Below are 222326 nucleotides of genomic sequence, written 5' to 3'. Positions count from 1 at the left end.
CGAGCACACGCCCATCACTCATCACCACCCCCATTACCCGGATATTCATCACCAGCATCGTCATTCTCATTAGGCTGGTGCCCAATCCTGGGTGATGGAATTCACCCTTGGGTTTTTCAGACTGATCACGCTATCCGTGGTGACTGCCTTGGCCGAAATCGTTGGCTGTTATCCTCCCTGATTGATGATCAGGCAGGGAAGATCGGCATTCTTGATCGTGCCTGCGGCTGCATTACTAGCGCTGTTCGGGTAGCTGTTGTCGCTGCATCCGACTGCGGCAGGCCGCACCTATCTTTCGCGTCAGATGGCGGGTACTGGCGAATCTCATGTAGTCGGCAAATTCTCTTCTCATCATCGCGCACATTTCTCGGCACCTACGTCGCATGACGCAACCGCAGGGCATTGAAGATGACCGAGGCCGAACTCAAGCTCATGGCAAGTGCCGCAATCATGGGCGAGAGCAGCCAGCCCGTGATCGGGTAGAGCACGCCTGCGGCAATCGGCACACCGATCCCGTTGTACACGAAGGCAAAGAGCAGGTTCTGCCGCATGTTGTGCACGGTGTTTGAGGAGATCTGGCGTGCGGCGAGGATACCTCGCAGGTCGCCCTTGATGAGGGTGATCTGGCCGCTGTTCATAGCGACATCTGTGCCGGTTCCCATGGCAATGCCCACATCGGCCCGCGCAAGCGCTGGTGCGTCATTGATGCCGTCGCCCGCCATGGCAACGACGTGGCCTTCTCGCTGCAGCTTCTCCACCAAAGCCAGCTTGTCAGCCGGCTTGACTTCACCGTGTACCTCATCGATCCCCAGCTTGCCAGCAACAGACTGGGCCGTGGTTAGGCCATCGCCGGTCGCCATGACGATGCGCAGGCCTCTTTGGTGCAGGGCCTCAATAGCTTCGTGCGTACTGGGCTTGATGGGGTCGGTGACCGCCAGAATACCGGCAGCGTGACCATCCACTGCCAAGTACATAATGCTTGCGCCTTCGCTGCGCAGCCGCTCAGCCTCTTTTCGTAATGCCGTGACGTCGGTGTTCTCCTGGTCCATCAGAGCGGTGTTGCCGAGCACCAGTCGTTTGCCGCCGACTGCGCCGCGCACCCCGATACCGCTGCTGGATTCGAAACCTTCCGCCGTTGAAAGCTGTAGACCCTGGGCGCGTGCGGCGGTCACGATGGCGTTGGCCAACGGGTGCTCGCTGCCCTGATCCAGGCTGGCAGCCAGACGCAGTACTTCGTCGGACGTGAAACCGGGTGCCGGGATGACCGCATCGAAGGCGGGCTTGCCCTCCGTGAGGGTGCCGGTCTTGTCCACGATGAGGGTGTCCACCTCACGCATCTTTTCAATGGCGCCCGCATCGCGAAACAGCACGCCCTGGGTTGCTGCGCGCCCGGTGGCAACCATGACGGACATGGGCGTCGCGAGCCCCAGAGCACACGGGCAGGCGATGATGAGTACCGCTACAGCGTTGATGAGCCCGAACACCCATCGCGGCTCAGGCCCGAAGAACCCCCAAGCGAGCAGGGTGGCCAGAGCGATCACCACCACGGTCAGCACGAATTTGCCGGCCACGACATCGGCCATGCGCTGCATCGGCGCCTTGGATCGCTGCGCAGAAGCGACCATCTGCACGATCTGCGAGAGCATCGTGGCCGACCCCACTTTCTCGGAGCGCATCACCAGCGCACCACTGGTGTTGAGTGTGGCGCCGATGAGTGAATCGCCCACGCGCTTGGTGATGGGCAGAGGCTCGCCGGTCAGCATGGATTCGTCCACGGCGCTTTGACCCTCGGTGACGATGCCATCTGTGGGAACCTTTTCACCCGGGCGTACGCGCAGCAAATCGCCTACATGCACATGGTTGAGCGGTACGTCTTCTTCGCTGCCATCTGCGTTGATGCGCCGCGCGGTCTTGGGGGCGAGGCCCAGCAGCGCCTTGATGGCGGCAGAGGTCTGCGATCGCGCTTTCAACTCCAGCATCTGCCCCAGCAGGGTCAGCGAAATGATGACAACGGCCGCCTCGAAGTACACGGCGACGCGCCCCATAGAGACGAAAGATTGCGGGAACACATCGGGGGCCAGCGTGGCAACCACGCTGTAGACGAAGGCGGCACCCGTACCCAGGCTGATAAGTGTCCACATATTGGGGCTGTGGTGCACGATCGACTGCCAGCCGCGCTCGAAGAACGTCCAGCCCGCCCAGAACACGACTGGTAGCGACAGCACGAGCTCGATCCAGCTCTGTGTGGCCATGTCGAACCAGGCAAACCGATGGCCGACCATGGCAAGTACGGTGATGATGAGCGTGAGGGGCAGCGTCCACCAGAAGCGCTGCTCGAACGCTGCGAGTTCGCTGCGGTCTTCAGTGTCCAGCGGGATGACGGGTTCAAGCGCCATGCCGCACTTCGGGCAATGGCCAGGGTGGTCTTGCTGAACCTCCGGGTGCATGGGGCAGGTATAGATCGTACCTGTAGGGAGATCCACGGGTTCGGCCATGTCACCGCCTTCGTCGTGGTTTGGATGCGGGTCATGACGGTGTGTGTGATGATGGTCCATGTGGATTCCCTTTAAGGTCATGCAATTTTTTCTGCGTCCAGCCTGGCCAGAGCGAGAGGGCTGTCTGCATAGGCACCGTGCCATCACCGAACATTGCACCGGGCAGGCCGCGGTGTGTGTGAAGAACGCCCAGCCCTGCAAATGTATGCAGACAGAGTGCGATGATCGCTATCCAGGCACCGTAGATGTGAATCCGGATGGCGACCAGAAACACCCACTGGGGTGCAGCAGGCAAGATATAAAGATAAACGCCCGTCGCTGCGACCAGCGCCGTGGAACATAAGAGCAGCAAGAGGATCAATCGTTGCGCCGGGTCGAAGCGGCCGTTGTGGAATGCGGTGTGCCCATGGGCGGGTGACAAGATGCATTTCAAGAGTGCCTGGGGCCAGCGGCATTCCTCCTGACGAAAGGACACGAGATCGCGCATGAGATCGAGCGTGGGTGAATGGAATAGGCCTATCGCCAAAAGGGAGACGATGGTAAAAGCCACGCCCCCTAACCGGTGTATTTCATTGACCAATGCGTGGCCACCCAGGGTGACTACCAGTGCAGCCGGAAGCTGATCCCCCAAGGCCAGACCCGTCGCAATCAGGGCGATCACGGCAACGGCATTTACACCATGCGCCACCCGCACAGCAGAGCCGTGGCGCTGAATACGTTCCGGTTCTGTGCTCACGGCCGATCACCGTACTGTGAAGGTCACACTCTCTGGCGGCAGCAGCCCTTCATGCGTGGGGCCTGCAAGTTCTACGAAGAGGGTGTGTTTGCCTGGAGTGAGTGGCAGGCGCAGGAGGCCATTTCGATAGATAGCGATTTCTGAGCCCCCATCGACTGACAGGTGCAGGTGGTCTAGCCCCTCAATGGGCTGGCCGATCTTGGCGCCCTGGACTTCAACCTGGAGAATGACAGGGCTATTGACGATTGCCCCCTGCACGGGGGATTGGATGGCAAAGGCTGGCGAGGTTGCAGAGAGAGCATCCCCCGAGAACAACAACAGAGCCATGCTTCCGATAGCGATGAACTGGGTGATGCGTACCTTCATGCTGACCTCGCTATTGCTGTGTGTGGCTTACCGGTCTGTCTCTTCAAACCGCTTGCAGAGTTGAAAATAATCGATCGTGTTGCCAAATCCATCAATTTCCTGGTTCTTGAGTCGGTCAACAGCCTTGGCAAATCCGGTCCATGCGGCTAGTGCGAGGGTACTGGCGGTGCTGATCCGGCGCACTCCGATGTCGGCCAGTGTCTTGAACCCGAGCTTGGCGGCCGGGTCCATCATGACATTCACCGGCTTCGGGGCGACCGCCCGGACGACGGCACTGATCTGGTCTTTGGTAGAGAGGCCCGGTGCGTAGAGGCAATCAGCGCCCGCCTCCGCGTACGCCGCTAGGCGCTTGATCGTTTCGTCGATGTCTGGCTGGCCGACCAGGAAGCATTCGGCACGCCCCACCAGCATGATGTTCGGATCGATGGCGTCGATAGCGTCGCGTGCTGCCTGCATGCGCGCGACCGCAGTGTCGAAGTCGTAGAGCCGGGTGCCCTGCGCATCCTGCACGGAATCTTCGATGGACAATGCGGATATGCCTGTACGGACACATCGCTGGACGTTGTCTTTTAGCTCGTTGAGAGTGCTCGCGTAGCCGTCCTCAAAATCCACGTTCACGGGCAGTTCAGTTGCCTCCACCAGTTCGCTGCAATGACGCAGCACTTCATCGACACCGATTTTGCGATCCGGCATCCCGCGCGAAAAGGCATATCCTGCGCTGGTGGTGGCTAGCGCCTTGAATCCTGCCTGCGCGAGCCAGCGTGCTGAGCCCGGGTCCCAGGGGTTGGGGAGGATGAAGCAGCCGCTTTCGTGCAATTTGCGAAACGCAGTGTGGCGTTGTGAGAAGTCGCTTTGAATCATCAGAATTTCCTCCGAAAATAGGCGCGGCAGGCTGATCTTTATCCATTCGCGCCAGGCAGCTCACGTTTCTGGCCGGTCGGGCTCGAAATGATTGAACTGATGAACGAATCCGCCTGGCGATTGCGAATCACCGCATGGCACGAGAGGAAGCGAAAGTTCGAATATGGTCGCGCCAGTGGTCGATTGAGCGCCGATCCTTCCACCGTGCGCTTCGATGATGGATTTCGCGATTGCAAGCCCCAGGCCGGCGCCTTCACCGCTGCGCTGCCGCGAGGCGTCCAATCGGTAGAACCGGTCAAAGATACGGGACAAGTGCTCCTCTGGGATGATGGGGCCAGGGTTACGAACCTGCACGCTGGCCTGGTGGTCGGCCGTTGTCAGATTGACCGTGACGCGATGTCCTGACGGTGTGTATCGAATGGCGTTGGAGAGCAAATTGCTTAGGGTGCGACGAATCATCAGCCGGTCTCCCTGGATGCGCACAGGCTTTCCGGTGAGATCCAGGCCGACTTCGCGTTCCTCGGCCCACGCACTGAAGTAGTCAAAGAGATCCTGAATCTCCGCATTCAGATCGACTGTGGCGAATTCGGGTTTGAGCAGCTGGTTGTCGGCCTGGGCGAGGAACAGCATATCGCTCACCATCTTTGCCATGCGGTCGTACTCTTCCAGGTTGGAATACAGGATTTCGCGGTATTGCTCAAGGTCACGCGGTTGTGAAAGCGCTACCTCGGTCTGGGTCTTCAAGTTCGTGATGGGGGTGCGCAACTCGTGGGCGATGTCGCCGGAGAAGTCCGACAGACGCTGAAAGAGCGCCTCCAGCCTCCCGATCATGTCGTTGAAGGCTGCAACCAGTTCCGTCAGTTCGGCGGGCACTGTTTGCAGATCCAGCCGGACGTGTAGCTGATCCGTCCTGATTTTTCGGATTTCACGGCTGATACGCCGGATGGGTGCATGCCTCTGGAGTACTGCGAGCCATGTCGCGAAGATTGCGGCTAGGCAGACGATTGCAGTGAGCATCCAGAGATTGGTGTGAAAGCGTTCCAGATAGTGCAGATGGAAATCAATGCTCGTTGCGACGACGATCGTCAGCGGCTCTGCGTCCGGCCCGACGGCGGAAGGCACCTGCACCACGGCCGCCCGCAAGGTCTCTCCGTTTACTCGCCAGACGCTGACATTGTCAGTGGTGACGGTTTTGACTGGCCGAACGCCTTTTTCGAGCTGGCTCAGACTAGGCCCGGAAGTTGCATAAATCACCTCTCCATCTGATGTGGAGATTTGAAACTGAGCATTGTGGTGGCCGGATACGGCATTGGCTAGGCGCTCGCGCAGGGCGTCTGGCGGGATACTGGGTGGAATTGTGGCAAGGGCATGTCGAAGTGTGCGAACGACCGCATTAAGCTCATCCACATCCTGCTGGACGAAGTGGTTGCTGATGGATCGCTCAACCGTCCAGCCGAACACCAGCAGCACGGCAGTGATGACCACCCCGATGGAGGCCGTCAGCCGTACTGCAAGAGAAGCAGGGCGCCGATTCATGGATCAGTCCGGTGCGCCGGCATCAAGCATATATCCCATACCCCGGATGGTATGGATGAGCTTGGGTTCGAAAGCATCATCAATCTTTGCCCGCAGACGCCGGATGGCGACGTCGATGACGTTGGTGTCACTGTCGAAATTCATGTCCCAGACCTGCGATGCGATGAGTGATCGCGGTAGCACCTCGCCCTGTCGGCGCACCAAGAGCTCCAGCAGTGCAAATTCTTTGTTGGTCAGGCTGATGCGCTGGTCCTGGCGCTGGACGCGGCGGCGCGCAATGTCCAAAATTAGGTCTGCGACTTGCAACTGATCCTGCAGGCTTGCCGCGTTGCCGCGTCGCAGCAGGGTGCGCACACGCGCCAGAAGCTCCGAGAAGGCGAAGGGCTTGACTAGGTAGTCATCTGCTCCCAGCTCCAGCCCCTTGACGCGGTCGTCCACGCTGTCTCTCGCGGTCAGAAACAGAACGGGTACCGATGACCGGGCCTCGCGCAGCGCCCGCACGATATGCCATCCGTCCACATCGGGCAGCATCACGTCCAGGATGATCAGGTCGTAGGAACCGGTGAGCGCCAGATGGTGGCCGTCCAGCCCCGTGCGGACGAGATCCACGACGAAGCCCGACTCGGCGAGCCCCTGCCGTACATATTCACCTGTCTTGACCTCGTCTTCGACTAGGAGCAACTTCATGCGCCTGCCCCCTTGTGTGTTCGGGTTGCCGCTAAAAGTGAGAGGAATGCAACGCAACCGTTTTCCGATTTTAATGGCGAGAGGATGACGCCAACATGACGCTCAGATGACAGATTTGTAATGGTGGCGTCATCGGTCTGACAGGCGCGCCTGCGTAGAGTAGCGGCTTCTACCTTCGCATGAACAGGAATCGCATTCGTGAAACGACCTGCCGCCTCCATTATTTCCATTCCAGCCTTATCGCGCCGCCGCTTTGTCCAGGGGCTTGCCGCAGGCGGCGTCCTGCTGGGCCTGTCGCCCTACGCACGGGCATCTGCTGCGGCTGTGGGCACCCACACGGGCTCAGCCTCTGTCTTGCGTGGCACAGAATTCAATCTTGAAATCGGCGAGTCGCCAGTGAATTTCACCGGCACCCCGCGCATGGCTACGACCGTGAATGGTTCGCTTCCCGCGCCTACCTTGCGCTGGCGAGAAGGGGACACCATCACCCTCCGCGTGAAGAATCGCCTCACCGAACCGACTTCCATCCACTGGCACGGCATCATTTTGCCCTTCCAGATGGATGGCGTGCCGGGACTCAGCTTTGCGGGGATCGCCCCAGGGCAGACATTTACCTATCGCTTCAAGGTGCAGCAAAGCGGCACCTATTGGTATCACTCGCACTCTGGCATGCAGGAGGCCACAGGGGTCTACGGCGCGATCATCATCGACCCCGCCCAGCCGGACTCGCTGCGATTTGACCGCGAGCACGTCATCCAGCTCTCCGATTGGACCGACGAAAATCCGATGCGCGTTCTCGAAAAACTCAAGATGCGGGGGGACTACTACAACCACAATCAGCCGACTGCTGTGGACTTTTTCCAGGATGTTTCTCGCCTGGGGCTGAAGGCGGCCGTAGACAAGCGCAAGATGTGGAACGAGATGCGCATGAATCCAACCGACCTGGCAGATCTGTCGGCGGATGTGCTGACCTACCTGATGAATGGTGTAACGCCCGCCGGTAACTGGACAGGGATTTTCAACCCGGGGGAACGGGTTCGCCTACGTTTCATCAACGGTGCGGCCAATACTTTTTACGACGTGCGCATTCCCGGCCTGCCTCTGACCGTCGTCCAGGCGGATGGCGTGAATGTGGAGCCAGTCACCGTCGACGAGTTTCGTTTTGGGCCTGGCGAGACCTACGACGTCGTGGTTCAACCGAAAGATGATGCCTACACCGTTTTCGCCCAGGCCATGGACCGTACTGGCTATGCGCGCGGCACGCTGACCACCCGTGAGGGGCTGACCGCTGCGGTTCCTGCGCTGGACCCCGTCGAATGGCTCACCATGGCTGACATGATGGGTGCCATGGGAGGGGGCAGCATGGCAGGTATGGGTCATGGCGCAATGGGTAAGGCTTCAGGTGGCAGCTCGGGCCCCGCTATGGCCGGGATGGATCACAGCAGTATGGCAGGCATGAACCATGGTGCGATGCCGGGTATGGATCATTCAGGGATGGCGGGGATGGCGGGCATGAATCACGGTGCAATGGTCGCCGCGTCCGCCAGCAGCCAGGTGCGACACGCGAAGACGGAATACGGCACAAGCACCGACATGCGGGTGGACATGCCGCGCACCAACCTGGACGATCCTGGCATCGGGCTGCGCAACAACGGGCGGCGTGTGCTGACGCTCGCCGACTTACATACGGTCGATGGCGCCATGGACTCGCGCGGTGCGGAACGCGAGGTGGAACTTCACCTGACCGGCAACATGGAACGTTATGCCTGGTCGTTCGATGGGGTCGAGTATGGGCGATCAACGCCGGTACATTTCCGCTACGGCGAACGGGTCAGGGTCATTCTGCAGAACGACACGATGATGACGCACCCCATGCATTTGCACGGCATGTGGAGCGAGCTTGAAGCGCCCGATGGCCAGTTTCAGGCAAGGCGCCACACCATTCCGGTGCAGCCCGCCCAGCGGATCAGCTTTCTGGTGACGGCCGATGCCCTTGGCCGCTGGGCGTGGCACTGCCACCTGATGCTGCACATGGATTCCGGTATGTTCCGTGAGGTGGTCGTCGCATGAAAATCGCCCACTCTATCCAGGATGCTGCCGCCATGAAAAGCCTTTCCTCATTGAAGATGACCCTGCTTGCATCTGTAGTGACTGCAGCTGTAGCGGTTCCCTCGCTAGCCAGCGCTCAGGCACATTCTGAGCACGCGGGCCACAATATGGCGATACCGGCCCCCGCCGCTTCCTCGGTGTCCCTCGATACTGGCTCTGCGGCCACACAAGAAGCGGGGCATGGCGCGATGGATATGGCAGGCATGGATCATGGCTCCATGCAGATGCAAGGCGGTTCGGCACCTACCGATGCGCGAGACCCAAATGCGTATTCCGAGGGCTATGTGCGTAACGCTGGCAAGTATGCCTTGCCGCCCTCACAAGCACTTCGAATGTCGGATGAGCACAATTTCGCGTCTGTCTACATCGATCGCCTGGAGTACGTCAGGGCACGCGGGCAAGAGTGGGGTAGCTACGACGGCGAAGCCTGGGTTGGCGGCACCTACAACCGCGCAGCCCTCAAGGCCGAAGGCGAGGTGGCGCGCGGCAAGCTGCGCGATTCCAGAACTCAATTGCTCTGGCGCCATGCAGTCTCCACGTTCTGGGATACGGAACTCGGCTTGCGGTTCGATCACGGCGCAGGCATGCCCAACCGTCAGTGGCTTGCCTTGGGCTTCAAAGGCCTTGCTCCGTACTGGTTCGATGTCGATGCAACTGCGTTCGTGGGCCCCAATGGGCGCACAGCGCTTTGGCTCAAGACGGAGTATGACGTCCTGCTCACGCAGCGGCTCTACCTCCAGCCCAGCGTCGAGGTCAATCTTTACGGCAAAGACGACGAACGCCGGGGGATCGGCAGTGGGCTTTCGAATGGCACGGCTGGACTACGCCTCAAGTATGAAATCACGCGCCAAGTCACGCCCTATATCGGTGTGGAATGGGCCAGCAGTTTTGGCAAAACTGCAGACTACGCACGCGCTGCAGGCGAGCCGAAGCAAGAGACTCGTTTTGTGGCAGGTGTCAGCCTCCGCTTTTGATTCTGTCCACAGATCATCTTATTGGCGGCCACTGATGGCTGCTCACTTAACCAAGTTTTCAGGAGAAATTTCATGATGAAGAAACCCTTGGCCATCCTGGCGCTTAGCGTCCTGCCGGTCTTTGCCTGGGCAGGCGGTGGCCACTCGGGCGGACATGAAGCGCCCGCTCACGGTATGCCGGGGCATGACATGTCGACTATGTCGGCAGCGGATTCCGCCATTGGCCGACCCGGCGATCCCGCAAAGGTCACCCGCACGGTCGAAATTACGATGGATGATTCCATGCGGTTCACACCCAGCGAAATTCCGGTGAAAGCGGGCGAGACCATTCGTTTTTTCGTGAAAAATACCGGGCAGATCCCGCACGAAATGGTGATTGGGACCGTGGCTGATCTAAAGGCACATGCGGCCGAGATGCGGAAGATGTCTGGCATGAAGCATGCTGAGCCCAACATGATCACGCTCGCGGCGGGCAAGATCGGCGGGCTGGTATGGACGTTCGACAAGCCCGGTACGGTGGATTTTGCGTGCCTGGTTCCGGGCCATATGGAAGCCGGGATGGGGGCAAGGTGAAGGTGAGTTGACCTTCTCGTTGTGTCAAGGTTTAGGCTGTGAGCGTTGCCATTGAGGTTGCACATCGGCGCTGAGATTTCGGTCGCCGATGGCAAGCGCCTCATGGGTGGATTCTCCCCGTTGAATAGCCATGGAAGTTCCGATCATCTTTGAATCTGTCGTTACCTGCCCCCAATGCGGTCATATGCAGCGGGAGACCATGCCGGTGGATACCTGCCAGTTCTTTTATGAGTGTGGGCAATGCAAGACGTTGCTGAAGCCAAAGTCGGGTGACTGCTGTGTATTCTGCTCGTACGGGTCGACGCCGTGCCCGTCCATTCAAGAAGGAGGGTGTTGCTCATGATGAAGTCCAAAGGCGTACCTGTGCTCTTACCTCTGTGGATTGCCATCGCTGTTGCAGTGCTGCTACCCACCGGTGCACAGGCCCAAATGATGGGGGGCTCGACGATGGGCGGGATGATGTGGCTCATGGCCATCTTTTGGTTGCTCGTCGCGGCCCTCCTGGTGCTTGCCATTGCCGCACTGGTGAAATACCTCTTCAAGAAGTGACGACCTATCCAGGCCTGTCTGTTTGACGTTCAGGAGCGAGCTATGAATGCGAAAACGATCCTTGCGGCATCCCTTGCCGCGCTGGCAATCAGTGTCGGTGCACCCAGCGTTGCCGCCCCTACCACCCAGAGCGGTTCTGGAGACTCTGGCATGATGCAACAAGGCGGAGGCTCAAGCCAAAGCCCTTCTATGATGGGGAGTACTACACCATCTGGTGCTGGGGGTGGCGGCATGATGGGGGGCAGCGGATCTCAAGGTGCCATGAGCGGTGGCATGATGGGGATGATGGGTGGTGGTGCGATGGGCGGCGGAATGATGAACATGATGGAAGGCTGCCCGATGGCGATGGGTTTAGGTCTGGATCGCAAGACCGCTATGAAGATGCACGGTGAAATGATGCGTGCGATGGGGGATATTCTCATCAAGTATGCAGACAAGGTTCAGGAACCTGCGACAAAGCAATGACCTTCCCCGGCGCGATTACATCAACTGAACAGGGCCTGCCTCGGATCCAGCCATGACGTTTCTTCGAATTCATAAAAAGTGGACCATTACGACAGTAGGGGTTATAGCGGTTGCTGGTGCTGTCTTGCTGTACTGGGCAAATCGCCCACCCGGCGCAACCTTCATTGATCCTACAAATCAGGATCTGGTCGTGCGGGGCGAGGCGATTTACGCAAACACCTGTGCGGCCTGCCACGGCGTGAAGCTGCAGGGTCAGCCCAACTGGCGCGAGCGCCTGGCAAATGGCCGACTGCCTGCGCCGCCGCATGATCGTTCGGGCCACACCTGGCATCATCCCGATGCGGTGCTCTTCGACCTGGTGAAAAACGGCCTGGTACCGGGCCGCACGGCACCGCCGGGTTATCAGAGCGACATGCCAGCGTTTGGCAGCACCCTGAGCGATGAGCAGATCGTAGAGGTGCTCGCCTATATCAAGAGCACTTGGCCATCAGACGCCCTGCGCATGCAAAAGGAAGTGACTGAGCAGCAGCGGAGATGACGCTGCTACCGAGTTGCAGGCCGCTTTCCTGATACGGCGTTCAGAAGCTTGCGTACGCCTCGGACGCGGCACCAGGCCCTAATGTGTAGACGGTGAGTGGCCCCGCCTGTGTGCCTGGCATGCCCGGCGCACCCACAGGCATTCCGGGAAGCGACAGCCCCTGGCCGGCAATATGCTCCGCGAGCATCTGTTTGACGTATTTGGCGGGTACCAGGCCTTCGACCACATGGCCTTCGATCAATGCCGTGTGGCAGCCAGCGAGGTTCGTGGGGACGTGGTGCTGCGCCTTGATGGAGGCGAGGTCAGGCGTATTGATCGTCTCTACCGTGAAACCGTTGGCTTCCATGTGGGCGGCCCAGCGGTCGCAGCAGCCGCAGTTGGGATTCTTGTACATCTTGACCGGGATGCCGGCTGCGAAGACTGAGATCGGCACGCCGAGTGCCAGGCCCAAGGCCAGTTTCTTGATTGTGTGCATGATGGAATGCTCCTTTTATGGTGATTTGGACAACAGTTAGAAATCGTAATTCGCAGGATGTGACCTCTATGGTCGCCCGGCAAGGGCCCTGTTTCCAGAGCGTTGCAATGGATACCGCAGTTAAGTTTGATCCTCGCTCACGGGGATCGTCGCAGGTGCGAGGCAGATCCCCTGGTCGTTGCAGGCCTGAACCCGTACGATGAGGCGTTCGCCCGTATCGATCTTGAGCTGATGCACGGGGATGCGGGTACCGTCGTCGTAGACCCGGATGTCGGTGGTGCCGATCTTGATGCCGCTGCTCATACCCGCCGGGTAATCGGCTTGCACGGATCGCTCCTTGCCCTCGTGCTCGATAAGCACGGTAGATGGAATCAGATTGTCCAGAGAGGCTGGGTTGGCGTTGACATGCCAATCGCGGCCGATATGCAGTGTGATCACTCCGTCCTGTCCGGTTTTGGTGAACGACGCTTTGACGTGATTGGCGGAATTGGCGAATTCCGTGTAGGCGACTGTGCCACCCGCAGGGGCAGCAGTGGGAGCCTGGAGCTTGTCCGCAATCAAAAGCGCGGCACCCGCGACGATGACAACGGTGGCAAGGGCCCCTAATCCATATCGGAATGGGCGATTCATGGTGAGTTCTCCTGGTTCAAGGTCTTGTTCAATGCCTGCACGAGGGTTGCGCTGGTAAATAGGCCCGAGAGCGTCTGTACTTCGCGCCCTTTGTGGTCGAGCACGATGGCAAAGGGCAGACCCACGCCGCCGTGCAGGGCGAGCAGGTGCTCAAGGACCGGGTTCGGGCGGGTGAGATCCGTCCGCAGCGCGACCGCTCCAGTGCGCTTCAGGGCCGCGACGACGTTTTCATCCTCGTACGTCGTTTTCTCCAGCACCTTGCAGTTGATGCACCAGTCGGCCGTGAATTCCACGAGGACAGGGCGCCCAAGCGTCGGCAAGGCTGCTACGTCGGCAGCGTGTAGTGGCTGCCAGGCGATGGTGGTCTCTGCGGACTGGCTAAGCCCCGACCCGAAGTAGCCCAGCGCTGCTGCGGTGGCACCCACGAAGAGAGCCGCTGTGCGGGTGCTGCGCTCGGTCGCTCGCCAGAGAGTAGCGACTGCCCAGCCAAACACGGCAACTATCAGGACTATCCATAAGGGCGTAGTCCAGGCGGCGGGCAGCACGCTTTGTGCGTAAAAGAGCGCGGCCGCGAGCAGCAGCCAGCCAAAACTTTGTTGGATGACCGTCGTCCAGGCCCCGGCGCGCGGCAGACGCTTGAGCAGGCTCGGGCGCAGGATGAGGATGACATAAGGCGCGGCAAGCCCCAGGCCGATTGACACAAAAATGACGAGGATGTTTGCAAGCGGTTGAGTCACCGCGAAGACCAGCACACCGCCCAGCAGCGGCCCGGTGCACGGCGTGGAGAGCAGCGCACTCACGAGTCCCGAGAAAAAGGGTTCAAACAGGCGCCTGCCACGCAGCGTCACCAGCGCGCTGGGCAAAGGCAGGCTGCGGCCTGAGAAATTCAGCACAGCCAAGGCGGCGAGCAGGGCGCTGAGCGCGATCAGGAGCGTTTGTGACTGGAAGAGCACGCCCCAGCGCCATTGCAGCAGGGCTGTCGCCAGCCCCAGGCCGCCAAAGAACAGGACCGACCCGGCAGTAAAAAGCGCTGCGGAGGCAAGACGCACGGCCTGGCGCTCGCCCGCTTCGCGCAGTACCGCGCGCACCTTGAGCGGTACGGCGGGCAGCACGCACGGTGTGAGGTTGAGCAGTAGCCCGGCACCCGCGGCCAGCAAGGCTTGTAGAAGTAACAGCGAATTCATGCGGACGACCTCAAGTGGAAACGCGCGAGCCCCATCATGAGGGTGCAGGGGAGTACGGAAAGCAATACGGCCCCAACTCCCGTTGTGGCGAGCGCACCTAGGCTGCCGGGCAAGCTCCATACGACAGCAGCACCTGCCGCCAGGCCGATCCAGAGGTGGCGGCGCTTCACTTGACGGCCAAGAGGGGAGGCCTGCAAGCGGCAGGACATGCCATTCGTTGCAGATGTTTTCATCATGATTTTTCCTTGTATCGAGAGCCGATCGGAAATTACACAGCAAGCATCGTGGCTGTCTGTATGGTGGGTTCGCGATCGTTGTGCTGGCTTACCGTCGTCTCGTCACGCGGCGCACGGCGGTTAGCTTCACCAGCAGTGGGCAAGCGTGCAGCTGTGGATCAAATCCGGTAGCAGCAGTTGCGTATCGATGGGGAGGGGAAGATCGCCCGAGTCAAGCCCGGGGATGGGTGGGGACGAGGCTGACGGGGGGCGTCTGCTTCTGGTGCCACGCGAAACGCCATGAGCCAGGTGGCTGGCGCGATCGCCGAGAACTTTGGAAGCCGCAGCTCTGGCGTGACTTCGTTGCTTGCGTAGGCCTGTGCATCACATAGGGCCGTGCGAGTTGCATCCAGATGTTCACAGCCTGACGGAGCGCCAGTGCTGCATGGCATCATGCCTGTGACGGCCGGTGCCGACCCGGCAGCGACCCCCGAGATGCTCGTGCACACATACGCCGCCGCAGCCAACTGCATGAACAGCAGGCTGAACGTGACGATGACGGCGATGAGCGCGCGTTTCAGATGGTCGGCCGATACCATTGGATTGTTTCGGTGTGGTGTCTCGCTGAAGAGATAATATCAGGTGCATCCTGACCGTCGTGGATGATAAACCTTGACCCTGTAAGAAGGTCAAGCCAAATTCTGACACAGGGGAGGCTGGTGTCGAGGTAGTACCGCAGCATCATGTGTGTATCAGCCATGAGTATAGATAGCATGCTGCTTATTAGTTTAATCAGACTCTCAGAAATATATTTAGACCACCCTACGGTCGGTAGTGGCGCTCGCCGCGCGGCCGGCATTCGCAGTCCATCTCCAGGGCACAGGCAGCCATTGCCCTGATTCCGTCGCCTAAAACGCCGACTGTATCACTGCGCTCCTTCCTGCAAGGGGTGCGCTTCGCCGGGTACTCACCCGGTCCCTTCGTTTCTCTACGTTCTCCTTCGGGCTGCGGCTTGCGTACCCGCCCCTTTCCGGTCGTCCCTGCGTGATTCAGCACGGCAAGGCGACGAACTCACGGCAACGGTGGCACTCCGGGCCAGACAGTAGGACTGCGGACACCGCAAAACCTACAGAAGGCTCGGAATCTTCGGCCCCGGTAGTCGCCGGAAACCCTGAAAGGAGAGCATCCCATGAACAACAGCACCGCCGCGCTGAGCTACGACAACATGAACGACGCACGCCCTCTGTATGTGCGCAGCACCAGCGGCCGCTACAGGCCGGCCACCGATGACCAGGTGCTGGCCGCTGGCCGGGTGGCTGCCGAAAGCCTGATTTCTACAGCAAACGCCATGTTTACCCCTGATCGGGTGGCCAAGTTTTTCCAATCCAAGTTGGCTGGATTGGGCCATGAATGCGCGGCCTTCCTGTATCTGGATACGCAACTGAAGCCTATCCGCTATATAGAACAGGGCACCGGGACGCTGAGCCACGCCAGCATCTACCCGCGTGAAATTGCCAAAACTGCCCTGCGTTTGAATGCCGCCGCACTGATCATGGCGCATAACCATCCGTCAGGCCTGGCCGAACCCAGCGCCGCAGACATCAGCCTGACGCGGCAACTGAAACAAGCCCTCAGCCTGATTGACGTGCGCTTGGTGGATCACATGGTGGTCAGCGCCACCGGGACGACCTCACTGGCTGAACGCGGGCAGGTGTAAGGCGGTCGGGCAGGGGGGGCCAGCGGCCCCGCCCTGTGCCAGGGCGGGCAGGCAGGCAGCGTTCCCCTCGCATCGGGGGAAGACGATCCGGCTCAAAAATCTTCGCATCCGGTCAGCCAGTCAGGCCCATTCCCTTTTTCGACAGGAAATCACCCCATGAACACCTACGAAGCCAAGCAAGTCGGCAACAACGACCGTTTGGGAGGCAGGGAGCAGGCTATCCGTGATGGCCGATTGATAGACATTACGCGCCAGGCAGGCCGTGTCGGTTTTCGGGTGCCGGTAGCGATTACCCGCGCTGCTTGGCAGGATTGCGTGGAATGGGCTGACACCACGGCATCACACGAAAGCCAAGACTGCCGCTTGCATGATTTGTTGCGCGAGCTGAACGAACGCGCCGTATTGGCGTCGGAATTGGATCCCGAAGGCGTGGCTCTGATGCGGTTTTATCGGATTCCGGCAGGGGCCAACCAAATTGTGGCCGAAGTGACGACTCTTGCCCTGCACAGCGGGATGGACGAACACGATATGCCAATCATCACCATTAGCTTGGCTAGCGAAGCCGAATATTCTGCCGCCTGACCGGCTGTATTACTGCGCTCCTTTCTGCAAGGGGTGTTCGTGTCCCCGCCGCCGTAGGCGTCGGGGCCGGGCTGTCGTGCTGCGCATCAAGCCCCGTGCCGGGTCTTGCCCCTGGCGGGCTTCCATCCCTTGTATCTTTGAGGTGCGTGTTCGGTGGTGCCGTCACGCCTGGACCTGTCAGGGTTCAGGGTTGGCCGTTAGCATGTAGCCCGTCATCCCTCGGTGCCTCTTGACAGGCTTCGGAGTTCGCTGTCGTCGTCATCAACCCGCGGCAGGCCCGGGATTTCGCCAAGGCTATGGGGCGATTGGCTAAAACTGACAGTGTGGATGCCAGGATGCTGGCTGAACTGGCACAGGTGCTCAATCAGCGCCCTGATCGAGATCGTTTCATCAAGCCAATGCCAGACCAAGCACAACAACAGCTGCACGCATTGGTGCTTCGACGTCGGCAACTGGTGCGCTTGCTGGTGAGCGAGCGCCAGCGCAAACACATGGCGCATGCGGAGGTTGTGCAGGATATTTCGGATCTGATGGATGTGCTGGCAAAACAGATTGAGATGTTAGATCGAAGGATTGCGGAGCATCTGGCTCAATACCAGTCCGATCTGGCCGCATTGCTCAAGAGTGTCAAGGGGATCGGCCCGGCGACGGCGGCTACGCTGATTTCTGAACTACCGGAGCTTGGTCAGATCAAGGCCAAGCAGATCTGCGCACTGGTGGGTGTCGCACCGATGAATCGGGACTCGGGCCAGGCTCGTGGCAAACGCATCATTTGTGGCGGGCGAGCCACGGTCAGGAGTGCGTTGTACATGGCTGCCATTGTCGCCATGCGCCACAACGCCGTGATACGGCGTTGTTATGAGCGCCTGCTTGCGGTCGGAAAGCCGAAGAAGGTTGCCATTGTGGCCTGCATGCGCAAGCTGTTGATTATCTTAAATGCCATGGTCAAAAGCGGTCGGCCATGGAACGACCAACTGGCACAAGCCTGAAAATGGTAGATTCAGACTACCAGATCGTCTGCGCGGAAGGTATCAGACCCTGTGACCCTTGGCGTCCACGACCGCCTCGCCGTCTTCCTTGCTGAAGGCGCCGCGCTGTGGCTGCGGCAGGATGTCCAGCACAGCTTCCGAGGGTCGGCACAAGCGCGTGCCCAATGGCGTGACAACGATGGGCCGGTTGATGAGGATGGGGTGTTGTTCGATGAAATCGAGCAACTGGTCATCCGTCCATTTGGAGTCGCCCAGATCGAGTTCGGCATAGGGCGTCCCCTTCTCGCGCAGCACGTCGCGTACGCTCAGGTCCGCATCGGTCAGCAGCTTGACCAGTGTGGCACGGTCGGGCGGAGTCTTCAGGTACTCGATGATTGTGGGTTCCTCGCCGCTGTTGCGGATCATGGCGAGCACGTTGCGCGACGTGCCGCAGGCGGGGTTGTGATAGATCGTGATGGCGCTCATTGGGATGTCCTGATTATCGGGCTGAGGGGTTCGGGCTGCACTCGTACCAGTCGCGCGAGCGGTTGGCCACACGCACGACCAGCAGCATCACAGGCACTTCGATTAGCACACCGACCACGGTAGCCAGCGCAGCGCCGGACTGGAAGCCGAACAGGCTGATGGCGGCAGCCACGGCCAGCTCGAAGAAGTTGCTCGCGCCGATCAGCGCCGAGGGGCAGGCAATGCTGTGCTGCTCGCCCAACCGGCGGTTGAGCCAGTATGCCAGCCCGGAGTTGAAGAACACCTGGATTAGGATCGGCACCGCCAGCATGGCGATCACCAGCGGCTGTTGCAGGATGGCTTGTCCCTGGAAGGCGAACAACAGCACCAGCGTGAGCAGCAGCGCCGCGATGGACAGCGGACCGATGTGCGCCAGCGCGGCCTCGAACGCGGCCCGGCCTCGGCGCAGCAGTACACGGCGCCAAATCTGGGCCAAGATCACCGGTACGACGATATAGAGCCCGACGGACACCAGCAGCGTGTCCCACGGTACTGCGATAGCCGACAGGCCGAGCAGCAGGCCGACGATGGGCGCGAAGGCGAACACCATGATGGTGTCGTTCAAGGCCACTTGCGACAACGTGAACACCGGATCGCCCCCGGTCAGTCGGCTCCAGACAAAGACCATCGCCGTGCAAGGTGCAGCGGCGAGCAGGATCAGGCCGGCAACATAGCTGTCGAGCTGGTCGGCGGGGAGCCACTGCGCGAAGACCTGGCGGATGAAGATCCAGGCCAGCAGAGCCATCGAGAACGGCTTGATCGCCCAGTTCACGAACAGCGTCACGCCGATGCCACGCCAATGCTGCCTGACCTGGCCTAGGGCACCGAAGTCCACCTTGAGCAGCATCGGAATAATCATGACCCAGATCAACAGACCCACGGGCAAATTAACCTGGGCGATCTCCATGCGGCCGATGGCCTGGAACACACTGGGGGCGAATTGGCCCAGGGCAATGCCGACGACGATGCACAGCAGCACCCAGACGGTCAGGAATCGCTCGAAGACGCTCATGGCGGGGATGGCTGGCGCACGGCCAGCCGTGGTGGCTTGGGTCATGGGTAGCTTCGCGTTAGCAGCAGGTTGTGCGAGAGGAGCCCGAGCAGCACGCCGAGGCGGGGGCAGGTGCAGGGTGCTGTGTTTCGTTGAAGACCGGAATATTGCCCAGTGTGTGGAAATGCTCCCAGGCTATGCCCTGTGGGTCGGTGATCCAGTGCTTCTCGCTGCGAGCATAGCAACAGGTTGTGGAGCCCTCATCCAACAGCGTCATGTCGGCTGCTTCGGCGCGGGCCTTGAGGGCGGCCAGTTCCTGGGCATCGTCGGTCTGGATGCCCAGGTGGTCGATGCCCGGCTTGCTGCCGCGCGTGGAGATGGCGAAGTTCACCGGCGGGTCTTCGAGCATCCATTTTGCGTAATCGGTTTCGACGCGGGCTGGCGATGCGGCGAACAGCTGCGAATAGAAGCCGATGCTGCGGTTCAGGTCATCGACGTGCAGGTGGACGTGGAAGCGTTTCATGGCGGAGTCCTTTCAGCAGGAAGTGCAGGAGCGGGGGAAATCAGGGGATTCGGTGACTTCGCAGGTGCCGCCCTGGCAGCAGTGCTCGGTCAGGTAGCCGAGCAGCCCGTTCATCTGCAGGAAGTCGGCGCGGTAGATCAGGTTGCGGCCCTGCTGCTCAACAGTGATGAGGCTGGCATGGGTCAATTCCTTCAGATGGAAGGACAGCGCACTGCGGGCCACGTCGAGTTGTTCAGCCATGACGCTGGGTGTCAGTCCGTCTGGACCGGCGATGACCAAGGCGCGGAACACGCGCAGGCGCTGGGCATGGGCCAAGGCACTGAGGGCGGAAACAATTTGGGCTTCGTTCATGGTTCAATAATACATCAATTATTGAACTAATAGGGAAATTGTCCTAGTTGAATCAGGCCTACTCGCTTGACTCGCAAGACAGTTGCTCACGCCTTCGCGCCTTGCGGCGCTGCGCGCTTCGCTTGCCAGGCGGCCGCTGGCCGCAGATGGAGCCGCGCCCGTGCGGGCGCGGCTAGGGGCGCTCGCCGCGCAGCCGATGTGGGGCGACCGGTTCGCGCCACTGCCGACATCCCCGTCTTTCGTGAGTCCCGCCGCCTAAACCGCCGACGTGTACCACTCCGCGTCCAGCCTCCGAGGGCTTTCGCGGCATAAACGGCTGCCCCCCGCTGCGCGGGTCCCCTCCATTTATTCCACGACCCTCTCCGACTGGCCGCTGCATGGTCCAGATCGGCACGGCGACGGAACTCACGAAAGACGGCGGCAACACCGGGAGCCAGGATCAATCCCCCCACATCGTTTCAACGATCCGGCTCAAGAATCTTCGAATCCGGTCAGCAGGAAAACCAGCCCCAAAAGGCTTTTTTGAAGGATGGAAACCATGAACAAGCTGTTTGAAGCATCAGACCTGATCCATGTCTACAGCCGCGCCGATGCGATTGCAGATGGTGTGCTGGTGGATGTCACCGCGACGGCCCGCGAAGCCGGGTTTACGGTGCCTGTCGCCATGACCCGCGCCGCCTGGGCCGATTGTGTGGAGTGGACCGAAGAAACCGACCGGCGCAAGGCGACGAGCCAGGACGAGGCGGGGCGCTTGTGGGATGTGGTGTGGATGGCGCACCGGGCTGCACTGCGGGCGGCAGGGGCTGGCTGCTGCGCCTTTGAAGTGCTGCGGGTGCCACGCGAAGGCCGGGGCATCCGTCCGCGTAGCGCGGTGCTGACCATGCGCATCGGTGCCGGGGATGCTGGTGAGCCGGTCATCACGATCAGCCAGCCCAACGAGGACTGACAACCCCGGCCAATGCTTCGCGGTGCGGAGCATTGACAGCGGCTGTCGCTGAAATCCCAACCACGGAAAGCAAGGAGAAACACCATGGCATCAGTCAACAAAGTCATCCTCATCGGCAACCTGGGCCGCGATCCCGAAGTGCGCTACAGCCCGGACGGTGCCGCGATCTGCAATGCTTCGATTGCCACGATGACCCAATGGAAGGACAAGGCCACGGGCGAGAAGCGCGAGGAAACAGAATGGCATCGGGTGGTGTTCTACAACCGCCTGGCCGAAATCGCGGGCGAGTATTTGAAGAAGGGCCGTTCCGTCTACATCGAGGGCCGTCTGAAAACCCGCAAATGGCAAGACAAGGAAACCGGCGCGGACCGCTACAGCACCGAAATCGTGGCCGATCAGATGCAGATGCTGGGTGGCCGTGAGGGTGGCCCCGCTGCGGGTGACGATGCGGGCCAGGATGGCCCCAAGACCAGCAAGCCCGCACAGTCGCGTAAACGGGGTGGGCGCAGCGCCGCACCTGCTGCGCAGCCTGCGGCCAGCAATCTGGCCGACGATCCGAGCGACATCCCGTTCTAATCCGACTGAAAACTAAAAGCCCCTGGGCGGCGGCAACCGATCCAGGGGCACACACCGCTACACCATTTGAGGGAGCATTAGCGATGAAACACGATCTTACCAAACTCGATATTTATGTGCGGGCCGTCCACAACTCGCATACGCCCATGCGCCTGCCGGCGCTCAAGGGCCGCGACATCGCGGCGCTGGTCAAGCTGTTGCGCCAGCCTGCCGCGCATGAATCCAAGACCATCCACTGATGAGGGCCGACACCATGACCACGACACTGCCCACCGCTGGCCGCACTGAGATCCTGCCCAAGCACCTCATCCTGTCGGAACGCTACCAGGCCCGCAAAAAACCGGGGCAGCAGCCCTTGGCTGAGTTGGCCGAATCCATCGCCGCCCAGGGCGGTCTGCTGCAAAACCTGGTTGTTGTGAAAAGCAAGAAGCGTGGCCAGTATGAAGTAGTCGCCGGGGGCCGACGCTGGGCCGCAATCCAGTTACTGATGACCGATGGTCGGTGGCCCGAAGATCGGCCCGTCCCGGTGCTGATCGTTCCCAACACCCAAGGGCTGGAAGCCTCCCTTGCCGAAAACACCCTGCGCGAGGACATGCACCCCGCCGATGAGTTTGAAGCGTTCGCGGGATTGATCGACCAGGGCAGCACCATCGAGGATGTCGCCGCCCGATTCGGGAAACAAGCAAACTATGTCCGGGGCCGTATGAAGCTGGCTCATGTCGCCCCCGAGTTGTTGCAGGCATACCGGGATGACGAGATGAGCTTATCGGTCCTCATGGCCTTTGCGATCACCGACGACCAGGACCGGCAGCGGGAGTTGTGGGCGCGTATGGATCGCTGGGACAGGAAAAACACCCAGCCATCCCACATCCGTCAGGGTCTGATGGATGAGGCCTGGACCGCCGACCGTGCCCTGGCCAAGTATGTCGGGCTGGACGCCTATGAGGCGGCTGGGGGCCGGGTGACCCAAGACCTATTTGCTGATGGTGGCGATTTGCGCAGCATCTACCTGCACGATCCCGACATTCTGAAAGCCGTCGCAACCGACAAGATGCAGACCGATCTGACGCGGTTGGGTGACGGCTGGGCCTGGATTGAAACGGCGCTGTCATTCGATGAGGCGGGCTGGGCTGGCTACAGCAGCAAATATGGGCGCGTCTATGCAGAACCCCGCGAGCTGACGAAAGGCGAAGCCGCCCAGGTCAAGGCCCTGACGAAACGCATTGATGTGCTGGATCACGACATGGATGTGCTGGCGGAGGCCGATGAGGACTGCGGGGACGCCTGGGATCAGATGAATGAGGAACTGGAAACGCTGAAAGACCAACGCGCTGCCATCACCGATGCCGCCAAGGTCTGGCCCGACGAAGCGAAGAAAATCGCCGGTGTTGGCGTCTACATCGACCACAGCGGAGAACTGAACACCACGTATGGTTTGATTCGGCCCGAGGATCGCCGCGCCGTGCAGGCGGCTGCACAGACCGCAGCAGGCGAGGGCGGCGATGCGGTGGCGCTGCGCACCTCGTTGCCAGCGCCGACGACCCGGCCCGCGTATTCCGAACGCCTCATACGCCAGTTGACGGCCAACAAAGTTGGCGCGGTTGCTGCTGATCTGGCCGGGAAACCCGCCATCGCGCTGGCCGTCCTGGTCGCCCAGCTTGCCCAGGAAACGCTGGGGCCGGGGTGGGCGCGGGGGTTTGGACTGGGGGTGTCGCTACGCGGTGAAGCCCTCGATACCCACGCGCCGGATTATGCCGACAGCAAGGCCGCAAAAGTCATGAGCGACATGCGCCAGCACTGGTTGGACATCCTGCCGACGGACCAGGGGCAGGTGACGTCCGATGCCCTGGCCTGGGCGCTGGCCCAGGATCAGCAAACCCTGGTTGAACTGCTGGCGTTTTGCATTGCCGGAACGGTGCAGGGCGTCCAGCACCAGGACACCGATCAGGCGACGCCGCTTGATGTCCTGGCTGCGACCGCAGGAACCGACATCGTCCAATGGTGGGAACCCACCAGACCGAGTTTTCTGCAGCATGTCAGCAAGGGCATGATTGCCCAGGTTGTCACCGAGGGCGCAGGCGCGGATGCTGCACTGCCCCTGGCCGCGATGAAGAAGGGCGCCGCCGTCGATGCCGCCGCCCTGGCCCTGGCCGGTAAGCATTGGGTGCCGGAGCCGATGCGGATCAAATCCCCAGACCCTGCCCTTGAGGCATAACCCGCCGTTCACCGGGTCGCTTCTGCGGCCCTTTTTGCATCTGCCCGTTGCCGTGCTTTGGTGGCGGGTTTCTGTCTGCCTGGTGCGCTTGTCCCAGGCTGCGCCTGGGTCCCTGCTGGGTGACGCTGCCTGCCCGGTTTCCGGTCAGGCTGGGCCATTTGTCCCCAAATTCGCTGACGCTCATTTGTGGCCTTAAACGTCCCACACATGACGCACCCCTGGCGGGGAGCCGAAAAGCCTTGACCACCAAGGGTTTGCGGGGATTGGGCCGATTCCTGGATTGTGGAACACATAGGGCACCGCAATCACCTAAAGCATTGGTCTATCGGCGGAACTGGCGGCCACAGCCGTGGCCTAAAGCGCCGTAGACGGATGTGCTACCTGGGTAAATGCTGGGTTAGAGGCACCCTTGGGACATGAGAGAGACAATGCGGCGACATTGCTGCGACACGCGCAGGGCATGAGCAATACTGCCTGGGGACTTCAGCGCGACAGTCTGGGGACGGATGGCAGACAGGCTGGTGTCATTCGATTTCGAGGGCTGGGGCCGGCTGTGCATCGAGGACGGTTTGCGGTTCATGTGGCTGCATGACGGGGTGCGCCATCTGCGCTTGCACCAGGTCATGCGCCAGCCCTTTGTATCCCTGCCGGTCCACCCGTTCGGGCAGTTTTTCCGCATCGTCGGTGAAGACCGTGACGGCATGCCGTTCCCGCGAAATACTGACGTAATAGGTGTCCTGGGCCGTGGTGCGGCTGAAACTTTCTGCGTTGTACAGCACCCGGTCGCAGGTCAGCCCCTGGGCGCTGTGCGCGGTGCTGGTATAGGCATAGTCCAGGTGCAGCGGCTGGTCGGCGGGCAGGGTGATGTGCCGGTTGCCTGCCGCGATGGTGATGCGGTCGGCCTGGACCTCGACCACCTTGGCCAGTTGTCCGTTGACCAGATCATGGCGGGCATCATTGCGCGTGATACGGACCTGATCCCCTACGGATAACTCCGATTCGTTCAGGTGATAGACCGACAGGCGGCTCATCGTCCTGGGGATGATGTCGATGGGGGGCTGGTCGGCTGCGTCCGGGCGCAGCGGCGCCACCGTAATGCGGTCATACTGGGGCATGCCGATGACGCGATAGCGTTCACCGCGTTTCAGGCCGCATTGGTAATCCCGTTCGGGCACCACGATATCGCCCACCGTGTAGTAGCGGGCCACGCTGCGCTGGGCGCGGGTGGTGTCATGGCGGGCCAGCAGCCGGTAACGCTGGCCTTTGCCCTCTAGGCCGCGCAGCGCATGGATGCGGGCATTGATGGCCTGGCGCGAAGCGTTGGTGCCGGTGACGACCAGCGTACTGGCCTGTTCGCGTTCAGGCAGCGAGACATAGGCTTGGGCAATGGCCTCATAGCGGTCAGAGCTATCGCGGGTCTTGTGGCCGTGCTCATCCACGTCGAACTGATCGGGGATGGTCAGTACCTGATCCAGCAGCGGCAGGGACTGGCTGGCTTGGCCGGTGGCGGCCAGTTGCACGGCCTGGCGCAGCCGTTCGGACTGCTGGCGCTGGATGTCGCCCATGAGTACGGTTTTCATGCCCTGCTCCTGCATCATGGCAAAGGCGCGGCCCGCCTCGATGGCCTTGGTCTGTGCCGTGTCGCCCAGCAGCACCATTTTGGCCCCGGTCGGCTGGATCAGCGCCAGCAGTTTGTCCATCTGGCGCACGGGCACCACCCCGGCCTCATCAATGACCACCACGGTGTGCGGCCCCAGGCGGTCCGTGAAGCTGCGTTTGTCACGGGCGGCCAGCACCGAGGCGACGGTATTGGCCTGGACGCCATCGTTACGCAGATTGCGCACCATGTTGCCGTAGGGGGCCAGTGCTACCAAGGCCCGGTGGTGCTGTTGCAGTACGGTCTGGGCGTTCTGCAGGGCGAAGGATTTACCTGTACCGGCTAACCCCTGGATGCCGCTGATCTGGTTGGCGTCCGTGGTGATCAGCATGACCGCCTCACGTTGCCCTGCCGTCAGACGGGCATCCAGCCCGGTTTCGATAGCCTGGGCGGGCAGGGCGGCCAGCCAGGTGCCGCGCCCGGCCTGTTCCGTCGCCAGGATGCGGGATTCAGCTTCATGCGCCTGCCGGGTGGCGTAGCGCGGGCTTTCCATCAGCAACCGTCCCTGGGCAATGGCCTGGTCTACGAGCTGCAAGGCAGACTCGTGCGACGATCCGCTCAGGCGCACAACTTCTGCGGCCCAGCCCTCACGGGTCATGGGTGCCGCCTGGGTGTCCTGGGTGCTGCGGTAGTGGGGCGCTTCGCGGATCAGTGTGCCTGCCTGGACCTGTGCCTGGATGACGGCCTGGATGCTGGTCACGTCGGTATGACCCCCGGCATGGCGCACGGCCTGTTGCAGCAGATCGGCCAAGGGCATGACCGATTCGCGTTCGGCCAAATGCGAAATGGCCCAGGTCAACGATGCCTGGGCCACCAGTGGAGAAGATCGATCTGCTTCATGTCGCGGCTGGGCCTGTGGTCCTGCCTGCCCAAACTGGATGCCGATGGCGGCTGCGGCCTCCTTCCAGCTCTGATGCAGTTCAGCGTGGCTCATGTCCTGGGCTTTGGCTTGCCGGTGGGCCAGATTGATGCCCTGGCGCAGTGCATGGGGGGCTTGGTCGCGGCTGGTGCCGCGCGCGGCCAGCTCCGCCGTAATCCCGGCGCTGCGTTTGCTGAAAAACTCGACCTGCTGACGGCTGATGTGCGCCAGTTCGATATGGTTTTTCTCATGGCGCACGGCGTAACCCAGCGTCCGGACATTGCGTTCCAGCGTGGCCTGGTAGATGGAATCCGTGACGCGCAGGAGTTGAAAAATCTGTTCATTGGACAGCGCCACCCATTGGCCATCGGCCCGCTGGGTCAGATTCATCAGCAGGGCGTGGACATGTAAATGGGGATCGGGGGCCGCGCCTTCCGTGGGCCGTGCGGTTTCATGGCGGAATTTGGCGATGATCAGATTGCCGGTGTGTTCCACACGGGATTTGCCGCCTTCCTTGCGTCGGCCCATGGCCAGGTGCTTTTCCACATAGGCCAGCGCCGTGGCGACGGCATCATCATTGGCCTGGATCAGGCGCTCGTCACCGCCGATCAGCGCCTGCAGCGTGATGCTTTTGGGCGCACCAAAGGTCAGGTCCAGCGCAGCACGGGCTTTGGCATCTTTGCGCACGGATTGACTGGCCGTGATCCCGTGGCCAAAATCGCCCTGGAGCATCGCTTTGAAGCGGGCTGGGTCAATGGCACCAACCGCGCCCAGGCGGCGGGCACCTTCACCCTGCCAAGTGGCGGCGCTGCCGTCACGGCTGTAGTAGTCATCGGCCTGGTCGGCATAGTAGTGGGTAGCGAGGGCCGCACGGACCCGATAGATCTGGCTGTGCGAGATCATGGATGCTCCGGGATGGGGATGGTTAAAGATCAGCCAGCGGAGGCGAAAGTCGCGTCAGTGCTTGCTGTTGGGAGAAGGGGGGGCGAGATTACACAGGGTTTTCCACAGCAACTGTGGATGTCTGCAAAGAGAGAACCTAGGTCCTGTCAGTGTTCGCCTTCTAAAAATTCCACTAGACGCTTCAGTTTGTCATTCATCTCGTCATCTACATTCAAATCTTTCTCTTTGCTTGTTAGTTCAAGATATTTTTCCAGAGAAAGGTTGGGGGATTTTTTTAATAGGCTGGCTAATTCTTTTGTTTTCGTGGATAAGTCAGCTTTAAAAAAATCATTCATTTTTTGTACGGCTTGATCTATGCCATGCCTGCGAATACAAACGCTGAGCCTTTTCTCTAGTTTTTCTCGCTGATTGCGGGTTATATTGCCGATGGAGTCAAAATAATCTGTTGCGCTGTTGGATATGACTTCAATCTGTGGGGCGAGATGAAGCAGGAATGCTGGAATCTCCGTTACTCCTGGATTGACTATTTTTAATCTTCGATCTGAAGTGAGTTCAAGCCATTCACGAATTACGGCATTGATATGTAAATCACCAAAGCCATAGCCTATACAGATCAGCGACGTTAAAAAATTAATGTTTGTTTTGAATTGTTCTAGGAAAGCATGAGGAAGTACCTGGGACTGCCTTGCGTCGAACTTATATGCTCCTGCTAGAAGAGTGCGGCGCAAGAATTGCATTTCTCCAGATTTGTCTGCATACGCTATTTCGTTGATTGTGTTAGCTCGACCGTTGGGGGATCCAGGAAATGGATAAAAGACCTCTTCATTTACTGATCTAAGTGATTCTAGGAGTGAATCTACAGTATTTTCATTGGGTGTTATTTTTAGTAGATTTTTTCCATCTTCATAGGCGAAAACATCCAATGCTCCGTGGATTTTCAATAAATATATTCCCTTTTTTGGTGGGTTTGGGAAATGCAAGGCCCCATTTATTTCATCTTCACTGAGTGTTTGTGCAAACAGCTCTCCAATTTGCTCTCCTGTTTGATTTCGACGGGGTAAGGATATTTTTCGTTCGCTGAATCCGCTGTATATTGATATGTCAAATTTCGCTGCTATCGATTCAATAATTAGGTCGTGATTTAATGAAAAAACCCACAATGGACAATTTCGGTTTTCAAGGGTGAGTATTCCGGAATACCATGGCAGTGTTTTTTGGAAAAATTCCAAATTCTTTATGTGACGAGCGTATAAAAGGTGGTACACCATCTCGACAAGCCATGAGTACAGGCCGTGGTAATGTTCTTGATTTGGTTGGTGTCGTCGATATTGGGTTTCAAGATAGCCAAGCAAGGCCTCGTAATGCAAATCGGGTCGTTCCAGTGCGCTAGTAAACGAATCTATTACTTCATCCGGATAGCCGCCGCCTTGTGTGCGCCATCCTTGATTCAATGTCCTCAATTTTTCTGGAGTTAGCCAATTTTTTAGTTCTTTGGTCAACTCCCACACTAACGGCATTCCCGCTTCGTATGAGGCACCAGCTCCCAAAAATAGCCCCGTTAGTTTTTGCATTTAGTCGCTCGCTATCAATTATATTTTTGGAAATTATTTATAATCTGGCGTCTCTCGGCGTGATATTGGCTATTAGATCCCTACAAAGGATTCAGAATTGTTCAAAAATCGCCGATACGGCATTTTCACCCGAGCCACCGGCAACTCCCCCGCCATCGCCACATACCCCTCCAGCACCGGCAGTGCCTGAATCTGCGCTGCCGTTACCACATCCTCAGTCGTCCGATCCATATTATCCGAGGTGTTGCGGTGATCGACACTGCGGCTAACACTGAATTTCGGGCGCTCGACTTCATGTTTGCCCAGGCTTTCGCTCATGTCGCGGGCTGTCTGCGGATCGGTGCGCGATCCGCCCAGGACCGCCAGGTTGCGGAAGCTGGCCCGCAGGGTAGTGGCCATGGTGCGCCCGTAGATGTGTTCCAGTTGGGATGTGCTCTGCAATCCGGCGATGATGCGCAGCCCATTCTTGCGGCCTTTCGTCAGCCCGGCCTCCAGCGACGGCAGGCCTTCGAGGCTGGCCAGTTCGTCAATGAACAGCCACCAGCGCCTGTCGGTGTGTTCGGGCATGGACAGAATGGATGTGATGAACACATCGACCCAGGCCGATACCAGCGGCTTCATGGCATGCATCATGTCTTCGCGCCAGTTGATATATAGGTTGCCAGCCTGGGGATCATCCAGCCAGCCGCGGATGGAAAATGGGCCAGGCTTCATGCTGGTGTGTTCCGACAGCTTGTTGGACAGTACGAATCGGGCCGAGGACAGCGCCTTGCTGGCCTCACTGGAACCGACAAACAGGGACTCTGCCAGTGTGCCTTCCAGGAATTGCTTGAGGGTCTTGGGATCTTCGATGGTGCAGAGGCGAAACAGATCCATGATCTGGGCTTTCTTGCCCTGTAGCTGATAGAGCTTTTTCGCCGTTTCGCGCAGCAGCAGACGGCCAAAATCGTTCCATTCCTCTGCGTTTTTGTCCTGGCTCATGGGGACCAGGGAACGCGCCAGGTGCTTCCAGTCGTAGTCGGCCCGCACCTCGTTGAACAGTGACCAGCCTTCGCTGCGGGCGTCATACGGGTTCAGGATCACATCGCCGGGTTGCCAGAACTTGCTCAGCATGTCGCCGTTCGGATCAATGACGATCATGCGGTCATTGCGCAGCAGTTTGCGGGCTGAGCTTGTTGATCGGGCCTGCACGGAGGCCGCCATATTGCGCAGCAGCACGGATTTGCCCGACCCGGTGGCCCCGCTGACCAGCAGATGCAGGTTTTCATTGGCGGTTGGCATCGGGATGCCTGCCACGTCGATCTGTTGCTGACCGGGTTCGGTGCAGAGCTTGGCCAGGTGTTTGGCTGTGGTCATGCGGGTGCCCCGGACAAAGCGTTTGTACGCCGCACCTTCAAACCCTTCGGTTTTCGCTGTGCGGCCTACGAACAGGATCAACGCCAGGGCGGCGAGCAGGCCGATGCCCAGCGCCCCGTACAGCAGCGGATAGCCTGGTGTCAGTTTCACGAAATGCCAGGCTGTGCGGCCATCCCAGTCCTGCCAGGTCATGCCGCTGCCGTAGGTGGCGGCAGTCATCCAGGCGCTGATCGGAAAGACGGCGAGGGACACAGCGGCAATGCGCCGCCGCGTGATAGGGGAGAGCAGGGTAGACATGGGGGTTGTGCCTTCAAGAAACGAGCCATTGACCCAGGGCCAGCCCAGCCAGCATCCCGCCCAGGATGCCGGATGCGCCGCCGATGACCATGGCGAGGACCGTCATGCGCCGTGCTGCCTGCCGGGTGATCCGGGCGCATTGCGCGGATTCTTCGGCCAGGTGCGTCAGCCGGACGCCTGTGGCGTCCAGCATGGCCTGCATGGCGTGTTGCGATTGTTCATGGATGGGCGTGGCGACTTCGCGCAAGGTGGCCGCCAGGTGGCGGTCCAGTTGCTGGGGGAGCAGTTGCAGGGCTTCGGTCAGCGCCTGGATGTGCGGCTGGGCCTGGTCCTGGCGGTGGCCGATGGCCTCCAGCCGGTCCACCAGGCTGGCGACCTCGCCCAGCACCTCGCGGTACAGCAAATCCAGCTTGGTGCGGGCCTGGCCCCCAGCCGGGTTGGGGGATGTGTCCATGGCGTTCACGCAAAGAGGGCGGCAAAGGCTGCATGCATCTGCCGATCCACGGGCCGGGCCAAGGCTCGCAAGGCATGCATGTTGCTCAGGTGCGAGATACGGTCATGGTCACTGCGGTCTGTTTGCTGCAACAGCGCCCGGTAGTCGGTCTGGTCGGCCAGCACATCGGCAATGGTCGTGCGCAGATCGGCCAGCAGTTCAAACACTTCGTTCTCGAAAATGGCCGCTTTGGGGTTGGCCTGGGCTTCGCCGGTTTTGGCGGCATAGGCCAGCAGTGACGGGAATTCTTCCTCGACGCTGGTTTCCACGCGATTGAACAGCAGCCGCACCCGGTCCGGGGCGACCCCCAGGCCTGCCAGCGCGGCCACCGTCTTGATGGTTTCACGCTGGGCCTTGCCGGTGTTGATGACCGGCAGGACAAAGTAGCTGATTTCTTCGTGGGCACCCTCGTAGCGCATCATGTGCGCCAGGAAGTCTTCGATGTTGCTGGCCCCGACATCCACGATGGCATCGTCACGGGTGAGCAGTTCGCGGAACAGCCGTCCGAAGTGTTCACCGCGCAACTGATCGACCGACAGGCCCAGATCAGCGCCGGTTTCGTTGGTGGACTCGACGGCAAAAATCTGTGCGCCATTCATGCGCGGGGCCAGCAGGTGAGAGGCAACGACGGTTTTGCCGACCGAGCCGGTGTAGTTGAGGACTGCGACTTTCATGGGTTCATTCCTTGTCTTGGGGAGTGGGGTTGGTAGCTTTCTGGCGTTGTTCCAGGCCTTCGCGCCGCAGGGCCTCCAGGTCTACCCGCATGTTGCGGATTTGCCGGAGGTCGCTGGGCGTTTCAATGCCGTGGGGCCGCCCTTGGATGGCATCCATGGGCGGTGGAGTGGGTGTGGTGCGCGGTGTGTCAGGCGCGATGCGGTGCGCCGTGGGTGTGGGGGGGGCCACAGGGACGGCTGGGGCTGTTTGGGGACGGTTGGCCTTGCGCCAGCGGCGCAGTGTGGTGATGTAGGTCGTGGGCCGCACGGCCAGCCCGGCCTGGGCCAGGTCCTCCATGATGGCGGCATGGGGGACGCCTGCGGCCAACTGCGTTTCAATCATCGGGAACAAGGCCCGCAGCTTGGCGGCGATGCGCAAGCGCGGGTCCAGGCTGTCCAGCACGGCCCGGTAATGGGCCACGGGATCGGGTTTGGTGGGGTGTTCAGTCATCGGGGCTTGCCTTGCGAATCAGTGTTGCAGCGCAGGCAGCGCCTGGGCCTGTTTGCCGTCCAGCCATGCCAGGCCCGCCGCGTGGGCCTCGTCATAGGCGCATTGGTCATCGGCAAAGCGCACGGATTTGCCGCGTGCCGGGAAGTGGCCGCAGCCGACTTCTTCGCCCTGGTCCAGCAGCCGCAGCAAGTAGCCTTCGCCGTCGCCGCTGCGGGGCACGATTTCAAAGGAGAAGCGCAGTTGGGCCTGGGCCAGATCGGTCTGGAACTGCCGGGCGACAGCCGGGACGCGGGCGGCCCAATCGGTGCCGATCCGCTCCAGGGCATCGGCGATGCTGTAGCCGCGTTCGTGCAGCCAGTCATTGCGATCCAGCACCAGGGCGGCGGTCAGTGCTTCGCCCAGGCTCAGTGCGCCGATGCCTTCACGGGCGGCACGTTGGGCGATGGCCAGCAGTCGCGTGTCAAGATTCGAGTGCATGAGAACTCCTTTGCCCTGTCGCTTGGAAGGGCGGTCGTGAGGATTGAGAAGGGGGTGCCCGGATGGGCGGAAGTCGCTCCGTTGCCGAACCCCAGCCGCCACCAGGCGGCTGCCCGGTGTGGTGGATGGAGACGGACGGGGTGTGCTGCGATCAGGGTGGAGGGACGAGGGGTTTATCCACAGACCGCTTCTGGTAGAAGAAAGATAGAAAGAAGGTAGAAGGCGTTGCGATGTCTGGAAACCCGCATGGATAAAAGGTTTCCGAAGGTGGGGGTGCGATGTTATGACGACAAAGCGCGATGCTATGACGAGAACCCGCGATGCTATGACGATGCGGGTGCGATGTTATGACGATGGCTGGGATGACTTATCCACAGGCTGGAATTGATCAATTTCTGCCCGATTTTTGAGCCGCTTGCGGGCTTGGGCAGCGGTGCCGATTCAGCGGTCCAGGCGGGTCCAGACCGCCTGTTCGTGGCCCCGGCTTGCCGCTTCGATGCGGGGGGCCGCGATCACTTCCAGGGCTTCCAGTTCGGTCAGGCTGCGCTCCAGACTGGCTTTGAAATCACGCATCCGTCCGGTGTATTGGGCGCGGTCCTTCAAGATGTCCAGACTGTATTTCTGCTGGATGTCGGCGGATGTGCCGATCAGCCGTTGCAGGCTTTTGGACAGGTCGTGACGCATTTGCAGGCGCTTGGTCCAGTCCACCAGGGCATATTCCCGATTGCCGAAGATTTGCGCCCAGCGCGGATCGGCGTAGATCGTATAGCTGCCGCTGCGTTCGTCGTAGTCGAACCCGCCGATCATGGCCAGCACACGGGCTGACGGGTGATTGCCGTAGCTGTATTTCACCGAGCCGTCTTTGCGCCTGGCCTCGATGCACAGGGTAAAACGGGCCAGGTCTTTCATGCCTTCGTGCAACCATTCATAGGCGCTGCCTCCAGTGGGCCTGCCCATGCCGCGCAGGAAATCCGCCCGGTTGATGGAGGGGGCTTCGCCCAGCAGTGCCGTGGTTTGCAGGTACATGGCATGCATCCAGATGTCGGCGTGGTCTTCGGTCAGTTGCTTGCCCGAGCCTTTGAGCAGGATGTTGCTGCCTTCCAAAAACACCGTGTCATCGTGCAGGGGACGCCAGCCACGCCGCACCGGAGCAAAGATGGAACTGCGAGCGATGTAGTTGGGGATGGCGCGGGCCGTTTCGTTGATGCCGGGCACGATGAAGGGGGCCGGAGTGTGAGCCTCTTTTTCAGCGGCGGCGGCAATCGCTTGCTGGGCCTTTTGCTGGGCGCGTTGCATGGCGGCGGACAGGCGCAGCACAGAGCTGGCCCGCTGGAAGGGCAGGCGGGTGGGTGCGGTCATGGGAAATGCTCCAGACAGGCCCGCCCAAGGCCTGCCGGATTCGTGAGCAAGGCCTCACGCGGGGTCAGGGGGAAAGAAGGTGACAGGACGGGTGCCGGCAGCGCCCGGCACCCAGGGGGATCAGCAGGTTTGCAGCGCGGCGGGTGCTGGCGTGTCCAGCAGTGCCGCGTGTGGCGTAAACCAGAGTTCCTTCAACTGGAAACGCTCGAAATACAGCACGATGTCTACGGTATGGCGCAGAAACGCCTGGATGGTTGCGAGGTCCAGATTGCCGCCCGTAGGGGACTGTTTGATCAGCACCGCCAGGCGGTCAAAGGTGTCAGCGGCACTGTTGGCATGCGTGGTGGTCACTGATCCCGGGTGGCCGGTGTTCAACGCCGCCAGGTAGTCCCAGGTTTCAGGACCGCGCAGTTCCGCCAGAAAGATCCGGTCTGGGGACAGGCGCATGCAGGCCGCCAGGGCATCGGTGGCCGATACCCGGCCCCGGACGCCGCCATACATCAGGTGAATCCGGTTGCGGTGCCGGGGCAGCATCAATTCATGCGTGTCCTCGATGGTGATCAGTCGTTCATCGACCGGCACCCGGTCAATGAGTGATCGGGCGAAGGTGGTTTTGCCCGAGCCGGTGGCACCCGCGACCACAATGTTTTTACGGGCCAGAATGGCTGCATGCAGGAAAGCCGGGATGTTGCCGCTGGCCTTGAGTTTCAGCAGGTTCTGGTCCATGGGCGACATGCCGCCCGCAGCGGCCCGGGCCGCTGCATCATCGACGGCATCAAAAGCGCCCTGGGCTTGCAGCGTCTCCAGGGTAAATGCCGCCTGGGCATGCTTGCGGATGTTAACGGCCAGGGTGCCGTCAATGCAGGCCGGAGGCTGCACAATCTGGCCGCGTTCACCGCCTGGCAGCACGACCGACAGGATGGGTGATTTCGCCATGTGGTTGTAGGCCGCCAGAGCCGTCGCCAGCGCCTCCAGATGCGGGTAGGTCAGTGCGGGGCATTCATGCAGCACCCAGGCACCCCGCACCCGGCTGTAGCACTCACCGGGCCGCACAATGGCGATTTCCGTGACGGCTGCATCGTCCAGGTGCGCGGCCAGTGGCCGTAAAAACGTGTTGACGGCAATCGCCCGATCAAAGGGGCGCGGATCATTGGATGGGTTCGAGGTCATAGACATGGCTGAAATCCAGGTCGCGGGCCACCATGATGCCGATGCGCGTACCTTGATTCTTGTAAAGGGTTGGAGGGATGTCGAGCGACTTTTCCAGAATCTTGGCGATGACTTCCTGACTGCCTTCGCGGGTGTTGTCGAAATGGACGTTGTTGTTGCCGGACTGTCCCTGGTTGGCCGCCCAGGCCCCCAGGTCGCCCACCAGCGACAGCAAGATGGCATTGCCGAAGCGTTCCCAAAAATGGTTTTCGATATGGCCATCAACCCCTGCTTCACCCAGCGGGCCGGTGCCGGGCGAACCCAGATTGACGATGACGCCGGTGGGCGTTTCCAGCCGGTTCCAGGTGATGAAAGCCCGGCCTTGGCCCTGTTCGATGCCGCCAGACTGGTAGCCGGTGAACTTGGTGCCCGCGTCGATCAGCTTGACCTTGCCGTTGGTGCTCATCACATCGTGGGTCGCCAGGCAGGTCAAAAGGCCCGCCTGGGTGCTGACCAGTTTTGTCTGCAAGGTGCAGTCGATCATCGTGCCTTGCGTGAGCAGGAAGTTGCGATTGCCCAACTGCCCGGCAACCGATGGCGCAAGTTCCAGGGGCCGCAGCTTGTCAGCCAGCGGCCCTGCATCGGCCAGCGGGCCGTTGGCAGTCTGGGTGGTGCCGCCGTCCGCTGAGGATTCCGTCAGCGGGCTGTCCAGCCTGCGCTGCGCGACTTCATCGACCGCGGGCGGCGGGGTCGGGGCTGGTGGTGGGACGTAGTAACTGCGTTCCTGGGTGGCAGGCGGTGGCGAGGCTTCACGCGTGGGTGGTGGGGCAGGTCGTTCCACTTTGGGCGCTTTGAGGCGGTTGGCAATGCCGCTGTGCTCGGCATCCAGATTGGGGTCTGTCTGCGGTGCGGATTCGCGGCCCCAGACCTTGAACAGCGTTCCCGCCGCAACGGCGAGTGCGATCAGAATGGTGAGCCAGAGAAAAGCGCGGGCACCCCGCGGGGCGCTGCGCCCCGCCGTTTCCAGATCCGTGGGTTCACGATCCAGGTTCAAGGGGAGCTGATTCTGTTCGCGGGGTGCCGCCGTGCCATCGTCCGATGGGGTGATGTTCGGATCAGTGGTCATGGTGTATTCCTTGAAATGCCTTTTATGCGGCGCTGCACTGCCGGTGATGTGGTCCCGGTATCGGGTGGCACTGGCGTGGCGCTGTAGGTTTCGTTGTGGATGGCCAGCACCAATTCGCCCAGACGCAGGTGCCACAGTGCCGAGGTGCGGTGCAGTACCATCGTCCGGTCGTCGGCCATGTGGTAGTTGGTCAGGACTTCCTGGCCGTCAGGGGTGACGCGATAGACAGCCGGGATGTCTGCCCCTGGCGCAAATTGCAGCCAGGTCTGACGGCCATCGTCCCAGGCGTGGACCGGAGCGATGGCCGTGTCGCCGCTGCGCGTATAGGCCAACCAGTTCACGGGTGTGCTAGAGACCTGCAGCGAGTGTTCGATGGCGGCTTGCCGGGCGGCCTGGTCCCGCTTGCTGGCTTCCGTTTCCGGGTATCGGATCACCAGTTTGTAGAGAGCCGGGGCGTTGCGCTGATCGCTGTAGGACAGCCGAAAGCTGTAATCGTGCTGATTGGTCACGACGATGAGATTGGTGTTCGCGTCCTGGGCCGTCGGCTTGAAAAACAGGTGGTTGTCCTTGTAGGTGAAGGCATAGGCCTTGCTGTCGCCAAAGACGTGGTAGACGTAGCGTTCATCAGGGGCCAGCACGATATGGGTGGCCACACCGATCACGGCATCGAGCTGGATCACATCGGCGGCGTTGTAGTTCACATAGCGCACACGGTGATCCCGTTGCGCGGCGCGGGGGTGTTCCAGAGCCAGGGCGCTGGCGCTCAGGGCCAGATTGAGCGCCAGGCCCAGGGCGCATGCCAGGGCATGCCGCCTGAGCAGGGGTGTGTTCATGGAGGATTCCTTCGGATGCGCCGGGCGTTTAGCGAGACAGATCGGCGGCCAGGTCATAACGCGTCACTTGAAAGCCCAGGGGGTTGAGCCGGGCGACGGCTTCGGTGAGCGGCACATCGGCGTACTGATAGGCCATGGTGGCGATCAGGTGGCGGACCTGGGTGGCATCGCCGGTGTTCACGTCACGCTCGGTTTTGGTGAAGCGCACGATGGCGGCCTGGTTGGCCCCCAGCGTGATGGAGTGAACCTGCACATCGACGGTGCCCTGAGTGCCCAGGCGCGTGGTCACGGCCTGCGGTCCTTCAAAGCGTTTGCCGTATGCCGTCTGGATGGGCGGCGATGACAGCAGGGCGCAGGTGTCGAATTGCTCCTGGATGGTTTGCCAGCTATAGCCTTCGCAGTTCAGGACATAGGTGTTCAGGAAATACTTGGCGATGCGCTGGCCGTAATCTTCCAGGGGCTGACCCAGACTGCTGACATGTTCGATGGCGCCGGTCGCATCATTGACCCGCACCACATACATTTCAGGCGGCTGCTTCAAGGGCGTCAGGCCGACGACGGCCCCGACCGCCGCCAACGCCAGAATGCCCGCACCGCAGGCCACTTGCCAGGCGCGTTTGCGGCTGGTGATGAGTTCGCCCAGATGGTCACGTTCCAGACCTCTGGATTCCTCCAGGTAGGCGGCGATGTCTTCGGATTTGAGCGTGTCAGCCATGGTTTATGTCTCCCTGAAAGGTGGGGGGCGTGGCATTGACCGGGACGCGGGGGGAATCAGGCGGCAGCGGGGGCTGGGGCGCATGAAAGGCGCAGCCAGCCAGCAGCCCGGCCAGTGCCAGGGTGGCGATGAGAGATTTCATGGGTAAAGGACTCCAGGCCTGCCGGGTGCGGCGGGCCATGACGGTGGAGGGGAATGACTGCCTGGGGCCAGTGATGTGGCCGGATGGCGCGAGGATTTAGCGGGCGCGAGGCCGCAGCATGCTGCGCAGGCGCAGGACTGAGAAGGCGCCATGTGCAGCGGAACCGATGCCCAGGCGGGCGCCGAAGCCGTTGGACAGACCGGCAGCGAGGCCAGGCAACATGATCATGATGACAATGCTGGCAAGACCGACCAGAACCTGGGCACCGAACAAAGACAGGACGTCGGTGATACCGCTTTCGGTCTCAATGGCAATCATGCGAAGCAGTTGGATGTTCATTTGAAGCAGCAGCCCGAAGACTAGTCCGGCCAATAGGGCCAGAAATACGAAATTCAGAGCCTGTGACACCCAGCTGTTGAACAACTGTTTGGTGGGTTCGAATAGCGTTGCTGCGATGAATAGGGGGCCGACTGCCACCACCAGCGCCATGCCCACTTTGCACACGACGATGACCACCATGATGATGCTGCCCACAACCGCCGAGGAAAAACTGATGAGGGTAGCCAGGATGCTGACCAGAACTTCCCGAGTGGACGGCATGAAGTTGTACCAGGGCTGCTTGCTGGCTCCCAGCATGGCATTGGCTGCTTCGCTGGTTTCCTGCTGCAGTTTGTCCACCTCTGCGGCAACATCCCCTGTTCCCAAAGCCAGCGTTGTCACATCGTCAGGCAAGGCAACCATGGTCTTGGCAATGTCGTTCTGGTAGAGGCCTCCTGCACCGAAGAACAGAGAGATGATGACGACCATGATGGCTTTCTTGAAGAATTCGGTCACGGTCATGCCGGCTTGACCGTGCATGAGCGCAAAGGCGTAGACGACGAATTGCAAGGTCAAGCCCACAACGACGATTGGAGCCAGGGCTTCAAACAAGGCCTGCATGGGGCCGTTGATTGCGTTGCTCAGAACATGCTCGGTTTGGCCCATCACCCACTGGGCAATTTCATTGGGGGCAGTTGGCGGAGCGACGGAGGCATCAAATTTAGCCATGATGCTGCCTTATGGTCGCGAAGGTTCGGCAGTGGTCGCATGGCCGGATGATTCTGGCTGGTTGCCAAACCAGCCGCCATAGACCCGCTGCGCACGGGCTTGCAGCAGGTTGCGCTCGGCATCAAGCTGCTGCGAGGCAAGCTGAATCCTGGCTTGTTCCGCCTGGATGTTGGCCTGCTCAATCTGGATGCGGGCTTGCAGTTCCGCGATTTCTTTCGGGTTGGTAGTCTGGTTGATCTTGTCCTGCAGGGCATCGACGTTGGCCAGCCGTCGGGTCATGGAGTCGTAAGCCCGTTCGCTCATGGCTTTGGATGTCGCCTCGATATTTAGTGCGCGCTTCGAGAGTGCCTGGCGATCCTCCTGGAAATTCACAGGTGCCATCACTTCGTCCGCAATGCGGCCCACATCGCCATCCAGGTTGGAGCTGCCAGATCGGTTCAGCAAATCTTCGGCGCTGGCAGGCAGCGCAGCGCGTAGCTGGTTGCGGATATCGGGATTGCCGACTACGTTGCCGTAGCCGCTGGATTGCGTAAAGGCGGCCAGTTGGCTTTTGGCCGTGGCCAGCTGATCGGTCAGGTTCTTCAACTGATCTCTGGCGGTCAGCAGTTGCTCTTGCAGCTGGGCGATTGTGGCCGCATCGACGGTGGGGATGCCGCTGGCGTGGACGGGGGAGAGGAAAACGACGGACAGGGCAATGCCCGCCGCAATGAGTTTGCAGCGTGTCATGGGAGACTCCAATGGAATTGGCAGCAAGGGGCTGCCAGGAAGAGGCCTACACGTCAGGCAGGCCAGTCATGCAGGACCGATTATCGGCTGGGCTTCTTGATCAGCGCGGCTTCGTATTCAGCCTGGGTGATGCGTTTGGCCGTTGTGTTGTCGGAGGTGATTTGATCGGTCGCTTCGTCGTAGGCCACATGCTTGGTGCCTGCCACGATGAGGATGTTGTCTGCGTCGCCCGGCACGGCAGGGGACGTATGCGCTTGATAGCCCACTTTGCCGAGGTTATTCCAGCCGTTCACCGTAAACAGCAGACTGTCGCCATTGCGTTTGATGTGAATGAGCGTTGGCGGATAGCGGCCAAGGTCGGTCAGCCAATACCCTACGAACTTCTCCCCATCAGGCTCCGTCTTGCATCCAGCCAGGAGCGTCAGCAGAGAAGCGCCAGAGGCGGCAATGAAATATCGTCGGTTCATGGGGGGACCTGTGATGAAGGGTTGATGGGGTTTGCCTGGTGTCGCTTGAAGACCGCCCAGGCGTCGGCCACGCTGCTGGTGGGTCCAGCTTTTGTAAGCCAGTACGCCCGCTCGGATGGTTTCAGGATGTTCCACCAGGCCATGCCTCTGGCTTCGTCCGCAGTGGGTGGTCGGTTCAGGTCTGAAGGATTTACGGACATAGATCTGGACCCTCCGTTTCGTGTGCTGGCCCCTGAGGTTGCAGGGGGTGATCGAAGCGCACGCCGATCAGGTCCGCGATGCGTTGCCAGTCGGCGGGTTGCGGGCGGTGGCCGTCGGCTTCATGGATGTGCAGGCTGTAATACTTATGCACACCTTGCTCGAAATATTCGCGATCCTCACGTGGGGTCGAGGACGAGAACCAGAGATACGGCGTATGCCGTGGGTCCGAGGCGGAGGGCGAATCCATGCCGTGATCCTGGGCAATACGCTGCAATTCGTCCGCATCGACGGCTTCACGTTCGATGACGGCTTCGCCTTGGCTGAATTGCCCACGTTCCAGGTCTGCCTGGGTCCAGCGTTCGCAGTAGATGGAAATCAGGAAGGTGTCTGCTGCTGTCGTCGATTCCGGCATTTCCAGGCCCAGGCGGTTGTAAAAGGCGTGATCCTTGAGAGCTTCCTGACTCTGCTGGATCTGTTGCTGTTCCGGGCCACGGGCGTGCTCAGCCCGGCGCCGATCTGCGTCATGCTTCATGAGGGTGTGTCCTGTGGTGATGGCCGGTCATGCGTGACCGGCGTGCCTTACTGACGGGCTTGTTTGATGGCAGCCAGGTAGACCGGCAACCAGGCGGCGGGATCGGTCCCGGCCTGGGCGACGGCCTGTTCTGCGATGTCCGCCATGTCGGGGCTGCCGGAGAACACCAGCAATTCGTCTTCGCAGCCCGACAGGTCCAATTGGGCGACGGTGACGCTGGCCCCTTGCTTCACCAGAAACTTGCGGCTGGCTTCGCCCAGGCTTTGGAGCAGTTCAAATTCCGCGACCGTCAGGCCAAAGCCCTCGATGTAATCGCGGGCGCGGGCCTTGGGGTTGGGCAAGAGGATCAGCGTGGCCGTTTGCTGCACCAGGGATGCGCCCACCGGGTTTTCAATGATGGCCCCCGGTTCCTGGGTCGCCAGGGCCAGCACGCCGTTCTTTTTGCGGATCGTGCGGGCCGCGTCCTGCATGGACTCCTGAAAATGTGCGTCTTTCAACGGGTGCTGGCACTCGTCGTACAGGTTGATGATGCGCCGCCCGTCGTGCAGCGCATCGACGCGGTATTTCAGGTACAGGGTGGCCGCGCCGCGCACATCGTCATCGTCCAGCAGTTCGGTCAGATCAAAGCCAAAGAGGGCAGACTGGTCACTGTCCGTTTTCAGATTCAGATCGTCTGCAGGGTTGTCGAATACCCAGCCGTATTCACCCCCCTGGCACCAGGGGGCCAGGCGTGCGTGGATGGTGCTGCGGGTGTCGTCCTCGCTGTAAGGGTTGGGCAGCAAGGTGTTCAGGGTGGACAGCGTTCTGGCCGGTCGGTCAATCAGAGTGGTCAACTGCTGGACCGCCTGGGTGATGTCGGCCCGCTGCCGGGTGGTGACGGCTTCGCCCTGGCGTTCGGCCAGGTAGATGACCAGGCGCACCATGAAGGCGACATTGCCCTTGGTGGGTTCCATCTGAAAGGGATTCCAGCCGGTCGGCTCCCCCAGGCGGATATTGAAGTACCGCCCACCCAGCGCCATGATGAGTACCTGCATGCCCTGGTCTTTGTCCCAGACCACGCCCACGGCCCCGAATTTTTGCGCCTGGGCCAGCAACATGCCTTGCAGCACTGTTTTGCCGCTGCCGGTCATGCCGATGATCAGGGTGTTGCCCGGTCGGCGTTTGCCGGTTTCATCCAGGTCTTCCGTGGAGGCATGGAAGTTGAAGAAAAAGGGCGATCCCGTCTGCGTTTTCAGCATCGTGACGGCTGGCCCCCAGGGGTTACCGGCAGGCTTGCCCGTCAGCTGATTGTGCAGGCTGGAAAAGCACAGAAAATTCAGTGATGTCATAGGCACAGGCCGGGGACGCCAATGCCAGTTGCCCGGCAGTTGCGCCCAGAATCCGGCCTCCAAGGCCCGATCCAGGGGCCGAAAGCCCACGGCGTCTTCGGCCAGGGCGGTGGCTGTCTGCGCCAGTGCCTGACGCACACCGTCCGCCGAGGTGCCATACACCAGGAGGGTGGCGTGGTGATCCCCCAGGCCCAGGCGGGCCGATGTCAGATCGTCCATCACATCGGCCAGTTGCGTCACCTGGCTGACCGAATCATCGCCCGAGTCCACCAGCAGCTTGTGATGTTTCTTGACCAGCTTCTTGGCGGCGGCTCCCGTGTGGCTGCCCCAGGATTGCGTCAGCACAAACTCATGGGGCAGGCCCAGCAGCCGGTCCAGGTGGCCCGGTTTGGTGGCTTCCGGGTAGTCGCGCAATTCCATCATGCCAAAGAGGCGTGATCCGGCGATGGTGCGCAGTTCGCCCAACTCGCCGTGGCGGCCAAAGATGGGCCGGGCCTGGGGCAGGGTTTCGCGCAGCCGTTCCCGGCTGATCGGCACAGGCCGATGAGTGCCAGACAGCAGGAACCCCAGGAATTCAGCGGTTTCGCTGAATGCCAGCCCTTGGCGATCCACGATGCCCAGGATCTGCGGATCGTAGCGGTACAGGCCTGCGGTCAGTGCCCGCAAGGCGCTGTCCAGGCGTTCGATGGATTCGTCCTGCCAGTGAGCCAGGCGTTTTGCATCCCCCTTTTCCAGACTGGCGAAGGTGCCCAGAACGGGGTCTGCGACGGGATGAATCAGCACACTCAGGTACAGGTCATTGACCATCAGCCCCGAGGTGTCAAACGTCGCCCGGTAGGCTGCATCAAAACGGGTGGCGAAAGGTTGTGCAAACGTGCTGTCGGGGTATTCCGTCACACGCCTGCGGATGATGTGCGAATACAGACCGAGCGAACCCATGGGCAGACCGCGCAGCACATTGTGTAGGGCCTCGATCCAGTCTTTCAGTTCAGCCTGGTCGTAGGCGTCGGGCGCCCGCCCGGCCACCTTGATGACCGCCAGATATTCATGGTTGTCGCAGGCAATGATGCGATCGGTGACATGGTGGGAATAGGGCAGATAGCGGGAAACCAGCCGTTCATCAACGGCCAGTGCGGTGGCTGCGGTCATGGCAGAGTCCTTCGGGAAAGCAAACGGCGCCAGGGCCGGTTGCGGTGGTAGCCCTGCGGGGCATAGCTGGAGCCGCGCCAGAATCGCTGTTGGCGATTCGTGCGACGGGTCTTGATTTCCAGCCAGAGGATGTCGATGGCTTTGTCGTCATCGCGTGTGAGCATGGCCAGCGTGGGCATTACGACCAGCAGCAGCCCCCACCAGATCAGTCCGGCTGTCATGGCGATGATCGCTACGCACGCGAATGCGCCGAGCAGCAAAGTGGTGGGGATGCCCATGAAGGTCGCCTTGCGGCCCAGGCCCTTGAAAACGGGATAAGTGTTCGGGGGCTGGTGGTCGCCGGGCGACTGGTCTGTGTGGCCGATGCGGGCGGCGCGTGTGCTACTGGTGGGGGTCGCCATGGCTTACTTCCAGAGCAGCACAACCAGTTCGGCTGCGGACCCGGCCAGCAGCACACCGATGCCCCAGCGAATGGCGTCATCCTTGCGCATGACTTCCGCCGAATACAGCACGAAGATGATGACGCCGATGATGACGGCGGCAATCGGCAGGATGATGTCCAGATTGTCTTTCAGGGTTTGCAGGGTGGTGCGGGCGCGAGACAGGCCGCCCAGAGATTGCGCCCATGTCGCGTGACTGACCCCGGCCAGTAGCCAGAATGTCACCAGCTTGTCTATGAAATGTCGCGGGGGTGTCTGGTTTTTGATGTGAGGCAATTTCTGCATGGCATGACTCCTGCCCCAGACGCCGGCAGGCGTGGTGGGGTGTGGTGAAGAAGGAATGGGAAGGGCAGTAGCCGCTGGATGCGGTGCTGCGTATGGATCAGTCGGACGGGGGCTGAAAGCCATCGGCGATGGGATGCGCCGTGAAGCCGTCTGGGGTGCCGGTTGGCGGGGACTGTATTTGTGCGGATGCGGAATCAGGGGCGTCCGCCGTGGACGACTGTGGGTCATCTGCCGATGCCGCATCGTCGGGGACCGGCTTGAGGGCCGGAACCTGGATGCCCGCTTGGGCCAGCACCTTGTCCACATAGCCATTGGCAAAGCCCCGGCTGAAATTGCCCGTGTTGTAGCAGGACAGTGCCGCCCGCAGCGCCTGCTGTTCACGCTGGTGGTTGCGTAGCGCCCTGGCGTAGCAATCTGCCAGGACGGTCTGGGCGGCGGCCAGGTTCTGGCAGGGGTCGAACACGGTGGTGCTGTTCAAGCCCAGCCAGGCCCAGTTACGGACATTGATCTGCCCCAGACCGGCATCGAAGTCGATGCCCTGGGCCATCAGATCTTCGGCCGCCTGAGTGGCTGCTTTCAGGTTTTCGGGTTGCCGGGGCAAGGCCTTGCTCTTGCGGTTCACGCCGATGGCGTACTGCTGGGCGCTGGATTCGTGGCGGATCAGGGCGTCAAGCGTGACCGGGTGAATGTTGGGTGCGCAGGTCAATGCCAGTGCAGCAAGTTCAGTCAGCATGAGGCGTATCCATCAGTCCATGCTGCCGCGTCTGGGGTCGGTCAGCGTGAAATTCCAGCCTTGCGCCCAGGCGCCGCCATGTTGTGCATCCCAGCGGGCCTGAGCTGCCTCGAAATCTTTGGCTTTGACCCAGTGCCCGCCCATGCGGGGTTCGCCCACATAGCGCACGGACAGTTCATAGGTCCAGGCGTGGTTGTTGTAGGCCACGCACCAGGCAGGCAGCTTGGTCAGCGTTACGGTATCGAGTGCGTGGACTTCGTAGACGGGCTCACGGGTGCTGCCGTCAGCTACCTGGCGATAGCCCCGGATGCGCCACTGGTAGGCCATGGAGGCATAGGCCCGGTTCAGATAATCCGCGTCGCATTTGCCCGCACCGTGCGCGATGGCCTCCACCCGTTCGGGCATGCCGGGGTCGGTTGCAGCCGGGCACTGCCCAAGGAAACTGCGACGGGCTGCCACGGTAGCACCCCAGTCCAGGCCATGCCGATTGAATCGCTTGATGCCAAAGTAGTGCTCCAGTGACGGGCTGCATTCACCGGGCTGGAGACTGGACGACAGGCATAGTGTTGCTTCGCAGGCTAGACGGGGAATGCCGGTCAGTAGATCAGCGGTATCGGACGCATGGGCGAGTGGGGCCAGGGCGCAGGCAAGCACCAGCGCCCCAGCCCGCAAGGCGGGAAGGGTTTGCATGAGGATGGCTCCAGGGGGAAGGGGGAAAGCGAGTGGCCGAAGGGGGGCCGGGGATGGGGATGGGGATCAGCGTTGCTGCAAGGTCTGTTGCGCGATGGCGATGTGTTCAGGCTTGGCCATGGCCCGCACTAGGTGGGCGGTTTCGATGGTGGCCGTGCGGGTATCGCGCAGCTGGCCCAGGTCAGCCACGATCTGGCGCAGCAGCGTCAGTTCTTCCTGCAACGTGTCGTCAGCCGCCAGGCGGCGGCGGATGTAGTTGGACAGAGATAGGCCAGACAAGGCAGCAGCCTCGCCCAGACACGCAGCATGAGACGGGGTCACCCGGATGCGGATGACCTCGGAGAGAGGTTCGTTCATGGGATTCCTTGGTACGGAGGAATTGACTGACTACGGATCCTGCCGGGTCTGGCTGGGCGCCAGCATGTTTTCAATCAGGCGGATCATCACGTCCTTGGCTTTCGGGTCAGTGGTGCGGGTTTTGCACGGGTGTTATCGAATTAATGTCGCTGAGCGAGTAGTGCCAGCCCTTGTTCGGTAATTCGGTATTTTTGCAAGCTACTATTGGGTTTATCCGGTATGGTCATCGCAATCAATTCTGCGTCAAGCGCGGGTTGTAGATAAGCAGCTCGAAAATGCTTGCGGTCGTTTAAGCCAAGAGCATCCATTAATTCCGTTCGGGTTTGCTCTCCTTGGATCGTCGCCAGTAGATCCCCGACTTGGGGGGTGACTTGGGGGGTGACTTGGGGGGTGACTTGGGGGGTGGTCTCGTTCGGTAGTTGAGTCCTCGGCACGACAACCTTGAACTGGTTGCTGGCTATCTCATCCAGAAGCTCAATCGTAGGCCAGTCATGCAGTGCGCGCGGTATACCCGTCCCTAATCCCCGATAGGGCAGGATATGGACAGCATGTTCCGTGAGCGTAGGATTACGGCGGTTGGTTGCGCCGTGCCGGATGGCGTCGGTGCTTAGGCTATCGGGTAAGTGGCCAGGGCTGATTATTTCGACACGATCTGAAAACACCATCAGGCGAATCGACGCACTGGTGAAGTAGTCTCGGTGAATCAGGGCGTTGACCAACAGTTCTTCAAGAGCCTGTTCTGGAATTTCCAACTGGCCCAATGTGTTGAAGCCCCGGTCAGCTTGAATATGGCGCAGGTTACGTTTAATGAAGGCAAAGCTGCGCTGGTACTGCTCCAGAAGCGTACCGCCAATATCTTCGCTGTCCAGGTAACGGCTGTCATGCAATACCAGGCCTGGAAATGCAACGGCCTTGACTTCAAAAGCAGGGCGATAGCGCTGAGGGCGTTTACCAAACAGCATCAAACCAGCCAGGTTCAGTTCGTGCCCATCGCCCAACCCCAGGTTCTGCAGTAACTGCGACAGAGGTTGCTCCGAAATTTCAGACGGCTGGCCATAACGACGCGTAAAGTAGGCAGCAAAAGCTTTTTCGTCGATATCGTCAGCCGACGTGCCGGTGACGGGAATAACATCTGCATAAACCAACCCGGCACGTTGAAATAGGCGCTGGATTTCTTCGCGGGCAGTGACGTGACGTTTATCGGATCCGTTTTTTACCCAGATGCGTCCGTGATTATCAATGTAAGGTTTGGATAAGCCGTCGGATACCGTGACGACCATGACCACACCGTGTTCGGTCTGAACGTTATCAGTAATTGGGTGAATCGGCGGGCGTACGTGTTGAGACGCCGCATTGCTTAGCAACTGGTTGACCTGCCGGACATTTGCAGCATCCAAGCCGACAATCTGGCCATCATCGCTGACGCCTAGGAACAAACGGCCTCCGCCGCTGTTGGCAAGTGCCGCCAATTCTGCCGCGATGCTGTCGGCATTGTGCGCTTCGCGCTTGAATTGGTGTCGGCTGTCTTCGCCGCGCGCCAGGGTTTGAACTAGCTCTGCTTCAGTCATGGGGTGTACTCAATTGCAAATGGTTGTGTGACCAAGCCTGTTGTGTTCAGATGATAGACGACTTTGGGAATGTCTCCCCAGCGAGGAAAGCGCTATTCCGATGGGTCGTTTAGAATTCGAGCGATTGGGTGAAACGCCCGTTTTATGTGCCTTTCAGCGGATTCCGATGGTATTATCATGACGGCCGCCGGGCTGACGGCATCCTCCTGTCAAACTTGGCAAGATTCCGTTTCTGCCGATGCAAAGCCTAGTGATAACCCGCAGAGTCGGGTTGATCCAAGCCGCCCTCCCAGGAGGGCATGCTTGAGGGCATTGGCAAAGGCTGGCGGAAAATTTCCCTTATAGATCAATGCTGTTTTCAAACAAACAACCATTGAGTGGGAGTGATCCGATCGGCCTTTTTCAGTCCCGACGTGAGGCTGGTTTCGGTGTGATTGAAAGCAAGCAGGTTGTCCTTGGACAACCTGCTTTTTTTTCACCATGCCGGAGAGCAACCGCGGAGGTGGCTGTGCGTCGTACGTGGTCGGCGTACGCCGCGCTACATCAACTCCCACTTGATTAATCCATAACCATATGGTTATTATATAGCCTGATGATTATGGGTTTGGATAGTGAACACTCCCGATGCACTCTTTAGAACGCTTGCCGACCCGACGCGACGGGCGATCTTCGAGCGGCTGTGTCGCGAGGGCGAACAGACGGTCGGGGCGCTGACGGCCGGGGCGGGGATCTCGCAGCCGGCGGTGTCGAAGCATCTCGGCATCTTGAAGCAGGCCGGGCTGGTTCTGGACCGCCATGAAGGGCGGCAGACACACTACAGTCCGCAACTCGGCGCCCTTGCGCCGCTGGTCGACTGGACAAACCAGATGACGCGCTTCTGGCAGGACAGGTTTGACGATCTTGAAGACTTGCTCAATCGGATGGACCAATGAACAAAATATCGACCCAGACGCGCTCCGTCGTTGTCGAGCGCGACATCGCCCATCCGCCGGAAAGAATCTGGCGGGCGCTCACCCAGCCCCATCTGATCCAGGAATGGCTGATGAAGAATGACTTCAGTCCGGTCGTGGGTCACCGTTTCAACCTTCGCGGCGATTGGGGTGGCATGCTCGATTGCGAAGTTCTTGTTGTCGATCCGCACACGACTTTGTCCTATACGTGGAATTTCACGCACGACGATCCCGCTTTCGACCTGAGAAGTATCGTGACCTTCACGCTCGAACCCATCAGTTCAGGAACCCGCCTGCGTGTGGAGCAGTCAGGCTTCCGGCCCGATCAGAATCGGGCATTCGGCGGCGCGAAGGCCGGGTGGCGGAACTTCTTCGAGAAGCTGGAACAGGTCCTGCCCCAGGCCGACTGAAGGGCCTCCAAGCGATTCCAAACGATGCGTCCGCTGTTCTGGGCGCGATTTCACCAACGCAAATAGCGAAGGAACTACTCATGAAGATCAAATTGACCAGCGTGTATGTGGATGACCAGGAGAAGGCTTTGAACTTCTACACGCGGATTCTGGGCTTCACCAAGAAGGCCGACTTCAGCAACGGATCGTTTCGTTGGCTGACGGTGGTTTCACCCGACGAACCGGATGGGACGGAGCTGCAACTCGCACTCAATGACAATCCCGCGGGCAATGCTTACCAGCAAGCCATCTTCCAGCAGGGTCAGCCCGCGATCAATTTCTACACTGATGACATCAAGGGCGACTGTGAGCGCATCAAGGCGCGCGGCGGCAGCTTCGCCATGGCGCCGACCGAGGTGACCGGCTCGACGATTGCCCAACTGCATGACACCTGCGGCAACATCATCCAGATAACCCAGTTGGCGCGGTGGTGATCGGGCGGACTTGCGTGACCTGCGTCAGAACGCCGCCGCTCCCGCTTTCGATGGCAGCCGAAGTGAGGGCGCTTTGAAGCATGGACAATGGCCGGCATGGGGTCCGCTGATATGTGTCACTGGTTCCTGGCATTCGGCGAACAGGAGAATTCATGGCTATCCATAGCGCGAAAATCCACTGGCAGTTCACAGGCGAAGAAAGCTTCGCAGGCAACCGGTACAGTCGGGCGCATACATGGAGTTTCGATGGCGGGGCGGTCGTGCCGGCGTCCTCTTCGCCGGCTGTGGTTCCCATTCCCATGTCATCCGCAGATGCGGTCGATCCCGAGGAAGCCTTCGTGGCGAGCCTCTCCAGCTGCCACATGCTCTGGTTCTTGTCCGTGGCGGCAAGGCGCGGCTTCACGGTGCTCGACTACATGGATGAAGCTCGCGGCACCATGGGAAAGAATGCCGCCGGAAAGTTTGCGATGGTCCGTGTGGACCTTGCGCCTGTGGCCAGATTCGGCGGGGAAGAATTCCCGACGGCTGAAGAACTGGAGGCCATGCACCACACCGCTCACGAAAGCTGCTTCATCGCGAACAGCGTGACGGCCGATGTGGTGTGCACGCCCATCCACCCGTCAAACTAAAGGGAGAACTCATGCAGGACGTTTCTATTCGCCTGGACAACGAACCGGGCGCGCTGGCGAAAATGGGGGAATGCCTGGGCCGGGCCGGAGTCAGCGTCGAGGGTGGCGGCGCCTGGGTCGTCGGCGGCAGCGGGTTCGCCCATTTTTTGTTTCAGGACGGCGAGGCGGCGCGCGCAGCACTTGAAGCCGCCGGAATCGAAGTGCCCGAAGTGCGGGATGTCGTGGTCCAGCGCCTCAAACAGGAGGTGCCGGGACAGCTGGGCCAGTTGACTCGCCGGATGGCCGATGCGGGGATCAACATCGAAGTGCTCTACAGCGACCATGATCATCAGCTCGTGCTTGTCGTCGACAAGCCTGAAGAAGCGCGTGTCGTTTCCGCCAGATGGGCGGATGAAACATGACAGCCCGGTTGGTCCGCTCAAGCGGAAGCGCGGCTGGTGAACGTCGCGGGCGTGGGCGCTCAAGACAGGGAATGGCCCGCATCCACCAGCAGACCGCGCGCTTTCTCCAGGTCGCTGGATTTGATAAGCATGTGGTCTCCATCGAAGGTGGACACCACAAAAATCCCGATGCCGTGGGTCGATAAAGGCGCGATCACGGAGAGCACGACGCCCGTTTCATCAAAGGCAAACGGGCCCTGAAACTTGAAGCATGACCAACCGCCATCCGACCGCGCGTTTGGCGGGATGCGATCTTGCAGGCAGACGATGGAAAGCTCGTCGTCGGTACGGCTGATGCTGACGAATCCGCCACCATCGGCCCACGCCGGAACCGGATCGGAAGGGTGGAGCCGAGCCACCCCGTATGCACCGTTCAAAAGCCGCAATTTAACGTGGGACGCCATCTGAGTTCGCCTTCCTGACAAAATTCACACGGTCGCGTTCGGGGCGACTCCCGCCTGCACCACGCAATTGCCGCCCTGTTCCTTGGCCGCATACAGAGCGTGATCGACCCGCCGCAGCGCGGCATCGAAGTCGTCCGCGCCGTCGAGCATCGTGGCGCCGAACGAGGCGGTGACCCGGGGCGCCGGCGCCACCGACAACTGCGCGATCGCCAGCTGCAGGCGCTCCGCCACCATATGCAGGCCGGCCGCGTCGATGCCCGGCACGAGCACCAGGAATTCCTCGCCACCCCAGCGCGAGATGCATTCGTCCGGGCGCAGCAATGCTTTGCAGCGCCCGGCGACCGCCTGCAGCACTAGGTCGCCGACCGGATGGCCGTAGGTGTCGTTGATTGCCTTGAAGTGATCCAGATCCAGCATGATCAGGCCGGCCGGGCGGGTGCCGCCGAGCAGGTCCCTGAGCACACGCTCGCCCAGGCGGCGGTTGTGGATGCCGGTCACCGGGTCGCGGTGCAGCATGATCTCCATGCGCTCGCGCTCGGATGCCATCCGTTTGATCGTGTCGGTCAGCCCGCGTTGCATCGGCAGCAGCACCACCACCAGGATGCTGACCGGCCCGTACGCCATCAGCAGGTCCATGCCGCGCGGCGTCCACATCTCGTCGGGATGAAATGCCAGGTACGTCAGTATCGGCAGCGCGACCAGCAGCCAGCAAAGCAGCGCCGCCATGAAGGCCCGGCGACCGGGGATGAAGAGCATCACCATCGTCAGCAGTATCACGAACAGCGACGCCACCGGCGGCAACGCGTCGATCAGCCGTGCGCCGGGCGTCGATGCGGCCTGCAATGTATAGAACCATGCCGGCGCGATCAGCATCGACGCTCCGATGAGCAGCGATATGCGCACGACGGCCCGCAAGCACCAAGGGCGTAGCGTCAGGGCGATGATCAGGCCGGCGAAGACCACGGCGCCGGAGGGCGGCACGATCAGATCCATCAGGTGGTGGACCGGACCAAGCCAGTGGATCAGCGTGGCGCTGATGCACGCGAACAGCGTGAGCCACAGCATGATCAGGACGGCGACTCGGACGTAACTGTCTTCGGGCTCTCGCATGGGTATCGTCAGGCGCCCGCGAAGCGCGGGTGCTCAGTGTAGCATCAGCCCTCGGAGCCGCCATATATCCTTCCGGCCTCGCCTGGCTTTCTTCTCCATCGGACTTGCACCTTTGCGGCCAGTCCGATGGTGGCGCCGGAGCGGGGCGATCTCGGTCACGTGCGCAGCGACCGCTTGAGCGCGTATGCGCCGTCCCCCAGCAAGGCCAGCGCTGCCGCGGCGACCGCCAGGAAAACCGGATATTCCCAGCCTCCGCCATTGGGTGCCGCGAACGCCCATCCATTGGCCCAATGCACCGATGAGGCCACCAGGAGCTCAATCGCAGCCAGCCCCGCGACCCAGCGCGGCACGATTCCCAGGATCAGCATGACGCCGCCGATGATCTCGAAAGCGATGACCGGATACGCCAGGAACCCGGGAAAGCCCACACTCGCGAAAAACTTTACGGTTCCCGTCGGCGTGAAGATGAACAGTTTGGTCAAGCCATGGGCCAGGAACATGATGCCCAGCGCCAGGCGGAGCAGCAAGGCTGCGTAGGGAGCTGTGCCGCTGACAGCCGGATTGAGAGAACGTTCCATTTTGATGACCTCGTCAGTGAAAGAGCCGGCAGGTTCGTGGCGAACCGCCGAAGTTGCCCCAAGCCGTGGGCGGCCTGAACTGGTTCCCACTTTATCCGACTCCTTGTGAGGGATAAATGTCCCCGACATAGACTCATTGTCTCTGTTAGAGAGACCATATAACTGCCATCATTTTCTTGATCCGGCCAGGGACCATGGCGGATCGCGCAGCGCGGCCACCAGGAAATCCAGCAGCCGGCGCACCTTGAGCGGCACCTGCCTGCGCGTCGGGTAGAGCGCCTGGATATCGAGTTCGGGCCCCCGGTAGCCGGGCATGAGTTCGACGAGTCGGCCGTTGCGCAAATCCTCGTGGATGAGGAAGTCAGGCTGCAGAACCACGCCGTAGCCGTCCAGCGCCGCGGCCCTGCAGGTGTCGCCGCTATTTGCGTGGATGCGCGAGCTCACGCGGACCGAAGTCGCGCCGGAGGGCCCCGTAAAGTGCCATTCGTCGCCTGACGACCAGTAGCTGTAGGCAATGGTCTCGTGCCGGGCCAGGTCCTTGGGCTGCGTGGGCTGGCCGCAGCGCGCCAGGTAGTCGGGCGAGGCGCACAGCATCATGCGCGAGCGGGCCAGCGGGCGGCTGACCAGATCGGAATTCGGCAGTTGACCGATCCGCACCACCAGGTCATAGCCTTCTTCGACGAGGTCGACGGTGCGGTCCGACAGCACGATGTCCAGCGAGACCATGGGGTTGTCGGCTGCAAACCGTCCCCATAGCGGAGCCAGGTGGAGTGCGCCGAAGGTTTGGGGCGCTCCGATGCGCAAGCGGCCGCGCGCCTTCACGGCCGCGTTGCCGGCTTCCGCGCCGGCCTCCTCCACTGCCTGCAGAATCTCTTTGCAGCGTTGGTAGTAGGTGCGTCCCTCGTCAGTGAGCGACAGCCTTCGCGTGGTGCGATGCAGCAGGCGCGCGCCCAGATGCTTTTCCAGTTCCGCGACCTGGCGGGAAACAGCAGGTTTGGAAAAGCCGGAAATTTCCACGGCGCGCACGAAGCTGCCGGCATCCACCACGGCTGTGAAAGTCCGCATTGCCTGCAAGATGTCCATTGTTCTTTCAACGAAGATAGTACGCTTGAAAATATACTATTCATCTTGTGGAAGTGGACAATCTCGCGCCGCTCCGACGGTCCGGACCGCAGCGGCGGGCATTTTTATCGCTGGCTGGCGGCCCATGAATAGTCTCTTATTAAAATACAATAAGTCTACTAAATCTATATTTATCAATCCTAAAGTATCTAATAAAGTAGATCCCACGTCAGCACCGATCAACCGGTGCGCCGGCATCGGATTTCCGAATGCCTGTTTCATCCCCTCGTCGGAAGGATCTGCATCATGAACATCACTCTTATCGGCGCCGGCAACATGGGCGCGGCCTTTGTCAAACAACTCACCCAGGCGGGCCACCAGGTGCGGGTCACGGCGCGCCATCTGGAGAAGGCCCAGGCGTTGGCTGCCGCCCATGCGGGCGCCACTGCGGTGGCGGCGGACCAGGCGCTTGGCGACTCGCGGGTCGTCATCGTGGCCACCCCCTATGCCGATGCCGTGCCTGCGCTCAAGTCGCTGGGCCCGCTCGACGGCCGCATCGTCATCGACATCACCAATCCGCTCACGGCCGACTTCATGGGTCTGACGGTGGGTCACGACACCTCGGCCGCTGAAGAAATCGCCAAGGCGCTGCCCGGCGTGCCGGTCGTCAAGGCCTTCAATACGTTGCTGGCCCAGGTGCTGGCCGAAGGCCCCGCATTTGCTCATGGTCAGACTGCGCCCGTTTTCTACGCCGGTGATGATGAAGCAGCCAGGCAGACCGCGCGTGCGCTGGCGGAAAGCATGGGCTTTGAGCCGGTCGATGCGGGCGGCCTGAAGAACGCCCGATATCTGGAACCGTTGGCCGGTCTCAATATCTACTTCGCCTATGGCGCGGGGCATGGCACACAGATTGCACCGACCTGGATTCGTCGCGCCTGACCATTGTCCGCTCATGACGCGATAACGGAGTCATTTCATGCCTCGCTCACCTTCTCTCTTCATCTCGCATGGCGCCCCCACATTCGCCCTTGAACCCGGCGCCCTCGGGCCCCGCCTGCGTCGACTGGGGGCGGCGTTGGGGGACGTCGCCGCCGTCGTGGTCGTGTCGCCCCACTGGCAGACCTCGGGCCTGCGTGTCACGGGCGCCGCGCGGCAGGAGGCCATTCATGACTTTGGCGGCTTCCCGGCGCCGCTGTATGCGCTTCGGTATGAACCGCCTGGCGCGCCTGCGCTGTCGCAGGAAATCGTTGATCTGCTCGATTGCGCCGGCCTGCCCGCCGCGACGGACGCATCGCGCGGGCTGGATCACGGCGCGTGGGTGCCTCTGCGCTATCTGAAGCCGGACGCCGATGTCCCTGTGCTGCAGGTTTCATTGCCGCGAGGCATGGATGCCGAAGGCGCGTTGCGGCTGGGGCGGGCGCTGGCTTCGTTGCGCGATCGGGGAGTGCTCGTCGTGGGTTCGGGAAGCCTGACGCACAACCTCTACGAATTTCGCCGCCACATTGCAGACCCCCAGTATGCGCAAGAGTTTGCGGACTGGGTGGCGTCGGCCCTGGCGCGGCGCGACGACGATGCGCTGGTCGACTATCGCAACCGCGCGCCGCACGCATCGCGGGCGCACCCCACCGAGGAACATTACCTGCCTCTGCTGGTTGCGTTGGGTGCGAGCACGGCGGAAGAATCCCGCACCCGCATCGTGGGCGGCATGACCGACAGTGTGCTGTCGATGGACAGCTTTGGCTTTGGTCTGGACCTTGAACAACAACAGGAGATTGCATGAACGACATGAGCTGGTCCGCGCTGCGCACTGATCGCACGCTCGCATTCCGGACCAATCAACTCTCGGGATCCGCGCAGCGGCTGCTGGTCCTGCTGCATGGCGTGGGCGGCAACGAGACCAATCTTGCGCCGTTCGCCGAGACGATGCCTGCGGACACGCGCGTTGTCCTGGTCCGGGCGCCCTTGACTCTTGGAGCTGGCCAGCATGCCTGGTTTCAAGTGTCCTTTGGGCCGCAAGGCCCGCGTCCGGACCTGACCGCGGCTGAAAGCAGCCGCCAGCAGCTGGTCCGGTTCATCGCCGAACTGCAGGCGGAGTATGCGGCGTCGCCCGCCCGCACTGTGGTGGCGGGTTTCAGTCAGGGTGGGATCATGAGCGCGAGCCTGGGGCTGACCCGCCCCGGACTGGTCGCGGGCTTCGGCGTCCTTGCCGGACGCATTCTCCCCGAGCTGGAACCGCAACTGGCGAAGCCCGCCGCGCTGGCCGGGATCCGGGCCTTCATCGGGCACGGCCGCGACGACACCAAGCTGCCGGTGGCGTGGGCGCATCGATCCGATGCCTGGCTCACGAGTTTGGGTGTCCCGCACGAAACGCGATTGTATCCGGGCGACCACGGCATCCCTCAAGCGATGCAGATGGACTTTGCGTCCTGGCTCGTCGGATTGGCCCGCTGAGCCGCCTCGTCGACCAACTGCGGATTCTGTCCGTCAAGGATCCGCTGACCGGCTCGCTGAACCGGCGCGGCCTGGCGGAAGGACTGGTCGCGCATTTCCGCTCCCGCAAGGCGGGAGCCGCGCCTGTTGCAATCCAGTGACCGGTATGATGCTGGATATCGTCGGCTCCACTCAGGTCTGGAACAACATGAACATCCAAAGAATCGCGGCGTTCGTCATGGACGGGCGGGGCGGCAATCCCGCTGGCGTGGTGGTGGCGGCGCAACTGCCGTCCGAAGCGGAGATGTTGCGCATCGCGCATGAAGTGGGCTATTCCGAGACCGCGTTTGCGGCGCGGAATGCCGATGTCTGGGAGACGCGCTACTTCTCTCCCGAATCGGAAGTGCCCTTCTGCGGCCATGCGACCATCGCGCTGGGCGCCGCCCTGGCGGGCGAACATGGCGATGGCACCTATGAACTGGCGTTAAGGGACGGCCGCATATCCGTCGACGCCAGAATCCAGGATGGGCGGGGCTACAGCGTGCTGCGCTCTCCGCGGACCCGCAGCGAAGCCGCGCCGGGCGACATGATCGCGCAGGCGCTGTGGGTCTTCGGCTATGCCGATGGCGACCTGGACCGCGATTTGCCGGTCATGCTGGCCAATGGCGGATCGCAGCACCTGATCGTGCCCTTGCGGACTCGGGGCCTGCTTGCGCGCATGAGCTACGACCTGGATCAGGGGCGTGTCTTCATGCGCCGGCATGGTCTCGTGACCGTGGCTTTCATCTGGCGGGAGGCCGAGCGCGTGTTTCACGCGCGCAATGCCTTCGCGTCCGGCGGCGTGCTGGAGGACCCGGCCACCGGGGCGGCCGCCGCCGCGCTCGCCGGCATGCTTCGCGACCACGATCTGCTGTCCGATGGCGATCTGACCATCTATCAGGGCGAGGACATGGGGCGACCCTCAAGGATCGACGTGTCGTTTGCGGGCCCTGCCGGTTCGTCGGTCAGCGTGGGGGGCGTGTCCGCCCGGATCTGATCCGGCTTGTCGCCGTGCGTCCGGCCGGGCCGGGCCGCCGCGATCGATATCCACTTTCTCGGCCAGAAAGTCCAGAAAGGCCCTGGCTCGCAGCGGCAGGTAGCCGCCCTGGCCCACGTAGACGGCGTGGATCTCCTCCTTGTCGCCCGGGTTGCAGTCTTCGAGCACCGGCAGCAGCCGGCCGGCCGCGATGTCCTCGCTGACCTGAAAGGCGGCGAGGCGCGCCAGCCCCAGGCCCGCGAGGGCCAGACGGCGCAGCGCTTCGCCGTCGCTGGCCTGTGCGTTGCCCGTCACGGGCGCCACGACGTCATGGCCTTCGTGGCGCAGCGGCCAGCCGGCTTGCGCGCGCACGTAGTTCGCCCCCAGGCGGTTGTGGGACAGCAGTTCGTCGGGCGTAGCGGGGGTTCCGTGGCGTTTCAGGTAGGCGGGCGCCCCGACGATCACCATGCGCGTGAACCCCAGCGTGCGCGCCACCAGGCTCGAGCTCTTCAGCGGGCCGGCGCGCAGGGCGACGTCGGTGCGCTGTTCCAGAATGTCGACGACTTCGTCCGTCAGCGTGATGTCCAGCGTCACGTCGGGATGGCGCGCCAGGAATTCCGGGACCAGCGGCAGCAGGAAGTGATGCCCGAACGGGACATTGGCATTGATCCTCAGCCGGCCGCGCGGCGCCGCGTGCGCGCTGGCGCAGCGTTCGGCTTCCTCCAGATCGGCCAGGATGCGCACGCCGCGCTCGTAGAAGGCGCAGCCCTCCGGCGTGAGCTGGATCTGTCGCGTGGAGCGGTTCACCAGCCGCGTGCCCAGGCGCTGTTCCAGGCGTGCGACCAGTTTGCTGACGGCCGAAGGCGTCATGCCGCAGGCGCGGGCCGCGGCGGAAAAGCCGCCCAGTTCGATGACGCGCGCGAACACTTCCAGTTCACCGGATCGGTTGACTTCCAGACGGGCCATGCAGGATCTCCTGAGTGATTTCAGTTCATGAATGATGTGCTTGCAGGCAGTCTATTCAAATATGGTCTTTGAATTCATCATTCAGTCGTTATTTGACTTTGAATTCACTGAAATGAAAAGACTTGCTGATCTTCACCGCCATGCCAGGGCCGCCGCCCTGTTGACCTTGGCGCTGACGGCCGGCGCCGCCTCGGTCGCGCCTGCCTGGGCCGGATCTCCGTCCTCCCCCGCGTCGCCTTCCTGGGTGTCGACATGGCAGGCCAGCCCGCAAGCGGTCTGGGCGCCGGGTTTCCTGTTCCCCAGCAATGTTCCGTCCGAACTGCGCGACCGGACCGTGCGCCAGGTGGCGCGCATCAGCCTGGGCGGCGCGCGCCTGCGCATCGTGCTGTCCAACGCGTATGGCAGACAGCCGGTCGCGATCGGCGGGGCGACGGTGGCGCATTCCCGCCAGGACAGGGGCGACGGCGCCATCGTCGAAGGCAGCCTGCGCGCGGTGACCTTCGGCGGCCGCGCGGCGGCGACGATTCCGCCCGGCGCGTCCTTGCTCAGCGATCCCGTGGCCTTGCCGGTTCCCGCGCTGTCGCGGGTGACGGTCAGCGTCTTTCTGCCCGAAGCCACCCCCGTGCGGACCTTCCACTGGGATGGGCGGCAGACAGGCTGGATCGCCTCCGGCGACCAGACGCGCGCGCCCGTGCTGCGGACGGCCGGCCGCAGCAGCACCACCGCCCGCCTGTTGCTGACGGGCGTGCAGGTGGAAACCGGGACGGCGGCGCGCGCCGTGGCGGTGATCGGCGATTCCATCACCGATGGCGCCGCGGCCAGTCTGGACAAGGACCGCCGCTGGCCGGACTTCCTGGCGGCCCGCCTGGCTCCGCAGGGCGTGGCCGTGGTCAATGCCGGCATTTCCGGCGCGCGGCTGCTGTCCGACGGCATGGGCGCCAACGCGCTGGCGCGGCTGGAGCGCGACGTGCTGGCGCAGCCGGGCGTGCGCAGCGTCATCGTTGCCCTTGGCATCAACGACATTGCCTGGCCCGGCACCGCGTTTGCGCCGGACGCGCGGCGCCCGACGCTGGCGGAATTGACGGCGGGCTATCGTCAGTTGGTCGAGCGGGCCCGCAGCCGCGGCGTCAGGGTGGTCGGCGCGACGCTTCCGCCCTTCGAGGGCGCGTTGCCCGGCACGCCGCTGGACGATTACTACGGCCCGGAAAAGGATGCCCTGCGCCGGCAGCTGAACGATTGGATCCGCCATGACGGCGCATTCGATGCGGTGATCGATTTCGATGCGGCCTTGCGCGATCCCGCGCATCCGGCCCGGATGGATGCGCGCTTCGATTCCGGAGATCACCTGCACCCTGGCGACGAAGGCAATCGCGCGATGGCGCAGGCCGTCGATGTCGGCGCCTTGCTGCCGCAGCCCGATGCGGCGCGCGCGGCAAGCGCCGGCGCGCCGGTTCGTGGCTGGCGCTAAGTCCGCATCAGGGCTTCGATGGCGGCCACGGCCGCGCCTGGTCCGTCTTCCCGGGCCATCCGTGCGCCAAGCTCGCTGGCGCGGGCGCGGATTTCGTCCCGTTCCGCGAAGGCGATGGACTGCCGGAGTTCTTCGCTGCGGACGTTCTTGCCGATGAGGGGCTTGCCCGCGACCCCGGTTTTCCAGAGCCTGTCGGCCCAGAAGAATTGGTCTCCCGCGAAAGGGAGGACGACGGACGGGACCCCGGCCCCGGCCGCCGTATGCGTGGTGCCGGAGCCGCCGTGATGAATGACGAGGGACGTGCGTGGGAAGAGCCAGTGGTGCGGAACGTCGCCGATCTTGAAGAAGTTGTCGGGAAGCGCGACCGTGTCCATGCCGCTCCAGCCGGGGGAGAACACGGCGCGCCGGCCGTCGATTGCGTCGACCAGCACCCCCGTGAAATGCGCGCGGTCGAATCCGGCCATGCTGCCGAATCCGATGTAGATCGGGGGTTCGCCCGCCGCCAGGAACGCTTCGAGATCCGGCGGCGGCGTCCACGCCGGATACGACGTGGTCCATTGGCCGCAGACTTGCGCAGTGTCGGGCCAGTCCCGGGGGCGCGGGATCAGGCTGGGCGACAGGCCGTAGAGCATCGGGTGATCGGTCCAGACGTGCTTCCGGGGAGGCAGTCCGCACACTTCGGCTCGCGCGCGGTTGGTCTCTTTCCGGAATGCCCGCCAGAGCAGGCTGTTGACGAGCCGGTGGCTGGCCCGGTTGAACCAGCGCGGCACTTTCCCGGGGGGGAGAAAGGGGGAGGCGAAGTCGGCCGTCGGCGTGATCGGGATGAGGCCCGTCCCGATGGCCTTGATCCCGCGGCGTTCGGCCACCGACAGGCCGACGAAGGCCGCCAGGCCCGAAATGACGATGGCGTCGCAGTCTTCCGTGGCATCGAGGACCTCCCGCATCCACGAGGCCGTGTTGGCGTTGGCGATCGTCGCCAGAGCCTTTGCCGTGCCGTTGAAGCCGCCTTTCTCGCGGACCGCGGCCGAAAGCGCGGCGCCGGGCATCAGCGCCTTGCGGATATCGCCCGCGAGGGCTGCGCAGGGCACGCCCAGCGCTCTGGCCGAACCGAGCGTGGAGGCATCGGCCAGGAGCAGGGTCTCATGGCCGGCGTCCATCAAGGCCTTGCACAGTCCCGCGAGAGGCCGGGTATCGCCCTCGGTTCCGTATGTCGCGACAGCAAACTTCATGGGCCGTTCCTTTTGCGCTGCCTCGCCTCAGAACTCTTCCAGAAACCGCATGCGGAAGCGGCGGCCCTTGATGGTGCAGTTGGAGATCCGCGCAAACGCCTGCTGGGCGATCTGCCGGTCCAGCGCCACGTAGGCGCTGAATTCGGTGATGTGGATCTTGCCGACCTGCTCGAACGCCAGGCCTGCGTCGCCGGTCAGGGCGCCCAGCAGGTCGCCGGGGCGCAGCTTGTCCTTCTTGCCGCCCTGGATGCATAAAGTCGTCATGGGCGCCTGCAGGGCGCGGCCGGACTTCGGGCGCAGCGAACGCAGGCCGGCCCATTTCAGCGGCGCGCCCTGGTATCGCTCGATCAGATCGGCCCAGCGCATTTCGTCGGGCGAACACAGGCTCAGCGCCAGCCCTTTCTGTTCGCCCCGGCCGCTGCGGCCGATGCGGTGCACGTGGACTTCGGTGTCCTTGGTAATGTCCACATTGATCACGGCGCCCAGGTCCTGGATGTCCAGGCCGCGGGCGGCCACGTCGGTTGCGACCAGGACGGCGCAGCTCTGGTTGGCGAACTGGATCAGGATTTCGTCGCGTTCGCGCTGCTCCAGGTCTCCGTTGAGCGCCTGGGCCCTGATGCCCTCGGATTGCAGTCGTTCGACCAGTTCGTGGCTGCGGATCTTGGTATTGCAGAATGCCAGCGTGGAAACCGGGCGGAAATGGGCCAGCAAGCGGACTACGGCGTCCAGCCTTTCGCGTTCGTCGATTTCGTAGAAGATCTGCTCGATGCGGCTGGCGTCGTGCTGGGCCTCGACCTTGACCTCGGCGGGGTTGCGCAGGAAGCGGGCGCTGAGCTTGCGGATATTGTCGGGGTAGGTGGCCGAAAAGAGCAGCGTCTGGCGCCGGGTCGGGCAGTGCGAGACGATCGCGACGATATCGTCGTGGAAGCCCATGTCCACCATGCGATCCGCTTCGTCCAGCACCAGCGTGTTCAGGGCGGACAGGTCCAGGCTGCCGCGCGCCAGGTGATCCTGGATGCGGCCGGGCGTGCCCACCACGACGTGGACGCCGCGACCCAGCGATTCGGCCTGGGGGCGCGCGGCGACGCCGCCGCACAGCGTCAGCACCTTGACGTTGGGGACCAGGCGGGCCAGCCGGCGCAATTCCTGCGCCACCTGGTCGGCCAGTTCACGGGTGGGGCAGATCACCAGCGCCTGCGGGGCCAGGCGGCCGACATCCAGATTCTGCAGTACGCCCAGCCCGAAGGCCGCGGTCTTGCCGCTGCCGGTCTTGGCCTGCGCGATCAGGTCGCGGCCTTCCAGGATGAGCGGCAGGCTCCGGGCCTGGATGGGCGTCATCCGCGCAAAGCCCAGGCCGTGCAGATTGTCTTGCAGGGCGGGCAGCAGGGGCAGGGAGGAAAAGGCCGTATGAGTCACGATAGGAACGGTTCGCAAAAACGCGAAAGATGGGGCGGACCGTCAGTGTATGCCTTTACCGTCCCGTTCGAGGCCCTCGTCCGCCCGGCGGGCGGCATCCGGGCGATCCGCCTCGGGCCGAAGCCGGACGCTCGTTCCGCCGTGCGGCGCCGGAGACGTGGTCTCAGTCCTTCTTTTCCCGCCGCAGCAATTCCCGCTTGCGATCCACTCCCCAGCGGTAGCCGGAAAGGTCCCCGTCGCGCCGCACGACGCGGTGGCAGGGGATGGCGACCGCAATGTGGTTGGCGGCGCAGGCCTGGGCGACGGCGCGCGCGGCCTTGGGAGCGCCGATGCGCTCGGCGATGTCGGAATAGCTGGCCGTCCTGCCCGGCGGGATCTCGCGCAGCGCCTGCCAGACCCGCTGCTGGAACACCGTGCCGCGCACGTCCAGCGGCAGGCGCAGGCCGATGCCGGGCGCCTCGATGAAACCTACGACCTGGGCCACCAGCCGTTCGAATTCCTTGTCGCCGCCGATCAGCGCGGCCTTGGGGAACTGATCCTGCAGCTCGCGCACCAGCCGGTCCGGATCCTGGCCCAGCAAGATGGCGCAGATGCCGCGCCGGCTTTGCGCCACCAGGATCGCGCCCAGGGACGACTGCCCCACGGCGAAGCGGATCTCGGCCCCGACGCCTCCGGCCCGGTATTCCCGGGCGCGCATGCCCAGCACTTTTTCGGACGTTTCGTAGAAGCGGCTGCTGGAATTGAAGCCGGCCTCGTAGATGGCGTCGGTGACGGTGCCATCGGCGGCGTTCAGTTCCTCGCGCAGCTTGCGGGCGCGGTGGGCCGTGGCATAGGCTTTGGGCGTCAGGCCGGTCTCGGCCTTGAAGACCCGGTGGAAGTGGAAGGGGCTCATGCCGGCCTGCGCGGCCAGCTCGTCCAGGGTCGGCGCGGCTTCGGACGTTTCGATCAGGCGGCAGGCCTGCGCGACCAGGGCGGCGCGCCTGTCCCGGGTCGCGGTGTGCGTGGTGGCTGTGTTCATGGCGTCATTCCTGCGTTCATTCCGGGATCCAGCTTAGACCGGAATCCGGCGGCAAGAACTCCGTTTCTTGCGCTGGATGCGCAAAAAAAGACCCTCTATACTCTTGCGCATGCCTACCGCTCACAACCTGCACCTCGGCCATGCCGACGAACCCTATCCCGACGCCTTCTACGTGCGCCGGGGGGACTCCGAATTCCTGTCCACCCTGCATGCCCAGGGCGCCTGGCAGCCGGGCGAGCAGCATCTGGCGGCCGCCGCCGGACTGGTGCTGGCGGAAGCGGAACGCCGCCTGCCCAGCGACAAGCTGGTGTCCCGCGTGTCCTTCGACGTGCTGGGCGTGATCCATTCGGGCGCCTTCGCCATCGATGTCAAGATGGTGCGGCCGGGCCGCTCGATCGAGCTGATCGAGGCCACCATGCGCCACGGGGATCAGGTCAGCATCCATGCGCGGATCTGGCGCCTGTCGGCCAGCGACACGACGCGCGTGCAGGGCACCGAATGGGCCCCGCTGCCGCCGCCGGACGCCATGCCGCCCCTGACCTTTTCATCGGTCTGGGACGGCGGCTTCATCGCGTCCCTGGATGCCCGCCGGGGGGCCGACATGCGCCCGGGCCGGGGGCAGAGCTGGATCCGCACGGCATATCCCCTGGTGGACGGGGAAGTCGATCCGCCTGTGGCCGGCTTCGTGAAGCTGATCGATACCGCCAACGGCCTGGCGGTCCGTGAAGATCCGAATGCCGTGTTTTTCGCCAATGTGGACCTGACCATCCATTTCACGCGCCAGCCCGAGGCCGGCTGGGTCGGTTTCGACACGCGCGTCAGTTTCGGCCCCACGGGGCTGGGCGAGACGTTTTCGGTCCTGAGCGACATCCATGGGCCCGTGGGCACGGCGGCGCAAAGCCTGACCGTGCGGCTGCGGGAATAGGGCGTCAACGCAGTCGCTGCGCCGCCAGGGCCTTCAAGCCCGGATGGCGGCGATCCTTGTCCGACAGGATGGGATCGGCCACCGGCCAGGGGATCGCCAGGTCCGGGCAATTCCAGGCCAGGCCGCCTTCGTCGGCCGGATCGTAGTAATCCGTGCACTTGTACTGAAAGACCGCCGACTCGCTGACGACGCAGAAGCCGTGCGCGTAGCCGGGCGGGATCCAGATCTGGCGGTGATTGTCGGCCGACAGTTCGGCCGCGACGTGCCGCCCGAAGGTCGCGGATCGCGGATCGATGTCCACCGCCACGTCGAAGACGGCGCCCTCGATCACCTGGATCAGCTTGCCCTGGGGGCGTTGGCGCTGGAAGTGCAGGCCGCGCAGGACCCCGTACGCGGAGCGCGACACGTTGTCCTGCACGAAATCCAGGTCGATGCCCGCTTCGTCCCGATAGCGGCGCGCGCTGAAGGATTCCAGGAAGAAGCCGCGCGCGTCGCCGAACACCCGGGGTTCGATCAGCCGCACGCCGGGCAGGGCCGTGTCGACCACCTTCATGGCTGGCGGCCCTCGCCGGCCAGCGCCAGCAGGTACTGGCCATAGTCCGTCTTGGTCAGGCGCCGGCCGCGTTCGATCAGCCCGTCGCGGTCCAGCCAGCCGTTGTTGAAGGCGATTTCCTCCAGGCAGGCGACCTTCTGGCCCTGCCGGCGCTCGATCGTCTGCACGTAGGTGCCGGCGTCCAGCAGACTTTCGTGCGTGCCGGTGTCCAGCCAGGCGAAGCCGCGCCCCAGCACCTGGACGTGCAGGTCGCCCCGCTGCAGGTAGGCGTTGTTCACGTCGGTGATTTCGAGTTCTCCGCGCGCCGACGGCCGCACCCGGCGGGCGATGTCCACGACGTCGTTGTCGTAGAAATACAGGCCCGTGACCGCGTAGGGCGACTTGGGGCGCTGCGGCTTTTCCTCGATCGAGACCGCCCTGCCGACGGCGTCGAATTCGACCACGCCGAAGCGTTCCGGATCGGCCACCCGGTAGCCGAACACCGTGGCCCCGGAGGGCCGCTGGGCGGCTTCGCGCAGCATCTGGCTGAAGCCGTAGCCGTAGAAGATATTGTCTCCCAGCACCAGGCACACGCGTTCGCCGCCGATGAAATCGGCCCCGATCAGGAAGGCCTGGGCCAGACCGTCGGGCGAGGGCTGTTCCGCATAGGACAGCGTAATGCCGAAATCCGAGCCGTCGCCCAGCAGCCGCTGGAAGCCGGGCAGATCGTCGGGGGTGGAGATCACCAGCACTTCATGGATGCCCGCCAGCATCAGCACCGACAGCGGGTAATAGACCATGGGCTTGTCGTAGATCGGCAGCAGCTGCTTGGACACGCCGCGCGTGATGGGATGCAGCCGGGTGCCGGAACCGCCGGCCAGGATGATGCCTTTCATAGGGCCTGCGCAAGGTAGGGGATGAAGCTCCATAGTGTAATGGGTATGACCTGCCGCCGGCGCCGGGCATCCGGCCTGCTTCCGGCGGGCTTCAGCCTGGCTGCGGGCGCAACGCCGCCACCGTGGTCACCGTGGCGCCGCAGGCCCGCACCAGTTCGGCGTCGTAGCTGGCGAACAGCACGACGCGATCCCTGGCCCAGATGCTGAACTGTTCGGCCAGCACGATCCGGGCCTGCGTGTCCAGCCCGTTGCTGGGGCCGTCCGCGACGACGACGGCCGGGTCGCCCAGGGCGGCCGCCGTCAGGAAGACCTTGCGGCGCGTGCCGGTCGACATCTGCTCGAAACGCTTGTGCAGATGCGGTTCCAGCCCCAGCCGGCAGGCCAGGTTCAGCACGGCGTCGTCCAGGGGGACATTCTTTTCCCGGGCGACGTGTTCCAGCAGCCCGCGCCCCGTCTGTTCCGGAAAGGCCAGGCAATCGTCCGGCACGTAGGCCAGGCGCGCCTTGGCCTGCCGGGGCGCGTGGATCAGGGAATGCCCGTCGATCCGGACGTCTCCGGCGTCCGGCGCGATGACCCCGGCGATGATGCCCAGCAGGCTGGACTTGCCAGTGCTTTCTTCCTCGCAGAGCGCCACGCAGCCAGGCGTGAATGTGCGGGTCAGGCCCTGGAATACGAGGTGGTCGCCGTAGCGCTTGCCGAGTTGGTCGATGCGTAGCATGCGGGAAGTGTAGGCGTGAATAGGGCGCGGAGCCAAACCCGTCCGAAATGGCTTGTCACGAAAGGGCGGATTAACGATACTTTGGAAAAAGAAGACCTTTCGCAGCATGATGACGTTGAAAGACACGGGCGCACGGCCCCCGATCGGCCTTGCTCTAGTGGATACTGGAGAGATCCATGCCGCAAGTCCCTCGTGCGCAGCCTGCGTGGCCGGTCCGGCTCGTCATTGCCGGTCTTGCGGTGGCGGCGATGGCGCTCGTCGCCGTGGCGCTCATCACCCTCAGCTGGTATGGTTCGCGGGCCATTCTTCTGGACATGGCTGCCATGGCGGCGCGCGACACGGGACGGATCGTGGCCGAACGGGCGCATCGGTTCATCGAGCCCGGTTCCCTGTCCTTGCGCGTCCTGGCGTTCGACCCGGTGGCCGACGCGCAACGGCTCGAGCATCGGCTGGCGCGCCGCGGCGCCCTGGCGACTGAGCTGGCCGATAACCCACTGGTGTCGGCCATCTCCGTAGGGTACGAGAACGGCGATTTCCTGCTGATGCGGGCGCTGGACCAGAGCGACATTCGCGAACGTTTCCAGGCGCCGGCCCGGGCCAGCTATCTCGTGCAGGTGGTGGAACTCGGCGAGGACGGCAAGCGGCGCGGGCTGTTCCTGTTCTACGACGCCGGGAACGAGCTCGTGCTGCGCCGGCCGGAACCCGACTACCAGTTCGATCCGCGCGCGCGACCCTGGTATATCGGCGCCATGGACGCGGCGTCCACCGTCACCTCCAGGCCCTATGTCTTCTTTTCAACCCGCCAGGTGGGCATCACGCTTTCTCGCCGGTCGCATTCGGGGCGGGCCATCGTGGCGGTGGATGTCGCGCTGAAAGACCTGGGGGAGGCGCTGGGCAGCCTGCGCATGACGCCCAGCGCCGAGCTGGCCCTGGTCGACGAGGACGGCGCGGTGATCGGCTATCGCGACATGCAGGCGCTGCTGGTGCGCAAGGACGATTCGGATGAATTCGCCCTGCGCACGTTGGATGGCCTGGGCATCGATGCGCTGACCCGGCTGCAGCGGGCCGCAGTCGGCGGCGGCCAGGTCGTCTCCTACGAATCGGGCGGGCGCGAGTGGTTCGGAATGGCGCTGCCTTTCGACGGCATCGATGGCGTGAACATGCGGCTGCTGACCGCCGCGCCCGCCGGTGAGCTGCTGGGACCGCTGGTGCTGACCCGCACGCGCATGATCTTGATATCGGTCGCATTGATCGTGCTGTTCCTGCCCGTGGGCTGGCTGCTCGGCAGCGCCGTGGGACGCGCGCTGGAGGCCGTGTCGGCGCAGTCGCTGCGCATGTCGCGGTTTGATTTCCGCCGCCCGAAGAACCGGCCCCCTTCGGCATTGCGCGAGGTGGAAGCGCTCAACGGCGTGATGGACAAAGTGGCGGACTCGATGGAATCGCTGCTGGACATCAGCCGCGCGCTGGGCGCCGAGCCGCGCATGGACACCATGCTCGTGCAGGTGCTGGAGAAACTCGTCCGGGCGACGCGCTGCGAGGGCGGGGCCGCTTATCTCTTCAGCCAGGATCGGCAGCAGTTGGTCCGTGCGGCCGCATTCGGAGAACAGGCCGCGCTGCCGGATTCAATGAGCGCGGACGAGGGCGATGCCGCGCTGGCCGGCGCGTGGCGCGAGGGCCGGGATCATCATTGCATCGCTTTCGCATTGCTCGGCCGCGATCGGCAATCGCGAGGACTGCTGATGCTGATCCATGACCAGGACTGGGACCATGCGGCGCCTGAATTCGCGGCGTTCGCCGATCGTCTGACCGGCATGCTGGCCGTGGCCGTCGAAACGCGCCAGCTCATCGAGGCGCAGCGCAAACTGTTCGAGTCCGTGACGCACATCCTGGCCGATGCCATCGACGCCAAGAGCCCTTACACGGGCGGACACTGCGAACGGGTGCCGAAACTGGCCATTCTGCTGGCCGAGCGCATGCAAGCCGAGGATAGCGGCCCCTACGGGGATTTCCACTTGGACGAAGACGAGCGCGAGGCTTTCCGTCTGGCCGCCTGGCTGCATGACTGCGGCAAGGTGACGAGCCCAGAGCACATCATGGACAAGGCCACGAAGCTGGAGATCGTCTATAACCGCATCCATGAGATCCGCATGCGTTTCGAAGCGCTCTGGCGCGATGCCGAGATCGACTGCCTGCGGGCCCGGCTGCGCGGCGACGATTCCCTCGCAGCCGAATCCCGGCGCGATGCTCGCCAGGCGCAGTTGCGCGAAGACTTCCGGTTCGTTGCGCAATGCAATATCGGTGGCGAATCGCTGTCCAGCGAGGCCATCGGACGCCTGCGCGCCTTGGGCGAGCAGACCTGGCTGCGCCATTTCGACGACGCGTTGGGCCTGGACACGCAGGAAGGCGCCCGGCTGGCCGGCATTCGGCCCGAGCCGCCCGCCTTGCCCGTCGCCGAGCGGCTGCTGGCCGATCAGCCGCAGCACGTTGTTGCCTGGGACGATGCGCGGCGGCCCCCCGTGGCGCGCGACGACCCGCGCAACACCTGGGGTTTCGACATGACGCTGCCTGAACACCGGCGCAACATGGGCGAACTGCACAACCTGACCATCCAGCGCGGCACGCTGACCGCCGAGGATCGCTTCGCCATCAACGACCACATCGTCCAGACGCTCATCATGCTCACGCGCCTGCCCTGGCCGCCGCACCTGCGGCGGGTGCCGGACATCGCAGCCAACCACCACGAACGCATGGATGGCAAGGGCTACCCGCGCCGTCTGCGTGGCGAACAATTGGGCACCACCGAGCGAATCGTCGCACTGGCGGATGTGTTCGAGGCGCTGACCGCGGCCGATCGCCCCTATAAGGCCCCCAAGTCCCTGTCCGAGTCGCTGCGCATCATGGCCTCCATGTGCAGGGAAGGGCATCTGGATCCGGATCTGTTCCGGTATTTCGTGCGCAGCCGGGTATGGCTGGATTATGCCCGGGCCCACATGCGCCCGGAACAGATCGACGAAGTGGACGTCGAGGCGATGGTGGATGGATCTTCCCCCCGGCCATTGGAAGGCAAATAGGGTCTTTGGGTGGATTTCGGTCGCAGTTTGCTACCATCGTCCGCGAAGCGCCAGGCCTGCGGCCGACTTGCCCAGGCGCCTGGCGGGGTTTGAATTCACAGGATTTCAGTCAATGGATGATTTGAATAGCCGCTATGGCCTGAACCAGGCCCACAGCGAGGTCGTGAAAGCGTGTGAAATCATCGCGCCGTGCGATGTGTTCGACATGGGGTGTTCAAGCGGGCGCAATGCCCTGTATCTCGGCCAGCGTGGCTTCGCAGTCACCGCCGTCGACGCCAACCCCCAGGCCATCGCCACGCTGCAGTCGATTGTGGATCGGGAAGGTACCGACACGATCACACCCCGCGTCTACGACATCCAGCAAGCCGATATCGGCGCGGATTATGGCTTCATCGCCTGCACCGTGACGCTGATGTTCATCGATCCGTCACGTGTCGGCGCGGTGCTGTCCGATATGCGGCGGCGCACGCTACCGGGCGGGTACAACCTGATCGTCTGCGCCATGGACACCGAGGAATACCCATGCCCCATGAATTTCCCGTTTACCCTGAAGCCAGGGGAACTCAGCGCCTATTACCAGGGGTGGGAACTGGTCAACTACAACGAGGACCTGGGCACCATGCATAATGGGGCGCAATTGCAGTTTGCGACCCTGTTGGGGCGCAAGCCGGAATAAGCGTCCGGCGCCGCTGAATCTGTTTCGGAGCGAATCATGGATCCATTTCTTCAGGCAGCGATCGAGGAAGCCCGCCAGGGCCTGGCCGAGGGCGGCATTCCGATCGGGTCGGTGATCGTGCATCAGGGGCGCATCATTGGCCGCGGGCATAACCGGCGCGTGCAGAACGGCAGCGCCATTCTGCACGGAGAGATGGATGCCTTTGAAAACGCCGGACGCCAGCCGGCCCGCGTCTATCAGGAATCCGTGCTGTACACCACCCTGTCGCCTTGCCCCATGTGCACAGGGGCGATCCTGCTGTACGGGATCCCCAAGGTGGTTGTCGGCGAAAACCGGACTTTCATGGGGGACGAGGACTTGCTGCGGTCGCGCGGCGTGCGGGTGGACGTCGTGCAGGATGAAGCCTGCGTCACGCTGATGCGCGATTTCATCCGCGATCATCCCGAACTGTGGAACGAGGATATCGGACAGGATTGAACGCCTGGCGGACCGCTCAATCCTGAAGCCTCCTGAGGGCGATGGCGGCCCCGAGCACCGACAGGACCGTGAGGCAGGCGAAGGCGAAGGGGAGCCCCGCCGCGGTGGCGAGTCCGCCCGCCGCGAGCGCGCCCGCGCCGGTTCCCAGGTCGAAAGAAGCGTTCCACAACACCGATACACGGGTCAGTCGTGCCGCGCCCCCCAGCCTGAAAGCCAGGACGAGGGAGGTGCTTTGCAGGCCGCCGTAGGCCAGCCCCAGCAGCGTGCCGCCGGCATAGAGCGCCCATTGAGCCGTGCGCGGATCGTCGATCGACAGGGCGGCGCTCAGGGCTGCCATGCCGAGCACGAGCGCGGCGCACAATCCCGCGATCATCTTCAACATGTCGCGCCGGTCGCTGAGGACGCCGAAGATCCATCGGGTCGGGGTCGCGAAGCCGGTCATGCACAACAGCATGATCGCCGCGGAGGCCGCATCCGGAGCCATCTGGCTGGCGAAGGTCAGGACGGCGCCCCCGCTGCTGGTGGCGATCAGCAGGATCAGCAGCGTGGGGGCGATCAGGCGGAACGTCGATGTCCGCTGCGGCGATCCGGAGTCGGCGGGTCCCCGGTCCGGGACGGCGTGCCGGCTCAGGGTGCGGCCCAGCGGGCGGACCAGAAACAGGCCCGCCAATGGCAATGTCGCGATCAGCGTCATGGCGAAGCTGCCGAATCGCTGGTCGAGGACGGGGGCGGAGGACATGAGCAGCAGCTGGGGAAATGCGACCGCCAGACCATAGACGCCCACGGCGGCGCCCCTTCTTTCGGCGGGCACGAGCAAGGCCATGGCGGTGGCGCCGCCGACCGTCAGAATGCCGAAGCCGATGCCGCGCAGGGCGCTTGAAATCAGGATGGCGGCGGAACCCGAGGACAGGACTTGCAGCGTGGCCGGCGCGCCGAGCGCGATCAGCCCGAGGGCCAGCACCTTCGTCCACCCGAACGTCCGGATGGCGTAGTTCATGGCGAATTGAGCCATGATGGTGGTCGCCATCAGGACCGTGGTCACGCTGCCTGCCGCGGCCTCGCTCGCTCCCCGGGCCAAGGCCCAAGCCGGCGAGAGCGGCAACAGGATGCTGAAGCTGGCGACGCCCAGGACGACCGCGATCAGAAGAAGGCGGACGCCCTGGGCCTTGTGAATGGGGATATGACGGTCGTTTGCATCCACGTGCGAGATTTTCCTTCGGGTCCGGCCGATCGCCAGCGCCCCTTTATTCGTAGGCCCTCAAATCCGTCTCGCTATCCACTTCCCCCCAGGTCCCGCGGTAGGGCACGGCCTCTATGGGCATTCTTCCGGCCTGGATGATCGCCTGCAGCGTGCCCGTCATATGCATCCGGTCCCGCTCGGCGGCCGGCAGATCCTTGCGGATTCGCGAGATCTCCGCCCACCCGGCCGGACTGATCCGCAGCAGGCCCATGTATTGGCCCTGGACGGCCTGGACGGAGTCCGGCTTGCTGCCGATCTCCATCAGGGTCCCGTCGGGGTGCAGGCGAAACGTCTCCGCATCCGACAAGGGATCGGTAAACCGCCGCTGCCAGATGTCGAGCCAGTCGGGATCGTAAGTGATCGCCAGATCCGCCGGCGAGGCCATCAGCGAGGAGACCGCCTCGGAACCGTAGAAGATGTCCGAATAGCTGATGATGCAGGGCGCCTGGGACAGCCAGTCTTCGGCACAAGCCAGCGATGCGACCATGTTGGTCTGCGCCCAGCGGGGGTTGTGGAACTCCCGGCTTCCGCGATCCGCCAGCATCTCCCGACGGTAGCCGGTGACGATGCCGATGTCTTCGACGCCAGCGGTCCGCAGGGCGTCGAGCTGCCGGTCCAGCAGTGCGCGGCCTTGAAGTTCGACCAGGCATTTGGGGCGCTCGTCGGTCATGCGCCGCATGCGGCTGCCGCGCCCTGCGGCCAGGATGATGGCTTTCATAGGAACAGGTTCCGGATTCTCAGTATGTCGGTTGGATCGAAGGGGGCGGGCTCGCGCTCCGGGTGCCACATCCACGCTTCCCACGGCTTGTGGATGCCTTGCATGGCCTCGATGGCGCCATCCGCGGCCGACGCCAGGGTCTCGAAGCCTTCGGGGCAGAATCGCGGCGCATGGGCATGGAAGCTGTTCACCTCTTTGGAGATGGCGCCGCTCACCGGGTGCCGTGTCCCGACGTGGCCCGGCACGGGCGCCAGCGGACATTCCGCCAGTAGCGCCATCATCTGCATGCCGCGGCAGACGCCCAGCACCGGCAGCGCCATTTCACTGGCCCATGCCAGGAGTTCCCGTTCGGTTTCGTCTCGCAGGGGGGTGGCGCCGATGTCATCCCCGCCGGTCAGGATTAGGCGATTCACGCCCCAGGATTCGCAGTAGGCGCGGATGCGTTCCCGGCCCAGATTGGGCAGCGGCATCCAGGCCGCTTCCGGCAGCGCGGCCGCCAGGAATCCGGCCCAGTCCTGGGCGATGGCATCCCGGGGCTCCGCGTAGCTGGGCGCGGAGGTGATGCGCATGGTCAGGCCGATGCGGATCGGTTCAGGCCGCTTCGACGGGCCGGAGGATTTTTTCGACACAGTTCAATTCCACGTGAAGGGCGTTGGATATGCGGCGATAGATCTGTTCTCCAACGCCGATGGCGGCGGGCAGGCCCAGTTCCGCGCAGCGCACGGCCATGTGGGAGTTGGCGCCGCCATACTGGGTGATCAGGGCGCCGGGCGACTTGGTGAAGATCCAGTCGAAGCCGGGATCCGCGTTCTCGATGCAGATGATGCGGCCCTGGATCTGGATGGTGGAGGGGGTGTTGGCGCCCAGCCGCACCACGGCGCCCGTCGCCTGCCCCAGTCCGATGAAGTTGGGTACGCTGCGATTCAGGGTGGCCACGTGGATGTCGCAACCGCCAAAGAGAATGTGGCTCAGGCGCAGGGCGTGGGCCGCGTCCATCGAGCGCCGTGCGTGATCCGCCAGATCGAGGTAGTGGCGATCCATGTCGTCCATGATGGCGCTGTGCCGGGATGCGCGGATCGAATCCCAGTCCAGGAAGGACAGGTCGTCCCGGGACAGGCCGTGAGAAGCGCCCCAGCGGATGATGGCGGAAAGCGCGTCGGACAGACAGCGGGTGAAGATGAATTTGATCTGCTCGCGGGCGGCGATCGCCTTGGCTGCATGCTCGAGCAGCGTCCGGGTGTCGATCCCGACGAATCCCGAATCGGACAGCAAGGCGTCGATGGCCTGCGTTTCCTGGTCCGTGGGCGCGAAGGCATCCGCGGCCGGCGCCGGCGCGCCGGGGGCCATGTCGGTGAACAGGTCGTCGCGTTCGTCGTAGCGCAGTGACGTGATTTCGTAGGTCCCCGGCCGCAGGTGGCCGTAACGATTGAAGAATGCCTCCGTGGACAGGGATCCTGCGCCTGCGGCCTGATAGGCCGTCAGCAGATCGCGGGTCACGGTGTTGATGCCGCGCTTGAATTGGGCCAGGCGATCTTGCGTCAAGGCCTTGCGCCGGACGGCGGATCGCAGCAGGGTTTCGGCAATGAACGCGTGGCGCGCCGCCATGGAGAACGGCAAGGTGCCGGACTCTTTGCAGCGATCCAGCAGGTGCGCCGCCCAGTCCAGGTCGGGGCCGGCGGGCCGTTGCCGGGACAGCTCTTCGTCCAGCCGGCCCGCGTCTTCCAGCGCCTGGTCCAGCGTATTGCCCGGGCCCGGGCGCAGGCTGTCGAGCGTCAGCTCGAGCAGTGATGCCCGGTATCTGTCCAGTTCGCCCGGCGACAGCAGAGTCGGATAGCGGTCCGTGAATGTGGCGTCGAAGCAGAAGTCCAGGCAGGTCGGGACGATCTCGAATTCGACTTTGTCGTGGAATTCGGGATGATCCTCCAGGCGCTGCAGCCAGGCGTCCACCAGCCGGTTTCCGATGCCGTCCGGCAGGGCGGCCGGCAGGAAGGAGTTGAAGCTGTTGCGGACGTCGATGTAGGGGTGGTGGTTGATGGTGAGCATCAACTCGGCCGAACCCGTGTCCCGATAACCCATCCGTGCGCGCGCCTGGCTCCAGATCCGCTCCGTGATCAGGTGCCGGTATAGGGATGCCGCCAGCGGGCGCGGCGTGGTGCCGATGATCTCGGCCGGATTCCAGTCGGGCATCACGGCCAGGATGGTGCGTGCGCCCAGAATCCCCGGCCGGGGCCGGGAAGCCTGCTCGATGAAGCGTTCGGCCTGGGCCAGCTGCCGGTGCACGCGACGTTCCGTGACCGGATGCCAGTTGCGCGCCAGCGCGATGCGGCGGACCTGGAACAGGTGTGTCCCGCCCTGGCTGTCCAGGCCGAATTCGATGTCCAGCGCGGCGCAGTGACAGACTTGCTCCAGTTCCCGGGCGAGCTTCAGGATGGCCGCGATGCGGTCCGAGCGGATCAGGCGTTCGGGGCATTCCCGGTGGACATACAGGCTCTTGTGGACGCCGTTCCCGCTGGTGACGGCATCGGTGCGCCCCGTTTCATCGTCGTAGTCGATGCAAAAGTACGGCGCGCCGTGCACCATGTCATAGGTCATGACCACGCCGCTGACCACGATGTCGCGGGCCATGGCCTGGATCAGGACCTGGTCCTTGGGGTTGCCCGTCATGGATTGCGCGACTTGCCGGATGGCTGCGTCCAGGGCGTCCCGATTCGACGCAGCCACGTCCAGAATGCTGAGAAACGCGCCGGCCATGGACGAGGTTGCCGCATCTTCCGACAGGGCGCTCGATCGCACGACAAGCGCCTGGGCGCCGAACTTCGCCTGGACGGCGGTCAGTATGCGTTCGGGATCGGCCTGCCATTGCTCGCAGGAGAAATGCATCGATTCGCCGATGGCGCCCGACTGGATGCGGCCCGTCAGGTTGTTCAGGGTTTCGGCCTTGGTGCCGAATGCGAATGTGGGATCCATCGATGTGTCGTCAGCCATTATCGTGTTCGGGCAGGCCCAGGATGGCCAGGTGCTTCAGGACGGGATGGATGACGAAGTAGGTCGTCCCCTCGTCCTGCCGTTGCGGTTGCGGCCGCGGGAATGACCCGGCGGCCGCATAATCGCGCAGCAGCCGGACCAGCGTGTCGGCCCTGATCGAGGCATCGTATGTCCGGTCGATGTCGATGCTGCGGTCGGGCGCCGGGTAGTGCCTGCGGGCCAGGATGCCGCCGGTGTCGATCCGCGCGTCGAGGAAGATCGCGGTCACCGCCGGCGGCTCGCCGTTCAGCAGGGCATAGTAGATCGTGGTGCTGCCCCGGTAGTCCGGAATGCGGCCCGCATGCATGTGGAGAAACCGGGCGCCCAGGTCCAGGGCTTCGGACGACACGATCTGGCCTCCCGCGCCCGAGTAGATCAGCGTGTGGGGCCGCAGCCGCCGGATGGCCTCCAGCGCCGGGGCATCGTTGACGCTGGCCGCCTCGACCGCCTGGATGCGGATGCCGGCCCGGCGGCAGGTCGTCATGACGGACTCGTCCAGATCGGCCAGCGGAACGCCTTTCCAGAGCCTCGCGGGCCGGGCTGCCGCCGAAGCGGCGTCGGCAGCGGCATGCTCGCCCAGCAGCAGGACGAATTCCGGATGCAGGCCGTTTGCCGCCAATGCCTGGATATAGGCCTGCGACCTGGCGGTGGGGGCGGCAATCAGTCCGACCCCTTGCAGCACGGTCGGCGCCGCGCGCGGCGTCGGCGGGATGGGCGTTACGGCCTGGGCCGGCCCGCCTCGCGCGCCGGAAGCGATCCGGTCGAGCAGATCCCGCTCCCGTTCCAGGACGTTTCGCAGGCGGACGCCGGACGCCTGGCCGATCGTGGGGGCCATGCCGTCGGACGTCAGCGTGTCGACGCATTTGAGCAGGCCGTTCGAATAGCGCAGATCGGCGGTCGACGCCGCTGCCTGCGCCAGCGCCTCGGCCAGCAGAAGATAGCGTTCGAGGCCGTGATAGCGGGCCGGATCCGCGGGCCGCCAGGCTGCCGTGTAGTTGTCGTGCAGTCGTTTGGATACCTCGAAACGCTGCAGAATTCGGTCCAGCGCGATCCGGGCATCGGCAGTGAACGGAGCCGGGGACCGCAGCGCTTCCTTGATCTGGCGAAGCGTCCGGACGATGGGGGCGGAATCCTCCGTCGCGCCGCCGGCGCTTCGGCTTGCTGCGCATGCGGCCAGAGCCGTGGTTCTCTGACGACGCCAGGAGCTCAGAAAATCCTGCCCTCCGAACGGGGTATAGAAGTAGGTGTTTCTGCGTTCCAGCAGGTCGCCCGAGGCGTATGGGTAGGGGAGTCCGGTCATGCCGAGGCATCCAGGCCCGCCCGTGCCAGCGCCTGCGCGGCCAGGGCGGGAATGTCCGGCGTGTCGCCGGAGGAGTCGATCACCATGTCCGATCCGGATGGCTGTTCGAACGGGATGTGCACGCCCACCACGTTGGGGATCCTGCCGGTATCGGCGGCTGCGTACAGGCCCTTGACGTCGCGCCGGCGCAGGGCGGCCATGGGGGCGTCCATGAAGATTTCGAAATAGCGGCTGAACCGGGTCCGGTTGTCCCGTCGCATGTCGGCGAAGATCGACAGGATGCAGCAGACCACGTGAATGCCTTGGCGGTCCAGCATTTCGCACAGGGCGGCGATGCGTTCGGCATTGAGGCGTCGGCCCGCCACGCTGTAAGGATCGGCGCCCTGGTCGAAGGAAAAGACCCGGCGTAGCGTGTCGCCGTCCAGTAGCACGGTATTGGGATGCCGGGCCCGGAGCTGGCGGGCCATCTCGCTGCCCAGCGTTGTCTTGCCGGAACCCGAGAGTCCGATCAGCCAGATCACCATCCCCCGGCCTTTTGCTGTGTGATGATGTGGTCCATGTGCATCAAGGCCTGGGCGGCGACATGTGCGGCGAAACCGAAATGAGGCGCGAAGTACTTGCGGCGCAATTCGGCGCGCATCACGCGGTGTTCATCCCAGAGCGTCTCGTCGGCGAGCGACGCCTCCAGGTCGCCCGAGCCCGCCGCCAGGTGTTTGAAATGGCGGCGCAGCGCGATGTCGGGCGATTGGGGGCCGGTGAAGACGTCCTGGCTGGCGTTGGGCACGTCCAGCAGCAGGAAGTTCTTGTCGGTGTAGAGCGCCGCCATCGGCGGCCCCCCGTAGTCGAACAGCATGAAATCGGCAAGCTGGTACAGCGGAAGGTTGTCGCTGTGGTCCGTGATCAGGCGGGTCAGAGGCTGGCGCGCCAGGGCCTGGACCCGGTGAGGCTCGGACCCCGGCATCAAAGGGTGGACCTTGACGATGACGTTGTATTTTTCCGTCAGCGCGCCGATTTCTTCGTCGAAGTGGCTGACCGAGGACAGCGCCTTCCAGGTGGGGAGCCAGACGATGGTGTCCTTGCCCGGGTCGCACCCGTATTGCGACTTCAGTGTGGCGAGGTCGGGCTGTTCGCTGAAGTAGCGATCGAAGCGGGGATATCCCATCTGGATGATGGCGGCATCGCAGATCTCCGAAAATGCTTCGGCGTGATAGGGACCGAAGCACAGGATCGCGTCATAGAGCTGGTTCCAGGAGGCGAGGTTCCAGCCTGTCTTCCCGGCGGCGTACATGAATCGCACGTTGTGTTCCGCGATTTGCTGGACGAGGGGCGGGTTGTAGGCGCCCACGGCCGGGTGGTTGGACACCAGGAAGCGGAACTTGTGCCGGGCGCCGATGACGTCGTCGGCGTTCCAGAGCCGGCAGTTCCATTTGCGGGTGGCCGCGGCCGCGGCATCCTGCGCGACATCGAACAGCACGATGTCGAAGCTGCCGGGAGGCAGTTGATCCCAGACAGGAGCGAAGTGGTTGACGAGCTCCAGCGAGTGCAGCAGGAATGCGGTATGGGCTTTGCTCATGATCAAGACGGATGTTGAAGAATAGGGGACAGTCTAGCGAATTCCGTCGCCCCGGTACGCGTCTAGCTGAGGAGAAAACACCGCCTAGATAGAGCATATGCTCGCGGCGGAGTCGGGGGCGGGAGCAGGGCGCGTCGGACGGACCGCGCCGTTACGTCCAACACCCTCGCCAATGCCCCTCTTTTTCCGTCATTGACGCGCCTTGTCCTCTGCTATCCTGTGCGAGGCGGGTGTCTGGCGGGATGCGGGCCTTTGTCTGTCTTGAATTCCCGGGCATGTCCGGACTTCGGGGCTTTGCGCGTCGGTTCAGGATATATGGCGGATTCGATTGGGGCTGGAGTGTTACCGCAATGAGCTTGATCAAGTGGATTGAATTTCCTCCTCTGGGTGACGACCGTGGATCTCTCGTTGCCCTGGAAGGCCAGAAGACGGTGCCGTTTCCCATTCGCCGGGTCTATTACCTGTTCGGCACGAAGGAAAAGGTCTCCAGAGGGTTCCATGCCCATCGAAGTCTGTTGCAGGTCGCCGTCTGCGTGACCGGAAGCTGCCGTATGGTGTTGGACGATGGCCGGTCGCGGGAAGAAGCGGTGCTGGACTCCCCGACCCGGGGGCTGATGATCCGGAACATGATCTGGCGGGAAATGCACGATTTCACGCCGGATTGCGTCCTGCTGGTGCTTGCCAGCGAACACTACGATGAGGCCGATTACATTCGCAGCTATCCCCGGTTTCTGGAATGCCTCTGATGGCGGCCTTCATTCATTCCCTGGCCGATGTGCAGACGAGCCGGATCGGCGACGGAACCCGGGTCTGGCAGTTCAGCGTGATCCTGCCGCGCGCGGTCGTCGGTCGGGATTGCAACGTCTGCGCCCACACCTTCATCGAGAATGACGTGGTCGTCGGAGACCGGGTGACGATCAAGTCGGGGGTCTACCTGTGGGACGGCATCCGGATTGAAGACGATGTGTTCATCGGGCCGAATGCCACATTCACCAATGACCCGTTTCCTAGATCCAGGCAGTATCCCGCCGATTTTCCTCGTCTGGTCGTTTGCCGCGGGGCCAGTATCGGCGCGCATGCCACGTTATTGCCCGGCCTGCGGATCGGCGAGTCGGCGATGGTCGGCGCGGGGGCCGTCGTGACGGCGGATGTGCCCGATCGCGCCGTTGTCGTCGGAAATCCGGCCAGAGTCATCCGGTACGTATGATGAATGTTCCTTTCCTCGATCTGAAGGCCATCAATGCCGCGTATCGGACTGAGCTGCTCGATCGACTGACCAGGGTGGTCGATTCCGGCTGGTATATCCAGGGCGACGAACTGGCGAACTTTGAAAAAGAGTTCGCCGCCTATTGCGGCGCTTCCCATGCCGTCGGCGCGGCCAATGGCCTGGATGCTTTGTGGCTGGCGCTGGAGGCCTGGAAATACCAGGGACGGCTGCGGCCGCGCGACGAGGTGATCGTGCCGGCCAATACGTACATCGCCACGATCCTGGCGGTCATCCGCGCCGGATTGACGCCCGTGCTCGTGGAGCCGGATCCGCTGACTTGCAACCTGGACCCGGAGGCCGCCGCGCGGGCGATCACGCCCCGTACGCGAGTCGTCCTTCCCGTCCACCTCTATGGGCGCATGGCGGACATGCCGCGTATCTGCACCGTCGCCGAAGCGCATCGCCTGCTGGTTCTGGAAGACGCTGCGCAGGCGCATGGCGCGTGCGTGGACGGGCGTCGGGCAGGCGCCTGGGGCGACGCGGCGGCATTCAGTTTCTATCCGGGAAAGAATCTGGGCGCGCTCGGAGACGGCGGGGCCGTGACGACCGGGGATGCCGATACCGCCGCTGTCGTGCGCGCCTTGGGGAACTACGGATCCCATGAAAAGTATGTGCATGAAATGGAAGGGGTCAACAGCCGCCTGGACGAGATGCAGGCGGCGCTGCTGCGCGTCAAGCTGCGGCGGCTCGACCAGAGCGCCATGGCGCGCCGCCGCATCGCGGCTGCCTATCTGGCCGGCATCCGGCACCCCTTGATCCGCTTGCCGGATGCCGGAGGCGGCGCGCCTGCCGATGACGTATCGCATGTCTGGCATCTTTTTGTCGTCCGGTGCCAGCAGCGCGATGCGCTGCGCCAGTGGCTGGGGCGGCAGGGCATCCAGACGCTCATTCATTACCCGACACCCCCGCATCGCCAGCGGGCCCTTGCAGGACGCTTCGATGTTCATCTCCCCATCACGGACGGGATTCACGGCTCCGTGTTGAGTCTGCCTCTGTGGCCGGGGATGAGCGATGAACAGATCGAGCATGTGATTTCCGCATGCAATGCATTCCCATCGTGACGGCGCTCAAGAATCGCCCGTATGAGTTTCGAGGTTTCCTGTTTCCATGAATAGCGACTATCAGAATCAGCCTGTCGACGTGACCGTTGCGGTCATGTCCTACAACAACGCCCGTTTCATCGGGCAGACGATCGATTCCATTCTTGCCCAGGAGGGCGTGGCCTTCGAGCTGAAGGTATTCGATGACTGCTCGACCGATGATTCCGTCAAAGTGCTGGATCGCTATGTCGATGATCCCCGTTTTCATTATGAGATCAATGAAAAGAATCTGGGGCTCAATGGCAATTACAACCGCTGCCTGAGATCCGGGCAGGGCCGCTACGTGGTCGTCCTCGGGTCGGACGATGTCCTGTATCCCGATCACATCCGTTCGCTGTGCGCGGCCATGGACGCCGCGCCGCAGGCCATGCTGGGCTATGTTCAGTGCAACTGGATCGATGAGTCGGGGGAACTGATCCGTCGCGCCGTGCACCCCGGCCACCGGGATGCGTCCTATGCGGGCGGCCGCAATGAAATCGCCGGATTGTTGAGCTACGACAATTACATTACGCCGTCGGCGGCCATATTGCGTCGTTCCATGCTCGATACGGTGGCGTTGCCGGACGGGACGCTGGCCAGGGACCATTTGCTGGCTCAGGATTGGGACCTTTGGCTGCGGATCGCCGCCGTCCATCCGGATTTCGTGTTCCTGTGCCAGGCGACGGTCGGCTATCGGATCCACGGCGGACAGATTTCGCAGAAGTTTTACGCCGACGCCCGCCCTTTGCTGGAACACACGGAGATCCTGGAGCGCTGTCTGATTGACGCAGCGACGGCGCCGCGGATCCGGGAAGCCGCGCTGCCCATCTGGCGGCTATACCAGAGCCGCCAGAACGCCTATCCGGAGGCTGCCCGGAAGACGCTGGCCGCGCGCGCGGGAAATGTCCGCCGGCAGCTGCTCGGTCCCATGACGGGGCCGCTCGAAGAGGCGGGGCCGCTGTTTTCCGTCATCGTCACGACCTATAACCGGCCCGGCCTGCTTCGAGACGCGCTATCCAGTCTGGCGGCGCAGACTTTCCGCGATTTCGAAGTCATCCTGGTGAACGATCACGGAGAGCCCGTGGAGCAACTGCTGGATGGATGCGAGCTGCCCCTGATTTACTTCAACCAGCCGAGCAACCAGGGCCTTTCCGCAGCCCGCAATGCCGGCTTGAAGCGTGCGCGCGGGCGTTATGTCGCCTACCTGGATGACGATGACATTTATCTGTCGGATCACTTGGAATGTCTGGCGCAAGCGTTCGAAAGTCATCCCGACACGCTGGTCTATACCGACGTCGTCTATGTCCAGGAGAGGCTCGAAAACGATGCGCGCATCGAAGTCGGCCGCTCCTTCCCGACCGCTCACGACGCTTTTGATCGTGACAAGCTGTTCATTCAGAACTACATCCCGGTCAATACCTGGGCGCATCCTCGCATGGCGGTCGCCGAGGTCGGCAACTTCGATACCGAACTGACGGCCTTTGAGGATTGGGACATGCTGCTCCGACTGGCGCAGCGTTATCCGGTTCATCGGATCCCGCGGGTCACTGCGGAGGTCCGCCAGCGTGTCTCGGGCGGCGCCGACCACATGCTGGCGCGCGAGCGGGATCGGCTGCTGCCGCTCTACCGGAAGCTTTATGCCCGCTATCCGGAAGCGGGAAATGATCGCGTACAGACGGGGCGTCAGATTGTTCTGGCCGGTCAGGCTCCTCGGGAGAAGCCCTGGGGCGTTCCTGAATGGCTGGCCGATCGTTCGCCTTCTTCCTCTCGCGTCTTGGCGGTCCGGACCCTGCTGCAGGCGAACCCGGACGTGGGCACGCTGGGTGTGGTCGTGATCGTGCCGACGGGCGCGGGTCTGCAGTCGCTGGTGGGAACCCTGGAAAGCCTGGGCGCTCAGCACAGGCCTGTCGATGGCGTCTGGCTGATCGGCCACGGCATTCCCGATGAGGCGGCCGGCAACGGGATCGAGATATTGCACACGGATGTTCATTGGGCGAAGCGGCTGTCGGAGCGCATCGATCAGGGCGGCATGCCGGATTTCCTGTGGATCCTGTATGCCGGCGACCGCCTGGTGCCCCACGCGACGCTGACCATGGGGGAATATCGTCTGCGCAAGCCCGACCCCCTGGTCTGGTATGCGGACGAGGCGGTCCTGGAGGCGGATGCGCCGGCCAATCCGATGCTCAAGCCGGATTTCAACGTCGATCTCCTGCGCAGTTATCCCTATATCGGCCGCAGCCCGGTGATCAGCACGGCGGCCATTCAGGCGGCGGGCGGCATGGATGAACGGGTCGCCGATCTGGCGCCCGTCGATCTGATCTGGCGCCTGGTGGAGCAGGTCGGTCCGCCCGTGGTGGCGCACGTGCCCGAGGTCCTGCAGCTGGGCGGCCGCAGTCTGATGGAGTGGGTTCGCGATCCGGAAACGATGACCTGGTTTCCGGCGGTGACGCAGGCGCATTTCGTGCGTATGGGCCTGGAAGCGCGGGTCGAACCGGGCGTGTCGCCGGGCCTGCAGCGCGTCGAGTATCCCCTGGCCGCACAACCACTGGTGTCCATCATCATTCCCACGCGCGATCAATTGCCGGTCCTGCGAGCCTGCGTCGAAGGGTTGATGGAGCATACGGCCTATCCGCATTATGAATTGCTGATCGTGGACAACGGCAGCGTCGAGCCCGATGCCGTGGCATTTCTGGCCGGACTCGAAGGCATGGGCGCGGATCGGGTTCGCGTCCTGCGCTGGCCGCAGGCGTTCGATTTCGCAACCATCAATAATTTTGCGGCCGGACAGGCGCGCGGGGACGTGCTGCTGTTCCTGAACAACGATATCCAGTTTGCGTCGCGTGCGCGGCCCGACTGGCTGGAGCGCCTGCTGCGGCACGCGCTGCGGCCCGAGGTCGGGATGGCGGGTTCGCGCCTGGACCTGCCGGATGGCGGGGTGGAGCAGTGCGGCCAGGTGCTGGGGATGGACGAGAGCGTCGGCGCGGCGTTCCGGGGCTTGCCGTCGGATCGGCAGGGCTACATGAACCGCTTGACCGTCCAGCAGAACGTCAGCGCGTTGAGCGCCGCCTGCCTGATGATGCGGCGCGAGGTCTTCGACGAACTGGGCGGCTTCGATGCGGAATCCTTTCCGGTCTATTACGCGGATACGGACCTGTGTCTGAAGGCGACTCAGGCGGGGTATCTGCTGGTGCTGGAGCCGGACACCGGCCTGCTGCACATGGGCGGCGCGACCCGCCTGCTGACCGAGAAGTTCGGCCTGGAGACCAGCCCGGATGACGAGCAGCGCGACCGCTTGTACCATCGGTGGCTGCCGCAGCTGGCCCGAGACCCGAACTATCATCCAGCCCTGGGCAGGCATTCCCCGGGGTTCGACCTGAGCACCGACGCCTCGCGGATCCAGGAACCGCTGCCGGGCAGACCGTTGCCCGTGGTGCTGGCGGCCCATGCGGACTGGCAGGGCTGCGGCCATTACCGGATACTGCATCCCTTCAGGGCCATGGGGGCCGAGCTGCGCCTGGAAGGCGGGCTGAAGCATGGCGATTTCCATTTCACCGACGTGGCCCGCATCCAGCCGGATGTGATCGTGCTGCAGGGCGCCTGGCTGAATGAAGGCATCCTTACCCAGATCCGGCGCTATCGCGAGATCACGGGCGCCAAGGTCGTGCTGGAATTCGACGATTATCTGCCCAACATCCCGACGCGCAGCATCTACCGCAAGAAGCTGCCTCAGGGCGTGATCAAGAACATGCGGCGCGCGATCGAGCAGGTCGACTGGCTGGTGGTCTCCACGCCGACGCTGGCCCAGGAGTACATGGATTACCACGCCGATATCCGCGTGGCCCTGAACGGCCTGCCGGCAGATCCATGGCGCGGCCTGGTCAGCGAGCGTCGCACGGGGCGGAAGATGCGCGTGGGCTGGGCCGGTGGCGTGAGCCACACCGGCGATCTGGCCGAGATTCGCGCCGTGGTCCAGGACCTGCAAGGCGAGGTTGAATGGGTCTTCATGGGCATGAAGCCGCAAGACGTGTCGTGTGAATACCATCCGGGGGTGGCGATCGACCGGTACCCGGAAAAACTGGCCAGCCTGAATCTGGATCTGGCCGTGGTGCCGCTGGAAATCAACCAGTTCAATCGCTGCAAGAGCAATCTGCGCTTGCTGGAACTGGGGGCGTGCGGGGTGCCGGTCATCGCCACGGCGATCGAGCCGTATCGTGGCGGCTTGCCGGTGACGCTCGTGCGCAACCGCCATCAGGATTGGGTGGAGGCCATTCGCGCGCATCTGGCCGATCCGGGCGCCCTGGCGGAAAAGGGCGACGCGTTGCGCGATGCCGTTCTGCAGGGTTGGATGCTGGAAGGCGGCTTCCTGGATCAGTGGGCTCGCGCCTGGGGCGTGGCGCCGGAAAGCGCCTGAGCGCGGGAAGGACCTACCCGGCCAGTATGCGCCGGACCTGGTCCATGACGTCCTGCGCCGGCACGTCCATGCAGGCGTAGTCGCGGCCGGCGGGACAGCCCCGCTGGCAGCAGTACTGGCAATCCACGGTTCGCCCCATGGTGTGCTCCGCGCCCAGTATGGCGGGGTGCATGGCGCCCGGCAGCATCAGGGAAGGGCAGCCTGCCAGCCTGGCAAGCCATTGGGTGGAGGTCGCCACGGTGACCAGCAGATCGGTCGAGGCCAGGCGCGCGAGAGTCGTGCCCATGGGCTGGCTGCCGTCGAATCCCGTCCAGACGTGATAGTCCGCCTTTTGCAGCAGGCGGGTCAGCGCGTCCGCCTGTTTGTAGTGCTTGATGGCCGTGGTACCGCGAAATGATACCGCGATGATCGGGCGTCCCGCTGCGGCGCTCCGGAATGCGGCGTCGGGTTCGATGGGCAGGTCCGGCTCTATGGCATCGCCCAGTCCGCAGCAATGGATCAGATAGTATTCCGGGTAATTGGCGTGGGGCTGCGGCGTCAGCCACCAGGAGCGCAACCAGTCCTTCATGCGCGGGTAGCTGCTGGCCATGAAGGCCGTGCCGAAGTAGTCCGCCGGCAGTGTTCCGGCGTGCAGCGCGGTGAAAAAGTCGTTCACCGGCCGGTCCAGATGATTGCCTTCCGCGTTCAGCCCGATGTCGATCAGGACTTGCGCCAGGAAGCAGGGCATGAACCATGTGTCCAGGCAGAGGATCCGATCATAGTCGCGCGCAGCGATCACCTGGGCGATATTCAGAAAGCTCTGGGTCGCGGGCGCCAGATCGCGCGGCCATTGCTCCTGCGTGACGCCCAGCACGTCGTCGACGTCCTGGCACAGGGACATCAGCTCGATGCCCGCTCCGTAGGTCAGCACGTCGATCACGGCATCCGGTTCCTGGGCGCGGATCAGCCCGACGGCGGGAATCAGAATGGAGGCGACGTCTCCCAGGCCCGCCAGGCGGATGATCAGAATTTTTCGGGCCATGATGAAGTCGGGGCGTTACGAAACAGAATTCCGGAGGAGGGCCGCCTTGTCGCGCCGCCCGCGCTTGCTTGCGTGGCGGTTGACGATTGGCCGGCAGCAAAAAAAAACCGCCGGAGACGATCCGGCGGCCTTGATGCGCGAGGCGAGATGAACCCGCCCCGATGCGGTGCCGTGAATTAACGCAGCAGGGACAGCATGGTCTGCGGGACCTGGTTGGCCTGCGCCAGCACGGCGGTGCCGGCCTGTTGCAGGATCTGGGCACGCGTCATGTTGGACACTTCCACCGCGTAGTCGGCGTCTTCGATGCGCGAACGCGAAGCCGACAGGTTGGTGATGGTGTTGTTCAGGTTGGCGATGGTCGATTCGAAGCGGTTCTGGATCGCGCCCAGGTCGCTGCGCATCTTGTCGACGTTGTTGATGGCAGTGTCGATTTCAGCCAGCGCGCCGGAGGTGACGGTGGTCACGGTGCCGGAGGTGGTGACGCTCAGGCCGCCGGAGGTGATGGCGGTGGTGCCGCTCAGCAGCGTGTTGACGCGGGCGTCGGTGCCGGAGATCGTGATGGTCTCGTTGTCGTTGGCGCCAACCTGGATGGCGATGCCGGACGCGGAGGAACCGTTCAGGACCTTGGTGCCGTTGAACTGGGTCTGATCGGCGACGCGCTGGATTTCGTCCAGGCGCTGCTTGATTTCAGCGTTGATCGAGCTCAGGTCGTCGGAGGAGTTCGTCCCGTTGTAGGCCTGGACCGTCAGTTCACGAATACGTTGCAGGTTGTTATTGATTTCGTTCAGGGAACCTTCCGTCGTTTGCGCCATCGAGATACCGTCGTTGGCGTTACGGGCGGCTTGCGTCAGACCCTTGATGTTGGCGGTGAAGCGGTTGGCGATAGCCTGGCCAGCGGCGTCGTCCTTGGCGCTGTTGATGCGCAGGCCCGAGGACAGGCGCTGGATCGCCGAACCCAGGGAGGACTGGGATTTGTTCAGGTTGTTCTGGGAGACCAGAGCGAGGTAGTTGGTGTTGATAACAGCCATGAGAGACTCCTAAGTTGTTCGGCGGAGATCCGCCCTTGTTGCCCAGGATGACAAACTGAGTGACCTCCTGTTCTGCCCCGTTAACGGAGGGGGGGCAGAGAACTTTAGGGTGGTTTGGATGTTTTTTTGGCCGGCTGTTCACTCTCGCTCGATCACGGCCAGCATCATGGTCCTGCGCTCGGACAACGGACCGAACATCTGGGACAACTGGGCGTACCGATTCCCGTCGGCCAGGGCTTCCAGAATATCGGCCCAGTCCTGCATGAGCAGTGTGCGAGAGCCAACGAACCGGGCATGATCATAGGGGGCGCGAGACGTGTCCCGCCTACGGTGTGCCAGTTGCAGGTCAACCAGTTTGTCCGGATAGCCCAGCAAACCAAGCAGGGTCGTGGCGGTTGCTCTGAATCCGTGGGCGGAAAATCGCCCGCCGTAGCCGAGGCGCTCGATGGCGTGGTTGAAACTGCTGGCGGCAAGTTCACGGTCTGTATCCCGATGGTTGGGAAACAGCATGGAATTGCTGCAGGACTTGGTGCGTAACGAGCGCAGCAGCGTCACGGTCTGCTGGGCCAGTGGCACCATATGCGGACGGCGCATCTTCATGCGTTCCTTGGGAACGGTCCAGATCGCATTGTCGAAGTCGAACTCCTGCCAACGGGCCAATCGCAGTTCCGAGGGGCGCACGAACGTCAACGCCAGCAGACGCAGGCCGATGGCGATGTCGGAGTATCCGTCCCAGGCGTCCAGACGCTGGAAGAACCCCGGGATGTCGGACCAACCCAGCGGCGGATGGTGACGCACGGCAGCGCGTTTGACGAGGCCTTTGAGCAGACTCGCTGGATTGTCCTCGCGCTGTCCCTGCACGATGGCATGAGAGAAAACTTGGGATATCCACTGCTGTGTGAGCAATGCGGCACATCTGGCGCCTCGCTCTGCGATGGATGAAATGAGCTCGCGGATGTCCGCCGGCGTGAGATCGGCGACCGCGGCGTCTCCTATGGCCGGAAGAATGTCTTTTTCAAAGTATCTCCGTATCTGGCGGGAATAGCTTGGACTCCATTGTGGATTGGCGGCCAGCCAGGCGCGCGTGACCGCTTCGAATGAGGGAGGAGCGGAAGCAGCGACATTTTGGTCAGCGCTTTGCTCCGATAAAGGATGAATGCCTTGCCGTATCAGGTCCCGCGCGCGGTCTCTTTCCTGGCGAGCTTGAGCGAGAGTGATGTCGGGATACCGCCCGATAGCGTACACCTGGGCCCTGCCGTCCAGACGGTAGCGGTAGCGCCAAAGCTTGCTTCCGCTAGGCTGGATCGACAGGAACAGGCTGCCGCCGTCTCGGAGGTGGTAAGGCTTGCCAGCAGCTTTGGCCGAGTCGATGGTTCGGGTCGAGAGAAGGTTCTGAGTCATGTGCTGCTTTCTCCGTTACAAAAGAGCACACAGATATATACACATTGCTTTTTGCCTGGATAGGGGAATTTGTACTGAATGTCTTATTTGTCAATGACATAGGTGCGTTGATCGATATACACATTTATATACACACGTGCCCCTTGCAATGAGGTGACGTCAACTATTTTCTCAAGGGATGTCCCTGCCAAAGCAACGAAACGTATCGATAGATGGTGATTAGTTGAGCGAAATTCCGCTAAAACGATTATCAACACTAACTACCTTGCTCTGGTTTCCCAGAACAACCTGAACAAATCCCAGTCCTCCCTGGGTTCGGCGATCGAGCGCCTGTCCTCGGGGCTGCGTATCAACAGCGCCAAGGACGACGCTGCAGGTCAGGCCATCGCCAACCGCTTCACGGCCAACATCAAGGGCCTGACGCAAGCCGCCCGTAACTCGAATGATGGCATCTCCATCGCCCAGACGACGGAAGGCGCGCTGAACGAAATCAACAACAACTTGCAGCGTATTCGCGAACTGTCGGTGCAGGCTGCTAACGGTACGAACTCGGATTCGGATCTGGCTTCGATTCAAGCTGAAGTGCGACAGCGCTTGGACGAAATTAATCGTGTCTCCGCACAAACCCAATTCAACGGTGTACGGGTTTTGGCGCAAAATGGCGCCCTGACCATCCAAGTCGGTGCCAACGACAGCGAAACCATCGATGTGAATCTGCAGCAGATCAACGCTACGACGTTGGGTTTGGGTGATTTCAGTGTTCGCTCAACCGTTTTGGAGGCTGACCTCGCAGCCCCGGCTGCGGCAGATCTGCAAGATGACGATAGCCAAACCCCTGCCAACTTCACTGCTAATGTTACAAAGGCTGATGGCACTGACTACGCAGCGGCTGATATTCTCGAAGATACCGGTGGTAATTACTATGTCAAGGATAGCGATGGTAGCTACCGGTCTGCTACGTTCACAATCACCACAGGTACCGCGGGTGATGGCAGCGACTCTTCTTTTTCGTTGACTGTTGGTGAAAAGGTTACGAACATTGTCACTGACGCTGCTGACGTCGTGACGAAAACGACGAGCCCTTTGGCTGCTCTGGATAGTGCGTTGCAAAAGGTCGATTCGCTACGCAGCGACCTGGGCGCGATCCAGAACCGTTTCGAATCGACCATCGCCAACCTGAACAACACCGTCAATAACCTGTCGGCCGCGCGCTCGCGCATCGAAGATGCCGACTATGCGGTGGAAGTGTCCAACATGACGCGTGCCCAGATCCTGCAACAGGCCGGCACCGCCGTGCTGGCGCAGGCCAACCAGGTTCCGCAGACCATGCTGTCCCTGCTGCGTTAATTTCATGCAGCCATAACAGGCGGTTTCGTCCGCCTGTGCGGAAAAAGCCACTGGCGCGAGTCAGTGGCTTTTTTCTTGAGGTGTGAGTTGTCGAGCCCCGCGTTGATCCGTCCGGGCGCTGGGAAGGCCCTGGCTACAATGGGAAAAAAGCGTGAGGCTCCTCATGAAGTTCCCAACGATTGCCCTGGTGATGATCGTCAAGGATGGCGCGGCCACCCTGGCCCGCTGCCTGTCCAGCGTACAGGGGCACGTCGATGACATCATCGTGCTGGATACGGGCTCGACGGACGAAACGGTGTCGATTGCGCAGCGCCATGGCGCCCGGGTGCACCATTTCGAGTGGGTCGATGATTTTTCCGCCGCCCGGAATGCGGCGCTGGATCACTCCACTGCCGATTGGAATCTGATCCTGGATGCCGACAATTGGCTGGAGTCCGGTCACGCGGTGCTGCACGCCCTGGGGCCGGAGCCCTTCATCGGCCAGGTTTCCATCGTGAATCGGTTCGTGCAAGGCGGAGAGGTTCGGGAGTCGACGGAATGGGTGCCTCGCATTCTGCCCCGAGGCGTTCGCTATGCCGGCAGGATTCATGAGCAACCCGTCAACGATCGCGGATTGGCCCGAAAGCGGCTGGACGTTCGGTTCGGCCATGATGGCTATATGCCGGAAGGGCTTGAGGCGAAAAAGGGCCGGAATGAGGCGCTGTTGCGCCTGGCCTTGTCGGAGTCCCCCCGGGATCCCTATCTGTTGTACCAGTTGGGCAAGGAACTGGCCATCTACGAACGCCATGCCGAGGCGGTGGAATATTTCCTGCCGGCCATCGAGTATGCGGCGGCCGACCTGAGCTACCGGCATGCTTTGATCGTGCGGGCTTTGTATTCCCTGAAGCAGGCGGGCCAGCTGGAAAACGCCATCCTGCTGGCGGAAAACGAGTTTCCCCATTGGCAGGATTCCCCCGACTATTTCTTCTGCGTGGCGGACATCTTTCTGGATTGGGCGATACAGCATCCGGATGAGGCCGAATCCCAATTCCTGCCCATTGTGGAATCCAGCTGGCTGAAATGCCTGGAGATCGGCGACCGGCCCGATCTGTCGGACTCCGTCGCCGGCCGGGGCAGCTACCTGGCTGCGCAGAACCTGGCTGTCCTGTACGAGAATACGGGGCGGCCTGACGAGGCGGAAGTGTTCAGAGGGCGGGCAGCGGAGATGCGGAAGGGGGCGGTGTAGCTTCCTGATCCTTCGATGCGGGACTGGATGGCCTGTTCCTGGATTGATTCCGCGGGTGTGACCTTTCATTCCTCGATAGATCTGGCGGCTAGGAGCGACTTGCGCTGCTTCGGACAATGGGCGTTCTGTCGTCCGGGTGCCTCCTTACCATGTCCGATCCAGAACGTCCGGCTGATGATCACGACAGTCCGTGGAAGGATGCGCTAGAGCTGTATTTTCCTCAGGCGATGGCGCTCTTGGCGTCCGATCTGCAGGCGACCGTCGACTGGTCGGCGCCCATCGTCTTTCTGGATAAGGAACTGCAAGCCGTCAAACGAGCCAGCGCCCCCGCGCAGGGCCGTCGCCACGCAGACAAACTGGTTCAGGTCCAACTGCTGAATGGCGGCAAAGCGTTGCTGCTGGTGCATGTTGAAGTCCAGGGACGCCTGTCCGGTCCTCGGGCGCTGCAGGTCTTTGGCTGGCGCATGCTGGAATACAAGGTGCTGATCTGCCAGCGGGAACGGCGCAAGAGCAAATCGCCGCTGCCGCCGCAGATCTACAGCCTGGGTGTTCTGATCGATCAGCCTGTGCGCACGGGCGGGACGCGGCCGGCGGCCACACTGACCTACCGGGATCGGTTCCTGAATCAGCGGACCCGATTCACCTTTCCAATTGTAGAATTGGAGAGATGGCGCGCCCGCCAGGATGAACTGGATCGCCTGGCGCCGCTGAATCCCTTTGCCGTGCTGATCATGGCCCAGTTGCAGGCGTCGGGCCATCCTGACAAGGCCACGCGGCTGGCGCCGCTGGTGAGCCTGACCCGGCGGTTGTATGGCTACGGTTATACGAGGGACCAGATCGGCCAATTGCTGCGATTGGTGGAATGGGTCATCGGGCTGCCGCCCGAATTGGAAGTGGAATATCACCTGGCTGCCCGCCAGCTGGAGCAGGAGTACAACATGAGCTACGTGACGATTGCTGAGCGCTATGGTATGGCCAAAGGTGAAGAAAAGGGGTTGCAAAAGGGGATGCGGACGGGCCAGGCCAAGCTGCTGTTGGGCATGGTTCAGCGCCGCTTTGGCCCGCTGTCCGATGACACTGTGCAGCGCATTCTTTCAGCGAAGGCGTCTGAACTGGAAACCTGGTCGCTGAACATTCTGGATGCGTCGGCACTCGAAGACGTGTTCCGGGGTTGATTCAGGCGAGCCCCAGACCCCCGTTTTACCCGAAGTAACGACCGAATAATGCGGGTGATCTGCTAATTACCACCAAAAATAGAAAGATGAATGGGCTGTAGCCCCGTTTATCGCGGCGCAGCAAAAGCGCACACTGTTTCCAACAGAGCAGGACACGAATCACCCAGCGGAAAGCCCGTGAACGTCCTGCTTTGACACACCCTAAACGTGAAGGAAACCATCATGAAAGTCGCTACCGCCGCCTCCATCGCCGTTCTGTCCCTGGGTCTCGCCTCCGCCGGCATCGCTCAGGCCGACCAGAGCAACTACCCGGAAATCGCGACGCCCAGCACCCAGACCCGCGCGGAGGTCGTCCATGAACTGCGCGTGGCGCAGTCTCAAGGCCAGGTCACCGTGGGCGAGCAAGCCGATTATCCCCAGCTGCAATCCGAAGGCCCGGCCCTGACCCGCGCCCAGGTCCTGAACGAGCTGAAGGAAGCCAAGAGCGCCGGCCTGCTGACCATCGGGGAAAACGAACAGTATCCCCAGACGCTGTAATCACGTCCCGGTTCAGAACCGGGCATTTTCCGAGCCTTCGGGACTGCGCGCACGCGGCAGGCGCTACGGCATCGGCTGCATCATCACGATGCGCGGACGGCGTTGGTTTTGCGCCGGTACATCGTGCCCCACGCCAACCCCAGCAACGCGGCCACCAGCGATCCCGCCAGCACGCCGAGCTTGGCGGCACCCAGCAGGACTTCGCTGTCGAACGCGAGCATGGCGATGAAGATGGACATGGTGAAGCCCACGCCCGCCAGCAGGCCGATGAGGACAATGCCGCCCCACGACACGCCGGGCGGCAACCGGCACCAGCCCAAACGGACCATCAGCCAGCTCACGCCCACGACCCCCAACGGCTTGCCCAGCACCAGCGCCAGGCCGACGCCGGCCATCACCCACTGCGGGCCGGTGGCGGACAGGTCGATGCCGTCCATGCTCACGCCTGCGTTGGCCAGCGCGAACAGGGGCATGATGCCGAATGCCACCCAGGGGTGCAGCGCCGTTTGCACGCGCACCACGGGCGGCAGCAGTTCGCGCTGGCCCAGCCGCAATTGCTTGAGCGGCATGGCGAGGTGGTGGGCGTCCTTGGCGTCGTCGTGGTCGCGCAGCTTCTGTGTCGCGTGCGCCACCATGTCCAGCGGGCGCTCGCGGGTGGGCAGCGGCACCACGGGCGTCAGCATGCCGAGCACCACCCCGGCCAGCGTCGGATGGGCGCCGGTCATCAGCAGGCCAATCCAGACGATGGCGCCCGGCAGCACGTAGGCGAAGGCCGAGCCCACACCGATGCGCTGGAAGCCCAGCACCACGAGGATGCCCATCGCGGCGACGAGAAAGCCCGACAGGTCCAGGCCGCCCGAATAGAACAGCGCGATGATGAGCACCGCGATGATGTCGTCGATGATCGCCAGCGCCAGCAGAAAGACGCGGACGTTGCCCGGAATGCTCCGGCCCAGCAGTGCCAGCACGCCCACGGCAAAGGCGATGTCCGTGGCGGTGGGCACCGCCCAGCCTTGAAGGCGCGACGGATCGGCGTTCAAAGCGGTATAGATCAACGCGGGTACGGCCACGCCGCCCAGCGCCGCCATGATGGGCAGGCTGGCTTGGCGTAGATCGCTCAAGGCGCCTTCATGGATTTCGCGACGGATTTCCATGCCCACGACCAGGAAGAAGATGGTCATCAGACCATCGTTGATGACGAAGTGCAGCGACTGGGCGACGGTGAAGCCGCCAATGCCGAGCGACATCGGCAAATGCCAGAGCGCGTGGTAATTGTGGGCAAAGGGCGAATTGGCCCAGATCAGGGCCACGGCGGCGGCCATCAACAGCACGATGCCGCTGGCGGCTTCGATGTGCAGGAAGCGTTCGAGGGTGGCGAAGGCGCGTTCAGCCAGAAACTGGGCGCGCGGCAGATCCGTCCGCGTGGTTTGGCGATTCATGGTCGTCGGGACTCCGCGTGGCAGCCCGACCGACGCATGAACCTGTCCCGCTGCGACATGCAGCTAACACCCAGCCAGCATTTTACAGGGTGGTATCGAGAAGTTCGATTGCCTTGATGCGAGATGCGATTGAATCTCGCCGCGCGGCAAAAAGCGCGCATTCCGGGACTGGCTGGCTGAACACCTTACATCACCGCCAGCCATGCCGGCCGTGCCAGCCGCGATGGTAGCCCCTGTGTCCCCAGCCCCCCGACCTGTAGCCGAAGTAAAGGCTGGGCGGCGCCACGTACACTGGCGGCGCGACGTAGACGGATGGTCCGCCGTAGACCACTCCGCCGTCGTCATAGTAGGCGGGGGCGGGCTCGTAGACGGCGCATCCGCCCAGGGCGGATACGGCAACCAGCAGGACCGCGAACCGGCTGGCGCGATGTGCGATGGATGTTTTCATGGCTGGAATTATGGTCGCAATATGGGCGCGTGGGCGCTGGATATTGCCGCCGGTTACACAGATCAGGAAGTTCTCCATTCTTTGCGGCTTTCATCAAGAATTGACACACTATTTGCAGGCGGAATGTGGCGGCGGCCCTACGTCTTGCCGGCCACCGCCGCTGGCATCCCGGTCCCGATGCGGGTGTATCCGGTGCGTAGCGGCGATAGCTTGGCGCAATCCCTCGCTGGTTGGCATGGGTATTTTTAATAGTGGACAAAAAACAGTTTTTGTCCACTATTTACTTATGATTTACCCGAATGGATCCCATATTTCGGGAATTTCACGGCGCGGGGGTTTTCCATGAGTTTGTTTAATATCATATAGTTAGTAAGAATCCGGGAATGATCCTATCCATGTCGGGGACGTTTCCTTTCATTCCTGGGTGATTCCCCAAAGTGAATTCCTATAGGAAACTACGTCTACTATCGATTGCATTGCGCAGGGCCACAGCACCGCAGCTGTTCCCTGGCGACCCGTTCCCGCGTTGATGAGGCATATGGCTATGGAAATTCGTGAGATTCATGTGTTCACCCAGGAGATCGTGCAAGCTTCGGGGGCCGCTGTGCAGCCTGCGGCGATTCGGGCGGCGGCCTGCGCGGTGATCGGCAATCCCGCGCGGGGCCGGGCTAGCGACGCCGTGCTGGAGGACTGCATGGCCGAGTCGGCCCGCATCGGCGAGCTGCTGGTACGCAGGAGCCTGGCGCTGCTGGGGGATCGCCAGCCGGTCGCTTTCGGCAAGGGGGTGATCGTGGGGGAGTCGGGCGACCTGGAGCAGGGCGCCGCGATGATTCACTGCCGCATCGGTCTGGCGATCCGCGCCGCCATCCGGTCGGGCTATGCATTGATTCCAGGCAACGGCAAGCGGGGCGGGCCGGGCACTTCCATCGATATTGTGCTGGGCGGCATCGATGAAGGCTGGCACTACGACGCCATGGACACGATGGAGATTCGCATTCCGGGAGCGCCCAGGGCGGACGAGATCGTGTTGGCGGTGGCCTATGCCACCGGCCGGCCCAATGCGCGCATCGAGGGCGCCAGCGAGGCGACCGTGCGCAAACTGGTGGACAGCCTGAAGCACGAGACTGCCTGACGGAGCCCGCGCGGGTTCGACATTCAGGACGAGCAGGAGACATGGACATGCAGAATATCGGGTTCATCGGTCTGGGCATCATGGGCGCGCCCATGGCGGGCCACCTGATTGCGGCGGGGCACAAAGTCCATGTGCACACCCGCAGCGCCGTTCCGGGGCCCATCGCCGCCACGGATGCCGTGGTCTGCGCCAGCGGCGCGGAGGTGGCCCGGCAGGCCGACGTGATCTTTCTCATGCTGCCCGACACCCCGGACGTCGACCTGGTCCTGTTCGGCGAGACGGGGGTGGCCGCGGGGCTCTCCGCGGGCAAGGTGGTGGTCGACATGAGTTCGATCTCGCCGGTGCAGACCAAGGAATATGCCGCCCGGATCGAGGCGCTGGGCTGCGATTACCTGGATGCGCCGGTCAGCGGCGGGGATGTGGGGGCGCGGAATGCCAGCCTGTCCATCATGGTGGGCGGACGCGAACCGGTGTTTGAACGGATCCGGCCCCTGTTCGCCCTGATGGGCAAGAACATCACGCGAGTGGGCGGCATTGGCGATGGGCAGACCTGCAAGGTGGCCAACCAGATCGTGGTGGCTCTCACCATCGCCGCCGTGTCCGAGGGGCTGCTGTTTGCCGCCCGCGCCGGCGCCGCGCCGGACAAAGTGCGCGAAGCTTTGCTGGGCGGCCTGGCCGGTTCCCGGGTGCTCGACATCCTGGGCGAACGGATGATCAAGCGCGCTTTCCAGCCCGGTTTTCGCATCGCCCTGCATCAGAAAGATCTCAATCTGGCTCTGGATGCCGCGAAGTCCCTGCATCTGGCCCTGCCTTCGACGGCGCATGCCCAGCAACTGTTCAGCGCCTGCATCGCCTCGGGCGGCGCGGGCTGGGATCACTCGGGCCTGGTGCGGGCGCTGGAGCAGCTCTCGCAATTCGAAATAGGCCAGGAGCCATCGGCATGATCTGATCCCGTCGTGCCGGCCGCTGTCTGAAACCTGGGGATCACCCCGACCACCACTCAGGAGACATCATGAAACCCACCAGACTGTTGCTGGGCTTGTGCCTGGCAGGCGGCATTGCGATCAGTCCCGCGCAGGCCCAGACCGTGATGCGCATCAGCATTGCCACGTCGCAGGATTCCCACCAGGGTGTGGCTATCGACACGTTCGCCCGCGAAGTCGAGCGGCGCACCGAGGGCCGCTATCAGATCAAGACCTTCTACAACGGCGCCCTGGGAGGCGAGCGCGAGTATGTGGAAGCCGTGCAGATGGGTACGCAGGAACTGGCCTTGTCCACGACCGGGCCGATTCCCAACTTCGTGCCCGAAACCAAGATCCTCGACATGCCGTTCCTGTTTCGCGACAAGGCCCACGCGCGCGCAGTGCTCGACGGGCCTATCGGGAAAGATCTGCTGGACAAGTTCTCCGGCCGCGGTTTCGTGGCGCTGGGCTGGGGTGAGAACGGGTTTCGCCACATGACCAACAATGTCCGTCCGGTGCGCACGCCGGGGGATCTGCGGGGCCTGAAGATGCGCACGATGGAAAATCCCGTGCACATCCGCGCCTATAAGGCCTTGGGGATCATCCCCACGCCCATGGCTTTCCCCGAGGTGTTCACCGCCTTGCAGCAGGGCACCGTGGATGGTCAGGAGAACCCCTTGTCCATCATCATCGCCGGCAAGTTCGAGCAGGTGCAGAAATACATCAGCCTGACCGGGCATGTGTATTCGCCCTGTGTCTGGCTGATGAACCCCGATGCCTATGCCAAGCTGAGCGATGCGGACAAGCAGGCGTTTCGAGAGGCCGCGGTTGAAGGGACCCGGGCCAATCGCGAGCGCGTGGATGCCGACGATGCGCGCGGGGTGGACTATCTGCGCAAGGGGGGCATGGAAGTCATCGAGACGGTCGACAAGGCTCCGTTCATCGAGGCGCTGGCTTCGGCCAATGCCTATTTCGAGCGGGAGTTCGGCGCCGGGAACATCCAGCGCATCCGGGACTTCAAGTAGGCGTCATCCATGAAGCGGGCATTCCTTGCATTCGAAAGCCGCATGACGCAGGCGGCCACGGCCGGCGCCTGCGCCATGATGGCGATTTCGGCCGCGCTGGCCATGTTCCAGATACTGACGCGGTTCGTTCTGGCGCAGCCCGCTGAATGGACCGAGATCCTGATCCGCCTGAGCCTGATCTGGATGGTCTTCCTGGGGGCTCCGGTAGCCTTCCGGCTGGGCGCCATGATGAGCGTGGATGTGCTGCGCCGCCTGGCCGCGCCGCGCTGGCGCCGGGCGATCGACTGGGTGGTGTTCCTGGCTTCGCTCTCGCTGGTGCTGATCATTATCGCCTGGGGGCTGGACTATGCCTTGCGCAGCCGGGTGCAGTCGATGGCCGGCCTGGAATCGATCTCGATGATCTGGGGCTACATCGCCATGCCGATCGGCGGAGTGTTCTGCATTTTCGCCCTGATTGGCCAGATGCTCGACCCCAAGCACCTGGAACTGGAAACCGCAACGTGAACCGGCCGCGATTCGCGGCTGTGGAGGGCAGACAATGACGGCAAGCATGCTGATCGCCATGGCCATCGGTTTCGCGCTGTGCGTCCCCATCGCGGTGGCGATCGGGCTGGGCGCGGTGCTGGGCATTCAGGTGGCCGGCATCAATATGCTGCTGGTCGTCAAGGAAATGTACGCGGCCATCAACAAGTTCCCCCTGGCGGCCATTCCTTTCTTCATCCTGGCCGGGAATCTGATGGAGGCGGGCGGCATCTCGGAGCGACTGGTCAATTTCGCCAAGAGCCTGATTGGCGGCATCCAGGGCGGGCTGCCCATGACCTGCGTGCTCACCTGCATGATCTTCGCCGCCGTGTCCGGGTCGTCCATCGCCACCACGTTCGCCATCGGCTCGATCCTGATTCCGGCCTTGATCAAGAATGGCTATCCCACCCCGTACGCCGCGGCCCTGCAGGCCACCAGCGCGGAACTGGGGGTGATCGTGCCGCCGTCGATCCCCATGATTCTTTTTGGCGTGAGCGCCGAGGTTTCCATCGGCGAGCTGTTCATCGCCGGCGTCGGCCCGGGCGTCTTCATCGCAGGCGCCCTGATGCTCTATGTGTATGTGTATTGCAAGATCAAGGGCCTGGGCAAGCATGATGGAGACGGGCGCCTCGGCATCCTCCGGTCCACGTGGCAGGCCGGCTGGGCCCTGTTGATGCCGGTCATCATCCTGGGCGGCATCTACGGAGGCGTCTTCACCCCCACCGAGGCGGCTGCCGTGGCCGTGTTCTATGCGCTGGTGGTGGGCGCCCTGATCTACCGCAAGATCGGCTTCAAGGAGCTCTCGAGCGTGTTGCGCAAGTCGGTGATCTCCAGCACGGTGATCATGTTCATCATCGCCAATGCCGGCTTGTTCGCCTTCCTGATCACGCGGGCCGGCGTGCCGGCCGCGATCGGCCATTGGATAGAGCTCAATATGGATTCGGCCGTGATGTTCCTGATCATCACCAATCTGGCCCTGTTCATGATCGGTATGTTCATCGAGACCAGCGCGGCCGTGATCGTGCTGGCCCCGATCCTGACTCCGGTGGCCATGCATTTCGGCGTGGACCCGATCCACTTCGGCACTATCATGGTGGTCAATCTGGCCTTGGGCATGATCACGCCGCCCTTCGGGGTGAATCTCTTCGCCGCCTGCTCGGTGGCCAATATTCCGCTGGACAGGATCGTGTCCAATCTGGTGCAGTTCGTGGTCGTGGTGCTGCTGTGCCTGGCGGTGATCACCTATTTTCCGGCGTTGTCCCTGACGCTCAGGGATCTGGTCTACGGCTAGCCCGCGCGGCCCCGGAGGGGTCGGGATGCGATCAGAAGCTGCCGGTGCCGTTGTTGTTGACCACGACGAAAAATCTGGCCTCTTCGGTGGGCGAGGCGTTGTCGAAGCGGTGGCGGACGTGGGCCCGGTAGTACACCGAATCGCCCGCGTCCAGATCGTAGGTGGACTCGCCGTGCCAGAGGGTGATCTTTCCCGAGATCACGTAAATCGTTTCTTCGACCCCTTCCTGGTGCGGGGGAAAATAGCCGGAGCTGCGCCCCGGAGGCAGGACGTTCATGGCGAAATCGACGGTGCGCGCTTCGCTGATGGGCGACAGCGACCAGCGTTCGAATCCCGATTTGGGCACGCGGAATACCGGGTGCTCGCCATCGCGCATGACGATGACGTCGCGGGGCGCCACGCCGCCCACCAGCTGGGAAATCGAAATGCCCAGGCCCTCGCAGATCTTGCCCAGGGTGGTGGCGGTGGGCGAGGAGCGCCCGGTCTCGACCTTGGAGAGCATGGATCGGCTGACCCCGCTCAGCTCGGAGACGTCTCGCAGGGTGAGATTCTTTTCTTTGCGAAGTTCCAATAGCCTGTTTCCGATATTGGAGCGCATAAGGGGACCTTTATGAGATTGGGAGCAGGTGGGCCGAGTGAAATTATAGTCGTTGCATGCTTCCTGGTGGCACTATAGTGGACAAGCAGAGCGCATCACGCCCCGGAAACGGAAATCGCCACCGGGCAGGGTGGCGATGAGGCGCGGATTCAGCAGGATAATTCTGGTGGGCCCCCCGAGAGTCGAACTCGGCACCAACGGATTATGAGTCCGCTGCTCTAACCAGGCATGAGCTAGAGGCCCGTGGGCGGCGGGCGCGAATGGCCGGCTGCCGGGAAAGCGGGAATTATCGCATAAGACGCCTTGGTGACGGCCTCGGGCGGATGGTAACCTGCCTGCATCGCTGCTTGGCTCGGGCGTCCTGCGTCGGGCCTGGCGCAAGCAGAACAACAACAGACCAGGGCCGTCCCATGCATCCGATCCTTTCCCGTACTTTGCTGGCAGGCCTGGCCCTGGGCTGGGCCGTCTCGGCATCCGCCGCGCAGGTGACGCGCTTCACGCCCCAGGGCGCGATGGCCCGGATCATGCAGGCGCAGGCGGACTTCGACGCGCCGGCCGTGGCGCTGGGCGATGACGGGGCGGCGGACCCGTACCGGATCCTGTGCGACTCGGATGCGGCCAAGGGCTCGGGCCGCTGGGTGGACCCGCAGCACTGGGTCTATTCCTTCGAGAAGCCGCTGGCGGGCGCCGTGTCCTGCCAGGCGGATCCGAACCCCGATTTCCGGGACCTGCAGGGCCGGCCGCTGGACAGTGGCAAGACCTACGCTTTCAGCACGGGCGGGCCGCGCGCGCAGCTGTCGTATCCCTGGGGCGACCGGATCGCGGAAGACCAGGTGTTCGTCCTGCGCTTCAACACGGCGACGGATCCGCAGTCGATTCTGGATCATGCGCGTTGCGAGGTCCAGGGGCTGGGGGAATCCGTGCCGGTGCGCATCGTCGGCGGCGATCAGCGCGATCAGATCCTGCGCGCCATCGGCTGGGATCGGAACAGCGCCCAGCGCCTGGACGATGCCCGGCTGCTGCAATGCAAGCGTCTGCTGCCGCCCTCGGCCCAGGTGCGCCTGGTGGTGGGGCCCGGGGTGAAATCCGCCGATCTGCCCGGCCAGCCGGGCATGGTCGGCCGGGCGGTGCTGGCGCAGGATTTCAAGGTCCGCGATCCCTTCCGGGCGACGATGAACTGCACCCGCGTCAACGCCCAGGCGCCGTGTTCGCCGCTGTTCCCGATCAGCCTGACGTTTTCCAGCCCGGTGCCGCGCGCGCTGGCCAGCCAGGTCAGGCTGGAAACGCCGGACGGCCCGCGCCAGGTGCAGGCCGATGCGGACGGGGCGGCGTCCGACGCGCTCTCCAGCCTGACGTTCGGCGCGCCTTTTCCGGAACGCGCCACGTTGCGTCTGGTGTTGCCTAAAGACCTGCGTGATGACGCCGGCCGTCCTTTGGCCAATGCCGCCCGCTTCCCCCTGGACGTGTCCGTCGACGCCTTGCCGCCTCTGGTGAAATTCGCCTCCGGACCGTTCGGGATCGTGGAACGCTTCGCCGACGGGACGCCGGCCCAGGAGCTGCCGGCCGTGGTGCCGCTGGCATTGCGCAGGGTCGGGCCGCAACTGCGCACCCGGGACATGATGATCTCCGCCGGGCGGGTGGACGATCATGTGACGACCGACGATGTGCAGGCCTTGCAGTGGATGGCGAAGGTCCAGCGCTTGCAGGATGGGCAGATGACGGCGGGCCAGTTCGCCGACGTGCTGGCGTCGCGCCCCGCGCGCGATGCGAAGCGGGATGAGCCCTTGATCGACGTGCGTTCGCGCTCCGTGTTCGGCCCGCAGGACGCGGCGCGCGCGCTGACGCTGCCGGGGCTGCGGGATGCCGAAGGCAAGGATATCGAAATGATCGGGGTGCCGGTGGCGGCGCCGGGCCTGCACGTGCTGGAAGCCGCGTCCCCCCGGCTGGGGGCGAGGCTGCTGGCGGAAAAGGGCAAGCCGGGCGGCGTCATGTACGTGCGCTCGGCCGTGTTGGTGACGAACCTGGCGGTGCACGTCAAGACCGGCCGCGACGATGCCCTGGTCTGGGTGACGACGCTGGACGGCGGACAACCGGTGTCCGGCGCCCAGGTGGCGATCCTGGGCTGCGACGGCACCCGCATCCGCCAGGGCGAGACCGACGATCGGGGACTCTGGCATTCGCAGGGGGCGGTGCCGACTGACGCCTATTGCGACGGCACGGGGCAGTCGGGCGTGTTCGTGACGGCGCGGATCGCCGCCGATCATCCGGCGGCGCACGGCCAGGCGGACTTTTCCTTCGCCTGGTCCAGTTGGGACCAGGGCATCGAGCCCTGGCGCTTCGACGTGCCGGTCAGCCGGTCGGCGGCGCCGGATCAGGTGGCCCATGCGGTGCTGGACCGGACCCTGCTGCGGGCGGGGGAAACCGTGTCGATGAAGCTGTTCCTGCGCGATCTGACGCGCGACGGGGTGCGCAATCCGCCGACCGATTGCCTGGCGGCCGACAAGCCCGATTGCCTGCCCGGGACGGTGGACATTGTGCACGAGGGTTCCGGCGACGTGGTCAAGCTGCCGTTGAAGTGGCGGCTGAGCCCCAGCGGCGGGCTGTATGCCTTGCTGGATTACGCGATTCCCCGCACCGCGCGGCTGGGACAATACGCCATTCAGCTGGAAGCGGTCGCAGACCGGGACGAGGGTTGGACGCCGACCCTGTACGCCGGCAGCTTCCGGGTCGAGGCTTTCAAGCTGCCCTTGCTGACGGGCTCGCTGAAGATCGCGGCGCAGGCGGCCCCGGCGGGCGCCGCGCCGGGCGGCGATGCGCCCGCGGCCGCCGGCCCCCTGGTCGCTCCGGCAGCGGTGCAGGCCGACCTGCAGCTGGCCTGGCAGTCCGGCGGCCCGGCGAGGGATCTGGATGCTTCCCTGTCGGCGGTGGCGCAGCCTCTGGTTCCCGGTTTCGACGCCTATTCGGATTTCAATTTCGGGGTGCCGGACAGCTTGCGCGACAAGGCGGACCAGGCCTCGTCCGACACGCTGCGCCGCCTGATCCTGGACAAGCGCCCGGTGCGCCTGGATGCGCAGGGCGCGGCGCGGATCGAACTGAAGGATCTGCCCGCCGTCCGGGATCCGCAGTCCTGGCTGTTCGAAGCTTCGTTCGCCGATCCCAACGGGGAAATTCAGACGATTTCACAGACGGCGCAGGTGTGGCCGTCCGCCGTCGTGGCGGGGCTGCAGACTGGCCGCTGGATGGCGCGCCAGGAAACCTCGACCGTCAAGCTGTTGGCCGTGGATCCGCAGGGCCGTCCGCAGGCGGGGGTGCCGATGCAACTGGACGGCCGGGTTCGCACTACGTATTCGACGCGCAAGCGCCTGGTGGGCGGGTTCTACGCCTACGACACGCATGATCAGGTCGCGTCCCTGGGCACATTGTGCCAGGGCGAGACCGATGCCAAGGGGCTGCTGGAATGTCCGGTCAGCCTGGATCGGGAAGGCGAAATCCAGCTGTTCGCCCAGGCGCGGGATGCCCAGGGCCGCGTGTCCCGGGCGGCGACGTCGATCTGGGTCTGGGGCGGCGAGAACTGGTTCGCGGGGGGCGACGACGACCGCATCGACGTGATTCCGTCCCAGGCCAGCTACAAGCCGGGCGAGACCGCCGAATTCACCGTGCGCATGCCGTTTCGCCGGGCCGAGGCCCTGGTGGCCGTGGAACGCGAAGGCGTACTGGAAACCCATGTCGTGTCCCTGGATGGCGATCAACCCGTGGTGCGCCTGCCGGTGAAAGCGGAATGGGGGCCGAACGTCTATGTTTCGGTGCTGGCGGTGCGCGGCCGTATCCGTCACGTGCCCTGGTCTTCCTTCTTCGACTGGGGCTGGCGCCATCCGCTGGATTGGGCGCGCGCGCGCTCGGCCCAGGTCGATGACGCCCCGGCGCCGACCGGGCTGGTCGATCTGGCCAAGCCGTCGTTCCGCTTCGGCCTGGCGCAGATCCGCGTCAGCGGCGACGCCGATCGCCTGAAGGTGCAGGTCAAGGCCGATCACGACACCTACCAGGTGCGCGACACCGCGCAGGTCGAGATCCAGGCCTTCCTGCCCGACGGCAAGCCGGCGGCGGGCGCAGGGGTGGCGTTTGCCGCCGTGGACGCGGCCTTGCTGGAACTGATGGACAACGGCAGCTGGGACCTGCTGGACGCCATGCGCGTCGAGCGCGATGAAGGCGTGAGCACGGCCACCAGCCAGGGCCAGGTCGTGGGTCGCCGGCATTATGGCCGCAAGGCGGTGCCGGCGGGCGGCGGCGGCGGGTTCGGGGCCACGCGGGAACTGTTCGACACCCTGCTGCTGTGGCGCGGCGACCTGACCCTGGACGAGCAGGGGCGGGCGCGGGTCCGGGTGCCGCTGAATGATTCGCTGACGCGGTTCCGGCTGGTGGCCGTGGTCGACCACGGGCAGGGCAGCTTCGGCGCCGGTTCGACCGACATCATCAGCACCCAGGATCTGCAGGTGATCTCGGGCCTGCCCCAGGTGGTGCGCGAAGGCGACCGTTATCAGGCGCGCGTCACGGTGCGCAACCGCACGCAAACGGCGCTGCCGCTGACGGTGTCGGCGCAGGCTCAGGGGGCGGGCGGCGCCGGGCAATCGCTGCCGGCGCAGGATCTGGACCTGGCGGCGGGTTCGTCCGCCACCCTGCAGTGGCCGGTGGAGGCCCCGCTGCTGGGGAGCGATCAGGGCAGCGAGACCCTGCAATGGACCTTTGCGGCGCAGACCCGGCAGGGCAGCGAGCGGGCGGCCGACCGGATCGAGGTGCGGCAGACGCTGCAGGCGGCCGTGCCCGTGACGGTGCGCCAGGCGACTTTGCTGCAGATTCGCCAGGGCGCGCCGCAGCGCCTGCCGGTCGACGCCTCGGCGCAGGCCTTGAAGGATGCCCGGGGAGGGCTGCGCGGCGGGGTGACGGTGCAACTGCAATCCAGTCTCGCAGGCACGTTGCCGGGAGTGCATGATTGGCTGGCGGCCTATCCCTACACCTGCATGGAGCAGCTCAGTTCCAAGGCCGTCGGCATGCGGGACGCGGCGGCCTGGAAGGCGCTGATGCAGCGCTTGCCGGATTACCAGGACGAGGCCGGTCTGCTGACGTATTTTCCCGGCGGGCGCGGCAGCGTGATCCTGACGGCCCAGTTGATCGAAGTGTCGGCGCGGGCGCAGGCGCTCGGCTGGGCGGATGCGCTGCCGGTCCCGGCCCGGGAACGCATGTTGTCCGCCTTGCAGGATTTCGTCCTGGGCCGCCTGGACGAGACCGCCTGGGCGCCGGCGCAGGACCTGTTCTGGCGCAAGCTGATCGCCGTCGACGCCCTGGCCCTGGCGGGGGCCTGGCAGCCGGGCATGCTGGATTCCTTCGCCCTGGACGTCAGCGACTGGCCGACGCCCGCCGTGGTGACCTGGCTGTCCATCCTGCAGCACGTGCCCGGGCTGCCGGATCGCGCCGCCTTGCTGGCGCAGACCGACGCCGTGCTGCGGGCGCGGCTCAGCCGTCACGGCACGTCCCTCGTTCTGTCGGATGCGACGGCGGACCAGGGCTGGTGGCTGATGAGCAACGTCGCGACGGCCCAGGCGCGCCTGCTGATGACGGTCCTGCCGCGTCCCGAATGGCGCGCGGATCTGTCGCGTCTGATGACGGGCCTGCTGTCCCTGCAAAGCGGCGGGGCCTGGTCGACGACGACCGCCAATGTCCTGGGGGTGCTGGCGGTCAACGACTATGCGCGCCAGGAAGAAAAGCAGGCCGGCCAGGGAAGCGTATCGGTGACGCTGGCCCCGGCTCCGGCGCGGACGCTGGCCTGGGCGGACATGCCCCGGGCCGACGGCATCCATCGCCAGGCGCTGGAGCTGCCCTGGCCGCCGTCCCGCCAGGGGACGGTGGACCTGGCGCAACAAGGGGCCGGCAGCGGCTGGGCGACCGTCACGGCCCGGGCGGCGGTGCCGCAGACCCGGGCCGTGGATGCCGGCATGCGGGTGGAACGCACCGTCACGGCGGTGTCCCGCGCCCGTCCTGACCGCTGGTCGGTGGGCGACGTCTACCGGGTCAGCCTGCGCATCCATAGCCGGGAGCCCGTGGTCTGGTCGGTGATCAGCGATCCGGTGCCCGCCGGGGCGTCCATCCTGGGTGGCGGCCTGGGGCGGGATTCGGCCATTGCCGTCCAGGGGGAATCCGGGGATCAGCCGTTCTGGGATCGTCCCACGTTCATCGAACGCGATGCCGGCATGTACCGGGCGTATTTCGAGGTCCTGGACGCCGGCGTCCAGACCCTGGAATACACGGTGAGGCTGAACACGCCGGGCGACTATCAGCTGCCTCCGACGCGGATCGAAGCCCTGTACCAGCCGGATGTGTTCGGCAGCCTGCCCAACGATCCGGTCCGGGTGGCGGCGGATTGATCTCTTTGCGCTACCTGGGCGTCTGGCTGCTGGCGGCGGCCCTGTGGCCGCAGCCAGCGCCGGCGGCGGATCCGGAACTGTCCGCCGGAAACTTGCCGGATTATGCGGCCGTGCGCCAGTCCTGGCGTCCGTCCGACATCCGGGTGCTGGCGGCGGACGGCCGCGAGATCCAGCGCGTTCGCGCGGATTTTTCCGCCCGGCGCGGGGATTGGGTGCCGCTGACCGGTATTTCCGCCGCCTTGCAGCGGGCCGTGATCCAGTCCGAGGACCGCCGTTTCTACGAGCATGGCGGCGTGGATTGGCTGGCCAGCGCGTCGGCGGCCTGGGATGCGGCATGGGGCGACGGCCGACGGGGGGCGTCGACGCTGAGCATGCAGCTGGCCGCCATGCTGGATGCGGACCTGCGACGCGGACCGCAGGGGCGGGGGATCTGGCAGAAGCTGGACCAGATGCAGGCGGCCCGCCGGCTGGAATCGACCTGGACCAAGGCGCAGATCCTGGAGGCCTATCTGAATCTGGCCAGTTATCGGGGCGAGCTGCGCGGCGTGGACGCTTTGTCGCGCGTGATGTTCCGGAAGCGGGCTTCGGGGCTGACGCTGCGCGAATCGGCTCTGGCAGCCGTGCTGCTGCGCGGGCCCAATGCGCCGCTGCCGGTCCTGGCCCAGCGCAGCTGCGCCTTGCTGCGCGATCTTGGGCGCCCGGACGGCTGCGATGGCCTGAGGGATTTCATCGGCCTGTCGCTGTCGCGCGCGCATGCGGCCCGTTTCCAGGCGGAGGGCCTGGCGCCGCATTGGGCCCGCCAGTTGATCCGGGATGGTCAGGTATCGCCCGACGGCGAGATCCGCTCCACGCTGGACGCCGATCTGCAGCGGCTGGCGGTGCGTTCGGTGCGCCGTCACCTGCGGGATCTGCAGGGCACGGGCGTGACGGATGCGGCCGTGGTCGTGCTGGACAACCGGTCGGGAGCCGTGCGGGCCTATGTGGGCTCGTCCGGCGGGCTGTCCGAGGCGGCCGACGTGGACCACGTCCAGGCGCTGCGCCAGGCCGGTTCGACCCTGAAGCCGTTCCTGTACGCCCTGGCGCTGGACGAGCAGCGCCTGACGGCGGCATCCCTGCTGGACGACCAGCCGCTGGATCTGGACGGCGGCGGCGGACTGTACATTCCCGACAACTACGATCACCACTTCAGCGGCTGGGTCAGCGCGCGCGTGGCGCTGGCCTCTTCCCTGAACATCCCGGCGGTGCGCGCACTGATGCTGGTCGGTCCGGACGTGCTGGCGCAGCGCCTGGAGGCCCTGGGCCTGCCGCTGACGCGGGACGGGGATTATTACGGCTACAGCCTGGCGCTGGGATCGGCGGACGTGACGCTGCTGTCCCTGACCAATGCCTATCGGGCGCTGGCGCGGGGCGGAAGTTACGCGCCGGTGCCGATGCGGGCGGCCGGGCCGCAGGCCGGACAGCCCCTGTTTTCGAGAGGCGCCGCCTGGATCGTCGGCGACATCCTGGCGGACCGCCAGGCGCGCGCCCGCACCTTCGGCCTGGACAGCCCCCTGTCCACGCGCTCCTGGGCGGCGGTCAAGACCGGCACCAGCCGCGACATGCGCGACAACTGGTGCGTGGGCTGGTCGGCGGACCATACCGTGGGCGTCTGGGTGGGCAACAGCGCGGGGGCCAGCATGCGCAATGTATCCGGCGTCAGCGGGGCCGGACCGATCTGGCATGATCTGATGGACTGGCTGGCGCGGCCCGCTTCGTCCTCGGGGCCGGCCCGGCCTGCCGAAGTGACCCCGGCGCCGGTGACGTTCGCCGCCGGCCTGGAGCCGGCCCGCACGGAATACTTCCTGGGAGATACCGCCCAGGCGGTGTTCGCTCCGCCCGGCCTGGATTCCGCGGCCGCCGGCCGCCCCAGGATCGCCGAGCCGGTCGACGGCACGTTGATCGCCCTGGATCCGGACATTCCGTGGGACCGCCAGCGCCTGCGGGTGCGGGCGGTCGATGCCCTGTCGCGCCCGGCGTCCGACGTCCGCTGGTTTCTGGACGGCGAGGCCTACGGGACGGGCGCCGCGCCGGACTGGGCGCCCCGACCCGGTCTGCATGTCTTCCAGTTGCGGGATGCCGCCGGCCGGGTGCTGGATCAGGCCCGGGTGACGGTGCGCGCCGGCCCCTGGGCGTCGAACCGTTGAAGGCCTCGGACATATGCGGTCACGAGGCTGCCGCCGAAATATGTCATCATCGGGGCATGAATCAGGAAGCAAGGGGAACCAGACCATGAATTCACCGGAATCCAAGAACCGCCTGCCGTGGCGCTCTCTGCGCGTGGGGCTGCTGGTGCTGCTGGCGTCCGCGCTGGCGGCCTGCCAGACCCTGCCGGGGGCTCGCACGGGGGCGTCCGCGAGGGGATCCAGCTCGGTGACCGGGGATCTGGGCGACTCCAAGCCCGCGCGCGCCGATCCGGTCCGCACCGTGAGCCCCAACCGCGAGGCCAGCGATCTGCGGGTCTTCCTGGCCGACACCCGGCCGCATCCCGGCTGGACGCCCGTGACCCTGAAACCGTCGGGTCTTCTGTATGTGCGCACAGACGCCATCATCGGCCGCGATGACTTGATGGGCATCCAGTCGGCCACGGACCAGGCGGGGGGCGGCGTGCTGGTCCTGATCCTGAAGGACGAGGGCCTGAGCAAGCTGAGGGCCGCCACTTCGGCCAATCCGGGGATGCGCCTGGCGCTGGTCGTCGGGCAGATGATGCTGGCGGCGCCCGCCTATGCCTCGCCCATCCGCGAACAGAAGCTGGCTTTCGGCGTGGGTTCCGCGCACAACGCGGACGTCGCGGCCCGCTCGGTGGCGGGCGTGCCATAGGGCGGCGGATGCCAGGCGGCGTTGCTTTTGAGTCATTCTTGTCTGGTGGGACGATTTTCCGCTTGCCTTGATGTTGTGGATTCGGTGAAAATCTACGCATTGCGTATACAGGAGCCGATCGTGGCCGTTTCCCAACAAGTTTTCCTGCGCGACGCCATGCGCCGCCTGAACCTGACCCGCGACGTGTTCGCCGCCCGCATCGGCGTCAAGCGCCGGGCCCTGGATACCTGGCTGTTGCCGGAAGGTTCCCAGGAATCCCGCGCCATGCCGGAAGTCGTGTCGCGTTTCGTGACCGAGATCGTGGAAAACGGCGCGCTGATGGAAAAGTATGCGCAAAGCGCGCAATCGGGTTCGCTGCGCGACCGCATCGCCATCGACAACAAGCACCAGTTGCTGTCCGTGGATCAGTTCACGCGGGAATCCGTGGAAGAACTATGCCGCGTGGCCGATCTGATGCAGCCCATCGCCCGGCGCCAGAAGGTCTCCCGGGTCCTGGAAGGCGCGGTGCTGGGCAATTTGTTCTTCGAGGCCAGCACGCGCACCCGGGTCAGCTTCGGGGCGGCGTTCTGCCGGCTGGGCGGTTCCGTCTGCGACACGACGGGCTTCACCTTCTCGTCCATGGCCAAGGGCGAATCCATCTACGACACCAGCCGCGTCATGAGCGGCTACGTGGACGCGATGGTGATCCGCCACCCGGAAAAGGGTTCCGTGGCGGAATTCGCCGCCGCCACCAACATTCCGGTGGTCAACGGCGGCGACGGCGCGGGCGAACACCCCAGCCAGGCGCTGCTGGATCTCTACACCATCCTGACGGAGTTCTCCCGCCTGGGCAAGTTGCTGGACGGCGCGCACATCGTCATGGCGGGCGACCTGAAATACGGCCGGACCGTGCATTCCCTGATCAAGCTGCTGGCCCTGTACCGGGGGCTGAAATTCACCCTGGTCTCGCCGCCGGGGCTGGAGATGCCCGACTACCTGCTGGAGACCGTCGGCAAGAACGGTCATGTGATCGAACAGACCCATGACCTGGCCGCCGGCCTGAAGGGCGCGGACGTGGTGTATGCGACCCGGGTGCAGAAGGAACGCTTCAGCGGCGAGAACATGGAAGGCTATACGGCCGACTTCCAGGTCAACCGGGCCATCGTCGATGCCTGCTGCGGGCCGGACGTGATCGTCATGCACCCCCTGCCGCGCGACAGCCGCGAGGGCGCCAACGACCTGAGCACCGACCTGAACCATGACTCGCGCCTGGCGATCTTCCGCCAGACGGACAACGGCATCCCGGTGCGCATGGCGATCTTCGCGGTGCTGCTGGGCGTGGAAGGCCTGGTGCAGCATTCCCTGCGCGACGTGACCTGGGCTCCGCCGTCCCACATCGGGCCCGACGACAGCGTGTTCCACGGGATGTATTGATCGCGGCGCATCCACCTCGTGGCTTGCAAGCCGCGAGGTGGGCTTATTGCTTTTACTTCGTGTCGGTCCGCATTCCACCCAGCGCCGCCACCAGGTCGTCGAGCATGCGCGCCAGTTCGCCCGACATCAGGGCGAAATCGGCTTCGAACTGTTCGGCCTCGTTGGCGGCCTGGGCGTCCTGGTGTTCCTTCAGCACGTCCAGCGGGGCCACCCGCTTGATGTCCAGGGTGTCGGTCAGCACGAAGGACACCCGGTCGTTCCAGGTCATGGCCAGGCGCGTGCATTGCTTGCCGGCCTGGATGTGGCGGCGCACTTCCTCGGCGTCCACGGTCTGACGCACGTAGCGCACGGTGGCGCGGGATTCGCCCGTGGACCGCAGCTCGGTGTCCTGGTCGATCGTGAATCCGGCCGGGGCTTCGTCTTCCGTCAGCCACTGCGTCATGGCGGCGCCCGGCGACATTTCCACATGCAGGGGCACGATGGGGAAGGGCGTCAGGGTCTTGGCCAGCAGGCCCAGGACTTCGTCGCTGCGGGCGGTGGCGGCGGCATCGATGGCCACCCAGCCATTGACCGTGTCGATCCAGACGCGGGTGTCGTGGCCGATGACGAAGGCGCGCGGCAGCAGCTCCATCGTCATCTGTTCCTTGATTTCCTTCATCTGCTTGCGGCCGGGCTTGTAGCCCTGCTGTTCCTCGATCTGCTGGGCGCGGGCGCGGCTGGCCTGGTTGATGACCGTGCTCGGCAGCAGTTTCTTTTCGGTCTGCAGGCGCAGCAGGATCTGGCCGTGCTGGGCGTAGGCCAGACCGCTGTCATCCCGGGGCGGCAGCCAGCCGGACACCTGGCTGTCCTGGCTGCCGCCCGGCTGGAAGGCCAGGGGTTCCAGGGCGGCCTCCAGGTCGGCGGCGGCCAGGGAAGCGTTGGGGGCGAGACGATAGAGCTTGAGATTCTTGAACCACATGGTCGTGTGCGGATGGGCCGGCGGGCGGCGGTGAAAAGAGGGCTTTGATTGTACGCGATGGTTTTTTTGGCAAAAAAAATGGCCCGGCATATGAACCGGGCCAGGAGAAGCAGTCGTCCGCGCACAAAAAGGCTCGCGGGGGGTGCGGGGACGACGGCGCATCACGTTTGCATGGGTCGGGGACGCAAGGGGGAACAAGAGACCGGGACCCGACATTGATGCACATGGAGATTCTAATGGAGGATCCCTGACGGTACTCTGAATCACAAAGCGTCCAGATCGTTGTGCCGGGTCTCGCGGATGAAGAGCATGCCGACCACCAGCGTCATGGCGCAGATGGCGATGGGATACCACAGGCCGTCGTACATGTTGCCGGTGGTCGCCACCGTGGCGAAGGCCACCGGCGGCAGGAAGCCGCCGAACCAGCCGTTGCCGATGTGGTAGGGCACGCTCATGGACGTGTAGCGGATGCGCGTGGGGAACATCTCCACCAGCATGGCCGCGATCGGCCCGTAGACCATCGTGACCTGCAGCACCAGGAAGAACAGCAGCAGGAGCACCATGGCGTAGTTGATCTGCGAGGGGTCCGCGTGCGCGGGATAACCGTGGCTGCGCACCGCCTGGCGCAGCGTGGTCTGCAGCACGGCGCTGCGGCGCGCGAACTCGGCGCGCGGCAGCGCCGTGCCCTCGAAGGCGTCGACGCGCTGGTCGCCGATCAGCGCATGGGCCGTGGCGCCGGCCGGGGCGGCCTGGTTGATGTAATGCACCGAATGGCTGGCCATGAAGGCCTTGAGCAGATCGCAGGAACTGGTGAACGAGGCGATTCCCACCGGATTGAACTGCAGCGAACAATTGCCGGGGTCGGCCACCACGTAGACGGGCGCCTGGCGCTGGGCGCGCTCCAGCGCGGGGTTGGCGTAGTGGGTCAGGCCCTTGAAGACCGGGAAGTAGCTGAGACAGGCGATCAGGCAGCCGGCCATGATGATGGGCTTGCGGCCGATCCGGTCCGACAGGGCGCCGAAGACCAGGAAGAACGGACAGGCCAGCAGCAGCGATAGGGCCACCAGGATGTTGGCGATGTTGGCGTCCACCCCCAGGGTTTCCGTCAGGAAGTACAGGGCGTAGAACTGGCCGGTGTACCAGACCACGGCCTGTCCGGCCGTCAGCCCGATCAGGGCCAGCAGGATCAGGCGCAGGTTGCGCCAGCGGCCGAAGGCTTCCTTGATGGGCGCGCGGGAAATCAGGCCTTCGGATTTCATCCGCGTGAAGGCCGGGGATTCGTGCAGGCGCAGGCGGATCCAGACCGAAATCACCAGCAGCAGCACGGAAATCAGGAAGGGCAGGCGCCAGCCCCAGGATTCGAAGGCCTCCTGGCCCAGGGTGGCCCGGGTGCCCAGCACCACCACCAGCGACAGGAACATGCCGGTGGTGGCCGTGGTCTGGATCCAGCTGGTGAAGAAGCCGCGCCGGTGGTTCGGGGCGTGTTCCGCCACGTAGACGGCCGCGCCGCCGTATTCGCCCCCCAGGGCCAGGCCCTGCAGCAGGCGCAGCAGCAGCAGGATCATGGGGGCGGCGGTGCCGATCGACGCCGATGAGGGCAGGACCCCCACCAGGAAGGTGGACAGGCCCATGATCAGGATGGACACGACGAAGGCGTACTTGCGTCCGACCATGTCGCCCAGGCGGCCGAAGACCAGGGCGCCGAACGGGCGCACCGCGAAGCCGGCGGCGAAGGTCAGCAGGGCGAAGATGAAGCCGGCCGTGGGGTTGACGCCGGAAAAGAAGTGCTGGGCGATGATGGCGGCCAGCGATCCGTACACGTAGAAGTCATACCATTCGAAGACGGTTCCCATGGACGAGGCCAGGATGACCCGGCGTTCTTCGTGGGTCATGGGCCGCCGGGAATCATCCAGGGGATCGGGCGTCATGAAAGAGGTGCGGTTCATGTGCGGGTCCTGGGGACGTGGTCGCGCGGAAAGGAGACTCGCAGCCGCGTGCCGGCGCTGACCGGGTCGCGGTGGTTGCCGGGCGGCAGGAAGGCGATGGTGGCCTGGTGGTGTTCGGCGACTTCGCGCACGATGGCCAGTCCCAGGCCGCTGCCCTCGGCCTCGTGGCCGAGGATCCGGTAGAAGCGGTCGAACACCCGGGATTGCTCTTCGGGGGGGATGCCGGGGCCGGTGTCCTGCACTTCCAGGCAGACCAGGTCGCCGTCGGGCAGCGCCCGCACCGTGACCTGGCCGCCGGCGGGGGTGTACAGCAGGGCGTTGTCGATCAGGTTGTTCAGCAGTTCGCGGATCATGGTGGGGTTGCCGAACACCGGCAGCGCCTCGTCGGGGGATTCGAAACCCAGATCGATGCCGCGCTTCAGGGCGGCCTCCACCCATTCGCCCGTGCCTTCGGCCGCCAGTTCGTGCAGGTCCAGCTGTTCGGTCGTGCGGGATTGGGTCGGGTCCAGGGATTCGGCGCGCGCCAGCAGCAGCAACTGGTTGACCAGGCGCGTGGCCCGCTGGGACCCGGTGATCAATTGCTGCAGGCTGTCGCGCATGCGGGCGGGCTCCTGCTCGCGCAGGGCGATTTCGCATTGCGTGCGGATGCCGGCCAGCGGCGTCTTCAGCTGATGGGCGGCGTTGGCGACGAAGCGCCGCTGGGATTCGATGGAGGCGGACAGGCGTTCCAGCACGTTGTTCATGGCGGCGATCAGCGGCACGATTTCGGCCGGCGCCAGATTGTCCCGGATGGGGGACAGGTCGCTGGGCTTGCGCCGCCGCATGTGTTCCTGCAGCAGGCTCAGCGGTTCAAGGCCCTGCGTCAGACCCAGGCCGGCGAGCATGGCCGCCAGCGGCAGGATGATCAGTTGCGGGGTCAGCATCCCGGTCAGGATCTCCTGCTGCAGCGTGGCGCGGGCCTCGCCCGGCTCGGCCACCACGGTCAGGAAGCCGGTGCCGTCCCGGTCGCGCCCCCCCCACAGATAGGCCATGCGGATGGACTGGTGGTCCAGCGTGGCGTTGCGGTAGCGGATCTGGTCGATGTCGTAGGTCCAGTTCTCCGGGGTGGGAATCGTGGGGTCGCCGGCGATCAGGTGGCCGTTGGCGTCCAGGATCTGCCAGGTGGTGGGCGTGTCGTCGCCGCCGCCCGCCAGCACCGTGCGGGCGGACTCGGACAGGGTGACGCCGCTGGCCAGGCGCTGCTGTTCGACCTCGTGGCGCAGCAGGCGCAGATGGCTGGCCAGCGTGCGGTCGTAGGGCGAATTGGCGATGTTCAGCGAAATGAAATAGGTGATGACGATGCCGATCGACCACAGCACGAACAGCGGCACGATCATCCACATCAGGATGCGGCCCAGCAGGGTCGAATGGCGCCGCCGGCGGCGCCGTGCTTGATCGGGACGCGGGTCCGCGAACATGGGGCGGCGTCAGCCGGCCGCGGCCGTGTCGGCCGCGCGGTTCTCGGGTTCCAGGCAGTACCCCAGGCCGCGCACCGTCAGGATGCGGATGTCGGCGGGTTCGATTTTCTTGCGCAGGCGGTGGATGTAGACTTCGATGGCGTTGGTGGTGACTTCTTCGCCCCATTCGCACAGCAGATCGACCAGCTGGTGCTTGCTGATCATGCGGCCGCTGCGCGACAGGAAGATTTCCAGCAGGCTGGTTTCGCGGGCCGACAGTTCGACCGGGGCGTCGTCGATCGTGGCCACCCGGCCGTTCAGGTCGAAGGCCAGACGGCCGTGGCGCAGCACCGATGCGCGGGCGCCGCCGTGGCGGCGGATCAGGGCGCGCACCCGGGCTTCGAGTTCGCTGAGCGCGAAGGGCTTGGACATGTAGTCGTCGGCGCCCAGGTCCAGGCCTTCCACGCGCTGTTCGATGGAATCCGCGGCGGTCAGGATCAGGACGGGCAGGGGGGTGCCGCGCTGGCGCAGTTTGCGCAGCACCGACAGGCCGTTCAATCGGGGCAGGCCCAGATCCAGGATCAGCAGGTCGAAGGTCTGCAGCTGCAGGGCGGAATCGGCGCTGGAGCCGTCGTGGACCACGTCCACGGCGTAGCCGTCGTAGCGCAGTGATCGGGATAGCCCGTCCGCGAGAATACTGTCGTCCTCGGCAATCAGGATACGCATGGCGGGAATGACATCCAGGGAAACAGGAAGCGGGCGGCGAGGATCCCTCGTCAGCCCTGACGTGGCGGATTGTCGCATGGCCGCGCCGGACCGTCATTTAGGGTTAACGATGGAGCGCGGCGCCGCGCGAAACGGGCATCCTGCGCGGCGGGGAAGCGCGCGCCGGGCTGCAAACGTCACATCTGGGTTTTTATACAGTATAATTTAATGCCATAATTTCTCCCATGTCATCTTCAGCATTCAGCAAAAGGAACCCCTCCATGGACGAACGCACTGGCAAGGCCAACCCCGAACGCGCCAAAGCGCTGGCCGCCGCGCTGTCGCAGATCGAAAAGCAATTCGGCAAAGGCTCGATCATGCGCTACGGCGACAATCAGGTCGAACACGACATCCAGGTCGTGTCCACCGGTTCGCTGGGGCTGGACATCGCCCTGGGGGTCGGCGGCCTGCCGCGCGGCCGGGTGGTCGAAGTCTACGGCCCGGAATCCTCCGGCAAGACCACGCTCACCCTGCAGGTCATCGCCGAAATGCAGAAGATCGGCGGCACCTGCGCGTTCGTCGATGCCGAACACGCGCTCGACGTGCAGTACGCCGCGCGGCTGGGGGTCAATCTGGAAGATCTGCTCATTTCCCAGCCCGACACCGGCGAGCAGGCCCTGGAAATCACCGATGCGCTGGTGCGCTCCGGCTCGGTCGACCTGATCGTCATCGACTCGGTGGCCGCCCTGGTGCCGAAGGCCGAAATCGAAGGCGACATGGGCGACTCCCTGCCCGGCCTGCAGGCCCGCCTGATGAGCCAGGCCCTGCGCAAGCTGACCGCCACGATCAAGCGCGCCAATTGCATGGTGATCTTCATCAACCAGATCCGCATGAAGATCGGCGTCATGTTCGGCAATCCCGAAACCACCACGGGCGGCAACGCGCTGAAGTTCTATTCCTCCGTGCGCCTGGACATCCGCCGCATCGGCTCCATCAAGAAAGGCGACGAGGTCGTGGGCAACGAAACCCGCGTCAAGGTCGTCAAGAACAAGGTCGCGCCCCCCTTCAAGCAGGTGGAATTCGACATCATGTACGGCGCCGGGATTTCCCGCGAAGGCGAGATCATCGACCTGGGCGTGCAGGCGGGCTTCATCGACAAGGCCGGCGCCTGGTACAGCTACAACGGCGACCGCATCGGCCAGGGCAAGGACAACGTCCGCGACTACCTGAAGGAACACGCCGACCTGGCCTTTGAAATCGAGAACCGGGTGCGCGAACACCTGGGGATCGCGCTGCGGGCCGCGCCCGCCGGCGGCGCCGTGGCGGCGTCCGCCCCCGCGGATGGCGAATGACCCTGCCCGGCGCGGCCCGAGCCTGAAGGCGCGGGCCGTCGCCTACCTGTCCCGGCGGGAACACTCCCGCCTGGAATTGCAGCGCAAGCTCTCCGCCTATAGCGACGATCCGGCGGAAATCGAAGCCGTCCTCGACGATCTGCAGCGCACCCGCTGGCAGTCCGACCAGCGCTATGCCCAGGCCTATGCCCACCGCGCCGCCGGGCGGCAGGGCGCCCAGCGCATCCTGGGGGCCCTGCGCCAGCAGGGGGTGGCCGAAGAACAGCTGGCCGACTTGCAGGACACCCTGCGTGAAACCGAACAGGAACGCGCCCTGGCGGTTTGGCAGCGGAAGTTTTCCGCGCCGCCCCCGGATGCTCGCGAATACACCCGGCAATACCGCTTCCTGGCGGGGCGCGGGTTCTCCGGCGACGTGATCCGGCGCGTGCTTGCCGGCCGTGGCCGTCCGGACGATCAATCCGCGTGACGGATTCCCGGCAGCGTGTCGAAGCACGTGCGCCGCGCTTGCTCCAGAAAAGCCTGCACATAGGCCGTGTCCGCGTCTTCCGCCCGGATGCCGGCCTGCAGTGTGCGCCAGATGCCGTCGTCCAGGCGGCAGATGTGCAGGCCCGGCAGATTGCGGTATTCCTCCAGCGCCCAGCTGGGCAGGGCGGCCACGCCGCGGCCGCTGGCGACCAGTTGCACGATCATGGGCGTCAGTTCCGCCGTGCGGATGCCGGCGGGCTCGACCCCGGCCGGGTCCAGAAAGGCCGTGAAGACGTCCAGCCGGCTTCGGTCCACGGGATAGGTGATCAGGATCTGGTCGCGCAGGTCTTCGGCCTCGATCCGGCGCGCCGTGCCCAGCGGCCCCTGGCTGGGGACCGCCAGCACCAGCTCATAGGCGAATAGCGGGGTGTAGCGTACGCCGTCCAGCGTTTCCGGATCCGAGGTGATCACCACGTCCAGGTCGCCCCGGCCCAGGGCGGGCAGGGGGGCGAAGGAAAATGCGGCCGACAGGTCCAGAGACACTTCCGGCCAATCCTTGCGGAAGGCGTCCAGGGTGGGCATCAGCCATTGAAAGCAGGAATGGCAGTCGATGGCCACGTGCAGCCGCCCGGCCCGCCCGGCGGACAGGCGGCGCAGTTCCAGTTCCGTCGCCCGGATGCGCGGCAGCACGTCCTCGGCCAGCGCCACCAGGCGCAAGCCCGCCGTGGTCAGCCGCGCGGGGCGCGTGCGCCGGTTCAGCAGCGGGGTTTTCAGACGGACTTCCAGATCGCGCAGCTGGTGCGACAGGGCGGACTGCGTCAGGTGCAGGCGTTCGGCCGCTTCCTGCAGGCTGCCGCCGTCCCGGATGGCCAACAGGGTTTCCAGATGTCTGACTTCCAGCATGAATTTTCCTCATGTTATGGGTGCAGGATTTGATTTTTTATTTTCATCCACCCCATGCACAATACTGTTCATTGAATATTTTTAATGTTATCAGGGATTGAACATGACGGTCATTCATAATCTTGGTTTTCCCCGCATCGGCGCCGCCCGGGAACTGAAACGGGCCCAGGAAGCCTATTGGGCCGGCAAGGCCGATCAGGCCGGCCTGCTGGAAACCGGTCGTGAACTGCGCGCCCGTCATTGGGATGCGCAGGCCCGGGCGGGCCTGCAATGGGTGCCGGTCGGCGACTTCGCCTGGTATGACCAGATCCTGGAATGGACCACCTTGCTGGGGGCCGTCCCGGCCCGCTTCGGCCAGGCGGACGACGCGCCCGTCGAACTGGACACGCTGTTTCGCATGGCGCGCGGCCGAGCGCCTTCCGGCACCCCGGCGGCCGCCTGCGAAATGACCAAGTGGTTCGATACCAATTACCACTACATCGTGCCGGAACTGCATCCGGGCCAGACGTACCGGATCGCGCGGGAATCCCTGTTCGAGCAGGTGGCCGAGGCGCAGGCGCTGGGGTATCGCGCCCGCCCCGTGATCCCGGGGCCGCTGACCTGGCTGTGGCTGGGCAAGGGCGACGCCTTTGCGGCGGGCGCTTCGGACGAGGGCAAGCTGGCCCTGCTGGCGGCCCTGCTGCCCGTCTATGAGCAGGTGCTTCGGCGTCTGGCCGCCCTGGGCGTGGATTGGGTGCAGATCGACGAGCCGATCCTGGCGCTGGACCTGCCCGCCGCCTGGAAGGCCGCCTTCGCGGGCGTCTATGCCTGCCTGTCCGCGCAGGGTCCCAAGGTCCTGCTGGCCACGTATTTCGGCGGCCTGGGCGACAATCTGGAGACCGTGCGCGCACTGCCCGTGCAGGGCCTGCACGTGGACCTGGTCCGGGCGCCCGGCCAGCTGGACGCGGTGCTGTCGGGGTTGCGGGAGGACCAGGCGCTGTCGCTGGGCGTCATCGACGGGCGCAATGTCTGGCGCGCCGATCCGGACCGCGTCCATGCCCAGGTCAAGGCCGCCGCCGCCCGGCTGAAGGACCGCCTGTGGCTGGCGCCATCCTGCTCCCTGCTGCACACGCCGATCGATCTGTCCCTGGAAACCGGCCTGGATGCCGAACTGCGCAGCTGGCTGTCCTTCGCCGTCCAGAAGCTGGACGAACTGCGCCTGCTGCGGGCTCTGGTCGACGGCAATGCCGACGAAGCGGACCAGCGGGCGCTGGATGCCGCCCGCTGGGCCGTGCAAGACCGCGCGGCCTCGGGCCGCATCCACCGGGCGGATGTGGCCGGCCGGCTGGCGGACTCGACCGCCATCGGCCGCGAACGCACGCCGTTCGCCCAACGCATCCGCAGCCAGCAGCGGCATCTGGGCCTGCCGGCGTTCCCGACCACCACCATCGGTTCCTTCCCGCAGACCCCGGCCATCCGGACTTTGCGCCGCGACTGGCGCTCGGGCGCCCTGGGCGACGCCAGCTACGAAAAGGCCATCCGCGAGGAAATCGAACGCGTCATCCGCTTCCAGGAGGACATCGGCCTGGACGTCCTGGTGCATGGCGAGCCCGAGCGCAACGACATGGTGGAATATTTCGGCGAGCTGCTGGCCGGTTTCGCCTTCACGGCCTACGGCTGGGTGCAGAGCTATGGTTCGCGCTGCGTCAAGCCGCCGCTGATCTATGGCGACGTGGCGCGCCTGGCGCCCATGACGGTGGCGTGGTCGTCCTATGCGCAATCCCTGACCGACAAGCCGGTCAAGGGCATGCTGACCGGGCCGGTGACGATCCTGCAGTGGTCCTTCGTGCGCGACGACCAGCCGCGCGAACAGACCTGCCGCCAGATCGCGCTGGCCTTGCGCGACGAGGTCCAGGATCTGGAAAAGGCCGGGATCACCGTCATCCAGATCGACGAACCGGCCTTCCGCGAAGGCCTGCCGCTGCGCCGCGGCGACTGGGCCGCCTACCTGGACTGGGCCGTGGACAGCTTCCGCCTGTCCACCAGCGGGGTGCGCGACGACACGCAGATCCACACGCACATGTGCTATTCGGAGTTCAACGACATCATCCAGGCGATCGCCGCCATGGATGCGGACGTGATCACCATCGAGACCTCGCGCTCGAACATGGAGCTGCTGGGCGCGTTCGAGGATTTCGCCTATCCGAACGACATCGGCCCCGGGGTGTATGACATCCATTCGCCCAATGTGCCCGACGAAGGCTGGATGGTGGACCTGATGCGCAAGGCGGCCCAGCGCCTGCCGGCCGAGCGCCTGTGGGTCAATCCCGACTGCGGCCTGAAGACGCGCGCCTGGCCGGAAACGCGGGCGGCCCTGGAGTCCATGGTGCGCGCCGCCCGGACGCTGCGCCAGGCGGCCTGATCGCCGCGCGGCTGCCGACCGGCGGCCGGGGCAGGGGTTCCGGGCGGCGGTCGGCGGCGGCTTTCGGGCCGGGGGTCATAAGCCGATGCGTATGCACGGTATAATCGAAAGGTTAAACAGATTCCGGCCTTCTTTCGGCCTTTCGCATTCCCATGCCTTTGTCCGCTCCGGCGTGCCCCCGTCAACCTTTGCATACGCGATCCATTCGCGTGCAGTCCTATGCCCGGGACGACGGCCTGTGGGACCTGGAAGCCGAGCTCATCGACACCAAGGCCTACGATTTTCCGATGCACGACGGGCACGTCCATGCGGCGGGCTCCCCGATCCATCACATGCACCTGCGCGTCACCATCGATGCGCAGTTCACCATCACGGATGCGCAGGTCGCCTACGACGCGGCGCCCTACGGCGAATTCTGCAGCGCCATCGCCCCTGACTATCGGAACCTGATCGGCCTGAATCTGCTCAATCAGTTTCGCAAGCACGTGCGCGAACGCTTCGGCCGCACGGCCGGCTGCACGCACGTCACTGAACTCACCAACGTTCTGCCTACGGTGGCCGTCCAGACCATGGCGGGCCGGCGGCGGCAGAATCCGGACGGCCAGCGCCCCTTCCAGCTGGACGGCTGCCACGCGCTCCGGGTGGACGGGCCGGTGGTGCGCAAGCACTACGCGCCCTGGTATGTTCCTCCGGAATCGCATCATGAAGGCTAGACTTCCGGGCCTGGCCCAGGCTCGCGGTCCGAAGCGGCCCGCGGGTGGTTTTCTTTTTTCTTCACAGACAGGTAACTCATGAAAATTCACGAATATCAAGGCAAGGAATTGCTGAAGAAGTTTGGCGTGACTGTCCCGCGTGGCATCCCCGCGTTTTCGGTCGACGAGGCCGTTGCCGCGGCTGAAAAGCTGGGCGGGCCCGTCTGGGTCGTCAAAGCGCAGATCCATGCCGGTGGTCGTGGAAAGGGCGGCGGCGTGAAGCTTGCCAAGTCGCTCGACGAGGTCCGCACCCTGGCCGGCCAGATCCTGGGCATGCAGCTGGTGACCCACCAGACCGGCCCCGAAGGCCAGAAGGTTCGCCGCCTGTACATCGAAGACGGCGCCGACATCCAGAAGGAATACTACCTGTCCGTCGTGACCGACCGCGCCACCCAGAAAGTGGCCTTCATCGCTTCCAGCGAAGGCGGCATGGACATCGAGGAAGTCGCCCATTCGACTCCCGAAAAGATCATCACCGTGCAGATCGACCCGCGCAAGGGCTTCTCGCAAGCCGACGGCGACACGCTGGCCAAGGGTGTCGGCATGCCGGCCGATTCCGTGGCCCAGTTCATCGACGTATGCCAGAAGCTCTACACCTGCTACATGGACACCGACGCTTCGCTGGTTGAAATCAATCCTCTGAACCGCGACAGCAAGGGCAACATCATCGCCCTGGACGCGAAGTTCAATTTCGACTCCAACGCGCTGTTCCGCCATCCGGAAATCGTCGAATACCGCGACCTGGACGAAGAAGACCCGGCCGAAATCGAAGCCAGCAAGTTCGATCTGGCCTACATCCAGCTCGACGGCAACATCGGCTGCCTGGTCAACGGCGCGGGCCTGGCCATGGCCACCATGGACACGATCAAGCTCTTTGGCGGCGAACCGGCCAACTTCCTGGACGTCGGCGGCGGCGCCACGGCGGAAAAGGTCACCGAAGCCTTCAAGATCATGCTCAAGAACAAGGGCGTCAAGGCCATCCTGGTCAACATCTTCGGCGGCATCATGCGCTGCGACGTGATCGCGGAAGGCGTGATCGCGGCCTGCAAGGCGGTCAACCTCAGCGTGCCGCTGGTGGTCCGCATGCGCGGCACCAACGAAGAACAGGGCAAGAAGATGCTGGCGGCCTCGGGCCTGCCCATCATCAGCGCTGACACCATGGCCGAAGCCGCGACCGCTGCCGTCGCCGCTGCGAAATAAGCATCACAGGGAATAGAACATGTCGATTCTGATCAACAAGGACACCAAGGTCATCACCCAGGGGATCACCGGCAAGACCGGTCAGTTCCATACCCGCATGTGCCGTGAATACGCCAACGGCAAGGCCGCGTTCGTCGCCGGGGTGCACCCGAAGAAGGCCGGCCAGGACTTCGAGGGCATCCCCATCTACGCCTCCGTGAAGGACGCCAAGCAGGCCACGGGCGCGACCGTCTCCGTCATCTACGTGCCGCCCGCGGGCGCCGCGGCCGCCATCTGGGAAGCCGTCGAGGCCGAACTGGATCTGGCGATCTGCATCACCGAAGGCATTCCCGTGCGCGACATGCTGGAAGTGCGCAACCGCATGCGCGCCGAAAACCGCAAGACCCTGCTGCTGGGCCCCAACTGCCCGGGCCTGATCACGCCGGACGAAATCAAGATCGGCATCATGCCGGGCCACATCCACCGCAAGGGCCGCATCGGCATCGTCAGCCGCTCCGGCACGCTGACCTACGAAGCCGTGGCTCAGGTCACGGACCTCGGCCTGGGCCAGTCCAGCGCCGTGGGCATCGGCGGCGACCCGATCAACGGTCTGAAGCACATCGACGTGCTGAAGATGTTCAATGACGATCCGGACACGGACGCGGTCATCATGATCGGCGAAATCGGCGGCCCCGACGAAGTCAATGCGGCTCAGTGGGCCAAGGACAACATGAAAAAGCCCGTGGTCGGCTTCATCGCGGGCGTCACCGCCCCGGCCGGCAAGCGCATGGGTCACGCCGGCGCCCTGATTTCGGGCGGCGCCGACACGGCCGATGCCAAGCTGGAAATCATGGAAGCCTGCGGGATCCGCACGACGCGCAACCCTTCGGAAATGGGCAAGCTGCTCAAAACCGTGCTGTAATGTTCGGGTGCCGACGAGAGCCGGGTTCGCCCGGCCTCTCTCGCCGCTGTTGAAAAAGGCCCGCTCGCCGGGCCTTTTTCACGGGCGCGCCGTCCCCGCGGGGGGGCGGGTGCGTCCCGTGCATGATGAATTCAAAAGAACAGGATTTCGGACATGCTGCTGGCCTGGCTGGAGCAACTGCATTGGGGAGCGGTGCTGCAGATCGTCCTCATCGACATTCTGCTGGGGGGCGACAATGCCGTCGTGATCGCCCTGGCGTGCCGCAAGCTGGAACGCCGGCGCCGCCTGCAGGGTATCCTGTGGGGGACGGCCGGCGCCATCGTGCTGCGGGTCGCCCTGATCGCTTTCGCGCTGGCGCTGCTGGCGGTGCCGTACCTGAAGATCGCCGGCGCCGTCCTGCTGCTGTGGATCGGCATCAAGCTGATGCAGCCGGACGAAGGCGCCCACGATTCGGTGACGGGCGCGACCTCGGTGTGGGCGGCCGTGCGCACCATCGTTGTGGCGGATTTCATCATGAGCCTGGATAATGTCGTGGCCATCGCCGCCGCCGCCCAGAACACCATCGCGGACCATCAGGTGATGTACGTGGCCTTCGGCCTGCTGCTCAGCGTGCCCATCATCGTCTGGGGCAGCACCCTGGTGCTCAAGCTCATCGATCGCTTTCCGCTGCTGGTCACGTTCGGGGCCGGGCTGCTGGGCTGGATCGCGGGAGGCATGTTGGTCACGGACATCGCCCTGGATCCCTGGCTGGGCCGCACGGATGCGCCGGTCAGGCTGATCGCGGAAATCGCCGGCGCGGCGCTGGTGGTGGCGGCGGGCCTGTGGTGGGCGCGCCGCCGCTCGGCGCAGGCGCAGGCACAGGAATAAAAGGTTGCCCATGAAATTGAAACGTCCCTCTCTGCTTCAGACCCTGGTGGCCCTCGCCGTCATCGGCCTGATCGCCCGTTTGCTGCTTTCCAGGATAACGCTGTGATGTCTTCGTCCCCAGAAAAACTCGTGATCGCCACGCGGGCCAGCCGCCTGGCTTTGTGGCAGGCCCGCCATGTGCAGGATCTCCTGCGCCGGCTGTACCCGGCCTGCCGGGTGGAACTGCTGGAAATGACCACGCGCGGCGACCAGATCCTGGATCGCACGCTGTCCAAGGTCGGCGGCAAGGGGCTGTTCGTCAAGGAACTGGAAACCGCGCTGCTGGACGGCCGCGCGGATCTGGCCGTGCATTCCCTGAAGGACGTGCCCGTCGATCTGCAGGACCCCTTCGCCCTGGCCGCCATCCTGGACCGGGCCGACCCCTGCGATGCGCTGGTGTCCAACACCGCCGCCAGCCTGGATGAGCTGGCGGCCGGCGCCGTCGTGGGCACGTCCAGCCTGCGCCGCGAAGCGCAGTTGCGCGCCCGGTATCCCGAGCTGGTGGTCAAGCCCCTGCGCGGCAACCTGGATACGCGGCTGGCCAAGCTGGACCGGGGCGACTATGCCGCCATCGTGCTGGCGGCCGCCGGTCTGCAGCGCCTGGGCCTGGGGGATCGCATCCGGGCCGTGCTGCCGGTGGACCTCAGCCTGCCCGCCGCCGGTCAGGGCGCCCTGGGGATCGAAACCCTGGCTGCGCGGGGCGATCTGCGCGCCTGGCTGGCGCCGCTGGCCAGCGCCGAGACGACCGCCTGCACCCTGGCGGAGCGCGCCGTGTCCCGCGCCCTGGGGGGCTCGTGCCAGGTGCCGCTGGCGGCCCATGCCGTGCTGCGGGACGATGGCCTGTGGCTGCGGGCGCTGGTGGCCGAACCGGATGGCAGCCAGGTGCTGCGGGCGCAGGCGCAGGGCGGCGCCGACCAGGCGGAAACCCTGGGCGCTGCCGTGGCGCAGGATCTTCTGGGGCAGGGCGCCAGCGACATCCTGGCGCGCCTGTCCGCCTGAACGCATGGGCGATCAGCCGTCCGCCGCCCAGGTGCTGCTGACGCGCCCCCGGGGACGCAATGAAGCCCTGGCGCAGGCGCTGCGCCAGGCGGGACTGGCCGTCATCGAAGCGCCCGCCCTGGCCATCGAACGGCTGGACACGCCGCGGCCCCCCGCGCAACCGGGGGATCTGCTGATTTTCGTCAGCGGCCAGGCGGTGGCCGCCTATTTTTCGACCCGGACGGCGCCCTGGCCGGCGGGCGCCTGGGCCGGCGCGGTGGGATCCGCCACGGCCCGGGCCTTGCGGGCGCACGTGCCGCCGGATCGGATCCTGGCCCCCGCCGACGGCCTGCCGCCCGATTCCGAATCCTTGCTGGCCGTGATCCGGGCGCGATCCCTGTCGGCGGGGCAGGCGCATATCCTGCGGGCGGATCAGGGCCGGGACTGGCTGGCGGATCAGCTGCGTCAGCAGGGGTGGCGGGTGGCCTGCCATGCCCTCTACCGGCGCGTTCCCTGTGCATGGGACGCAGCCGTCTGCGCGCGGCTGGCGGCTCCGGAACCCTTGGTTCTGCTCCTGACCAGCCTGGAGGCCCTGTCGGCCATCGAGGCCAGTCTGCAGGCCTGCGAGCTGGACTGGCCACCGGTCCTGCACCTGGTCACGCTGCACGAACGCATCGCGCGCCGTTTACAATACCGGTACGCTGACCGGCCGGATGGGGTGTTGCACGTCACGCTCAGCAGTCCCGATGGGGCTGCCTTGTTTCAGGCTATAGTGGCAGCATCCCGACAGCTTCTCTGAAGGACCTGAACGCCGTCATGAGCGAATCCGATCACAGCACGCCTTCCTCTTCCTCTGATTCCGCTTCGCCGGCGTCGGCTCTGGCCAGCGCGCAGGCCTCGCCCCGCCAGCCCAGCGGCTTCGGGCGCATGCTGCTGGTGGTGCTGATCCTGCTGGCTGTAGTGCTGGCGGCGGCGCTCTACGAACAGAATCGCCAGTACCGCGTCCTGCGGGCCGATTTCCAGCGTCAGCACAATGAAAATTCCCAGTTGATCCAGGATGCCCGCAGCCAGGCCGACCAGGCGCTGTCCATGGCCCGCAAGCAGGCGGCCCAGGTCGAAGACCTGCGTAACACCCTGGATGCCACCAGCAGCCAGGTCCAGGAACTGGACCAGGCCCTGCAACTGATGACCGACAGCGGATCCGACCTGCTGCTGCTCAACGACATCGATCATCTGGTCACGATCGCCCAGCAGCAGCTGTCCCTGGGCGGCAACGTCGCCAACGCCATCATTTCCCTGGAAGCGGCCCAGGCGCAGCTGGCGCGGGCCAATCGCCCCAACCTGGCGGCCCTGCAGCAGTCCATCAACGGCGACGTGGATCGCCTGCGGGCGGTGGCCACCGTCAATCTGCCCGCCCTGTCGGCGCAGCTGGACCGCTTGTCCGGCCTGATCGGCAGCGCGCCCCTGCTGGTGCCCGATGCGGCGGCCGCGGCCGGCCAGCCCGTGGCCGAAACGCATGCCGCCGCGCCGACCGGCGCGTCCTCGGTGCAGGACGCTGCCGCGTCCGAGACCGGCTGGAGGGGCGTGCTGCAGGACGGCTGGCGCTGGACGCAGGCCGCCGCCGACCGGGTCGCGCAGGATCTGCGCAGCCTGTTCGACGTCCGGCGCGTGGGAGATTCCGCGGCCTTGCTGATGTCGCCCGACCAGGCGCAGCGGTTCCGCGAAGGCCTGAAGCAGCGGGCGGTCACCGCGCAGCTGGCGCTCATGATGCATCAGTCCCGCATCTGGAAGACCGAACTCGACCGCGTCGCCCAGGCCATCGACCAGCGCTACGACATGCGCGCGGAATCCTCCCGCCAGGCCCTGAAGCTCGTTCGCGCCCTGCAGGACACGCCCATCGAAGTCGCGCTGCCCACCCTGGACAACAGCCTGGCGGCCATCGCCGCCGCGCGGGATGCTGAAGCGGCCCAGGATGACGGCGCTCCCGACGATTCGGGCGATGCGCCCGACCAGAACCCGTCCGATCCCGCCGTCCAGACCCCCGCTGCCGCGCCCGTGGGCGCAGGCGCGGTCTGATAGGGAGGCGTGATGCGATCCTGGATCTGGACCCTGATTCTGCTGTCCGCCGCCGTGGCGCTGGCCCTGGCGGTGCACGATCATGGCGGCAATGTCATCATCGTGGCGCAGCCGTGGCGGCTGGAACTGTCCCTGCCGCTGGCGGTCGTGCTGGCCCTGGTGGCGTTCGTGGCCCTGCACTGGCTCCTGCGGCTGTTGCGATGGATGGGCAACAGCCCGGACCGCCTGCGGGCCTGGCGCGGCCGGCGGGCCCAGCGCCGTGACGTCGAGCTGCTGGAACGCGGCTGGATCAACGTGCTGGAAGGCCGCTACGTGCAGGCCGAAAAAGACCTGTCCAGCCTGCTGGCGCGCACCCGGTCGGCCGATCGCAAGGTCCTGGCCGGGCTCAGCGCCGCCCGGGCCCTGCACCTGCTGGGCGAATACGCCCGCCGCGACCAGACGCTGCAGCTGGCCCAGGAAGGCGCCGGCCAGGACGGCCGCCTGCGGCAGGCGGTCGACACCGTGACGGCTGAAATGCTGCTGGACCAGAACCGCGCCCAGGAAGCCCTGGACCTGCTGGAACCCCTGCAGGACGCTTCTTCCCGATTTTTGCACGCTACGCGGCTGCTGCTGCGGGCGCACCGCCAGCTGGGCCACGCGGATCGCGTCTATGCCCTGACGCGGCTGCTGCTGCGGCGCAGCGCCATCGACGAAACCCAGGCGCGGCTGTTCATTTGCGAATCGGCCGCCCAGCGCCTGGATGCCGTCGATGCGGCCGGCTGGAACGCCCTCTGGGGCGACCTGACCGCCGACGAACGCCTGACGCCCCTGGTGGCGCTGGCCGGCGCCCGCGCCCAGGCGCGCCTGGGCCATCCCGCCGAGGCCGCGCGTATCCTGGAAGCCGCCTTGAACCGCCAGCTGGACGACCGGCTGCTGCGGGCCTATGCGTTGTGCGACGCGGAACAGGCCCGCCAGCGCCTGGGCCACGCCGAACTGTGGCTCAAGTCCCATCCCGATCACGCCGGCCTGCTGGCGGCCCTGGGCCAGCTCTGCCTGGCGGCCCAGCTCTGGGGGCAGGGGGCGCATTATCTGGAACGTAGCCTGGCGCTGCGGGCCGACATCCATATCCATGCCTTGCTGGGCAATCTGCATGACGCCCTGGGCCATCCGGACCAGGCCTTGCGGCACTGGCGCCAGGCCTGCGAGGCCGCCGACGCCGAACTGCCGCCGATCCAGCGCCCGCTGCCGGCGGCCGACACCCGGGGCGACCCGCAGTTCCTGCAGGGCCTGCGGGAAACCGCCAGGCCGTCCGCCGATGCGCCGGTGGCGGTCAGCGGCGCCTACTTGCTGGATGCCGTCGACGAATCGCTGGAAACCGTGCCGGCTCCCGCCGCGCCGCCGTCCGCGCCGCGTCCGCCCTCATCCGCCTCTGAAGACGACTATTTCGACACGGCCCCCATTCCGGGGGTGGACATGTCGCTGACGTCCGACCGCAGCGGGCAAAAATGAATTTCGTTTCATAGAACAGGCAACCAGAGGAACTTTATGAGCCTAGATCGTGTGCCGTCCGGCGACAAGCTGCCCGACGAATTCAATGTGGTCATCGAAATCCCGATGAACGCGGATCCCGTCAAGTACGAGGTCGACAAGGCCAGCGGTGCGGTCTTCGTCGACCGCTTCATGCTGACGGCCATGCACTACCCCTGCAATTACGGCTATATCCCCCAGACCCTGTCCGAGGACGGCGATCCCGTGGACGTGCTGGTGATCGCGCCGTTCCCCGTGCAGGTGGGTTCCGTGATCCGCTGCCGCGCCCTGGGCGTGATGAACATGGAAGACGAAGCCGGCAAGGACGCCAAGCTCCTGGCCCGCCCGGTCGACAAGCTCTATCCCCCGTACCGCCACATCGAATCGACCGCCGATCTGCCCGCCGAGGAACTGCAGCGCATCCAGCATTTCTTCGAGCACTACAAGGACCTGGAAAAGGGCAAGTGGGTCAAGGTCCAGGGCTGGTCGGACCTGGATGCCGCCAAGCAGGAAATCCGCGCTTCCGCCGCCCGCTACGAACAAGGCAAGAAAGCCTGACGACAAGCCGCAGGGCATCCGCCCGGTTCCGGCGCCCCCTTGGTCGATTCACCGAACGGGACGCCGGTCCGGGCTTTTTTGCCGCCGGGCCGCCCCAAGGCAAAAAGCGCCCCCCTTGGGGGGCAGCAAGCCGAAGGCGCAGCGTGGGGGCTTTTTTGCCGCCGGGCCGCCCCAAGGCAAAAAGCGCCCCCTTGGGGGGCAGCAAGCCGAAGGCGCAGCGTGGGGGCTTTTTTGGAGCAATCTTCATGGAAGAGACAGTCATTCCCCGTCCGGTCCCGGCATCCCTGGCCGTGCAGGGCAGCGCGGCGCGGTTCCCGATCCGCCGCATCTATTGCGTGGGCCGCAACTACGCCGAGCACGCCCGCGAGATGGGGGCCACCGGCCGGGAACCGCCGTTTTTCTTCGGCAAGCCCGCCGATGCGGCCCTGAGCGTGGCGGATGGCGCCGAAGGGGTGCTGCCGTATCCGCCGGCCACCAAGGATCTGCACCATGAAGTCGAGCTCGTGGCGGCGCTGGGTTCCGGCGGTCGCGACCTGACGGAAGAACAGGCGGCCCGCGCCATCTGGGGCTACGCCATCGGCCTGGACATGACGCGCCGCGACCTGCAGGCCGAGGCCAAGAAGGCCGGCCGCCCCTGGGATACCGGCAAGGGCTTCGACCATGGGGCCGTGCTGGGCCCCGTGCACCCGGTGACCGCCACCGGTCCGATGGCCTCCGGACGCATCACGCTGTCGGTCAACGGACAGCCGCGCCAGGCGGGCGACCTGTCGGACATGATCTGGTCCATCCCGGAAGCCATCGCCTACCTGTCCACGCTCTTCGAGCTGAAGGCGGGCGATCTGATCTTCACCGGCACGCCGGCCGGCGTCGGCGCCGTAGTGGCCGGCGACCGGCTGCGCGGCGAAATCGAAGGCCTGGGGGCCTTGCAGGTGCGCATCGCCTGATGCGCCGGCACGCATAAAGGCGGCCCGGCGTCCAGCGGTTTCGGGGCGTTTGGCCGCTTTTATCCCAGACGGAAAGTGCGAATAGGCGGGGCAGGCGGGGCGAGGCACACTGGGCTCCTGTCCTGTTTCGCCGGAGTCCGCCATGTCCGTCTGCCCCTGTCGTCCGCTCTTGCAATGCCTTCGCTCCGGCGCGCCCGGTTGCGGTTCTCGCTTCAGGGTTTCCCGGCCTCGGCCGTTCGCGCAGCCGCGCAGCCGTCAGGCGGCGCATGCGCGTCAGCGGGGCCAGGCCATGGTCGAGTACGTCATCGTTTTGGAAAGCCTTTATTCATGCGGGTTTTCAGCCATCAGAAACACGTTTTCTATTGGACGTCCAAAACTAAGCCGATTTTTTGCCGGGTTTCGACGGCCCGCTGACGGTCTTCGGCGCCTTGTCGCGCAGGTAGATTCGCGTCGTGTGGGCGTCGGTGTGGCCCAGCAGCTCGGTGGCATTCTTGCCCTCGCGGTCAGCTTCGGTGCCCGACATCGCCCGCAGGTCGTGCAGCGTCACGTCATCGATGCCGGCGGCGCGTGTCGCATCCTTGAAGTGGCGCCAGACATTCTGTCTCTCTCGCTTTGTTCCGGCGCGCCCGGACAGCAGGTACCGGGCCGATTTGATGCTGTATTTCAGCCTGCGAGCCCGTTCCACCACGGCGCGTAGCTCGGGCGTCCAGGCCACCACCAGCTTCTTTCCGGTCTTCTCCTGCTCGAAGAAGATGCCGTCGTCCTGCAGGTGGCCGTATTCGATCTTGAGGACGTCGCCGATCCGCTGGCCAGTCAGGTAGCAGATGTCCATGATGACCTGGATCCAGTCCGGCGCCTTGGCATAGATGGCCTGGTACTCGCGCCACGTGATCAGCCGATCGCGCTGGCCGGCCGGCAGCCGCTTGACCGACAGGGTGGGGTTGGCGAGCACGATTTCCCGATCCATCGCCCATTGGAAAATCAGCTTCAGCGTGGTCAGCAGATGGTTGCCGGTGGCCGCGCGTTCGCGCCACATGTCCTGCATCTGCACGATGGCGCCGTGCGTGACCTGCTCCGGCCGAAACTCGGCGAAGGTCTCCTTCAGAATGCCGGCGCAGCGCCGGTAGATTCGAGCGGTTGAAGCCGATACGTCCCGTGTGATGTTGGGCAGGGCCTTGTCGACCAGGGCAGGGAAGCCGTTCTCGGGCACGGCCACGATGCCTGCGTATTCCAGCAGGGCGGTGTGCAGGTCGTCGCCGAGGCGCGTCCACTTGCCCTTGTGGACGTAGTAGAACGCGCCGTGGCGCTGGTACACGCACGCCGGCAGGTGTCTATCCTTTTTGCGTGGCCGCATGTCCAGATCCTCTTAGTGTGGCGGGCACGCGCAGCTGTGGCGCCGGCGTACCGCGGCTGGCCACCTTCACGCCCAGCATCGCCTCCACAACGGCCACGGCCACCAGGGGGCTACCGTCTGTGCTGCGGGCCATGTGGGGTATGCCCATCTCGCGCAGCGCCCGCAGTTGCGCCTTGTATTTCGTCTTGCCGGTGATCTGCTCGACGTCTTCCGGGGTGCATATCAGCATACTGCCTCCTGTGAGCGCCCTTTGATCTGCTTGCCGCAACCTCGCGCCAGCTCTAGCTGTCGCTGATCTGTCATATGGTTTTCCACGCGGTTATCCACGGCTACTGTGGGTAAGTTCATGGTGCCAGCCCTCCGCGCACAGCGATAGCCTCGGCCACTGGCCGGACCCAGATCGGGGTGCTGGACAGTTGAAAGGTCTCGCCGCTCCTGGCCAGCAGGATGGTGCGGCCGATTTCGTTGCCGATGGCCTGGGCGGCCCGGCGCGGCACGGCGTTGCCGATGTGCTCGCGGTGGACCTGGTCGGAGCTGCCGTGCATCAGGAACGGCGCCTGGCCGGCCTCGGCGTAGTCGTCGGGGTCGTAGATGCTCTGCAGGGCGGCCAGCTCAAGCGTGGTGAACGGCCGGTGCCATGTGCCGTCCAGCGACGTGATGCGGCACACCAGGCGGTCATCTGGCGTCGGCATGGGCCTGGGGTCGGCGACGGACCAGCGGCCGTTGTCGTGGCACGCCGAGCCGGACACGGCGCCGCTGGACTGATCGAACGCCACCACACCGTAATGGCCGCCGGTCAGGTAGTTGTCGCCGCGGGCGCGCCGCATGCCGCTGCGCGGATCGGCGACCGCGAAGGCGCCTTGGCCGGTGGTGCTGGCGCCGATGACCGTGCCGGCTGGATCCTGCCAGTCGACGATCCGATATTTCCCCTTGCCGTGGAATCCAGATGTGGCCCTGGGGTCGGCCACGCACTGGCCGCTGCCGTGGGCGCCGGTCACCGCCCGGGCGGCATGCTCCCAGGCCACGATCCGGTATTCGTTGCTGTGCTTCGCCGGGCCCTGATGGCGGGGATCGGCCACGCTGAAGGTCCCTTGGCCGGGAGACTTCACGCCGCTGATCGCGCCGCTGGCGTCTTCCCAGCGCCGGACGCCGTAGGCCTGGCCGTCTTTCCAATGGGCGGACGGATCGAAGCGGGGGTCAGCGATCGAGAAAGCGCCGTTGGTGGGGCTATTGCGGCCGGCGATTGTGCCGGTGTTGTCCGCCCAGCCATGCACTCCGAGGTAACCCGCCCGATATTCCGGCACGATCAGGAAGTCCCGCAGGTGGCCGTCCTCGACAGCCAGCTTGTTCAGGCTGCGCCAGTCGCTGCCCGCCTCGACGAAGGCCAGCCGCACCCAGGTCTTCCAGCTGAGACTGGGGACGCGGTGCATGGGGCCGGCGGCCGGGTCCCCGGGCAGGTGCATGCGGCCCAGGACTTCGCCGACGCCGCGAAGCAGGCGCTTCGGCGGCTCGTAGATGAACGCCGGCACTTTTTCCGCATGGCGGGCGATCAGCAGGAACCGCTTCCGGCTCTGGGCCAGGCCGCCGAGTTCGCCGCAGTCGTGCGTGGTCTCGCGCACAACGTAGCCGTAATGGCGCAACATGCCGGTGATCTGGTCCAGCAGATGCCGGCCACGCGTGGCGATGCGCGGGACGTTCTCGAACAGGATGACAGGCACCGGGTCATCGGCCCAGGCCTCCAGCATCAGCCAGACGCCGCGCAGGGTCAGTTCGTTCAGGGCCTGGTAGCGGCGAGTCTTCGCATGCGCCGCCGGCAGCAGGCCGCTGAATCCCTTGCAGGGCGCGGACAGGAACACGATGTCGGGGCGCAGGTGCTGGGCGGCAATACGGATGTCGTCGGGCCCAGCCTCGACCCAGCCGGCCGGCGGTTCGTGGCCGTGCCAGGCCTCGTACTGCTGCCGACTGAACAGGTCACGCACGGTGCACGGTACGCCGGCCAGCATGCGGAAGTCCTCGGCACCCACCGGATCGACGTCCATGCCGCCCAGGCAGACCATGCGGCCCTGCAGGCCGGGGCTCTCGGGCCGGGCATCATTGAAGCCGGCGGCGCCGGATCCGGAGCCGCAAAATAGGTGGAAGTGCCTGATGTCAGCTAACATTAAATTCGGTTCCCAGAAAAATGGAGAGGGATCATGAAAGATCCGTTTGGGCTGAAAGAAAAATTGGCTGCGCTCGTGGAGGCGCAGGGCCGTCTTCAGGCTCTCCATGAGGAAATGGATGAACTTGAGAAGCGCTTCATGGCCGAAGACGACAAAGCCCCCGATGAAATAAATGCGCTTGGTCCTGAATATGTGGAACTGCAAGGTGAGGTCGAAGAGCTGCGGTCCCAGTACAACGAGGCATTGAGGCAAGCCGGGCTCTGAGCGATGGTTTTCTCGCGGTCGGTGCAAAATTTGCGCATCTCAATCTCCAATAGGGTGGGCAGGCGCAGCGGCGAGTTGGGATAGGGAGACCGTGCCGCCGCGCCCTTTGTGCCCGTTGATCTATGCCGCTGTCGTTTCCGCGACAGCCGTGCTTTCCGCAATCCGTCCGCCTTCGACCCAGTGGCCGGTCACGCACGGGAAACTCCCGAAATTCGGCAGCTTCTTGAAAGTCCCGAACACCAGCGCGGTGTCGATCCGGCCGGCCTCGGCCAGGGCGTCCAGGCCCGCGATGCAGTCGGCGCGGCTCGCAAGGTCCAGGATCCCGAATTCGTCGAGCGCCACCAGCTTGAGGTCCGACAGGTCGGCCAGGGCCAGCGCGATCTGCGCGTCGGCGCGCCAGCGCTCGGAGGCCGACAGCAGGACGTAGGGCCGCCCGCCCACGTAGACGTCGATGTCGCTGTTGACGATCTCGACGCGCGGGAAATTCAGCGTGCGCTGCAGGCCGGCCAGGATCCGGTTCACCGGGCCCAGGCCCTTGAGCAGGATGTCGGCCGGGATGCCATCGGACGACAGCGCGTCGACGGCCGCCTGCCAGTCCTGGGCGTCACGGTGCGCGGCTGCCGCCGCCTTCGTGCGGCCCTGCGCCTGGCCGGCGGCCTGCTGAGCGGCCTGCTGGTTGCGCAGATCGGCGCTGACCTGTGCCAGTTCGGTTTCGGCTGCCAGCAGGAAATCGCGGATGCGGTCCACGTCGGCCTGGCTGCCGCGCTCCACGTTCTGCTGCAGGCGGGCACCGGCGGCCCGGGCGGCCTCGATGTCGCGGCGGTCGTTATCCACGGACCGTTGCATGAGGTCGCGGGCCTTGCGGGCTTCGGGCAGCTTGGCCGCGGCTTCGGGGTCGGCCTGGGCGTCCACGGCGCCGTACTGGGCCTCATAGGCTGGCAACGCTTCGGCATGCTCGTACAAGTTGCCGCCGTAGTTATCGGTCAGGAATTTGACCGCCCGCGCCAGGTCATGCACCAGCCCGATACGTGGCCCGGTGCCTGCCCGCTGCTCGAGCTGCTGGACCTGCTCGGCCCACTGCTGCAGCTCGGCCTCGTCGCGCGCCAGCTTGTCCTGGGCTGCGGCCAGCCTGGCGAACGCCTTTTCGTCGGCCTCGCGGTTTTCCTGGGTACCCAGCCAGGCCTTCAGCTTCTGCTCGGCGGCACCCAGTTCGGTGCGGCCGTTGGCGATGCGGTGGCGCAGATCGTCGGCCTTGGCTTGCAGCTTGCTGATGGCGGCCTCATCGACAGGGGCCCCGGCCGGCGCCGCCCAGCCTTCGGCCTTCACGTGGCCATAAGTCTCGCCGGTCGTCGCCTTCCAGCTGGCCTTGGCGTCGCGGCAGCGCTCTTCCGCGAATTTCGCCGCCGCCTGGAAGCCTGCGCGCAGCATGGGCGTCACCGACTCGATCACGGCGTCCGTCAGGCCGCGCTCGCGCATGGCGGCCACGATGTCGTCCTTGTTGCTGGTGGCGCCGGTCAGCGTAAACAGCAGCTGGCGGCGGTCGTCGGCGCTGGTCTGGGCGAATGCCGCCGGCTCCAGGCAGTAGGGCAGCGCCAAGCGCTGGCGCTCCCAGTCGGCCATCTTCAGGTCATGCACCAGTTCCTGTTTGCCAGCCGGCGCGGTGAATGTGGCCTGGCCGCCGTTGATGTCCAGCACCACGCTGCCGCCCTTGGCGTCGTCGTGGACCAGCATGCCCAAGTCCTTCTTTTTCAGGACCCGCTCGGGCATGCCCAGCAGCGCGGCGCGGATGGCTTCGCGCACACTGGACTTGCCGGCGTGGTTCGCGCCGCAGAAGGCCGTGACCGGCGTAGGCAGGGCGACGTCCACCTGGGCCACGCCCAGGATGTTTTCGATTGCGATGTGGGTGAGTTTCATGCTGCCGCCCTCCCACCGAAGTCCAGTTCGGGCTGCGGCTCGATGAGAATATCGACTTCGTCGGCGACGAACTCCGCCAGTTGCGCAACCTCATCAGCCATGGGCTGGATGCTGATACCGAAGGTCATTTCGACCAAGTGGCCGTCCTTTGGCTTGAGGCTGAACTTGCTGACCTCGACGCTGCCGTATCGGCGGCCCAGGATAGTCAGATCGCAGTTCATGACCGTGGTCGAGAACCCAATTGGCTGCAGGGCGGGATTCTTCACGGCCCCAGCATCGGTATAGAGGGCGAAACGCAGGGCGTCGTCGAAGAAATCGAACATCGCGGCGTTGGTCGTGCATAGGAACTTGACGTCCACAGTGAGGACCTTTTCCTCTTCCGGGCCTTCCTTGCGGCAGTTCAGGTGCCGGATCTCCGCCGGGCCGCTGTAGGTGAACTTGTCCATGGCCATCACTCCATGTCGGCCGCATCAGCGCGGCGGCGGGGTTGGCGGGTGGTGGATGCGGGGGCTGCGGCTGTCTGGCGCTGCTGCGGCTCGTCGGGGAAGGGCAGGCCCGGATCGTTGTCGATCACGCCGTCGAGTTCGTCCAGGCGGCGCTGATAGGCGGCCTGAAGTTCCGCGGCGCGGGCGGGGTCGCAGTCCTGGATGCTGTCGGCGGCCACGCCCAGGACGTCGTGGTCCTTGGCGGCCTTGATGCTGGTCAGGACCTTGTCGGCGTCGAGATATTCGGGGGCGGCCGCCTGCTTGTGCTGGCCGACCGGCGCGGGATCGGCGGTGTCGGCTGACGTGGCGGCCCGTCCGTCGCCGGCGTCGTCTTCGTCGCCGTCGTCCACGGGCGTGATGTAGTCACCCTCGAGCACGTTATCCAGGGCCTGAGACCGGCCGGCCGCATTCAGTTCATCCAGGGCGGCGGCGCTGGCCAACTCGATGGAGACCGGCAGATACTTCACCAGGCGGCGCAGCACGGTCTTGCGGCCCATCTCGGCGTAGTGCTGCCCCCAGACCGTCGAGCGCTTATCCTTGGCGAACTTGTAGTTCTGGCTGTTGTCGCGGATTTCGTTGATCTGCTCGGCGCTCATGACCTCGAAGGCGTGGCCGCCACCCTGCAGCTTGGCAACCGCGTAGAAAGCGATCACCGGGCCGCGCGCGCCCATGGTGGGCTTGTGCGCCAGAGTCTCGTCCAGGCCGTAGCTGTATTCGAACTCGTCGTTCGCGCAGACCTCGTGGGCGGCGATGCTCACGATCTGGCCGCTGCGGCGCGCCAGGTCGATCAGGCCCTTGTAGCCCAGTACGATCTGGACTTCGGTGACGCCCTTCTTGCGGTTTTCGAACGGGATCAGGTAGGCGTGGCCAAGCGGCGTATTCGGCTCCAAGCCGAGCTGTGAGCAGTGCACGACGGCGCCCATGAGCGATTCGACGCTGCAGTTCATGAGCTTGGGCGTCGTGCGCAGCGCACCCAGCGCGATCTTGAGCATGCGGTCGGCGCCGACGTGCTTGGGCAGCACCGCGGCGAGCGTGCCCTTCTGGCTCTCGAAGAACTTCTTCACGTTGCCGATTCCGGCCTCGCGGGCGACCATCTTGGAGGTCTGCTTCAGTTCGGCAAGGGATGTGGGATTTGCGGCCATGGTGGCGGTCTCCTATCAGTAGGTTTCGATGTCGGTCAGCGCCCAGGCGGGCAGGGATACGGGCTGGATGCCAGTGGGGTAGCCCGGCCACTCGCCGGACTTCAGGCAGGCGGCGTAGGTGTCGAGGTTGCGGCGATACTCGGCGCGGCCCTGCTCGAGGGCGGCGTCATCCAGCATCACGGCGCTGGCCGCGTAGGGGTATTCGGTTTCGACGGCCAGGAACACGAAGGCCAGCACGTCCACGCCGGCGGCCTGGGCGTAACCGTCGCTGTAGTAGGCGGCCTGCACGTGGTAGCGCATGCGAGCGATCTGGCGGGCGAACTCGAGCGGCGAGGCGTTGCTGTAGGTCTTCACGTCCACTGGGATGACGCGCCCAGGCCCGGCGTCATGCACCCAGTCCGGACGGCAGCGGCACAGCACGCCCGTCACCGGGTCGCGCCAGTACGCGGAGACCTCCGGGCGGCCACGGTCCAGCGCGTCGCGGATGTCGGGCAGCTTGCGCACGCTCTCGGCCTGGCGCAGGGCGGTCTCGCGCTGGTCGTGCGTGATGACGACGCGGCCTTCGTTGGCGGCCAGCCATTCGCGCCACCAAGTCATGGCCTGCAGGCTGTCGCTGCTGGGATTCTTGGCGTTCCACTGCGCGCTGGTGGGCCGGCGCGGCGCGTCCGCAGGCAGCACGGCATAGCGGCGGTCGAACTCGGCGGGCTCTAGGATCGCGCAGTGCGCCAGGTGCCCGACCAGGCGCGCCGGCGTCTCGTCGTTGGCCTTCGGCGGCCGTGCCGTGTCCAGGTATTCGGCGTAGTAGTGCGCCGGACTGCGCTCGATCAGGTCCAGACCGGTTTTGCTGATGCCGGGGCCCGAGTGGTAGACGTCGATATCCTGGTTGTCGATGATGCCGATCGGGTCGACGGGTTCGGTGACGGCGTTCATGCGTATGCTCCCCATTCGGAAAACTTCAATGCGTCTTCCGCGGCATCCGCCCGGGCCTGATCGGCCTCGGCGGCGATGGCCGCGATCAGTTCTTGTTCGATGGCGCGGCGGTCCTCGCTCAGCATCAGCTGCTCGATGTCCGGCGCCGGCTTGCCCCGCAGGTCCAGGACCTGGAAATCGACCTCTTCGGCCTGGCCGGGGTCGGCCCAGTCCATCGGGCCATCCAGCACCGGGCGCTCTTCCTTGCGGTGATAGGTCAACCGGACCCGGCAGGGGACGCCCTGGATGTAGGTGGCGAGGATCATGGCCGCGCCCTCCGCCCCGACAGCGCCTCGCGGATGATTCCCGCCGCCCGTTCGCACTGCGCGACGTCGAAAAACCCGAAATGGCAGGCCTTGGGCTCGATGCCCATGCGCTCGGCCAGCCACAGGTAGGCCGCGTCGCGGTCGGCGCCGAAGCGTTCGTCTGTGATCGTCTTGAACAGGAACTTCGTGTGCTTGCGCTCGTCGCGCGTGTTGCGGTCGGCCAGCGTGCCCAGCGGCAGGTCGGTATCCGGGTGCAGGCCGACATAGGCGCGGCAGCCCGAGCACAGGTAGACGTATGGCCAATTACCGTACTCGCGGCCGTTATAGACCTCGGCATTACTCACGAGGCCGACGCATTCGCCGCAGTGCGGGCAATCCGTAGGCGGGTCGATGCGGTCTTTCACTCGCGCCAGTGCGCGACGAGAGACATGCGGCAGCGGGGCGGGCGCATCCAGCCTGTCCTTGCTCTTTGAGCGCGGGTCGATTCCGAGGATGATCATGGTTAAACCCCCACGAACATCAGGGCGACGAACCCGGCCAGCGCCAGGACGCCCACGGCGTCATAGCGATCGAATCGCCGGGTGCGCTCGGGCAGATGGATGGCCGGCGACAGCATGATGAGCAGGGCCGGGTCGCGCAGCACGCCGATTTCGACGCGCGGCGTCATGGTGCGACGCTGGTATGCGGGGACGCTCAGGCCAGGGTGGCTGGTGGCGGCGTCCAGGCGCTGGGCGCGGCGGCGGGCCTGGGTAAAGCGGGGGTTGATGGCGGGCCTACTCATCGTCGACCTCCACCACGCCGCCCTCGGCGTCCAGCGAGTACCAGACGTCCGGCTTGATGCCGTCCTGGCCGACGATCACGGCGCGGGCGTGGAGAATGCGGCCGTGATTGGCTTCGTCTCGCCAATCGTTGTGCCGGTAGACCAGGAAGAGGGCGGAGCCCTCGGCGCCGCGGGCACGGCACTCGATGCCGGCAGCAGTCGCGGTGGAGAACTTCCCCAGCGCCTGGGCTGCGCCCTGGTCGCCGCTGGCCTGGGCCGCGCCCTGGTCGCCGCCCGTGCAGGTCAGGGCGTCGGTGAAGCCTTTGTAGGCGGTGATGGTCTCAGGCTTGGCAGCCTGGGGGCGCTTCGGCATGGTGGTCTCCCAAATACAACCCAAATATGAGTTGTTGGGAGAATGCTAAACCCATAAATGGGCTATGTCAACCGCAATTTGGGTTGCCTTGTGAGGCTTCAAGAATTTCGCCAAGCTGGTCCGTGTAGTCCCGAACGGCTTGCAGGGCATCGCCCTGCAGATCTCCGAGGCTCAGGAGAGCGCTTTGTCGGTCATAGGTGATGAGTCTGACAAGGGCAGCCAGCTTTCGCTGAGAGGCGATGAGCGCCTTAGTATCGCCCACAGGCAATCCACGCACGTCTCCAGTTTCCACCACCATAGCTGAGCCCTCCGCCAATTCATTAAGTCAATAATAACTGTGTAAACATCCAGTAAAAAGCCTTGCGCAACGGGCGGACTCGTGGAATCCAGGACGGGCGCGGCCTTTGATGGCGAGATTGGGATTTTCCCTACCCGCTTGACGACAAGTCTACGGATCGCTGGGTGTCGATGTGTGAGTGACACAGCCCTTGGAGGGCCGTGACAGTCGGAAGTCCGCTTTAGCATGCTAAAAAGCCGCCCCGAGGGGCGGCTGGTTGGGGTTAGCAGACTGGGGCTGAATAGGCGGTCAACACCACCATCATCAGCACCAGGACGATGGTTTTGATCATGCTGCGCTCCTGTGCCCAGGTTGTTGTGGGCCTGCTGGCTGGGATGACATCAACCCAGTGCAGATGAGTCACGAACATTCGACGCTACAGGGCTTCAGTGCGTGCGCCTCCTATAATCGGCGACCATGGCAGCAAAGAAACATCAGGGTCGCCGCACCGCGAAGCGCAGGGCGGCCCCACGCAAGAAGCAGCCGAGCGGCGGCCTCGCAAAATTCCTCAAGACGGTATGTCTATCGGCGGCGGTGTCGTTTGCCGCCATGACCTGGGCGCTGCACCCGCAACTGCGGGGTCAGATTGACGTCGACCAGATCCTGGCGCGCCTGAACTTGGATCAGCCAGGGGAGGGCGCAGCCAGCCCACGGCCGCCCGCGCCCGCGGCACCAGGCGGCTACGTCCAGACGTCCTTCGCGCAGTGCCGCGAGTTCTTCCCGCGCCAGGCGCCGCCCGTCGTGCCGGCTCGGCCGGCCCAACGCGAACTGTGTTTCTCCTCCTTTGCCATCCTGTACAGTGGCCAGCGGAAAACCCCGGTGCTGGTCGCCGAGCGCCTGAACCGCCAGGCGCTGATCGCCGCCCAGGGCGTCGCGCGCACCGATAACTTCTACAAGGAGGCGCGGCTGCCGGCGGCCGAGCGGGCCGGGCTGGATGACTACAGGGGATCAGGCTTTGACCGCGGCCACATGGCGCCAGCCGGCGACATGTCGAATGCCGACGCCATGGCGCAGAGCTTCAGCCTGGTCAACATGGTGCCGCAGGCCCCGCAGGCGAACCGCGGCGCCTGGAACAAGATCGAGCAGGACACCCGCAAGTACGTGATGCGCGCCAAGGGCGACGTGTATGTGATCTCGGGGCCGGTCTATGGCGACCATCCCCAGACAATCGGTGCCGCCAGGGTAGCCGTGCCCGACTACACATTCAAGGCCGTCTATGACGCCACGACGGGCCGTTCCTGGGTACATTGGCTGGCCAACAGCCCCGACGCCCGGCCCGGCGCGCCGATCAGCTACGAGGAGTTCGTGCGGCGCACGGGGCTGCGAGTGCTGGGGTAGGGCCTCCAGGCATGAAGAAGCTCTCCGGGGAGGGCGGTGCTAGCGGTGCTTAGTTCGCGCCCGCATTCGGTTCCCAGGTTGGGGCGCGTTCGCCGAAACCGAATTGAGCTGCGATGCGTCGCCTGTAAGTGAGCCTGTCCATCTCAACTTCGCAGCCGATGGATGCCTCCACTTCGTCGGTACACACCTGAACCAATCCACGCAAGGCTGTCGGCTCTCGTGCGCCGATTTCCCGGCGCCGACGCTCCGCTTGTTCCGGGGTTATGGTGCCGTCGGTCATGTCAGCCAAAAGCGCGAGGAAATCCGTAGCCAGCGACTCATGCTTCGCGGCCATGCCGGGAAAGTCCAGCACGATGGATAGAATAGTTGCCGCGCCACTAATTAGAGCTACGGAAATACCTGCCCAGCCGGGGATGGTCGCCAGAGCGGTGAGAGCCACGATAGACAGAAATTTCGCACCGGCGTCATTCAGGCGGAAAAAATGCTCGCGCTTCTTGTGATAGTTATGTGACACCCGGACGAGAATTTCTGACTGTGTCATCCTTTATCACCTTTCGTTGGCTGTGGTCGCGGTGGCTGGGCGGACTCAATATTCTGAGGCCTTTGGTCCCGAGTGTAACCGCGCCCGCCGTTTGAAGGCTGCTGCTTTTGGTTCGGCTGTGGCTGCGGTTGTTGCCGGCCCGTGTTCGACGGTTTCCCTGTTGCCATTGTCCCTTCTCCTCTGTTGAAAATCAATTTTTCACGCCTCCCACGCCAGAAGACGCGGCCCACAGGCTCGGATAAATGCCGTGCATCGTCTTGATGCTGGCCTTGAATGCTGTCAGTCTTCCATTTCCAGCGTCCGGTATTCTCCGGTGTCGTAGTCGTATACCTCGAGTTCGACGGTGCTCCCCGAGCGCTGGATAGACTCCACTGACATGTCGTGGTATTCGCCGGAATCGTAGTCATAGACTTGAATATCGCTGCCAGTACGAACCAGATTGCCGGTTTCGATCTCGACGGCCGCGCCGCTGTCAGTATCTGCCCCATCCCACGCAAATGCCGGGGTTGCTACAACGCAGCATGTCAGGGCCAGTGCCCGTATAAATGACATTCATGGCTCCTTGCTCTATTTGCAATTCAGGTCGGCGCCAAACGAAATCATCAATGGCAGTGCCTGGTCCCGGTCTTGTGGTTCATGTGGCAGCCGTTTTTGTCGGTGCCGCCACTGTGCGCCCAGGCCGGTGCTGTTGCGATGACGCCGAAAACGGCCAGGACGGCGGCTGCGATAATCTTTTTCATGGTTCTCCTCACATATCCACATTAATAATAAGGTTTTGTTACCTTTGGGTTTAAAGTAACCCCACGTCAGCCGGCACTCAATCGGGGTTTCTCAGAGGTCGAAGCCGCGCTAGAAGGCGCTACCTACGAAGCGCTGGCCACTTTGCAAACGCAAACACCCAAAGGGCGACCAGGTTCACCACCGGAATGAATGCCACGATGACCCAGGCTTTGCTGTACCCGGCTTTTTCCAAAATGACTGCTGCCGGGATCCCGATCAGCACGAGATAGCCTACAAGCGAAAACAACATTCCTGAGCCATTCATCATTTGCGGTACCCCCTCAGTGCCCACCGGGCCTACAGGCCAACCCCACGCCAGCGGCGTGATCTTCATCACTTCGTGTCCACGATCTCACAACAATCACTTCGAGTCTTTTTTCGCGGCGGTTTCAGCCTCAAACCCCCTAAGCATCACGTCCAGCGCGTCATCCACCTGGCGCAGCTGCGCCGGCGTCAGCGCGCGGATCCGCTCTGCGGTGGATTTTTTTAGGGGCCAGGGGAGGGGGGTGTCAGTCGATGCCCTAGCCGAGGCTGCCGGCGTGTTTGGCTCAATGCCTGGAACGAAGAGTTGCCATACCTCAAGCCCGAACGCCTTGGCGATTCCATCCAGTTTGTCGATTGCGATCGCCGAGGCCCCGGCCTTGTCGCCGTTGCGCACACGGTCGTATGTTGACCGCGTGATGCCGTCGGAAGCGGCGCTGGCGGCTGCGTTGGACGAATAGTGGCCGCCCGGCCCAATCAGCCGGTTCATGTTCTCAGCGAGGATTTTCATAGCGCGGTCGCTCATATTTGAGATGTTCGCAGAATAAATAACCCAAGTGCGGGTTGACTTCCAACCCAAATATGAGTTGAAATAGGGCATGGACCAAAACCTTGACCTATTCCACGTCGTCCATGCCCGCTTGCGGGAGACGAAATACTCCACCTTGCCGGATGTGGCCAGGCATTCCGGGGTGCCTGAAAGCACCCTGAAGAAGATCCGATCCGGCGAGGTTCGGAACCCCAGAATCAACACTGTCTGGGCACTGTACGAGTACTTCCGCCTGCACCCCCAGCCAGCGGCAGGAGGCGAGCATGTCTAGCCGCATCCAACTCGTCGTGGACATTTCCATGGTTGCCTTCACGCCATTCGGCATCACGCTGATTGTCGAGGGACAGACGCCGGCCACTTTGACCTTCCCGCTGTGCGACGGCTGGGTGGGGAGTTCGAGTGCATTGCGCCTACTTCGCCAGTGTTTGCATTGCGGCAAGTACGACGGGCCACTGAGCAAGACCGGCGTCGATCAGTTTGTGGACAAGATGCTTTGTGGCATCGGCCGGAATTCCGCGAAGCTGATCGAGCCATTTCCGCTTTTCTTCTTCTGGCGCGTCCGACTCCTGGATCCTCGATGCCAGCATCAGCCGGACCTGATCGTCATGAAGCTTGATCGTCACCACCCCCAGGATGGCCGACAGGCCGCCGTCGTCGGCCAAGAAATCGAGGCCGTGCGCGGTGATGACTGCCATCCCGCGCCGGTCTTCGAGATATCGCGGAGGCATCAGAGTGATGAGTTGGTGCTCAGCGAGGTATTGCAGATTGGCCTGGAGCCTTTCTTTTCCGCCTGGAAGATTGCTTTCCGGGTACCTGCTTTCGACAGCCGTCAGGCCCATCGGCTCTGGATAGAGTTCGGCAAGCGCCTGAAGTACGACGCGCTGAAGGTTTCGGTCCAGCTTCATGTTGTTCGTTCCTTATTCAAAAAAACCGGAGGCGCTCATGTCTGAGCTGACCATCATGCTGATCGCGGCTGTCGCGTTTGGCGCCGGCTACGTCGTTGGTCACATCCATGCGCTGGTGAGCTACCACAAGCGTAGGGGGCCGCATGCTTGAGTCCAACCTCACCACGCAACCGATCGACTCGCAGGAGATTGTGCGACGCCTTGATCGGCTTGAGCAGATCGCTTCCGAGACGATGCGGGCGCTCACGGCGCTCACGACGGTTGTTCAGAATCTTGATGCACCAAGGAAGGCTGTGGAGGACTGGAAAGATCCTTGGGCGGGGCGATTCTGATGGTAGGGAGCACAAGAATATGCGGCTGATAACTAGCCCTTCTGAGAATGCGGATCGGCGAAGCCGTAAGCAGCTCAGGCAGACACCCCTCACGCAAATTATTGGTGGCCGCTGCATGCCAGTACGCCGTCGCCACGGCGTGTGTGCTGGATATGAAGTGGTTCTCGTCAATCGTCTTGAGCGTATCGAAGTCACCCATGCATTGAGGGGCCTCGGGATCGGTGATCTCAACGTTATAAATGCATGGAGAAAGGACTTCTGTAGCCAATTCCTGGCCTCCATGCAGCGCGGCTGCGGTGCTGGTGAAAAGGAAATTGCAGTGCAGTCGGCTGGGGAGGTGAGGCGCAGTAAAGAAACGCACCTGATCGAAAATCAGTTCTCGGACCACGGGCCATCCATTTCTGCCCTGCGTTGGGTTTTGGCCAAGGATGTTCTTGCCGAAATTCCCGGGCTCAATGATGGAGCCCGGGGCGAGCAGCATGGGCGAGACGTAAAGCAGTTCTTGCGGCGCGCTGGCGGTCATGATGTTTTTCTCTCCATAGAGTTCTTGGGTACATCAGATTCTACGGACCTGGAGCCGGCCACCCAACCCCAACACCCCTGGAAGCCGGACCCTGCTGACGACCGCGTGCCTATTGGCCCCGGCGACGTCATCACGTCAGTGCACCGTCACGGCACCGTCGGCCGGCAGCCCGTGCTGCCAGCACCAGGCCAGCCGTTCGAAAACCGCCTCGATGTGGCTGGCGTCGGCGTAGTCACCAAAGGCCTGCAGCGCCAGGCGCTCGGCTTCATCCATCAATTCGTGTCGTGTGTCGGCATCCATGGCGGCAGTGTCGCCGCGGCCGCAATGCGCGTCCATTCGTACTTCCCGTCCCTGTCATTTCTGTCACGGCGCCATTGTGCTGGTGCCTGGAGCCACTGTCATGCGTAGTCTGTCGCAGACCCTGATCGGAATCCTCCGCGAGGAGATCGCCGAATACCGCCGCGCGCACCGCCTGTCGCGCGAGACCGTCGCCGCGGCTGTCGTCGAGGCCCACGAGGCCCTGGGCGCCGACGCGTCAACCGGCATCCGGTTCGAGCCCAAGACGCTCGACGCCTTCGAGCGCACCAAGGTCAACGCTGACCGCGTCTTTCGCTGGCTCGACGACAGCACGAAGGACGCCAACCTGCTGCCAGCGAACTTCCTGGTGTCGCTGCTGGCCGGCCTGCCAGACGACGTCCGGCGGCGCGCGCTCGATCGCATCCTGCTGCCGCTGGGCTTTGCCGCCCGGGCTCTCGGTGAAGAGCAGGGCAGCGCGCCGGTGTCGGCCGGCGGTGTCGCCGCCCTCATCCGTGAGCAGAGCGAAGCCGCGGCCGCTGCCACCAGCCTGCTGGGTGAGCACGGCCCGGCCGCCCTGGCCGACGCCCGCCGCGAAGTCGCTGAGGCCGTGGACATGGGCCAACGCGTTCTGGAGCAGATCGAAGCGCAGATGGCGGCGGAGGCGAGGGGATGACTACTCGGCCCCCCGTGATTCGAGCAGATGACGCACTTCGGCGCGCGCCTCCTCCATTGCAACGTCCCTGGTGGGTGCATATTCCTCGCAATTTTTGTACCCCTTCCCGGGCACAGAAACGTACCAAGACCAATGCCTCGTGCCGATGCGCTGGAGCTGAATGTGGCGGTCGAGTTCTTCGTTCTGAATGCTCATTTTTGAGTCCGTTTTCAAGGTTTGACGTCCTCAAAATATCGCGTCACGACCGGATTCTTGCAAGCGGGGGAGTGGTATGAAGTGGACCGAACGTACCATCGCCGCGGCCCTCGCCCAGCAGACCTTCAACCGCAAGTACCTGGTCGTGGTCCCCAACTGCAACTGGACGGGCTACGAGGCCGACATCCTAGCCGTCACCGAGAACCTGCGGCTGATCGACGTCGAGATCAAGATCAGCCGCGCCGACCTGCGGGCCGACGCCCGGAAGGACAAGTGGTGGCGCCACGAGAATGTCGGGTCACCGCTTCGCCTAGAAGACTTCGACGCCAGCGGCCGGCTCGTCCGCCGCCGACACGCATACGCCCAGCAGTTCGAGCTGCGCACGTGGCCGCGCCGGGTCTGGAAGCACTACTACGCGCTGCCCGCCGAGATCTGGACCGATGACTTGCTGCCCGCCCTGGGCTCCGAGGCCTCCGGCGTCCTGCTGCTCAGCGATACCGGGCACGGACTGCAAATCCGCTGCAGGCGGCCGGCCAAGCCGTGCCGTGACGCCGAGAAGATCAGCCCGGCTGCCGCCGTCCATGTCGCCCGTCTGGCCAGCCTGCGCATGTGGGACGCCTATCAGAAGCTCGACGGGCTGGTCGCAAAGAATGAGGCGGTGACCGCATGACAGGCCTACCTGACCCCCTGACGCCCGCCGACTGCAACCTGCGCGGCATGCCATTCATGCCGTTGGACACAGAGCGGCTCCTGGACAGCGACATGATGGCGCTGTCCACCGGCGAGGAATTCAAGACGGCGTTGCGCTTGTGGTGCAAGTCCTGGAATCAGGAGCCCGCCGCCTCGCTGCCTGACGACGATCGCATTCTGGCGCACCTGGCCGGCAAGGAGCCGGCGGCGTGGCGCAAGGTCAAGGACGTGGCGCTGCGCGGCTTCATCAAGTGCGGCGACGGGCGTCTGTACCACCCCGTCATCGCCGAGAAGGCACTGGAGGCCTGGGGCGCACGCGAGGCTTTCCAGGCCAAGAAAGAGGGCGACAACGACCGCAAGAAAGAGGAACGCGAAGACCGCCGGATGCTGTTCGCCGCCCTGCGTGACATCGGCGTGATCCTGCCGGCGAAAGGCACTCCCACATCGCACCTGCGCAAGGTCGCGGCGTCACACGGAATCCAGATAGTCGTCACGGAGGGTCACAAGGTTGTCACTGTGACACCAGGCGGAAGTCACAAGGAAAGTCACAGCGGTGTCACGGCTAAGACAGGGACAGGGACAGGGACAGTAAAAGAAAAGGGAGCGGCGGCGGCACCTCCCCCGCGTGCGTACGTACCTGCGCCCGCGCACGAGGACCCGCCGCCCGCCGCGCCGCCTGGCATCCCGGAAGTCCCTGTCGAACCCCAGGAGCCGCCGGCGACGATCCCCGACGAAGCACCCCGGCGAGCCACGCAGATCGCCGTGCTGCTGCGCCGCAACGGCGCCGATCCCCGGACCTTGCCCAACGACCGGCGTATCGCTGACTGGGCGCGGGACGGCGTAGCCGACGCCGAGGTGCTGCTGGCCCTGGAAACCGCGAAGGAGCGCCGCAAGGCTCAGGGCAGCGACCAGCCCATCGGCACCGCCTACCTGGCGCCGATCATCGCCGACCTGCGGGCTGCGCCGCCGGAGACTGGGGCCAGCAAGCCTGCCGCCGCATCCAAGCCCTGGCCCTGCAGCTGGTCGGGAATCGTGGCTAAGGGCGCTGAGTTGGGGCTGGCCCAGGGAGTGGACGAGCTGGCGCCGGAATTCAAAGTCCGCGTTTTTGCCGCCGCGGACCTGACCGACGACGAGCGTTCCCGGCTGCGCGCCGACTACGGGGTGAGCGTATGACCCCCACACCCGTCCAATGCATCAACTGCACGCGCTTCAGTCTGCGCGGCCACACCGGCATGGCCAGCCAAGGCTACGGCCAATGCGCGCTGGCCGCCGGCGCCGGGCACTTCGAAAGCGCCGTCTTCCAGCGCCACTGCGCGGACTTCGAAGCGGTGGCGGCTGACGTCGCCGAGCGCCGCCGGCAGTGGCTCGACGCCAAGCAAAAAACCTTTCACGAAGCCATCGAACGGAGCAAAGCACCATGACTTTTCATGACCAACCGACGAGCATGCAAGACCTGGCGTTCCCGCGCGCCGGGCAGGGCAGGGGTGATACCGGGGCGATACCCCGGGCGGCCGGCACGGTCCAGTTCTTCGTCCCCGGCAAGCCCCAGGGCAAGGGCCGGCCCCGCGCCGTCGCCCGCGGCAAGTTCGTGCGCATGTACACGCCGGAGAAGACGGCCAGCTACGAGTCCACGGTCGCGCTGGCAGCCAGCCAGGCCATGGCAGGCCGCCCGCCCATCGAAGGCCCCGTGGTGGCCACCCTGTTCATCGCGCTGCCCATCCCGACGTCCTGGTCGAAGAAGAAGCAGGCCCAGGCCCTGGCCGACGAGCTGCTGCCCATCACGAAACCGGATTCGGATAACGTCGTGAAAGCCGTGTTCGACGCCATCAACGGCGTGGTGTGGGCCGACGACACCCAGGTGGTCGATCACACGGCGAAGAAGCGCTACCGGGGCCGGCCCGGTGTCTCGGTCACGATTTCGCCGATCAACGCCCAGGAGGCCCGCTGATGCCCTACACCCCAGCCCAGCGCCAGGCCCTGAACGAGGCCAAATCCCGCATCGCTGTCGCCCTGACCGCCGCCGGCGTGCCCAGCATGTTCTGCGACACCATGGCGGACCTGCGCACCCGGGCGCGGCGCGTCTTCGGGCCGCCTCTGAACGGCGAGACGAACACCGAATACTTCAACCGCGTGGCCGACCTGAAGCCGCGGGCGAAGGCCGCGACCACCGGCCAGGTTGTGGTGCCGAGGGTCAACCAGCCGCTGAGGATCCGGCCGTGGCGGCCGACGCCGCATCTGAGGGCGGCAGAAATCGATGCGCTGCCGACGCCGGTCAGCATGAGCGGGCGGGTGAAGTCGTACGTTGGGTTCGAGGAGCGGAAGTGACGATGGAAGATCGCCCGCTGAGCGGACACGACCTGCTGTGGAACTGGGCGCGCTGGTGCTGGACTGGCGAGACGCCGGGCAACATGCAGCGCTACGTGCCGCAGGAAGACGATCACCGGCCCATCATGGTCGATCACGCCCTGGCCGTGCAGGCCTTGTACGAACGCCTGCCGCGGCACCAGGCCATGGTGATCCAGGCCGAGTACACACGGAAGAACAGCTGGTTCGGACAACTGTCGGCTGACGGCCGGCGCACGATGGCCAGGCGCTGGATCCAGGAAGTGACGGGTGCCGTGCTGCGCCAGGAGGATTACACGCGGCTGCTGGAGGTGTTCCAGATGAAGGTGGAGAAGGAGATTTGGCGGTGAAGTATGCGAACGAAGTGATCGAGCTGATGGAGGCCTACCCGATGCGCTCGTTTAGAGTAGGGGAGCTCGTCAGGCACGTCACGAAAGGGCGGCCGTTGACCGTTCCGCAGAAGGCTGCCGCACGGAAGGCCGTAAAGCGGGTGATGGACGCGCTCGTTGAGCATGATGCGGTGTTGCTGGTGCGGGCTGCGGAGGTGTCCGGGGCTGCTGCTGAGTACTCCGTGTCTCGCTTGCGGGACATCGGGTCTGGAAAAGCGGGACAGAAAGCGAGACAATAGCGGTGGGCAAGTTGCGCCCTGAACAAAAGAATCCCCGCTCACGGCGGGGATGTTTCATTTCAGGGTTTCTCTTTAGCGTCTCCATACGGAGACTGGTTGGTTGGCTTTAGTGAGACACCTTCGTCCGATGCCTTGGCATAAATCGCGTCTTCTGTTCTGCCCAGCTTTAGGCCAATTACTCGTGTAGGAGTATTTTCCTTGGCGAGGCTCTTCAGCGCTTTGACATCATCAGACGTCCAGCGCTTTCCTGAATTGCGTGTGCTTTTGGTCATATAGTCTCCCTGGTAAATCGCTGGTGTAGGAACTAGTAACATACCACCACCCCACCCAGTTGTCTCCTCATCAGCCGCCGCTGCTTTTCGCGCCCCACTGAGCCGAGAGATTCGCGGGGCGCATGAATGTGGCATAGTTAACCTTCCAGCCGTCAGTTAACCGGCGTGACTAAAAAGGAGGGGTAATGGTAAAGATAGTTTCAGCCGCTGAGGGAGACGCGAACGCTATGATGCGCGACAACGTAGATTTGCCGGACGTCGAAATAAAAGGCGATCAGGTTGTTGTGCGCTTTCGAAGCTTGTCGCCATTCAATCAAGCGGTCAAGGAGCACAGGGTTGAGTTCTCCTTCGCAAGCTTGATCGATAAGGGGATGATTCGACTCTTACAGGAATACTCCAAAGAGGATGCAATCAAGCAAAAGGATGCTCTGGTTAGCGCGCTGAAAAATGCCGCCGAGAAAGTTGGCTCGTTAGAGCTGTAAGTCGATAGAAAAATACAGCCGCCTTCGGGCGGTTTTTTATTGCCATGGACAAAATCACCCGCCCTGTGCCGCTTTTGGGGATGCTGGAGGATGGCCTGTTCGATATGATCCTGGCGCCGGCGGCGAACGTTGCGGCCTGGGCTCAGGAAACCATCCTGGCCGAAGATGGCCCCCTTCACAATCCAGACCACACCCACTTGCTGGACGCCGACATCGGCTTCCTCTGGGCGTCGTCAGCCTTCGCCAAGCGCGGCCGCACGGTAATCGGGCAGGCCGAGCCGGTCATGATCCGCGCCGGTGGCTGGCAGAAGGCGCGGCAGGAGCAGCAGCTACGCGAGTGGTTCGGCCGTGTGCCGGATTTCCTGATTACCCTGGCCGCGGACTACTGCGCCCAGTGCAGCGACACCGAGTTCTGCGCGCTGGTTGAGCACGAGCTCTACCACATCGGCCAGGAGCAGGATGAATTCGGCGCGCCCAAGTTCACCAAGGACGGCATGCCGAAGCTGGTGCTGCGCGGCCATGATGTCGAGGAGTTTGTCGGCGTGGTCCGGCGCTATGGCGCCAGCGCCCAGGTCGCCCAGATGATCGAGGCGGCCGAGCGACCTGCAGAAGTATCCGGCGCCAGCATCGCGCATGCGTGCGGCACGTGCTTGATGGCGGCGGCCTGACCAGATAGGAATTCAACATGGCAACGCTCAACGATGCGGCCAAGCGCTTCATCGTGCAAGCGCTGGCCTGCTACGACACCCCCAGCGAGGTATCCGCCGCCATCAAGGACGAAATGGGCCTGGACGTGGCTCGCACCCAAGTCGCCCAGTACGACCCCACGAAGGTGGCCGGAGCCAAGCTGTCGCAGAAGTGGCGCGACCTGTTCGACGAAACCCGCAAGAAGTTCCGCGAGGCTGTGGCCGAGATCCCCATCGCGGACCAGGCCTTCCGCCTGCGGTCCCTGGGCAAGATCTACGACCGGCACATGGCGCGCGGCAACGTGGTGGCCGCGGCGGCCGTGCTCGAGCAGGCCGCCAAGGAGCAGGGCGGCATGTTCACGAATAAACGTGAGGTGAGCGGGCCGAACGGCGGCCCCATCCAGCAGGTCACCATGGACAAAGACGAATTCGCATCGATCGCGCAGGAGATGCTGAAAAAGGTGTGACGCCATGCAGTTCAACGACCTATCCGACGAGGAGCGGTTCGTTGGGCGCGCGCTGGCCAGGGAGGACCTGTACTACTTCTCGCGGTACATGTTCCTGGCGCGGCGCAACTTCCCGTGGCTGCGCGGGGACCACCACCAGGTCATCTGTGATGCGCTGATGCGCGTCTACCGGGGCGAGTGCAAGCGGCTCATCATCAACGTGCCGCCGCGGTACTCGAAGACCGAGCTGGCTGTCGTCAATTTCATGGCCTGGGCGCTGGGTCTACACCCGGACGCCGAGTTCATCCACACCAGTTATGCGGCGACTCTCGCCGTGCAGAACGCCGCCAACGCCCGCGAGCTGGTCAAGCACGAGGAATACCAGCAGATCTTCCCGGGCGTCGGTATCCGAGCCGACAGCAACGCCAAGGGCGACTGGCGCACGACGGTCGGTGGCGTGGTCTACGCGGCGGGCTCGGGCGGCACCATCACCGGCTTTGGGGCAGGGAAGGCGCGGCCCGGCTTTGGCGGCGCCATCATCATCGATGACCCGCACAAGCCCGACGAGGCGACGTCCGACGTCATCCGCAAGGGTGTCATCGACTGGTTCCAGAACACCCTGGAGTCGCGGCGCAACAGTCCGGACACGCCGATCATCGTCATCATGCAGCGCCTGCATGAGGAGGACCTGGCGGGCTGGCTGCTGGCCGGCGGCAACGGCGAGGCCTGGGAGCATGTCTGCCTTGAGGCGCTGATCGACGAGGACCAGCCCACCGAGCGCGCGCTGTGGCCGGCCAAGCACACGGTGGCCGATCTCAAGCGCCTGAAGCGGGCCAATGCCTACGTCTTCAGCGGCCAGATGCAGCAGCGGCCCACGCCCCAGGGCGGCGCCATCATCAAGGGCGCCTGGTTCCCGCGCTACCGCGCGGTGCCACCGCTCAAGTGGCGGGCGGCCTACGTGGACACGGCCCAGAAGGCCAAGGAGCACAACGACTACACAGTCTTCCTGCACGCCGGCATGGGCGAGGATGGCCGCGTGTACCTGCTCGATTGTGTGCGCGCCAAGCTGGATGCCGTCGCGCTCGAGCAGACGGCCCGCGACGTGTGGGCGAAGTGGAAGCAGGCCGCCTCCTACCAGCGCACGGCCTTCCGGTATTTCGCCATCGAGGACAAGTCCAGCGGCACCGGCCTTATCCAGCAGCTGAAGACCAAGCACCACATCCCGGTCAAGGAGCTGCAGCGCCTGCGCGGCCAGGACAAGTACAGCCGCGTGATGGACATCCAGGGCCACCTGGAAAGCGGCTTCGTGGCGCTGCCCGAGGACGCGCCTTGGGTGGCGGATTTCGTGGCCGAGTGCGAGGCCTTCACGGCAACCGACAGCCACAAGCACGACGACCAGGTCGACACCCTGGCTGACTGCGCGGCGGACATGCTGGGCGGAGGCCTCCAGGCCGTTGGCCTCATGATCCCAAAACGCCTCTTGAAAGGCAGGTAAATGCCCATTTTCCGAGTATTCGCGCGAGACAACAGCGTCTCGCTGGTGATCCGTGCGCGCTGCATTTCCTGCGCCCGCCAGATCGCAGCCGAGCGCAGCCCGGCCGACGAGTTCGCGCTGTGGTCCGACCCCCAGCAATCCGGCGTCGAGTGGATCAGCAACCCCGAAGCTCAGGGCTACCTGACCGAGGGCCGCGCCGGCATCATCAAACGGATTTCAGCATGACCGACAAAATGACCCTGGCCGTGAACCATGCGCTCAACGACATGCGCATGGCCCGCGCCCGCATGTCGCTGCTGAACCCAGGCATGGGGCTGGACGCCAAGCGAAATGCGGCGTGGTGCGAGTATGGATTCAAGGAAGACCTGGACTTTCAGGACTTCTACAAGTTGTACCGGCGCGGCGGCGTGGCCTACGGTGCCGTCGAGAAAATCATCGGCGCCTGCTGGAAGACCAATCCTTGGGTGATCGAGGGCGATGATCAGGATGAATCCCGGTCCGAGACGGCCTGGGAGCGCAAGGTGAAGCCCCTGGCGTCCGTCGCATTTTGGCGCAAGATCGGCGAAGCTGACCGCCGCCGGCTGGTGGGGCGATTCTCAGGCCTGATCCTGCGCATCCGCGACAGCCAGGCCTGGGATCAGCCGGTGCGCGGCAGCAATCCAGCGTTGGTCGACGTCATCCCGGCCTGGGCTGGCGCCCTGCAGCCCGTCGAGTTCGACACCGAGCCGAACTCCGACCGCTACGGCCTGCCGAAATACTGGCAGTACACCCAGACCACGGCGAACGGCAGCCGCAGCCAGGTCAAGATCCACTACGACCGCATCCACATCCTGGGCGATTGGACTGCGGACGCCATCGGGTTTCTGGAGCCGGCCTACAACGCCTTCGTCAGTCTGGAAAAGGTCGAGGGCGGATCAGGCGAAAGCTTCCTCAAGAACGCCGCGCGCCAGATGGCCGTCAACTTCGACAAGGAAGTGAATCTTCGCGACCTGGCCGCCATGTACGGCGTGGATCTGGCCGATCTACAAGAGAAATTCAACGCCGCCGCCCGCGAGGTCAACAGCGCCAACGATCTGCTGATGATCCTGCAGGGCGCGAATGTCACGCCGCTGGTGGCCAACGTCCCGGACCCGAAGCCGACCTATGACGTGAACCTGCAGACGGCGGCCGCCGCTCTGGACATTCCGACCAAGATACTGGTGGGTATGCAAACCGGTGAGCGCGCCAGCAGCGAAGACCAGAAGTATTTCAACGCCCGCTGTCAGTCGCGCCGCGGCGACCTGGGTTTCGAGATCCATGAGCTGTTTGAGCACCTGATGCGCGTCCGTGTTGTGGACCGCATCGCTGAATACACGGTCATGTGGGACGATCTGACCGATGCAACCCAGGCCGACAAGCTGGCCAGCGCCAAGCTGATGAGCGAGATCAACGCCCAAGCGATGGCGACAGGCGAGACCGTGTTCACCGGTGGTGAAATTCGCACGGCAGCAGGCTACGACCCTGAGGACGCGCCTGATCCGCTGGGCGAGGATGACGAGGACGAGGATGGCGACGAAGCCGAACCCGCCGATCCTGCCCGCGAATAAACGCGACCCCGCCGGTGTCGATCGCCTGGAGCGCGGCGCCATGCGCGAGTTCGGGCGGCGCATTCGCAAGATCTCCCGGGGCTACGTCAAGTTGCTGGATCGCATACCGGCCGAGCCGATGGCGAACAGGGCGACGACAGACACAAAGGCCCGCCGCTACACGTTTCGGCTCGACCAGTACCTTCTGGCGTCGATCCTGTCCGACGGATCTGACCTGGTTGATTCGCTGCTGGCTGACCAGCGCGATCCGTGGTTTTTCGAGGCCTATGTGGCCGTGGCCTATCGGCGCGGCACCGCCCAGGCGTTCGCCAATCTCGCCCAGCAGTCGCCAGCGTATCTCGCCGGGCAGATCAGTGTGGCCGACATTATGCGCAGCGACCCGTACCGGCGGCGCATGGCGCTGGTGCAGGCCCGCGAATTCGAGGAGATGAGGGGGCTGGCCGCGACGGTCAAATCCGCCATGTCTCGAATCCTGACCGACGGCATTGGCCGGGGCCTGAATCCGCGCGCCATCGCTCGCAACCTGACCGATCAAGCCGGCATCGAGGCGCGGCGCGCGAACAAGATCGCCCGATCCGAGGTGCCGATGGCGCTGCGCCGGGCCCGCTGGGACGAGTCGGACGAGGCCACCGAAAAGTACGGGCTGCGCACCCTGGAAATGCACCTGTCGGCACTCAGCCCGACCACGCGCGCCACGCACGCCGCCCGGCACGGGAATCTGTACACGACCGCTGAGGTGCGCGACTGGTACAGCCGGGACGGGAACGCAATCAACTGTAAGTGCGCCCAGACAGCCGTTTTGGTGGACGAGAACGGCAAGCCCCTGGTGCCGCAGATCCAGGCCCGCGCCCTGGAAACCAAGCGCGTGATGAAAGCCAAGCACAACGGCCCGTGGGCCGACGAGGACAAATGATGAAGAAGCAGATCGTGCTGCAGGTCAATGAGGGCCTGGATCCGGCGCTGGCCGGCCGCCGCCCGTCGGTGGATCAAGCCGGACGCACCCAGGTCAACATCACGACCCAGGTGAACGCCAGCCAGATACGGCGCGAGCAGATCAACGGCCGGGATTCGTGGATCGTGCCCAGCTACACGCTCCCCGCCGGCGTCATCATGAACGGCGGGCTGTACACGGCCGCCGAGATCGATGCCCACTACCAGGAGCTGGAGGGCACCGTGGCGCCGCTCGGGCATCCTGTCGTCGACGGCAAGTTCGTGTCGGCGTTTAGCCCCGAGGGGCTGGCAGGGTTTTATGTGGGGGCCACCAACCGCAACGCGAAGAAGGCCGGCAATCGGATCTACGTCGAGAAGGTTATCGACGTGGAGACGGCCAGCAAGCACGAGGGCGGCCAGCGGCTGCTGGAGCGCCTGGAGGCCCTGGAAAAGGGCGAGGATGTGCCGCCCATCCATACCAGCGTGGCGGCATTCCTGGAGCAGTTGGAGCCCAATGAAGAGCAGAGTGCCCAGGGTGCCCAGTGGGTCGCCAAGATCCACGCCATGGACCACGACGCCATCCTGCTGGACGAGGTGGGCGCAGCGACCCCGGAGCAGGGCGTCGGGATGATGGTCAACGCCGATCAGGCCCAACCGCTGGCCGCCAACACCGGCGCGCTGGTGGGTGAGTCCTATCGGCAGCGCGAAGAGCGTCTGAGCCAGGCCGCCCGCAAGCGCTGGGCAACCGGCGCCGACGAATACGTCTGGGTCGCGGATTTCACCGACAGCCAGGCCGTGATCGTTCGCAACGGAGGCGTCTCCGAAGTCTACGGCTACGAGGACAAGGGCGGCGCCATCACCTTCGCCGATACCGGCACGGCCGTCGTGCGCCAGGAATCGTGGGTCACCGCGGTCGCCAACTCTCTCAAACGATTTTTCACCCAGCAGGCACGCCCTGCGCAACCACCGGAGGGCAACATGCCTATCACCGCTGAAGAACGGGCCGACCTGATCAAAGGGACCAGCGAAGCCGTCGCCGCCAACATGGCGGAACCCCTGAAGAACCTGACCGACGCCGTCACGGCGTTGCAGGCCAACCAGACGGCCCTGGCCGAGCAACTCACCGCCAACGCCCGCGCCGAGGAAGCCGAGAAGCGCAAGGCCGTGGCAGCCGTGCACGGCGACGTCGTCGCCAATGCGCTGTCGGGCGAGCCCCTGGACGCCATGTTCAAGTCGCTGGGCACCGCCGCCACCATCGGCGCGAATGCCGCCAATCAACCGCAGGATGAGGGTGCTCCGGATCCTGCTGCCTACTTCGGAGGTGCGAAATGAGCCGCTATCGCCGCGTCAACATTGACGGTCAGTCCCTGTACAAGACCGAAACCCGCCTCACGGCGGCCGACCTCAAGCCCGGCACCTTCGCCACCATCAACGGCTCTGACAAGTTCGCGCAAGCAACCGCCGTCGCGGGCCGGATGTATGTGATCGATGTCGCCTATCACGAGGGGCTGACCATCACCGATCCGGTTCCGGCCGGCCATTCTGCCATCGGCAACTACGTCGAGGAAGGCCGCGAACTGGCCATCCTGTGCGCCGCCGGGGCCTACGCGAAGGACACGCCGATCAAGGTCAATTCGTCCGGCCAGGGCGCGGTCGGCGTGGACGGTACCGACGCCATCGTGGGCTTCTCGCAAGACGAGTTCACGATCGGCTCCGGCGAAACCGAATTCATCCGCGTGCGGATGCGCGCAACCCAGAAACCCGGCGCTGCCGCCTAAGGAGATCACACATGTTTTTCACTCCCCAAACCCTGGCGGCCAACAGCCGCCTGCGCGGCCACTGGGCGGACCTGTGGGCCAACCGCAATATCTACAACCGCCAGCACCGGACGATGGTCGAGGCCAATCGCGCCCAGATGACGCCTGACATGCTGGCGTGCAATGCGGTCGGAGGTTTCGCGCGCGACTTCTGGGCCGAGATCGACAACCAGGTCATCCAGATGCGCGACACCGAAACGGGCATGGAGATCCTGACCGATCTGCTGGCGGTGCAGACGGTCCTGCCGGTGGGCAAGACCGCCAAGCTCTACAACATGGTGGGCGACATCGCCGACGATGTCTCGGTGAGCCTGGACGGCCAGGCGCCGTTTTCGTTTGACCACACCGAGTACAACACCGGCGGGGACCCGATCCCGGTCTTCACGGCCGGGTACGGCGTGAACTGGCGCCACGCCGCGGGCCTCAGCACCGTCGGCCTGGACCTGGTGCTGGACAGCCAGGAAGCCAAGCTGCGCAAGTACAACAAGAAGCTTGTTTCGTACCTGCTCGATGGCAACGACAAGATCAAGGTCGAAAGCTACGAGGCCAAGGGCCTGCGCAATCACGCCAACACCAAGAAGATCGACCTGAAGACGGCTGGTGCCTCCGGCGGCGCGATCAACCTGACCACGGCCAGTCAGACGGACCTGAACAAGTTCTTCACCAGCGGTGCGTTTGGCCAGACGGCACGCGCCAACCGGGTCGACGCCTATGACGTGGTGTGGGTCTCGCCGGAAATCTTCGGCAACCTGAACGCGCCGTACCTCGACAGCAACGGCATTGCGACCGATCGCACGATCTTGCAGGTCTTCGGGCCGCGCTGGAACGTGCGTGAGTTCCGCATGACCTATGCGCTCTCGGGTAACGAGCTGTTGGGCTACCAGCGCCGCCGCGATGTGGTGACGCCCCTGGTGGGCATGACCACGGGCGTGGTGCCGCTGCCGCGTCCGCTGCCCAACGTCAACTACAACTTCCAGATCATGGGCGCCATGGGCATCCAGGTGAAGGCCGACGATGCCGGCCTGTCCGGAGTTGTGTACGCGGCCGATCTGACCTAACAGGGGCACGACATGAAATACATCGTCATTCGCCCCTGGTACGGAGTCGAGAAGGGTGCCGTCGTGGACTTGAAACATCTCCACCCGGCGCTCAAGACCAACGTCCGCCCCATCGGTGGCGAAGCCGCCGAACTGGTTCCGGCCACGCCCGGCGCCGGCGGCAAGCCTCCGACCAAAGGCGAGATCGCCAAGCGGCTGAAGGAGCTGGGAATCGAGTTCGACGGCCGCCAAAGCGCGGCGGAGCTGCTGACCCTGTTGCCCGACGGCGATCCGTTGAAGACCGCCGCCGAATAGCCGCCTGCGGGCGGTTCTTTTGCCCCGCTTCGGCGGGGCATCCCAATTATTGGAATCGAGCCATGGTGACCACCGATCAGGCCAAGCAGTACCTGGAAGGCCAGGGCATCACACTGCCCGATTTCGTCCTGGCGGCGCTGGTCGAGCAGGCCAACAGCATCCAGGACTGTCTGGACGCCCACTACACGCCGGCCACGGCCCTGCTGATCCAGCTCTATCTGCTGGGCCTCATGGGCCTGGGGCAGGGCGACAAGTACATCAGCAGCCAGACGGCACCCAGCGGCGCGTCCCGGTCCTTCCGGTATCAGGGCTTCGCCGACCGTTGGCGCGGCGCCATGTCGCTGCTGCGCGGCCTGGATAAGCACGGCTGCGCCACCGGTTTGATCCCGCCCGATCCGACCAAGGCGGCTGCCGGGTTCTGGGTGGCCGCGGGCGGCTGTATGCAGGGGAAGTGACGTGTCCAACGTAGCGAACTGGTCGTATGCCAACACCGCCACGATCAAGCCCTTCACTGGGCGCGGCGACTGGAACGGCACGAACGCCTACGGCGAGCCTTTCGAAATCGCCTGCACCTGGACGGCAGCCAATGAACAGGTGCGCGATCAGTCGGGCGCGGAGTTCGTCGCCAAGCACCTGATCTTCACCGAGGACAAGCGGCCCAAGTACCTGGACCTGATCCAACTCGCTGGTCACGACGACTGGGAAGAGATCAGAGCTGTCACCGAGTGGGATATGTCCAGCCTGGACGAGCCTGATAGCCCGGATTTTCGGCTGGCAACGGCGTAGGGGGCAGCATGCCAGTGAAAGGAATAGATCGGGTCAAGGCCAACTACCGGCGCGTCACCCGAGAAATCGCGACCAAGACAACGGATCGCACTGTTGCCGCCATTCTGTCCCAGGGCGGCGCTATGGCCGCGACGATGACCCCGATCGACACCTCGAACCTGATCAACAGCCATTTCGTTGAGATCAAGGTCGAGCGCAACAAGATCATCGGGCGAACGGGCTACACGGCCAGCTACGCCTTTGCTGTCCACGAAGCGCCGGGCACGCTGAAAGGCCAGCCCAGGCCAGACGGGCGTGGCGACTACTGGGACCCGAACGCCAGCCCGCGCTTTCTGTCCGAAGGCTTTGACCAGATCAAGAGCAGCATCCCAGCAATCTTGAAGGCCCACTACCGTGCTTGATGAACTGAAAGCCTGGATCGAGGCGATCCTTGGGTCGGCCTGGGTCTACAGCATGGGCATGTGGACGGATCGCCCGGGCATCGAGGAAAGCCCGATCTGTTCGATTCAGGGCGACGGCGGCCCGCAGCCGGACGTGGACGACCGCCGCCCGCGATTTCGCGTGATCCTGCTGGGCGCCGTCAAGGGGTCGGTGGGGCCGCCGAAAGATGGTGCTGATGCTCTGACCGCCGCCGCGCTGTCCGTCCCGCCACCGTGCGGAGCCGCGCATATCCGAATTTCCGAGCCGACCGGGCCGGGCACAACGACCGACGACCGGCGCTGGTATGCGCTGGACATCGAGATCCTTTTCTGACCGCCTCCGGGCGAAATCTACCTGCCGCCTTCGGGTGGCTTTTCATTTGGAGGCCATGACATGGCTATTTGCAAAAGCACGAAATACGTTGGCCGCGACGTGGTCCTGGAATACGCCATTGGCTGCGGCGACGCCCGACCTGTCGAGGCCGACTGGAAGCGCTTCGGCTCGATGCGCACCAAGGAATTCAACCTGGAATGGGAAACCACCGATGCGACGGCTGACGACTCCATCGGCGCGCTGCGCGAGAATTTGGCCACGTTCCAGTCCCTCACGATCTCGGGCGACGGCACCTGCAAGGCCAGCGGCGCCGGATCTGCGAACCTGATCGAACTGACGAAGCACGTCGCCAATCCGGCGGCGACCGGCGGCCAGCCCACCGCCTGGCTGCGCATGACGTTTCCCGATCTGACCTTCACGGCTTTCATGATCATCACGACCATGAGCCGGTCGGCGCCGTTCGACGACGTGACGACCTACAGCATGGAAGCCAGCGCCACGGCGTCGGACTTCGGCCTGATCGTGGAAGACACGCCGGCGCCGGTCACGATCACGAGCGTCACGGTGACGCCCAGCACGCTGGCGATGGTCGAGGGCGATCTGGATGCGCTGACCGCTGCCGTGGTGCCCAGCACCAGCCCCGAGGTGAAATGGACGTCCAGTGATGCGCTGGTTGCGACTGTGGACAGTCACGGTCACGTCGAGGCGGTGGGCGCTGGCACGGCGACGATCACCGCCACCAGCGCCTATGACGCCACGAAATCGGGCAGTTGCGCGGTGACGGTAAGCTAGGGCTTACGGGGCTGGTCCGCGACAGGGCCGCCGGCGTCGGTTGCAAGACCGGTGCTGGTGCCCGTTTGGCTCGATGACGAGGTGTATCGGGACAGGATGTCTTGGTGGTCAAACATCATCATGACCATGTTTGATCTGGTGTCGGCCCCGCCGACGAAGGCTCCAACGATTGGAATAAACGTCGAGGGGCGGGCGCGGGACTCAACGTAGCTGTACATCAGTGTCGTGGTGCCGTCCATGTTGCGCATAGTCGTCGTGGGCTGGCCCAGGGCGGCGATTACCTCCTGCTTCGTCGTCTGGCCTTCGTGAAATTGGGAAAGCTGGTCGTCAGAGACTTTGACGCCCGATGACGCGCAGCCGGCAAGAGCCAAGGCTGCCGCGAGTGCTGCGATTTTCTTCATTTTTAGTTACTCCTGTGACATGAGAATCCTAACCGAGATCGGCGAAATCAGCATTCACGCGGGCCGTGATGTGCTGTTGCGCCCGTCGCTGGCGGCCATCGCCAGCCTGGGCGAACCTGCCGAAATCGTGGAGACGTTCGCGCGCGTGATGGCCGGCGACTTCATGGACAGCCTGGCTGTCGTGTTCGCCTGCGCAGATGAAGATGTGTCGGACCTGTTCGGCTTCTACGAAGCACGGGACGATGCGATCTGCTACATCCCCGGCACCGCGCCGGCCGCCCATGTCATCCCCCTGGCCCAGTCGTTGATGCGCCATGGTGTGGTGGGCGTTGCCAAGCCGCTGCCGCGCCGCGCTGATATCGAGCAGGAATACATGACCGAGTTCGACGCCCGCGAGCATGCTGCCCTGGCCATGGCCCACCTGGGCCTGACCGAGCGCGAGGCGTGGCACATGACGATGACCGGCCTTGTCGCAGCACTTCGGGCGAAGTTCCCGCCGTCATCCAAGGACACGCCGGGCGCGCGGGCACCGACGAAGGATGAGCACGAAGCCACCATGGAGTGGTTCGAGCGAGTTGAGGCGGCCCGCCGGGCCAAGCAAGGGGCGCACTGATGGCAGACGGAACCAACGTCGGCGCGATCTACTACGAGGTCGAGGCCGACACATCCAAGCTACTTGACAGCGTTGCGCCCGTCGATAAGTCGCTGGACGGTCTGAACAAGACGTTCAGCAGGACCGACAAAGCCGCGAATCAGGCGCAATTCCAGATGACGAAGACGGCGGTTGCCGTCAAGAACATGGGTGCAGAATCGACGGCCGCCACGCGCAATGTGTCGGGGCTGTATGGCGCGCTGGCCGGCCTGGTGTCGCTGCGCGCCGCCCAAGGCCTGATCGAGATGGCAGACGCCTATGGCGAGATGGCTGAGCGCATTGCGATGGCCACGTCCAGCCAGGCCGAGTACGAGCACGTCCAGCAGCGCTTGCTGGCGACGGCGAACGGCACATATCGCAGCCTGTCTGAGGCCCAAGAACTGTACGTCCTGACGGCCAGCACGCTCAAAAGCCTGGGTTACGACACTGATCAGTCCATGGATATCGTGGATAGTCTGTCGTACGCCTTTGTGAAGAACGCGACCGCGGCGGATCGGGCGTCTACCACCATTGACGCTGTCACCAAGGCGCTGAACAAAGGCAAGGTCGAGGCCGACGGCTGGCAATCGATCCTGGCGGCTGTGCCGACCATCGTCGATGACTTGGCGGCGTCCACCGGTCGCAGCACGGCTGAGATTCTGGCGCTGGGCGCCCAGGGCAAGATCACGGGCCGCGAGTTGTCCGAATCTCTGCGCAAGTCGCTCGACGACAACAAGCAGGCGGCCGACGACATGGCGACCACCGTAAAGGACGCCTTCAACAACCTGAAAAACAATCTGTCGGTCTTCGTGGGTGAGGCGAATCGCTCAAGCGGCGCCACACAGTTGCTGTCTGCCGCCCTGGTCGGCCTGGGCAACAATATCGAAACGGTCGTCAATTTGCTGGTTGTGGCTGGCGCCGGCGCGATGGCGCGCTATATCGCCCAACTCGGGGCGTCGGCTATCGCCAGCGGCCGGGCCATGCTGGCCGCCCGCGCGCAGGCCGCCGAGGAGTTGCGGCTGGCGCAGGCCCATATGGCTGCCACCCAGGCGGCGCTGGCCCAGGCCACGGCCACCAGCGGACTGACGGCAGCGCACGGTCGGGCCGCTGCTGCTGCAACCGCACACGCCGCTGCGGTTACCCGGATGCAAGCCGCGCAGGCCGCTGTGGTTACCGTGGGGTCGCGTCTGTTGGGACTGCTGGGTGGACCTGTGGGCATCATCGCGCTGCTGGCGTCTGCTGCAGCATCGGTCGTGACGTTTGGCAGCGACTCGAAGTCGGCGTCCGGCAAAGTGGACGGCCTGGCCGGATCCGTGGATGGCCTGACCGCATCGCTCAAGCAGTTAAGCAATGCCGGCCTGTCGTCGGCCGCCGCCAATATTCAGGAGCGCATCGGGGAGTCCGCTCGCCTGGCCGTCGAGGCCCAGGACAAGCTGAAGGACCTGCAGGCCCAGCTTGCGAAAGAAGCGCCCGGATCTGCTGCGGCTGCACAGATCACCGCCCAGATGTCGAGCTGGGGCACGATATACGGCGAAGCCCAGAAAAACCTGGACAAGCTGCATGACCGCGCCAAGGAGATCAATGATCTGCAAGGCCGGCGCACTGCGGCCGCGTCTGGGCCGACTGCGCAAGCCGATCCGGAGCTCGAAAAGAACCTGAAGGCGATGCGCGAGCAGCTTGAACTGTCCAAGCTGACCGGCGCAGCCCGCGCGCGACTGCAGGCCATCCAGAAGTTGGGAGCGAATGCGACGGCGGAGGAAAGGGCGGAAGCCGAGCGTCTGGCGACCCAGATCTACGAGCTTGAGAACGCGCATAAGGCCGACGTCAAAACAACCAAGGAATCGGTCGCCGCACACAAGGAAGATGCGAAGGTCATCGGCGAGTTGGCTACCGAGCTGCTGGGCGCCAGCGAAGCATCCCGCGAAATGGCTCAGGCCAAGGCCGCTGCGCAGCTGTCGAAGTTCGCCACGCCGGAGGAAGTGGCCCAGGTCAAGGAGTTGGCCGGCGCGTTGTTCGATCTGAAGCAGGCTCAGGCCGACCAGAAGTTGATCAACCAGGCGGACCCCATCAAGGGCGAGACGGCGAAGTATGAGGAGCAGCTGGCCGCGTACCAGGACATGCTGGCGCGCAAGGTCATCAGCGACCAGGAATACTACGAATACGCCGGCGCGCTGGCCCAGCAGCATGAAGCGACGATGCTTGCCCTGCAGGAAGAACGTTTCCGCAACGAGTCCGTTTGGAACGAAACCATGATGAGCGGCCTGGACGCATTGGGGCAGGCCGGGGCAAATGTGTTTTCTGGGATCTTGTCTGGCACGGCATCGGCCGTTGACGCGGCGCGAGGTCTGGCCAACACCATCCTGGGCCAGGTCGTGCAGTCGTTCATTCAAATGGGCATTGCGCAAGTCAAAGCCTGGGTGATGGGGAAAGCCGCACAAACGGCGGCGGGCGCCGCGTATGCAGCATCAGTGAGCGGGCAGGTCGCCGCCACGACCGCGCTGGCCGCTCAGGCTGCCTTTGCGTCCACTGCTGCAATTCCAATCGTTGGCCCGGCGCTGGCCCCTGCTGTTGCAGCCACTGCCGCCGCCGCCGCCGGTGCCTTGGGTGCGCCAGCCATTGCCGCAGCCGCAACCGTGGGCGTGGCCGGCCGCCAATACGGCGGCCCTGTCGCCCCCGGAGGTATGTATCGGGTGAACGAAAACGGTGATCCCGAGGTCCTGAACATGGCCAATGGCCGCCAGTACATGATCCCGAACCAGCGCGGCGAGGTCGTCAGCAACAAGGACGCGACGAAGGCCGGGGGCGGCGGACACATCACCGTGAACCTGATCGAAGACGCATCCAGGGGCGGCCAGGTGCAGCAGGACGACGCTGGCGATGAGGACCGCATCGTGAATGTGTTTGTTGCCAGCATCCGGGGCGGCGGCGCGGCGGCCGGCGCCATTGAATCGACTTATGGCGTCCAGAGGCGCGGGCGATGATTACGACCGATATCGACTATCCCGAAGGCCTGCCTAATCCGCTGCGCTCGAATCATGGTGTCCGGCATGCTCAACCGTTCACACGCACCGGCATGGCCACGGGCCGCGCGCGTCAGCGGCGATCTTTCACGAGCGTTCCCAGCATCCAGCAATTCATGTGGCTGTTTGCCGAGAACGAGGCGGCGGCCTTTGAAATCTGGTTCAAGGAAAGCATCCAGGACGGCGCCGACTGGTTCAATATCCGGCGCCTGACGCCGCTGGGCATGTCCACTCTGGTGTGCCGGTTCGCTGAGATGTACCAGGGGCCGGACCTCGTGGGCCGCAATCACTGGCAGGTCACGGCATCGCTTGAAGTCTACGAACGCCCGCTCATGCCCCCGGGCTGGGGCCTGCTGCCGGACTACATCATCGGCGCCAGCATTTTCGACATCGCCATGAATCGGCAATGGCCGGAGGATCAGCCATGACTGTCCTGTCCGTGGTGTATGCCAGCGCACCGACCGACGAGGTGATCATCGGGTCCCTAGAGGTCCTGGTGCCGGGTTTGGAGCCGCTGCGCGTGGCTGCCGATTTCGAGGATCATCTGTTGGGCGTCGATGGCGTGATGCAGCTGTTTGAACAGGGGCCTCTGTCGGTTGCGCTGCCGTCTAAGGACACGAAGGGCAATCAGACGTTGCGCTTCGGTGTTTCGGGCGTATCCGGCCGCGCCCAGCGGTACGTCGACGCCGCCCTGGAATCGGGCGAGTCGGCGACGATGATCTACCGCGAATACCTGTCCAGCGACCCCACGACGCCGGCGCGGCGACCCGTCGTGCTGACGATTGTGGGCGGCAGCTTCGAGGGCCCCGACGCGGTATTCGAGGGCGCCTACTATGACCTGCTGAATGCGGCCTGGCCGCGCGAGCGGTACACGTCCGAGACGGCGCCGGGGATCCGCTACCTATGACTCTGGATGATCTGTTGCAGACCCGCTATGTGAGGGGTGGGCGCGGGCCTACGGATGTCGATTGTTGGGGGCTGGTGCGGATGGCCAGGGTAGGGCTGTTCGACAAACCCCTGCTGCCGGCCTTCGCGGATATCTCCCCGGCGGACAAAAAAGGCCTCACGGCGGCATGCCTGACTGTGCGCGACGACGGCGGATTCCGCGAGGTGTCAGTACGTCCCGGCGCGATCGCCACGGCCTGGACTGGGCGTCTGTGTGTGCATGTGGGCATCGTGATTGCAGCCGATGGGCGGCCCTGGGTCCTAGAGACCGACGAAGGCACAGGGCCCGCCCTGACGCGGCCAGCTACCTTCGAAAAGCGCTTTGCGCGAGTGATCTACTATGACGATTGATGTCTATCCGTCTCTACTTGAAGGCGAGCCGATCGAGCGCCACGAGTGGGCCGGTACGCTGGGCGCCTGGTTCGACAAGCACGGCATCGAGTGGCGCGGCCTGGATGCGCAGCCGGTCCTGGCGTCGGTCAATGGTGCCGCCCTGCCGGCGGATGCGTGGGATTCCCGCGTCCTGGCCGTATCCGACCAGGTGGAAATCCGTGTGGTTCCCGGCGGCGGCATCTTCAAAGCCATCGGCAGCATTTTCAATTTCCTCTTCGGCTGGCTGATGCCCGGCGGCGCTGATGCCGGTAGTTACAGCACGCCGCAGGGTCGCCAGTTGGAAGCTTCGCAGGCCAAAGCCAACGCTGCGAAACTGGGTGATGCCGTGCCGGAACTGGCGGGCCGCTTCAAACGGTTCCCGGAATACCTGACGCCGCCGCGCCGATTCTTCGTCAACAAACGCGAACAGTGGCTGCAGTTCCACGCCTGCGTTGGCCCCGGGCGCTACGCGATCCTGGCGTCCGATGTGAAAGTTGGCGACACGCCGTTCTCCGCCCTGGGCGCTGATGGTTCGTATCAGTTCTACGTGCCCGGGGCCGATCTGTCCGCGCAGACGACCGCTGAACACTGGCACACGGCCGAAGAGGTTGGCGGCACATCCAGCGGTACAGCTGGCCTGGAACTATCCACGGAATTCGCAAACCGAAACAATACGGACCCTCCTGCGTACACGCTCACGGCGTCCAGCATCACTCGGTCGTCTGGAGTGTTCCCGTCGGGGTGGGGCGCGGGCACGCAGGTGTACGTGGAGTATCCGCGACTCTACACGATCACGACTCAGCAGGAAGTCAAGAATCCGGGCCCGCCCATCGAGTATCAGAACGTCAGCGAGTTCGATGGTTATTTCGGGCACTTGGGCACCTTGACGGTCGGCATGTCGGTGCGGATCGGCACCCGTGCATCCGGGGCTGTTTACACGGTTCGGTCCGTCGTGGGCAGCAAGGTGCGATTTTCCAATGCTGCCGGTGACCCCGTTGTGGTAACGCCAGGCCCGAATCAAGCCGTGATTTTCGGCGCTGATATTGTGCGCACCATCGGCTCAGTAGCCAGTGAGACGTCGATCACGCTGTCGCCGGGCGGCTTTCAGAGCAGCGCGGAATCCAATGTGCGCGTCGCATTTGCCGGCGGCACGGTCTACGGCGAATGGACCAGCGAGTTTATAGCGACCCCCGGCAATGAGCTGACGACGGTGCTGGAGGCCGACTTCTTTTTTCCCCGGGGTCTGGCGCGAATCAACGACGAAAACGGGTCCTTGGTTAGCCTGTCCGCCGCCGTGGAAATCCAGTATCGAGATGCCCGAGGAGGGCCGTCCACGACCGTGCGGAGAACGTACACCGAGGCGACCGTCGATCAGATCGGTTTCACCGAACGTCTGACGGTGCCTCAGATGCGCCCGGCCGTGCGTGTGAGGCGTGTCGGCGCCGGGGGCACGCAGACGACGATCCAGGACACGATCCACTGGTACGGCCTGAAAGCCCGCATCGGCGGCGCGCCCACGCGGTATCCGAACTGGACCACGATGGCGGTCAAGCTACGCTCAGGCGGGCGGCTGGCGGCACGGTCGGAAAATCAGATCAACGTCGTGGCCACGCGCATGCTGCCCACGCTGCAACCAGACGGCACCTGGGGCCCGGAGGTCGCAACCAGCGACATTTCGGCGTTCGTGCGCTACATCGCGCTCTCCATCGGCTACACCGATGACAACCTGGACATGATCGAACTGCGGCGGCTGCATGCGATCTGGACGGCGCGGGGCGAGACTGCCGATCACGTTTTCGATCTGACGACGGTGAAGGAGGCCCTCGGCCTGGTCCTGCGCGCCGGCATGTCGGAAATGACAATTTCGGACGGCCAGATCCGCGCGGTGCGTGATGACGCGCGCACGCAGTTCGAGCAGGCCTACAGCCCGCAGAACATGACAAAGCCACTGCAGCGTCAGTTCAAAGCCCATCGTCATGATGACCCGGACGGCGTGGAAGTCGAATACACGGACAGCGAAACGTGGACGAAGCAGACCGTGATCTGTTCGCTGCCCGGCAGTCAGCGGCTGAAGCTGGAAAAGCTGAAACTGGACGGGGTGACAGACCGCACCCGAGCGTGGCGCATCGGCATGCGTAAGGTCAGGGCGACGAAATACCGGTTGTGGGATTACAGCTTCCAGACGGAGATGGACGCGCTCAACAGCGAGTATCTGTCCTACGTGCCGCTGTTCGATGACGTCCCAGGCTACGGCCAGTCCGCGATCCTGGAAGGCATTGAGTCGGCTGCCGGTGGCGCACTGCTGCACATCAGTGAACCGCTGCGCTGGGATGAGGGCGCGGCGCACGTCGTGGCCTACCGGTGCCCTGACGGCACCATCGCGGGGCCGTGGGCCGCAACGCCTGGCCCAGACGAATACAGCCTGATCGCTGACATCCCGCAGCCCTGGCCCGCCGTCACGCTCAAGCACGAGCCGCCGCACGTGTATTTCGGCGCGACAGAACAGTGGTGCTTCCCGGCGCTGATCACAGAAATAAAGCCGTCCGGCACCGAGAAAGTCAGTGTGTCGGCGGTCAATTACGACGTGCGCGTCTACGCCGATGACAACAACGCGCCGACCGAATAACCACCCTTCAATCCACTACCAGGCCGCCTTCGGGTGGCTTTTTTATTGGGCAACACAATGACGACATTCAAAACCGGCAATCCCGTTGGCTCGGCCGCAGCTAAAGATCTGTACGACAACGCGGAGAATCTGGATACCTTCGTCAACGACCGGACAAAGCGATCGGCCCCCGACCGCCTGGGCGTCGAGCGCAAGACTTGGCACGGCATGGAGCAGGACTTCCAAGACTTCCTGATCAACTCCGGTTATCAGGACATCGGAGATTACGCCGCTGGCCTGGAGATCACGGCGCGCAATCAGGTCTTTTGGAAGGATGGTGAGCTGTACCGCGCCGGGGCCGCATTGGACCTGCCGTACACGACGACGGGCGACTGGCTGGCCGAAGGGGGGCTATTCGTGGCCGTTGGGGATCAGGTGCTGCGGCAGGATCTCGCGGGAAGCGCGGGGGCTGGCATGGTTGGCTACCAGTCTTCGGTGCCCGGCTCTGCGTCGGCAACGGCAGCGGATGCCCTCAACAACCAGCCGATCTCTCTGGCTACTCTGGGTGTCAAGGGGGATGGGTCCGATGAAACGGCCGCCATCACCGCGATACTCCAATACGCTGCGGCTAACGGCATCAAGGTTGTCGACTACAGCGGAAAGACGTACCGGTACACATCCAATATCGATATCGCTGGCGACCTCACTCTCGAAGGCAATATTACTTTCCACGGGGATGCCGCAGGGTTTAGTGTGGCCGGGTCGATCGAGGAAATCGGGACCATTTCGGCGGCGGCATATCGCGGAAACGGCGCCATCACGGTGACGTCCGTCGCCGGAATTTCTCCGGGCGACCTGCTGGTTATTCAGAATACGACGAGCTCGTCGTTCTCTCCGTATCGAGCGAATTATTACGACGGGGAATATGTCCGGGTGCGATCGGTGTCAGGGCAGGTGATCTCCCTGCAGGAATCCCTTCGCAGTGGCTACGCGGCGGCGGCCACGAATAAGGTGTACAAGCTCAACACGGTCAAGGTTGACATTCGGGGCGTCTCCTTCACAGGAGGCGCCGTTGATACCTTGCGGATCGACTTTGCCAGGGATTCCGTCATCAGTCCGAAATACGTAGGGAATACTTTCCCCGGCGCGACCGGTCAGTCGGCACTCTCCATCCGGAACAGCTACAACTGTTCTGTTTCAAACGGCACCTTCCATCGCATCTATGATTCGGCTTCTGGCCTGAACTACGGAATTGTGATTGGAAACAGTGCATATATCAGTATTCAATCGGTGGAGTCTTTTGGTGGGCGGCACGCCGTGGCTGTCGGCGGCAATGCCAACCCAGGAGCCATCCCCAATCGTGGGATCTATGTAAAAGATTCGGTGCTGTCCAATGATCCTGCGTCCGCAGTTTATTGTGCCGACTTCCACGGCAACACGCTGAACAGTTTCTACGAAAACTGCGTGATCTACGGCGGCATCGGGCTAGCGGGCGAAAATATTTACGCCAAAGGCTGCACCATCTATTCCCACGCGGGCTCTGCGCGTTCACCATTGACGTACCACGAGCTGGTTGGTGGAGATTGTGCCTTTATGGATTGCAAGGTTTTCATGGGGCCTGGATCTACCGCCGCAAATATTCTAAACAACGCGGGAAGCGAGCTTCTGGCCCTGATCAGCCGGCCGTACAAAATCGTGGTGAGCAATCTCACGGCTGATATCAGTTCGGCTGTGACCACAGTCATCAATGCTGTTGAGGGCTCCGGGAAGCCGAATTCATGGCACTTGAACGACTTCAACCTCACGGGAGACTCCAGCGGACTGACGGGGCTGATTCGGTTTGCCAAGCTGGCCGCGGGGGTTAACCCCGTGCGGATGGAAATTACCGCCCCCCGGAGTCCCCTTTCCTCTTCGCTGTCTCTGGTGCCGCTTTCTGGCACGACCCTTTCCGGAACTATTTGTACGATGCCGGAGTTCACGGTGGGTGCAGACGTCACTATTCCGGTCGGAGCCACGGTCTCCACTCAAGGCGGGCCTCTGGGTAACGGCACGATCGTCAATGACTATCCTGATTTCCCCGCCGTGCCCCAATTGTTCCTGAGTTCGGCAGGCGAAAGCAGCACAGGCCCTGGCTTTGCTTTCCCCGTCATTGATCGTGCTGCTACTGTCGTATCCTGCGTGGCGCGGATGGTCACCGGCACCGGCGGAACCACAGCGACTATTGCAAAAACATACCGACTGTCCGTCACCGCAACGATGCGCAACTACCTCATCCCATGAGGATTTAATTCGCCTCTCTCTATCTGCGGGCGGGTCCAAGTGAGGTCTTCATGAGCCGAGCAGCTCAAAGACCTTTTCCGATCCTGCATAGCTTATGTGCACAGGGTCGCGATAAATAGGGACGCCATCAATGATGGTGTTGCAAATACTATTGGAGCAGATCGCATCCTGGAGATAGATGATCTTGAAGCCGTATTTCTTCTGAAGGGCGGTCAAAACAGCGTTGAGGGTCTTCGTGTTTTTGGCATGTTGACTCATGCTGAAGGTACAGTTTTCTTGATCACCGACGAAGATCCGCCCTTTAATTTTCTTCTCCATGCAGTTCAGCAGCTCAGCGTTAATCTGGGGCGGCGGGAAGACCACTGTCACATCTATGTGGTGATCCATCAGCGCTCTCAGAATCAGATCGAAGTCATCCGTGAATTTCCTTCGGCTTGCTGGTTCGATGACGAAACTGTCGCCCTTCTGTGAGAGCATCTTTAGCGTGCCACCCGTGTACCCGGCATAGTTTGCAGCCAATATGACCTTCTTGATGCTGTCGCTCTTCTTGAGGTAGCCAAGAACGTCGTTGTTGAATTGGATGCAGTTGCGCGATGTTTCGCCTGCGTTCTTATAGGTAGGGATGTATGCTGAGGTGCCAATAAATGGCGCGCACGCGGAGTTCGTTGCTTGCAGCAGATCCACGCCCTTGGACTTCTTTAGTCCTTCCACAATCTGCATAGCGAACGAATCCCCCCACACCACAGTGTCTGGGCTCTCGCTTGTCCTGCAGGCTGGTTTGTCCGAGAAACGAACGTTGCAGGATCCGCTTAAGCCGTAGTTCACCCGCCGTAGGTAGGTAAATCCAGATTCGCTTTTGTTGTGAAGCTCAACTGAAAGCTGGGTGCCAGCGATCAAGATTCCGATAGAAACCAGAGAAAATGCCAACTTGCCTAGGCTGATCTTTCCGGCCCGGAAGGGCTCCTCCACGTTTCTGTACATTAGGTAAGCCAGAGCAACTGCGAGGCCGACTGTAAATATGCGCGCGTTGATCGGAATTGCGTGTATGAACGCATTATTCATAAACACGATGAGCGGCCAGTGCACCAGGTATAGCGAGTAGGAAATGTTGCCGATGAACACCAAGCCGGTCTTGGGCGCGATCCGCTCAAAGGTGGCGCTGCGGCCGACGAGGATGGCGACGGTCGCCAGGCAAACGATGGCCGCATCCACTCCAGGGTGGGGGTATCCGGTGCTTGCGAATGGGACGATTGCCAAGGCGGCAAACGCCGGCAGCAACATCGCACGGGCGCAGCGGATCATGGTCTGGTTGGCCGCAAACAGCGCGCCCATGGCGCCGATCAATAGCTCCCAGGCACGAGTCGGGAGCAGATAGAACGCTGTTGAAGGGTCGTCGACAGTAATGATCGCGCAGGCGACCAGGCTGGTGGCTGCCAGAGCGGGGAGTACATAGCGCCAAGCTTTGGCTGGGGTGAGGGCCAGGATGGCCGGGAACAGGATGTAGAACTGCTCTTCGATGGCCAGCGACCACATGTGCAGCAGAGGTTTCGAGGCGGCGGCCACGTCGAAGTACCCAACCTGATCCCACAGTACGAAATTGATCGAGAAGGTGAGCGCGCCAACTATCTGGCTTGTCACGTTGTCGGCCTCAACCGAGTTGAGGAAATAGGCGGACCCTATGGCGGTCAAGAGGATTGTGAGGTACGCGGCCGGCAGCAGACGCTTGGCTCTGCGCAGGTAGAAATCCTTGAAAGAGAAGGTTCCCGCGGCGATCTGCTTGCTGATGATTCCTGTGATCAAGAAGCCGGAGATCACGAAGAATATATCTACCCCGAGGTAGCCGTTTTTGAACCAAGTGGCGCCGATATGATCAAGCACCACCAAGGCGACCGCGATGCCGCGCAGCGCCTGTATGTCTGATCTAAATTTTGTCATTCCCTATTTCTTAGTCTCTTAGCAACGCCCGATTCTATACCGATCGACATTGGCTCCCGTCGTGAATGGGAGTGTTCGTCCAACAACCCTGCCCGCCCAGCGCGGGCATTTTTTCGTCCAAAGGAACGATATGTCTGAGCCGCTATCCCCGGACACCCGGGCAATCATCAACGCCCTGCGCGAGACAAAGGGCGACGTGGAGCGGCAGATCGCAGTGATGCTTCGTGCCCAGCAGCAGCTGCAGGCCGATGTGACGGCTCTGCGGGAGGGGTTCCCGGACGGTGACCCAGAAAGCCACCGTCGTTACCACGAGTCCGTCATGGAGTGGCGAGAGCTGCGAAATCGAATGATCCGTGAAGCCCTGATCAAAGCTGCCCAGGCCGGCGCGGTCGGCGGGCTGGGGTGGGTCGCATACGCCGTTTGGACGGCATTCAAGATGGAGGTGATGAGGTGAAGCTGATCGATGAGTGGCGGCAATGCCACCGGTTTTGGTCTGTGCGCCTGCAAGTAGCAGGCGTTTTTCTTTTGGGCGTAATGCAGGAGTTTCCCGATGTCGTTTCCCAAGTCTGGCTCGTTCTCCCTTCTGATCTCCGTTCTGAGATCCCTGACACAGCTGTTTCGTGGCTCGGATACGCCTGCCTCGGCGCCGGCATCATCGCCCGGATCGTCCGGCAAGATCGGCTCCACTGAGGCGGCGCCGATCACGATGAGTCCTCAGGGGCTGCGGGTGCTTCAGCATTTCGAGTCCTGCAGGCTGCGAGCGTACTGGGACGCCACGGGCCGTTGCTGGACCATCGGCTGGGGCGACACCGGGCCTGATGTCTATGAGGGCCTGGTGATCGACCAGGGCGAAGCGGATGCACGCCTCGAACGCCGGCTGGCGTTGGAATTCGTGCCGGGCGTGCTGGCCGCTATCACGCGCAGCATGACCAAGGGTCAACTCGATGCCTTGGTCGACCTGGCCTACAACATTGGTGTGACGGCGTTCCAGGGCTCGACGCTGGTCCGAAAGTTCAACGCGGGCGACACACGGGGCGCTGCCGACGAGTTCCTGCGCTGGGATCGATCTGGTGGTCAGGTGCTGCTGGGCCTGCGCCGGCGGCGCGCTGCTGATCGTGCGCTGTTCTTGGGCGCGGGCGGGGCCGAGGCTATCAAGATCGGAGAGGCTGTCTCATGATGCGTGCCGCCATGTACCGAATCTTTGTGCTGCTGGTCTTGCTGATCTCGCCCGTGCTGTTTCCCGCGCTGCTGGTGCTGCTGCGCGTCCTGGACGGCAAGTGGACGGATGGTGGCCTGGCTGAGCTGTACCGCGAGACGTGGAAACAGTTCTGGCGGGGCTATCCATGATCACGGGCTTTGTTGCCAACATCTGGGGCCGCGTGTGGCCCTACATCGCCGCCGCCGGCGCTGCGATCGTCGCGGCGCTGGCCATCTGGCGGTCTGGCAAATCTGCAGGCAAGCGTGATGCCCGCATTGATCAACTGGAGGCCGACGCATCGGCCAGGGAGAAAGCCCGTGAAGCTGCTGCTGAAATCGATCGTCTGGATGATGATGCTGTCCGTGATCGCGCTCGCCAGCGGATGCGCGACGTCGGCCGGCGGTAGCTATTGCCAGGTGGTGCAGCGGCCGTTCGAGTGGCGGTCGGACGCTGAGATCGATGCCACGCCCGCTAGGCCGCTGCGGTGGATCGAGGCCGAGGCCGCTACCTGGAAGAAGGTGTGTGGGTGATGAGGGAGGGACGTAAGGGCAGGTAGGGTAGAGGTCTATACACAATTCGATATGACTGTTGTATAAAGTTGCAACAGAAAATCGTGATAGGTGTGGGAATGGCCAAGAAGCAAGTATCGATAACGTTCTACGATGTCTCCCAATGTGGGTTCTACAAGTGGGGCGCCAAAACCCCAGTCCTTGGTGGGCTTGTTCAGGCTTTACAAGAGCTGAAGGACTGGTCGGATGGGAAAGCGATACCGCTGACGAAGCTAAAACAATCAAGACGCGATGATGATGTGATGCCGGTCTACCTGCGAGGTGTTGATCGGCTGGGGGATGACTGGACTGTCGCTACATGGAACGAGGTGCCTGCAGGAGAAGGGGGCGTGGCATCAATTTCTGAACGGTCGATAGTAGGCGGGAAGCAACAGGTTTTTGCCAATGAATTTGAAAAAAATAGCATTCCGGGGTTTGCTACGTATTTTTGGTTTGTTCCCAGCGCGAACGTCGTTGCAACCCTTAGAATGGAAGGCTCTGTAGCGGCGAAGGAGCCAATGAGGGGTTATGTAGAGGCATTCATTGAAACGCGCAGCAGCTTTGTGGTGGAGGATGCCGACGGGACAATAGTTGGGTACCGTGATCCTGCGTGTGCCGAAAGCAAACCGCTCAAGTTATATCCAAAATTTCGATTGAGCCCATACGTTAAGCCTGGTGCACTTGCAAGGATTCGTGCCGCACGAGATCAAATTGTGAAGGTTATTCGAGTTGGCCATTTGGAGTTAACTAATCCCGTTGATGCGGCCGCCTTTGGCGGGGTGCTTGCATTTTTTCGTGGGGCGAATAGAAAGCGCCAAATAACTCGCGATCGACAGCTCCGTGTCGAGCTGGAGCTAACGCCTACTGAACGTGAGTTGGAAAAAATGATAAAGGAGGAGCTCGGAGCAAAGCGCCGGTCTTCATGGGAGGATCTAGGATTCGCCCTGAAAGGAGAGACCAGTAAGGTGCTCTGGGTGAGCAAGTCCATGGCCCGAGATATTTTTGAGATGGATCTCCGAGTGGACGAAGCCGGGGTGGTTGATCTAGCTAGTCTTAAGGAAGAACTTGCCAAAAGACGCAAACATATTCTTCGGATTTTGCAGAATGAATAGGGTCCGGCTTGCTTTTTTCGCAGTTATTGGGGGTATTGCTGTAGTCTCAGTTGCTGCCGGATATATGCTTGGCCAGAACGTCCAATTCTCTGATCAGTGGCCTCTATATGAGGCTCTGAGGAGCACATCCGCCATAATATTTGCGGTGGTCGGCGCATGGCTGGCAATTATTTATCCTGAGAAACTGCGCATGTCTCTTCGGGAAGGAAAGGGAGAAGAGGGCGAAGATACTCCAAATTTCAAACTACTGCTCACGCCAGCGGTAAGTTCTGCGGTCATTCTTATTATTGTGTTGGCGGTGGGTGTTGCTGCTCCATTATTAAAACAAGTACGATTTGTACTTGACCATCTTGGAATGCTTCGTGGAATATCTTTTTCCCTCTTGGTTTTTTTGACGGTTTGGCAAATGGTGATTGTAGTAGTCGCCATTCTTCCAGTGGATTTCTTACTGGCTGCCGAAGCCGACACTAAAGCCTCTCGCGAGATTGATGAGCAGGTCCGTGGGTTCAGGCAGAGACTAAAAGGTGATAAGCCCAATCATTAATGCTGTACGGCACAAGTAGCGTAACTCAGCCTCTCCACCCGCACCTCAAACCAAGCCTCCGTCTCCCCCATGGCCTGGAGCGCATCGCCCCGGGCCCGCCAAGCAGCGGCAAGCCACCGCTTGGCCAGCACGATATCCCCGGGCGCCATCTCGTTCTCTGCAGTGTCTTCAGCCGTTGCCCAGGCCCGATAGGCCTCAAGCGTCTGCTCGGGTCCGCCGAGAACCCGTTCCAGCGTCCGGCGAAATCGTTGTTCCGCGTCCTGCCGTGCCTGTGCGGGCAGATCGGCGGGTGCGTCTTGAAGGGTGATCGTGTACATGATGATGGCTCCCAAATAGAACTGTATTTTTATACAGCTTTTGGCTGAGGGACAGCAAGCTGAAAAGAGGGCAAAAAGCTGTCCAAAACTCCAACCGCAGACACACAAAATCAAGGAGTTAGCGACCCCCTCGACCACCAAGCTATTGGACGTTTCGGCCCCCTGATTCCCTTATAAATCAAGCCGATACGCTGCTTTTCTGATCAATTGGTCGAGTACGTCATCGTGGTGGCCCTGGTCGCCGTGGCGGCGATTGCCGTCTACCAGCTGTTCGGCCAGGTCATCCGGGCGCAGACGGCCGCCATGGCGCGGGAAATCGCCGGCGAGGACGGCAGCGAGCAGTCCCGCATGGCCCAGTCCGCGGCGGAATCCGCCGCATCCCAGGCCGCCGCCAAGACCCTGAAATCCTTCACCGGCAACGCGGCGGCGGGTCAGTAGCATGGCCGGCCCTCATTCTCAACGCGGGCAGGTGCTGGTGCTGGGCATGCTGTTGGCCGCCGTGCTCGGCCTGGCGTGGCTGCGCTATTTCGCCACGGGGCAGGTGGTGGCGGCCAAGGCCCGGATGACGCACGGCCTGGATGCCGCTGCTTACAGCGGGGCGCTGGTGCAGGCCCGCACCTTGAATTTCCTGTCCTATCTGAACCGCGCCCAGTTGGCGCATCAACTGGCCATGGCGCATCTGCTGACGATGGGCGGCTGGGCGCATTACGGGGGCATGCAGGCCCGGCGCCTGACGCAGGGCAATCCGCCGGCCTATCTGATCGGCATGCTGTTCGGGGCGGAACACGGCCGGGCCTATCTGGCGGCGGCGGGCGCGGCCGGGCTGGCCGTCCAGGCGCAGCCGGGCGGGTCCCTGGCGCAGGCTTTCGCCGCCCATGAGTCCTTTGTCCATGACTATGCCCAGGATCTGTCCCAGGCCCTGGCGCGGGGCCTGCCGCAGGCGCGCCTGGACGCCATCCGTGCCGTGTTGACGGCCCACTATCCCGATCAGCCCCCGCAGTCCGTACAGCCCAGGGTGTCCGACGATGCCTGGCCCATGCTGCTGCGTGCGCATGCGCCCGATGCCGCTTTGTTCCAGCTGGTGCGGGGCATCGCCGGCCTGTACGCTTTCCTGGGGCCGCGCAATGCCACGGCGCAGAACGCATGGTCGGTGGATCCGCGCTGCCCCGGCCTGCGACACGAACTGCGCCGCCGGGGCGGCACCGAGCTCGATGCCTCGGGGCGCTGGCAGTCGGGGGATACGCAGTCCTTCCATGCCGTGCGCTCCAACCGCTGGGTGGGATGCTATTACCGTGAATATGCCATGGGCTGGGCCTGGATGCCGGCGCAGCCGGGGCAGGCCATCAGCGCGGACCATGCCGAGGACGCGCCGGCGGACTTCTCCGCGCAGGATTTCTGGCGCTGGGTGCGGGCCTCGACCTCATGGGACCTGCTGGGGCGGCAGGCCAATCCGCTGGCCGATTCCTATGCCATGCAGCAGCGCCGGCAGTGGCCTTCGCGCGGATTGGCCGGGTACCTGGACGTGGCCCCCGAGACAGGGTTCCAGGCCGTGGCCGGGTTCGTCGTGCACTTGACGTTGCCGGATGGCGCCGGCGCGCCGGTCCATGCCCGCAGCGCGGCGGAAACGCTGTTTTCCCGCCCCGGACCGAGGGCGGATGGCCGGGCTGAGGCAGCCAATCTGTTTCATCCTTATTGGCAGGCGCGGCTGGCCCGGCCCTTGCTGCCGCTTGCCGGAGACTGACATGGCCTCGATGATCGATCAAAGGGGCCAGGCCCTGGCGGAAGCTCTCGTCGTCATGGGCGCGTTGGCCAGTCTGTGCCTGGGAATCGCCTGGCTGGGGCGCACCCAGGATGCCGCCTTGCAGCTGTCGCATGCCAGCCGCCAGGCCGCCTTTGCCTGGGCCCACCAGAACCTGCCGGACGCCGACCTGGCCGCCCAGGCGGCCGCCGACGGCCTGACGCCGGGGCAGCGGGGACGAACCCGGTCAGGGGCGGATCTGCTGTCCGGCGGCATCCGCGTGCGCCTGGACGCCTTGCCCGTCCGGCAGGGACGCCGGCCGGGAGACCCGGTGCCCGGGGCGGCGGATATCCGCCGGGAACTGCGACTGGGCGACGAGACCCTGTGGCGGGCCGGCGTCGGCGCCCGTACGACGGGTCGGGATCGGATCTCCGGCGGTTTGCGGGATTTCGACGACCAGGCGCTGTTCCTGTTGCGCCAGACGGTGATCATGCGGGGGGCCGGCGCGGCGGCGGACGATGCCGCGGTGCAAGGCACGCTGGGCGGCAGCGGGCGGGTCTGGGCGCGAGCCGGACGAGTTTCGCAGGCGGTCGGTGCTGGCGTGGATCGCCGGATGCAGGGCGTGGATGCGGCCTGGGGACGTGAACGTCCGGATTGGGACTGGCTGGGGCCCTGGACCTCTCGGGTGCCCGCGCGGCACTTGCAACCCCGGAGCGCGCCATGAAGGGACGAACGTTCGCCTTGCTTCAAGGGTTGTTGCTGGCGGGATTGAGCTGCCTGGCTGACCCTGCGCGCGCCCAGCCATGGGATCCGGCCCGCGCCGTTGCGCAGCCCGAGTGGGTCTGGGCCGACGCGCAGCAGCTGGATTCGCCTCAGGCCCGGATTTCCGTGCAGACTTTTCACGCTCCGGCGCTGCCCCTGGAGGTCGCGCGGCGCCTGGCCGCCGCGTCCGGGCAGCGGCTGACACGCTTGCAGTGGGCGGGACCCCTGTTGGTGCTGTCGGGCGGACGCGGGGCGGAACATTGGCTGGCGCAGCTGCAGCCGCGGGCGGGGGGCACGGCGGGGCTGGTGTCCCGCCTGGCGCCTGCGGCGCCGGCCGGCGCCGATTTCGATCCCGCCGCGCTGGCGCCGCCCGGGGCGCGCCGGGTGCTGCTGGTCCGGGGCCGGAACGCGGCGGCTCCGGTGTCGTTCAGCAGTTTCGACTGTCCGGGAACGCCGGCCCAGGTGGCGGCCGCCGTGCGGCGCGCCTTGCATGCCGCAGGCTGGTCCGAGGTCCGCCCCGCAGGGACGGCCCGCTTGCCCATCGCCACGGACGTGGCGCGGCCCGACGCCGCCGACGCGGCTTCGCTGCCGGCGGACTGGCGCCATTCCCGCGACGGCCGCCTGTCCGTCCATGTGCATGCGCGCGCCCGATCCGTCGCCCTGACGTTCTGGCATCATCCCCAGGAGTCCTCATGAGCCTGTCATTCCTCAGGATCCCCCGATCCGCCGTGCTGGCCGCGCTGGCCCTGGGCATCGGGGCGCTGGCCGCCGTCTTTCTGTCCCTGCACGTGCGCGAACGTATCCGGCGGGTCGAAGATCAGGCGCGTCTGCCCATGGTCCAGCGCATCGTGGCGGCGCGTGACCTGCCCGCCGGCACGCGCCTGGTGTCCGACCATCTGGCGCTGCGCGAGTTCCCCGCGCAATGGGTGGGGCGAGACACCCTGCCGGCGGCCCGTTACGCGGATCTGGAGGGCCGGGTGCTGACGACGGCCCTGCAGGCCGGCGACGCGATCCTGGCCGCGCATACGCTGATGCCGCAGACGGCCTTTTCCGCTCATCTGGCGCCGGGACGGCGGGCCATCACGCTGCCGGTGGACCAGGTCAATTCGCTGTCCGGCCTGCTGCAGCCAGGCGACCTGATCGATCTGTACGTGTCTTTCGACCATCATCGCAAGCGCCTGACCGCGCCCCTGCTGCAAGGCGTGCTGGTGCTGGCGACCGGCCGGGAAACGCGGCCCGCGGCGGCAGGGACGGGGGCCGAGGATGTTTCCTATTCGACCGTGACGCTGGATGCCGCGCCGGACGATGTGGTCAAGCTGGTGGCGGCGCGCCAGGCGGGCGCCCTGACGGCCATCCTGCGCCATCCCGAGGATGACGGCGCCGACCGCCGGGCGGCCCGGGGCGATCTGGCCGCGCTCCTGGGAATCAATACCCCTGCGCCCCCCGCGACGCGCAAGGCCGTGATCCTGTATGGCGGCGGAGCCGCCCGCGGCATGCCGGCCTGGGCGATGCCGGGCCGCGGCGTCGAGCCGCGCCCCGGCAATGGCCTGTTCAATCTGCCGGCCGCCCAATCCCTGAGCAGCGCCTGGCAGCGCGACGGGGCGGGACTCCTGCCGTCCGTTCCGGTCGAGCCTGGGCGCGGGCCGGACGGCGTGGAGGCGCAGGCCGGCGGCATCCTGCAGGCGGCGCCCTGGCCGAATGATCCGTCCGTGCGGGACGCATGGGGAGAACAGCCATGAGCCGCCCTTGCCGGTTCTGGCGCATCCTTTCTCTGTGCGGCCTGCTATGGGCGCCCGTCTGCCCGGGGGCCGACGCGGCGGCCGCGTCCGAAACGCAGATCTCCCTGCAGGCGGGCGAGGTGCGCGTGCTGGGCATCCCCGGCGTGGCTCGCGTGGCGGTGGGCGACGGCCAGATCGTCAATGCTGTCAGCACCGATGACCGGGAAGTCATCCTGTTCGCCCGCAAGCCCGGTTTCAGCACCCTGCATGCCTGGACGGCGGATGGCCAGGTGTCCCGCTATGCCGTCGAGGTCGCCCCGGAAGGCGCCCGCCAGCTGCGGGATGAGTTGCGCGCCGTGCTGGAGCGCATCCCCGGCGCCCGGATCACCTCGCTGGGCGACAAGCTGCTGATCGAGGGCGACGAACTGTCCGACGCGGACCGGCAGCGCCTGGCCGAACTGGGCCGCCGGTATCCGCAGCTGCTGGATTTCACCGGGGCCGTGGGCTGGGACCAGATGGTGCTGCTGGACGTCCAGGTGGTCGAGGTGCCCAAGACCCTGATGCGGGAATTGGGCCTGCGCTGGGACCCGCAGAGCGCGGGCGGCCTGACGGCCGGGGCCGGCTGGGATGGCGGTTCGCGGCGCTTTGCCGATCGCCCCGGGGAATCCGTGCTGCCGCTGGTGTTCCCGGCGGCCCGGGCGGCCGGATACTTCGGTTTGAATGCGCTACTGTCCGCGCGGCTCAATCTCCTGGCCCAGGACGGACGGGCCGTCGTGCTGGCGCAGCCTCAACTGCTGGCCCGCAGCGGAGCGACGGCCGAGTTCCTGGCGGGGGGCGAAGTTCCCTACAGCACCGTGGATCGCAATGGCAACACCCAGACGGCGTTCAAGCCGTATGGGGTGTCGCTGCGCATCACCCCGTCCGTGGAACGCAGCGGCGCGGTGCGTTCCCGGATCGAGGTCGAGGTCAGCTCCATCGACACGGCGCTGTCGGTGCCGGGCGGGCCTTCCCTCAAGACGCGGCGCACCGCGACGGAGTTCAACGTCCGCTCGGGGCAGACGCTGGTGCTGGCCGGGTTCCTGTCCCGGGACACGGCCGACAATGTGGATCGCGTGCCGGGCCTGGGTTCGCTGCCCGTGCTGGGCGCGCTGTTCAAGTCCACCCGATTCCAGCGCAATGAAACGGAATTGGCCATTCTGGTGACGCCGCAACTGGTGACGGCGGCTCATCCCGACGTGCGTACCCGCGTGGGGCGCGCGGCTGCCGTGCTGCGCCAGGCGTTTCCCCAGGCGCCCGGCTTGATGAACCCGATCCGCTCCAGCGATGCGGTGCGCGAACCGGTGGAACCCCGTGGCTGGAATCCCCGGGCGGGCGGCCCGGGTTCTCAATGGCGGACGGGCCAGGGAGAGCAGCCATGAACGACGTCGAACTCGATCTGCATTTTGAAGACGGCCGCCGCCGGCGGGAAATCCACGCCTTGCCCTTGCTGCTTGGCCGCGAGGCGGACTGCGGCCTCGTTCTGAAGAGCTGGCGGGTGGCCCGCCATCATGCGCGGGTGCTGTGCCGGGACCATGAGGTCTGGGTGGAAGACCTGGGGTCGATCTTCGGCACCACGGTCAATGGCCGCCGGGTGGCGTCCCACGGGCCTTTGCAGCCGGAGGATGAACTGCTGATCGGTCCTTGCCTGATCCGCCTGCGTCTGCTGCGGGAACCTGGCGGGCGTTCGGATCCGGGCAGCCCGCCGTCCGACGGCGCGGGAGGCGTCCTGGGCGAAGGTTCCCCGGGCCTGCCGGAACGGTCACAGCCGGCCTGTGTTGCGGATATCCCTGGAGCTCTCGGGACGGCGAGGATCGGTCCGTCCATGCCTTCGGAATCGGCGCGGGCCGGTGAAGGTCAGCGCGCGGCGGCGGAAGGGGGGGTGGACATTGTGGCAATGAGTAATGTGGCAATGAGCAATGTGCCGATGGCGCCGGATTTGCAGCCCGCCGTCCCGTCTGCGCAGTCCGCCGCCGCGAAGGCGGGGCCTGGCGAGCCCCCGGCGCCGGATGCCTCCGTGCCGGCGGCAGCCTGGAAAGACCACCGACGCCGCCTGCACGAGGATCTGCTCCGCGCGCTGCAGTTGCGCCGCCGGGACATCAGCGGCATGAGCGACGCGGCCTTGCGGGCCGAGGCCACGCGGGTGCTGGGGGGCCTGATCGCGGCGGATCCGCAGTTGCCCGATCGCCTGGATCGGCGTTCCTTGCTGCAGGAACTGGTGGATGAGGCCGTGGGCCTGGGGCCGCTGGAACCCCTGCTGGCGGACCCGGGAGTGACGGAAATCATGGTGAACCGCCATGATGAGATTTTCGTCGAACGGGCGGGATGCCTGGTGCGGGATCCGGCCAGCTTCAGCAGCGAGCAGGCGGTCCTGGGCATCATCGACCGCATCGTGGCTCCGCTGGGGCGGCGCATCGACGACAGCGCGCCCATGGTGGACGCGCGCTTGCGCGACGGGTCCCGGGTCAATGCCGTGATCGCGCCGGTCTCCTTGCGGGGCGCCAGCCTGACGATCCGCAAGTTCCCCTCTCGGCGCCTGGACATGCCGGACCTGCTGAATGTCGGCGCCCTGGACGAATCCATGGCCGCCTTCCTGACCCACAGCGTCCGGCACCGGAAGAACGTGCTGGTGTCGGGCGGCACAGGGTCGGGCAAGACCAGTCTTCTGAACATCCTGTCCAATGCCATCCCGGCGGGCGAACGCATCATCACCATCGAGGACGCCGCCGAACTGCGGCTCAATCACCGCCATCTGGTCAGCCTGGAAGCCCGTCCGCCCAATCTGGAAGGGCGCGGCCGGGTGGACATCCGGGACCTGGTCCGCAATGCCCTGCGCATGCGGCCCGACCGCATCGTCGTCGGCGAATGCCGGGGCGGCGAGGCCTTCGACATGCTGGCCGCCATGAATACGGGGCACGAAGGCTCGCTCACCACCCTGCACGCCAACAGTCCCCGGGATGCCCTGGGGCGCCTGGAGACCATGATCCTCATGGCCGGCATGGACCTGCCGCTGGGGGCGGTCCGGGAACATATCGTGGCCAGCATCGACCTGATCGTGCAGCTGGTGCGCACGGCCGATGGCCGGCGGTTGCTCAGCGCCATCGTTCAGGTGACGGGCATCGAGAGCGGCCGAATCCAGCTGCAGGAACTGTTCCTGGGCCAGGCGGGACCGCCCGCCGTCTTCACCGGTTGCGGCCTGATGCCCGACGGCTTCGACGGGGCCGCCGCGCTGGACATCCGCCTGTTCTCGCAGCGTTCGGTGCGCCAGGGGCGGGCAGCGTTGGCGGATGCCGCGCAAGGGGACGCGCCATGTCCGATGTCGTCCTGATTCCATTGATCGGGGCCAGCGCGGCCCTGGGCGCCTGGTTGCTGCTGGGGCGCCTGTGGCGGCTCTGGCATGATTACGACCGCCGCCTGCAGGATGAGACGCGGCGCACGCTGGATGCCTCGTTCCTGTTCGTCGACGCGGCGCAGCTGCGGCCCTTGTGGTGGGTGGCCGGGGCGATGGTCCCGCTGGCCGTCGCCTGGCTGGCGGGGCAGTGGTGGGGCATCGTGCCTGTGCTGCTGGGGCTGGCGATGGCGCCATCCCTGGTCCTGAGGCGGATGCGACGCCGCCGGATGCAGCTGTTCGATGAACAGTTGCCGGAACTGATGCAGGCCCTGGCGGGCGCGCTGCGGGCGGGGGCGGGCCTGCAGCCGGCGCTGCAGCACATCGTGCCGCAATCCCTGCCGCCCTTGTCCCAGGAGTTTTCCCTGATGCTGCGCGAGCAGCGCCTGGGCCTGGGATTCCAGGAAGCCTTGCGGCACCTGCATCGGCGCATGCCCACCGAGTCCTGCAGCCTGGTGGTGTCCGCCCTGGGCATTGCCGCCCAGACCGGCGGCGGCCTGGCCGACACGCTGGAGCGCATCGCCCAGACGCTACGCGCCCGTCAGCATTGGCTGGGGCGGGTGCGGGCGCTGACCGCCCAGGGGCGGATGCAGAGCCACATCATGGCGGCCCTGCCGGTCTGCCTGCTGCTCGTGCTCGCCCGCCTGGAACCGGAGGCCATGTCCCTGTTGTATCGCACCTGGTATGGGGGGCTGGTGCTGGCGGTGATGGGCGTGCTGGAAATCCTGGGCATCGTCTGGATCCGGCGGGTGGCGGCCATCGATGTCTGAACGGACCGCATTCCGTGAGGCCTGAAGGAGGATATCCATGACATGGTTCTGGCTGGGCCTGTTCCTGGCGGCGGTGGCCGCATGCCTGGGATGCTGGGTCCTGGGGGCCCCCTGGGCCGCCCACGCTGCCCAGGGACCCGCGCCGCCCGTCGCATTCTGGTGGCCCTGGGTGCGGGCCCTGGCCCCCTGGTGCGCGCCCTGGGTGACGTGGCCCATGCGGCGTCGCCTGCAGCGCTGGGGGCCTCGGGCGGGCCTGCCGGATTGCTGGACGGCCGAACACTGGCTGGCCGCCCGCTTGCTGCTGGCGGGGATCGGCGCGTGCGCGCTGGGCGGCGGCGCCCTGATGGCGGGCGTGTCCTTGCGGGGAATGGTCGTGCTGGCGCTGGCGGGCGCGGGACTGGCCTCTTTGTGGCCGGACGTGCGCCTGCGGCGGCGCGCGGCGGTGCGGCGCCAGGCGATGGTGCGTGAGCTGCCGTTCATGCTGGACCTGATGACCCTGTGCGTGGAAGCCGGCCTGAGCCTGCCGGCCGCCTTGCGCCAGGTGGCGGATCATGCGCCGGCGGGGCCGCTGCGCCAGAGCCTGCGCGATGCCTGCGCGCTGGAGCGCACCGGCGTCGAGCGGGCCCGCTGGCTGGCTCAATGGGCGGAGGGGTCCGATGTGCCCGGCGTGCATAGCCTGGTGCTGGCCCTGGGGCAGGCCGATCGCCTGGGCATGAGCCTGGGGCCCTTGCTGCGGGCGCAGGCCGAACGCCAGCGCAGCGAGCGGTTTTCGCGCGCGGAAACCCTGGCCTTGCAGGCCCCGGTGAAGATGCTGTTTCCCATGGCCCTGTGCATTTTCCCCTGCACCTTCCTGGCCATCGGCTTTCCCGTGGTGGTCAAATTTCTGGATACCGGCCTGTGATGGCGCCCGGCGGCCCGCGCGACCGGCCGGACTGGGGGTCTTCCCCCGGCGTCCTGCATCTGGTCGAGGCCAGGACCTTCCGGCAACGCCTGTTGGGCCTGCATGCCTGGCCGTCCTGGGGGGACGTGCCCCGGGGATTGCTGCTGCCGCGATGCCGCCTGGTGCATGGGCTGGGCCTGGCACAGGCCTTCGATCTGGTGTTTTTGGGAAAGGGCGGCGAAATCCTGCGGCGCCTGCCCGGATGGCCGCCCAACCGGTGGGCGTTCTGCGCGCAGGCCTGGGCCGCGCTGGAATTGCCGCCCGGCTACTGCGGCCGACCCGATTGGGCCGACCGGATCGCGGGGGCCTGGGCCTTACGCGGCGGCGTCCCGGAAGATCGTGGCGTAGATGGGGTAGAAGCTGCAGTACAGCAGGGCGGTGATCAGCACGTCCAGCACCAGGGACAGCCAGACCAGCGCCGTCGTGGATATGCCTGCCGCCGCCAGGCCGTCCAGCACCAGGTGCAGGCCGTAGAATGCGGCGGCCCAACTGGCGACGTACAGGATGATGGCCCATTTGTTGCGCCAGCACGCCACCATGGAATAGAACAGGGCGCGGCGCATCGGCAGCCGGTGCCAGCCCATCAGGGCCGGAGCGTGCCAGAACAGGGCGGACAGCAGCACGTAGAAGGCGCCGAAGACGATCATCGGGCCGGTCATCGCGCCGGCCAGCGTTGCGTAGTCGGGCTGGGCTTCGGTGCCGATGGCCGCCAGCAATTGCGACAGGAAGGGCAGGACGGCAGCCAGCGCCGCCAGCATCGTGCAGCCCAGGTAGGCCAGTCCCAGGCGCAGCAGGGCGGGCGTCGTCCCGGCTTCCTGCAAGGGGCGCAGCCACATGCCGGGCAGCATGCGCTGGCCCAGGCTCAGGTGGCGGCAGGCGCACAGGGTCAGGAAGGTCAGCAGGGGCGTCAGGCTGACCAGCACGATCTGGCCCAGGATCGGGATGGCCGCCCCCAGGTTGATCAGGAAACTGGTGGCGGTGCTCCAGAAGATCATGGCCAGCGGCTGGCGCCGGAACAGGGCGTAGCCCTGGACGATCCAGCCCCAGCCCGCGCTGGGCGGCAGGATGGCGGCTTGCAGGGAAGGCGTGTTCATGCGAGGGCCTGAGGAAGCGCCGGCGCGGCCTGGGTGCTGCGCAGCCGCAGGATGCGTTCGAAATGGCGGGGATCGTGAGGCTTCAGGGTCTGGGCCGGCCGGGGCAGGTGGAAGTCGTACAGGCGGGAAATCCAGAAGCGCAGCGCGGCCGCCCGCAGCATGACCGGCCATGCGGCTTTCTCGGCCGCCGTGAAGGGACGCACCGCGTGATAGGCCTGAAGCCAGGCCTGCAGCCGCCGCCGGATGAAGGCGCCGGTGCTGCGCTGGATGCACCAGTCGTTGACGCTGACGGCGACGTCGAACAGCCAGGTGTCGCAGCCGGCGAAATAGAAATCGATGAAGCCGCCCATGTGCGGCGATTCGAACGTGCCGTCGAACAGCACGTTGTCGCGAAACAGGTCGCAGTGGGCCGGCCCGAAGGGCAGCTCGGACAGGCCGGGGGCGGCCGCGAAGGCGCTTTGTTCGCGCACGCTCTCGTTCAGCAGGGCGGCCTGGCTGTCGTCCAGGAAGGGCAGGACTTTCGGGGCCGTGGCCTGCCACCAGGGCAGGCCGCGCAGATTGGGCTGGCGCAGCGGGAAGTCCCGGGCGGCCAGGTGGGCGCGCGCCAGGGTTTCCCCCGCCAGGGCGCAATGCGCCGGGCCGGGTTCCGGTTCGTAGCCGCCATTCAGGCGCGTGACGATGGCGGCGGGCTTGCCGTTCAGCGTGGTCAGGCGGGAGCCGTCCAGCAGCGTCTGCGGCTGGGGAACCGGCACGCCGCGCGTGGCCAGATGGTGCATCAGTTCGATGTAGAAGGGCAGCTGTTCGGCGCTCAACACCTCGAACAGGGTCAGGACGTAGGCCCCTTGCGTCGTGTCCAGGAAATAGTTGGTGTTTTCGATGCCGGCGGTGATGCCGCGCAGCGCGACCAGGTCGCCCAGCTGGTAGCGGCGCAACAGATCGCGGGCGTCGTCTTCGGAGACGGAAGTGAATACGGCCATGAAAGGTGAGGGCAGCCGGGAGCTGCATGGGCGGTGGATCCAACGCGGCATTTTAGTCGAAAGTAAAATGACGATTCTTTCCGACTGAATTGCGATGATGGCTGATTGGCGTTTGTGCGTGGCCCCGATGATCGACGTGACGGATCGCCACTGCCGGTATTTCCACCGGCTGCTGGCGCCGCGGGCCCGCCTGTATACCGAAATGATCACGACGGGCGCCTTGCTGCATGGCGATGCGGCGCGGCATCTGGATTTCGACGCGGCGGAACATCCCGTGGCCCTGCAACTGGGGGGCAGCGAGCCCGATGCCTTGGCGCGCAGCGCCCGCCTGGGCGCCGACTGGGGCTACGACGAGATCAACCTGAATTGCGGCTGCCCGTCCGAACGGGTGCAGCGCGGCGCCTTCGGCGCCTGCCTGATGGCGGAACCGCGCCTGGTGGCCGACTGCGTGCGGGCCATGCAGGATGCCGTGCCGGTGCCCGTGACGGTCAAGCACCGGCTGGGCCTGGATTACGACGAGTCCTATGATTTCGTGCGGGATTTCGTCGGCATCCTGTACGACGAAGGCTGTCGGGTGTTCATCGCGCATGCCCGCAATGCCGTCCTGAAAGGCCTGTCGCCCAAGGACAACCGCGAAAAACCGCCCCTGCGCCATGACGAGGTCTTGCGGCTGAAGCGGGATTTCCCGGATGCGACGTTCGTCCTGAACGGCGGCCTGGACCAGGTGCCCGATTGCCTGGACTGGATGCGGCGCCTGGACGGCGTCATGCTGGGCCGGGCGGCCTGGCATCATCCGGACATCCTGGCCGTGCTGGACCGCCACCTGGGGCCGCAAGCGTCAGCGCCCGGCGCCGACGCGCCCGCCGACGATACGGCCTGGGCCGAGTCCATCCTGGATCGTTTCGAGGCCTATGCGGCCCGGCAGCACGCCCAGGGCGTGCCGCTGCACATTCTGGTGCGGGGGCTGCTGGGTTGGCGCGCTGGCCGTCCGGGGGCGCGCCAGTGGCGCCGGCTGCTGTCCGATCCCGCGGCCCTGCGGGCCGAGGGGCCGGCCGTGCTGCGCCGCGCCTGGGATCTGCTGGCCGGCGGCGGTCAGGCCTTGCGGGCGGACGTTCCGGCGTCTTCGGTCGGCCAGTCGCGGATGTAGGCTTTCAGCATGTCGTTTTCGAATTGCTGCGCCTCGACGATGGCGCGCGCCATGTCGTAGAAGGAAATCACGCCCATCAGGGTGGGACCGTCCATGACGGGGATGTAGCGGGCGTGCTTGTCCAGCATCAGACGCTGGACCTCGTCGGCGTCGGTGTTGGGCGTGACGCTGACGGGAGCGTCGTCCATGATGCTGCGCACGGTGAAATCCCCCGCCTGGCCGTCGTGGCTGTCCAGGTGGTTGATGATTTCGCGGAAGGTCAGCATGCCGACCAGCCGGCCGTGTTCCATGATGACCAGGGACCCGATGTCCAGCTGGCTCATGGAGGTGATGGCTTCGCGCACGGGCATGTCGGGGCTGCCGGTGTACAGCGTGTGCCCCTTCACCCGCAGGATTTCATTGACTTTCAACATGATGGTTTCCTATGGGCCGTTCTTTTTGATGGTTTTCCCGGGGAATCTCCGGAAAAGCCCCCCGAAAGCCTATTGTGCATCATCATCCGGATTTGCGGTAGCGGATTGCCGGAACAGCGCTTCGAGCGTCGGCGGCTGGCCCTGCAGCGTGATCGCCAGCGCATCGGCCATCGTCGAACGCAGTCCCGGCTGGCTGCGGTCCAGCAGCAGGCGGTCGGTCAGCGGCCCCAGCGTGGCCCGGTGAGGGTCGCAGGCCAGCACCCAGAGTTCGTTGTCGGAAGTCGGCACGGCATAGCCCAGTTCGCGCAGCGTGGCCAGGATGTCGTGCAGCGCGTCGGGATGGACCCGCAGGTGCTTTTCCAGGAAGCCCGGGCTGCGGCCGGGAGGCAGGGTGTCGCGGGCCCGCCACAGCACCCGCAGGATGCCCAGGGCGTCGATGATCTGGGCGCCGGGATGCCGCAGCAGCGCCCAGCGGTGCAGGCGCAGGGCGGGCAGCAGGGACGCCACTGTCGCGCCCAGCAGGACCACCAGCCAGGACAGATAGATCCACAGCAGGAAGATCGGCAGCGTGGCGAATGCCCCGTAGATGACGGTGTAGGACGGAAACTTCGTCAGGTACCAGGTAAAGGCCGCCTTCATCAGGGTCAGGATGATGGCGGTGCCCAGGCCGCCCGCCAGCGCGTCGCGCCACAGGACCCGGCAGTTGGGCACGAACACGAACAAGGCCGTGAAGCCCAGAACCGACAGCAGGAAGGGCACCACGTTCAGCAGCAGCCCCAGCCCTTCGGGCAGGTTGCCGATATAGCCCAGGGACTCGCGGGCCAGCACGGAACTGGCCCACAGGCTGGCGCCCGTCAGGATCGGTCCCAGCGAGATGATGGCCCAGTACACCAGCAGGCGCTGGCGCAGGGGCCGCTGGCGGGCCACGTTCCAGATCTCGTTGAAGGCCTGGTCGATGGTCATGATCAGCATGATCGACGTGACCACCAGGAAGCCGCCGCCCACCGCCGTCAGCCCGGAGGCCTGGGCGGCGAACTGGTTCAGGTAGCGCATGATGGTGTCCGATACCGACGGCGGCAGCAGACTTTCCCCGAGAAAGGCTTCCAGCGCCTGGCGGAATTCGGCGAAGAGCGGGAAGGCGGTGAACAGGGCCAGGATCACCGCCAGCAGAGGCACGATGGCCAGCACGGTGGTGAAGGTCAGGCTGGAGGCGACCCGGGTCAGCTTGCGGTGGCCGGCGAAATCCAGGGTGAACCGCAGGATGTCCAGCGCCCGGGCGCGGCGTTCGGTGGAGGAAGCGGCAGGTGAGGGCGACATCATCGAGAAGCAGGAAGCTGGTTTCGAGCCATAATAGCAGGATGGAAACGAAGCTCAATCAAGGCTTGCATCGCCTGGCCTGCATCTGCCTGATCGCATTGATCGTTCTGTGCGTGGGGTGGGAACTGTGGTGGGCCCCCCTGCGGCCCGGGGGCACCCTGATGGCCCTGAAGGCCGTACCGCTGCTGTTCGCCGTGCGCGGGGTGCTGCGGGCGCGGCTCTATACCCTGCAATGGGTCGCGATGCTCAGCCTGCTGTATCTGATGGAAGGCGCCGTGCGGGCCTGGTCGGATGCGTCGGCCGTCTCGGCGGCCCTGGCCGGGGTGGAAATCGCGCTGTCGCTGGGGCTGTATCTCTGCGCCATTCTTTATGTGCGGCCGGCCAAGCGCGCCGCCCGCCGTCAGGCGTCTTAGGGGTCTGCGCCATGCATCGCGCCGATTCATCCCCGCACGCGCCCGCCGTCGGCGGCGCCCCGCTGTTCGCGCCCTCGGCCGTGGGCTGCGCCTTCGCCGACCTGCCCACGTCCTTTTACACGCGCGTGGCGCCGCGTCCGCTGACCGACTCCTGGCTGGCGCATGCCAATCCGGATGCCGCCGGGCTGCTGGAGCTGGACGCCGCCGCCTTGCGGACGCCCGAGTTCCTGGCCCTGTGTTCGGGCGCCGGCCGCCTGCCGGGAATCGACCCCGTGGCCACCGTCTACAGCGGCCATCAGTTCGGCGTCTGGGCCGGGCAGCTGGGCGACGGCCGCGCGCATCTGCTGGGCGACGTCCGGGGCCCGCAGGGCCGCTGGGAAGTTCAATTGAAAGGGTCCGGGCGCACGCCGTATTCCCGCATGGGCGACGGCTGGGCCGTATTGCGGTCCAGCGTGCGCGAATACCTGGCCAGCCAGGCCATGGCCGGGCTGGGCGTTCCCACCACCCTGGCCCTCGCCCTGACGGCGTCCAGCGACCCGGTCATCCGGGAAACGCAGGAAACCGCGGCGGTCGTGACCCGGCTCGCCCCGTCCTTCGTCCGCTTCGGGCATTTCGAACACTGGGCGCGCTCGGCCACGGAGCAGGCCGCCTTGCTGGACCACGTGGTGGAGCATTGGTTCCAGGACTGCCGGGAAGGCCCGGCGGATCGCCCCGACCGGCCCGCCACGGCCTGCCGGCTGCTGGAAGAGGTCACCCGCCGCACCGCCCGCCTGATGGCGCAATGGCAGCTCGTGGGTTTTTGCCACGGCGTCATGAACACCGACAATATGTCCATCCTGGGCTTGACGCTGGATTACGGCCCCTATGGCTTCATGGACGCCTTCCAGGCCAATCACGTCTGCAACCACAGCGATACCCTGGGGCGCTACGCCTGGAACGCGCAGCCCGCGGTGGCCCAGTGGAATCTGACCCGTCTGGCCGAAAGCCTGCTGGTGCTGGGATGCGCGGCGCCGGATCTGGAAGCCGCGCTGGCGCCCTTCGAACGGACCTTCCTGCAGGCCTATCATGCCGGGCTGGCGCAAAAGTTCGGCTTCGCCGACTGGCGTCCCCAGGATGCCGATCTGGGCGACGCCTGGTGGGCGCTGCTGCATGCGCAGCGGGCGGACTTCACCCTGGCCTTCCGCCGCCTGGCCGACGTCGGCGCCGATGCGCAGCCCTGGCTGGATCTGTTCGCCGATGCCGGGGCCGCCCGGCAGTGGCTCGACCGCTATCGGGCCCGGCTGACGGACGATCCGCGCCCGCAGGCGCAGCGCAAGGCGGCGATGGACCGCGTCAATCCGCTGTACGTGCTGCGCAATCACCTGGCGCAGCAGGCCATCGAGGCGGCCGGACAGGGGGATTCGTCGGAGATCGACCGGCTGATGGCCCTGCTGCGCGATCCCTATGCCTGGCGGCCCGGCCACGAGGCCGACGCGCGGCCGCCCGCGCCGGATGTGCCTGTGGTGGCCGTCAGCTGCTCGTCCTGACGAGGCGTATGCCATAATCGAAGTCCCCTTCGACGATTTTTCCCACCGCATACCGACCATGTCTGGCAATACCCTGGGTACTCTGTTTCGTGTCACCAATTTCGGCGAATCGCACGGGCCGGCCATCGGCGCCGTGATCGACGGCTGCCCCCCCGGATTGTCGCTGTCGGAGGCCGACATCCAGGTCGAACTGGACCGCCGTCGGCCGGGCACCTCGCGCCACGTCACCCAGCGCCGGGAACCGGACACCGTGGAAATCCTGTCGGGGGTCTTCGAGGGCCAGACCACCGGCACGCCCATCGGCCTGCTGATCCGCAACACCGACGCGCGCAGCAAGGACTACAGCGCCATCGCCGACACCTTCCGCCCCGGCCATGCCGATTACAGCTATTGGAAGAAATACGGCATCCGCGACCCGCGCGGCGGCGGGCGCTCGTCGGCCCGCCTGACGGCGCCCACCGTGGCCGCCGGGGCCGTGGCCCGCAAATGGCTGATGCAGGAATACGGCGTGCGGATCCGCGGCTACATGAGCCAGCTGGGGCCGATTCCGATTCCTTTCGATTCCTGGGACGCGGTGCCGGAAAACCCCTTTTACGCGCCCAATGCCGCCATCGTGCCGCAGTTGGAAGCCTTCATGGACCAGTTGCGCCATGACGGGGATTCCATCGGCGCGCGCATCGAGGTCCAGGCCGAAGGCGTGCCCGCCGGCTGGGGCGAACCCCTGTACGACCGGCTGGATGCGGACATCGCCCACGCCATGATGGGGCTCAACGCGGTCAAGGGCGTCTCCATCGGCTCGGGCTTCGAGTGCGTCGCCATGCGCGGCTCGGAACATGGCGACGAACTCAGCCCGGACGGTTTCCTCGGCAATCACGCGGGCGGCGTCCTGGGCGGCATTTCATCGGGACAGCCGTTGCTGGTGTCCCTGGCGGTCAAGCCCACCTCCAGCATCCGCATCGAACGCCATTCGGTCAACCGGGCCAACGATCCCGTCATGGTCCAGACCCTGGGGCGGCACGATCCTTGCGTAGCGATCCGGGCGACCCCCATCGCCGAGGCCCTGCTGGCCATCGTGCTGATGGATCATGCCTTGCGTCATCGGGGACAATGCTCATGATCACGATCCATACCTCGCCGCGATCCGTCCGGCCCAGGCTGCGCGCCGTCTCGCGCTGGTTCGCCGCGGCGGGGCTTGCCGTCGCGCTGGCCGCCTGCGCGCCGGTGCAGACCACGCAATCCGGACAGGTCGGCATCAATCGCACCCAGTACATGTCCAGCCTGGTGTCCGAGGCCGAACTCAACCAGGAGGCCGCCAGCCAGTATCAGCAGATACTCGCCCAGGCCCGGGCGAAAGGGGGATTGGACCCGTCCGCCGCGCAGACGCAGCGGGTGCAGGCCATCGCCCGCCGGCTGATCGCCCAGGCGGGCGTCTTCCGCCCGGATGCGAAGAACTGGGCCTGGGAAGTTCACGTCGTGAAGTCCGACGAGGTCAATGCCTGGTGCATGCCGGGCGGCAAGATCGCCGTCTACACCGGATTGCTGGACAAGATCAAGCCCACGGACGCCGAACTGGCCGCCGTCATGGGGCACGAGATTTCCCACGCCCTGCGCGAGCATGCCCGCGAACAGGTCTCGCGCCAGATGGGGACCAGCGTGGGCATTTCGATCCTGGCGGCCGTCACCGGCAACCAGGCGGTGGCCGACCTGGGTTCGAATCTCAGCGAAGTCATGTTCAACCTGCCCAACAGCCGGGCCAACGAAACCGAAGCCGATCGCATGGGCGTCGAACTGGCCGCCCGGGCCGGCTACGATCCGCGCGCGGCCATCTCCCTGTGGCAGAAGATGGGCCAGTCAGGCGGAAGCGCGCCGCCCGAGATCCTGTCCACGCACCCGTCCTCGCAAAGCCGGATCGCGGACCTGGAGCAGGCTTCCGCGCGGGTCCTGCCCCTGTATCAGAAGTCGAAATCCTGAGATCCCGTCGTCGCCCGGGCAGGGTGTCGGCGCCCCGTTCAGCTCGGGGCCTCCGATCCTGCCGGGCGGTGTCCGAAACGGGTACCAGTTACCCCTGATACTAGGATAACTGCTGGTCTTGTGGCCGGATGCCACGCTGGCATAATGGGTTTTCAGCCGCCGGCCGCCCCGTGCAGCCGGCGCATCCCTTCGATTTTCGAGATCACGACCATGCCCCAAACCCTGTATGACAAGCTCTGGGATGCCCATGTGGTGCATCAAGGCCCGGACGGCACCTGTCTGCTGTACATCGACCGCCATCTGGTGCACGAAGTCACCAGCCCGCAGGCGTTCGAAGGCCTGGAGCTGGCGGGCCGCAAGCCCTGGCGCATCACCGCCAATCTGGCGGTGGCCGACCACAACGTGCCCACCACCGACCGCAGCCAGGGCATCCAGGACCCGATCTCGCGCCTGCAGGTCGATACCCTGGACAAGAACTGCGATACCTGGGGCATCACCGAATTCCGCATGAACGACCGGCGTCAGGGCATCGTGCACATCATCGGCCCGGAACAGGGCGCGACTTTGCCGGGCATGACCGTGGTCTGCGGCGATTCGCACACCAGCACCCACGGCGCCATGGGCGCCCTGGCCTTCGGCATCGGCACGTCCGAAGTCGAACACGTGCTGGCCACCCAGACGCTGCTGATGAAAAAGAGCCGCAACATGCTGGTGCGGGTCGAAGGCAAGCTGCCCTTCGGCTGCACGGCCAAGGACCTGATCCTGTACGTCATCGGCCAGATCGGCACGGCCGGCGGCACCGGCTACGCCATCGAATTCGGCGGCAGCACGGTGCGCGCGCTGTCCATGGAAGGGCGCATGACGGTCTGCAACATGGCGATCGAGGCGGGCGCGCGCTCCGGCATGGTGGCCGTGGACCAGACCACGATCGATTACTTCAAGGGCCGGCCCTACGCCCCCGAGGGCGCCCTGTGGGACCAGGCCGTCGATTACTGGAAGACCCTGCACTCCGATCCCGATGCGCAGTTCGACCGCGTGGTCGAGATCGACGCCGCGCGGATCGCGCCGCAGGTCAGCTGGGGCACTTCGCCCGAAATGGTCCTGCCGGTCGACGGCCGGGTGCCCGATCCCGACAAGGAAAAGGACGCGGTGCGCCGCAACGGCATGGAACGCGCGCTGCAATACATGGGCCTGGATCCCAATACGCCGATGACCGACATCAAGGTGGATCGCGTGTTCATCGGCTCGTGCACCAACGCACGCATCGAGGACCTGCGCGCGGCCGCCGCCGTAGCCAAGGGCCGCCGGGTGGCCGCCAATGTGCGCCAGGCCATGGTGGTGCCGGGCTCGGGGCTGGTCAAGGCCCAGGCCGAACGCGAAGGCCTTGACAAGATCTTCCTGGCCGCCGGCTTCGAATGGCGCGAGCCGGGCTGTTCCATGTGCCTGGCCATGAACGCCGACCGGCTCGAGCCCGGCGAGCGCTGCGCCTCGACCTCGAACCGGAACTTCGAGGGCCGCCAGGGGCAGGGGGGCAGGACCCACCTGGTCAGCCCCGCCATGGCCGCCGCCGCCGCGGTGGCGGGTCATTTCGTCGACGTCCGCCGTTTCAGCTAGGAGCCTCATCATCATGCAAGCCTTCACCACCCACCAGGGCCTGGCCGTTCCGCTGGACCGCGAGAACGTCGACACCGACCTGATCATTCCCAAGCAGTTCCTGAAATCGATCAAACGTTCCGGCTTCGGCCCGAATCTGTTCGACGAATTGCGCTATCTGGACCATGGCGAACCGGGCATGGACAATTCCCGCCGGCCGCTGAATCCGGACTTCATCCTGAATCAGCCGCGCTACAAGGGGGCCTCGATCCTGCTCGCGCGCAAGAACTTCGGCTGCGGCTCCAGTCGGGAACATGCCCCCTGGGCGCTGCAGCAGTTCGGTTTCCGCGCCATCATCGCGCCGTCGTTCGCCGACATCTTCTTCAACAACAGCTTCAAGAACGGCCTGCTGCCGATCGTGCTGCCCGAATCCCGGGTCGCCCGGCTGTTCGACGAGGTCAATGCCTTCCCGGGGTATACATTGACCATCGATCTGGAACGTCAGCGCGTGGTCTCCCCGGACGGCACCGAGTCGCCCTTCGAGATCGACGGCTACCGCAAGCAGTCCCTGCTCAAGGGCCTGGACGAGATCGGCCAGACCCTGCTGCGCGCCGACATGATCCGCGCCTTCGAGGCCGAGCGCCTGGCGCGCCATCCCTGGCTGGCCAAGTCCGCGCCCCACGCGTCCTGATCTTGAACCTGCTTCACCGAATCCCGGACCCGGCTCGGGGCGGCGGATGCGTTCCGCCGTCCGGGGCCGGGTTCTTGTGACCTGGAATCCTTCATGAGCTCAAAAATCGCAGTCCTGCCGGGCGACGGCATCGGCCCGGAAATCGTCGAACAGGCCGTGCGCGTGCTGCGCGCCCTGAAACTGGACCTGTCCTTCACCGAGGCGCCCGTCGGCGGCGCCGCCTACGCGGCCCAGGGGCACCCGCTGCCGCAGTCCACGCTGGATCTTGCCTTGCAGTCCGACGCGGTGCTGTTCGGCGCCGTGGGCGACTGGAAGTACGATCATCTGGAACGGGCGCTGCGCCCGGAACAGGCGGTGCTGGGCCTGCGCAAGGCCCTGGGCCTGTTCGCCAATCTGCGCCCGGCCATCCTGTATCCGGAGCTGGCCAATGCGTCTTCGCTGAAGCCCGAAGTCGTCGCCGGCCTGGACATCCTGATCGTGCGCGAGCTGACCGGGGACATCTATTTCGGCCAGCCGCGCGGCGTGCGCACCCTGGAAGACGGTCCCTTCGCCGGCGAGCGGCAGGGCTTCGACACCATGCACTACGCGGAAAGCGAGATCCGCCGCATCGCCCACGTCGCCTTCCAGGCGGCCGCCAAGCGTCAGGGCAAGCTGTGCAGCGTGGACAAGGCCAATGTGCTGGAAACCTCCCAGTTCTGGCGCGACATCGTGATCGACGTGGCCCGCGAATACCCTCAGGTGGCGCTGACTCACATGTACGTGGACAATGCCGCGATGCAGCTGGTGCGCGAGCCCAAGGCCTTCGACGTGGTGGTGACCGGCAATCTGTTCGGCGACATCCTGTCGGACGAGGCCGCCATGCTGACCGGGTCGATCGGCATGCTGCCGTCCGCATCCCTGAATGCCAGCCGCCAGGGCCTGTACGAACCCAGCCATGGCTCCGCGCCCGACATCGCCGGACAGAACGTCGCCAATCCCCTGGCGACCATTTTGTCGGCGGCCATGATGCTGCGGTATTCTCTGGATGCCGGCGCGGCGGCGGACCGCATCGAGGCCGCCGTGCAGGCCGTGCTGGCGCAGGGGTTGCGCACGGCGGACATTTTCGAGGCCGGAACCACGCGGGTTTCGACCTCGGAAATGGGTGATGCCGTGCTGAAGGCATTAGAATAAAGAAATCTGGATTTTCACTTTTTGGTTTGGCGGGGATTTATGGCGCAGGCAGTTGGTTTGGTCGGTTGGCGTGGCATGGTGGGCTCGGTGCTCATGCAGCGCATGCGGGAAGAAAACGATTTCGCATTTTTCGAGCCGGTGTTCTTTTCCACCAGCAACGCGGGCGGGGCGGCGCCTTCGTGGGCGCCGGGGGCGGGTTCCTTGCAGGACGCCCACGACATCGACGCCCTGAAGAAGCTGCCCATCATCGTCACGGCGCAGGGCGGCGACTACACCTCGGCCGTCTACCCGAAGCTGCGCGCCGCCGGCTGGACCGGCCTGTGGATCGACGCCGCCAGCACCCTGCGCATGAAGGATGACGCCATCATCGTGCTGGACCCGGTCAACCGTCCGGTGATCGATGCGGCCATGCAGCGCGGCGTGCGCGATTACATCGGCGGCAACTGCACGGTCAGCTGCATGCTGATGGGCCTGGCCGGCCTGTTCAAGGCCGACATGGTCGAATGGATGACGTCCATGACCTATCAGGCCGCGTCGGGCGGCGGCGCCCGCCACATGCGCGAACTGCTCACCCAGTTCGGCATCCTCAACCAGGCGGTGGGCGAACAGCTGGCCGACCCCGCGTCGGCCATCCTGGACATCGACCGGGGCGTGCTCAAGGCCCAGCAGAACCCGGACCTGCCGCGCGAGAACTTCGGCGTGCCGCTGGGCGGCAGCCTGATCCCCTGGATCGACAAGGACCTGGGCGACGGCATGTCGCGCGAAGAATGGAAGGGCGGGGCGGAAACCAACAAGATCCTGGGCCGCGGCCCGGGCTTCGGTGCGGACCCCGTGCCGGTCGACGGCCTGTGCGTGCGCATCGGCGCCATGCGCTGCCACAGCCAGGCGCTGACCATCAAGCTGCGTGGCGACATTCCCCTGGACGAGATCAACGACGCCGTGCGCACCGGCACCGATTGGGCGCGCCTGGTGCCCAACGACAAGGATTCCTCCATGCAGGCTCTGACCCCCGTGGCCGTGACCGGCACTCTGGACATCCCCGTCGGGCGCTTGCGCAAGATGTCCATGGGCCCCGAATACCTCAGCGCCTTCACAGTGGGGGATCAGTTGCTGTGGGGCGCGGCCGAGCCGCTGCGCCGCATGCTGCGCATCGCCCTGGGTGAACTCTGATGACGCCGGCCGCCCGTCTGCTCAGCGGTGTGCTGGCCCTGGCCGCTCTGGCGGCCGGGTCTGCGCAGGCCGCCAGTTTCGGCCATGCCCGCCTGGCATCGGCGGCCGGTGAACCGCTGCTCATCCTGGTGCCGGTGTCGGACCTGACGGCGGCCGATCTGCAGGCGCTGTCCGCCCGGCCCGCGCCGGCATCCGATTGGGCGCAGGCCGGCCTGACGCCGCCCGTCGCCCTGGACAGCCTGGCCGTCACGGTGGCGCCCGACGTTCAGGCCGGGGCCCGCCGCGTGCTGCGCATCGCCTCGAGCCAGGCATTTTCCGGCACGCTGGCCGATCTGCTGCTGGACGTCCGCACCGCCACCGGCGAACAGCGCTATCAGGTTTCCCTGCTGGCGTCCGGTCCCGTGCGGGTGGACTCGCCCGCGTCCCGGCCCGCCTCTTCCCAGCGATCCGGCGCCGCGCCGGCCGTCGGCGCGGCCGCCGCGCCCACCAGCATCCGGCGCATGCCGGCGGGCGCCATCGCCGTGCGTTCGGGCGACACCATGTTCGCCATCTCCCGCCGCCATGCCGTGGACGGCGTGTCGATCTATCAGCTGATGATGGCCTTGCAGCGCGCCAATCCGCAGGCCTTCATCCACAGCAACATCAATCTCGTGCGGGCAGGGGCCTCGCTGGCGGTGCCTTCGGTGGACGACATGCTGTCGGTCTCCGATGCCGAGGCTCGTCGGCAGTTCATGACCCAGACGGCGGCCTTCGCCCGTCTGCGGGGCCGCCAGGCCGACGCCGCGCCCGCCGTGGCGGGGCAGGCCTCGGGCGGCGCGGTGTCGGCCGGATCGGCCGCGTCCTCGTCGTCGGCCGACGCGGGGGCGGGGGATCGCGTCCAGCTTTCACAAGGCGGGAAATCCGATGCCGCGGATGCCCGCGCGGCCCAGGGCCATGCCTTGCAGGATGCCGAATCGCGGGTCGGACAGCTGCAGGACAATGTCCAGCATCTGAACGAGGCCCTGCAGTCGCAGGGCAAGGCCGCCCGCGCGGCGGCCGCGCAGGGCGCGCAGGCGATCGGCCAGTCCATCCAGCAGATCGCTTCGGCCATCAGCGAAGCCAGCCACGAAGCGGCCGCCCAGGCCGATGCCCAACCCGGGGCTACGGCGACCGACGCCGCGTCGGGGGCGGGCGCGAAGCCGGGCGCCGCGGCCTCATCGGGAAGCTCCAGCGCCCAGGCGGGCGCCGCCCAGGGTGGCGGATCCTCGCCGGCGGGCGGCAACGCCGCGGCCCGGGCCGCAGCCGGCGGCACGGCCTCGAACGGCGCCGCCGGCTCCAGATCCGGCGCGGCCGACCTGGATTCGGCGCTCGCTCCCCAGAAGCCCTCCGCCGCCGAAGCCGCCGAACTGAAACCCTCCAAACAGGCTGAACATCGCGTGTCCTGGATTCAAGATCATTTGCTCGGGGTCATGACAGCGCTGCTGGCCGTGATCGTCTTCATCATTGCCTGGCTGCTGCGGCGCGCCAACGCCGCCCGCGACGATGCGGACGACAGTCCGCAGATCACCGAAGCCATGGTGCGCGAGAAACTGCAGGGTGTCGATCTGGACCTGCCGCCCCAGGACGCGACGCAGCCGCCCTCCAAAGCGTAGGGGCCGGTGTCTCGCATCGCTCTCGGGCTCAGCTACGACGGCTCGGGCTGGCACGGCTGGCAGACCCAGCCCGGTGGGCGCACGGTGCAGGATGCGCTGGAAGCCGCCTTGTCCTCGTTCCTGGCCGCGCCCTCGGTCGCCACCATCTGCGCCGGACGCACGGATGCGGGCGTGCATGCCCTGCAGCAGGTCGTGCATCTGGATACCGATGCGGTGCGGCGCGACGAGTCCTGGGTGCGCGGGCTGAATGCGCACTTGCCAGCCAGCGTGTCGGTGCAATGGGCGCAGCCCGTCGCGGCGGACTTCCATGCCCGTTTCGATGCCCGGGTCCGCACTTATTTCTACGTCCTGCGCAGCGCGCCGGTGCGCTCCCCCATCCTGCACGGCCGCGTCGGCTGGGTGCATGACCGCCTGGACGACCGGGCCATGCGGGAAGCCGCCGGGATGCTGCTGGGCGAACACGATTTCAGCGCCTTCCGGTCCGCGGAATGCCAGGCCGCCAGCCCGGTGCGCACCCTGCAGGCCCTGGACATCGCGCGCCAGGGCGATTTCCTGATTTTCGAGTTCCGCGCCAATGCGTTTCTGCATCACATGGTGCGCAATCTCATGGGCACCTTGCTGATGATCGGCCGGGGCCGCCGTCCGCCCGCCTGGGCGCGCGATCTGCTGGCGGCAAGGGACCGCCGGCTGGCCGCGCCGACCTTCATGCCCGATGGCCTGTACTTGGCGCACGTGGCGTATCCGCAGGCGCCGCAGCTGCCCATCCGGCCGCCCGCCGATGCCTTGCTGCATCATCTGGGGGCCTTGCTGCCGATCCCGCGCCCTTGATGTCCGCATGTCGCCCTTTCCGGGTCTTTCCCATGGTGAACGGTCCCTCGCATCGGATAGAATTGTACGTTTTGCAATGTATGCTAGGCCCCGGATGCCGTCGTCGGGCCGGCCTGGCATGAATATTCCGCCGCCGGGCGACCGGGTGGTTTTGTGTTCTGTGGGCGAGCGATGAGAATTCTTCTGAAACTGGCAGGGTGGATAGACGCCCTGAACGCCTGGGTGGGCCGCGCGGTGACCTGGCTGGTCCTGATCGTGGCGGTGATCAGCGCGGGCAACGCCGTGATGCGCAAGCTGTTCAACCTCAGTTCCAATGCCTGGCTGGAACTGCAATGGTATCTGTTTGGCGCGATCTTCCTGCTGGCGGCCGGCTATACCTTCCTGCGCAACGAGCACGTCCGGGTGGACGTGCTGTCGCAGAAGCTGTCCGAGCGCGCCCAGGTCGGCATCGAGATCTTCGGCGTGGTGTTTTTCCTGCTGCCCGCCGCCTGCCTCGTGCTGGGCCTGTCGATTCCCTTTTTCTGGGAATCCTACATCACGCATGAATTGTCCTCGAACACGGAAGGCCTGATCCGCTGGCCGGCCAAGCTGCTGATTCCGGTGGGCTTCGGCCTCCTGATCCTGGCCGGCCTGTCGCACCTGGTCAAATGCATCGGGTTCCTGCGGGGACGGTGCGCCAACCCCATGCGGGTCTCCGACGGCAAGAGCGACGAGGAGGCCCTCGTCGAAGATATCCTGGCCCAGCAGCGGGCCAGCCAGTCAATCGAATCGGCACAGGGACGCTGATCATGGAGTTTCTAGTCGCGAATCTCGCCCCGATCATGTTTTTCAACCTGATCGTGTTCCTGCTGCTCGGCTTTCCGGTGGCCTTCTCCCTGGCGGCCACCGGGGTGGTCTACGGACTGGTGGCCATCGACCTGAACCTGATGAGCCCGCTGCTGTTCCAGGCGCTGCCTCAGCGGATCTTCGGCATCGTGGGCAACGATTCCCTGCTGGCCGTGCCGTTCTTCACTTTCATGGGCCTGATCCTGGAACGCTCCGGCATGGCCGAAGACCTGCTGGACACCGTGGGCCGGCTGTTCGGCCCGCTGCGCGGCGGCCTGGCGATCGCCGTGGTGTTCGTCGGCGCGCTGCTGGCGGCGACCACGGGGGTGGTCTCGGCCTCGGTGATTTCCATGGGGCTGATCTCCCTGCCCATCATGCTGCGCTATGGCTATGACCGCCGCCTGGCCGCGGGCGTGATTGCCGCTTCCGGCACCTTGTCGCAGATCATTCCGCCGTCGCTGGTGCTGATCGTGCTGGCCGACCAGTTGGGCCGCTCGATCGGCGACATGTACCGGGGCGCCATGCTGCCCGGCCTGCTGCTGGCGGGCGCCTACATGGCCTACGTCTTCATCGTGGCGTTCATCCGGCCCGACCAGGCGCCGGCGCTGCCGCCGGAAGCCCGGGGCGAGGTCGACGCGCGCGGCCGGCGGGGTCTGCGCTCCCTGCTGGTCCTGACGGCGATCGCCGCCGCCATCGCGCATTGGGGGTCTCAGTACTATTTCCGCTCCCATACGGACATCCCGGTGGACGAGCGGGTCGTCATCATCCTGCTGATCTGGGGGGCGGCCGCGCTGGCGATGGCCCTGGGCAACAAGCTGCTGCGCCTGGGCTGGCTTTCGCCGCTGGCGGAGCAGGTCGTGTTCGTCATGATCCCGCCGCTGGCCCTGATCTTCCTAGTGCTGGGCACGATCTTCATCGGGGTGGCCACACCCACCGAAGGCGGCGCCATGGGGGCCGTCGGGGCGCTGATCATGGCCGTGTCGCGTCGGCGGTTCTCCATCGCGCAACTGCGCCAGGCCATGGAAAGCACCGCCCGGCTCACGTGCTTCGTCATTTTCATCCTGGTGGGTTCGACGATCTTCAGCCTCAGTTTCCGAGGCATCAATGGCGACATCTGGGTCGAACAGCTGCTGCTGCACGTGCCGGGCGGGGAACTGGGTTTCCTGATCGTGGTCAGCCTGATGACGTTCTTCCTGGCGTTCTTCCTGGACTTCTTCGAGCTGGCCTTCATCATCGTGCCGCTGCTGGGGCCGGTGGCCGACAAGATGGGCATCGACCTGATCTGGTTCGGGGTGCTGCTGGCCGTCAACATGCAGACCTCCTTCGTGCATCCGCCGTTCGGCTTCGCGCTGTTCTATCTGCGTTCCGTCGCTCCGAAGGAAGACTACCGCGACCGGGTGACCGGCAAGCTGATTCGCAAGGTCACGACCGCACAGATCTATTGGGGCTCGATCCCGTTCATCGTCATCCAGATTCTGATGGTCATCGCGGTGCTCAGCTTCCCGGGCATGGTCACGCACTACAAGAGCACTGCGCCGACGGTCAATCCGGCTTCCGTGACCTTCGGCCAGGACAGCGCCTATGGCCAGGATACCTATGGCGGCGACGCGGGCGGAGGCTTCCAGTGATGATTTCCGACCGCACGCGCGTGAAGATCTGCGGCCTGACCCGGACGCAGGATCTGGACGCCGCCGTGGCCGCTGGCGCCGACGCCATCGGCCTGGTCTTCTACCCGCCCAGTCGCCGCTGCCTGACACTGGATCAGGCCGCCGCCTTGCGCGCGCGGGTGCCGGCCTTCGTCGGCGTCACGGCCCTGTTCGTCAATCCCGATGCCCAGGCCGTGCGCCAGGTGATCGAAGTCGTGCGCCCGGACCTGCTGCAATTCCACGGCGAGGAATCCCCCGATTTCTGCGCCGCCTTCGGCGCGCGCCACATGAAAGCCTTCCGGGTCGGGGCTCCGGGGCTGGACACGGCGGCGGCGCTGGCCCGCGCCTGCTCGGCCCACGGCCAGGCGGCCGGCTGGCTGTTCGACAGCTACAGCGCCGGCTACGGCGGCAGCGGCAGCGGTTTCGATACCGCGTTGCTGGCCGAGGTACCGCGCGGCGCCGGGGCGCCGGCCCTGATTCTGTCGGGCGGCATGAAGGCGGAGACGGTGGGAGGGCAGATCGCCGCTCTGGCGCCGTTCGCCGTCGATGTCAGCAGCGGAGTGGAGTCGGCGCCCGGGATCAAGGATCCGGCCCGCATCCAGGCATTCATGCGCGCGGTGCGCGCCGCCGACGCCGCACGGACGGCGGCCTGAGTCCCTGAATCGCCCGTCCCGCGTGGCGTCCCGGGGAGGTCGCCGCGCGGGAACGCGGGCTGGCGTCAGGCGGCGGCGCGGCGGGCCGAGCGGTTGGCGGCCAGGGCTGCCAGTGTGCAGGCAGCGCCCGACAACAGGTACAGGCTGATCCCGCCCAGGCCGTAGCGGTCCGAGACGCCCAGCGCGACCAGCGGCGCGAAGGCCGCGCCCACCAGCCAGGCCAGATCGGCGGACAGGGCGGCGCCCGTGTAGCGGTAGGCCGGCCGGAAGTTGGCCGTGGCCGTGCCCGAGGATTGGCCATAGGACAGGCCCAGCAGGGCGAAGCCGATCAGGATGAAGGCGTCCTGACTGGCCGCGCCGCCGCCCAGCAGCCAGGGCGAGGCGAGGGCGAAGACGCCGATCAGCGCGGCGACCAGTCCCAGCGTATGGCGCCGGCCGATGCGATTGGCCAGGTGCCCGGAATACAGCATGGCCCCCAGGGCGACCGCGGCGCCTGCGAGTTCGATCGCCAGCACCTGGGATACGGTCCTCTGGTGCTGCAGCACCAGCCAGGACAAGGGAAACAGCGTGACCAGGTGGAACAGGGCGTAGCTGGCCAGCGAGGCGAAGGCGCCGGTGACGATGTGGCGTCCCTGGGTGCGGACCATCTCCCGTGTGCCGATCGGGCGCAGTTCGCGTTCCTCCAGCAGGTTCGAGAAGTCGTTGTCCATCACCAGCCGCAGGCGGGCGAACAGGCCCACGACGTTGATGGCGAAGGCCACGAAGAAGGGAAACCGCCAGCCCCAGCCGGTGAAGTCAGCAGGTTCCAGACGGGTGTACAGGTACAGGAACATGCCGCCGGCCACCAGGAAACCGATGGGCGCCGACAGTTGCCCGAGCATGGCGTACCAGCCGCGCTGGCGGGCCGGCGCGTTCAGGGCCAGCAGCGAGGGCAGGCCATCCCAGGAGCCGCCCCACGCGACGCCCTGCAGGCAGCGAAAGAACGTCAGCAGGACGATGGCGTACGCGCCCAGGGTCTCGTGCGCGGGCAGAAAGGCGATGCCTGCCGTGGCCGTGCCCAGCAGGAACAGCGCCGCCGTCAGTTTCACCCCCCGGCCCCAGTGCTTCTGCACGTGCATGAAGAGCGTCGTGCCAAAGGGCCGGGCGACAAAGGCCAGGGCGAAGACGGCGAAGGCGTACAGCGTGCCGGTGAGGGGATCCGCGAAGGGAAAGAACACCTGGGGGAACACGATCACCGACGCGATCCCGTAGGTGAAGAAGTCGAAATATTCCGACGTGCGGCCGATGATCACGCCGACGGCGATGTCGCCCGGGGATACGGACGGATGGCCCTCGGCATGACGGGCGGCTCTGGCCTGGTCGTCTTCCCGGGCGCGCGGTCCGGGCAAGCGGGTATTGAGGATATGTGCGGTCATCGGGTCCTCCTGATCTGCGATGCGGGCCGCCGCGCGCACGCGGCCCCGCTCATAGAATCCCATGCGGGGCGGGGGATTCGCCATTGGACATTACCCGAAGTAACCCTGTGGCGGGAAGGGGCATGAGTCAAAATGTCCAATTTTCACCTCGACATTTCAAACCTATAGTAAGGGCCTTCGCTTGAATACACCTGGAATCGGCACACAAGGCAATGAGGCACGACAAGATTCTGAAAATACTGCTGGGCGCCGGCTCGGCCCTGCTGCTGGGCGGCTGCGACGCCGTGCTGCTGAACCCCTCGGGCGACGTGGCGCTGCAGCAGCGCAACCTGATCTATACGGCGACCGGCCTGATGCTGATCGTCATCCTGCCGGTGATCGTCGCCACGATCCTGTTCGCCTGGCGCTACCGGGCGGGCAACCGCAAGGCGCGCTATGACGCCGATTGGGACCACTCCACCCGCCTGGAGCTGGTGATCTGGTCGGTGCCGCTGCTGATCATCATCGCACTGGGCAGCGTCACCTGGGTCAGCACCCACCTGCTCGATCCCTACCGCCCGCTAAGCAGAATCTCGGCGGACAAGCCCCTGGCCGCCTACGTCGAGCCGCTGACCGTCGAGGTCGTGGCGCTGGACTGGAAGTGGCTGTTCATCTATCCGGAATACGGCTTCGCCACCGTCAACGAGCTGGCCGCGCCGGTGGACCGGCCGATCCGCTTCAAGATCACGGCTTCCTCGGTGATGAATTCCTTCTTCATCCCCGCCCTGGCCGGCCAGATCTACGCCATGCCGGGCATGCAGACCATGCTGCACGCGGTGATCAACGCCCCCGGGGAATACGAGGGCATGTCCGCGAACTACAGCGGCGCCGGCTTTTCCGGCATGCATTTCCGCTTCCACGGCCTGGACCAGGCCGGCTTTGACGCGTGGGTGGAAAAGAACCGCGCCGCCGGCGGCGTGCTGGACCGCGCGGGCTACCTGGATCTCGAGCGGCCCAGCGAGAACGACCCGGTGCGCCGCTGGGCGACCGTCGATCCCGACTTGTACCGCCTGATCCTGAATCGCTGCGTGCGGCCCGGCTCGACCTGCATGAGCGATCTCATGCAGCCTATGGAGAAGTAACGATGGATTTGCGAACCTGGATCCTGGGCCGGCTCAGCCTGGAAGCCATTCCCTACCACGAGCCGATTCTGGTGGCCACCTTCGCCGGCGTGGCCGTGATCGGGCTGGCCGTCCTGGCCCTGATGACGCGCTACCGCCTCTGGGGGCCCTTGTGGCGCGACTGGATCGTCAGCATCGACCACAAGAAGATCGGCATCATGTACATGGTGCTGGGCGTGGTGATGCTGCTGCGCGGTTTCGCCGACGCCGCCATGATGCGCCTGCAGCAGGCGGTATCCTTCGGCGACGCGCTGGGCTATCTGCCGCCGCACCACTACGACCAGATCTTCACCGCGCACGGCGTGATCATGATCTTCTTCGTGGCCATGCCCTTCATCACCGGCCTGATGAACTACATCGTGCCGCTGCAGATCGGCGCGCGCGACGTGGCCTTTCCGTTCCTGAACAACTTCAGCTTCTGGATGACCACGGGCGGCGCCATCCTGGTGATGATGTCGCTGTTCGTGGGTGAGTTCGCCCGCACCGGCTGGCTGGCCTATCCGCCGCTCTCGGGCCTGGACTTCAGTCCCGACGTGGGGGTGGATTACTACATCTGGGCCTTGCAGGTCGCCGGGGTGGGGACGCTGCTGTCGGGGATCAATCTGGCGGTCACCATCATCAAGATGCGCGCGCCGGGCATGAAGCTCATGAAAATGCCGGTCTTCACCTGGACCGCGCTGTGCACCAACATCCTGATCATCATCACCTTCCCGGTGCTGACCGCCACGCTCGCGCTGCTGGGCATGGACCGCTACCTGGGCACCCAGTTCTTCACCAACGACCTGGGCGGCAATCCGATGATGTACGTAAATCTGATCTGGATCTGGGGCCACCCGGAGGTCTACATCCTGATCCTGCCGCTGTTCGGCGTGTTTTCCGAGATCACCTCCACGTACTGCGGCAAGCGCCTGTTCGGCTATACCTCCATGGTGTACGCGACCATCGTGATCACGGTGCTGTCCTACCTGGTCTGGCTGCACCACTTCTTCACCATGGGCTCGGGCGCCAGCGTGAATTCCTTCTTCGGCATCACGACGATGATCATTTCGATCCCCACGGGAGCGAAGATCTTCAACTGGCTGTTCACCATGTACCGGGGCCGCATCCGCTTCGAGCTGCCCATGATGTGGACGGTGGCCTTCATGATCACCTTCGTGATCGGCGGCATGACGGGCGTGCTGCTGGCCGTGCCGCCGGCCGACTTCGTGCTGCACAACAGCCTGTTCCTGATTGCGCACTTCCACAACGTCATCATCGGCGGGGTGGTGTTCGGCCTGTTCGCCGCGATCAACTACTGGTTCCCGAAAGCCTTCGGCTTCCGCCTGAACGTGTTCTGGGGCAAATGCTCGTTCTGGTGCTGGGTCGTGGGATTCTGGGTCGCCTTCATGCCGCTCTACATCCTGGGCCTGATGGGCGTCACCCGCCGCCTGAGCCATTTCGAGGATCCCTCGCTGCAGATCTGGTTCCAGGTCGCCGCGGTCGGCGCCTTCCTGATCGCGCTGGGCATCGCCTTCTTCCTGGTGCAGATCTACGTCAGCTGGCGTGATCGCGAGTCCCTGCGCGACCGCACGGGCGACCCCTGGGACGGCCGCACGCTGGAATGGTCCACTTCGTCGCCGCCGCCGGACTACAACTTCGCCTTCACGCCGCGCATCCACGAGCGCGACGCCTGGTGGCACATGAAGCAGGCGGGCTACCGCCGGCCCGAAGGCGGCTTCGTCGACATCCACATGCCGAAGAACACCGCCGCCGGCTTCACGCTGGCCGTGCTGAGCTCGATCCTCGGCTTCGCCCTGATCTGGCACATGTGGGCGCTGACGATCGCGTCCTTCGCGGCCCTGATCGCCGCCGCCATCCACCATACCTTCAACTACCACCGCGACACCCACGTCCCGGCCTCGGACGTGGCGCGCGCGGAGGAAGCCCGCACTCTGCAGTTGGCCCGCCATGTCTGATACCCACATCCTGCACTCGCCCGCGGCGGGCGGCCCGGCCGCCGCCGGCGACGATTCCCGCTTCATCGTCCGGGAACCCCATCATCCGGAAAACGGCACGCTGCTCGGTTTCTGGATCTACCTGATGAGCGACTGCCTGATCTTCGCCTGCCTGTTCGCCGTGTACGGCGTGCAGGGCAGGGCGTATGCCGGCGGTCCGACGGGCGCGGAGCTGTTCGATCTGCCGCTGGTGGCGGTGAACACGGCCATGCTGCTGTTCTCGTCGATCACCTACGGCTTCGCCATGCTGGAATCGCAGCGCGGCCGGCTGCGCGGGACGCTGGGCTGGCTGATCGTGACCGGCTTGTTCGGGCTGGCCTTCCTGGGGCTGGAACTGTACGAATTCCACCACCTGATCGAACACGGCGCCGGCCCGTGGCGCAGCGCCTTCCTGTCGTCCTTCTTCACGCTGGTCGGCACCCACGGCCTGCACGTGACCTTCGGGATCGTGTGGCTCGTCACGCTGCTGTTCCAGCTCGGCCGCCACGGCCTGATTCCCGAGAACCGCCGCCGCCTGATGTGCCTATCGATGTTCTGGCACTTCCTGGACGTGGTCTGGATCGGGGTCTTCACCTTTGTCTATCTGATGGGAGTGCTGCCATGAGCAAGGACCACACCACGCCCGGGCACGATGCGGCCCACACCGGGGAGGGCGGCCACGCGCCCAGCACGTTCCGGGGCTACATGACCGGTTTCGTCCTGGCGGTGATCCTGACCGTGATCCCGTTCTGGCTGGTCATGGGCGGCGTCCTGCCCAGTTCCGGCGCCACCGCGCTGGCGATCCTGCTGATCGGCGCCGTGCAGATGGTCGTGCACATGGTGTATTTCCTGCACATGAACTCCCGCTCCGAAGGCGGCTGGACGCTGCTGGCGCTGATTTTCACCGTCATCATCGTGGCCATCGCTTTGGCGGGGTCGCTGTGGGTGATGTACCATTTGAACGTCAACATGATGCCGGGGCACCTGCACGACATGCCGTCGATGTAGGTCCCGCGCGGACGCGGTCTCGCCCCTGCCTGCCGCGTCCGTCGCCTCCCGGGTCCGCTCTCTTCCGCCCACCGTGCCCCAACGCTCCTCACGCTCACTGCCCACGGGATGGCTCGTCCTCTGGACCGTCCTCCTGGCGGCGGCGCTGGGCGGCTTCGTCGCGCTGGGCACCTGGCAAGTTCACCGGATGCACTGGAAGCACGCGCTCATCGCCCGGGTCGACGGCTTCCTGCGCGCACCGCCCGTTTCCGCGCCCGGCCCGGATGCCTGGGCCGGCTTGCGGGCCGACCGCGACGAGTACCGCCGGGTCGCGCTGCGGGGCGTCCTGCTGGATCGAGAGATCCTGGTCCAGGCCAATACCCGCCTGGGCGCCGGCTTCTGGGTCATGGCGCCCCTGCGGCGCGACGACGGCAGCATCGTCTTCGTCAATCGCGGCTTCGTCGACGCCGCGCATCGCGATCCCGCCCGCCGGGGCGCGGCCCCATCGGCCGGCCCGGTCCGGATCGAGGGCCTGCTGCGCCTGTCGCAGCCGGGCGGCGGCTTCCTGCGGGACAATGCGCCGGCCGAGGGCCGCTGGTATTCCCGCGACGTGTCCGCCATGGCCCGGTCCCTGGGCCTGAGCTCCGTCGCGCCGTATTTCATCGACCAGTCGGCGGACGGCGCCGCCGCCGACGCCACGCGGCCGGTCCGGTGGCCCGTGCCCGGCCTGACGGTCGTGCATTTCCGCGACGAACACCTCAGCTACGCGCTGACCTGGTACGCCCTGGCGGCCATGACGGCGGCGGCCATGGCCTACGGCGCCCGCCAGGAATGGCGGCGGCGTCATGCCGGGGGCGGGGCATGATCGGGCGCCGGCCCGCGCTGCCGGACGGCTCGCACGTGGCGGGCCGGCAGAACCTGCGCCTGCTGGTCCAGTTGCGCTGGATCGCGGTGCTCGGCCAGGTGCTGGCCATCGCCGTGGCCGTGGGCGGGTTCTCCCTGGCGTTGCCGCTGTTCGACATGGCGCTGGTGGTGGCCCTGCTGATCGTCTACAACTGCTTCAGCCAGCTGCGCCTGAAGTGGCACCTGCCCGTGAGCCAGATCGAGCTGTTCCTGGCGCTGCTCGTCGACGTCATGGCGCTGACAGCCCAACTTTATTTAAGCGGCGGCGCCACCAACCCGTTCATCTTCCTCTATCTGCTGCAGGTGGCCCTGGCCGCCGTCCTGTTGCGGCGGCGCACGACCTGGATGATGGCGGGCGCGACCTCGGCCGCGTTCGCGGGGCTGGTGCTGACCCGCCATCACGGCTACACCCTGCCTCTGGACCTGGGCGGCGGGCTGGACAGCCCCTTCGTGCTGGGAATGCTGGTCTGCTTCGCCCTGAACGCCGCGCTGTTGGCGGCCTTCATCACCCGGATCACCCACAATGTGCGCACGCGCGACGCGCGCCTGGCGGCGCTGCGCCAGCGCGCCTCCGAAGAAGAGCACATCGTCCACATGGGCCTGCTGGCCTCGGGCGCGGCCCACGAACTGGGCACTCCACTGGCCACGCTGGACGTCATCCTGGGCGACTGGGCGCATGCGCCCGCCGTGGCCGCCGATCCCGAACTGAAGCAGGACGTGCGGGACATGCAGGCGCAGGTGCAGCGCTGCAAGACCATCCTGAGCGGCATCCTGATGTCGGCCGGCGAAGTGCGCGGCGAGGCGTTGACGCGCACCACTGTGATCGCCTTCCTCGACGGGCTGGTGGCGCAATGGCGGCAGGCGCACCCGGCGGCCCGCCTGCGCTACAGCCGGCGGATCGACACCGATGCGGTGGTGATCGCCGACCAGGGCCTGCGGCAGATGGTGTTCAACGTCCTGAACAACGCCCTGGAGGCCTCGCCCACCTTGCAGCAGCTCACCGCCGTCCTGGACAACGGTCAACTCACGCTGGAGGTCCGCGACCAGGGGCCGGGCTTCGTCCAGGACGTCCTGCGTTCGCTGGGCACGCCGTACCGGTCCACCAAGGGACAGCCGGGCAGGGGGCTTGGCCTGTTCCTGTCGCACCAGGTGGCCCGATCCCTGAGCGGCACCCTGAGCGCGAGCAACCTGCCCGAAGGCGGCGCCTGCGTCACGATCCGCTTTCCCTTGTCCGCCCTGACGCCGGAGGATGCCGATGAACCCGCCGAATGAAACAGGCGCCGATGCGCGGCGGCTGCTGCTCGTGGTCGAGGATGACGAGTCGCTGTCGCATTCCCTGGTGCGCTCGTTCGAGCGCCGCGGCTACCGCGTGCTGAGCGCCGACAGCCTGGAATCCGTCGAGGCCCTGCTCGCGCAAGGCCACGTGCCCGGCTATGCCGTCGTGGACCTGAAACTGCAGGGCGAGGCCTCGGGCCTGGCCTGCGTGCGGCGGCTGCACGCGCATGCGCCGGAAATGCTGATCGTGGTGCTGACGGGCTTTGCCAGCATCGCCACCGCCGTCGAGGCGGTCAAGCTCGGCGCCTGCCATTATCTGGCCAAGCCCTCGAACACGGACGACATCGAACGCGCCTTCGCCCGCACCGAGGGCGACGTCGAGGCCGCCCTGGCGCCGCGCCAGGCGTCGATCAAGACGCTCGAATGGGAGCGCATCCACGAGGTGCTGGCCGCGACCAATTTCAATATCTCGGAGACGGCCCGCCGGCTGGGCATGCATCGCCGCACCCTGGCGCGCAAGCTGGAAAAGCGGCGGGTCCGCTAGGGAGCCGCGGACTTCGCGTCCAAGCTACAATCATTGCCGCCGCAGGGATATCCCTTGCAGAAAATATTGATGTCGGCGGGTAGACTGGACGCCGCATTGCCCGATCTGGACACGACCCGGCATCGCCCCCATTCAAAGGAGCTCCTTCATGAATCTGCATCCCGTCCTTCGTTCGCTCGCGGGCGCCGCCGCCGTGCTGGGCGCGTTGGCAAGCGCGCCAGCCCTGGCGCAATCCGTGGCCGTGACGTCCATCGTCGAACACCCCGCCCTGGATTCCGTCAAGGACGGCGTGCGTGAAGCCCTGACCAAGGCCGGCTACACCGAAGCCAAGGGCCTGAAATGGCAGTTCCAGACGGCGCAGGGCAATACGGCCATTGCCGCCCAGATCGCGCGCAAGTACGTGGGTGACAAGCCCGACGTGATCGTGGCCATCGCCACGCCCTCGGCCCAGGCGGTGGTCGCGGCCACCAAGACGATTCCCGTCGTCTATTCGGCCGTGACGGATCCGGTCGCGGCGCAGCTGGTGCCCGGCTGGGGGCCGTCGGGCACGAACGTCACCGGGGTGTCCGACGCCTTGTCGATGGAAAAGCAGATCGAACTCATCAAGAAGGTCGTGCCCAATGCCAAGAAGGTCGGCATGGTCTACAACCCGGGCGAGGCCAATTCCGTGGTCGTGGTCAAGCAGATGCGCGAATTGCTGCCGAAGGCGGGCATGAGCCTCGTCGAGGCCACGGCCGCCCGCACGGTGGACGTGGGCGCGGCGGCCCGCAGCCTGGTGGGCAAGGTCGACGTGATCTACACCAACACCGACAACAACGTGGTGTCGGCCTACGAATCCCTGGTCAAGGTCGGCAATTCGGCCAAGATCCCCCTGGTCGCCGCGGATACCGACAGCGTGAAGCGGGGCGCCATCGCCGCCCTGGGCGTCAATTATCACGACCTGGGCCTGCAGACCGGCGCCGTCGTGGTGCGCATCCTGAAGGGCGAAAAACCGGGTGACATCGCCTCGGAAACCAGCGCCAAGCAGCAGCTGTTCGTCAACCCCGGGGCCGCCCAGAAGCAGGGCGTGACCCTGTCCGATGCGCTGCTCAAGTCCGCCGCGCAGATCATCAAGTAATCTCTCACCGGCCCCCGTCGCCGGCGCATCGCGCAGTCTGGATGCAATCGGGGGCCATTCACCACCCCGGCCGGTTATTCTGAGAATTCCATGTCCATTTATTCGATGTGGGGCGCCTTCGAGATCGGGTTGATCTTCGGCCTGGTCGCCCTGGGCGTCCTGATTTCCTTTCGCGTCCTCAATTTCCCCGACCTGACCGTGGACGGCAGCTTCCCGCTGGGCGGGGCGACGGCCGCCATCCTGATCCATCACGGCATGGATCCCTTCCTGGCGACGCTGATCGCGACCCTGGCGGCGGGCTTCGCGGGCATGATCACCGGATGGCTGAACGTCAGCCTGAAGATCATGGATCTGCTGGCCAGCATCCTGATGATGATCGCCCTGTATTCGATCAACCTGCGCGTCATGGACGCGCCCAACGTGCCCCTGATCACCGATCCCACGGTCTTCACCCTGCTGCAGCCCGAAGGGATGGAGGACTTCATCGCGCGCCCGCTGATCCTGCTGGCGCTGGTGGTGATCGTCAAATTGCTGCTGGACTGGTTCTTCGCCACGCAGGTGGGCCTGGCCATGCGTTCGACGGGGTCCAACCCGCGCATGGCCCGTTCGCAGGGCATCCACACCGGACGCATGATCCTGCTGGGCATGGCGATCTCCAATGCCCTGTGCGGCCTGGCCGGCGCGCTGTTCGCCCAGTCGCAGGGCGGGGCGGACATCTCCATGGGCATCGGCACCATCGTCATCGGCCTGGCGGCCGTGATCATCGGCGAATCCATCCTGCCGACGCGCCGCCTGGTGGTGGCGACCCTGGCGGTGGTGATCGGCGCCGTGCTGTACCGCTTCTTCATCGCCTTGGCGCTGAATGCCGATTTCGTCGGTCTGAAGGCCCAGGACCTGAATCTGGTCACCGCCGTGCTGGTGACCGTGGCCCTGGTCATTCCGCTGGTCAAACAGCGCCTGTCGAAAAAGAGGGCATGACATGCTGAGCGCACAGAACCTGCACCTGACCTTCAACCCCGGCACGCCCATCGAGACCCAGGCGCTGCGCGGCATGTCCCTGGACATCCCGGCGGGCCAGTTCGTCACGGTCATCGGCTCCAATGGGGCGGGGAAGTCCACCTTCCTGAACGCCATTTCGGGCGAGCAGGCCGTCGACAGCGGCGCCATCCTGATCGATGGCGAGGACGTGACCCGCCAGCCCGTGTGGGACCGCGCCCGCAAGGTCGCCCGTGTTTTCCAGGACCCGATGGCGGGCACCTGCGAGAACCTGACCATCGAGGAAAACATGTCCCTGGCCCTGGGCCGGGGGCAGTTCCGCAGCCTGCGCCGGGCGGTGCGCGAAGAAATGCGCGAACTGTTCCGGGAACGCCTGGTGATGCTGGGCCTGGGGCTGGAAAACCGCCTGACCGACCGCATCGGTCTGTTGTCGGGCGGGCAGCGCCAGGCGGTCAGCCTGCTGATGGCGGCCTTGCGGCCCTCGCGCATCCTGCTGCTGGACGAACATACCGCCGCCCTGGATCCGCGCACGGCGCAGTTCGTGCTGGATCTCACGGCCCGCATCGTGGCCGAACACGGCCTGACCACCATGATGGTCACGCACAGCATGCGCCAGGCGCTGGACGTGGGCGACCGTACGGTCATGCTGCATCAGGGCCGCGTCGTGCTGGACGTGTCCGGCGACACCCGGCGCGGTCTGGATGTCCCGGATCTGCTGGTCATGTTCGAACGGGTGCGCGGCGAGGAACTCGCCGACGACACTTTGCTGCTGGGCTGAGGTCCCGCCCGGCCGCGCGGATCGGCCGGACAGGGGGGGCGCCGGGCTACAGCTTCACGCCCGTCGCCGCGCCCCACAGCGTCACCAGGCCCAGCACCGCGAAGACGGCGGCGGCGATCGTGTGCACCAGCTTCATCGGGATCCTGGCGCTCAGACGGTCCCCCACGAACACGGCAGGGACGTCCGCCAGCAGCATGCCGAGCGTGGTGCCGATCACGACCAGCAGCGGCGCCCCGTAGTGCGCAGCCAGGGCCACCGTGGCGATCTGCGTCTTGTCCCCCATTTCGGCCAGGAAGAAGGTGATCAGGGTCGCGCCGAAGACGCCGAATCTCCTGGCGGCGCTGGTTTCATCGTCTTCCATCTTGTCAGGGATGAGGGTCCAGAGAGCCATCCCCAGGAAGGAGAAGCCCAGGATCCAGGCGAGGACGCCCGGATTGACGACGGACGTGATCCAGGCGCCCAGGGCGCCGGCGAGACCGTGATTGACCAGAGTGGCGGCAAGAATGCCCAGAATGATGGGCACCGGCTTCTTGAAGCGGGCGGCCAGGATGAAGGCGAGGAGCTGGGTTTTATCGCCGATTTCCGCAAGGGCGACGACGCCGGTCGAGACGAAGAGGGCTTCCATCAGAGTTCCAAGGCCGGATGCAGGACGAATGACTACGATGCATCTCCGGCCCGGACGGATGCTTCGTAGTCAAAGGTCTTGCCAAGTCTGGGAACCGCTTGCACCATGGCGCGAGCCAAGTATGTTGATGCAAGCCGCTTCAAGAAGAAGCGCGGCTACTCCCCGATGACGGTCAGGCGCAAGTGTACAGGTTTTCGGCGGCTCGGTGATGCTGGAATCTTTTGACAAAAAAAATCATTTTTGTCAAAATACGCGGATGTCGCAGAAACTGAGTCCCGAGGCCCTCGAGGCGCGCCGCATCCGTATCCTGGATGCCGCGCGCTGGTGCTTCCTGAACTTCGGTTTTTCCCGCACCAGCCTGGAAGACATCGCCCGGCGGGCGTCGATTTCCCGCACGCTGCTCTATCGCACCTTCAAGGACAAGGAAGACATCTTCGTCCAGTGCTTCGACGCCTGGGTCCTGTCGCGCGTGGAAGCCGCGAATCAGGCCGGGCGGCAGGGCGGCACGCTGCGCGAGCGCCTGCGGCGGGTGTGCCAGTGCCTGGTCCTGGACTGCTGGTCGGAAATGGCCGACGCGCCCATGGCCGCCGAATTCCAGGACGTCTACGAACGCCTGCGTCCCAAGGTCGCCTGGAACCACCGAGACGGCGTCCTGGAATGCGTCGATCAGGTGCTGGGGGATGCGGAAACATCCCTGGTGTTCCTGCTGGCCCTGGAGGGCCTGTTCGCCGACCGCCCGCCCCGGGACGTCCTGGCCGCCCGCATCGGCATCCTGGTCGACCGCTTCTCGGGGGCCGCCGGGTGATGCGCCGCGCCTCAAATTTCCCTGATGGCTCCAGGGGTTTCCTCTTATACTTTTGGATTGTCCCGGCCCGCAGCCTTGTCGCCGCGCGGTTTGGCGGGCACTCCGAATGCGCCTGATCCTGCTTTCGCGTTTCCGTCTTTCATCTAAAAATCATCAATCGGGAGTTTTCTTATGGCCTTTCTGCAACTGCCCGCCGGCCGGACGCTGCAGCCCCTGGCGCTGGCGCTGCTGCTGACATTGGCCGCCTGCGGCGACAAACCTCAACAGGACATGCAGGGCATGAAGGTTCCCGTCAGCGTGGTCGAGATCCAGCCTAGGGAAGCCATCGTCAACACCGAACTGCCCGGCCGCGTCCAGGCCATCGAAGACGCGGAAATCCGCGCGCGGGTCACGGGCATCGTCCAGGGCATCGAATTCGAGCAGGGCAGCCGCGTCAAGGCGGGGCAGTTGCTGTTCACCATCGACCCGGCGCCGTATCGGGCCGCCCGCGACCAGGCCGCGGCCCAGTTGAAGAACTCCCAGGCGGCCGCGACGACCGCCAAGCTGCAGGCGCAGCGCTTCGGCAAGCTGATCCAGCAGCACGCGGTCAGCCAGCAGGATTACGACAACGCCGTGGCCCAGGCCCGCCAGACCGAGGCTGCCGTCGCCGCCGCCAAGGCCGCCCTGGAAGCGGCCGACATCGACCTGGGCTACACCCGGGTGACCTCGCCCATCGACGGGCAGATCGGCAAGTCGATGGTGACGGTCGGGGCGCTGGTCAGCGCCTCCTCGGCCACCCAGCTGGCCACGGTCCATCGCCTGGATCAGGTGTACGTCGACATCACCCAGCCCGTGGCGCAGATTTCCGCCTTGCGGCGCCAGATCGCCGACGGCGTGGTGAAGCCGGACGCCCAGGGCAACACCCGGGCCGACGTCCTGCTGGACAACGACAGCGTGTACCGCCATGAAGGCAAGCTGCTCTTCTCTGGCGTGGCGGTCGATCCGGGGACCGGCCAGGTCAATCTGCGGGCCTTGTTCCCCAATCCGGAACAGATCCTGCTGCCCGGCCTCTACGTCCGGGTGCGCCTGGCCCAGGGCGTCGATCCCAAGGCGCTGGTGGTGCCGGAACAGGCCATCCAGCGCACGGCCGACGGCAACAGCACCGTCGTGGCGGTGAAGGACGGCAAGGCCGTGTTCACGCCGGTGCAGGTCGGGCCGCGCTCCGGTCATGGCTACATCGTGTATGACGGCGTCCAGGCGGGCGATCAGATCGTCGTCGAAGGCTTCCAGAAGATCCGCCCGGGGGCGCCGGTGCAGCCCATGCCCTGGAAAAAGCCGGCGGATGCGAAGCCCGGCGCGTCGGCGCCGGCCGCCGGCGCCTCCGGGGGCGCTTCCCAGGATCAGAAACCCGCCGCTGACGCAGCTTCCGAGGCCAAGGCCGGCTGACCGCCGGTCCGACCGCCTTTTGTCCGGTTTTCACGCGAGCTCTCATGCCACAGTTTTTCATTGAACGGCCGATCTTTGCCTGGGTAGTCGCGCTGGCCATTGCGCTGGCCGGCATCCTGGCCATTCCCAACATGGCGGTGTCGCAGTATCCCGACGTCGCCCCGCCCACCGTGACCATCACCGCCACCTATCCGGGCGCCTCGGCATCCGAGGTCTCCACCAGCGTGGCCAGCGTCATCGAGAACGAGCTGAACGGCGCCAAGGGCCTGCTGTACTACGAGTCCGTCAGCGATTCCAACGGCCAGGCCCAGGTCACCGTGACCTTCGCGCCGGGCACGAACGCCGACCTGGCCCAGGTGGACGTCCAGAACCGCCTGTCCAACGCCACGGCCAAGCTGCCCGCGGCCGTGACGCAGCAGGGCCTGAAGGTCACCCAGTCGAGCTCCGGCTTCCTGATGGTGGTCACCCTGTCGTCCAAGGACGGCTCCGTCGACCAGTACGCCCTGGCCGACTACATCACGCGCAACATCCAGAATCCGATGTCGCGGATCAAGGGCGTGGGCGAATTCCAGCTCTTCGCCGCCAGCCGGGCCATGCGCATCTGGGTCGACCCGCAGAAGCTCGTCGGCTACGGCCTGAGCATGGCCCAGGTCAACAGCGCCCTGGCGTCCCAGAACCTGGTGATTTCCGGCGGTCAGCTGGGTTCGCCCCCGAATCCCGACTCGCAGCGCACGGTGGCGCCCCTGATCGTCAACGGCCAGCTCACCACGCCGGAGGAATTCGGCAACATCGTGCTGCGGGCCAATCCGGACGGCTCCACGGTGCGCGTCCACGACGTCGCCCGGGTCGAACTCGGCTCGGACAACTACCAGTTCGGCGCCCGCCTGAACGGCAAGGCGACGGCGGCCTTCGCCCTGTCGCTGACGCCCACGGCCAACGCCCTGGAAACGGCCAAGCTGGCCAAGGCCAAGATGGCCGAGCTGTCCAAGTTCTTCCCCGACAACATCACCTACCAGATTCCCTACGACACCTCGCCCTACATCGACCTTTCCATCGAGCAGGTGGTCCACACCCTGCTCGAGGCCATGGTGCTGGTGTTCGTGGTGATGTTCGTGTTCCTGCAGAACGTGCGCTACACGCTGATCCCCGCGCTGGTGGTGCCGGTGGCGATGATGGGGGCCTTCACCGTGATGCTGGCCCTGGGGTTCTCCATCAACGTGCTGACCATGTTCGCCATGGTGCTGGCCATCGGGATCCTGGTGGACGACGCCATCGTGGTGGTGGAGAACGTGGAACGCATCATGGCGGAAGAGGGCCTGCCGCCCAAGGAAGCCACGAAGAAGGCCATGCCGCAGATCAGCGGCGCCATCGTCGGCATCACGCTGGTGCTGACCACGGTGTTCCTGCCGCTGGCCTTCATGTCCGGGTCCGTGGGGGTGATCTACCGCCAGTTCTCCGTGGCCATGGCGGTGTCCATCCTGTTTTCGGCGCTGCTGGCGCTCAGCTTCACGCCGGCGCTGTGCGCCACTATCCTCAAGCCCGTGCCCAAAGGCCATCATGAAAGCAAGGGCGGCTTCTTCGGCTGGTTCAACCGCGGCTTCGACCGCACCACGCAGGGCTATACCCGCTGGGTCACGCGCAGCCTGACGCGCGCCGTGCGCATGATGCTGGTGTTCGCCGTGCTGGTGGGCGTGCTGGGCTGGATGTTCCTGCGCCTGCCCACGTCCTTCCTACCCGAGGAAGACCAGGGCTATGTGATCGCCAACATCGAATTGCCCTCGGG

At 64.7% G+C, this 222326-nt stretch carries 230 protein-coding genes, 1 tRNA gene, 1 pseudogene and 1 riboswitch (2 of these 233 only partly in view); of the genes and pseudogenes, 135 read left to right on the top strand and 97 right to left on the bottom strand.

Annotated elements, in window-relative coordinates; genetic code table 11:
• Window positions 1–73, top strand: the end of a protein-coding gene (locus Q0263_RS13675; RefSeq protein ID WP_298017193.1) for a DMT family transporter. The gene continues 983 nt to the left of window position 1, outside the view; only the last 73 of its 1056 coding nucleotides appear in the window; its start codon lies off the left edge, out of view; it ends in the stop codon at window positions 71–73.
• A 301-nt stretch (window positions 74–374) separates the two neighbouring features.
• On the opposite strand, the gene Q0263_RS13670 is transcribed toward Q0263_RS13675, so the two are convergent.
• The 6 genes from Q0263_RS13670 to Q0263_RS13645 are packed head-to-tail and all read right to left on the bottom strand — an operon-like array spanning window position 375 to window position 6681.
• Window positions 375–2495, bottom strand: coding sequence for a copper-translocating P-type ATPase (locus tag Q0263_RS13670; RefSeq protein WP_298019104.1), 2121 nt, complete (start codon window positions 2493–2495; stop codon window positions 375–377).
• Window positions 2496–2526: 31 nt separating this feature from the next.
• Entirely contained in the window at window positions 2527–3231 is a 705-nt protein-coding gene (locus tag Q0263_RS13665) for a cytochrome b/b6 domain-containing protein (protein WP_298017190.1), read from the bottom strand.
• 6 nt (window positions 3232–3237) lie between these two features.
• Complete coding sequence (locus Q0263_RS13660) at window positions 3238–3597, bottom strand: hypothetical protein (RefSeq protein ID WP_298017187.1); 360 nt, start codon at window positions 3595–3597, stop codon at window positions 3238–3240.
• A 27-nt stretch (window positions 3598–3624) separates the two neighbouring features.
• Window positions 3625–4458: an isocitrate lyase/phosphoenolpyruvate mutase family protein gene (locus Q0263_RS13655; RefSeq protein ID WP_298017184.1), complete on the bottom strand. Its 834-nt coding sequence runs from the start codon at window positions 4456–4458 to the stop codon at window positions 3625–3627.
• 60 nt (window positions 4459–4518) lie between these two features.
• On the bottom strand, window positions 4519–5994 hold the full coding sequence (locus Q0263_RS13650) for a Cu(+)/Ag(+) sensor histidine kinase (RefSeq protein WP_298017182.1): 1476 nt from the start codon (window positions 5992–5994) through the stop codon (window positions 4519–4521).
• Between the two features lie 3 nt (window positions 5995–5997).
• Window positions 5998–6681 (bottom strand): heavy metal response regulator transcription factor, encoded by a 684-nt coding sequence (locus tag Q0263_RS13645; protein WP_298017179.1) that lies wholly within the window; start codon window positions 6679–6681, stop codon window positions 5998–6000.
• A gap of 198 nt (window positions 6682–6879) precedes the next feature.
• Between Q0263_RS13645 and Q0263_RS13640 the strand changes: the two genes are divergently transcribed.
• The 7 genes from Q0263_RS13640 (at window position 6880) to Q0263_RS13610 (ending at window position 11889) form a co-directional block, all read left to right on the top strand.
• Complete coding sequence (locus Q0263_RS13640; protein ID WP_298017177.1) at window positions 6880–8751, top strand: copper resistance system multicopper oxidase; 1872 nt, start codon at window positions 6880–6882, stop codon at window positions 8749–8751.
• Window positions 8748–9764 carry a copper resistance protein B gene (locus tag Q0263_RS13635; RefSeq protein ID WP_298017175.1) on the top strand — a complete coding sequence of 339 codons (1017 nt, stop codon included), beginning with the start codon at window positions 8748–8750 and terminating at the stop codon, window positions 9762–9764. The genes Q0263_RS13640 and Q0263_RS13635 overlap by 4 nt, the downstream gene beginning before the upstream one ends.
• A 75-nt stretch (window positions 9765–9839) precedes the next feature.
• Window positions 9840–10337: a cupredoxin family protein gene (locus tag Q0263_RS13630; protein ID WP_298019101.1), complete on the top strand. Its 498-nt coding sequence runs from the start codon at window positions 9840–9842 to the stop codon at window positions 10335–10337.
• Window positions 10338–10467: 130 nt separating this feature from the next.
• Complete coding sequence (locus Q0263_RS13625) at window positions 10468–10680, top strand: GDCCVxC domain-containing (seleno)protein (protein WP_298017172.1); 213 nt, start codon at window positions 10468–10470, stop codon at window positions 10678–10680.
• Window positions 10677–10886, top strand: a complete 210-nt coding sequence (locus Q0263_RS13620) for a hypothetical protein (protein ID WP_298017169.1) — start codon at window positions 10677–10679, stop codon at window positions 10884–10886. The genes Q0263_RS13625 and Q0263_RS13620 overlap by 4 nt, the downstream gene beginning before the upstream one ends.
• A 42-nt stretch (window positions 10887–10928) precedes the next feature.
• Window positions 10929–11351: a hypothetical protein gene (locus tag Q0263_RS13615; RefSeq protein WP_298017166.1), complete on the top strand. Its 423-nt coding sequence runs from the start codon at window positions 10929–10931 to the stop codon at window positions 11349–11351.
• Window positions 11352–11403: 52 nt separating this feature from the next.
• Window positions 11404–11889 carry a cytochrome c gene (locus tag Q0263_RS13610; RefSeq protein ID WP_298017163.1) on the top strand — a complete coding sequence of 162 codons (486 nt, stop codon included), beginning with the start codon at window positions 11404–11406 and terminating at the stop codon, window positions 11887–11889.
• Between the two features lie 40 nt (window positions 11890–11929).
• Here the strand turns inward: Q0263_RS13610 and Q0263_RS13605 are convergent, their stop codons facing one another.
• The 3 genes from Q0263_RS13605 to Q0263_RS13595 form a co-directional block, all read right to left on the bottom strand.
• On the bottom strand, window positions 11930–12364 hold the full coding sequence (locus Q0263_RS13605) for a DUF411 domain-containing protein (protein WP_298017159.1): 435 nt from the start codon (window positions 12362–12364) through the stop codon (window positions 11930–11932).
• A gap of 120 nt (window positions 12365–12484) precedes the next feature.
• On the bottom strand, window positions 12485–12994 hold the full coding sequence (locus tag Q0263_RS13600; RefSeq protein WP_298017156.1) for a protein-disulfide reductase DsbD domain-containing protein: 510 nt from the start codon (window positions 12992–12994) through the stop codon (window positions 12485–12487).
• On the bottom strand, window positions 12991–14178 hold the full coding sequence (locus Q0263_RS13595; RefSeq protein WP_298017153.1) for a cytochrome c biogenesis protein CcdA: 1188 nt from the start codon (window positions 14176–14178) through the stop codon (window positions 12991–12993). The genes Q0263_RS13600 and Q0263_RS13595 overlap by 4 nt, the downstream gene beginning before the upstream one ends.
• Window positions 14179–15582: 1404 nt before the next feature.
• Here Q0263_RS13595 and Q0263_RS13590 point away from each other — a divergent pair.
• The 4 genes and pseudogenes from Q0263_RS13590 (at window position 15583) to Q0263_RS13575 (ending at window position 17681) form a co-directional block, all read left to right on the top strand.
• A complete protein-coding gene (locus Q0263_RS13590) occupies window positions 15583–16110 on the top strand; it encodes a JAB domain-containing protein (RefSeq protein ID WP_298017150.1) in 528 nt (175 codons plus the stop codon).
• 156 nt (window positions 16111–16266) lie between these two features.
• Complete coding sequence (locus Q0263_RS13585) at window positions 16267–16692, top strand: DUF6573 family protein (protein ID WP_298017147.1); 426 nt, start codon at window positions 16267–16269, stop codon at window positions 16690–16692.
• A gap of 248 nt (window positions 16693–16940) precedes the next feature.
• Window positions 16941–17165 (top strand): annotated as a pseudogene (locus tag Q0263_RS13580) (transposase); the annotation flags it as partial.
• A gap of 18 nt (window positions 17166–17183) precedes the next feature.
• Window positions 17184–17681, top strand: a complete 498-nt coding sequence (locus Q0263_RS13575) for a transposase (protein ID WP_366140719.1) — start codon at window positions 17184–17186, stop codon at window positions 17679–17681.
• 42 nt (window positions 17682–17723) lie between these two features.
• Here Q0263_RS13575 and arsC read toward each other — a convergent pair whose 3' ends face one another.
• Genes arsC through Q0263_RS13555 form a run of 4 tightly spaced genes read right to left on the bottom strand, consistent with a single transcriptional unit; the run spans window position 17724 to window position 20050 of the window.
• A complete protein-coding gene (arsC, locus tag Q0263_RS13570) occupies window positions 17724–18146 on the bottom strand; it encodes an arsenate reductase (glutaredoxin) (protein ID WP_298017144.1) in 423 nt (140 codons plus the stop codon).
• Window positions 18147–18159: 13 nt separating this feature from the next.
• Window positions 18160–19242 carry an ACR3 family arsenite efflux transporter gene (arsB, locus tag Q0263_RS13565; RefSeq protein ID WP_298017141.1) on the bottom strand — a complete coding sequence of 361 codons (1083 nt, stop codon included), beginning with the start codon at window positions 19240–19242 and terminating at the stop codon, window positions 18160–18162.
• A gap of 13 nt (window positions 19243–19255) precedes the next feature.
• The gene (locus Q0263_RS13560) at window positions 19256–19699 is read right to left on the bottom strand and encodes an ArsI/CadI family heavy metal resistance metalloenzyme (RefSeq protein ID WP_298017138.1); all 444 of its coding nucleotides are present in this window, start codon (window positions 19697–19699) and stop codon (window positions 19256–19258) included.
• Window positions 19700–19711: 12 nt separating this feature from the next.
• On the bottom strand, window positions 19712–20050 hold the full coding sequence (locus Q0263_RS13555) for a helix-turn-helix domain-containing protein (protein ID WP_298017136.1): 339 nt from the start codon (window positions 20048–20050) through the stop codon (window positions 19712–19714).
• Between the two features lie 538 nt (window positions 20051–20588).
• Here Q0263_RS13555 and Q0263_RS13550 point away from each other — a divergent pair.
• The 4 genes from Q0263_RS13550 to Q0263_RS13535 all read left to right on the top strand — a co-directional run bounded on the left by Q0263_RS13550 (window position 20589) and on the right by Q0263_RS13535 (window position 23787).
• Window positions 20589–20996, top strand: a complete 408-nt coding sequence (locus Q0263_RS13550) for a DUF6573 family protein (protein WP_298017134.1) — start codon at window positions 20589–20591, stop codon at window positions 20994–20996.
• Window positions 20997–21080: 84 nt separating this feature from the next.
• Window positions 21081–21572: a single-stranded DNA-binding protein gene (gene ssb, locus Q0263_RS13545; protein WP_298017131.1), complete on the top strand. Its 492-nt coding sequence runs from the start codon at window positions 21081–21083 to the stop codon at window positions 21570–21572.
• Between the two features lie 83 nt (window positions 21573–21655).
• Complete coding sequence (locus tag Q0263_RS13540) at window positions 21656–21811, top strand: hypothetical protein (protein WP_298017128.1); 156 nt, start codon at window positions 21656–21658, stop codon at window positions 21809–21811.
• A 14-nt stretch (window positions 21812–21825) separates the two neighbouring features.
• A complete protein-coding gene (locus tag Q0263_RS13535) occupies window positions 21826–23787 on the top strand; it encodes a ParB/RepB/Spo0J family partition protein (RefSeq protein WP_298017125.1) in 1962 nt (653 codons plus the stop codon).
• A 524-nt stretch (window positions 23788–24311) separates the two neighbouring features.
• Here Q0263_RS13535 and mobF read toward each other — a convergent pair.
• The 24 genes from mobF to Q0263_RS13415 form a co-directional block, all read right to left on the bottom strand.
• Window positions 24312–27206 carry a MobF family relaxase gene (gene mobF, locus Q0263_RS13530; protein ID WP_298017123.1) on the bottom strand — a complete coding sequence of 965 codons (2895 nt, stop codon included), beginning with the start codon at window positions 27204–27206 and terminating at the stop codon, window positions 24312–24314.
• Window positions 27207–27352: 146 nt separating this feature from the next.
• Window positions 27353–28777, bottom strand: a complete 1425-nt coding sequence (locus tag Q0263_RS13525; RefSeq protein WP_298017120.1) for a hypothetical protein — start codon at window positions 28775–28777, stop codon at window positions 27353–27355.
• A 72-nt stretch (window positions 28778–28849) separates the two neighbouring features.
• Window positions 28850–30430, bottom strand: a complete 1581-nt coding sequence (locus Q0263_RS13520; RefSeq protein WP_298017117.1) for a type IV secretion system DNA-binding domain-containing protein — start codon at window positions 30428–30430, stop codon at window positions 28850–28852.
• Window positions 30431–30443: 13 nt separating this feature from the next.
• Window positions 30444–30884, bottom strand: coding sequence for a hypothetical protein (locus tag Q0263_RS13515; RefSeq protein WP_298017116.1), 441 nt, complete (start codon window positions 30882–30884; stop codon window positions 30444–30446).
• 5 nt (window positions 30885–30889) lie between these two features.
• Complete coding sequence (gene stbB / locus Q0263_RS13510; protein WP_298017113.1) at window positions 30890–31597, bottom strand: StbB family protein; 708 nt, start codon at window positions 31595–31597, stop codon at window positions 30890–30892.
• A 4-nt stretch (window positions 31598–31601) separates the two neighbouring features.
• Window positions 31602–32087, bottom strand: a complete 486-nt coding sequence (locus Q0263_RS13505; protein ID WP_298017110.1) for a hypothetical protein — start codon at window positions 32085–32087, stop codon at window positions 31602–31604.
• Window positions 32088–32105: 18 nt separating this feature from the next.
• Window positions 32106–32564, bottom strand: a complete 459-nt coding sequence (locus tag Q0263_RS13500; RefSeq protein ID WP_298017107.1) for a hypothetical protein — start codon at window positions 32562–32564, stop codon at window positions 32106–32108.
• A 441-nt stretch (window positions 32565–33005) separates the two neighbouring features.
• Window positions 33006–33923 carry a TrfA gene (locus Q0263_RS13495; protein ID WP_298017104.1) on the bottom strand — a complete coding sequence of 306 codons (918 nt, stop codon included), beginning with the start codon at window positions 33921–33923 and terminating at the stop codon, window positions 33006–33008.
• A 120-nt stretch (window positions 33924–34043) separates the two neighbouring features.
• Window positions 34044–35099, bottom strand: a complete 1056-nt coding sequence (virB11, locus tag Q0263_RS13490) for a P-type DNA transfer ATPase VirB11 (RefSeq protein ID WP_298017101.1) — start codon at window positions 35097–35099, stop codon at window positions 34044–34046.
• Window positions 35071–36198, bottom strand: a complete 1128-nt coding sequence (gene virB10, locus Q0263_RS13485) for a type IV secretion system protein VirB10 (protein WP_298017097.1) — start codon at window positions 36196–36198, stop codon at window positions 35071–35073. Before virB10 ends, virB11 begins: the two co-directional genes overlap by 29 nt.
• Window positions 36195–37031: a TrbG/VirB9 family P-type conjugative transfer protein gene (locus Q0263_RS13480; protein WP_298017094.1), complete on the bottom strand. Its 837-nt coding sequence runs from the start codon at window positions 37029–37031 to the stop codon at window positions 36195–36197. The genes virB10 and Q0263_RS13480 overlap by 4 nt, the downstream gene beginning before the upstream one ends.
• 28 nt (window positions 37032–37059) lie before the next feature.
• Entirely contained in the window at window positions 37060–37746 is a 687-nt protein-coding gene (locus Q0263_RS13475; RefSeq protein WP_298017091.1) for a VirB8/TrbF family protein, read from the bottom strand.
• Complete coding sequence (locus Q0263_RS13470) at window positions 37739–37888, bottom strand: conjugal transfer protein (RefSeq protein ID WP_298017088.1); 150 nt, start codon at window positions 37886–37888, stop codon at window positions 37739–37741. The genes Q0263_RS13475 and Q0263_RS13470 overlap by 8 nt, the downstream gene beginning before the upstream one ends.
• A gap of 96 nt (window positions 37889–37984) precedes the next feature.
• Window positions 37985–38935: a type IV secretion system protein gene (locus Q0263_RS13465; protein ID WP_298017085.1), complete on the bottom strand. Its 951-nt coding sequence runs from the start codon at window positions 38933–38935 to the stop codon at window positions 37985–37987.
• A gap of 9 nt (window positions 38936–38944) precedes the next feature.
• Complete coding sequence (locus tag Q0263_RS13460) at window positions 38945–39661, bottom strand: type IV secretion system protein (protein WP_298017082.1); 717 nt, start codon at window positions 39659–39661, stop codon at window positions 38945–38947.
• Between the two features lie 80 nt (window positions 39662–39741).
• On the bottom strand, window positions 39742–40263 hold the full coding sequence (locus Q0263_RS13455; RefSeq protein WP_298017079.1) for a hypothetical protein: 522 nt from the start codon (window positions 40261–40263) through the stop codon (window positions 39742–39744).
• A gap of 55 nt (window positions 40264–40318) precedes the next feature.
• A complete protein-coding gene (locus tag Q0263_RS13450) occupies window positions 40319–40861 on the bottom strand; it encodes a hypothetical protein (protein WP_298017076.1) in 543 nt (180 codons plus the stop codon).
• Between the two features lie 47 nt (window positions 40862–40908).
• On the bottom strand, window positions 40909–43338 hold the full coding sequence (locus tag Q0263_RS13445; RefSeq protein WP_298017073.1) for a VirB4 family type IV secretion/conjugal transfer ATPase: 2430 nt from the start codon (window positions 43336–43338) through the stop codon (window positions 40909–40911).
• Window positions 43335–43739, bottom strand: coding sequence for a VirB3 family type IV secretion system protein (locus Q0263_RS13440; RefSeq protein WP_298017070.1), 405 nt, complete (start codon window positions 43737–43739; stop codon window positions 43335–43337). The genes Q0263_RS13445 and Q0263_RS13440 overlap by 4 nt, the downstream gene beginning before the upstream one ends.
• A gap of 3 nt (window positions 43740–43742) precedes the next feature.
• Window positions 43743–44063 (bottom strand): TrbC/VirB2 family protein, encoded by a 321-nt coding sequence (locus tag Q0263_RS13435; RefSeq protein WP_298017067.1) that lies wholly within the window; start codon window positions 44061–44063, stop codon window positions 43743–43745.
• Between the two features lie 97 nt (window positions 44064–44160).
• The gene (locus tag Q0263_RS13430) at window positions 44161–44796 is read right to left on the bottom strand and encodes a lytic transglycosylase domain-containing protein (protein ID WP_298017065.1); all 636 of its coding nucleotides are present in this window, start codon (window positions 44794–44796) and stop codon (window positions 44161–44163) included.
• A 12-nt stretch (window positions 44797–44808) separates the two neighbouring features.
• On the bottom strand, window positions 44809–45486 hold the full coding sequence (locus Q0263_RS13425) for a TrbM/KikA/MpfK family conjugal transfer protein (RefSeq protein ID WP_298017063.1): 678 nt from the start codon (window positions 45484–45486) through the stop codon (window positions 44809–44811).
• 66 nt (window positions 45487–45552) lie between these two features.
• Window positions 45553–45843: a hypothetical protein gene (locus Q0263_RS13420; RefSeq protein ID WP_298017061.1), complete on the bottom strand. Its 291-nt coding sequence runs from the start codon at window positions 45841–45843 to the stop codon at window positions 45553–45555.
• A gap of 140 nt (window positions 45844–45983) precedes the next feature.
• Window positions 45984–47411 carry a Fic family protein gene (locus Q0263_RS13415; RefSeq protein ID WP_298017058.1) on the bottom strand — a complete coding sequence of 476 codons (1428 nt, stop codon included), beginning with the start codon at window positions 47409–47411 and terminating at the stop codon, window positions 45984–45986.
• Window positions 47412–48022: 611 nt separating this feature from the next.
• On the opposite strand from Q0263_RS13415, the gene Q0263_RS13410 reads away from it, so the two are divergent.
• The 5 genes from Q0263_RS13410 (at window position 48023) to Q0263_RS13390 (ending at window position 50274) form a co-directional block, all read left to right on the top strand.
• On the top strand, window positions 48023–48343 hold the full coding sequence (locus Q0263_RS13410) for a metalloregulator ArsR/SmtB family transcription factor (protein ID WP_298017055.1): 321 nt from the start codon (window positions 48023–48025) through the stop codon (window positions 48341–48343).
• Window positions 48340–48771 carry an SRPBCC domain-containing protein gene (locus Q0263_RS13405; protein WP_298017052.1) on the top strand — a complete coding sequence of 144 codons (432 nt, stop codon included), beginning with the start codon at window positions 48340–48342 and terminating at the stop codon, window positions 48769–48771. Before Q0263_RS13410 ends, Q0263_RS13405 begins: the two co-directional genes overlap by 4 nt.
• 80 nt (window positions 48772–48851) lie before the next feature.
• Entirely contained in the window at window positions 48852–49244 is a 393-nt protein-coding gene (locus Q0263_RS13400) for a VOC family protein (RefSeq protein ID WP_298017049.1), read from the top strand.
• A 152-nt stretch (window positions 49245–49396) separates the two neighbouring features.
• Window positions 49397–49873, top strand: coding sequence for an OsmC family protein (locus tag Q0263_RS13395; RefSeq protein ID WP_298017046.1), 477 nt, complete (start codon window positions 49397–49399; stop codon window positions 49871–49873).
• An 11-nt stretch (window positions 49874–49884) separates the two neighbouring features.
• Window positions 49885–50274, top strand: coding sequence for an amino acid-binding protein (locus tag Q0263_RS13390; RefSeq protein ID WP_298017043.1), 390 nt, complete (start codon window positions 49885–49887; stop codon window positions 50272–50274).
• Between the two features lie 59 nt (window positions 50275–50333).
• Here Q0263_RS13390 and Q0263_RS13385 read toward each other — a convergent pair whose 3' ends face one another.
• The 4 genes from Q0263_RS13385 to Q0263_RS13370 form a co-directional block, all read right to left on the bottom strand.
• On the bottom strand, window positions 50334–50717 hold the full coding sequence (locus Q0263_RS13385) for an ACT domain-containing protein (RefSeq protein WP_298017041.1): 384 nt from the start codon (window positions 50715–50717) through the stop codon (window positions 50334–50336).
• A 24-nt stretch (window positions 50718–50741) separates the two neighbouring features.
• Window positions 50742–51827: a GGDEF domain-containing protein gene (locus tag Q0263_RS13380; RefSeq protein WP_298017038.1), complete on the bottom strand. Its 1086-nt coding sequence runs from the start codon at window positions 51825–51827 to the stop codon at window positions 50742–50744.
• A 155-nt stretch (window positions 51828–51982) separates the two neighbouring features.
• On the bottom strand, window positions 51983–52405 hold the full coding sequence (locus Q0263_RS13375) for a DoxX family protein (protein WP_298019094.1): 423 nt from the start codon (window positions 52403–52405) through the stop codon (window positions 51983–51985).
• A gap of 168 nt (window positions 52406–52573) precedes the next feature.
• On the bottom strand, window positions 52574–53470 hold the full coding sequence (locus Q0263_RS13370) for a LysR family transcriptional regulator (protein ID WP_298017027.1): 897 nt from the start codon (window positions 53468–53470) through the stop codon (window positions 52574–52576).
• A 303-nt stretch (window positions 53471–53773) separates the two neighbouring features.
• On the opposite strand from Q0263_RS13370, the gene Q0263_RS13365 reads away from it, so the two are divergent.
• The 4 genes from Q0263_RS13365 to Q0263_RS13350 all read left to right on the top strand — a co-directional run bounded on the left by Q0263_RS13365 (window position 53774) and on the right by Q0263_RS13350 (window position 56933).
• Window positions 53774–54406 carry an NAD(P)-binding domain-containing protein gene (locus Q0263_RS13365; protein ID WP_298017013.1) on the top strand — a complete coding sequence of 211 codons (633 nt, stop codon included), beginning with the start codon at window positions 53774–53776 and terminating at the stop codon, window positions 54404–54406.
• A gap of 37 nt (window positions 54407–54443) precedes the next feature.
• Complete coding sequence (locus tag Q0263_RS13360) at window positions 54444–55247, top strand: class III extradiol ring-cleavage dioxygenase (RefSeq protein ID WP_298017010.1); 804 nt, start codon at window positions 54444–54446, stop codon at window positions 55245–55247.
• Window positions 55244–55918: an alpha/beta hydrolase-fold protein gene (locus Q0263_RS13355; RefSeq protein WP_298017008.1), complete on the top strand. Its 675-nt coding sequence runs from the start codon at window positions 55244–55246 to the stop codon at window positions 55916–55918. The genes Q0263_RS13360 and Q0263_RS13355 overlap by 4 nt, the downstream gene beginning before the upstream one ends.
• 145 nt (window positions 55919–56063) lie before the next feature.
• Entirely contained in the window at window positions 56064–56933 is an 870-nt protein-coding gene (locus Q0263_RS13350) for a PhzF family phenazine biosynthesis protein (protein WP_298017006.1), read from the top strand.
• Here the strand turns inward: Q0263_RS13350 and Q0263_RS13345 are convergent.
• On the bottom strand, window positions 56859–57878 hold the full coding sequence (locus Q0263_RS13345; protein WP_298017004.1) for a LysR family transcriptional regulator: 1020 nt from the start codon (window positions 57876–57878) through the stop codon (window positions 56859–56861). The two genes, Q0263_RS13350 and Q0263_RS13345, sit on opposite strands and share 75 nt — an antisense overlap.
• A 112-nt stretch (window positions 57879–57990) precedes the next feature.
• Here Q0263_RS13345 and Q0263_RS13340 point away from each other — a divergent pair, with 112 nt between their 5' ends.
• Window positions 57991–59346 (top strand): SGNH/GDSL hydrolase family protein, encoded by a 1356-nt coding sequence (locus tag Q0263_RS13340; protein WP_298017002.1) that lies wholly within the window; start codon window positions 57991–57993, stop codon window positions 59344–59346.
• Here Q0263_RS13340 and Q0263_RS13335 read toward each other — a convergent pair.
• From Q0263_RS13335 to ada, 3 genes are all read right to left on the bottom strand, one after another.
• Window positions 59343–60575 carry a glycosyltransferase gene (locus Q0263_RS13335; protein ID WP_298017001.1) on the bottom strand — a complete coding sequence of 411 codons (1233 nt, stop codon included), beginning with the start codon at window positions 60573–60575 and terminating at the stop codon, window positions 59343–59345. The genes Q0263_RS13340 and Q0263_RS13335 overlap by 4 nt on opposite strands.
• 27 nt (window positions 60576–60602) lie before the next feature.
• Window positions 60603–61991 (bottom strand): ATP-dependent RNA helicase DbpA, encoded by a 1389-nt coding sequence (gene dbpA, locus Q0263_RS13330; protein ID WP_298016999.1) that lies wholly within the window; start codon window positions 61989–61991, stop codon window positions 60603–60605.
• Between the two features lie 163 nt (window positions 61992–62154).
• Window positions 62155–63009, bottom strand: coding sequence for a bifunctional DNA-binding transcriptional regulator/O6-methylguanine-DNA methyltransferase Ada (gene ada / locus Q0263_RS13325; RefSeq protein WP_298016998.1), 855 nt, complete (start codon window positions 63007–63009; stop codon window positions 62155–62157).
• 109 nt (window positions 63010–63118) lie between these two features.
• Between ada and Q0263_RS13320 the strand changes: the two genes are divergently transcribed.
• Complete coding sequence (locus Q0263_RS13320; RefSeq protein WP_298016996.1) at window positions 63119–63934, top strand: thioesterase family protein; 816 nt, start codon at window positions 63119–63121, stop codon at window positions 63932–63934.
• A gap of 4 nt (window positions 63935–63938) precedes the next feature.
• Here the strand turns inward: Q0263_RS13320 and rfbC are convergent, their stop codons facing one another.
• From rfbC to Q0263_RS13305, 3 genes are all read right to left on the bottom strand, one after another.
• Complete coding sequence (gene rfbC / locus Q0263_RS13315) at window positions 63939–64487, bottom strand: dTDP-4-dehydrorhamnose 3,5-epimerase (protein WP_298016994.1); 549 nt, start codon at window positions 64485–64487, stop codon at window positions 63939–63941.
• Window positions 64484–65362 (bottom strand): glucose-1-phosphate thymidylyltransferase RfbA, encoded by an 879-nt coding sequence (gene rfbA / locus Q0263_RS13310; RefSeq protein WP_298016992.1) that lies wholly within the window; start codon window positions 65360–65362, stop codon window positions 64484–64486. Before rfbA ends, rfbC begins: the two co-directional genes overlap by 4 nt.
• A gap of 91 nt (window positions 65363–65453) precedes the next feature.
• Entirely contained in the window at window positions 65454–66080 is a 627-nt protein-coding gene (locus tag Q0263_RS13305; protein WP_298016990.1) for an ATP-binding cassette domain-containing protein, read from the bottom strand.
• 176 nt (window positions 66081–66256) lie between these two features.
• Between Q0263_RS13305 and Q0263_RS13300 the strand changes: the two genes are divergently transcribed.
• The 3 genes from Q0263_RS13300 (at window position 66257) to Q0263_RS13290 (ending at window position 70304) form a co-directional block, all read left to right on the top strand.
• Complete coding sequence (locus Q0263_RS13300; RefSeq protein ID WP_298016987.1) at window positions 66257–69151, top strand: HD domain-containing phosphohydrolase; 2895 nt, start codon at window positions 66257–66259, stop codon at window positions 69149–69151.
• 112 nt (window positions 69152–69263) lie between these two features.
• Window positions 69264–69827 carry a tellurite resistance methyltransferase TehB gene (gene tehB, locus Q0263_RS13295; RefSeq protein WP_298016985.1) on the top strand — a complete coding sequence of 188 codons (564 nt, stop codon included), beginning with the start codon at window positions 69264–69266 and terminating at the stop codon, window positions 69825–69827.
• A 36-nt stretch (window positions 69828–69863) separates the two neighbouring features.
• Window positions 69864–70304, top strand: a complete 441-nt coding sequence (locus tag Q0263_RS13290) for a nucleoside deaminase (RefSeq protein ID WP_298016981.1) — start codon at window positions 69864–69866, stop codon at window positions 70302–70304.
• Between the two features lie 16 nt (window positions 70305–70320).
• Here the strand turns inward: Q0263_RS13290 and Q0263_RS13285 are convergent, their stop codons facing one another.
• Genes Q0263_RS13285 through Q0263_RS13255 form a run of 7 tightly spaced genes read right to left on the bottom strand, consistent with a single transcriptional unit; the run spans window position 70321 to window position 78159 of the window.
• Complete coding sequence (locus Q0263_RS13285) at window positions 70321–71505, bottom strand: MFS transporter (RefSeq protein WP_298016978.1); 1185 nt, start codon at window positions 71503–71505, stop codon at window positions 70321–70323.
• Window positions 71506–71548: 43 nt separating this feature from the next.
• Window positions 71549–72262, bottom strand: coding sequence for a phosphocholine cytidylyltransferase family protein (locus Q0263_RS13280; RefSeq protein WP_298016975.1), 714 nt, complete (start codon window positions 72260–72262; stop codon window positions 71549–71551).
• Window positions 72259–72891 carry a gamma-glutamyl-gamma-aminobutyrate hydrolase family protein gene (locus tag Q0263_RS13275; protein ID WP_298016972.1) on the bottom strand — a complete coding sequence of 211 codons (633 nt, stop codon included), beginning with the start codon at window positions 72889–72891 and terminating at the stop codon, window positions 72259–72261. The genes Q0263_RS13280 and Q0263_RS13275 overlap by 4 nt, the downstream gene beginning before the upstream one ends.
• Window positions 72854–75229, bottom strand: coding sequence for a PEP-utilizing enzyme (locus tag Q0263_RS13270; protein WP_298016969.1), 2376 nt, complete (start codon window positions 75227–75229; stop codon window positions 72854–72856). Before Q0263_RS13270 ends, Q0263_RS13275 begins: the two co-directional genes overlap by 38 nt.
• Before the next feature lie 10 nt (window positions 75230–75239).
• Window positions 75240–76586 carry a hypothetical protein gene (locus Q0263_RS13265; protein WP_298016967.1) on the bottom strand — a complete coding sequence of 449 codons (1347 nt, stop codon included), beginning with the start codon at window positions 76584–76586 and terminating at the stop codon, window positions 75240–75242.
• Window positions 76583–77110 carry an adenylyl-sulfate kinase gene (locus tag Q0263_RS13260; RefSeq protein WP_298016964.1) on the bottom strand — a complete coding sequence of 176 codons (528 nt, stop codon included), beginning with the start codon at window positions 77108–77110 and terminating at the stop codon, window positions 76583–76585. The genes Q0263_RS13265 and Q0263_RS13260 overlap by 4 nt, the downstream gene beginning before the upstream one ends.
• A complete protein-coding gene (locus tag Q0263_RS13255) occupies window positions 77104–78159 on the bottom strand; it encodes a CDP-glycerol glycerophosphotransferase family protein (protein WP_298016961.1) in 1056 nt (351 codons plus the stop codon). Before Q0263_RS13255 ends, Q0263_RS13260 begins: the two co-directional genes overlap by 7 nt.
• A gap of 350 nt (window positions 78160–78509) precedes the next feature.
• On the opposite strand from Q0263_RS13255, the gene Q0263_RS13250 reads away from it, so the two are divergent.
• Genes Q0263_RS13250 through Q0263_RS13235 form a run of 4 tightly spaced genes read left to right on the top strand, consistent with a single transcriptional unit; the run spans window position 78510 to window position 84916 of the window.
• Window positions 78510–78905 carry an FdtA/QdtA family cupin domain-containing protein gene (locus Q0263_RS13250; protein ID WP_298016959.1) on the top strand — a complete coding sequence of 132 codons (396 nt, stop codon included), beginning with the start codon at window positions 78510–78512 and terminating at the stop codon, window positions 78903–78905.
• Window positions 78905–79366 (top strand): acyltransferase, encoded by a 462-nt coding sequence (locus Q0263_RS13245; RefSeq protein WP_366140712.1) that lies wholly within the window; start codon window positions 78905–78907, stop codon window positions 79364–79366. Before Q0263_RS13250 ends, Q0263_RS13245 begins: the two co-directional genes overlap by 1 nt.
• Entirely contained in the window at window positions 79366–80487 is a 1122-nt protein-coding gene (locus Q0263_RS13240) for a DegT/DnrJ/EryC1/StrS family aminotransferase (RefSeq protein WP_298016956.1), read from the top strand. The genes Q0263_RS13245 and Q0263_RS13240 overlap by 1 nt, the downstream gene beginning before the upstream one ends.
• Before the next feature lie 46 nt (window positions 80488–80533).
• On the top strand, window positions 80534–84916 hold the full coding sequence (locus Q0263_RS13235) for a glycosyltransferase (RefSeq protein WP_298016953.1): 4383 nt from the start codon (window positions 80534–80536) through the stop codon (window positions 84914–84916).
• Window positions 84917–84929: 13 nt separating this feature from the next.
• On the opposite strand, the gene Q0263_RS13230 is transcribed toward Q0263_RS13235, so the two are convergent.
• The 3 genes from Q0263_RS13230 to Q0263_RS13220 form a co-directional block, all read right to left on the bottom strand.
• The gene (locus Q0263_RS13230) at window positions 84930–85937 is read right to left on the bottom strand and encodes a hypothetical protein (RefSeq protein ID WP_298016951.1); all 1008 of its coding nucleotides are present in this window, start codon (window positions 85935–85937) and stop codon (window positions 84930–84932) included.
• 176 nt (window positions 85938–86113) lie between these two features.
• Window positions 86114–86965 carry a flagellin gene (locus tag Q0263_RS13225; RefSeq protein WP_298016948.1) on the bottom strand — a complete coding sequence of 284 codons (852 nt, stop codon included), beginning with the start codon at window positions 86963–86965 and terminating at the stop codon, window positions 86114–86116.
• 138 nt (window positions 86966–87103) lie between these two features.
• Window positions 87104–88366, bottom strand: a complete 1263-nt coding sequence (locus Q0263_RS13220; RefSeq protein ID WP_298016946.1) for an integrase arm-type DNA-binding domain-containing protein — start codon at window positions 88364–88366, stop codon at window positions 87104–87106.
• Between the two features lie 246 nt (window positions 88367–88612).
• Between Q0263_RS13220 and Q0263_RS13215 the strand changes: the two genes are divergently transcribed.
• The 4 genes from Q0263_RS13215 (at window position 88613) to Q0263_RS13200 (ending at window position 92650) form a co-directional block, all read left to right on the top strand.
• Window positions 88613–89713 carry a FliC/FljB family flagellin gene (locus tag Q0263_RS13215; protein WP_298019092.1) on the top strand — a complete coding sequence of 367 codons (1101 nt, stop codon included), beginning with the start codon at window positions 88613–88615 and terminating at the stop codon, window positions 89711–89713.
• Window positions 89714–89876: 163 nt separating this feature from the next.
• Window positions 89877–90938, top strand: a complete 1062-nt coding sequence (locus Q0263_RS13210; RefSeq protein ID WP_298016943.1) for a glycosyltransferase family 2 protein — start codon at window positions 89877–89879, stop codon at window positions 90936–90938.
• 149 nt (window positions 90939–91087) lie between these two features.
• Window positions 91088–92113: a DUF4351 domain-containing protein gene (locus tag Q0263_RS13205; RefSeq protein WP_298016941.1), complete on the top strand. Its 1026-nt coding sequence runs from the start codon at window positions 91088–91090 to the stop codon at window positions 92111–92113.
• Window positions 92114–92335: 222 nt separating this feature from the next.
• Window positions 92336–92650 carry a DUF4148 domain-containing protein gene (locus tag Q0263_RS13200; protein ID WP_298016938.1) on the top strand — a complete coding sequence of 105 codons (315 nt, stop codon included), beginning with the start codon at window positions 92336–92338 and terminating at the stop codon, window positions 92648–92650.
• Window positions 92651–92733: 83 nt separating this feature from the next.
• On the opposite strand, the gene nhaA is transcribed toward Q0263_RS13200, so the two are convergent.
• Window positions 92734–94089, bottom strand: a complete 1356-nt coding sequence (nhaA, locus tag Q0263_RS13195) for a Na+/H+ antiporter NhaA (protein WP_298016935.1) — start codon at window positions 94087–94089, stop codon at window positions 92734–92736.
• 190 nt (window positions 94090–94279) lie between these two features.
• Window positions 94280–94537, bottom strand: a complete 258-nt coding sequence (locus tag Q0263_RS13190; RefSeq protein ID WP_298016932.1) for a hypothetical protein — start codon at window positions 94535–94537, stop codon at window positions 94280–94282.
• Window positions 94538–95081: 544 nt separating this feature from the next.
• Here Q0263_RS13190 and Q0263_RS13185 point away from each other — a divergent pair.
• The 5 genes from Q0263_RS13185 to Q0263_RS13165 all read left to right on the top strand — a co-directional run bounded on the left by Q0263_RS13185 (window position 95082) and on the right by Q0263_RS13165 (window position 99469).
• Complete coding sequence (locus Q0263_RS13185) at window positions 95082–95669, top strand: amino acid synthesis family protein (RefSeq protein WP_298016930.1); 588 nt, start codon at window positions 95082–95084, stop codon at window positions 95667–95669.
• A gap of 41 nt (window positions 95670–95710) precedes the next feature.
• Window positions 95711–96613 carry a 2-hydroxy-3-oxopropionate reductase gene (locus Q0263_RS13180; protein ID WP_298016927.1) on the top strand — a complete coding sequence of 301 codons (903 nt, stop codon included), beginning with the start codon at window positions 95711–95713 and terminating at the stop codon, window positions 96611–96613.
• Between the two features lie 68 nt (window positions 96614–96681).
• A complete protein-coding gene (locus Q0263_RS13175) occupies window positions 96682–97656 on the top strand; it encodes a TRAP transporter substrate-binding protein (RefSeq protein WP_298016924.1) in 975 nt (324 codons plus the stop codon).
• Between the two features lie 9 nt (window positions 97657–97665).
• Window positions 97666–98160, top strand: coding sequence for a TRAP transporter small permease subunit (locus Q0263_RS13170; RefSeq protein ID WP_298016921.1), 495 nt, complete (start codon window positions 97666–97668; stop codon window positions 98158–98160).
• Window positions 98161–98194: 34 nt separating this feature from the next.
• A complete protein-coding gene (locus tag Q0263_RS13165; protein ID WP_298016918.1) occupies window positions 98195–99469 on the top strand; it encodes a TRAP transporter large permease in 1275 nt (424 codons plus the stop codon).
• 31 nt (window positions 99470–99500) lie between these two features.
• On the opposite strand, the gene Q0263_RS13160 is transcribed toward Q0263_RS13165, so the two are convergent.
• Both Q0263_RS13160 and Q0263_RS13155 read right to left on the bottom strand, forming a co-directional pair.
• Window positions 99501–100040: an XRE family transcriptional regulator gene (locus tag Q0263_RS13160; protein ID WP_298016915.1), complete on the bottom strand. Its 540-nt coding sequence runs from the start codon at window positions 100038–100040 to the stop codon at window positions 99501–99503.
• Window positions 100041–100231: 191 nt separating this feature from the next.
• Window positions 100232–100310 (bottom strand) — tRNA-Ile (locus tag Q0263_RS13155).
• A gap of 167 nt (window positions 100311–100477) precedes the next feature.
• On the opposite strand from Q0263_RS13155, the gene Q0263_RS13150 reads away from it, so the two are divergent.
• The 4 genes from Q0263_RS13150 to Q0263_RS13135 all read left to right on the top strand — a co-directional run bounded on the left by Q0263_RS13150 (window position 100478) and on the right by Q0263_RS13135 (window position 110752).
• On the top strand, window positions 100478–106483 hold the full coding sequence (locus Q0263_RS13150; protein WP_298016912.1) for an MG2 domain-containing protein: 6006 nt from the start codon (window positions 100478–100480) through the stop codon (window positions 106481–106483).
• The gene (gene pbpC / locus Q0263_RS13145; RefSeq protein WP_298016909.1) at window positions 106480–108666 is read left to right on the top strand and encodes a penicillin-binding protein 1C; all 2187 of its coding nucleotides are present in this window, start codon (window positions 106480–106482) and stop codon (window positions 108664–108666) included. The genes Q0263_RS13150 and pbpC overlap by 4 nt, the downstream gene beginning before the upstream one ends.
• An 85-nt stretch (window positions 108667–108751) precedes the next feature.
• Entirely contained in the window at window positions 108752–109339 is a 588-nt protein-coding gene (locus Q0263_RS13140; RefSeq protein ID WP_298016906.1) for a hypothetical protein, read from the top strand.
• A 120-nt stretch (window positions 109340–109459) separates the two neighbouring features.
• Window positions 109460–110752, top strand: a complete 1293-nt coding sequence (locus Q0263_RS13135; protein WP_298016904.1) for an aspartate carbamoyltransferase — start codon at window positions 109460–109462, stop codon at window positions 110750–110752.
• Window positions 110753–110804: 52 nt separating this feature from the next.
• Here Q0263_RS13135 and Q0263_RS13130 read toward each other — a convergent pair whose 3' ends face one another.
• The 4 genes from Q0263_RS13130 to Q0263_RS13115 all read right to left on the bottom strand — a co-directional run bounded on the left by Q0263_RS13130 (window position 110805) and on the right by Q0263_RS13115 (window position 115818).
• Window positions 110805–111710, bottom strand: a complete 906-nt coding sequence (locus Q0263_RS13130) for a recombination-associated protein RdgC (RefSeq protein ID WP_298016901.1) — start codon at window positions 111708–111710, stop codon at window positions 110805–110807.
• Between the two features lie 263 nt (window positions 111711–111973).
• A complete protein-coding gene (locus Q0263_RS13125; protein WP_298019089.1) occupies window positions 111974–113602 on the bottom strand; it encodes an MFS transporter in 1629 nt (542 codons plus the stop codon).
• 50 nt (window positions 113603–113652) lie between these two features.
• Window positions 113653–115113 carry a sensor histidine kinase gene (locus tag Q0263_RS13120; protein WP_298016898.1) on the bottom strand — a complete coding sequence of 487 codons (1461 nt, stop codon included), beginning with the start codon at window positions 115111–115113 and terminating at the stop codon, window positions 113653–113655.
• 9 nt (window positions 115114–115122) lie between these two features.
• Complete coding sequence (locus Q0263_RS13115) at window positions 115123–115818, bottom strand: response regulator transcription factor (RefSeq protein WP_298016895.1); 696 nt, start codon at window positions 115816–115818, stop codon at window positions 115123–115125.
• Window positions 115819–116078: 260 nt separating this feature from the next.
• On the opposite strand from Q0263_RS13115, the gene recA reads away from it, so the two are divergent.
• Together recA and recX are read left to right on the top strand one after the other, a co-directional pair.
• Window positions 116079–117149: a recombinase RecA gene (recA, locus tag Q0263_RS13110; protein WP_298016892.1), complete on the top strand. Its 1071-nt coding sequence runs from the start codon at window positions 116079–116081 to the stop codon at window positions 117147–117149.
• Entirely contained in the window at window positions 117139–117615 is a 477-nt protein-coding gene (recX, locus tag Q0263_RS13105) for a recombination regulator RecX (RefSeq protein ID WP_298016889.1), read from the top strand. Before recA ends, recX begins: the two co-directional genes overlap by 11 nt.
• On the opposite strand, the gene Q0263_RS13100 is transcribed toward recX, so the two are convergent.
• Window positions 117603–118517 (bottom strand): LysR family transcriptional regulator, encoded by a 915-nt coding sequence (locus tag Q0263_RS13100; RefSeq protein WP_298016885.1) that lies wholly within the window; start codon window positions 118515–118517, stop codon window positions 117603–117605. The two genes, recX and Q0263_RS13100, sit on opposite strands and share 13 nt — an antisense overlap.
• Window positions 118518–118620: 103 nt before the next feature.
• Here Q0263_RS13100 and metE point away from each other — a divergent pair, with 103 nt between their 5' ends.
• From metE to Q0263_RS13045, 11 genes are all read left to right on the top strand, one after another.
• The gene (gene metE, locus Q0263_RS13095; protein WP_298016882.1) at window positions 118621–120918 is read left to right on the top strand and encodes a 5-methyltetrahydropteroyltriglutamate--homocysteine S-methyltransferase; all 2298 of its coding nucleotides are present in this window, start codon (window positions 118621–118623) and stop codon (window positions 120916–120918) included.
• A 152-nt stretch (window positions 120919–121070) separates the two neighbouring features.
• The gene (locus tag Q0263_RS13090) at window positions 121071–121631 is read left to right on the top strand and encodes a DUF2889 domain-containing protein (protein ID WP_298016879.1); all 561 of its coding nucleotides are present in this window, start codon (window positions 121071–121073) and stop codon (window positions 121629–121631) included.
• A gap of 78 nt (window positions 121632–121709) precedes the next feature.
• Complete coding sequence (gene sucC, locus Q0263_RS13085; protein ID WP_298016876.1) at window positions 121710–122870, top strand: ADP-forming succinate--CoA ligase subunit beta; 1161 nt, start codon at window positions 121710–121712, stop codon at window positions 122868–122870.
• 19 nt (window positions 122871–122889) lie between these two features.
• Entirely contained in the window at window positions 122890–123771 is an 882-nt protein-coding gene (gene sucD / locus Q0263_RS13080; protein WP_298016874.1) for a succinate--CoA ligase subunit alpha, read from the top strand.
• Window positions 123772–123927: 156 nt separating this feature from the next.
• The gene (locus tag Q0263_RS13075) at window positions 123928–124638 is read left to right on the top strand and encodes a TerC family protein (RefSeq protein WP_298019086.1); all 711 of its coding nucleotides are present in this window, start codon (window positions 123928–123930) and stop codon (window positions 124636–124638) included.
• A 105-nt stretch (window positions 124639–124743) separates the two neighbouring features.
• The gene (gene hemC / locus Q0263_RS13070; RefSeq protein ID WP_298016872.1) at window positions 124744–125676 is read left to right on the top strand and encodes a hydroxymethylbilane synthase; all 933 of its coding nucleotides are present in this window, start codon (window positions 124744–124746) and stop codon (window positions 125674–125676) included.
• 4 nt (window positions 125677–125680) lie between these two features.
• Window positions 125681–126454 (top strand): uroporphyrinogen-III synthase, encoded by a 774-nt coding sequence (locus tag Q0263_RS13065; protein ID WP_298016869.1) that lies wholly within the window; start codon window positions 125681–125683, stop codon window positions 126452–126454.
• 17 nt (window positions 126455–126471) lie between these two features.
• Window positions 126472–127731: a uroporphyrinogen-III C-methyltransferase gene (locus Q0263_RS13060; RefSeq protein ID WP_298016866.1), complete on the top strand. Its 1260-nt coding sequence runs from the start codon at window positions 126472–126474 to the stop codon at window positions 127729–127731.
• Window positions 127732–127743: 12 nt separating this feature from the next.
• On the top strand, window positions 127744–129219 hold the full coding sequence (locus Q0263_RS13055) for a heme biosynthesis HemY N-terminal domain-containing protein (protein ID WP_298016863.1): 1476 nt from the start codon (window positions 127744–127746) through the stop codon (window positions 129217–129219).
• 36 nt (window positions 129220–129255) lie between these two features.
• Window positions 129256–129795 carry an inorganic diphosphatase gene (gene ppa, locus Q0263_RS13050; RefSeq protein WP_298016860.1) on the top strand — a complete coding sequence of 180 codons (540 nt, stop codon included), beginning with the start codon at window positions 129256–129258 and terminating at the stop codon, window positions 129793–129795.
• A 245-nt stretch (window positions 129796–130040) separates the two neighbouring features.
• Window positions 130041–130739, top strand: coding sequence for a fumarylacetoacetate hydrolase family protein (locus Q0263_RS13045; protein WP_298016857.1), 699 nt, complete (start codon window positions 130041–130043; stop codon window positions 130737–130739).
• Window positions 130740–131115: 376 nt separating this feature from the next.
• Here the strand turns inward: Q0263_RS13045 and Q0263_RS13040 are convergent, their stop codons facing one another.
• The 3 genes from Q0263_RS13040 to Q0263_RS13030 all read right to left on the bottom strand — a co-directional run bounded on the left by Q0263_RS13040 (window position 131116) and on the right by Q0263_RS13030 (window position 134252).
• Window positions 131116–132093 carry a tyrosine-type recombinase/integrase gene (locus Q0263_RS13040; protein WP_298016840.1) on the bottom strand — a complete coding sequence of 326 codons (978 nt, stop codon included), beginning with the start codon at window positions 132091–132093 and terminating at the stop codon, window positions 131116–131118.
• Window positions 132071–132322, bottom strand: coding sequence for a DUF4224 domain-containing protein (locus Q0263_RS13035; RefSeq protein WP_298016823.1), 252 nt, complete (start codon window positions 132320–132322; stop codon window positions 132071–132073). The genes Q0263_RS13040 and Q0263_RS13035 overlap by 23 nt, the downstream gene beginning before the upstream one ends.
• 115 nt (window positions 132323–132437) lie before the next feature.
• On the bottom strand, window positions 132438–134252 hold the full coding sequence (locus Q0263_RS13030) for a DNA cytosine methyltransferase (protein WP_298016821.1): 1815 nt from the start codon (window positions 134250–134252) through the stop codon (window positions 132438–132440).
• A 33-nt stretch (window positions 134253–134285) separates the two neighbouring features.
• Between Q0263_RS13030 and Q0263_RS13025 the strand changes: the two genes are divergently transcribed.
• Window positions 134286–134516: a hypothetical protein gene (locus Q0263_RS13025; RefSeq protein ID WP_298016818.1), complete on the top strand. Its 231-nt coding sequence runs from the start codon at window positions 134286–134288 to the stop codon at window positions 134514–134516.
• A gap of 120 nt (window positions 134517–134636) precedes the next feature.
• On the opposite strand, the gene Q0263_RS13020 is transcribed toward Q0263_RS13025, so the two are convergent.
• From Q0263_RS13020 to Q0263_RS12980, 9 genes are all read right to left on the bottom strand, one after another.
• The gene (locus Q0263_RS13020; RefSeq protein WP_298016815.1) at window positions 134637–136430 is read right to left on the bottom strand and encodes an AAA family ATPase; all 1794 of its coding nucleotides are present in this window, start codon (window positions 136428–136430) and stop codon (window positions 134637–134639) included.
• The gene (locus Q0263_RS13015; RefSeq protein WP_298016812.1) at window positions 136427–136876 is read right to left on the bottom strand and encodes a hypothetical protein; all 450 of its coding nucleotides are present in this window, start codon (window positions 136874–136876) and stop codon (window positions 136427–136429) included. The genes Q0263_RS13020 and Q0263_RS13015 overlap by 4 nt, the downstream gene beginning before the upstream one ends.
• A gap of 5 nt (window positions 136877–136881) precedes the next feature.
• Window positions 136882–138057, bottom strand: a complete 1176-nt coding sequence (gene recT / locus Q0263_RS13010; RefSeq protein WP_298016811.1) for a recombination protein RecT — start codon at window positions 138055–138057, stop codon at window positions 136882–136884.
• A gap of 15 nt (window positions 138058–138072) precedes the next feature.
• Window positions 138073–138987, bottom strand: a complete 915-nt coding sequence (locus Q0263_RS13005) for a PD-(D/E)XK nuclease-like domain-containing protein (RefSeq protein ID WP_298016808.1) — start codon at window positions 138985–138987, stop codon at window positions 138073–138075.
• Window positions 138984–139292 (bottom strand): hypothetical protein, encoded by a 309-nt coding sequence (locus Q0263_RS13000; protein ID WP_298016805.1) that lies wholly within the window; start codon window positions 139290–139292, stop codon window positions 138984–138986. Before Q0263_RS13000 ends, Q0263_RS13005 begins: the two co-directional genes overlap by 4 nt.
• Complete coding sequence (locus tag Q0263_RS12995) at window positions 139289–139792, bottom strand: zinc-finger-containing protein (protein ID WP_298016802.1); 504 nt, start codon at window positions 139790–139792, stop codon at window positions 139289–139291. The genes Q0263_RS13000 and Q0263_RS12995 overlap by 4 nt, the downstream gene beginning before the upstream one ends.
• Before the next feature lie 2 nt (window positions 139793–139794).
• On the bottom strand, window positions 139795–140073 hold the full coding sequence (locus Q0263_RS12990; protein ID WP_298016800.1) for a hypothetical protein: 279 nt from the start codon (window positions 140071–140073) through the stop codon (window positions 139795–139797).
• Complete coding sequence (locus tag Q0263_RS12985; RefSeq protein ID WP_298016797.1) at window positions 140066–140425, bottom strand: hypothetical protein; 360 nt, start codon at window positions 140423–140425, stop codon at window positions 140066–140068. Before Q0263_RS12985 ends, Q0263_RS12990 begins: the two co-directional genes overlap by 8 nt.
• 67 nt (window positions 140426–140492) lie before the next feature.
• Window positions 140493–140723 carry a hypothetical protein gene (locus Q0263_RS12980; protein ID WP_298016795.1) on the bottom strand — a complete coding sequence of 77 codons (231 nt, stop codon included), beginning with the start codon at window positions 140721–140723 and terminating at the stop codon, window positions 140493–140495.
• A gap of 456 nt (window positions 140724–141179) precedes the next feature.
• Between Q0263_RS12980 and Q0263_RS12975 the strand changes: the two genes are divergently transcribed.
• Window positions 141180–142100, top strand: a complete 921-nt coding sequence (locus Q0263_RS12975) for a DNA/RNA non-specific endonuclease (RefSeq protein ID WP_298016792.1) — start codon at window positions 141180–141182, stop codon at window positions 142098–142100.
• A 49-nt stretch (window positions 142101–142149) separates the two neighbouring features.
• Here the strand turns inward: Q0263_RS12975 and Q0263_RS12970 are convergent, their stop codons facing one another.
• The 5 genes from Q0263_RS12970 to Q0263_RS12950 all read right to left on the bottom strand — a co-directional run bounded on the left by Q0263_RS12970 (window position 142150) and on the right by Q0263_RS12950 (window position 144283).
• Window positions 142150–142641 carry a hypothetical protein gene (locus Q0263_RS12970; protein WP_298016789.1) on the bottom strand — a complete coding sequence of 164 codons (492 nt, stop codon included), beginning with the start codon at window positions 142639–142641 and terminating at the stop codon, window positions 142150–142152.
• Window positions 142642–142920: 279 nt separating this feature from the next.
• Entirely contained in the window at window positions 142921–143193 is a 273-nt protein-coding gene (locus Q0263_RS12965) for a DUF5334 family protein (protein ID WP_298016772.1), read from the bottom strand.
• A 50-nt stretch (window positions 143194–143243) separates the two neighbouring features.
• A complete protein-coding gene (locus Q0263_RS12960) occupies window positions 143244–143381 on the bottom strand; it encodes a YHYH domain-containing protein (RefSeq protein WP_298016744.1) in 138 nt (45 codons plus the stop codon).
• Window positions 143382–143500: 119 nt separating this feature from the next.
• On the bottom strand, window positions 143501–143755 hold the full coding sequence (locus Q0263_RS12955) for a hypothetical protein (RefSeq protein ID WP_298016741.1): 255 nt from the start codon (window positions 143753–143755) through the stop codon (window positions 143501–143503).
• Between the two features lie 27 nt (window positions 143756–143782).
• A complete protein-coding gene (locus Q0263_RS12950; RefSeq protein WP_298016738.1) occupies window positions 143783–144283 on the bottom strand; it encodes a hypothetical protein in 501 nt (166 codons plus the stop codon).
• A 212-nt stretch (window positions 144284–144495) separates the two neighbouring features.
• On the opposite strand from Q0263_RS12950, the gene Q0263_RS12945 reads away from it, so the two are divergent.
• Complete coding sequence (locus Q0263_RS12945; protein WP_298016735.1) at window positions 144496–145182, top strand: hypothetical protein; 687 nt, start codon at window positions 144496–144498, stop codon at window positions 145180–145182.
• A gap of 207 nt (window positions 145183–145389) precedes the next feature.
• On the opposite strand, the gene Q0263_RS12940 is transcribed toward Q0263_RS12945, so the two are convergent.
• Together Q0263_RS12940 and Q0263_RS12935 are read right to left on the bottom strand one after the other, a co-directional pair.
• Window positions 145390–145992 carry a hypothetical protein gene (locus tag Q0263_RS12940; RefSeq protein ID WP_298016733.1) on the bottom strand — a complete coding sequence of 201 codons (603 nt, stop codon included), beginning with the start codon at window positions 145990–145992 and terminating at the stop codon, window positions 145390–145392.
• A gap of 135 nt (window positions 145993–146127) precedes the next feature.
• Window positions 146128–146328: a hypothetical protein gene (locus Q0263_RS12935; protein ID WP_298016730.1), complete on the bottom strand. Its 201-nt coding sequence runs from the start codon at window positions 146326–146328 to the stop codon at window positions 146128–146130.
• A 64-nt stretch (window positions 146329–146392) separates the two neighbouring features.
• On the opposite strand from Q0263_RS12935, the gene Q0263_RS12930 reads away from it, so the two are divergent.
• Window positions 146393–146962: a hypothetical protein gene (locus Q0263_RS12930; RefSeq protein ID WP_298016727.1), complete on the top strand. Its 570-nt coding sequence runs from the start codon at window positions 146393–146395 to the stop codon at window positions 146960–146962.
• On the opposite strand, the gene Q0263_RS12925 is transcribed toward Q0263_RS12930, so the two are convergent.
• Complete coding sequence (locus tag Q0263_RS12925; RefSeq protein ID WP_298016725.1) at window positions 146963–147157, bottom strand: hypothetical protein; 195 nt, start codon at window positions 147155–147157, stop codon at window positions 146963–146965.
• Between the two features lie 76 nt (window positions 147158–147233).
• Between Q0263_RS12925 and Q0263_RS12920 the strand changes: the two genes are divergently transcribed.
• Genes Q0263_RS12920 through Q0263_RS12895 form a run of 6 tightly spaced genes read left to right on the top strand, consistent with a single transcriptional unit; the run spans window position 147234 to window position 150540 of the window.
• Entirely contained in the window at window positions 147234–147827 is a 594-nt protein-coding gene (locus Q0263_RS12920) for a hypothetical protein (protein ID WP_298016723.1), read from the top strand.
• Complete coding sequence (locus Q0263_RS12915; protein WP_298016721.1) at window positions 147824–149020, top strand: DUF1376 domain-containing protein; 1197 nt, start codon at window positions 147824–147826, stop codon at window positions 149018–149020. The genes Q0263_RS12920 and Q0263_RS12915 overlap by 4 nt, the downstream gene beginning before the upstream one ends.
• Window positions 149017–149268 (top strand): hypothetical protein, encoded by a 252-nt coding sequence (locus Q0263_RS12910; RefSeq protein WP_298016718.1) that lies wholly within the window; start codon window positions 149017–149019, stop codon window positions 149266–149268. Before Q0263_RS12915 ends, Q0263_RS12910 begins: the two co-directional genes overlap by 4 nt.
• Window positions 149265–149795 carry a RusA family crossover junction endodeoxyribonuclease gene (locus Q0263_RS12905; protein ID WP_298016716.1) on the top strand — a complete coding sequence of 177 codons (531 nt, stop codon included), beginning with the start codon at window positions 149265–149267 and terminating at the stop codon, window positions 149793–149795. Before Q0263_RS12910 ends, Q0263_RS12905 begins: the two co-directional genes overlap by 4 nt.
• A complete protein-coding gene (locus Q0263_RS12900; RefSeq protein ID WP_298016714.1) occupies window positions 149795–150172 on the top strand; it encodes a hypothetical protein in 378 nt (125 codons plus the stop codon). Before Q0263_RS12905 ends, Q0263_RS12900 begins: the two co-directional genes overlap by 1 nt.
• Before the next feature lie 2 nt (window positions 150173–150174).
• Window positions 150175–150540, top strand: coding sequence for a hypothetical protein (locus tag Q0263_RS12895; RefSeq protein WP_298016711.1), 366 nt, complete (start codon window positions 150175–150177; stop codon window positions 150538–150540).
• Between the two features lie 337 nt (window positions 150541–150877).
• Here the strand turns inward: Q0263_RS12895 and Q0263_RS12890 are convergent, their stop codons facing one another.
• Complete coding sequence (locus Q0263_RS12890) at window positions 150878–151090, bottom strand: hypothetical protein (RefSeq protein WP_298016710.1); 213 nt, start codon at window positions 151088–151090, stop codon at window positions 150878–150880.
• A 227-nt stretch (window positions 151091–151317) separates the two neighbouring features.
• On the opposite strand from Q0263_RS12890, the gene Q0263_RS12885 reads away from it, so the two are divergent.
• From Q0263_RS12885 to Q0263_RS12810, 16 genes are all read left to right on the top strand, one after another.
• A complete protein-coding gene (locus Q0263_RS12885; protein ID WP_298016708.1) occupies window positions 151318–151572 on the top strand; it encodes a hypothetical protein in 255 nt (84 codons plus the stop codon).
• An 80-nt stretch (window positions 151573–151652) separates the two neighbouring features.
• Window positions 151653–152240, top strand: a complete 588-nt coding sequence (locus Q0263_RS12880; RefSeq protein ID WP_298019083.1) for a putative metallopeptidase — start codon at window positions 151653–151655, stop codon at window positions 152238–152240.
• A gap of 17 nt (window positions 152241–152257) precedes the next feature.
• Window positions 152258–152725, top strand: coding sequence for a DUF2280 domain-containing protein (locus tag Q0263_RS12875; RefSeq protein WP_298016705.1), 468 nt, complete (start codon window positions 152258–152260; stop codon window positions 152723–152725).
• 4 nt (window positions 152726–152729) lie between these two features.
• Window positions 152730–154199, top strand: a complete 1470-nt coding sequence (gene terL, locus Q0263_RS12870) for a phage terminase large subunit (protein ID WP_298016703.1) — start codon at window positions 152730–152732, stop codon at window positions 154197–154199.
• Window positions 154200–154424, top strand: coding sequence for a hypothetical protein (locus Q0263_RS12865; protein WP_298016701.1), 225 nt, complete (start codon window positions 154200–154202; stop codon window positions 154422–154424).
• Window positions 154421–155785 carry a phage portal protein gene (locus tag Q0263_RS12860; RefSeq protein ID WP_298016700.1) on the top strand — a complete coding sequence of 455 codons (1365 nt, stop codon included), beginning with the start codon at window positions 154421–154423 and terminating at the stop codon, window positions 155783–155785. The genes Q0263_RS12865 and Q0263_RS12860 overlap by 4 nt, the downstream gene beginning before the upstream one ends.
• Window positions 155745–156698, top strand: a complete 954-nt coding sequence (locus Q0263_RS12855) for a phage minor head protein (RefSeq protein ID WP_298016698.1) — start codon at window positions 155745–155747, stop codon at window positions 156696–156698. Before Q0263_RS12860 ends, Q0263_RS12855 begins: the two co-directional genes overlap by 41 nt.
• Entirely contained in the window at window positions 156695–158047 is a 1353-nt protein-coding gene (locus Q0263_RS12850; RefSeq protein WP_298016696.1) for a hypothetical protein, read from the top strand. Before Q0263_RS12855 ends, Q0263_RS12850 begins: the two co-directional genes overlap by 4 nt.
• Window positions 158044–158493: a hypothetical protein gene (locus tag Q0263_RS12845; protein WP_298016694.1), complete on the top strand. Its 450-nt coding sequence runs from the start codon at window positions 158044–158046 to the stop codon at window positions 158491–158493. Before Q0263_RS12850 ends, Q0263_RS12845 begins: the two co-directional genes overlap by 4 nt.
• 11 nt (window positions 158494–158504) lie before the next feature.
• Complete coding sequence (locus tag Q0263_RS12840; RefSeq protein ID WP_298016692.1) at window positions 158505–159590, top strand: major capsid protein; 1086 nt, start codon at window positions 158505–158507, stop codon at window positions 159588–159590.
• 12 nt (window positions 159591–159602) lie between these two features.
• A complete protein-coding gene (locus tag Q0263_RS12835) occupies window positions 159603–159884 on the top strand; it encodes a hypothetical protein (protein ID WP_298016690.1) in 282 nt (93 codons plus the stop codon).
• A 62-nt stretch (window positions 159885–159946) separates the two neighbouring features.
• Entirely contained in the window at window positions 159947–160339 is a 393-nt protein-coding gene (locus Q0263_RS12830) for a hypothetical protein (protein WP_298016688.1), read from the top strand.
• 1 nt (window position 160340) lies between these two features.
• Entirely contained in the window at window positions 160341–160670 is a 330-nt protein-coding gene (locus Q0263_RS12825) for a hypothetical protein (protein WP_298016686.1), read from the top strand.
• Between the two features lie 8 nt (window positions 160671–160678).
• Complete coding sequence (locus tag Q0263_RS12820; protein ID WP_298016684.1) at window positions 160679–161071, top strand: hypothetical protein; 393 nt, start codon at window positions 160679–160681, stop codon at window positions 161069–161071.
• The gene (locus tag Q0263_RS12815; protein WP_298016683.1) at window positions 161064–161423 is read left to right on the top strand and encodes a hypothetical protein; all 360 of its coding nucleotides are present in this window, start codon (window positions 161064–161066) and stop codon (window positions 161421–161423) included. Before Q0263_RS12820 ends, Q0263_RS12815 begins: the two co-directional genes overlap by 8 nt.
• Window positions 161424–161483: 60 nt before the next feature.
• Window positions 161484–162215 carry a phage tail tube protein gene (locus Q0263_RS12810; protein WP_298016680.1) on the top strand — a complete coding sequence of 244 codons (732 nt, stop codon included), beginning with the start codon at window positions 161484–161486 and terminating at the stop codon, window positions 162213–162215.
• Here Q0263_RS12810 and Q0263_RS12805 read toward each other — a convergent pair.
• Window positions 162212–162616, bottom strand: coding sequence for a hypothetical protein (locus Q0263_RS12805; RefSeq protein ID WP_298016678.1), 405 nt, complete (start codon window positions 162614–162616; stop codon window positions 162212–162214). The genes Q0263_RS12810 and Q0263_RS12805 overlap by 4 nt on opposite strands.
• Window positions 162617–162635: 19 nt before the next feature.
• Between Q0263_RS12805 and Q0263_RS12800 the strand changes: the two genes are divergently transcribed.
• The 7 genes from Q0263_RS12800 to Q0263_RS12770 are packed head-to-tail and all read left to right on the top strand — an operon-like array spanning window position 162636 to window position 172469.
• Window positions 162636–163229 (top strand): DUF6246 family protein, encoded by a 594-nt coding sequence (locus tag Q0263_RS12800; RefSeq protein WP_298016676.1) that lies wholly within the window; start codon window positions 162636–162638, stop codon window positions 163227–163229.
• The gene (locus Q0263_RS12795) at window positions 163229–166228 is read left to right on the top strand and encodes a tape measure protein (protein ID WP_298016673.1); all 3000 of its coding nucleotides are present in this window, start codon (window positions 163229–163231) and stop codon (window positions 166226–166228) included. Before Q0263_RS12800 ends, Q0263_RS12795 begins: the two co-directional genes overlap by 1 nt.
• Window positions 166225–166695 carry a hypothetical protein gene (locus Q0263_RS12790; protein ID WP_298016671.1) on the top strand — a complete coding sequence of 157 codons (471 nt, stop codon included), beginning with the start codon at window positions 166225–166227 and terminating at the stop codon, window positions 166693–166695. Before Q0263_RS12795 ends, Q0263_RS12790 begins: the two co-directional genes overlap by 4 nt.
• Window positions 166692–167174 carry a DUF1833 family protein gene (locus tag Q0263_RS12785; protein WP_298016669.1) on the top strand — a complete coding sequence of 161 codons (483 nt, stop codon included), beginning with the start codon at window positions 166692–166694 and terminating at the stop codon, window positions 167172–167174. The genes Q0263_RS12790 and Q0263_RS12785 overlap by 4 nt, the downstream gene beginning before the upstream one ends.
• Entirely contained in the window at window positions 167171–167563 is a 393-nt protein-coding gene (locus Q0263_RS12780; RefSeq protein ID WP_298016667.1) for a hypothetical protein, read from the top strand. Before Q0263_RS12785 ends, Q0263_RS12780 begins: the two co-directional genes overlap by 4 nt.
• On the top strand, window positions 167553–170210 hold the full coding sequence (locus Q0263_RS12775) for a host specificity factor TipJ family phage tail protein (RefSeq protein ID WP_298016664.1): 2658 nt from the start codon (window positions 167553–167555) through the stop codon (window positions 170208–170210). Before Q0263_RS12780 ends, Q0263_RS12775 begins: the two co-directional genes overlap by 11 nt.
• A 57-nt stretch (window positions 170211–170267) precedes the next feature.
• On the top strand, window positions 170268–172469 hold the full coding sequence (locus Q0263_RS12770; protein WP_298016643.1) for a hypothetical protein: 2202 nt from the start codon (window positions 170268–170270) through the stop codon (window positions 172467–172469).
• Between the two features lie 48 nt (window positions 172470–172517).
• On the opposite strand, the gene Q0263_RS12765 is transcribed toward Q0263_RS12770, so the two are convergent.
• Window positions 172518–174404, bottom strand: coding sequence for an acyltransferase family protein (locus Q0263_RS12765; protein ID WP_298016640.1), 1887 nt, complete (start codon window positions 174402–174404; stop codon window positions 172518–172520).
• 130 nt (window positions 174405–174534) lie between these two features.
• Here Q0263_RS12765 and Q0263_RS12760 point away from each other — a divergent pair, with 130 nt between their 5' ends.
• The 6 genes from Q0263_RS12760 (at window position 174535) to Q0263_RS12735 (ending at window position 177806) form a co-directional block, all read left to right on the top strand.
• The gene (locus tag Q0263_RS12760) at window positions 174535–174858 is read left to right on the top strand and encodes a hypothetical protein (protein ID WP_298016637.1); all 324 of its coding nucleotides are present in this window, start codon (window positions 174535–174537) and stop codon (window positions 174856–174858) included.
• Window positions 174859–174954: 96 nt separating this feature from the next.
• Window positions 174955–175581: a lysozyme gene (locus tag Q0263_RS12755; protein ID WP_298016634.1), complete on the top strand. Its 627-nt coding sequence runs from the start codon at window positions 174955–174957 to the stop codon at window positions 175579–175581.
• A gap of 11 nt (window positions 175582–175592) precedes the next feature.
• Window positions 175593–175751: a hypothetical protein gene (locus tag Q0263_RS12750; protein ID WP_298016631.1), complete on the top strand. Its 159-nt coding sequence runs from the start codon at window positions 175593–175595 to the stop codon at window positions 175749–175751.
• On the top strand, window positions 175748–176008 hold the full coding sequence (locus Q0263_RS12745) for a hypothetical protein (RefSeq protein WP_298016629.1): 261 nt from the start codon (window positions 175748–175750) through the stop codon (window positions 176006–176008). The genes Q0263_RS12750 and Q0263_RS12745 overlap by 4 nt, the downstream gene beginning before the upstream one ends.
• Before the next feature lie 222 nt (window positions 176009–176230).
• Window positions 176231–177262, top strand: coding sequence for a hypothetical protein (locus Q0263_RS12740; RefSeq protein WP_298016626.1), 1032 nt, complete (start codon window positions 176231–176233; stop codon window positions 177260–177262).
• On the top strand, window positions 177255–177806 hold the full coding sequence (locus tag Q0263_RS12735; RefSeq protein ID WP_298016623.1) for a hypothetical protein: 552 nt from the start codon (window positions 177255–177257) through the stop codon (window positions 177804–177806). The genes Q0263_RS12740 and Q0263_RS12735 overlap by 8 nt, the downstream gene beginning before the upstream one ends.
• Here Q0263_RS12735 and Q0263_RS12730 read toward each other — a convergent pair.
• On the bottom strand, window positions 177803–178123 hold the full coding sequence (locus Q0263_RS12730) for a hypothetical protein (RefSeq protein ID WP_298016620.1): 321 nt from the start codon (window positions 178121–178123) through the stop codon (window positions 177803–177805). The genes Q0263_RS12735 and Q0263_RS12730 overlap by 4 nt on opposite strands.
• A gap of 207 nt (window positions 178124–178330) precedes the next feature.
• On the opposite strand from Q0263_RS12730, the gene Q0263_RS12725 reads away from it, so the two are divergent.
• From Q0263_RS12725 to Q0263_RS12685, 9 genes are read left to right on the top strand one after another with little or no spacing between them, the layout of a single operon-like run.
• Window positions 178331–178561, top strand: a complete 231-nt coding sequence (locus tag Q0263_RS12725) for a hypothetical protein (protein ID WP_366140711.1) — start codon at window positions 178331–178333, stop codon at window positions 178559–178561.
• 1 nt (window position 178562) lies between these two features.
• Window positions 178563–179864 carry a hypothetical protein gene (locus Q0263_RS12720; RefSeq protein WP_298016617.1) on the top strand — a complete coding sequence of 434 codons (1302 nt, stop codon included), beginning with the start codon at window positions 178563–178565 and terminating at the stop codon, window positions 179862–179864.
• 1 nt (window position 179865) lies between these two features.
• Window positions 179866–180585 (top strand): hypothetical protein, encoded by a 720-nt coding sequence (locus Q0263_RS12715; RefSeq protein ID WP_298016614.1) that lies wholly within the window; start codon window positions 179866–179868, stop codon window positions 180583–180585.
• Complete coding sequence (locus Q0263_RS12710; protein ID WP_298016611.1) at window positions 180582–181319, top strand: hypothetical protein; 738 nt, start codon at window positions 180582–180584, stop codon at window positions 181317–181319. The genes Q0263_RS12715 and Q0263_RS12710 overlap by 4 nt, the downstream gene beginning before the upstream one ends.
• On the top strand, window positions 181316–182362 hold the full coding sequence (cpaB, locus tag Q0263_RS12705) for a Flp pilus assembly protein CpaB (protein WP_298016608.1): 1047 nt from the start codon (window positions 181316–181318) through the stop codon (window positions 182360–182362). Before Q0263_RS12710 ends, cpaB begins: the two co-directional genes overlap by 4 nt.
• Window positions 182359–183759: a pilus assembly protein N-terminal domain-containing protein gene (locus tag Q0263_RS12700; RefSeq protein WP_298016605.1), complete on the top strand. Its 1401-nt coding sequence runs from the start codon at window positions 182359–182361 to the stop codon at window positions 183757–183759. Before cpaB ends, Q0263_RS12700 begins: the two co-directional genes overlap by 4 nt.
• Window positions 183756–185705 carry an ATPase, T2SS/T4P/T4SS family gene (locus Q0263_RS12695; RefSeq protein ID WP_298016602.1) on the top strand — a complete coding sequence of 650 codons (1950 nt, stop codon included), beginning with the start codon at window positions 183756–183758 and terminating at the stop codon, window positions 185703–185705. The genes Q0263_RS12700 and Q0263_RS12695 overlap by 4 nt, the downstream gene beginning before the upstream one ends.
• Window positions 185687–186535, top strand: coding sequence for a type II secretion system F family protein (locus Q0263_RS12690; RefSeq protein ID WP_298016600.1), 849 nt, complete (start codon window positions 185687–185689; stop codon window positions 186533–186535). Before Q0263_RS12695 ends, Q0263_RS12690 begins: the two co-directional genes overlap by 19 nt.
• 37 nt (window positions 186536–186572) lie before the next feature.
• Window positions 186573–187436: a type II secretion system F family protein gene (locus Q0263_RS12685; RefSeq protein WP_298016597.1), complete on the top strand. Its 864-nt coding sequence runs from the start codon at window positions 186573–186575 to the stop codon at window positions 187434–187436.
• A gap of 353 nt (window positions 187437–187789) precedes the next feature.
• On the opposite strand, the gene Q0263_RS12680 is transcribed toward Q0263_RS12685, so the two are convergent.
• Together Q0263_RS12680 and Q0263_RS12675 are read right to left on the bottom strand one after the other, a co-directional pair.
• Window positions 187790–188569, bottom strand: coding sequence for a BPSS1780 family membrane protein (locus tag Q0263_RS12680; RefSeq protein ID WP_298016595.1), 780 nt, complete (start codon window positions 188567–188569; stop codon window positions 187790–187792).
• The gene (locus Q0263_RS12675; RefSeq protein ID WP_298016592.1) at window positions 188566–189546 is read right to left on the bottom strand and encodes a homoserine kinase; all 981 of its coding nucleotides are present in this window, start codon (window positions 189544–189546) and stop codon (window positions 188566–188568) included. Before Q0263_RS12675 ends, Q0263_RS12680 begins: the two co-directional genes overlap by 4 nt.
• 97 nt (window positions 189547–189643) lie before the next feature.
• Here Q0263_RS12675 and dusA point away from each other — a divergent pair, with 97 nt between their 5' ends.
• Window positions 189644–190693: a tRNA dihydrouridine(20/20a) synthase DusA gene (gene dusA / locus Q0263_RS12670; protein WP_298016589.1), complete on the top strand. Its 1050-nt coding sequence runs from the start codon at window positions 189644–189646 to the stop codon at window positions 190691–190693.
• Here dusA and Q0263_RS12665 read toward each other — a convergent pair.
• Complete coding sequence (locus tag Q0263_RS12665; protein ID WP_298016585.1) at window positions 190639–191106, bottom strand: CBS domain-containing protein; 468 nt, start codon at window positions 191104–191106, stop codon at window positions 190639–190641. The two genes, dusA and Q0263_RS12665, sit on opposite strands and share 55 nt — an antisense overlap.
• A gap of 69 nt (window positions 191107–191175) precedes the next feature.
• Entirely contained in the window at window positions 191176–192423 is a 1248-nt protein-coding gene (locus Q0263_RS12660) for a YihY family inner membrane protein (protein WP_298016582.1), read from the bottom strand.
• Between the two features lie 41 nt (window positions 192424–192464).
• On the opposite strand from Q0263_RS12660, the gene Q0263_RS12655 reads away from it, so the two are divergent.
• From Q0263_RS12655 to Q0263_RS12595, 13 genes are all read left to right on the top strand, one after another.
• A complete protein-coding gene (locus Q0263_RS12655; RefSeq protein WP_298016579.1) occupies window positions 192465–192836 on the top strand; it encodes a DUF2069 domain-containing protein in 372 nt (123 codons plus the stop codon).
• Between the two features lie 11 nt (window positions 192837–192847).
• Window positions 192848–194362 carry a protein adenylyltransferase SelO gene (locus Q0263_RS12650; RefSeq protein WP_298016577.1) on the top strand — a complete coding sequence of 505 codons (1515 nt, stop codon included), beginning with the start codon at window positions 192848–192850 and terminating at the stop codon, window positions 194360–194362.
• 58 nt (window positions 194363–194420) lie between these two features.
• Window positions 194421–195479: a chorismate synthase gene (gene aroC / locus Q0263_RS12645; RefSeq protein ID WP_298016574.1), complete on the top strand. Its 1059-nt coding sequence runs from the start codon at window positions 194421–194423 to the stop codon at window positions 195477–195479.
• Entirely contained in the window at window positions 195476–196333 is an 858-nt protein-coding gene (locus tag Q0263_RS12640; RefSeq protein ID WP_298016572.1) for a M48 family metallopeptidase, read from the top strand. Before aroC ends, Q0263_RS12640 begins: the two co-directional genes overlap by 4 nt.
• A gap of 210 nt (window positions 196334–196543) precedes the next feature.
• Window positions 196544–197947 (top strand): 3-isopropylmalate dehydratase large subunit, encoded by a 1404-nt coding sequence (gene leuC, locus Q0263_RS12635; protein ID WP_298016569.1) that lies wholly within the window; start codon window positions 196544–196546, stop codon window positions 197945–197947.
• Window positions 197948–197960: 13 nt separating this feature from the next.
• Entirely contained in the window at window positions 197961–198617 is a 657-nt protein-coding gene (gene leuD / locus Q0263_RS12630; RefSeq protein WP_298016567.1) for a 3-isopropylmalate dehydratase small subunit, read from the top strand.
• Between the two features lie 93 nt (window positions 198618–198710).
• Window positions 198711–199787: a 3-isopropylmalate dehydrogenase gene (gene leuB / locus Q0263_RS12625; RefSeq protein ID WP_298016564.1), complete on the top strand. Its 1077-nt coding sequence runs from the start codon at window positions 198711–198713 to the stop codon at window positions 199785–199787.
• A gap of 39 nt (window positions 199788–199826) precedes the next feature.
• Window positions 199827–200957: an aspartate-semialdehyde dehydrogenase gene (asd, locus tag Q0263_RS12620; protein ID WP_298016561.1), complete on the top strand. Its 1131-nt coding sequence runs from the start codon at window positions 199827–199829 to the stop codon at window positions 200955–200957.
• Window positions 200957–202588: a FimV/HubP family polar landmark protein gene (locus Q0263_RS12615; RefSeq protein ID WP_298016558.1), complete on the top strand. Its 1632-nt coding sequence runs from the start codon at window positions 200957–200959 to the stop codon at window positions 202586–202588. The genes asd and Q0263_RS12615 overlap by 1 nt, the downstream gene beginning before the upstream one ends.
• A 6-nt stretch (window positions 202589–202594) precedes the next feature.
• Window positions 202595–203416, top strand: a complete 822-nt coding sequence (truA, locus tag Q0263_RS12610) for a tRNA pseudouridine(38-40) synthase TruA (protein WP_298016555.1) — start codon at window positions 202595–202597, stop codon at window positions 203414–203416.
• Window positions 203417–203587: 171 nt separating this feature from the next.
• Window positions 203588–204202 carry a TRAP transporter small permease subunit gene (locus Q0263_RS12605; RefSeq protein ID WP_298016552.1) on the top strand — a complete coding sequence of 205 codons (615 nt, stop codon included), beginning with the start codon at window positions 203588–203590 and terminating at the stop codon, window positions 204200–204202.
• 2 nt (window positions 204203–204204) lie between these two features.
• Window positions 204205–205869, top strand: a complete 1665-nt coding sequence (locus Q0263_RS12600) for a TRAP transporter large permease subunit (RefSeq protein WP_298016550.1) — start codon at window positions 204205–204207, stop codon at window positions 205867–205869.
• A complete protein-coding gene (locus Q0263_RS12595; RefSeq protein ID WP_298019078.1) occupies window positions 205869–206540 on the top strand; it encodes a phosphoribosylanthranilate isomerase in 672 nt (223 codons plus the stop codon). The genes Q0263_RS12600 and Q0263_RS12595 overlap by 1 nt, the downstream gene beginning before the upstream one ends.
• A 65-nt stretch (window positions 206541–206605) precedes the next feature.
• Here the strand turns inward: Q0263_RS12595 and Q0263_RS12590 are convergent, their stop codons facing one another.
• On the bottom strand, window positions 206606–207955 hold the full coding sequence (locus tag Q0263_RS12590; RefSeq protein WP_298016547.1) for an MFS transporter: 1350 nt from the start codon (window positions 207953–207955) through the stop codon (window positions 206606–206608).
• Window positions 207956–208167: 212 nt separating this feature from the next.
• Between Q0263_RS12590 and cyoA the strand changes: the two genes are divergently transcribed.
• The 10 genes from cyoA to Q0263_RS12540 all read left to right on the top strand — a co-directional run bounded on the left by cyoA (window position 208168) and on the right by Q0263_RS12540 (window position 217688).
• A complete protein-coding gene (gene cyoA / locus Q0263_RS12585) occupies window positions 208168–209076 on the top strand; it encodes a ubiquinol oxidase subunit II (RefSeq protein ID WP_298016544.1) in 909 nt (302 codons plus the stop codon).
• A 2-nt stretch (window positions 209077–209078) separates the two neighbouring features.
• Window positions 209079–211070 carry a cytochrome o ubiquinol oxidase subunit I gene (gene cyoB / locus Q0263_RS12580; protein ID WP_298016541.1) on the top strand — a complete coding sequence of 664 codons (1992 nt, stop codon included), beginning with the start codon at window positions 209079–209081 and terminating at the stop codon, window positions 211068–211070.
• Window positions 211063–211713, top strand: a complete 651-nt coding sequence (cyoC, locus tag Q0263_RS12575) for a cytochrome o ubiquinol oxidase subunit III (protein ID WP_298016538.1) — start codon at window positions 211063–211065, stop codon at window positions 211711–211713. Before cyoB ends, cyoC begins: the two co-directional genes overlap by 8 nt.
• On the top strand, window positions 211710–212096 hold the full coding sequence (cyoD, locus tag Q0263_RS12570) for a cytochrome o ubiquinol oxidase subunit IV (protein ID WP_298016535.1): 387 nt from the start codon (window positions 211710–211712) through the stop codon (window positions 212094–212096). The genes cyoC and cyoD overlap by 4 nt, the downstream gene beginning before the upstream one ends.
• Window positions 212097–212169: 73 nt before the next feature.
• Window positions 212170–212940: an SURF1 family protein gene (locus Q0263_RS12565; RefSeq protein ID WP_298016532.1), complete on the top strand. Its 771-nt coding sequence runs from the start codon at window positions 212170–212172 to the stop codon at window positions 212938–212940.
• Window positions 212937–214250, top strand: a complete 1314-nt coding sequence (locus Q0263_RS12560) for an ATP-binding protein (RefSeq protein ID WP_298016529.1) — start codon at window positions 212937–212939, stop codon at window positions 214248–214250. The genes Q0263_RS12565 and Q0263_RS12560 overlap by 4 nt, the downstream gene beginning before the upstream one ends.
• On the top strand, window positions 214234–214797 hold the full coding sequence (locus tag Q0263_RS12555) for a response regulator transcription factor (protein WP_298016526.1): 564 nt from the start codon (window positions 214234–214236) through the stop codon (window positions 214795–214797). The genes Q0263_RS12560 and Q0263_RS12555 overlap by 17 nt, the downstream gene beginning before the upstream one ends.
• Before the next feature lie 148 nt (window positions 214798–214945).
• Window positions 214946–215914: an ABC transporter substrate-binding protein gene (locus Q0263_RS12550; protein ID WP_298016523.1), complete on the top strand. Its 969-nt coding sequence runs from the start codon at window positions 214946–214948 to the stop codon at window positions 215912–215914.
• 90 nt (window positions 215915–216004) lie between these two features.
• Window positions 216005–216892, top strand: a complete 888-nt coding sequence (locus Q0263_RS12545; protein WP_298016521.1) for an ABC transporter permease — start codon at window positions 216005–216007, stop codon at window positions 216890–216892.
• A gap of 1 nt (window position 216893) precedes the next feature.
• The gene (locus tag Q0263_RS12540; protein ID WP_298016518.1) at window positions 216894–217688 is read left to right on the top strand and encodes an ABC transporter ATP-binding protein; all 795 of its coding nucleotides are present in this window, start codon (window positions 216894–216896) and stop codon (window positions 217686–217688) included.
• 46 nt (window positions 217689–217734) lie between these two features.
• Here the strand turns inward: Q0263_RS12540 and Q0263_RS12535 are convergent, their stop codons facing one another.
• On the bottom strand, window positions 217735–218313 hold the full coding sequence (locus tag Q0263_RS12535; protein WP_298016515.1) for a TMEM165/GDT1 family protein: 579 nt from the start codon (window positions 218311–218313) through the stop codon (window positions 217735–217737).
• Between the two features lie 3 nt (window positions 218314–218316).
• Window positions 218317–218489: riboswitch (yybP-ykoY riboswitch) on the bottom strand.
• Between the two features lie 80 nt (window positions 218490–218569).
• On the opposite strand from Q0263_RS12535, the gene Q0263_RS12530 reads away from it, so the two are divergent.
• From Q0263_RS12530 to Q0263_RS12520, 3 genes are all read left to right on the top strand, one after another.
• Window positions 218570–219118: a TetR/AcrR family transcriptional regulator gene (locus tag Q0263_RS12530; RefSeq protein WP_298016512.1), complete on the top strand. Its 549-nt coding sequence runs from the start codon at window positions 218570–218572 to the stop codon at window positions 219116–219118.
• A 171-nt stretch (window positions 219119–219289) separates the two neighbouring features.
• Window positions 219290–220543, top strand: a complete 1254-nt coding sequence (locus tag Q0263_RS12525) for an efflux RND transporter periplasmic adaptor subunit (protein WP_298016509.1) — start codon at window positions 219290–219292, stop codon at window positions 220541–220543.
• Between the two features lie 44 nt (window positions 220544–220587).
• Window positions 220588–222326, top strand: partial view of an efflux RND transporter permease subunit gene (locus tag Q0263_RS12520; RefSeq protein ID WP_298016507.1) — the 5' portion only. The gene runs 1426 nt beyond the window's last position; the window shows 1739 of its 3165 coding nt (coding positions 1–1739); its start codon is at window positions 220588–220590; its stop codon lies beyond the right edge, outside the window.

Source organism: uncultured Castellaniella sp., assembly GCF_937988725.1.
Lineage (GTDB): Bacteria > Pseudomonadota > Gammaproteobacteria > Burkholderiales > Burkholderiaceae_B > Castellaniella.
Note: the sequence above shows the minus strand (reverse complement) of the source record. Positions and strands in the feature narration are given on the sequence as shown.

Coding starts and splice junctions, on each gene's coding strand:
- Q0263_RS13520 (WP_298017117.1), bottom strand. CDS start 30,430: ATGTCTACCCTGCTCTCCCCTATCACGCGGCGGCGCATTGCCGCTGTG.
- Q0263_RS13240 (WP_298016956.1), top strand. CDS start 79,366: ATGAATGTTCCTTTCCTCGATCTGAAGGCCATCAATGCCGCGTATCGG.
- virB11 (WP_298017101.1), bottom strand. CDS start 35,099: ATGTCTATGACCTCGAACCCATCCAATGATCCGCGCCCCTTTGATCGG.
- Q0263_RS13500 (WP_298017107.1), bottom strand. CDS start 32,564: ATGCACTCGAATCTTGACACGCGACTGCTGGCCATCGCCCAACGTGCC.
- Q0263_RS12640 (WP_298016572.1), top strand. CDS start 195,476: ATGATCACGATCCATACCTCGCCGCGATCCGTCCGGCCCAGGCTGCGC.
- Q0263_RS12995 (WP_298016802.1), bottom strand. CDS start 139,792: ATGATCATCCTCGGAATCGACCCGCGCTCAAAGAGCAAGGACAGGCTG.
- stbB (WP_298017113.1), bottom strand. CDS start 31,597: ATGAAAGTCGCAGTCCTCAACTACACCGGCTCGGTCGGCAAAACCGTC.
- Q0263_RS12660 (WP_298016582.1), bottom strand. CDS start 192,423: ATGTCGCCCTCACCTGCCGCTTCCTCCACCGAACGCCGCGCCCGGGCG.
- metE (WP_298016882.1), top strand. CDS start 118,621: ATGACGGTCATTCATAATCTTGGTTTTCCCCGCATCGGCGCCGCCCGG.
- Q0263_RS13600 (WP_298017156.1), bottom strand. CDS start 12,994: ATGAATCGCCCATTCCGATATGGATTAGGGGCCCTTGCCACCGTTGTC.
- Q0263_RS12860 (WP_298016700.1), top strand. CDS start 154,421: ATGACCGACAAAATGACCCTGGCCGTGAACCATGCGCTCAACGACATG.
- Q0263_RS13260 (WP_298016964.1), bottom strand. CDS start 77,110: ATGGTGATCTGGCTGATCGGACTCTCGGGTTCCGGCAAGACAACGCTG.
- Q0263_RS13380 (WP_298017038.1), bottom strand. CDS start 51,827: ATGCGAGAGCCCGAAGACAGTTACGTCCGAGTCGCCGTCCTGATCATG.
- Q0263_RS13365 (WP_298017013.1), top strand. CDS start 53,774: ATGAACATCACTCTTATCGGCGCCGGCAACATGGGCGCGGCCTTTGTC.
- Q0263_RS13340 (WP_298017002.1), top strand. CDS start 57,991: ATGAAAAGACTTGCTGATCTTCACCGCCATGCCAGGGCCGCCGCCCTG.
- Q0263_RS13425 (WP_298017063.1), bottom strand. CDS start 45,486: ATGCAAACCCTTCCCGCCTTGCGGGCTGGGGCGCTGGTGCTTGCCTGC.
- Q0263_RS13250 (WP_298016959.1), top strand. CDS start 78,510: ATGAGCTTGATCAAGTGGATTGAATTTCCTCCTCTGGGTGACGACCGT.
- Q0263_RS13610 (WP_298017163.1), top strand. CDS start 11,404: ATGACGTTTCTTCGAATTCATAAAAAGTGGACCATTACGACAGTAGGG.
- terL (WP_298016703.1), top strand. CDS start 152,730: ATGCAGTTCAACGACCTATCCGACGAGGAGCGGTTCGTTGGGCGCGCG.
- Q0263_RS13005 (WP_298016808.1), bottom strand. CDS start 138,987: ATGAACGCCGTCACCGAACCCGTCGACCCGATCGGCATCATCGACAAC.
- nhaA (WP_298016935.1), bottom strand. CDS start 94,089: ATGAATCGCCAAACCACGCGGACGGATCTGCCGCGCGCCCAGTTTCTG.
- Q0263_RS12835 (WP_298016690.1), top strand. CDS start 159,603: ATGAAATACATCGTCATTCGCCCCTGGTACGGAGTCGAGAAGGGTGCC.
- Q0263_RS13055 (WP_298016863.1), top strand. CDS start 127,744: ATGCGATCCTGGATCTGGACCCTGATTCTGCTGTCCGCCGCCGTGGCG.
- Q0263_RS13445 (WP_298017073.1), bottom strand. CDS start 43,338: ATGACCGCAGCCACCGCACTGGCCGTTGATGAACGGCTGGTTTCCCGC.
- Q0263_RS13605 (WP_298017159.1), bottom strand. CDS start 12,364: ATGCACACAATCAAGAAACTGGCCTTGGGCCTGGCACTCGGCGTGCCG.
- Q0263_RS13210 (WP_298016943.1), top strand. CDS start 89,877: ATGAAGTTCCCAACGATTGCCCTGGTGATGATCGTCAAGGATGGCGCG.
- Q0263_RS12805 (WP_298016678.1), bottom strand. CDS start 162,616: ATGAAGAAAATCGCAGCACTCGCGGCAGCCTTGGCTCTTGCCGGCTGC.
- Q0263_RS13550 (WP_298017134.1), top strand. CDS start 20,589: ATGAACAAGCTGTTTGAAGCATCAGACCTGATCCATGTCTACAGCCGC.
- Q0263_RS13185 (WP_298016930.1), top strand. CDS start 95,082: ATGGAAATTCGTGAGATTCATGTGTTCACCCAGGAGATCGTGCAAGCT.
- Q0263_RS13360 (WP_298017010.1), top strand. CDS start 54,444: ATGCCTCGCTCACCTTCTCTCTTCATCTCGCATGGCGCCCCCACATTC.
- arsC (WP_298017144.1), bottom strand. CDS start 18,146: ATGAGCGCCATCACGATCTATCACAACCCCGCCTGCGGCACGTCGCGC.
- Q0263_RS12535 (WP_298016515.1), bottom strand. CDS start 218,313: ATGGAAGCCCTCTTCGTCTCGACCGGCGTCGTCGCCCTTGCGGAAATC.
- Q0263_RS13140 (WP_298016906.1), top strand. CDS start 108,752: ATGAATTCACCGGAATCCAAGAACCGCCTGCCGTGGCGCTCTCTGCGC.
- Q0263_RS12665 (WP_298016585.1), bottom strand. CDS start 191,106: ATGTTGAAAGTCAATGAAATCCTGCGGGTGAAGGGGCACACGCTGTAC.
- sucC (WP_298016876.1), top strand. CDS start 121,710: ATGAAAATTCACGAATATCAAGGCAAGGAATTGCTGAAGAAGTTTGGC.
- Q0263_RS13540 (WP_298017128.1), top strand. CDS start 21,656: ATGAAACACGATCTTACCAAACTCGATATTTATGTGCGGGCCGTCCAC.
- Q0263_RS12820 (WP_298016684.1), top strand. CDS start 160,679: ATGCCAGTGAAAGGAATAGATCGGGTCAAGGCCAACTACCGGCGCGTC.
- Q0263_RS12940 (WP_298016733.1), bottom strand. CDS start 145,992: ATGACCGCCAGCGCGCCGCAAGAACTGCTTTACGTCTCGCCCATGCTG.
- Q0263_RS12675 (WP_298016592.1), bottom strand. CDS start 189,546: ATGGCCGTATTCACTTCCGTCTCCGAAGACGACGCCCGCGATCTGTTG.
- Q0263_RS13370 (WP_298017027.1), bottom strand. CDS start 53,470: ATGCGGACTTTCACAGCCGTGGTGGATGCCGGCAGCTTCGTGCGCGCC.
- Q0263_RS13350 (WP_298017006.1), top strand. CDS start 56,064: ATGATGCTGGATATCGTCGGCTCCACTCAGGTCTGGAACAACATGAAC.
- Q0263_RS12970 (WP_298016789.1), bottom strand. CDS start 142,641: ATGACACAGTCAGAAATTCTCGTCCGGGTGTCACATAACTATCACAAG.
- Q0263_RS13390 (WP_298017043.1), top strand. CDS start 49,885: ATGCAGGACGTTTCTATTCGCCTGGACAACGAACCGGGCGCGCTGGCG.
- mobF (WP_298017123.1), bottom strand. CDS start 27,206: ATGATCTCGCACAGCCAGATCTATCGGGTCCGTGCGGCCCTCGCTACC.
- Q0263_RS13355 (WP_298017008.1), top strand. CDS start 55,244: ATGAACGACATGAGCTGGTCCGCGCTGCGCACTGATCGCACGCTCGCA.
- Q0263_RS12950 (WP_298016738.1), bottom strand. CDS start 144,283: ATGCCCTATTTCAACTCATATTTGGGTTGGAAGTCAACCCGCACTTGG.
- Q0263_RS12720 (WP_298016617.1), top strand. CDS start 178,563: ATGGCCGGCCCTCATTCTCAACGCGGGCAGGTGCTGGTGCTGGGCATG.
- Q0263_RS12905 (WP_298016716.1), top strand. CDS start 149,265: ATGACTTTTCATGACCAACCGACGAGCATGCAAGACCTGGCGTTCCCG.
- Q0263_RS12700 (WP_298016605.1), top strand. CDS start 182,359: ATGAGCCGCCCTTGCCGGTTCTGGCGCATCCTTTCTCTGTGCGGCCTG.
- Q0263_RS13265 (WP_298016967.1), bottom strand. CDS start 76,586: ATGACCGGACTCCCCTACCCATACGCCTCGGGCGACCTGCTGGAACGC.
- dusA (WP_298016589.1), top strand. CDS start 189,644: ATGGCTGATTGGCGTTTGTGCGTGGCCCCGATGATCGACGTGACGGAT.
- Q0263_RS13670 (WP_298019104.1), bottom strand. CDS start 2,495: ATGGCCGAACCCGTGGATCTCCCTACAGGTACGATCTATACCTGCCCC.
- Q0263_RS13460 (WP_298017082.1), bottom strand. CDS start 39,661: ATGACACGCTGCAAACTCATTGCGGCGGGCATTGCCCTGTCCGTCGTT.
- Q0263_RS12900 (WP_298016714.1), top strand. CDS start 149,795: ATGCCCTACACCCCAGCCCAGCGCCAGGCCCTGAACGAGGCCAAATCC.
- Q0263_RS12695 (WP_298016602.1), top strand. CDS start 183,756: ATGAACGACGTCGAACTCGATCTGCATTTTGAAGACGGCCGCCGCCGG.
- ppa (WP_298016860.1), top strand. CDS start 129,256: ATGAGCCTAGATCGTGTGCCGTCCGGCGACAAGCTGCCCGACGAATTC.
- Q0263_RS13515 (WP_298017116.1), bottom strand. CDS start 30,884: ATGGACACATCCCCCAACCCGGCTGGGGGCCAGGCCCGCACCAAGCTG.
- Q0263_RS13130 (WP_298016901.1), bottom strand. CDS start 111,710: ATGTGGTTCAAGAATCTCAAGCTCTATCGTCTCGCCCCCAACGCTTCC.
- Q0263_RS13655 (WP_298017184.1), bottom strand. CDS start 4,458: ATGATTCAAAGCGACTTCTCACAACGCCACACTGCGTTTCGCAAATTG.
- Q0263_RS13125 (WP_298019089.1), bottom strand. CDS start 113,602: ATGACCCACGAAGAACGCCGGGTCATCCTGGCCTCGTCCATGGGAACC.
- Q0263_RS13305 (WP_298016990.1), bottom strand. CDS start 66,080: ATGCTACGCATCGACCAACTCGGCAAGCGCTACGGCGACCACCTCGTA.
- sucD (WP_298016874.1), top strand. CDS start 122,890: ATGTCGATTCTGATCAACAAGGACACCAAGGTCATCACCCAGGGGATC.
- Q0263_RS13060 (WP_298016866.1), top strand. CDS start 126,472: ATGAGCGAATCCGATCACAGCACGCCTTCCTCTTCCTCTGATTCCGCT.
- Q0263_RS12955 (WP_298016741.1), bottom strand. CDS start 143,755: ATGAAGATCACGCCGCTGGCGTGGGGTTGGCCTGTAGGCCCGGTGGGC.
- Q0263_RS13290 (WP_298016981.1), top strand. CDS start 69,864: ATGGATCCATTTCTTCAGGCAGCGATCGAGGAAGCCCGCCAGGGCCTG.
- Q0263_RS13560 (WP_298017138.1), bottom strand. CDS start 19,699: ATGAAACGCTTCCACGTCCACCTGCACGTCGATGACCTGAACCGCAGC.
- Q0263_RS13385 (WP_298017041.1), bottom strand. CDS start 50,717: ATGGCGTCCCACGTTAAATTGCGGCTTTTGAACGGTGCATACGGGGTG.
- ada (WP_298016998.1), bottom strand. CDS start 63,009: ATGAACACAGCCACCACGCACACCGCGACCCGGGACAGGCGCGCCGCC.
- Q0263_RS13300 (WP_298016987.1), top strand. CDS start 66,257: ATGCCGCAAGTCCCTCGTGCGCAGCCTGCGTGGCCGGTCCGGCTCGTC.
- Q0263_RS13220 (WP_298016946.1), bottom strand. CDS start 88,366: ATGACTCAGAACCTTCTCTCGACCCGAACCATCGACTCGGCCAAAGCT.
- Q0263_RS13090 (WP_298016879.1), top strand. CDS start 121,071: ATGCCTTTGTCCGCTCCGGCGTGCCCCCGTCAACCTTTGCATACGCGA.
- Q0263_RS13450 (WP_298017076.1), bottom strand. CDS start 40,861: ATGAAGCATGACGCAGATCGGCGCCGGGCTGAGCACGCCCGTGGCCCG.
- Q0263_RS12945 (WP_298016735.1), top strand. CDS start 144,496: ATGTCTAGCCGCATCCAACTCGTCGTGGACATTTCCATGGTTGCCTTC.
- Q0263_RS12855 (WP_298016698.1), top strand. CDS start 155,745: ATGGCGACGAAGCCGAACCCGCCGATCCTGCCCGCGAATAAACGCGAC.
- Q0263_RS12885 (WP_298016708.1), top strand. CDS start 151,318: ATGATGCGCGACAACGTAGATTTGCCGGACGTCGAAATAAAAGGCGAT.
- Q0263_RS12530 (WP_298016512.1), top strand. CDS start 218,570: ATGTCGCAGAAACTGAGTCCCGAGGCCCTCGAGGCGCGCCGCATCCGT.
- Q0263_RS12890 (WP_298016710.1), bottom strand. CDS start 151,090: ATGACCAAAAGCACACGCAATTCAGGAAAGCGCTGGACGTCTGATGAT.
- Q0263_RS12775 (WP_298016664.1), top strand. CDS start 167,553: ATGACGATTGATGTCTATCCGTCTCTACTTGAAGGCGAGCCGATCGAG.
- Q0263_RS12865 (WP_298016701.1), top strand. CDS start 154,200: ATGCCCATTTTCCGAGTATTCGCGCGAGACAACAGCGTCTCGCTGGTG.
- ssb (WP_298017131.1), top strand. CDS start 21,081: ATGGCATCAGTCAACAAAGTCATCCTCATCGGCAACCTGGGCCGCGAT.
- Q0263_RS13020 (WP_298016815.1), bottom strand. CDS start 136,430: ATGAAACTCACCCACATCGCAATCGAAAACATCCTGGGCGTGGCCCAG.
- Q0263_RS12780 (WP_298016667.1), top strand. CDS start 167,171: ATGACTCTGGATGATCTGTTGCAGACCCGCTATGTGAGGGGTGGGCGC.
- Q0263_RS13200 (WP_298016938.1), top strand. CDS start 92,336: ATGAAAGTCGCTACCGCCGCCTCCATCGCCGTTCTGTCCCTGGGTCTC.
- Q0263_RS13030 (WP_298016821.1), bottom strand. CDS start 134,252: ATGTTAGCTGACATCAGGCACTTCCACCTATTTTGCGGCTCCGGATCC.
- Q0263_RS13475 (WP_298017091.1), bottom strand. CDS start 37,746: ATGGCTGACACGCTCAAATCCGAAGACATCGCCGCCTACCTGGAGGAA.
- Q0263_RS13280 (WP_298016975.1), bottom strand. CDS start 72,262: ATGAAAGCCATCATCCTGGCCGCAGGGCGCGGCAGCCGCATGCGGCGC.
- Q0263_RS13415 (WP_298017058.1), bottom strand. CDS start 47,411: ATGACTGAAGCAGAGCTAGTTCAAACCCTGGCGCGCGGCGAAGACAGC.
- Q0263_RS13175 (WP_298016924.1), top strand. CDS start 96,682: ATGAAACCCACCAGACTGTTGCTGGGCTTGTGCCTGGCAGGCGGCATT.
- Q0263_RS12915 (WP_298016721.1), top strand. CDS start 147,824: ATGACAGGCCTACCTGACCCCCTGACGCCCGCCGACTGCAACCTGCGC.
- Q0263_RS12985 (WP_298016797.1), bottom strand. CDS start 140,425: ATGCCGAAGCGCCCCCAGGCTGCCAAGCCTGAGACCATCACCGCCTAC.
- cpaB (WP_298016608.1), top strand. CDS start 181,316: ATGAGCCTGTCATTCCTCAGGATCCCCCGATCCGCCGTGCTGGCCGCG.
- Q0263_RS12960 (WP_298016744.1), bottom strand. CDS start 143,381: ATGAAAAAGATTATCGCAGCCGCCGTCCTGGCCGTTTTCGGCGTCATC.
- recT (WP_298016811.1), bottom strand. CDS start 138,057: ATGGCCGCAAATCCCACATCCCTTGCCGAACTGAAGCAGACCTCCAAG.
- Q0263_RS13620 (WP_298017169.1), top strand. CDS start 10,677: ATGATGAAGTCCAAAGGCGTACCTGTGCTCTTACCTCTGTGGATTGCC.
- Q0263_RS13480 (WP_298017094.1), bottom strand. CDS start 37,031: ATGAACACACCCCTGCTCAGGCGGCATGCCCTGGCATGCGCCCTGGGC.
- Q0263_RS13335 (WP_298017001.1), bottom strand. CDS start 60,575: ATGAAGTTTGCTGTCGCGACATACGGAACCGAGGGCGATACCCGGCCT.
- Q0263_RS13470 (WP_298017088.1), bottom strand. CDS start 37,888: ATGAAATCTCTCATCGCCACCCTGGCACTGGCCGGGCTGCTGGCTGGC.
- Q0263_RS12595 (WP_298019078.1), top strand. CDS start 205,869: ATGATTTCCGACCGCACGCGCGTGAAGATCTGCGGCCTGACCCGGACG.
- Q0263_RS13150 (WP_298016912.1), top strand. CDS start 100,478: ATGCATCCGATCCTTTCCCGTACTTTGCTGGCAGGCCTGGCCCTGGGC.
- Q0263_RS13595 (WP_298017153.1), bottom strand. CDS start 14,178: ATGAATTCGCTGTTACTTCTACAAGCCTTGCTGGCCGCGGGTGCCGGG.
- Q0263_RS12925 (WP_298016725.1), bottom strand. CDS start 147,157: ATGAGCATTCAGAACGAAGAACTCGACCGCCACATTCAGCTCCAGCGC.
- Q0263_RS13165 (WP_298016918.1), top strand. CDS start 98,195: ATGACGGCAAGCATGCTGATCGCCATGGCCATCGGTTTCGCGCTGTGC.
- rfbC (WP_298016994.1), bottom strand. CDS start 64,487: ATGAAGGTGGTCGACACGGCCCTGCCCGGCGTGCGGCTGATCGAACCC.
- Q0263_RS12715 (WP_298016614.1), top strand. CDS start 179,866: ATGGCCTCGATGATCGATCAAAGGGGCCAGGCCCTGGCGGAAGCTCTC.
- Q0263_RS12755 (WP_298016634.1), top strand. CDS start 174,955: ATGTCGTTTCCCAAGTCTGGCTCGTTCTCCCTTCTGATCTCCGTTCTG.
- cyoB (WP_298016541.1), top strand. CDS start 209,079: ATGGATTTGCGAACCTGGATCCTGGGCCGGCTCAGCCTGGAAGCCATT.
- Q0263_RS13170 (WP_298016921.1), top strand. CDS start 97,666: ATGAAGCGGGCATTCCTTGCATTCGAAAGCCGCATGACGCAGGCGGCC.
- Q0263_RS12990 (WP_298016800.1), bottom strand. CDS start 140,073: ATGAGTAGGCCCGCCATCAACCCCCGCTTTACCCAGGCCCGCCGCCGC.
- Q0263_RS12710 (WP_298016611.1), top strand. CDS start 180,582: ATGAAGGGACGAACGTTCGCCTTGCTTCAAGGGTTGTTGCTGGCGGGA.
- Q0263_RS13405 (WP_298017052.1), top strand. CDS start 48,340: ATGAACAAAATATCGACCCAGACGCGCTCCGTCGTTGTCGAGCGCGAC.
- Q0263_RS13645 (WP_298017179.1), bottom strand. CDS start 6,681: ATGAAGTTGCTCCTAGTCGAAGACGAGGTCAAGACAGGTGAATATGTA.
- Q0263_RS12830 (WP_298016688.1), top strand. CDS start 159,947: ATGGTGACCACCGATCAGGCCAAGCAGTACCTGGAAGGCCAGGGCATC.
- Q0263_RS12650 (WP_298016577.1), top strand. CDS start 192,848: ATGCATCGCGCCGATTCATCCCCGCACGCGCCCGCCGTCGGCGGCGCC.
- Q0263_RS13320 (WP_298016996.1), top strand. CDS start 63,119: ATGCCTACCGCTCACAACCTGCACCTCGGCCATGCCGACGAACCCTAT.
- Q0263_RS13400 (WP_298017049.1), top strand. CDS start 48,852: ATGAAGATCAAATTGACCAGCGTGTATGTGGATGACCAGGAGAAGGCT.
- leuC (WP_298016569.1), top strand. CDS start 196,544: ATGCCCCAAACCCTGTATGACAAGCTCTGGGATGCCCATGTGGTGCAT.
- Q0263_RS13100 (WP_298016885.1), bottom strand. CDS start 118,517: ATGCTGGAAGTCAGACATCTGGAAACCCTGTTGGCCATCCGGGACGGC.
- Q0263_RS12975 (WP_298016792.1), top strand. CDS start 141,180: ATGGCAGCAAAGAAACATCAGGGTCGCCGCACCGCGAAGCGCAGGGCG.
- Q0263_RS12790 (WP_298016671.1), top strand. CDS start 166,225: ATGATTACGACCGATATCGACTATCCCGAAGGCCTGCCTAATCCGCTG.
- Q0263_RS12540 (WP_298016518.1), top strand. CDS start 216,894: ATGCTGAGCGCACAGAACCTGCACCTGACCTTCAACCCCGGCACGCCC.
- aroC (WP_298016574.1), top strand. CDS start 194,421: ATGTCTGGCAATACCCTGGGTACTCTGTTTCGTGTCACCAATTTCGGC.
- Q0263_RS12690 (WP_298016600.1), top strand. CDS start 185,687: ATGTCCGATGTCGTCCTGATTCCATTGATCGGGGCCAGCGCGGCCCTG.
- Q0263_RS13440 (WP_298017070.1), bottom strand. CDS start 43,739: ATGGCGACCCCCACCAGTAGCACACGCGCCGCCCGCATCGGCCACACA.
- Q0263_RS12655 (WP_298016579.1), top strand. CDS start 192,465: ATGGAAACGAAGCTCAATCAAGGCTTGCATCGCCTGGCCTGCATCTGC.
- Q0263_RS13065 (WP_298016869.1), top strand. CDS start 125,681: ATGGGCGATCAGCCGTCCGCCGCCCAGGTGCTGCTGACGCGCCCCCGG.
- cyoC (WP_298016538.1), top strand. CDS start 211,063: ATGTCTGATACCCACATCCTGCACTCGCCCGCGGCGGGCGGCCCGGCC.
- Q0263_RS13015 (WP_298016812.1), bottom strand. CDS start 136,876: ATGGACAAGTTCACCTACAGCGGCCCGGCGGAGATCCGGCACCTGAAC.
- hemC (WP_298016872.1), top strand. CDS start 124,744: ATGTCTTCGTCCCCAGAAAAACTCGTGATCGCCACGCGGGCCAGCCGC.
- Q0263_RS13505 (WP_298017110.1), bottom strand. CDS start 32,087: ATGACTGAACACCCCACCAAACCCGATCCCGTGGCCCATTACCGGGCC.
- Q0263_RS12965 (WP_298016772.1), bottom strand. CDS start 143,193: ATGTCATTTATACGGGCACTGGCCCTGACATGCTGCGTTGTAGCAACC.
- Q0263_RS13625 (WP_298017172.1), top strand. CDS start 10,468: ATGGAAGTTCCGATCATCTTTGAATCTGTCGTTACCTGCCCCCAATGC.
- Q0263_RS12735 (WP_298016623.1), top strand. CDS start 177,255: ATGAATAGGGTCCGGCTTGCTTTTTTCGCAGTTATTGGGGGTATTGCT.
- Q0263_RS13345 (WP_298017004.1), bottom strand. CDS start 57,878: ATGGCCCGTCTGGAAGTCAACCGATCCGGTGAACTGGAAGTGTTCGCG.
- Q0263_RS12895 (WP_298016711.1), top strand. CDS start 150,175: ATGGAAGATCGCCCGCTGAGCGGACACGACCTGCTGTGGAACTGGGCG.
- Q0263_RS13375 (WP_298019094.1), bottom strand. CDS start 52,405: ATGGAACGTTCTCTCAATCCGGCTGTCAGCGGCACAGCTCCCTACGCA.
- Q0263_RS12550 (WP_298016523.1), top strand. CDS start 214,946: ATGAATCTGCATCCCGTCCTTCGTTCGCTCGCGGGCGCCGCCGCCGTG.
- Q0263_RS12785 (WP_298016669.1), top strand. CDS start 166,692: ATGACTGTCCTGTCCGTGGTGTATGCCAGCGCACCGACCGACGAGGTG.
- Q0263_RS13660 (WP_298017187.1), bottom strand. CDS start 3,597: ATGAAGGTACGCATCACCCAGTTCATCGCTATCGGAAGCATGGCTCTG.
- Q0263_RS12845 (WP_298016694.1), top strand. CDS start 158,044: ATGAGCCGCTATCGCCGCGTCAACATTGACGGTCAGTCCCTGTACAAG.
- Q0263_RS13495 (WP_298017104.1), bottom strand. CDS start 33,923: ATGACCGCACCCACCCGCCTGCCCTTCCAGCGGGCCAGCTCTGTGCTG.
- rfbA (WP_298016992.1), bottom strand. CDS start 65,362: ATGAAAGGCATCATCCTGGCCGGCGGTTCCGGCACCCGGCTGCATCCC.
- Q0263_RS13270 (WP_298016969.1), bottom strand. CDS start 75,229: ATGGATCCCACATTCGCATTCGGCACCAAGGCCGAAACCCTGAACAAC.
- Q0263_RS12850 (WP_298016696.1), top strand. CDS start 156,695: ATGATGAAGAAGCAGATCGTGCTGCAGGTCAATGAGGGCCTGGATCCG.
- Q0263_RS12810 (WP_298016680.1), top strand. CDS start 161,484: ATGGCTATTTGCAAAAGCACGAAATACGTTGGCCGCGACGTGGTCCTG.
- Q0263_RS13650 (WP_298017182.1), bottom strand. CDS start 5,994: ATGAATCGGCGCCCTGCTTCTCTTGCAGTACGGCTGACGGCCTCCATC.
- Q0263_RS12750 (WP_298016631.1), top strand. CDS start 175,593: ATGTACCGAATCTTTGTGCTGCTGGTCTTGCTGATCTCGCCCGTGCTG.
- virB10 (WP_298017097.1), bottom strand. CDS start 36,198: ATGACCACTGATCCGAACATCACCCCATCGGACGATGGCACGGCGGCA.
- Q0263_RS13590 (WP_298017150.1), top strand. CDS start 15,583: ATGAACAACAGCACCGCCGCGCTGAGCTACGACAACATGAACGACGCA.
- arsB (WP_298017141.1), bottom strand. CDS start 19,242: ATGACCCAAGCCACCACGGCTGGCCGTGCGCCAGCCATCCCCGCCATG.
- Q0263_RS12555 (WP_298016526.1), top strand. CDS start 214,234: ATGAACCCGCCGAATGAAACAGGCGCCGATGCGCGGCGGCTGCTGCTC.
- Q0263_RS13120 (WP_298016898.1), bottom strand. CDS start 115,113: ATGTTCGCGGACCCGCGTCCCGATCAAGCACGGCGCCGCCGGCGGCGC.
- Q0263_RS12910 (WP_298016718.1), top strand. CDS start 149,017: ATGACCCCCACACCCGTCCAATGCATCAACTGCACGCGCTTCAGTCTG.
- Q0263_RS12600 (WP_298016550.1), top strand. CDS start 204,205: ATGGAGTTTCTAGTCGCGAATCTCGCCCCGATCATGTTTTTCAACCTG.
- Q0263_RS12930 (WP_298016727.1), top strand. CDS start 146,393: ATGCGTAGTCTGTCGCAGACCCTGATCGGAATCCTCCGCGAGGAGATC.
- Q0263_RS12525 (WP_298016509.1), top strand. CDS start 219,290: ATGGCCTTTCTGCAACTGCCCGCCGGCCGGACGCTGCAGCCCCTGGCG.
- Q0263_RS12740 (WP_298016626.1), top strand. CDS start 176,231: ATGGCCAAGAAGCAAGTATCGATAACGTTCTACGATGTCTCCCAATGT.
- Q0263_RS13635 (WP_298017175.1), top strand. CDS start 8,748: ATGAAAATCGCCCACTCTATCCAGGATGCTGCCGCCATGAAAAGCCTT.
- Q0263_RS13190 (WP_298016932.1), bottom strand. CDS start 94,537: ATGAAAACATCCATCGCACATCGCGCCAGCCGGTTCGCGGTCCTGCTG.
- Q0263_RS12685 (WP_298016597.1), top strand. CDS start 186,573: ATGACATGGTTCTGGCTGGGCCTGTTCCTGGCGGCGGTGGCCGCATGC.
- Q0263_RS12875 (WP_298016705.1), top strand. CDS start 152,258: ATGGCAACGCTCAACGATGCGGCCAAGCGCTTCATCGTGCAAGCGCTG.
- Q0263_RS13575 (WP_366140719.1), top strand. CDS start 17,184: ATGGCGCATGCGGAGGTTGTGCAGGATATTTCGGATCTGATGGATGTG.
- Q0263_RS12795 (WP_298016673.1), top strand. CDS start 163,229: ATGGCAGACGGAACCAACGTCGGCGCGATCTACTACGAGGTCGAGGCC.
- Q0263_RS13045 (WP_298016857.1), top strand. CDS start 130,041: ATGGAAGAGACAGTCATTCCCCGTCCGGTCCCGGCATCCCTGGCCGTG.
- Q0263_RS12840 (WP_298016692.1), top strand. CDS start 158,505: ATGTTTTTCACTCCCCAAACCCTGGCGGCCAACAGCCGCCTGCGCGGC.
- Q0263_RS13040 (WP_298016840.1), bottom strand. CDS start 132,093: ATGCGGCCACGCAAAAAGGATAGACACCTGCCGGCGTGCGTGTACCAG.
- Q0263_RS13245 (WP_366140712.1), top strand. CDS start 78,905: ATGGCGGCCTTCATTCATTCCCTGGCCGATGTGCAGACGAGCCGGATC.
- Q0263_RS12730 (WP_298016620.1), bottom strand. CDS start 178,123: ATGTACACGATCACCCTTCAAGACGCACCCGCCGATCTGCCCGCACAG.
- Q0263_RS12545 (WP_298016521.1), top strand. CDS start 216,005: ATGTCCATTTATTCGATGTGGGGCGCCTTCGAGATCGGGTTGATCTTC.
- cyoA (WP_298016544.1), top strand. CDS start 208,168: ATGAGGCACGACAAGATTCTGAAAATACTGCTGGGCGCCGGCTCGGCC.
- Q0263_RS13395 (WP_298017046.1), top strand. CDS start 49,397: ATGGCTATCCATAGCGCGAAAATCCACTGGCAGTTCACAGGCGAAGAA.
- Q0263_RS13525 (WP_298017120.1), bottom strand. CDS start 28,777: ATGCAAAAACTAACGGGGCTATTTTTGGGAGCTGGTGCCTCATACGAA.
- Q0263_RS13615 (WP_298017166.1), top strand. CDS start 10,929: ATGAATGCGAAAACGATCCTTGCGGCATCCCTTGCCGCGCTGGCAATC.
- Q0263_RS12605 (WP_298016552.1), top strand. CDS start 203,588: ATGAGAATTCTTCTGAAACTGGCAGGGTGGATAGACGCCCTGAACGCC.
- Q0263_RS13115 (WP_298016895.1), bottom strand. CDS start 115,818: ATGCGTATCCTGATTGCCGAGGACGACAGTATTCTCGCGGACGGGCTA.
- Q0263_RS13420 (WP_298017061.1), bottom strand. CDS start 45,843: ATGAACGAACCTCTCTCCGAGGTCATCCGCATCCGGGTGACCCCGTCT.
- Q0263_RS13255 (WP_298016961.1), bottom strand. CDS start 78,159: ATGAGCAAAGCCCATACCGCATTCCTGCTGCACTCGCTGGAGCTCGTC.
- cyoD (WP_298016535.1), top strand. CDS start 211,710: ATGAGCAAGGACCACACCACGCCCGGGCACGATGCGGCCCACACCGGG.
- Q0263_RS12760 (WP_298016637.1), top strand. CDS start 174,535: ATGTCTGAGCCGCTATCCCCGGACACCCGGGCAATCATCAACGCCCTG.
- Q0263_RS12590 (WP_298016547.1), bottom strand. CDS start 207,955: ATGACCGCACATATCCTCAATACCCGCTTGCCCGGACCGCGCGCCCGG.
- Q0263_RS13230 (WP_298016951.1), bottom strand. CDS start 85,937: ATGGCCCGAAAAATTCTGATCATCCGCCTGGCGGGCCTGGGAGACGTC.
- Q0263_RS12765 (WP_298016640.1), bottom strand. CDS start 174,404: ATGACAAAATTTAGATCAGACATACAGGCGCTGCGCGGCATCGCGGTC.
- Q0263_RS12980 (WP_298016795.1), bottom strand. CDS start 140,723: ATGGTGGTGGAAACTGGAGACGTGCGTGGATTGCCTGTGGGCGATACT.
- Q0263_RS13180 (WP_298016927.1), top strand. CDS start 95,711: ATGGACATGCAGAATATCGGGTTCATCGGTCTGGGCATCATGGGCGCG.
- Q0263_RS13555 (WP_298017136.1), bottom strand. CDS start 20,050: ATGAACGAAGCCCAAATTGTTTCCGCCCTCAGTGCCTTGGCCCATGCC.
- Q0263_RS13435 (WP_298017067.1), bottom strand. CDS start 44,063: ATGCAGAAATTGCCTCACATCAAAAACCAGACACCCCCGCGACATTTC.
- Q0263_RS13465 (WP_298017085.1), bottom strand. CDS start 38,935: ATGGCTAAATTTGATGCCTCCGTCGCTCCGCCAACTGCCCCCAATGAA.
- tehB (WP_298016985.1), top strand. CDS start 69,264: ATGGATGATTTGAATAGCCGCTATGGCCTGAACCAGGCCCACAGCGAG.
- Q0263_RS12615 (WP_298016558.1), top strand. CDS start 200,957: ATGACGCCGGCCGCCCGTCTGCTCAGCGGTGTGCTGGCCCTGGCCGCT.
- Q0263_RS12680 (WP_298016595.1), bottom strand. CDS start 188,569: ATGAACACGCCTTCCCTGCAAGCCGCCATCCTGCCGCCCAGCGCGGGC.
- Q0263_RS12770 (WP_298016643.1), top strand. CDS start 170,268: ATGACGACATTCAAAACCGGCAATCCCGTTGGCTCGGCCGCAGCTAAA.
- leuD (WP_298016567.1), top strand. CDS start 197,961: ATGCAAGCCTTCACCACCCACCAGGGCCTGGCCGTTCCGCTGGACCGC.
- recX (WP_298016889.1), top strand. CDS start 117,139: ATGGCGAATGACCCTGCCCGGCGCGGCCCGAGCCTGAAGGCGCGGGCC.
- Q0263_RS13000 (WP_298016805.1), bottom strand. CDS start 139,292: ATGATCCTCGCCACCTACATCCAGGGCGTCCCCTGCCGGGTCCGGTTG.
- Q0263_RS13535 (WP_298017125.1), top strand. CDS start 21,826: ATGACCACGACACTGCCCACCGCTGGCCGCACTGAGATCCTGCCCAAG.
- recA (WP_298016892.1), top strand. CDS start 116,079: ATGGACGAACGCACTGGCAAGGCCAACCCCGAACGCGCCAAAGCGCTG.
- asd (WP_298016561.1), top strand. CDS start 199,827: ATGGCGCAGGCAGTTGGTTTGGTCGGTTGGCGTGGCATGGTGGGCTCG.
- Q0263_RS12935 (WP_298016730.1), bottom strand. CDS start 146,328: ATGGACGCGCATTGCGGCCGCGGCGACACTGCCGCCATGGATGCCGAC.
- Q0263_RS13630 (WP_298019101.1), top strand. CDS start 9,840: ATGAAGAAACCCTTGGCCATCCTGGCGCTTAGCGTCCTGCCGGTCTTT.
- Q0263_RS12745 (WP_298016629.1), top strand. CDS start 175,748: ATGATCACGGGCTTTGTTGCCAACATCTGGGGCCGCGTGTGGCCCTAC.
- leuB (WP_298016564.1), top strand. CDS start 198,711: ATGAGCTCAAAAATCGCAGTCCTGCCGGGCGACGGCATCGGCCCGGAA.
- Q0263_RS13225 (WP_298016948.1), bottom strand. CDS start 86,965: ATGGCTGTTATCAACACCAACTACCTCGCTCTGGTCTCCCAGAACAAC.
- Q0263_RS12920 (WP_298016723.1), top strand. CDS start 147,234: ATGAAGTGGACCGAACGTACCATCGCCGCGGCCCTCGCCCAGCAGACC.
- Q0263_RS13025 (WP_298016818.1), top strand. CDS start 134,286: ATGAAAGATCCGTTTGGGCTGAAAGAAAAATTGGCTGCGCTCGTGGAG.
- Q0263_RS12560 (WP_298016529.1), top strand. CDS start 212,937: ATGATCGGGCGCCGGCCCGCGCTGCCGGACGGCTCGCACGTGGCGGGC.
- Q0263_RS13430 (WP_298017065.1), bottom strand. CDS start 44,796: ATGCTGACTGAACTTGCTGCACTGGCATTGACCTGCGCACCCAACATT.
- Q0263_RS13035 (WP_298016823.1), bottom strand. CDS start 132,322: ATGCTGATATGCACCCCGGAAGACGTCGAGCAGATCACCGGCAAGACG.
- Q0263_RS13585 (WP_298017147.1), top strand. CDS start 16,267: ATGAACACCTACGAAGCCAAGCAAGTCGGCAACAACGACCGTTTGGGA.
- Q0263_RS13235 (WP_298016953.1), top strand. CDS start 80,534: ATGAATAGCGACTATCAGAATCAGCCTGTCGACGTGACCGTTGCGGTC.
- Q0263_RS12800 (WP_298016676.1), top strand. CDS start 162,636: ATGAGAATCCTAACCGAGATCGGCGAAATCAGCATTCACGCGGGCCGT.
- Q0263_RS13205 (WP_298016941.1), top strand. CDS start 91,088: ATGTCCGATCCAGAACGTCCGGCTGATGATCACGACAGTCCGTGGAAG.
- Q0263_RS12880 (WP_298019083.1), top strand. CDS start 151,653: ATGCTGGAGGATGGCCTGTTCGATATGATCCTGGCGCCGGCGGCGAAC.